A 226,684-nucleotide genomic window follows, 5' to 3' on the forward strand; every position below is an offset into this window, starting at 1 on the left:
CAGGACACGGCGTGGAACGGCACGCCCGGCACCATCGCCTGGCAGCAGCCGCTGGCCGCCGGCGCCACCGCGCGCTTCACGGCCACGCACACCGTGCGCTACCCGAAAGAGATCGCGCTGAGGGAGCGGGAATGAACGCCGCCCCCTTCGGCCCCGCCACGCCCGCTGGCGCACCGCGCCGCGCGACTGCCGCCTTCATGCGGTCGCATCCCGCGCACTGGATCGCCCTGGGCTTCGGCGCCGGCCTGTCGCCCAAGGCGCCCGGCACCGTGGGCACGCTGTGGGCGTGGCTGGCCTACCTGGTGCTGCAGCAGTGGCTCGCGCCCCTGCATTTCGGCGTGTTGATCCTGGCCGGCACGCTCGTCGGCTGGTGGGCATGCACCACCACCGCGCGCCACCTGGGCGTGGCCGACCCCGGCAGCATCGTGTGGGACGAGGTCATCGCCTTCTGGCTCGTGCTGTGGCTGGCCATGCCCATGGGCTTTTGGGGGCAGTGTGCGGCGTTCGCGCTGTTCCGCTTCTTCGACGCCGCCAAGCCCGGCCCCGTGGCCTGGGCCGACAGCCGGTTCAAGGGCTTCGGCTGGCGCGGCGGCTGGGGCATCGTGTTCGACGACCTGGTGGCGGCCTTCTGCACGCTGGTCGTGATCGCGCTGTGGAGGCACCTGTGGTGACGCCGGACGATTCGCTATCAAAATCAGAGCATGATGCCCTAGAGAATATTGCGCTGGAGGCCGATTTGGCTCATATCGCGCAAACACTCGTCGCGCGCGGGTGGATGCTGGCCACTGCCGAAAGCTGCACGGGCGGCCTGATCGCCGGCGCCTGCACCGACCTGGCCGGGTCGAGCCGCTGGTTCGAGCGCGGCTTCGTCACCTATTCCAACGCCGCCAAGGCCGATTTGCTGGGCGTACCCGCAGCCCTCATCGAAGCGCACGGCGCGGTGAGCGAGCCCGTGGCCCGCGCCATGGCCGAAGGCGCCGTGACCCGCTCGCTGGCGCAGGTGAGCGTGGCGGTGACCGGCGTGGCCGGACCGGGAGGCGGCAGCGCGGACAAGCCGGTGGGGACGGTGTGGTTCGGCTGGTCGGTGGCGGGCGTGGTGCGCAGCGAGGTAGTGCGCTTCGCAGGCGACCGGGCTGCGGTGCGTGCCGCCACCGTGCGGCATGCGCTGGCGCGGCTGGCCGATCTTCTGCGTTGAACGCAACGCCCAAGCCTCAAGTGGCAGTCTCCCTCGGTCCGGCGGATTCGATGCAGGCGGCATCCCAGCGCTTCAGTTCGACAGATTTCGCGAGCATGCCCAAGGTGAGCGGCACCTTCTTCTGGCGATCCCGATAGCGGCGGAAAGGCATCAAAAACAACTGCAGTGGATTGAACCCTTCGTTGTGGAAATACCGTCCGAAATCGAACCCGCTGGAATCGACGCCGAATTCCGCGAAGAAGGTCTCCATGAACTCCACCGCATCGTCGCCCGTGATGCCAAGTTCGTCCTCGATCGTTGTCTCTGGGTGGAAATTTCGGCCTGGGAAAATCCCAGATTCTTTTCTGGCGAATGCTTCGATCGCTGCAATGAAGCCCATGACCGGATGCTCTCGATCTTTCCGCCGGGTAGTTTGACGGCTAGATTCTGCTAGCGTCGTTGATCTTTTGGCACTCATACGGATCGAGCGTGCCACGCCGATATTTACAATACTCTATAAATCTAGCCTTATCCTCTGCTCTCAGCAGGTCATAGCGTTCGTATTCAAGGCCATCCTGCGATGGATCTTGAAAAAAAATAATCCAAGATGGCTGAGCCTTAATGAAAGGATTCCAACTCACCCCCATCTCATGGTCCCCGGTGTATTTATCCAGACCCAGAAATAGCCACGCCAACAAAATCATTAAAAAACACAATACAAAATAACGAAAATTCTGTTTTTTAAACATATTAAGGCTCCGACAACCCCAATTTTTTCCTGAGCTGATCGGCAATGACCATTCCATAGATCCCTGGACATGCGCGACTGGTTTGAACAGTTCTTGCAAAATCCCTGTGCCCGCCCAATCGACGGATTGGGAAAAAATCCTTCAGTGCACCTACCAACGCCTCCGTTCTAGATATCTGCTGCTCCGTACCTTCGTCGTGCAACACCTTTAATCGATCAGCTTGCACACTCAAAAACTCATTGATAGCAGCCTGGGCACCCTTGGCCTTGGCGACATTCATGACGCCGGGTCCGTATTTAGCGCCCTCCCCTCTCACGCTCAGGTCTGCCAATAACACAATTCCAATGACTCCCGTATTCATCGCCTCCACATGAGCCCCTTTGTGACGGATATCAAGTGCCTCGTAGATGGTACCGTCGCAGGCTACCGCATAGTGATAGCTAACTCTCCCGAATTTCTTGATGTCTATCTTCTCTACTTGACGAATGGACTCCATGCCAGGGGCCGCACAACCGAATGTGTTTCCTGCGTGATGAATGGCAATCGAGTGATAGTTCCAATCGTTGGGCGGAATCATCGCTGGATTTTGAGCCTTCCAACTGAGGCGATCAACTATCGATAACCTATCAATCAGGGCTTGACGTATTTTTTCCTGATTTGCAATCCAGCAGGCGGCGGTGGGATTTAAGATCCTGATACTAGGTTTATCAAGGGCTTGGTGGGTGGGTCCTCCTGGGAAAACAGTCGAATCCACAGGAAGAATTCCAACCATTTCCTGAAATGTTCGAATCGCGTCTAATGTTCTGGCATTGATATAACCATCTTCTTTGACAGGCAAATAACCCATTTTGCACTTCATGTGACGGTTGAGCGATGCCTGAACCGCCAAAACATCATTTCTTTTATTCCCTGAAGTCTTACCCACGGGTGAAGTTATTTTCATAGAAGATACTTCTTAAAAAATTCTTAACCCATGAATTTACCCTTAAATAGACAACTCACTAAATAATGAAAATTTATAGTTATCTGAACAAAATCTAATGCAGGATATTTCCCTCACAGCGATGGCCGACCTATGCATTACATAGCAGAGTCCGCGCCGCCCCCCAGCCGCCCCACCAGCCCCGCACTGGCTTCGTTCAACCCCACCACCTCCACCACCGCCCCGTGGTGCCGCAGCCGCTGCACCACCTTCTCCAGTGCGGCCACGGCTGTCACGTCCCAGAAATGCGCGCGGGAGACATCGATGCGCACGGGCCGCCCTTCGGCCGCGAGGATGTCGAACGCGTCGATGAAGGCATCGGCCGAGGCGAAGAACACCTGGCCCGTCACGCGCCAGGTGCGCAGGCCGGTGGCGGCATCGTCCTCGGCCCGCACGCCGAGCAGGCGCGCGACCTTGAACGCGAAGAACACGCCGCTCAGCACCACCCCCACGCCCACCCCGGCCGCGAGGTTGTGCGTGGCGAGCGTCACGGCCACGGTGGCGATCATCACGGCGCTGGACAGGCGCGGGTGGCGCACCACGGCGCCCAGCGACTTCCAGTCGAACGTCGAGGCCGACACCATCACCATGATGGCCACCAGCGCGATCACCGGCACGCGCGACACCCAGTCCTTCAGCGCCACCATCAGGATAAGCAGGAACACGCCGGCGAACAGCGTGGACAGGCGCCCGCGCCCGCCGTACTTCACGTTGCCCACGGCCTGGCCGATCATTCCGCAGCCGGCGATGCCGCCGAAGCAGCTGGCCGCGATGTTGGCCAGGCCCAGGCCCGCGCATTCGCGGTTCTTGTCGCTGGGCGTGTCGGTCATCTCGTCCACCACGGCGGCGGTGAGCACCGATTCGAGCAGCCCCACCATGGCGATCGCCAGCGCCGGCAGCGCGATGGTGCGCAGTGTCTCCAGCGACACCGGCACCGCGGGCAGGCCGAACAGCGGCAGCGCGTCGGGCAACCGGCCCAGGTCCGCCACGGTGGGCAGGTGCAGGCCCATGGTGGAGGCGATGAGCGTGAGTGCCACCACGCAGATCAGCGGCGACGGAATGGCGGTGAGCGCCCGCACCCGCAGCCGCTGGCCGAGCCACGGCAGGCCGTAGATGAGGGCCAGCCCCAGCGCCAGCAGGCCCCAGGTGGCGGCACTGGCGCCGCGCAGGTGCGGCAACTGCGCCGAGAAGATCAGCACCGCCAGCGCATTGACGAAGCCCGTGCGCACCGAGCTGGAGACGAAGCGCACCAGCACGCCCATGCGCAGCAGCCCGAAGGCCACCTGCACCGCACCGGCCAGCAGCCCCGCCGCCAGCAGGTAACCCAGGCCGTGCGACTGCACCAGCGGCGCCGCCACCAGCGCCACCGAACCTGCGGCTGCCGACACCATCGCCGGGCGCCCGCCCGCGAAGGCGATCACGATGCTGATGACGAACGAGGCGAACAGCCCCACGGAAGGATCGACGCCCGCCACGAACGAAAACGCGATCACCTCGGGGATCAGCGCGAACGTGGCCACGGCACCCGCGAGCAGTTCGCGCGGAATGCTGGGCGCCCATTCGGCGCGCAGGCGGGCCAGGAAAGCAGGGGTCATGGAACGGCAACGCGCGCCGGAGCGCGCGTAAAAGCAAAAGGAAAGGGGAAGAAGAAGCGCCCGGTCAGGCCGCGCCGGCGCCGGTCAGGCGCCGCAGCACTTCTTGTATTTCTTGCCGCTGCCGCAGCTGCACGGGTCGTTGCGGCCCGGGGTGTCGGCGCGGCGCACGGCCTCCACGCGCGGGCCGATGCTCTTCCAGAGCTGGCGCAGGTCGTACACGGCCCAGACGGCTTCGCTGAACGACTCCAGGCGGCTTTCGCTCACGCTGGCCGGGCCATCCTCGGCATACAGGTTGTGCTCGGGCTTGCCGGTGTCGTCCTCGGTGAGCACCACGATGTTCTCCAGCGCGCCGTCGAGCCACTGCGCGGCGTCCTTGTCGCGCGGGGCGGCCCATTCCTCGGGCCAGTTCTCGACGGCGAACATGAAGCCGAGCGCCCACACCTGGCCGAACGAGGGAATGTCCTGGCCGGCCATCTCGGCGCGCTCCTCCTCGGGCAGGCAGGCGACGGCGCCGCGCATGTCCATCACCTCGGGCTGGAAGGCGCGGTCGTCTTCCAGCGATTCCACCTCGGTCGCCAACTGGCGGCTGACCTCGTCGAACCGCAGCGTCCACAGCTCCATGAAACGCGCCTGCTGGGCTTCGTCCTTGAAGGCCGGCAGCAGCGGCAGCGCGGCGCCCGCGCCCTCGGTCACATCGATGGGGCCGCCGTCGTCCAGCAGCATGGGCAGGTATTCGGCTGCGGGAATGGCGCGGCGCGTGCAGGCCAGGGCGGTCAGGAAGCCGTCGCAGAACTCCCACTGCGGGATCTCTTCGGCGCGGCTGCGCAGGTCGTCCAGCAGCGTGTCCAGTTCGTCGAGCGCGTCGTTGTCGAGGGCGGGTTCGGTGCCGGCATCGGTGGCGGCGGTGTCGTGGGAGGATTCGGTCATGGGGCGGCTCCAGGGCGCGGCGGGGGGAGAAAAAAGGCTTCGTTATGATGCCGCAGCCCGCGCAAAGCCGCGAACCGGGGCAGGCGCGAGGCATGGCGCTGGTGGCAGGTCCGACCCGCCCAGGCCACGGCCCGGCCGCAGCCGGCGATTTTATCCGCCAAGCCCTGGCAGCCCGCCCGCCCCCCATTGGTGTCCCCGCCCGCCACCGGCCCCTTTCGCCCTCGCCCACTGCCCACATGCCGCTTTCAGCCGACCCTGCGCCCCGCACCGCCGCCCCGACCGACCCTGCGGCCTTCCTGCGCGAACACGCGGCCACCCAGGCGCCCAACGTGCAGAGCTACCGTCTGCCCGGCGAGCAGTGGTGGCTCAAGCGCGCGGGCGCCAGCCACGGCGCCGGGCGCTACCGCGCCATGGCCGTGCTGGCGCGCGTGCTGGGCCTGGCGGTGCTGCGCCCGGTGCCCACGCCGGGCGGGCCCGCGGCCATCGCCATCGAGGTGCAGCGCCTGCGAGACTTCGCCGCGCGCGGGCTGCGCGCGCCCGAGGTGCTGGCGGTGCAGCACGACGCTTTTTTGATGCGGCACTTAGGGCGCCCCGACGAGGAAACCCATTCCCTGGGCAACGAGATCGACCACGCCGTGGCCGAAGGCCCCGAGGCCGTGCTGGCCCTGTGGCGCCAGGGCCTGGAGGCCATTGCCCGCGTGCACGCCAGCGGCACCTGCCTGAGCCAGGCGTTCGCCCGCAATCTCGTGCGCTGCCCCGACGGCGTGGTGGGCTATGTGGACTTCGAGGACGACCCCGCCACCGCGCTGCCGCTGGCCGTGTGCCACGCGCGCGATGCGCTGTGCTACGCCCAGTCCACCGCGCTCTACCTGCGCCAGGCGGGCGCGCTGGAGGCGGCCCGCACGCTGTGGGCGGCCTGGCTGAGCGCCCAGGGCCCCGACATGCGCGCGGTGCTGGCCACCACGGTGCGCCGCCTGCGCTGGCTGCGCCACCTGCCGCCGAGCCGGCGCCTGGGCCGCGACCTGCAGCGCGTGCGCGCCGCCTACGACCTGCTGGCGCCCTGAATCTGGCCGGGGAGGCGGCGCCGCGGCGCCACCGTCACTCCTCGCTCGTCCACTCCACCTGCACGCCCAGGCTGCGCAGGTTTTCCACGAAGCGCGGGTGCGCGCGCCGGATGGGCGTGGCGTTGCGGATCTCCGAGCGCCCGTCGATGCTCGCCGCCACCATGAACAAGGCGATGGCCACACGGATGATGTAGGGGCTCTCCACCACGGCGGGCGTGAGCGCATTGCCGCCGAAAGTCACGATGCGGTGCGGGTCGGACGAGAACACGTGCGCGCCGAACTTCGACAGCTCGCCCGTCCAGCCCAGCGCCCCGTCATAGACCTTGTTCCAGAACATCGCGTTGCCCTGCGCCCGCACGCCCAGCGCGATGAAGATGGGCAGCAGGTCCACGGGAAAGTAGGGCCAGGGCGCGGCCTCCACCTTGGTCAGCACGTTGCTGGTGAAGGGCGTCTGCACGGTGAGCGGCCCCTCGCGGTGCGCGCGCGACCAGCCGTCCGCATGCTCGATGCGCACGCCGAACTTGGCAAAGGTGCGGTCGATCAGCGGGAAGTTCTCCGGCGCGCTGTTGCGCACCACCACGTCGCCGCCGGTGATGGCCCCGAGCGCCAGGAAGGTGGTGATCTCGTGGAAGTCCTCGTCGAAGCGGAACTCCCCGCCCCCCAGCGCCGCGCCGCCGTGCACCGTGAGGCGCGACGTGCCGATGCCGTCGATGCGCACGCCCAGCATGGCCATGAAGCGGCAGAACTCCTGCACGTGCGGCTCCGACGCGGCGTTGTTGAGCGTGGACACGCCGCTGGCCGAGGCCGCGCACAGCACGAAGTTCTCGGTGGTCGTGACCGAGGCGTAGTCCAGCCAGTGGTGGGTGGCATGCAGCGGCCCGGCGCAGCGCACGAGCAGCGAGCCCTGCGCGCGCTCCACCGCGCCGCCGAAGCTGCGGAACACCTCCACGTGCGGGTCGATCTCGCGCACGCCGAGCGTGCAGCCCTTCACGTTGTCTTCGAGCCGCGCCACGCCGAAGCGGGCCAGCAGCGGCGGCACCAGCATGATGGACGAGCGCATCTCCTCGGGCAGGCGGTGGGCGGCGGCGTCGAACGCGGTGTCCTTGTGGTGCAGGTCCAGCGTGCCGCTGGCGTGGTCCATGCGCACGTCGCTGCCCAGGGTGCGGAAGATGTCCAGGATCTTGCGCACGTCGGTGATGTCGGGCACGCCGTGCAGCGTGAGCGGCGCCTGCGTCAGCAGCGTGGCGCACAGCACGGGCAGCACGGCGTTCTTGTTGGCGGAGGGCGTGATGCGGCCACGCAGCGGCGTGCCTCCGTGCACGATGAGATTGGACATGGGCGGGATGCGGGGCAAGCCCCGAAAAGAAAACAGCCGGCACTGTACCCCCTGCGCGGTGGCGACAAAGGCCGCCACCGGCTTCCTGGCCGCCGCCAGCCTCCGTATCGCGGGCGATTCCGTAGCCCGCCGTGGGCCGCGTCCGACAGGGCGCAGCCCCAGCGCCCACTATCTTCGCCCCAGCGCTCCCGCCTTTCTTCCTCCATCGCCTGCATGTCTTCCTCTGCTTCTGCCGCTGCCCATCCTGCGGCAGCCAACGCGGCCCCTGCCGCCGCCCCTTCCGCTTCCAGGCGCGCCCCTACTTTTTCCATCGCCGCGTGGAAGCAATTCATGAGCGTGGCCAAGCCCTATTGGCAGGGCGACAAGAAGGTGGCGGCCTGGTCGCTGCTGGGCTTGCTCGTGCTGCTGATGCTGTGCGAGACGCAGCTGGCCGTGATGCTGATCGACCGCACGGGCGAGATGACCTCGGCCCTGGCCGCCAAGGACCGCGACCGCTTCTGGGATGCGGTGCGCACCTGCCTCATGGTGCTGGGCTTCGCGGTGCCGGTGTACGCCTTCTACTACTACATGCGCGACGCGTTCTCCAACCACTGGCGGCGCTGGCTCACGCACCGGTTCCTGGACGGCTACCTGGGCGGGCGCCGCTACTACGAGCTGAACACGCAGGGCGGCATCGACAACCCGGACCAGCGCATCAGCGAAGACATCAACACCTTCACCGGCCGCTCCACGCACTTTCTGCTGATCTTCGTCGGCGCAGGCATGCAACTCGTGGCCTTCAGCACCGTGCTGTGGTCGATCTCCAAGGTGCTGGTGGGCTTTCTGGCGGTGTATGCGCTGCTGGGCACGGTGGTGGCGCTGTACGTGTTCGGCGCGCCGCTGATCCGCCTCAATTTCTGGCAGCTGCGGCGCGAGGCGGACTTCCGCTTCGGGCTGATGCGGCTGCGCGAGAACGCCGAGTCCATCGCGTTCTACCGCGGCGAGGCGCAGGAACGCGCGCAGCTGGACCACAGCTTTCAGTCCGTGTTCACCAACTACGCGCGGCTCATCAAGCGCCAGCGCTCGCTCAACCTGTTCCAGCGCGCGTTCAGCCAGCTCACCGTGGTGATCCCCGCGATCATCCTGGCCGACGCGGTGCTGTCCGGCGACATGGAGGTGGGCCGCGCCATCCAGGCGGCCGGGGCGTTCGCGGCGGTGCTGGCCGCCGTCTCTCTGATCGTGGACAACTTCGAGAGCCTGAGCCGCTTCGTGGCCGGCATCGGCCGGCTGGACACGCTGGCGCAGGCCCTGCTGGGCGCACCGGCGCGGCGCGAGGAGCCGGCCGAGCCCGAGGCCGTGTCGGCCGCACGCAAGCTGCGCCGCCAGCAAAGGCGCGAGCAGCGGCGCCGGCGCGGCCACGCCGCCGTGGCCAGTGGCATTGCCCCTTCGCCTGAGCCGGCATCCGCCGCCGAAGCAGCAGCGCCCGACACCTCGCGCGAGATCCAGGCCAGGGAAGGCAAGCGCCTGGCCATCGAATCGCTCACGCTCTACACGCCCCAGTTCGGCCGCCTGCTGGTCAAGGACCTGTCGCTGGAATTGCAGCCGGGCGACGCGCTGCTCATCACCGGGGCGAGCGGCTGCGGCAAGAGTTCGCTGCTGCGCGCCATCGCCGGGCTGTGGCGCACGGGCGACGGCGTGGTGCACCACCCGCCGCTGGACGACGTGTTCTTTTTGCCCCAGCGCCCCTATATGCAGCCCGGCACGCTGCGCAGCCAGATGATCTACCCGGCGCGCAGCACCGAGCTGGACGACGCGCAGTTGCTTCAGATCCTGAACGACGTGCACCTGCCGGAACTGGCCGAGCGCGTGGGCGGGCTCGACGCCACGCGCGACTGGGAAAAGCAGCTGTCGGTCGGCGAGCAGCAGCGCCTGGCCTTCGCCCGCGTGCTGGTGCGCCAGCCGCGCACCGTGATCCTGGACGAAGCCACCAGCGCGCTGGACGGCGCCAACGAAGCGGCGCTGTACGAGCGGCTGCGCGCCAGCGGCGCCTCCATCATCAGCATCGCCCACCGGCCGGCGGTGCTGGCGCACCACACGCACGTGCTGCAACTGCTGGGCGAGGGCCGCTGGGCCCTGCACCCGGCCGAGGGCTTTCAGTTCGAGGCGTGAGGGGCGTGGAGCGCCGCGTGCGCGGCGGGTGGCGTGGGCGGGTTCAAGCGGCGCACGCCGCGGGTTCCAGCACCAGCACGGTCGCCACGTGCGCATCCTGCGCCAGCAGGCGCTTGCGCATGCAGACCACGGCCTTGTCCTTGGACAGCAGGATGGCGCGGTGCGCCACGGCCAGGTCGATGAACTTCTGGTCGTCCGCGTCCTTGCACACCGAGGGCACGCGCGCCGCCTCGGGCACCGCGCGGCTGCGGGCATCGAAGGCCGTCAGCACCGCGGCGGCATCGAGGCCATAGAACGCCAGGCGCGGCACGATCTGCGGGTAGGCCAGCACGCGCTCCAGCTCGTCGCGCATGGCCTGCGTGGCCACCCACTGCAGCCGCTCCTGGGCGAGCAGATCGCGCAGCGGCGCCACGGCAGGGTCGGCGAACACCAGCAGGTCCAGCACGATGTTGGTGTCCACCACCACGGCGCGCGGGGCCTCGCCGCCCGCGGCCTGCGCCGGCAGGCGCAGCTCAACCCGCATCGGGCGTGCCGTCGGCAGGCCGGGGAGCGCGCTCGCGTGCCGAGCCGCGCACCATGTCGAAGCGGAACAGCCGGCATTCGATGGGGCCGTTCCACATGGGCACCCGGCGCGACTCCTTCAGGCGCATCTTGCCGGGCAGCTTGAGGTCGGGCGTCAGCATCCAGCCCTGCCAGCCGGCGAAGTTCTTCTTCCAGTGCGTGGCGAGCTGGCTGAAGAACTCGCCGCCGTCCTCGGTCTGCGCCGTCTCGCGGCCCGCGCGCTCCACGTGGCCCGCGCGCACGGACGCGCTGCGCCCGGCCGTGCCGGCGGCGGCAATGCGCTCGCCGTAGGGCGGGTTCAGCAGCATCACGCCGGGCTGGTCGGTGGGCGGCATGCGCTGCAGCGCATCGCCGCCGCGCAGCTCGATGGCCTGGGCCACGCCCGCGCGCTCGGCGTTGCGCTGGGCGAAGTCCACCATGCGGTGCGACACATCCGAGCCGAAAATGCCCACTGCCGCCGGTTTGATTGCCCTTTCTGCTTCACTTTTGATAGCAGACCAGACATGGGCCTGGAACGGCAGCAGCTTCTCGAAGGCGAACCGCCGCTGCATGCCGGCGGGGATGTGGCAGGCCATCTGCGCCGCCTCGATCAGCACGGTGCCGCTGCCGCAGCAGGGGTCGTACAGCGGCACGTCGCCCTGCGGGTCCCAGCCGGTGGCCGCGATCATGGCGGCGGCCAGCGTTTCCTTGAGCGGGGCGTCGCCCTTGTCCTCGCGCCAGCCGCGCTTGAACAGCGGCTCGCCCGAGGTGTCGATGTACACCGTGGCCTCGTCGGTGGTCAGGTGCAGGTGGATGCGCACGTCGGGCCACTGGGTGTCCACGTCCGGGCGCACGCCGGTCTTGGCGCGAAAGCGGTCGGCCACCGCGTCCTTCACGCGCAGCGCGGCGAAGTTCAGGCTGGTGAGCGGGCTGTGCTGGGCGGTGACGTCGATCTTGAAGCTCTGGCGCGGGGTGAACCAGATCTCCCAGGCGACCTCGCTCGCGGCGGTGTACAGATCGTTTTCGGAGCGGTACGGCCGGTGGCCTAGCTGCACCAGCACGCGCTGCGCGAGCCGGCTGTGCAGGTTGAGCATCAGCGCGTCGCGCCAGGAGGCCCGCAGCAGCACGCCGCCCCGGCCGGTGAGCAGGTCCTGGCCGGTCAGGCCGGTGATGCCGTGCACTTCGTCGGCCAGAAAGCCCTCGACGCCGGCGGCGCAGGGCAGGAAAAGTTGCAGTTGATTCATAGACGGCCCCGAGGATACGCGCTGGCAGCGCCGCCGGGTGGCCGAGGGCCGACGCCGCCTGGCGCGGCAGCGGCCGGCGTCCCGGAGCGCACGCCTTTCAAAGCACCAGGGTTTCCACCTAGCAGAACCACCGACTTGCCATTTGTTTTGGGTCAACCAATTGTCAGAATGAACCCTTGTGTGTATCCATTTGCAAAGGTACTCCATGTTCAAAAGCCTGCGTGCGCGCCTCATTGGCATCTGCGTCGCCATCACCGTGCTCTCGCTGCTGGCCCTGGCGCTGGTGACCTTCTTCGTGGTGCGCAACGACACGCTGGCGCAACTGGACGAGCATGTCGGGGGCCTGACCCGCCTGCATGCCGACGAAGTGGCCGAATGGGTGCGCGAAAAGCAACGGATCACCTCGTCCCTCAAGGTCGCCACCGAGCAGCCGGACCCGCTGCCCATGCTGCGCGCCATCAAGCAGGCCGGCGCGTTCGACCTGGTGTACTTCACCTATGCCGACAAGCGCCACATGGCGCTCACCAAGGTGCCGGACGGGTACGACGGCACCTCGCGCCCCTGGTACAGGCAGGCGGCGCAGGCGGGCGGCCCCGTCATCACCCCCGCCTACGTGGGCGCGAGCAGCGGCAAGCTGACCATCACCTTCGCCGAGCCCGCCGGCCCGGCCGGCCAGCCCACGGCCGTGGTGGCCACCGACATCTACCTCGATTCAGTGACCGCCAAGGTCAACGCCATCCACCCGATCGCCAAGAGCTTCGCCTTCCTGCTGGACGGCGACAGCAAGATCCTGGCGTATGCCAAGCCCGGCATGGCGCTCAAGCCCGTCTCCGAGATCGCGGGCAGCCTGGATGCCGCGCTCATCAAGCGCCTGGCCGAGCGCAACGAGCGCACGGACGTGCAGATCGACGGCGCCGACCAGATGCTCTACGCCGCCAAGGTGCAGGGCACGCCGTGGACGCTGGCCATCGCCATCGACCGCGCCGAGGCCACGCAATCGGTCAGCGCGCTGCTGAAAGTGGCGGTCGTCATCACCCTGCTGAGCGTGCTGGCCGCCGTCGCGCTGGTCACCGTGGCCGTGAGCCACCAGCTGCGCCGCCTGGGCGTGGTGCGCGATGCGCTGGAAGACATCGCCTCGGGCGACGGCGACCTGACGCGCCGCCTGTCCACCCACGGCAGCGACGAACTCACCCAGATCGCCAGCGCCTTCAACCACTTCGTGGACAAGATCGCGGCGGTGCTGGTGCAGATCCGCGCCTCGTCCGAATCGGTGCGGCTGGCCACCAGCGAGATCGCCAGCGGCAACCAGGACCTGTCCTCGCGCACCGAGCAGCAGGCCAGCTCGCTGGAAGAGACGGCCGCCGCCATGGAGCAGCTCACCGCCACCGTGCAGCAGAACGCCGAGAACGCGCGCCAGGCCAACACGCTGGCCTCGGGCGCATCGGAGATCGCCACGCACGGCGGCACCGTGGTGGGCCAGGTGGTGAAGACCATGGGCGGCATCGATGCCTCGGCCCGCAAGATCGTGGACATCATCGGCGTGATCGACGGCATCGCCTTCCAGACCAACATCCTGGCGCTGAACGCGGCCGTGGAAGCCGCCCGCGCGGGCGAGCAGGGCCGGGGCTTCGCCGTGGTGGCGAGCGAGGTGCGCACGCTGGCCCAGCGCAGCGCGACCGCCGCCAAGGAAATCAAGGCGCTGATCGACGATTCGGTCACCCAGGTGGACGCCGGCAGCAAGCTGGTGCAGGACGCCGGGGCCACCATGGACAAGGTGGTGGACAGCGTGCGCCGCGTGACGGCCATCGTGGCCGAGATCAGCAACGCCAGCCAGGAGCAGAGCACCGGCATCGCCGAGATCGGCAGCGCCGTGAGCCAGATGGACCAGTCCACCCAGCAGAACGCCGCGCTGGTCGAAGAAGCCACCGCCGCCGCGCAGTCGCTGCAGCAGCAGGCGGCGCAGCTGGCCGACGCGGTCGCCGGCTTCAAGCTTGACGCCCACGGGACCGCGGCACCCTCGCGTGGCGGCCCGGCAGGCGGCGCGAACCGCGCGCCGACCCTGCGTTAAAACGGCCTCCAGCGCAATTAGCACTAAGGCATATAGCTATTAATTTAATAGCAACCGCTTTCACACTATCGCCCGGCAGGGGGCCACTGGCTCAGGCCCGGGCGTTGCGGCGCCGGCCCATGGCGGGGCACAGGGGCGCCGGGTGGCGATCCGAAGCCCGCGCGCGCCCTTCTTTCGGCCTTCGCTGACGGCGCCAAGGCCCCCTGGCGGCCATGATGGCGCGATGACCCCCACCCTGCCCTCGCGCGCCCCTTCGCCGCCGGCCCGCTCCGGCCGAGCCCCCCTCACGCCACGCACCTGGCTCGCCCTGGCCGGCTGGCTCGCGATCGCCTTCGTGGCCGCCGCGGTCGGCAGCATCGCATCGGTCAAGGCGCCGCAGTTCTACGCACAGCTGACCCAGCCGGCCTGGGCGCCTCCGGCCTGGCTGTTCGGCCCGGTGTGGAGCGCGCTGTACGCCATGATGGGCATCGCGGCCTGGCTGGTGTGGCGCGAGCCCGCAGGGGCCGTGCGCCAGCGCGCGCTGTGGCTGTTCACCGTGCAACTGGCGCTCAATGCGCTGTGGAGCTGGCTGTTCTTTCAGTGGCATCTGGGCGCGTGGGCCCTGGCCGACATCGGCCTGCTGTGGTGCTGCGTGGCCGCCACCCTGGTGGCGTTCTGGCGGCTGCGGCCCCTGGCCGGGGCGCTGCTGGTGCCTTACCTGGCCTGGATCACCTTTGCCGCCGCGCTGAACTTCGCAGTCTGGCGGCTGAATCCGCAGTTGCTGGGCTGAGGGGCCCGGCGTCTTTTACGGCGCGGGCGCTACAGCGCCTTGCGCAGGTTGGCCGGCGCGATCTTGAGCGCCTCGCGGTACTTGGCCACGGTGCGGCGGGCGCACTCGATGCCCTGCTCCTTCAGCATCTCGGCGATCTGGCTGTCCGACAGCGGCTTGGCCGGGCTCTCGGCCGAGACGAACTGCTTGATGAGCGCCCGCACCGCCGTGCTGGAGGCGTTGCCCCCGGTCTCGGTGCCCAGGCCCGAGCCGAAGAAATACTTGAGTTCGTACGTGCCCTGCGGCGTGGCCATGTACTTGGCCGTGGTCACGCGGCTGATGGTGGACTCGTGCAGGCCCAGTTCGTCGGCGATGTCGCGCAGCACCAGCGGCCGCATGGCCAGCTCGCCGTGCACGAAGAAGTTCTTCTGCCGGTCCACGATGGCGCGCGACACGCGCAGGATGGTGTCGAAGCGCTGCTGGATGTTCTTGATGAACCAGCGCGCCTCCTGCAGCCGCTGCTGCAGGCCCTGGTGGCCCTCGCCGCCCCGGTTGCCGCGCAGCGCACCGGCGTAGATGTCGTGCACGCGCAGGCGCGGCATCACATCGGGGTTGAGCTGCACGCTGAAGTTCTGCTGCGTGCTGCGCCCGGTCTTCTTCACGATGACGTCGGGCACGATGATGTTGCGCTCCACCTCGGCGAAGGCGCGCCCGGGCCGGGGCTCCAGGCGGGCGATCAGGGCCATGGCCGCACGCGTGCGCTCCTCGCCGCCGCCACAGGCCTGCGCCAGGCGCCGCACGTCGCGCCGCGCGAGCATCTCCAGCGGCTGCTGGCAGATGCGCAGCGCGGTCTGCACCACGTCCGGGTCGCCCTCGCCGTCCTCGCGCAGCGCCTTGAGCTGCAGGGTCAGGCACTCGGCCAGGCCGCGTGCGCCCACGCCGACCGGGTCCAGGCTCTGCAGCAGGCCGAGCGCCACGGTGAAGCGGTGCACCAGTTCCTCGACCTGCTCGGTGTCTTCCTCGCCCGCCAGGCTCACGGCCAGCGACGGCAGCGACTCGTCCAGATAGCCGTCGTCGTTGAGCGATTCGATGAGAAAACGCAGCGCCGCGGTATCGACCTCGGACAGGCGCAGGCCCAGCGCCTGCCGGTGCAGGTAGGCGGTGAGCGACTCGTGGCTGCGGGCCAGTTCGGTGGCGTCGGCATCGTCGCCCTCGCCGGCCGTGCGCGTGCGCGCCGGGGCGTCGCCGCCCCATTCGCCGTCGTCCGGCATCATCTCGACGGTGCCGTCGCCTTCCCAGTCGGGGGCGTCCGCGCTGCCAGGCGCCTCGGCGGCGCTGGCGGAATCGCCCTCCGAAGAAGAGGCCTCCGCCGCCGTACTGGCCTCACTCGATGCGCCTGAATAGATCGCGTCCTCGGTGTGGCGGTCGTCCTCGCTCACGGGCGCATCGGCCTGCGGCAGGCCGAATTCTTCGCGCGCGGCCTCTTCGGCGGTGCGTTCGAGGAAAGGGTTTTCGTCGAGCATCTGCTCGACCTCTTGCGACAGTTCCAGGGTGGACAACTGCAGCAGCCGGATGGACTGCTGCAACTGCGGCGTGAGTGCCAGATGCTGCGAGACGCGCAGCGACAGCCCAGGCTTCATCACCAGCGTGCCGCCGGGCCGCCCCAAGGCGCGGGGGCGCCCTCGGGGAGCAGCGCAGTACACACGGTGGCCAGCGTGGGGACCATGCTCACATCCTGAAATGCTCGCCGAGGTACACGCGCCGCACCTCGGCGTTGTCCACGATCTCGGAGGGCGTGCCCCGCGCCAGCACCCGGCCATCGCTGATGATGAAGGCGTGGTCGCAGATGCCCAGAGTCTCGCGCACGTTGTGGTCGGTGATCAGCACGCCGATGCCGCGCGCCTTGAGGAAGCCGATGATGCGCTGGATCTCGATCACGGCGATGGGGTCGATGCCCGCGAACGGCTCGTCGAGCAGGATGAAGCGCGGCTGCGTGGCCAGGGCCCGCGCGATCTCCACGCGGCGGCGTTCGCCGCCCGACAGCGCCAGGGCTGGCGAGGCCCGCAGGTGCTCCACGCGCAGCTCCTGCAGCAAGGCGGTGAGGCGCGACTCGATCTCGTCGCGGGTCAGGGCCTTGTCGTTCTCGTCGCGCTGCAGCTCCAGCACGGCACGCACGTTTTCCTCGACGGTCAGCTTGCGGAAGATCGACGCTTCCTGCGGCAGGTACGAAAGCCCCAGCCGCGAGCGGCGGTGGATGGGCATGTCGGCCACCGAATGGCCGTCGATGCGGATGTCGCCGCCGTCGCTACGCACCAGCCCCACGATCATGTAGAACGAGGTGGTCTTGCCCGCGCCGTTGGGGCCGAGCAGGCCGACGACCTCGCCCTTTTGCACGACCATCGACACGTCCTTGACCACCTTGCGGCTGCCGTAGGACTTCTCCAGGTGTTCGACCTCCAGCCGGCTGATGTTGCCGGCCGCCGAGGCTTCGGAAGGGTGTGCCGCCGCCATCACTTCGCGCCGCCGCCCAGTTCACCGCTGGGCCGCAAGGCGGGCGCCGGCGAGGTGGGGGCCGGGGACGCAGCCGGCGCGCCGGGCTTGGCCGGGGTTTCCTTGGGCGACAGCACCGCGCGCACGCGGCCTCCGGGGGTGGCCGCGGTGTTGCTGCCGGCGGGGGCGGCCTTCTGGCCATCGACGGTGAACACGTCGGTCAGGTTGTTATAGACAATGAGGGCGCCGGCCATCTCGTCGGTCAGGGTGGATTCGCGGTAGCGGCGCAGTTCCGAGCGGCGGATGAGGCGGACCAGATCGGCCCGGCCGTCGTACTCGATGACCTCGCCCTCGCCCTCGACGAACTCGTCGGGCATGCCGGGCGCCGTGTCGCGCTTTTGCCGGAAGAAGGCCCGCTTGCCGGTTTCGGCCGTCATGGTGCCGTACTGGAACCCGTCGGGGTCCTGCCGCACGTCCAGCCGCGCGCCGCGCAGCAAGATGGTGCCCTTGGTGACCACCACGCGGCCGGTGAAGACGCTGGTTTGCTTGAGTTCATCGTGGCGCAATGCGTCGGCCTCGATGTTCATGGGCTTGTTGCGGTCGGCCTTTTCGGCGCGGGCGCCACCCATGGCGAAAGCCAGGGCAGCAAGCAGGAGGATCGGTAGGAGGCGTTTTCTCATAGGGCACGAATCTTGCAAAGATTGTAGCCACCCCTAGGCGCGATCCGGGAGCGGCAAAGAAAAAGCCCGCAAACGCGGGCTTGTCGTTCGACCGGCGGCTGGGAACGGGTCCCGTTCCCGGGGCTCAACCGCCCTTGGCCGCCGTGGATGCGAGGTATTCCACCACTTGCAGCACGCCCTGCATGTTGCCAGCCATCGTGCCATCGGTGTAGTAGCGGCCGGCCACGCCCATCGAGGGCACGCCTTCCACGCCATAGCCTTCTTGCAGCTGGGAGGCCTTGCGCAGCTGGTTGGAGACGGAGAAGGAGTTGTACGCCTCCTTGAACTTCGCCACGTCCACGCCCTGCTTGCCGATCCATTCGAAGATCAGGTCGTCCTTATTGAGGGCCTGCTTTTCCACATGCACGGCGCGAAAGACCTTGGCGTGCAGATCGGCCACCTTGCCCATGCTTTCCAGGGCGAAGTACAGCTTTTGCTGCGGCGCGAAGCTGGAATTGAACGCCACGGGCATGCGGCGGATGACCAGGTCCTTGGGCGCCGCCTTGATCCAGGCTTCCAGCGTGGGCTCGAAGGCGTTGCAGTGCGGGCAGCTGTACCAGAAGAACTCGATGACCTCGACCTTGCCGGCGGGCACGTCGCTGGCCACGGGCTTGCCCAGCTTGACGTAGTCCTTGCCTTCCTTGAATTGGCGGGCCTGGGCCATGGCGGGCGTCGCCAGGGGCAGCGTCAGGGCGGAAGCGGCCACGGCCGTGGCGGTGGACAGGGAAAACTCGCGGCGTTTCATGAAAAAGACACTCCTTGTTCGGTCAGTGGGTTGTGAGCGGCAGGCGGCGGGAAAAGTTCAGCGCTGCACGCGCACCAGCGCGGATTCGACGCCCGCGCCATCGAGCTTGTCCTTGAGCATTTCGGCATCGTCGCGCTTGGTGAACGGGCCCACGCGCACGCGAAACACGGTGCGGCCGGCCTGCTCGCGCTCGCTCACACGGGCTTCCCAGCCCAGCATGGCCAGTTTGGCGCGCTGTGCGTCCGCGTCGGCCTGGGTGCGGAAGGCACCGGCCTGCACGAAGTAATCGAACGGCTCGGCGGCACCGGGCGCGCTGGCGGCCCGGGCCTTGGCCAGATCGCCCAGCGGATCGGACGAAGCGGCCGGCTTGCTGGCGGCGCCCCGTGGCACCGAAGCGGCGGCCACGGCGGCCGGCACCGACGCGCTGCTTGCGGGCGCTGGCGCGACACCGGCCACCGCCGGCGTCGAACTGGCGGGCACGGGGGGCCGCGCCGGGTTCTTGCCGTACAGCGGCGAATTCGGGTCCCAGTTCTTGTTTTTCTGGGATTCAACGGCGTCCTGATCGGCGCTGCGCGCGCCCCCCTTGTTGAGGAACGGCACCGGCACCTTGGTCACATACACGGCCACGCCCAACGCCGCCCCCAGGCCCACGACCACCCCGAGGATGAAGCCGATGGCGGTGCCCCCACGTTGCTGTTTTGTCATATCCGTAAACACTCACATTCTGGCTGGCGCCGATACGCCCAGCACGGCCAGGCCATTGTGCAATACCTGTGCGGTAGCGGCGACGAGCGCCAGGCGCGCGCGCTTGACGGCTTCGTCGTCCACAAGGATCCGCTCGGCGTCGTAGTAGCTGTGGTAGCTGGCGGCCAGGTCGCGCAGGTAGAAGGTGACGTCGTGCGGCGCCTCGCCTTCGGTCGCGGCGGTGAGCATCTCGGGGTACTTGGCCAATTGCAGCATCAGCGCCTGGGCCTGCGGGCCTTCGAGCGCGGACAGGTCCACGCCCTGGAGGGACGCCACATCGCCGCCGCCCTGCTCGGCCCAGCTGCGCAGCACGGAGCAGATGCGCGCATGCGCGTACTGCACGTAATACACCGGGTTGTCGTTGTTCTGCGCCACGGCCAGATCGACGTCGAAGGTGTATTCGGTATCGGGCTTGCGGCTCAGCAGGAAAAAGCGCACGGCATCCTTGCTGGTCCACTCGATCAGGTCGCGCAGGGTCACATAGCTGCCGGCGCGCTTGCTGATCTTGACCTCTTCGCCACCCTTGACCACGCGCACCATGGTGTGCAGCACGTAGTCGGGGTAGCCCTGCGGAATGCCCACGTCGGCGGCCTGCAGCCCGGCGCGCACGCGGGCGATGGTGCCGTGGTGGTCCGTGCCCTGGATGTTGACGACCTTGGCGTAGCCGCGCTCCCATTTGGAGATGTGGTAGGCCACGTCGGGCACGAAGTACGTGTACGAGCCGTCCTGCTTGCGCATCACGCGGTCCTTGTCGTCGCCGTAGTCGGTGCTTTTGAGCCACAGCGCGCCGTCCTGCTCGTAGGTCTTGCCGTTGGCGACCAGCCGGTTCACCGTGGCCTCGACGCGGCCGCTGGTGTACAGGCTCGACTCGAGGTAGTACTCGTCGAATTTCAGGTTGAAGGCCTGCAGGTCCTTGTCCTGCTCGTGGCGCAGGTAGGCCACCGCGAAGTTGCGGATGGATTCCACATCGTCCACGTCGCCGCTGGCCGTGAAGGCGCGGTCGGTCGCCTGCACCGTCTTTTTCGCGAGGAAGTCGTTGGCGATGTCCTGGATGTAGTCGCCGTTGTAGAACCCCTTGCTGGCGGGATTCTCGGGGTCGGTGGGCCAGCAGTCGTCGCCGGGCTTGAAGCCCTTGGCGCGCAGTTGCGTGCTGTGCGTGAGCGTGTGGATCTGCACGCCCGCATCGTTGTAGTAGTACTCGCGGTGCACCTTCCAGCCTTGCGTGGCGAAAAGGTTGCAGATCGCATCGCCCAATGCAGCCTGGCGGCCGTGGCCCACGTGCAGCGGGCCCGTGGGGTTGGCCGAGACGAACTCGACCAGCACGTTCTGGCCGTTGTCCGGCTGTTGCCCGAAGCGCTCGCCGGCGGCCAGCACTTCGCGCACCACTTCCTGCTTGGCGGCGGGCTTCAGGCGGATGTTGATGAAGCCGGGGCCGGCGATCTCCAGCGCATCGACCCAGCGGCCGAAAGCCGGCGTGGCCAGCAGGGCCGCGCGCAGCGTTTCGGCCAGCTGGCGGGGGTTCTGCCTGGCGGCCTTGGCCAGCTGCATGGCGGCGGTGCAGGCGAAATCGCCGTGCGCGGCCACCTTGGGGGATTCGAAAGCAGCGCGCCCGGCGGCGCCGGGCGACAATTTTTCCAGCTCGTCGGCGAGCGCCGCGAGCAATTCCTGTTTGACGGAGAGCATCCGGCGATTCTACGGGCCGCCCGTCATCCAAACTTTCGGCCATGACGTTATGCTGAACAGCCTCGCGGGGTGCGCGTCGACGGGGGGCTTCCTATCCACTTTTTGCAGGAATACGACATGAAGAATCTGCTCTCCGTGGTGGCCGCCGCCGGCCTCGCCCTCTCCCTCGTGTCGGCCCATGCCGCCGATGCCCCCGCAGCCGCCGCCTCCGCGCCGGCCAAGGCCCCCACCGCTCAACAGAGCAAGATGGCCACCTGCAACGCCGATGCCAAGACCAAGGCCCTGAAAGGCGACGAGCGCAAGGCTTTCATGAAGGACTGCCTCAGCGCCGACAAGCAGGCCGCCCAGCAGGGCAAGATGACCACCTGCAACGCCGACGCCAAGACCAAGGCGCTCAAGGGCGACGAACGCAAGGCCTTCATGAAGCAGTGCCTGAGCAACAAGCCCGCCGCCTGATCCGGCCACCGGCCCGCCCTCTCGTGAAAAAGCCCCGCAGTGCGGGGCTTTTTGCTGGGCGCGGCGCGTTCAGCGGGTGCCGACGCCCCGCGCGAGGAACGTGGCCGCCAGCGGGACCAGCACCAGCAGGTGCGCCTCGATCATCACCAGGCGCCGCGTGCTGCGGATCGCCGCCTCGTCCGGCAGCGCGCCCGTGGCGCGCAGGGCCTTGCGCCAGCGCAGGAAACGCAAGGTGGGGACGATGGAGAGGAGGCCGATCACCACGAACAGCCCCGCCTTCACGTGCAGCAGCGGCTGCGTTCCGTACCACTGCGCACCCTTGATGCCCCAGCCGACGCGCGCCAGCCCCGTGGCCAGCACGGCCAGGGCCGCGATGCCGTACAGCCGGTCCAGCTGCGCCAGCCGCTCCACCACCGCGGCGTTCAGCCACGCCGGGCGGCACAGCGCGGCTTCGCTCGCCAGGAAGGTGGCCATGGTGAGGATGGCCAGAAAATGGGCGTAGGCCAGCAGGGCTTCGGTGGTCATGCAGCGATCCTTGAAGTGGGGCGGCGCGATGTTAGCGCGCCCATGGGAAAGCCTGCGCCGCGCTTCGCCTGGCCGGTCAGCGCTTCGGATTCGCGCACGGGATGGTCGGGCCGGGCGCAACAGTGAAACCTTCTCCATTTTTGCGAGGCATCTCCATGCCGATCCAATCGATTTCCCATACGCAGCTCAGCGCCCTGTTCAATGACGGCCAGGGCAAGACCGACACGCAGGACCTCGTCAAGAAGGTCCTGGAAATGCTGCTCGTCAGCCTGCTGCAGAAGCTGAGCCAGAAAGACGATGCGCCATCGTCCAGCCAGCCCACCAACGCTCCCGCAGCCAGCCCGGCCGCAAGCCCCACCAGCCAACCCAGCGTGAACCCGGCGTCCAACACGGACCGCAGCCGATCCGGCGGACAACCCCCTGCCCCGCCGAGCCCGTCCGCGACGGCACCGGCACCGGCACCGGCACCGGCACCGGCTCCGGCTCCGGCCTCCACCCCCCAACCATCCGACACGCCCACCAGCACCGCCACCACCACCACGCCCAATCCCGCGCCCAGCGGCACGGCGGGCAATGATTTCAGCACGCAGAGCGTGGCGGAAGGCGCGGGCAAGGTCAGCCCGAAATTCCAGCCGGTGCTGCGTGGCGACGAGTCGCAAAAGGATGCGCAGATCAAGACCCAGGCGGACTTCGGCAAGGCGGTCGATGCCACGGCGAAGGAATACGGGCTGGACCCGAACCTGTTCCGCGCCCAGCTGGAGGTGGAATCCAATGCCTTCTCCAAAGGCTTCCAGGGCGCCATGAAGCACGAAGGCGACCTGGGGCGCGCCAGCGAGAACAACACTTCCATCGGCCTCGGACAGATCTCCCGCAAGTTCCTCGATGGCCGCGAATGGTCGGACGGCGGCCCCGGCAACGAGCGGGTCGGCGGCCAGAAGGTGTCCACAGAGCAATACCAGGGCAGCGTGACGACCCAGCTGCGCATGGCCGCATCCAACCTGGCGCAACGCGTGGAAGACAACGGCGGCCTGCAGCAAGGGCTGGCGTACTACGTGTCGGGCAACCCCGACCCGAGCAACGCCAACGCCAGCGCCTACATCGACCGGATGAATACCGCGCTGAAAGATCCTGCGGTCATGACCCCGGGCCGCTGACCCCCACCGGCAGCGCGCCGGCCGCGGTGCGGTGCCGGCGCGCCCCGCGGCCCATCACTGCGGCGCAGGCGCTCCGATGTCCGTGCGCACCCAGTCGTCGAGCAGCGCCTTTTCATACCGCAGCGGATCGCTGGCGCCCCGCCCGGCCCGCGACATGAAGGACGGATCGCGCAGCTCGCGGCGCCCGGTCTGCAGCACGCGGCCATCGGCGGCCACGCGCTGGAACTCCAGGTCGATGCGCGGCGGATACACGTCGCGCACGATGCGCACCTGCGCCAGTTGGGGGCCGCGCCCGGGCTCGAACCCGCCCGCGCGCTGCACGTCGGTGATGCGCACCGCCAGCCGTTCGCCATCGGGCAGCGCGGCCGCGGCGCGTTCGGACAGGTACTGGCACAAGGCGTCCACCCACGCCCGGCGCGCGCGGTCGGACTCGTGCGGGCCCATGCGGGCATCGCTGAAGCGGGAGGGATCGTCGTACTCCACGCTGACGATGCCGGGAGGAACCGGATGCGCCCCGTGTGCCGCGCCGGGGCCGGGAGCGGCCGGCCGTGCGGATTCCGGGGCCGGGCTTCGGCTCGCCAAGGGCGCCTGGGGCGCTTCCGGGGCCGCTGGCGGCCCGCCCGCGCAGCCGGCCAGCACCGCGGCGGCGGCCAGCAGGGCCAGCGCCGCGCCCGCGCGGCCGCGTCCCGGCCTGGCCATGCCCGCGGCGCGCGCCGCGGTGCCGCGCCGCCTCGGTAGGGAATGGTGGGTCATGGCAAGGCTCCTTTTGGGGTGGATGGTGCGGCGGCGGGCTCCGCCGTGCGGCGCCAGAACTCGGGCTGGCCGTAATGGTGCTTGAGGTAGTCGATCCACAGCCGCACGCGCAGCGGCATGTGCTTGCGCTGGGGAAAGACCACGTAGATGCCATTGGGCGGCGCGGCGAAGTCTTCCAGCACGGCGGCCAGGCGCCCCGCGGCGATCTCGGCCTCGACCTCCCAGGTGCTGCGCCAGGCGATGCCCCAGCCGCCCAGGCACCAGTCGTGCAGCACCTGCCCATCCGAGCAGTCCAGCGGACCGCCGGGCTTGAAGTGCACGACCTCGGTGCCGTCGCCTTCGGCCGCCGGCATGCGAAAGGCCCAGCCCCGCGTTTGCGAAGCGTCGCTGGAGAGCGTGAGGCAGGCGTGCTGCGCCAGGTCGCCCGGGTGGCGCGGCGTGCCGTGGCGCGCCAGATAGGCGGGCGTTGCCACGCACAGACGCCGGTTGTCGGCGATGCGCACGCTCACCAGGGACGAATCGGGCAGGTCGCCCACGCGCACCGCGCAGTCGAACCCCTCGCCGGCCAGATCGACCACGCGGTCGCTCAGGTTGAGCGAGATGGTCACCTCGGAATGCAGGTCGCGAAAGCGCGGCACCAGCGGTGCCACGTGGCGCCGGCCGAAGCCCGCCGGCGCGGTGATGCGCAGGTGCCCGGTGGCCTTCACGCCGCCGGCGGACACGCTGGCCTCGGCATTCGCCACGTCGGACAGCAGGCGCTGGCAATCTTCGAGAAAGGCGCTGCCCTCGTGCGTGAGGTGGATGCGCCGCGTGGTGCGCACCATGAGCTTCACCCCCAGGTGCTCTTCCAGCGCATCGAGCCGGCGCCCCATGATGGCGGGGGCCACGCCTTCGGCCTTGGCGGCGGCGGTGAGGCTGCCGCGCGCTGCCACCGACACGAATGACTCGAAGGCCTTGAGCTTGTCCATGGGCGCCGATTATGGGGATGCAGGTCATGGATCGGCTGAGGTTTCGCACCGATTCCACACGTAGGATTCAAAGCAAAAATGGCCTTCGGCGCATATTCAACTAGGGCATATAGCTATTAAATTTATAGCACCAGGAAAACGCCGTCCGGCGGCCCTGTGCCGGGCGCGCTCCTCTGACCATCCGCGATTCGTGCGTAAAAGTCATTGGTTATGCGCTTTTCAGGCGGTTTATGTGGCTAAAAAATTCCAATACAGTGGGCTGCACGGTGCCCCGCAGGCGCCACCGCCCCGTTTTCCTCCTCTTTCCCCCATCCACCGAGACCCCATCACCATGACCGACCGCACCCCCGTTCACGGCCTGCAAGTGGCCACCTCCCTGCACCGCTTCGTCGAGGACCGGGTGCTGCCCGGCACGGGCGTGGACAGCGGGGCGTTCTGGAAGGGCTTCAGCGCGCTGGTGTCCGACCTGGCGCCGCGCAACATCGCCCTGCTGGCCGAGCGCGACCGCCTGCAGGCCGAACTGGACACCTGGCACCGCGCCCACCCCGGCCCGGTGCAGAACATGGCGGCGTACCGCGCCTTCCTCGAACAGATCGGCTACCTGGTGCCCCAGCCCGCCGACGTGCAGGCCACCACGTCCAATGTGGACGACGAACTCGCTACGCAGGCCGGCCCGCAACTGGTGGTGCCGATCCTGAACGCGCGCTATGCGCTCAACGCGGCCAACGCGCGCTGGGGCTCGCTGTACGACGCGCTCTACGGCACCGATGCCATCCCCGAGACCGATGGCGCCGAAAAAGGCCCGGGCTACAACCCCGTGCGGGGCGCCCGCGTCATTGCCTTCGCACGCGAGGTGCTCGACCAGGCCGCGCCGCTGGCCCAGGGCACGCACAAGAACGCCACCGGATACCGCGTGGAAGGCGGCCAATTGGTCGTCGCGCTGGAGGACGGCGGCACCACCGGCCTGCAGGAAGCGGCCCAGTTCGTGGGCTACCAGGGCGAGGCGTCGGCGCCTTCGTCCGTGCTGCTGCGCCACCACGGCCTGCACCTGGACCTGCAGATCGACCGCAGCACGCCCATCGGCAAGACCGACCCTGCTGGCGTGAGCGATCTGGTGGTGGAGGCCGCGCTCTCGACCATCCTCGATCTGGAAGATTCCGTGGCCGCCGTCGATGCCGAGGACAAGGTCAACGGCTACGCCAACTGGCTGGGCATCCTCAAAGCCGACCTGACCGAGCAGGTGAGCAAGGGCGGCAAGACCTTCACGCGCGGGCTGAACCCCGACCGCCTGTACATCGCGCCGAACGGCAGCGGCGAGGTGCGCCTGCATGGCCGCTCGCTCATGTTCCTGCGCAACGTGGGCCACCTGATGACCAACCCGGCCGTGCTGTGGACCGATGCGCAGGGCACGCAGCGCGAGATTCCCGAAGGCATCCTGGATGCCGTGGTCACCACCACCATCGCGCTGCACGACCTGCAGGGCAAGGGCCAGGGCGGCATCCGCAACTCGCGCAAGGGCAGCGTCTATATCGTCAAGCCCAAGATGCACGGCCCGGCCGAGGTGGCCTTCGCCAGCGACCTGTTCGGCCGCGTGGAGCAGTTGCTGGGCCTTCCGGCCAACACCGTCAAGCTGGGCATCATGGACGAGGAGCGCCGCACCAGCGTGAATCTGAAGGCCTGCATCGCCGCGGCTTCGGCGCGCGTGGCGTTCATCAACACGGGCTTCCTGGACCGTACGGGCGACGAGATGCACACCGCCATGCAGGCCGGCCCCATGGTGCGCAAGGGCGACATGAAGGCCAGCGCCTGGATTCAGTCGTACGAGAAGAACAACGTGCTGGTGGGCCTGTCGTGCGGCCTGCGTGGCAAGGCACAGATCGGCAAGGGCATGTGGGCCATGCCCGACCTGATGGCCGAGATGCTCAAGCAAAAGATCGCCCACCCCAAGGCCGGCGCCAACACCGCGTGGGTCCCGAGCCCCACGGGCGCCACGCTGCACGCGCTGCACTACCACCAGGTCAACGTGGCCGAGGTGCAGAAGGCACTGGAAAAGACCGACGCCGACGCCGAGCGCGACAACCTGCTGACCGGCCTGCTCACGGTGCCCGTGGCTGCCGCGCCGCAATGGAGCGATGCCGAAAAGCAACAGGAGCTGGACAACAACGCCCAGGGCATCCTGGGCTACGTGGTGCGCTGGATCGACCAGGGCGTAGGCTGCTCCAAGGTGCCCGACATCCACAACGTGGGCCTGATGGAAGACCGCGCCACGCTGCGCATCAGCAGCCAGCACATGGCCAACTGGCTGCTCCACGGCGTGGTGACCGAAGCGCAGGTGCGCGAAACCTTCGAGCGCATGGCCGCCGTGGTGGACCAGCAGAACGCCGGCGACCCGCTCTACCAGAAGATGGCCGGGCGCTTTGCCGAATCGGCCGCCTACCAGGCCGCGTGCGACCTGGTCTTCAAGGGCGTGGAGCAGCCCAGCGGCTACACCGAGCCGCTGCTGCACGCGTGGCGGCTGAAGGTGAAGGCGGGCACGGCCGTGCGCTGAAACCCGTCCGCGATTTTTGGCCGGTCAGGCGCCTGCTTTTCAGCGGGCGCCGATGACGGGGCACCCAGCCGGGTGCCCCGTTTTTGTTTGCAGTCGCGCGGCGGCGGCCCGACCTCGCCCCATCGCCAAAAAACACGCCTACCAGCGTATTCGGGTAAATCCATATGTTCCGGCAAGGCGTAAGGGTTTGTAGTTGCGCCAGAGCAATGCGGAGAGAATCGCCCACCAACCAAGGGTTTTCCCTAGTCTCACCATGAACCTCCAAAACATTTCCATCGGCAAACGCCTGGGCCTGGCCTTCGCCGTGCTCATCCTCTTCCTCGTCACCATGCTGGGCGTGGGCACCTGGAAACTGCAGTCGGTGGCGCAGGAGACGGCGTCGATGATGGCCCTGCCGCTGACCAAGGAGCGGCTGATCTCCGACTGGTATCGCACCATTTTCAGCAACGTGCGCCGCCACAGCGTGGTGGCCCGCAGCACCGATTCGACCTTGGCGCAGCAGTTCGCGGCGGACAACGCGGCCGCGTCCAAGATGTCGTCCGAGCAGCAGAGCCAGCTGTCCAAGCTCATCAGCAGCCCGCAGGAGCAGGCCCTGTTCGACAAGGCCGGCGAAGAGCGCAAGCGCTTCGTCGTCGCCCGCGACGCCATCTACAAGGCCAAGGCCGAAGGCCGTTCGGAAGACGCCGAGCGCATCCTGAATGCCGACTTCACCCCCGCGGGCGAGCAATACCTGCAGGCCTTGCAGGCGCTGCTGGACTTCCAGCGCGCCGAGATCAACGAATCCTCCAAGGACGTGCAAGCCAACTACCAGAGCGGCCGGCTGCAGCTGATCGTCCTGGGCGCCATCGCCACGCTGATCGCGCTGGCCCTGGCCGTGGCGATCACCCGCAGCATCACCCATCCGCTGCACGACGCCGTGACCATGGCCAAGACCGTGGCCACCGGCGACCTCACCGTGACCTCCGACAGCACCGCCAAGGACGAAACCGGCCAGCTGCTGCGCACGCTGAACGCGATGGGCGAGCAGTTGCGCACCGCCGTGGGCCAGGTGCGCCATGGCGCCGAGGGCATCGCCGTGGCCTCCAGCGAGATCGCGCGCGGCAACCTGGACCTGTCCAGCCGCACCGAAGAGCAGGCCAGCGCGCTGCAGCAGACGGCCGCGTCGATGGAGCAGATGACCGCCACCGTGCGCCAGAACGCCGACAACGCGCGCACCGCCAACCAACTGGCGCAGGCCACCTCGGACAAGGCCGTGCGCGGCGGCGAGGTGGTGGGCAACGTGGTCTCCACGATGGGCGAGATCCATACGGCCTCGCGCAAGATCGTGGACATCATCGGCGTGATCGACGGCATCGCCTTCCAGACCAACATCCTGGCGCTGAACGCGGCCGTGGAAGCCGCCCGCGCGGGCGAGCAGGGCCGGGGCTTCGCCGTGGTGGCGAGCGAGGTGCGGGCGCTGGCCGGGCGCAGCGCAGCGGCGGCCAAGGAGATCAAAGGCCTGATCGACGACTCGGTGCAGCGCGTGGACTCCGGCAACCGGCTGGTGGAGCAGGCCGGCGAGGCCATGCGCGAGGTGGTGGATGGCGTGCGCCGCGTGACCGACCTCGTGGGCGAGATCAGCGTGGCCAGCCAGGAGCAGACCACCGGGCTGGAGCAGGTCAACCAGGCCATCTCGCAGATGGACACGGTGACGCAGCAGAACGCGGCACTGGTCGAAGAGGCCGCAGCCGCCACGGGCTCGCTGGAATCGCAGACGGCGCAGCTGGTGCGCGCGGTGGCGGTGTTCCGCGTCAGCAACGCCCAGGGCTCCGGCCCGGCTCTCGCGGCGGCGCGGCACACGCCGGCCATCGCGGGCTGACGGACGGGGCCGCGCTGGGCGCCTTCCCTGCACGGCGGCGCCAGGCAGGCCCTGAGGCAGCCTTTGCGGGGCTCTCGGCGATTGCTATTTAATTAATAGCACACTGCCTTAGAAGAATATGCGCCGGAAGGCATTTTGACTCTTTCCCCTGTGCGGCACCTGCGCGCGCTGGCGGGGCCTACACTGGCGCCTTCCCCGATGCCATGACCGCCGCGCCGCCCGACCCCACCCCTGCTGATCCCTCCCGCTGCCCCTTGTGCGGCGGGCGAAACCAGTGCGCCATCGAGGCGGGCGCGCCCGCAGCCGATTGCTGGTGCATGGCGGCCCCCGTGTCCACCCAGGCCCTGGCACGGCTGGCGCCCGAACAGCGGGGCGGGGCGTGCCTGTGCCCCCAATGCGCTGCCGGCACGGGCGCCGCGCGCCAGGGCGCAGGGCCCATGGCGCCGATATGATGGCCGCTCCCTTTTTTTGAACCCTCCCGGAAGGACTGACATGCCGACGTACCACATCGAAATGATGGAAGGCCGCACCATCGAGCAAAAGAAAAAGCTGGTGGAAGAGATCACCCGCGTCTCGGTGGAAATCCTGGGCGGCTCGCCGGACTCGGTGGACATCCTCATCACCGACGTCAAGCGCGAGAACTGGGCCACCGGCGGAAAGCTCTGGTCCGAGCGGACCTGATCTGCCCAGCCTTTGACGGATCCCGCCCGATGACCGGCCCCGGCTCCACCGCCCTGCTGCGCGAACGGTACGGCGAGCGCTACCGCTGGCTGCTCCTGCTGTCCGTGATGGTGGGCACGATGGCCTCGATCATGTCGTCCACCATCGTGAACGTGGCCATTCCCGACATGAGCCACTACTTCACGCTGGGGCAGGATCGCGCGCAGTGGGTGTCCTCGGGCTTCATGGTGGCCACCACGGTCGCCATGCTCACCACGCCCTGGCTGCTGGCCCGCTTCGGCTACCGCGCGACCTACGTGGGCGCCATGGCGCTGCTGCTGGCGGGCGGCATCGGCGGCGGCGTGGCCAGCCATTACGGGCTGGTGCTGGCCGCCCGCGTGCTCGAAGGGCTGGCCGCGGGCGTGGTGCAGCCGATTCCGGCGGTCATCATCCTCTACGCCTTCCAGCCGCACGAGCAGGGCCGCGCGAGCGGCATCTTCGGCATGGGCGTGGTCCTGGCGCCGGCCATCGGCCCGAGCATCGGCGGGCTGCTGGTGGACTGGTTCGGCTGGCGCTCGATCTTCTTCATGGTGGTGCCGTTCTGCATCACCTCCATCGCGCTGGCATACAAATTCGTGCCGGTGAGCAGCCCCGGCGGCGCCGTGGCCGGCCAGTCCGGCACCGCGCTGGACTGGCGCGGGCTGGTGCTGGGCGCGGTCGGCACGCTGTGCCTGCTCAATGGCCTGGTGGCGCTGCACGGCGGGCCCGGCCTGCAGGCCGGCGCCCTGCTGCTCGCGGCCTTGGCGGCGCTGGCCGTCTTCATCGCGTGGCAGCGCCGGCAACTGGCGCGCGGCGCCACGCCGCTCATGGACCTGCGCCTGTTCGAATACCGGCAGTTCGCCATGGGCAGCATCGTGGCCTTCATCTACGGCACGGCGCTCTTCGGCTCGACCTACCTGCTGCCGGTGTTCATGCAGCTGGGCCTGCAGCTGTCGGCCTCGCACGTGGGCACCATCATGCTGCCGGCGGGCATCGTGCTGGCCATCACCATTCCCATCGTGGGCCGGCTGGCCGACCGCCACCCCACGCATTGGCTGGTGGGCACGGGCCTGGCGCTGCTGGCGATCTCGTTCGCGCTCATGGTGCTGGTCGATCTGACCAGCGGACTGTGGATGCTGGTGGTGTTCGCGGTGCTGGGGCGCATCGGGCTCGGGTTCATCCTGCCCTCGCTCAACCTGGGGGCCATGCGGCCGCTGGCCAAGCCGCTCATTGCGCAGGGCTCCAGCGCCATCAGCTTCGTGCGCATGCTGGGCGGCGCAGCCGGCGTGAGCCTGTGCGGCATCGTGCTCGAATGGCGCATCGCCGCACATGGCGATTCGCTGCAGAACGCGGTCAGCAGCCCGGCGCGCATCGCCGCCTTCGGCGAAACCTTCTTGCTGCTCACCGGCCTGTGCCTGCTGGCCCTGGTGGCGGCCTGGCAACTGCGCGCGCCGAAGAACGGTGCAGCGGGCCGCTGACGCCGCACGCATCCTTCCTCGCTTATTCCCCCTTTTTTACACACGCCCCGCCATGTGCCAGTTGCTCGGAATGAATGCCAACACGCCGACCGATGTGACGTTCAGCTTCACGGGGTTCGCGCAACGCGCCGGCAACACGGCGGACCACTCCGACGGCTGGGGCATCGCATTCTTCGAAGACAAGGGCCTGCGCCATTTCGTGGACCACCAGCGCGCAGTGGACTCGCCCGTGGCCGAGCTGATCCGCCGCTACCCCATCCAGAGCCGCAACGTCATCGCCCACATCCGCAAGGCCACGCAGGGCAGCGTCTCGCTGCAGAACTGCCACCCGTTCGTGCGCGAGATGTGGGGCCGGTACTGGGTGTTCGCGCACAACGGCGACCTCAAGGACTTCCGCCCGCGGCTGCATTCGCACTTCCACCCCGTGGGCACGACCGACAGCGAACACGCCTTCTGCTGGATCATGCAGGAGCTGGCCAAGTCCCATGCGGGCGTGCCGAGCATTCCGGAGCTGACCATCACCCTGCGCGAACTGGCCGCGCGCATCGCCCCGCACGGCACCTTCAACTTCCTGCTGTCGAACGGCCAGGCGCTGTGGGCGCATGCCTCCACCCAGCTTTACTACATCGAGCGGCGCCACCCTTTTTCGCAGGCGCGGCTGTGCGATGAGGATTTGCGCATCGATTTTTCCGCCCACACCACGCCGCAGGACCGGGTGGCGGTCGTCGTGACGGCGCCCTTGACCAGCGACGAACAGTGGACCGCCTTCCAAAGCGGCGAGTTGCGGGTGTTCGTGGACGGTGCCTGCGTTACGCCGTAGCGCACGGGCGCTGCGCCAGCGGCGTCAGCCCAGTGGCTTCCACACAGGGGGTTCAGGGTCGGGATAGAACGGCACGCCGCCCCGTCCGGCCGGCTTGAACATCGCCTCGCGCTGGCGCTGGCGCTTGATCTCCCGGGGCTTGGCTTTGTCTGAACACTGGCGCTGCGATGGGGACATGCACGGACCTCGCAAAAGGGGCTGGGATGACTGCATTAGCGCACCGCACGCCCTGGCCGCCGTGTCGGACAGCGCCCCTGCGGCCCATCGGACGCACCAGCGCGGAGCGGGCCTCCCCCACGGCAGGCACGGGCGCTTCCGGCCCCCTCCTACAGCCCGCGGCAATGCGATTGGTTACACCAGAGGCCTGACCCCGGAACCGCAATGAACGCCTCAACCCTTTTTCGACTCGCCAAGAAATCCTGCCAGGCCTGGCTCGACGACTACGCCCCCAGCATGGGCGCCGCCATCTCGTACTACACCGCGTTCTCCATTGCGCCGCTGCTCGTCATCGTGATCTCCATCGCCGGTGCCGTGTTCGGCCAGGACGCGGTGCGCGGCACCATCGAAGGACAGATTTCCGGGCTGGTGGGGCGCGACGGCGCGCTCGCCATCCAGGGCCTCATCAAAAGCGCGCGCGAGCCCACAGAAGGCATCATCGCCAGCACCATCAGCCTGGTGCTGCTGGGCATCGGCGCGACCACGGTGTTCGGCGAAATACAAAGCGCGCTCGACCGCATCTGGCATGTGCCGGAGCCCTCCAAGCCGAGCGGCCTCTGGGGCCTGCTGCGCGCGCGCTTCCTGTCGTTCGGGCTGATCCTGGGCCTGGCCTTCCTGCTGATGGCATCGCTTACCGTGAGTGCCGCGGTGGCGGCCGCGGGCACCTGGCTCGGCGCCTTGATGCCGGGATGGGAGCTGATGCTGATGGGCATCAACACCCTGCTGTCGATGAGCATCAGCTGCGTGCTGTTCGCGATGATTTTCAAGTTCATGCCCTCGGTGCCGATCGCCTGGCGCGACGTGTGGGTGGGCGCGGCGGTGACCGCCGTGCTGTTCGAGGTGGGCAAGGTGCTGATCGGCCTGTACGTGGGCAAGGCGGGCCTCAGTTCGACCTATGCCGCAGCGGGCGCCATCGCGGTGGTGCTGATCTGGGTGTATTACGCGGCGCAGATCTTCCTGCTGGGCGCGGAATTCACCAAGGTGTATGCGGCCGAACACGGCTCGCACGCTGCTGCGCCGGAGGCTTTGCTGGACCCGGTCGAGCCGCGCAAGGGCGCAGTCGGCAGCGACACGGCACTCACGCCCGTCACCCCGCTGCCAGCCCCGGCCTCCATGACTCCCGCAGCCGCCATGTCCACCAGCGCCCTGGCCACCACCGTGGCACTGCTCGCCGCGCGCGTGGCATTGTCTTTGTGGCTGGAGCGGCGCGAAAAGCGCGATGCGTTACGCAGGCGGCCTTGAAGCAGCGGTAACGACGGCCGACGGGGAATCGGCAGGAATGGAAACGGAGGGAGCCGGAACAGTGCGTTGTCGGGCACTCCGGAAATCATCGATGGTGCGGCTGGCGGGGATCGAACCCACGACCCTTGGCTTCGGAGGCCAATACTCTATCCACTGAGCTACAGCCGCACAGAAGGGCCATGGCGGCCCGATCAGTCGGCGATTATGGCACGGCACCCGCGGCGCGCGGACACAGGCTCTGCAATGAACAATCCTCCAGCCAGTCCGGCAGCGGCGGCAGGTCCAGGCCCAGCCCGCGCAGGTAGGCATCCACGGAGGCGCGCCCGGTGGCGGGAAGGTCGAAATTGGCCCGGTTGAGGATCCAGCCCTGCAGCAGCCCTTCGAAGATGGCCTGCAGGGCGATCGCCGCGATCTCCGGGGGCATGGGCAGCTGCAGCTTCTGGCTTTCGGCGGCCAGGCGCAGGTCGTTGGCGAGCTGCTCGCGGAAGGCGCCGCAGGCGGCGATGTGCCGATCGCGCACCCCCGCCAGTTCCTCGACGTACTCCACCCGGAAGAAGGCAATCTCGAAAACACGCTGCATGCGCTGGTCCTGCGACAGATTGCGCAGCACGATGTCGATCACGCCGCGCATGCGTTGCAGCGGCGCCATGTTTTCATTGCTCTCACACTCGCCATTGGCGCGCTCCAGCGGCAGGGTGACGCGCTCCATCATGGCGTTGAAAAGATCGACCTTGTCCTTGAAGTGCCAGTAGATGGCGCCGCGCGTGGCGCCGGCGGCCTGCGCGATCTCGTTGAGCGACGCGTGCGAGACACCCTTCTGGTAAAAGACCTGCTCGGCCGCATCCAGCAAACTATTGCGTGTCGCAACGGCATCTTCTTTGGTGCGTCGGGCCATGGGGGCGTGTCTCCTTTTGTGTTCGATGTCCGCGTTTTTCTGGCGTCGCTCACCCTGTGGGAAGGGCCGCGCCAGCGCTTCGCCGCAATTATACATTCATGTTTGTATGTATAATCGCGCACCGAATTCAAGGGCCATCTGCGTGGTTGATGCCGATCAAAGACATCTCCGTGCCTGCATGGCCTTTTCAATTAGCGCATTTCCGGAAGGACTTTCATGCCCCGCCTCAGTGACGATCTTGGCGTTTCCGCTGCCGCCATCCCCCCCGCCCGCCGTGTCGTGGCCCTGTGCCTCAGCCTGGTCGCCGCCGCCGTCCTGGTGGCCTGTGGCAAAAGCGAAGCCCCGGCCCAGGCCGGCGGCGGCGCCCCCCCACCGCCCCAGGTGGGCGTGGTCACCGTGGCGCCCGGCGACGTGGGTCTCGTGACCGAGCTGCCTGGCCGGCTGGAGGCCTCCCGCGTGGCGGAAGTGCGCGCACGGGCTGCGGGCATCCTGCAAAAGCGCCTTTTCACCGAAGGCAGCGACGTGAAGGCCGGGCAAAAGCTCTTCGCCATCGACGACGCGCCCTACCGGGCTTCGCTGGAAAGCGCACGGGCGAGCGTGGCGCAGGCCGATGCCAACGTGGCCCAGACCCGCGCGCTGGCCGAGCGCTACAAGCCCCTCGTCGCCGTGAACGCGATCAGCAAGCAGGAGTACGACAACGCCGTCGCCTCGCAAAAGACCGCCGAGGCCAACCTTGCCGCCGCCCGCGCCTCCGTGACGACGGCGCAGATCAACGTGGGCTACGCGGCCGTGACCGCCCCCATTTCCGGCCGCATCGGCCGTGCGCTGGTGACCGAAGGCGCGCTGGTGGGCCAGGGCTCGGCCACCGAGCTGGCAGTCATCCAGCAGATCGATCCGCTGTATGTGAACTTCACGCAGTCCGCCTCCGACGCGCTCAAGCTCAAGGCCGGCCTGTCCAGCGGTAAATACAAGCAGGCGGGCAAGGGAACGGCCAGCGTGAGCGTCGTGCTGGAAGACGGCAGCCTCTACCCCCAGACCGGCAAGCTGCTGTTCACCGACCTGTCGGTGGACCCGACCAGCGGCCAGGTCACGCTGCGCGCCGAGATCCCCAACACCGACCGCCAGTTGCTCCCCGGCCTCTACGTGCGCGTGCGCCTGGAGCAGGCCCAGGTGGCCGGCGGCGTGCTGCTCCCGCAGCAGGCAGTGACCCGCTCGGCCAAGGCCGACACCGTGATGGTGGTGGGCCCCGACAACCACCTGACCCCCCGCCCGATCAAGCTCGGGCCGGCGCAGGGCACGAACTGGGTGGTGCTGGAAGGCCTGAAGACGGGCGAGAAGGTCATGGTGGACGGCTTCCAGAAGCTGCCGCGCGGCAAGCCTGGCGATCCGATCGTCGTGCAGCCCGTGGCCTGGCAGGCCGGCGGCGCTGGCGCCCCGGCGCCTGGTGCGCCGACTGCTGCTGCGGCGCCCGGTGCGCCCGCCTCTGCTGCGGCTCCCGCTGCGTCCGCCGCTTCCGCTGCCGCCCCGGCCAAGCCATAAGAAGGAGCGCGGCACATGGCCAAGTTCTTCATCGAGCGCCCCATCTTCGCGTGGGTGATCACCATTTTCATCATCGTGATGGGGGCCATCTCCATCACGCGGCTGCCGATCGCGCAGTACCCCGCCGTGGCGCCGCCGACCATCCAGGTTTCGGTGGCCTACCCCGGCGCCAACGCCCAGACGCTGGAGGACAGCGTGCTGGCCGTCATCGAACGCGAGATGAACGGCGCGAGCGGCCTGGCCTACGTCGAGACGACCAGCCAGGCCAACGGCACCGGCAGCATCGTTTTGAGCTTCGAGCCCGGCACCAACGCCGATCTCGCGCAGGTGGACGTGCAGAACCGGCTTTCCCGCGCCACGCCGCGGTTGCCGAGCGCCGTGACGCAGCAGGGCGTGCGCGTGGAGCAGTCGCGCTCCAACTTCCTGATGTTCGCCATGCTCACCACGGAAAGCCCGGACGTGAGCATCGAGGCGCTGAACGACTATGCCGCGCGCAACGTGGTTCCCGAACTGCAGCGCGTGGCCGGCGTGGGCACGCTCACGCAGTTCGGCTCGGAACGCGCCATGCGGATCTGGGTGGACCCGGCCAAGCTCAAGGGCTTCAACCTGTCGCTCGATCAGGTCAACGCGGCCATCCGCGCGCAGAACGCGCAGGTGTCCGCCGGTAACCTGGGCGATCTGCCCGCTGAAACGGGCCAGCCCGTGGCGGCCACCATCGTGGTGCAGGGCCAGTTGTCGTCGGCCGAAGAGTTCGGCCGCATCGTGCTGCGCGCCAACACGGACGGCTCGGCCGTGCGCCTGAAGGACGTGGCCCGCATCGAGCTGGGATCACAGAGCTACAACACCAGCGCGCGCCTGAACGGCAAGGACGCCGTGGGCCTGGGCGTTCAGCCCACGCCTTCCGCCAATGCCTTGGCCACCGCCAAGGCCGTGAAGGCCAAGCTGGAAGAACTCAAGAAGTTCTTCCCGCAGGGCGTGAACTACGTGGTGCCTTACGACACCTCCAAGTTCGTGTCGGTCTCGATCGAGAAGGTGGTGCATACGCTGATCGAAGCTGTGGTGCTGGTGTTCATCGTGATGTTCCTGTTCCTGCAGAATTTCCGCTACACCATCATCCCGACCATCGTGGTGCCAGTGGCGCTGCTGGGCACTTTCGGGGTGCTGATGGCCATGGGCTTTTCGATCAACGTGCTGACCATGTTCGGCATGGTGCTGGTGATCGGGATCGTCGTGGACGATGCCATCGTGGTGGTGGAGAACGTCGAGCGGATCATGGCCGAGGAAGGGCTGCCGCCGCTGCAGGCCACCCGCAAGGCCATGGGCCAGATCTCGGGCGCTGTGATCGGCGTGACCGTGGTGCTGATCTCGGTGTTCGTGCCGCTGGCGTTCTTCGCGGGCTCCACCGGCAACATCTACCGCCAGTTCGCAGCCACGATGGCGACGTCGATCGCCTTCTCGGCGTTCCTCGCGCTGTCGCTCACGCCCGCCCTGTGCGCCACGCTGCTCAAGCCGATCGATCCGGAGCACCATGCCGAGAAGAAAGGCTTCTTCGGATGGTTCAACCGTTCGTTCAAGAGCGCCACGCACGGCTATGAAACCCGCATGGGCAAGCTGCTGCGCCGCAGCGGCCGCATGATGATCGTGTACCTCGCGCTGATCGCCGCGGTGGCGGTGGTGTTCATGCGCCTGCCGACCTCGTTCCTGCCCAACGAAGACCAGGGCTACATCATCACCAACGTGCAGTTGCCGCCCGGCGCCGCGCAGTCGCGAACCAGCGAGGTGCTCAAGCAGGTCGAGGGCTACATGCTCAAGCAGCCCGAGGTCGAGAACATCGTGACCGTGGCAGGCTTCTCGTTCTCCGGCCAGGGCCAGAACGCCGGCCTGGCCTTCGTGATCCTGAAGGACTGGAGCGAGCGCTCCGGCGCCGAGCATGCGGCCGCGGCCGTGGCGGGCCGCGCCTTCGGTGCCCTGTCCAGCATCCGCGATGCGTTCATCTTCGCGTTGAGCCCGCCACCCATTCCCGAACTGGGCACGGGCACCGGCTTCAACTTCCGTCTGCAGGACCGTGCAGGCCAGGGCCACGATGCGCTGCTGGGGGCTCGCAACCAGTTGCTCGGCATGGCCGGGCAAAGCAAGATCCTGGCGGGCGTGCGCCCCGACGGCATGGAAGATGCGCCGCAGATGCAGATCGACATCGACCGCGACAAGGCCAACGCCTTGGGGATCGGCTTCGATAGCATCAGCTCCGCGCTGTCCACCGCGCTGGGTTCGAGCTACATCAACGACTTCCCGAACAAGGGCCGCCTGCAACGCGTCGTGGTGCAAGCCGACGCCGCCGCGCGGATGCGTCCCGAATCGGTGCTGGACCTGCCCGTCGTGAACAGCCAGGGCCAGACGGTGCCGCTCTCGACCTTCGCCACCACGCGCTGGATCACGGGCGCCATGCAGACGGTGCGCTACAACGGCTATCCGTCCATCAAGATCGCAGGCGACGCCGGTCCCGGCTTCACCACCGGCGATGCGATGAATGAGATGGAGCGCCTGGCAGGCCAGCTGCCGCCCGGCTTCGGCTTCGAGTGGACGGGCCAGTCCCGCGAAGAAAAGCTCGCGGGCTCCCAGGCCATGATCCTGTATGCGTTCTCGCTGCTGGCCGTGTTCCTTTGCCTGGCCGCGCTCTATGAAAGCTGGACGATTCCCGTCTCGGTCCTGCTGGTGGTGCCGCTGGGCGTGCTGGGCGTGCTGCTGGCCACGCTGATGCGCGGCATGTCCAACGACGTGTACTTCCAGATCGGGCTGGTGACCATCATCGGCCTGTCAGCGAAGAACGCAATCTTGATCGTGGAGTTCGCCAAGGACCTGCAGGCCGAAGGCAAGAGCGCGCTGGAGGCCGCCCTGGAAGCCGCTCACCTGCGCTTTCGGCCGATCATCATGACCTCGCTGGCGTTCACGCTGGGCGTGGTGCCGCTGTTCATCGCCTCAGGTGCCAGCTCGGCCAGCCAGCGTGCCATCGGCACCGGCGTGATCGGCGGGATGATCACCGGCACCGTGCTGGCCGTGGTCTTCGTGCCCGTGTTCTTCGTGCTGGTGCGCACGCTCTTCAAGGGCAGTAAACGCCAGCAGGAGCACGACGCCAAGCAGGTCCAGCACCGCCATGCCACGGAAAACCTTGAATGACGACCGATCCGCTGGAGACCCCCATGCCCCATCCCTCGTCCCTGCGCGCTAGTGCGCGCATCGCACGCCCCCTGCTGAGCGTGGTGGCTGCAGCCGCCCTGCTGGCCGGCTGCAGCTTCATTCCGACCTACGAGCGGCCCGCCGCCCCGGTGCCGCAGGCGTACCCCAACGCCGCGGCCGCCGGCGGCGCCGAAACGGCCAAGGCCGCGGCCGACATCGACTGGAAGGAATACTTCGCCGATGCGCGCCTGCAGACGCTGATCGCCATCGCGCTGGAGAACAACCGCGACCTGCGCGTGGCCGCGCTCAACATCGAGCAGGCCCGCGCGCAGTTCCAGATCCAGCGCGCCGGCCAGTTCCCCACGGTGAACGCCGCCGTCAACGCGACGCGCCAGCCGGATGCGGCGACGGGCTCCTACGCCAACAACTACCAGGTGGGCCTGGCGGTTTCCGCCTGGGAAATCGACTTCTTCGGGCGCATCGCCGCCTTGAAGGAACAGGCCCTGGCGCAGTATTTCGCCACCGAAGAAGCGCGCCGGTCCACCCAGCTGAGCCTGGTGTCGTCCGTGGCCACCGCCTGGTTCAACCTGCTGGCCGACGAGGAACTGCTCGACATTTCCCGCCGCACCCTGGGCACGCGCGAAGAGTCGGTCAAGCTGACGCGCCTGCGCCTGGAAAACGGCGTGAGTTCCGAGCTGGACAACAGCCAGGCGGAAGGTCTGGCGCAGGCCGCGCGCGCAACGTATGCGCAGCAGCGGCGCCAGCGCATGCAGGACGAGAACGCCCTGGCCCTGCTGCTGGGCCAGCCCCTGCCGCAGAACATCCGCGACAGCCTGGGCACCACGGTGTCGCGCCTGGCCGACGCGCCCGCCATGCCGGCGCTGCCTGCAGGCTTGCCGTCCGACCTGCTCACGCGGCGCCCCGACATCCGCCAGGCCGAGCAGCAACTCATCGCCGCCAACGCGAACATCGGCGCGGCGCGCGCGGCGTTCTTCCCGCGCATCTCGCTGACCGCGAGCGTGGGCACGGTGAGCAACGAGCTGTCGGGCCTGTTCAAGAGCGGCTCCTGGGCCTTCTCGCTGGCACCGCAGGCGGCGCTGCCGATCTTCGATGCCGGCCGCAACCAGGCCACGCTCGAATCGGCACGGGCCGCACGCTCCATCTCGGTGGCGCAGTACGAAAAGTCGATCCAGACCGCTTTCCGCGAAGTGTCCGACGCCCTCGCGGGCCAGGCCACCCTCGGAGAACAACTGGCGGCCCAGCGCGCCCAGGCGGATGCGGATGCCAAGCGCCTGCAGCTGTCGGACCTGCGCTACCGCAACGGCGTGGCCAGCTACCTCGACCTGCTGGATGCGCAGCGCTCGCTGTTCACGTCCGAGCAGCTCGTGGTGCAGACGCGACTGATCCAGCTGCAAAACCAGATCACCCTCTACAAGGTGCTGGGTGGCGGCTGGACGCCGCAGGACGAGCGCGCCCAGGGCTCCTGACCCCTCCTCCCGCCACCGGTCCGGGCACGCACTCTGGTGCGCAGCGATCCGGCCCTGCGGGCCCCGCGCCCTGCAAGGAAAGACCTCCTTGCAGGGCGTTCGTGTTTTCAGGGTTTGCGGCAGTCCGCTGGCATGGAGCCGCCCGCCCACCAGGGCGGCTCCATGCACGCCGCCACCCCAATGTCTCCCGCCAGTCATTGATGCAGCGCAAACACCGGGAAAAGCCAGCCGTTTTCCCTAACGGCCGGCCCCGGGGAGCCTTCCTATAATCAGCGGCTGGTTTCATCAAGCCCCCGATACATAGAGGACGTCATGAGCGACACCCCCCACGAAGAAGCGCACACCGGCCCCATCAAGAACCCCAAGCAACTGCTGTTGACGGTCTTCTTTTCTTTTGTGGTCCCGATCTTCGCCATCATCGGGCTCGTGCTGTACGTGACCTCGGGCACCAAGCCGGCCGATGGCGCCGCCAACCCCGAACGGGCGCTGGCGGAACGCATCCAGAAGGTGGGCATGGTGGAAGTGCGCGATGCCAACCGCCCCCTGCGCCCCGGCGAGGAAGTCTTCAAGGGCCAGTGCGCCGCCTGCCATGCCACGGGCGCGGCGGGCGCCCCCAAGCTGGGTGACGCCGCGGCCTGGGGTCCGCGCATCAAGACCGGGTTCGAGGCGCTGGTGCATTCCGCCCTCGCCGGCAAGGGCGCGATGGCCCCGCAAGGCGGCGGCGAATTCAACGACACCGAAATCGCACGCGGCGTGGCCTACATGGCCAACGCGGCCGGTGCCAAGTTCGAAGAACCCGCCGCCCCTGCAGCCGCTGGCGCCTCCGGTGCCGCTGCCGCGGCTTCCGACCCCGCTGCGGCCCCCATGGCGGCTGCGGCACCCGCCTCCGCTGCACAGGCCGCCCCCGTAGCAGCCCCCGCCACGGCCGCTGCGCCTGCCGCCGCCCCCACGGCGACGGCCGCCGCCGGCGCTGGCGAAGCCCTGTACAAGCAGGCGTGCCAGGTGTGCCATGCCGCCGGCATTGCCGGTGCACCCAAGTTCGGCGACAAGGCCGCCTGGGCCGAGCGCCTGAAGGACGGCATCGACGGCATGACGCGCATCGCCATCGCCGGCAAGGGCGCCATGCCACCCCGCGGCGGCACGCAGGCGTCGGACGCGGACATCCACGCGGCGGTCGAGTTCATGGCCAACGCGGCCAAGTAAGACGAGGCCCCCGACCCCCAGCAAAAAGCCGGTCATCGACCGGCTTTTTTCGTTTCGGACAGGGTTACAAGGCCCTCGCCGCCGGGATATCGCCCCGGCCCAGGGCACGGCGGCGGATCAGACCCGGAACACCGACGGCTGCAGCACGTAGCCATAGCGCACTGGCAGATCGGCTGCCTGCACCGGCTGCGGGTCCCACTGCCCGGCCTCGACCGCCTGCGCGGCGGTTTCCATGTCCAGCGTGTGCGCCAGCCCCAGCACGGTGCCGTCGAACAGGTACAGGTGCCCGGCTTCGTCCAGCAGGCATTCGCGGGCGGTGGAGGCGCGGCCGGTGTGGGCGACCAGGCTGAAGTCCGGCTCGATGCGCCAGACCACCGGGGTGATCTCCAGCTCCACGTACACGCGCTGCGGGCCGTTCTGGAAGAACCAGCGCCCCTGGGCGTCGGCCTCGTAGTTGCGCTGGATGAAGTCGATGAGCTTGCCATGCGCCAGCAGCGAGCCTTTGGCCTGCGGGAACGGCCCCTGGGCCTGGGTGGCGTCGTCGCGCATGTACCAGCGGCCCCGCGCATCGAGCCCCAGCCAGCCGTAGCAGTCGGGAACGTTGGGCCACTTGGCGATGGCCTGTTTGACGATGTCATCCATGGCGCGATGGTATCGAGGGGGCCTGCCCTGCCGCGTAGTCCGGTGCCCCGTGGGCCGCCAGCCAGCCGGCCACCTCGGCCGGCATGGCGCGCACGTGGCCCGGCAGGCGCCCCTGGGCGAAGCCGACGTGCCCGCCATGCGCGGGCTGCCACAGCGTGACGTGGGCGCCGGCCTGCCCGGCGCGCGGCAGGCTGGACGCCGGCACGAACGGATCGTTGCGCGCATTGACGGCCAGCGCCGGGATGCGGATGCGCGCCAGCAGCGGCTGGGCCGAGGCGCGGCGCCAGTAGTCGTCGGTGTCGCGAAAGCCGTGCAGCGGCGCGGTGAACACGTTGTCGAAGTCGTACAGGTCGCGCGCGGCCAGCAGCGCCTGCCGGTCGAACAGGCCCGGGTGCTGGCGCAGCTTGGCCAGGGCCTTGGGCACCATGGTGCGCAGGAACATGCGCGTGTACACCTGCCGGTTGAAGCCCCGGCCGATGGCCGCCCCGCCTGCGGCCAGATCGAGCGGCGAACACACGGCCGCCACCGCATCGGCGCTGCGCGAGGCGCTGGCGCCGGCCTCGGCGGCCCAGCGCAGCAGCGCATTGCCGCCCAGCGACACGCCCACGGCCAGCAGCGGCGCGCGCGGGCCGGGCGTACCGTCGGCCCCGAGGGCGCCGTCGGCCTGCCGCTGCGCCAGGCGCGCCAGGATCCAGGCGATCTCCTCATGGTCGCCCGAGTGGTAGGCGCGCGGGGCCAGGTTGAGCTCGCCGCTGCAGCCGCGGAAATGCGGCACGGCGTAGGCCCAGCCGCGCTCGCGCGCCACGTCGGCGAAGGCCTCGGCATAGTGGCTGCGCGACGACCCCTCCAGTCCGTGGAACAGCACCAGCAGGGGCCGACCAGGATCGGCCTCCTGCCCGGCCCCTGCGGCCGGGTCCAGGAAGTCCACGTCCACGAAATCGCCGTCGGGTGCCGTCCAGCGCTCGCGCCGGTAGGCCGGGGGCGCGGCCAGCACGCGACGCGAGGCCAGCGCCGGCCAGATGGTCTGCAGGTGGCCGCCGGGCAACCAGCGAGGCGCTATATATTTCATAGCAACATGCCTTAGTCTTTATTGCGCTGGAGGGCTAAAAGGCTTGAAGCCCATAGGCCGGCAACATGGCAGGCAGCGCCTCAATGCAGCACCGGCGGCGGCTGGCCGGGCGCCTGGGATTCGTGCAGGGTGCCGGGGCTGGCGTGGTGGGCCACCAGGCGCCAGCCGAGCGGGGTCTTGTGATAGACGTTGGTGGAGTGCACGATGGCCTCGCGCACTCCGCCGTCCAGCACCACCTCGACATGCTCGACCACGCTGTGCACCGCGCTGGCCATGGCCTGCACGCGGTGCACCTGGGCCGGCCGGGCGCGCAGGGTGCCGTGCTCGAACATGGCGCTGAAGGCGGCGCGGATGGCCGCGGCGCCCAGCAGGCGCGGGCCGCCGGGGTTGACGCAGACGATGTCGTCCTCTTCGGCCCAGCACGCCATCAGGCGCTCCAGGTTGCCCGTCTGCAGGGCTTCGTAGAAGGCGGCTTCGGTTTCGTCGGCGGAGCCGCCCAGGTTGGCGGCGCGGTAGGGGGAACGGGTCATGGCGCTGGTGTGGGCTGTCATGCGGTGGCGCTATTGTCGGGGCTGGCGCGCGGCAGCGGTCGGCCCGGCGGACTACGCGGCCTCCCTGGCCCGCTGGGGCAGAATGCGCGAGCGCTGCCAGCCATTGGCACTGTCGCCTGCACCCGGCCCAGCGCACGCGCCATGAAACGTCTTCTTGCCACCCTGGCCGCCGTCCTGGCCCTCTCAGGCTGCGGCTACAACGACTTCCAGCGCCTGGACGAGCAGTCCAAGGCCGCGTGGAGCGAGGTGCTCAACCAGTACCAGCGCCGCGCCGATCTGGTGCCCAACATCGTCGCCACCGTCAAGGGCGAGGCCGCCTTCGAACAGGACACGCTGACCAAGGTGGTCGAGGCCCGCGCCAAGGCCACCTCCATCCAGGTGACGCCCGAGACGCTGAACAACCCCGAGGCATTCAACAAGTTCCAGGCCGCGCAGGGCGAGCTGTCCGGCGCCCTCTCGCGCCTGATGGTGGTGGCCGAGCGCTACCCGCAGCTGCAGGCCAACCAGGCGTTCCGCGACCTGCGCGTGACGCTGGAGGGCACCGAAAACCGCATCACCGTGGCGCGCAACCGCTACATCCAGACGGTGCAGGAATACAACGTGCTCGCGCGCAGCTTCCCCACCAACCTCACGGCCAAGGTGTTCAGCTACGACGCCAAACCCAGCTTCACCGTGCAGAACGAGGCGCAGATCTCCACCCCGCCGGCGGTGGACTTCTCCAAGCCGGCGTCCAGGCCCTGAAGCCCCACATCTGAGTGCCCGATATGCCCCTGGCGCACGTCCGACTAGCGCTGATAGCTCTTTTTTTGATAGCAATCGGCTGTTTTGGCACGCCGGCCCAGGCGCAGCGCGCCGTGCCGGCGCTGACTGCGCGCGTGATCGACGAGACCGGCACGCTCAGCGCGGCCGACCGGCAGGCGCTGGAAACGCGCCTGGCCGCCATCGAAAAGTCCCACGGCTCGCAGGTGGTGGTGCTGATGGTGCCCACCACCGCGCCCGAGGAACTGGCCGCGTTCGCCAACCGGGTCGGCAACGCCTGGAAGATCGGCCGCAAGGACGTGGGCGACGGCGTGCTGGTGCTGGTGGCCAAGGACGACCGCAAGATGCGCATCGAAGTGGCCAAGGCGCTGGAAGGGGCCATCCCCGACATCGCGGCCGCGCGCATCATCGACGGCGCCATGAAGCCGCGCTTTCGCGAGGGTGACTACGCAGGCGGCCTGTCCGCCGCGGTGAACCAGATCGGCGCGCGCATCGCCGGCGAATCGCTGCCCCTGCCCAGTGACACCAGCGAACGCGCGGCCCGGTCTGCGCCGGGCGTGGACTGGACCGACCTCGCCATCTTCCTGTTCTTCGGCGTGATGGTGGGCGGCCCGGTGGCGCGCGGCATTTTCGGCAACCGCCTGGGCGGCCTGCTGCTGGGCGGCGGCGTGGGCGGGCTGGCGTTCCTGTTCACCACCAGCGTGCTGCTGGCCGGCGGCGCGGGGTTGATCGCGCTGATCTACACCTGGCTTTTCAGCGGCACCGGCCTGTCCCTGGGCGGGCGGCGCAGCGGCGGCGGCTTCGGGCCGGCCGGGGGGGCCGGCATCGGCACGTCCACCGGGGGCTTCGGCGGCTGGAGCGGTGGCAGTGGCGGCGGCAGCAGCAGCGACGGGGGTGGATTCAGCTCGGGCGGCGGCGGCGATTTTGGCGGCGGCGGCGCCTCGGGAGACTGGTGACCATGGCGAAGAATTTGACGACTGGCCCTTCCTCGGCGTCCCCGTCTGCCCTGTCGCGCATCGCACGGCTCGTGCGGCACCGCTGGGTGGAAGGCCGCCTGCAACAGGCGCTGCCGCCCGACCTGCTGGAGCGCATCACGCGCCGCGTTGCGGCCAGCGAGCGCCGCCACACCGGGCAGATCCGCATCTGCGCCGAAGGCGGCCTGCCCACCAGCTACCTGTGGCGCGGCGCCAGCGCCCGCGAGCGCGCCGTCACCCTGTTCGGCAAGCTGCGCGTGTGGGACACCGAGCACAACAACGGCGTGCTCATCTACCTGTTGCTGGCCGAGCAGGCCATCGAGATCGTGGCCGACCGGGGCCTGTCCCGCACCGTGCCGCCCGAGACCTGGCGCACCCTGGTCGCGCACATGGGCGAGGCCTTTCGCGCCGGCCGCTACGAGGATGGCCTGACGCAGGCGCTGGCGGAGGTGTCCGCGCTGCTGGCCGCGCGTTTCCCGGCAGGGACCGGGGAAGACGGCACGGTGGCCGGTGGACACAATGAACTGCCCGATGCGCCGGTGCTCGCGGGCGATGCGCTCCTGAAAGAGTAGCCCCGGCCCGCGGCGCAGGCGTGCCGTGCCGGGCGCGCCCCCCGGGCCTTCGCAAACCCGGGCATCCCTGCGCGAGGGACCGGGAGCGTTTTCGCCGATGGACCGACGATCGCTGGCACCGTCCGCGTACCAGCGCGGCAGGAAAGGCGCCCCATGGACCCCCTTCGACCTCCCAACCGCACCAGGCCGCGCGAGCACAGCCCAGAGATTGGCAACCACACCGGCACCCCTGCGCCGGCACGGCACGTGCGCGCCCGCACGGCGGGGCCGGGCGCGATCGGTACGCCCCCGCTATCGCCGCGCCGCCCCTCGGACGACCGGCATGCCGCCGGGCCCTCCACGCTGCCGCCTCGCACCGCCGTCCCGCTGCACGCGATGCGCCCTCCCGTGCCCGGCACCGCCCTGCCGAGTTCTCCGCCGCCAGCGCTGTCAGAGCCGGAATCACCCGAATGCGACCTGGAGACCTGGGATGTCGAAGATCCCGAACGCCTGCAGGAAGAGCTGGCGGCACTGGGCATCCATGGCCCGCTGGACCCCTCCCAGCTGTTGGCCCTGGTGGATCTGGCCGTGCAACGCCCGGAAGATGAAGACCGGCTCCGGCAAGCGGCCGCCGCCTTGGTCGCCCACCGGGGGGCCGGACGGGCGATGGCCGACCGGCTGGAGCCGCTGTGGCGACAGCATTGCCAGAGCCATCCTGCCGCGGCCCGCGTGATCGAAACCGCACTGGGACCGGTGGGCACCTTCGCCGCCGTGGGGCCGGCCCCGGACGGAAGCGGCGATCCTGCCGCCCTCGAAGCAGACTTGGAGGCCTATCTGCAGACCGAACTGGAAGAAGACAGCGAGGACGGCGATGTGGAGGTCGATGTGGAACGCCTGGAAAAACCGCTGGGGCAACAGATCCACGCCTGGCTGGGCAATGCGGGCAACATGGGCCGTGCGATCGCCGCGCATTTCCAGGCCTTCGACGACGACCCGCAGGCGAGGGCCTTCGCCAGATTGCTGGAGCGCCTTCATCAGGAGGCTCTGCCCACGTTTTCTCCCGCGGCGCAACACCAGTTGATAGAGCAGGTGCGCACCGCCGCCATGATGATGGTGCGCGATCCCGGCCTGTGCCTCAACGTTTTCCTGGTCGCCCAGACGGCTCTGGGCGACTGCCGCGACAACCTGCTCGATGGCCTCTCCAAGGTGATGCTGGCCGTGCGCAGCCACCAAATGGTGCTGGGCGTGAGGATGGGCAAGATCGATGAGTCGAAGGCCCACCATTTGACGGGCCAGCGGTTTCGGCTTTCGCTGCTGGAGACCGCCACGAACCGCTTCATCGGCCGGCAAAAGGAACGTGCCGACTTCCCGCCCTGGAAGAAGAACTGGCTGGAAAAGGACGCCGTGGAAACCATGGTGCATGCCAAGGCCGCCTTGAAGACGGGCCTGAATCTCCCGCAGGACACGGCACAGGACCTGACGAGCCTGGACTTCAGCGTGCTGGAGCCGGCCGATATCGCCGCACTGCAAGCCGAGGTTCTGGAACAGGCGGCCGACCCCCAGGCCTACCACCAGTTCCTGATGAACGATGCGCCCTGGCGCGACAGCATGCAAGCGCTTCACCGGACCGCCTTCGACGCCATCGACGCCATCCGGGATGAAAACCCCTACTACGAACTGCTCCCCCCGCGCGATAGCACCAGCGCCGCCGCGTTCGAGCACGCAGAAGTCGGCAACAAGATCTACGCCGCCTGGCAGTCCGCCGTGGAACAGCAGCTGGAGGCTCTGGCGGCTCGCGCAAGCGGGGCGCTGCCGCCGCGCCATCCTTCGACATCGGAAGCCGGGCCCTCGCGCGCCAGCTAGCCGGCCAACCACCGCACTCCCGTGGAAAACCGACCCTTGACTGGCATCGCACGCATGGGCCGCGTGCGGCCGCGCGAGCCCAGCGCCGATGCGCCGTCCCCGTCCGACCGCCAAGTCCGCCCCCGCTGGAACAATGCCACGCACTTGGCGGGCCCCCTGGTCGCGCGCAATGCATTGCCGGGCAGCACTGCCGAAGCCGGAGCCCACTGGCGAGCGCCGCGCGCCCCTCTGCCCCTGCATCGGCCGGACCTGCCGGACCTGAACGCCGCACTGCCCCAGCCGCCGGACCTGCCAGACCTGAACACCGCGCTGCCCCAGCCACCAGACCTGCCGGACCTGAACGCCGCACTGCCCCAGCCGCCAGACCTGCCGGACCTGAACACCGCGCTGCCCCAGCCACCGGACCTGCCAGACCTGAACGCCGCACTGCCCCAGCCGCCAGACCTGCCGGACCTGAACGCCGCACTGCCCCAGCCACCAGACCTGCCGGACCTGAACGGCACGCCGCCGACTTCATCAAGCAGCGGGGCCGACACCTCGGATTCCGAAGAAGAAGACTGGCAAAGCGAGGACGAAGCGGCGCCGGACCCGCTCACGCTTCCCTTCGTGAACCATGCGGAACTCGGCATTCATGGCACGCCCCATTCGGCCCAGGTCTTCGCATTGCTGGACATGCTGGATGCCCACCCGGAGCGCGCGCAGCAGGTCATGCGTGTTTCGGCCGACCTGCTCGTGGAACTGGGGCCACTGCCCGAACTGCGCGACGGTCTGGAGGCCCGCGCCGCGGACGGGGCCTTGCACCCGGTCACGGCGGAGGCCGTCTGGCAATTGCGGGGCCTTCTGGTGCGCTTCGAGGACGACGATGTCGAGTCGGAGGACGAAGGGGAGGATAACGAGCGCGAAGAACTCGCCCGGGACCTGCGGCGCCAGACAATGCCGCTGGGCTGGGAAATCGCCCAATGGCTGGGCCAAGACCATCCCGATGCCGCAACGTTGAGCACCTTCGACGACGAACCCCAGGCCCCCGTTTTCGCCCGCCTGCTGGCACGGCTGCGGGATGCCAGCCACGATGGCCATGAAGGCAGCTCATCCACGGCGGTGGCGCAGCGGGCGGAGCAGGTCGCCGCCGTCATCCATGCGGTGGCGGGCGATCCCGACCTGCGGGCGCAGGTCTACCTGATTGCGCAGACGGCCCTGGGCAGCTGCCGGGACAACGTACTCGAAGGCTTTTCCAAGGCGCTGCTGGCCGTTCGCAACCACCAGATGGTGGCGGACATCCGCAGCGGCCGGTTGGACGCCGCGCAGTTCGACCACTGGGCGGGACAGCAATTTCGGCTGGCCTTGCTGGAGAGCGAGGTCACCCGGTTCATCCACCGCGAACTGCAGCGCCAGGACCTGGGGCCCTGGCCGAAACGCCAGCTGACGCGGGAGCCACTGGAGACCCTGATGCACGCCAAGCAGGCGCTGCGGGATCGCCTTGACCTGCCGGAAGGCACCGTGACGGGCGTGCAGGCCCTGCAGCTGAGCGTGCTGCGCCAAAAGGACGTGAACGACCTGGAAAAAGCCGTGTTGCAGCAGGCCCGCGACACCGCCGCCTACGGCGACTTCCGCATGGGCCACACGACCTGGCGCGAAGGCATGAAGGCACTGCACTCCCGTGCGTTCGCTTGGCTCCAGCAAGCGCGCGACGACGATCCGTTTTTCGATGAAGACATTCCCGCTTCCACGGACCTGGAAGGGCAGGTCGAATACGCCATCCGTGCCCGGGCGGTCGAGGCGCGGTGGCGGCACGAGGAGGACCGGCTGCTGCGGCACCTGGCGGGCCTCGAAGCGCCGCTGAGTCCCGTGAAGCCCGAGCCGGGCGCGGCCTGAGCCGCTGCACGCAGCCCCCTGCCGCTTCAGCCGGTGCCGGTGGGGTCCACCCAGCCCGGCACCGCCCACACCCGCCCGCCGCCGGCGGCGAAAAAGCGTCGCTCCGGCCCGGTGGCCATCGTCTGCCCTCCCGTGAACTCGCCGAACGCCGGCAGCACGGTGAGTTGCGGCTCCACCGCAAAGCAAGGCAGGCGCAGGGCGTCGCGCCCCCGCCCCCGCAGCACCACGGCGGGATGGACATGGCCCGCCAGCACATGCAGCGTGCCATGCGCCTGCGGGTGGTGGCAACAGGCGAACGGCCCGATCGGCCAGGGCTCGTCCACGATGGCGATGCCCAGTCCGGCCGGCGGATCGCCGGCGTGGCCGTCGTGGTTGCCTCGCACCAGCACCACCTCCAGCGCGGCATGTGCGGCGCGCCATGCCGACAGGGCGGCCAGCACGGCGGGCGACTGCGCCTCGGCCGCATGCAGGAAGTCGCCCAGCACCACCAGCCGCTGCGCCTCCTGCTGCGCGATCTGCGCAGCAAGCCGGGCCAGGTTGTCGCGCGTGGTGCCGGAGGGCACGGGCAGCCCGCGCGCGCGGAAGGTGTCGGATTTGCCCAGGTGCACGTCGGCCACGAACAGCGTGCGGCCGGCCGGCCACCACAGCGAGCGGTCGGGCAGCAGGTGGACTTCGGTGCCGGCGAGGTGGCAGATGGCGGCGCCCTGGGTTGCCGTATGGATGTCTGCTGCGCTCATGCGGCATTTTCCCCTCACAGCCGGGGCAGCGGCCGCGAGGGCTTCCGCTCCCGGCGCCGCTTCGCGGCACCGCCCGGGGCGGATTCGTCGGCCGCGGTGAGCGAGAAATCCAGCGTGCGGCGCACCTCGGCTGTCGCGGCCTGCATGGGGTCATTCGGCGCCGATGGGGCTTCGGCCATGGCCTGCGGTTCGCTGGCCGCCGCAGCAGATGCCTTGGTGGGGCGCCGCCGCGGCGCGCGCAAGGGCGGGTCGGGCGGCACCACGTCCTGCATGCGGGGCGCGGCATCGGCCGCCGGGCCGCGCGCATCGGCAGCGCTGTCCAGTTGCGCGAGCATGCGGGCGATGCGGTCGGCCAGGTGTTCGTTGGTGAGTTTTTCGCGAAAGCGCTCCACCATGAGCGGGAAGGCGAACGGACTCGGCCGCAGCAGCGCCCGCACCACGAGTTGCTGGCCCTGCATGCGGCGCAAAGCGGCCAGGAGCTGGGCCACGTCCAGCTCCTGGCTGAGCACCTCTTCGTCGGCCTGGCGCAGCAGCATGTTGGTGGTGTCGTATTTACGAAAGACCTCGAAGAACAGCTGCGACGACGCCTGCAGCTGGCGTGCGCTGCGGCGCTCGCCGGGGTGGCTCTGGAAGATCAGGCCCGACACGCGTGCGATCTCGCGAAAGCGCCGCCGTGCCATCTCGGTGGCATTCAGGCTGGCAAGCACTTCGTGCAGCAGGGCCTGGCGCTCCGGGTCGCCGTGCGGGGTTTCGGGCAGGGGATGGCCCGCGGAATCGTCGGCCTCGGCCCGCGCGGCATTGGCGGTGTTGCGGATGGCCAGGGCTTCGCTGGCGGGCAGCCGCGGGACCGAGGTGGGTGCACCGGATGCGCCGGATGCATCGGGTGATTCAGCGGGGGCGCCGGGCATTGCACGGGCGCGGGTGCTGAGCAGCTCGGGCAACAGGGCCGCCCAGTCGCGCTCGGTGGCGCTGAGCAGCTCCAGGCCGTAGTCGTTGACCGCGATCGAGAAGGTGCCCGCCTCGCCCTGCGCAGCGCGCCAGGCGAACAGGCTGGCCAGGCCGGTGTGCGCGTGCCGCCCGGCGAAGGGGTAGAGGAACAGGTGCCAGCCTTCGCGCGTGCGCAGGGTTTCGGCCAGCAGCGTGCCGGGCGTGGGCAGGGCCGACCAGCGCTGCTGCACGTCCAGCAGCGGGCGCACGCTTTTCAGCTCGGGCGAGCGGTAGTCGCCGTCCGCCGCCAGCGCGAGCTGGCGCACCACGAAATCGGCCAGCACCGTGGACAGCGGCATGCGCGAGCCCGCCCAGCGCGGCACGGTGGGCCGGCCACGCGCGGCGCGGCGCACGTAGGCGGTCATGTCCTCGATGCGGACCATCTCCAGCACCTGGCCTGCGAACACGAAGCAGTCGCCGGCCGACAGGCGCGACAGAAAGCTCTCTTCCATGGTGCCCAGGCGCGCGCCGTGCAGCACCTGCACCACCATGCTGGCATCGCTCACGATGGTGCCGATGTTGGCGCGGTGGCGCCGCGCCAGGCGCGCATCGGGCATGCGCCACACGCCGCCCTCGTCAGGCACCACGCGCTGGTAGTCCGGGTACACGGCCAGCGACGGCCCGCCCCGGTGCACGAAGTCCAGGCACCACTGCCACACGGCGCGCGGCAGGTCGGCATAGGCCGCCGTGCGGCGCACCTCGGCATAGAGCGCATCGGGCTCGAAGCCGCCACCCAGGGCGACGGTGACCAGGTGCTGCACCAGCACGTCCACGGGGCGGCGCGGGCTGGCGCGCATCTCCACCTGGCCCGCCTGCACCGCGGCGCGGGCGGCGGCGGCCTCGACCAGCTCCAGGCTGTGGGTGGGCACCAGGGTGATGCGCGACGGCCGCCCGGGCGCATGGCCCGATCGCCCTGCGCGCTGCAGCAGCCGCGCGATGCCCTTGGCCGAGCCGATCTGCAGCACGCGCTCCACGGGCAGGAAGTCCACGCCCAGGTCCAGGCTGGAGGTGCACACCACCGCCCGCAGCCGCCCGGCCTTGAGCCCGGCCTCGACCCATTCGCGCACGCCGCGGTCCAGCGAGCCGTGGTGGATGGCCAGTTCGCCCGCCCAGTCGGGCCGCGCATCGAGGATGGCCTTGTACCAGACCTCGGCCTGCGAGCGCACGTTGACGAAAACCAGCGTGGTGCGCGTGCCGGCCAGCTCGCGCACCACGGCCGGCAGCATCGACAGGCCCAGGTGGCCGGCCCAGGAAAAGCGCTCGGGGTGGTCGGGCAGCAGCGTGTCCACCACCAGGCGCTTGTCCACCCGGCCCTGCACCAGCACGCCCTCGGCGCAGCCGCCGCCCTGACAACCGGGCGGCTGGCCCAGCAGCGTGTGCATGGCTTCCTCCAGGTTGCCGAGCGTGGCCGACATGCCCCACACGCGCAGCGCCGGGTTCCAGCCCTGCAGGCGGGCGATGGCCAGCTGCACCTGCACGCCGCGCTTGTTGCCCAGCAGTTCGTGCCATTCGTCGGCCACCACGAGCTGCACGGACGACAGCGCCTCGCGTGCATCGCCGCGCGCCAGCAGCAGCGACAGGCTCTCGGGCGTGGTCACCAGCACCGTGGGCAGCCGCCGCGACTGCGCGCTGCGCTCGCCGCTGGCGGTATCGCCCGTGCGCGCGCCGGCCGTCCAGCGCGCCACGCCGCCGTGCACCGGCGCCAGCGCATCGAGCGGCGCCTGCAGCGCCTTGAGCGTGTCGGCCGCCAGCGCCCGCATGGGCGTGAGCCACAGCACCGTGAGCGGCGCGGCGGTGCTGTGCCGCCCCCGCGAAGGGGTTGCTACTTTTTTTATAGCATCATCCCCTAGTGTTGATTGCGGCGAAGGCCGATTTGGCTCAAAACCCTCCGAAGCCCCTGCCAGCGCCTGCAAAGCCCCCAGCCACACCGCGTAGGTCTTGCCAGCCCCGGTCGTCGCATGCAGCAGGCCCGAGCGGCCTTCCGCCATGGCCTTCCACACCTGCTTTTGGAACGGAAACGGCTTCCAGTCCCGCTGCGCGAACCAGTCGGCCACCGCGCGCTGCACCGCAGACCGGGTCACCGCCAGGCCTCCGGCCGCGGCAAAGGGCTTTGCCTGAAGACAGACAGCGCCTGGCCCGCGCGAACCCAGCCACGGGCCACCGGAGGCCGGGTGGCTTCGGCGCCCCGCTGCGGGTGCGCCGCGGCGCGCACGGGTTGCCGCACAAACGGCTGGACCATTCCGGAGTGCAAAGCGGCGCAGCGCGCAGGCCCATCCGCCGATCGCCGAGCGCATCGCAGGCAGCCGGCCGAAAAGCGCAGGCAGGCGGAATGCGCCGCCTTTTTCCGAAGCGTCTTTTTGGGGTGGACCACCGCGGGATGCGCCGGCCGCCGGGCCACCGCCCGGCCCAGAAATGCCGCCCTTTCGCGGTCTTCTTCAATGAGCGGCACGGGACCTGCGGCGCTCACGCATCGGACCTCGGCAACAAGGCCGCCAGGGTGTCCACCGAATCCGCCTCGGCCACGGGTTTGTCCTCGCGCCAGCGCAGCATGCGCGGAAAGCGCACGGCGATCCCGCTCTTGTGGCGTGAACTGCGGGCGATGCCCTCGAACCCCAGCTCGAACACCAGCGTGGGCCGCACGCTGCGCACCGGGCCGAAGGTCTCGACGGTGGTCTTGCGGATGACCGCATCCACGCGCGCCATCTCGGCATCGGTCAGGCCGGAGTAGGCCCTGGCGAACGGCACCAGCGCGCGGCCCTCGGTGCCCGGCGGGCCATCCCACACGGCGAAGGTGTAGTCGCTGTACAGGCTGGCGCGCCGGCCGTGGCCGCGCTGGGCGTAGATCAGCACGGCGTCGATGCTCAAGGGGTCGATCTTCCACTTCCACCAGGTGCCCACGTCTTTCGTGCGGCCCACGCCGTACCCGGCATCGCGGGCCTTGAGCATCATGCCCTCCACGCCCAGCGAGCGGGCCTGTTCGCGCTGCAAGGCGAGATCGTCCCAGCGCTCACTTTGCAGCACGGGGCTGGCTACCAGCGCCGGGTGCGCCACGCGCGCCAGCAGCGCATCGAGCCGCGCCCGGCGTTCGTGCTGGGGCCGCTGGCGCAGGTCCTGGTCTCCCTCCTCCAGCAGGTCGTAGGCGAGCAGCACCACGGGCAGTTCGCGCAGCAGCTTCGGCGTGAGGGTCTTGCGGCCGATGCGCTTTTGCAGATCGGCGAACGGCCGCACATGGGCCGCGGCGCCGCCCTCGGCCGCGCGCCAGACGACGATCTCGCCGTCGAGTACCGTGCCGTCGGGCAGCGCGGCGCCGAGCGACTGCAGCTCGGGGAATCGGTCGCTCACCAACTCCTCGCCGCGCGACCAGATCCAGATGCCCGCATTGGCGCCGGCCCCCTCGGCCGAATCCTTGCCATCCGCAGCCAGGGCGCCACGGCGCACGATCTGTGCCCGGATGCCGTCCCACTTCCACTCCACGATCCACTGCGCAGGCGGGCCGAGCACCGTGTCGAATTGCGACACCGGCAGTTGCAGCGGGTGCGCCAGAAAGAAGGGATAGGGGTGGCCGCGGGCCTCGCCCTCGGCGGCATCGCCGCCCTCGCCCTCCGCCGCGACCAGGCGAAGGTAATCGGCCTCGCCCGGACGGGCCCCGATGTGCGTGTAGCCCATGAGCCGCTGCGCGATGCGCTTGGCATCCACGCCGCTGACCGCGGCCAGCACTTGCGTCACCTGAAGGCGCGATACCCCCACCCGGAACGCGCCGGTGATGAGCTTGAAATACACCAGCCGCTCTTCGGGCGCGAGGCTGGCCCACTGCGCGCGCAACGTGGCCTCCAGCGCTTCGGGCGGCATGCCGCGCAGGGGAAGCAGGTGGTGCTCCATCCATTCGGCCAGGCCCAGCGCCTGCACTTGCGTGGGCGCGGGCAGCAGCAGCGAAATGGTCTCGGCCAGATCGCCCACGGCCTCGTAGCTTTCGTCGAACAGCCATTCGGGCAAGCAGGCCACCTCGCGCGCCAGGGCGCGCAGGAGCTTGGTCGGAACCAGTTGGCGCGGCTTGCCGCCTGCCAGGAAATACACCGCCCAGGCCGCATCGGCCGGCGCCGCCGCGCGCAGGTAGGCCTGCAGCGCGGCCTGCTTGGCAAGGTTGGAGGTGCTGGCGTCGAGCGCGCGGTAGAGCGCGGCGAAGTCCTTCATGGCGCGGACGAAGGTGGGGACTCGGGCTCGGAAGTGGGCACCGCTTTGCCAGCTGGCGGGGTGTGAACGCTGTCCGTGCTTCGGTCGGCGTCTTTGACCGCGCGCTTCGATCGGGCCTTCGTTGCTGCGGCAGCGACGTCGCCCGGACCCTGCGGAGGCAACGCGGCGTCGGCAAGCAGTGGGGCATCTCCCCCCGGCAATGCGATGGCGGGCGTGGCGGCATTGCCTTCACGCTCCGCCTCCAGGGCTTGTGCCGCGGCCTGCGCCGGCGCCGTCTGCGCGCCAGCCGCCTCCTGGTCATCCTCGTCGCCGTATTCCGTGTGGAACGACTGCGCATCCAGCCCCTGCTCGCACAGCCATCGCACCAGCACGGCCACGCTGCCGTGGGTCACGAAAACGCGTTCGGCCCCGGTGGCCCCGATCGCCCGCTGCAGGCCGGGCCAATCCGCGTGGTCCGACATCACGAACCCGCGGTCCACGCCCCGGCGGCGGCGCGTGCCGCGCAACTGCATCCAGCCGCTGGCGAACGCATCGGCATGGCGGGCGAAGCGGCGCATCCAGGGCGTGCCCTGGGCAGACGGCGGGGCCAGCACGAGCGCGGTCTTGAGCATCTGCGCGTCCACGCCCGGGTCGGTCACGCGGAAGGTGGGCGGAAGATCCACGCCCGCCGCGCGGTACACCGCATTGAGCGGCTCCACCGCACCATGCACCACGATCGGGCCGATGCTCCGGTCCACGCCGTGCAGGATGCGCTGGGCCTTGCCGAAGGCGTAGCACAGCAGCACCGAAGGCCGGCCCTGCGCGGCATTGGCGCGCCACCAGGCGTCGATGTCGGCGAACAGCACGGGCTGCGTGGGCCAGCGGTAGATGGGCAGGCCGAAAGTGGATTCGGTGATGAAGGTGTCGCAGCGCACCGGCTCGAACGGGACGCAGGTGCCATCGGCCTCGGTCTTGTAGTCGCCTGACGCGACCCAAACCCGTCCGCCGTGTTCCAGCCGCACCTGGGCGGACCCCAGCACATGGCCCGCAGGGTGCAGCGACAGACGCACGCCGTGGTGTTCGATGGCTTCGCCATAAGCCAATGTCTGCAAGGCGATGTCGGCGCCCAGCCGGGCCCGAAGCACGCCCTCGCTGTCGGTGTGGGCCAGGTAGTGGGCGTGGCCCACGCGCGCATGGTCCGAATGACCGTGCGTGATGACCGCCCGCTCCACCGGCCGCCAGGGATCGATGTAGAAATCGCCCGCCGTGCAATAAAGGCCTTCGGGGCGCGCGACGATCAGATCGACCTCACCGCGCGCCATGTCCGGTGTCTTTCGCGAAAGGAGAGAAGCGCCGACGAGCGACCTGTCTGACCCCGCCGCCCAATGCGCCGTGCGTAGAAGGAAGTGCTGTGTGCGCTTGCATGCCGAATGCTATCGCCCACCCTTCTTTCGCCCGGGTGCGGAACGCCGCATGCCTGTGTCAGCCGGCGCCTACCGTGCGTCTTGCCGCGTCCAGCTCCACCTCCAGAGCCCCCTGCAACCGTGTCGCCGTGTCGCCGTGTCGCCGTGTCGCCGTGTCGCCAGCTTCATTTCAGCCGCCCATGAAAAAAGCCGCCCGAAGGCGGCTTGTCACAGAAGGAACGGAGAGCCGTTCAATCGATCAGCGCTTTTGGCGGAACTTGCGCAGCGCAGCGATCTGCGCGGCCATCACGGCCAGTTCCGATTGCGCCTTGGCCAGGTCCAGTTCGCTCTTGGCGTTCTTGACGGCCTCTTCGGCAGCAGCCTTGGCCTGGTTGGCCTTCTCGTCATCCAGGTCCTTGCCGCGCACTGCGGTATCGGACAGCACCGTCACGCGGTGGGGCTGCACTTCCAGAATGCCACCGGCCACGAAGACGAACTCTTCGCCGCCGTCGGCCATCTCGATGCGCACCGAGCCGGGCTTGATGCGCGTGATCAGCGGGGTGTGGCGGGGATAGATGCCCAGCTCACCGGCTTCGCCGGGCAGAGCGACGAACCGCGCTTCGCCGGAGAAGATGGATTCTTCGGCGCTGACGACATCGACGTGAATGGTGTTCATGGTGGTTCCTTCCAAAAGTCGGGAAAGCTAGGAATCGGCAGCCCGGTCGGTTGGCGCGCCGCGGGTACTTTGAAGCACCTGCATGACACGCTCACCCATAGGGCGGGCAGCCGATTGCGCCGCCTTACGCGACCTTCTTGGCCTTTTCGAAGGCTTCGTCGATGGTGCCGACCATGTAGAACGCCTGCTCGGGCAGGTGATCGCACTCGCCGGCCACGATCATCTTGAAACCACGGATGGTTTCGGACAGGGGCACGTACTTGCCGGGCGAGCCCGTGAACACTTCGGCCACGTGGAACGGCTGCGACAGGAAACGCTGGATCTTTCGGGCGCGGGCCACAGCCAGCTTGTCTTCCGGTGCCAGTTCGTCCATGCCCAGAATGGCGATGATGTCTCGCAGTTCCTTGTAGCGCTGCAGCGTGCCTTGCACACCGCGGGCCACTGCATAGTGCTCTTCGCCCACGACTTGCGGGTCGAGCTGGCGGCTGGTCGAGTCCAGCGGGTCCACGGCGGGATAGATGCCCAGCGAAGCGATGTCACGCGACAGCACCACGGTGGAATCCAAGTGGGCGAACGTCGTGGCAGGCGATGGGTCGGTCAAGTCATCCGCTGGCACGTAAACGGCCTGGATGGAGGTGATCGAGCCGACCTTGGTGGAGGTGATGCGCTCTTGCAGGCGGCCCATTTCCTCGGCCAGCGTAGGCTGGTAGCCCACGGCGGAAGGCATGCGGCCCAGCAGGGCGGACACTTCGGTACCGGCCAGCGTGTAGCGGTAGATGTTGTCCACGAAGAACAGCACGTCGCGGCCTTCGTCGCGGAACGACTCGGCGATCGTCAGGCCGGTCAGGGCCACGCGCAGGCGGTTGCCTGGGGGCTCGTTCATCTGGCCGTAGACCATGGCGACCTTCGAGTCTTCGAGCTTCTCGAGATTCACCACGCCGGAATCGGCCATCTCGTGATAGAAGTCGTTCCCTTCGCGGGTCCGCTCGCCCACACCAGCGAACACCGACAGGCCGCTGTGGGCCTTGGCGATGTTGTTGATGAGTTCCATCATGTTCACGGTCTTGCCCACGCCGGCGCCGCCGAACAGGCCCACCTTGCCGCCCTTGGCGAACGGGCACACCAGGTCGATCACCTTGATGCCGGTTTCCAGCAACTCTTGCGAAGGCGACAGTTCGTCGTACGCAGGGGCCTTGCGGTGGATGGAGGCCGTGAGTTCCTGGCTCACCGGACCACGTTCGTCGATGGGCGCGCCCAGCACGTCCATGATGCGGCCCAGGGTCGCCTTGCCCACGGGCACGGTGATGGGGTTGCCAGTGTTGGTCACCAGGATGCCGCGGCGCAGGCCGTCGGACGAGCCCAGGGCGATGGTGCGCACAATGCCGTCGCCCAGCTGCTGCTGCACTTCCAGCGTCAGGGTGGAACCGTCGAGCTTCAGGGCGTCGTAAATCTTGGGCATCTGGTCGCGCGGGAACTCCACGTCCACCACGGCGCCGATACATTGAACAATCTTGCCTTGCACTTGAGCCATTTTTTGCTCCAAATAAATATGGGTTGAGCTGTCTGTTTACACAGCAGCAGCGCCGGACACGATTTCCGAAAGCTCTTTCGTGATCGCTGCCTGGCGCGTTTTGTTGTAGACCAGCTTCAACTCGCCGATGACGCTGCCTGCGTTGTCGGTGGCGGCCTTCATGGCCACCATGCGCGCGGACTGCTCGGAGGCCATGTTTTCTGCCACGGCCTGGTAGATCAGGGATTCGACATAGCGCAACAGCAATTCGTCGATGACGCTCTGCGCATCGGGCTCATAGATGTAGTCCCAGCCGTGCTCGGTCTTCTCGGCTTCCATCTGCGAGGAAGACAGGGGGAGCAGACGCTCCACCACCGACTCCTGCCGCATGGTGTTGATGAACTTGGTGTACCCCAGGTACACCGCATTGATCTTGCCTTCGGCGTAAGCGTCGAGCAGCACCTTCACGGGGCCGATCAGCTTGTCCAGATGGGGCGTGTCGCCCAGGCCGGTGACATGCGAAACCACCTTGGCACCGACGCGGTTCAGGAAACCCAGGCCCTTGTTGCCAATGGCCACGGCCTCGGTGGACACGCCAGCGGACTGCAACTCGCGCAGCTTGGTGGTCACGGCACGCAACACGTTGGTGTTCATGCCCCCACACAGACCCTTGTCGGTCGTCACCACGATGACACCGGCCACCTTGGCATCGTTTTCCTTCATGAAAGGATGAACGTATTCCGGGTTGGCCTTGCCGAGGTTGGCGGCGATGTTGCGGATCTTCTCGCTGTAAGGACGGGCCGAGCGCATCCGCTCCTGCGCCTTGCGCATCTTGGACGCGGCCACCATTTCCATGGCCTTGGTGATCTTCTTGGTGTTTTCCACCGATTTGATCTTGCCGCGTATTTCCTTGCCTGCTGCCATGATGATTCCTCGTTCGGTTTAGGCGAACGACTTCTTGAACGCGCCGATGGCGGCGGTCAATTCGGCTTCAGCGTCCTTGTCCATGGCCTTTGCCTGCTCCAGCTTGGCCAGCAAAGGGCCATGGCTGGACTTCAGGAACTGATGCAGGCCGTGTTCGAACTCGAGAACCTTCTTGACTTCGATGTCGTCCATGAAGCCCTTGTTCACTGCGAACAGCGTGGCACCCATCAGGGAGATGGGCAGCGGGCTGTACTGGGCTTGCTTGAGCAGTTCGGTCACGCGGGCACCGCGGTCCAGCTGCTTGCGGGTGGCTTCGTCCAGGTCGGAGGCGAACTGCGCGAACGCAGCCAGTTCCCGGTACTGGGCCAGGTCGGTACGGATACCGCCGGACAGGCTCTTGATGATCTTGGTCTGGGCAGCACCACCGACGCGCGACACCGAAATACCGGCGTTGATGGCGGGGCGGATACCTGCGTTGAACAGGCTGGTTTCCAGGAAGATCTGGCCGTCCGTGATCGAGATCACGTTGGTCGGAACGAAGGCGGACACGTCGCCGGCTTGCGTTTCGATGATCGGCAGTGCGGTCAGCGAACCGGTCTTGCCCTTGACTTCACCCTTGGTGAAGGCTTCGACGTAGTCGGCGTTCACGCGGGCAGCACGCTCCAGCAGACGGCTGTGGAGATAGAACACGTCGCCAGGGTAGGCTTCGCGGCCTGGCGGGCGGCGCAGCAGCAGCGAAACCTGGCGGTAGGCCACGGCTTGCTTGGACAGATCGTCATAGACGATCAGCGCGTCTTCGCCGCGATCGCGGAAGTACTCACCCATCGTGCAGCCGGAGTAGGCCGACACGTATTGCATGGCGGCGGACTCGGAAGCCGAAGCGGCCACCACGATCGTGTACTCCATCGCGCCAGCTTGCTCCAGGGAGCGCACCACGTTCTTGATGGACGATGCCTTCTGGCCGATGGCGACGTAGATACACGTCACGCCCTGACCCTTCTGGGCAATGATGGCGTCGATGGCGACGGCCGTCTTGCCGGTCTGGCGGTCGCCGATGATCAGCTCGCGCTGGCCACGGCCGACAGGCACCATGGAGTCGATGGACTTCAGGCCGGTCTGCAGGGGCTGGTCCACCGATTTGCGGGCGATCACGCCCGGAGCGACCTTTTCGATCACATCGGTGAGTTTGGCGTTGATGGGACCCTTGCCGTCGATCGGCTGGCCCAGTGCGTTCACCACGCGGCCGATGAGTTCAGGGCCCACGGGCACTTCCAGAATGCGGCCCGTGCACTTCACGGTATCGCCTTCGGAGATGTGCTCGTATTCGCCCAGAATCACGGCGCCAACGGAGTCGCGCTCCAGGTTCAGCGCCAGGCCGTAGGAAGGCGCGCCCTCCTTGTTGGCCGGGAATTCCAGCATTTCGCCCTGCATCACGTCGGACAGGCCGTGCACGCGCACGATACCGTCGGACACGGACACCACGGTGCCCTGATTGCGGATATCGCTGCTGGCTGCCAGACCTTCGATGCGGCTCTTGATCAGTTCAGAAATTTCTGCGGGATTGAGTTGCATGACTCTTTCCTTCTTTCTTTGGTTAGCCGAGACCTCAAGCCGCTTACGCAGTGAGGGCCGCTTTCATTTGTTCCAGACGGGCTTTGACGGAGGTGTCGAGCACCTCGTCTCCCACGACTACGCGAACGCCGCCGATCAGGGATTCGTCCACCTGTACCGAGACATTCAGCTTGCGGCCGAAGCGCTTTTCGAGCACTGCGTCCAGGCCGGCCAACGCGGCGGCGTCCAGTGCAAATGCGCTGAACACCACGGCATCGGAAGAGCCGTTGCGCCGATTCACCAGCGCGCGGAACTGGGCCGCCACTTCGGGAAGCGCGTCCACACGGCCGTTCTCGATGATGACGCGCAGGAAGTTGCGGGCCGCCTCGGGCAGCGCGCTACGAACCACGCCCGTGATGACGTCGAACACCTGTTCGGCGGTCACCTTGGGGTTGTCCGCCAACTGGCGCAGTTGGGGATTGGCGGCAATCGCCGCCACTTCTTCCACCCAGGCCACGGTGCCGTTCAGGTCGGCACCCGGCTGGGACGTGCTGGCCTTGAACAGGGCTTCCGCGTAAGGGCGGGCAATGGTGGCGAGTTCTGCCATGTGCGTCGCTCCTTACAGCTCGGTCTTCAGGCGGTTCAGCAGGTCGGCGTGGACGCCAGCGTTGACTTCCTTGCGGAGAATCTGCTCGGCGCCCTTGACGGCCAGCGCAGCGACCTGCTCGCGCAGGGCTTCACGGGCCTGGATCGACTGCTGCTCGGCATCTGCGCGGGCAGCGGCGACGATCTTGTTGCCTTCCTCGGTCGCACGGGCCTTGGCCTCGTCGATGATGGCCTGAGCGCGGCGCTCGGCGTCCGCAATACGCGATGCCGTTTCGTTGCGCGTCTGGGCCAGTTCCTTCTCGACGCGCTGGTTCACAGCGGTCAATTCGGTTTTGGCACGGTCGGCGGCAGCGAGGCCATCGGCGATTTTCTGGGCTCGCTCGTCCAGGGCCTTCGCGATCGGGGGCCACACGAACTTCATCGTGAACAGCACCAGGATCAGAAAGACGATGGCCTGAACGAACAGGGTCGCGTTGATACTCACGGCAACACCTTTCTAGTTGGGCGTTGAACGGAGCTTAGGCCAGGACGAAGGGGTTGGCGAAAGCGAACAGCAGCGCGATGGCCACGCCGATCAGGAAGGCGGCGTCGATCAGACCGGCCAAGATGAACATCTTGGTTTGCAGTTCATTGATCAGCTCAGGCTGGCGAGCGGACGCTTCGAGGTACTTGCCACCCATCAGTGCGATGCCGATCGAAGCGCCGATAGCGCCGAGACCCACGATCAGACCACAAGCCAGAGCGACGAGACCGAGAACGTTTTCCATGATGACTCCTAGGATGAAAAGAAAGAAAGGTTGAAAAAGAAAGGGAAAGGATCAGTGAGATTCATGCGCCTGGCCGAGATAGATCAGCGCAAGCATCATGAAAATGAAGGCCTGCAGGGTGATCACCAGGATGTGGAAGATCGCCCAGATCGAGCCTGCAATGATGTGCCCCAGAGGGAGCAACACACCGGAAAGCGACATGGCAGCAGCACCGCCCATCAGGGCAATCAGCATGAACACCAACTCACCAGCGTACATGTTGCCGAACAGCCGCATGCCATGCGACACGGTCTTGGCAATGTATTCAATGATCTGCATAAGCAGATTGACCACGCCCAGGATCAGGGCGAAGACGGGATTCTTGCTGGTGCCGAACGGTGCGGTGACCAGTTCATGCGCCCAGCCGCCCAGGCCCTTGATCTTCACGCTGTAGTACAGGCAAAGCACCAGGATGGCGAACGACAGGCCGAGAGTGGTGGAAAGGTCGGCGGTGGGCACCACGCGCAGGTAGGCGTGATGCGGGTCGTGGCCGGCGGCACCGTAGATCTGGGCCCAGATGGCAGGCAGCAGATCGACCGGCAGCATGTCCATGGCATTCATCAGGAAGATCCAGACGAACACAGTCAGAGCCAGGGGCGCAATGAACTTGCGGCTTTCGGCGTTGTGGATATTGGCCTTGGCCTGGTTGTCCACCATCTCGACCAGGATTTCGACCGCGGCCTGGAAGCGGCCCGGCACGCCGGAGGTCGCCGTGCGCGCCGCACGCCAGAAAACAAAAAGTGCGATGAAACCGAGAACCAAACCCACGATCACGGAATCGAAGTTCACCACGGAGAAATCGACGATGGACTTCTGCTTGATGTTCTGGAGATGCTGCAAGTGGTGAACGATGTATTCACTGGCAGTCGGTGCATGCGCTTCTGCGGCCATCGGACAACTCTTCTATCAATATCAATCGGTTTTTCGGACACCGGGCCGCACCATGAGGGCGATCCAGTACGTTTTCATCGTCACTACCATGCCGGCCAGCAATGCCAGCCAACTCAGCCCCGGAACCAGCCGGGGCGCCGCCGCCAGCATGGCAACGGTCATTGCAACCTTGACCAACTCCCAGCCGAACAAGCCAGTCATCGCACTTCCTGCGGAAGTTTGATGCCGGGCCATTCCGCGAGCGAACAGGGCAGCGGGAATTACCACAGCCAGTGCGCCATACCCCGTGGACCAAGCCACGGTGGGCTTGCCGGAAACCAGCCATGCCACCAGGGCAGCCAGCACTCCGACGAATGCCTGACCCCAGACGATTCGCCAAACGGAAATTCGCGGATGCCGCAAACGCCACTGAACAGCCTCTTCGGCTGACAGGGGCTTGAAGTCGGAATCTTCAGCCTCAGTTTCGTGATCGGGAGCGTTTGTTTTCATCGAGGAATGACGCCCACTTTACAGACCGAAACTTTCACAAAGCCCCTGATTATAAGTAGAAACCACTTTCATCCAGCAATGACCCTCTCAGGTCGGCATGAAAGCGGGCGCACGTTTGCTCCGTTGTGGTGATCGGCCAACGTGAGCCGCCCTGCCAAGGTGCATGCTTTAGGGAGTGCTCACAGCCCTGAACCCAATCAAAATGGCACAAAAGCCGCCATTTATAGACCATTGCAATGACACAACCTCCTTCGACGCCCCCGCCAGACGACGAGTCCGCAACCGATCCACGAAGGGACTCCCTGATCGAGTACCCCTCGGCATTCCCCATCAAGGTCATGGGGCAGAAAGTAGATGGCTTCGTTCATGCAGTGACGGAATTGGCGCACCGCTTCGACCCGACGTTCGACGCATCGACCATCGAGTTGCGCGACAGCCGGGCCGGCAATTACCTGGGCGTGACCATCACAATCACCGCGACCAGCCGCAAACAGCTCGACGACCTGTACCGGGCCCTGTCCTCGCACCCCATGGTCAAGGTGGTGCTTTAAGCCATCATGGAGATTCGCCACCTGGGCCTTGTGGATTACGTCGAGACGTTGCATGGCATGCAGGCGTTTACCGAAGAGCGCACGGCCCAGACGCCCGATGTGCTGTGGATCTGCCAGCATTTTCCTCTCTACACGCAAGGGCTGGCCGGCAAAGCCGATCATGTTCTGGCCCCTGGAGCCATCCCGATCGTCTCCACCAACCGGGGCGGGCAGGTGACGTTCCATGGCCCGGGCCAGGTCGTGGCGTACCCGCTGCTGGACCTGCAGCGTGCCGGTTATTTCGTCAAGGAATACGTCTACCGCATCGAAGAATCGGTGATCCGGACGCTGGCCCATTTCGGCGTCACGGGGCACCGCGTGGGCGGGGCTCCAGGTATCTACGTGCGCTTGGAGGACCCGGCAGGCCATGCCCAGTTACTGCAGCGCCCACGCAAGGCCGAGGGTCTGCCAGCCACAGAAACCCCTGACTTCACCGGGCTCGGTAAGATCGCCGCGCTGGGCATCAAGGTGTCGCGCCATTGCACCTATCACGGCGTGGCACTCAATGTGGACATGGATCTGGAACCCTTCTCGCGCATCAACCCTTGTGGGTACGCAGGGTTGCAAACGGTGGACCTTTCTACAATCGGGGTCCAAACCACCTGGGAAGAAGCCGCCGACGTGCTGAGCCATCAACTCGCCATCCGACTGGCCCCCTGACCACTACCCCTGCCATGAGCACTCCTGAAGTCGTGCGCGAAGCGCAAACCACCGCTGCCTACAACCCGCTGGCCAAGCAAAAGGCCGCCGCCAAGCTGTCGCGCATTCCGATCAAGGTCGAGCAGGGCGAAGTACTCAAGAAACCCGAGTGGATTCGCGTGAAGGCGGGCAGCCCCACCACGCGCTTCTACGAGATCAAGGACATCCTGCGCGAAAACAAGCTGCACACGGTGTGCGAGGAAGCCAGCTGCCCCAACATCGGAGAATGCTTCGGCAAGGGCACGGCCACGTTCATGATCATGGGCGACAAATGCACGCGCCGCTGCCCGTTCTGCGACGTGGGACACGGCCGCCCCGACCCGCTGGACAAGGACGAGCCGCTGAACCTGGCAAAGACCATTGCGCAGCTGCGGCTGAAGTATGTGGTGATCACCAGCGTGGACCGCGACGATCTGCGCGATGGCGGCAGCGGGCACTTCGTGGAGTGCATTCAGCACATCCGCGCACTCTCCCCCACGACCCAGATCGAAATCCTCGTGCCGGACTTCCGCGGACGGGATGACCGGGCCCTGGAAATCCTCAAGGCGGCGCCACCCGACGTGATGAACCACAACCTGGAAACCGCTCCGCGCCTGTACAAGGAAGCCAGGCCCGGCAGCGACTACCAGTTCAGCCTGAACCTGCTCAAGAAGTTCAAGGCACTGCATCCCGGCGTGCCGACCAAGAGCGGCATCATGGTGGGCCTTGGCGAAACGGACGAAGAGATCCTCCAGGTCATGGCCGATATGCGTGCGCATGACATCGACATGCTGACCATCGGCCAGTACCTCTCTCCCTCGAACAGCCATTTGCCCGTGCGCCGCTATGTGCACCCGGACACCTTCAAGATGTTCGAGGAAAAAGCCTACGAAATGGGCTTCAGCCATGCTGCCGTGGGTGCGATGGTTCGCTCCAGCTACCACGCGGACCAGCAAGCGCACGCGGCTGGCGTGTAGCGCCGAGCACTGACCTCCCGTTGCCCCTATCACTCAGGATGTTGCGGGCATTCCGACCGTTGATGCGCTGACGGTAAAGCCGATGCGCGTGACCTGTGCCGTGCTGCGCGCGAAGGTTCTTCCACCGTGCATTCGCGCGATCGCATCCACGATGGCCAAGCCAAGTCCGTGGTGCTGGTCCGAGCCATCACGGGCCGAAGCGGCACGGTAGAAACGCTCGAACAGCCTGCAAAGTGCCTCCGGCGCGATGGTTGGCCCTTGGTTTTCCACAGCGATCTCCGCGCCGTCGCCCCATGCGCTGACGGTCACGACGATGGTGGACTCCTTCGCCGCGTAGCGGATGGCATTGCCTACCAGATTGGAAAGGGCTCGGCGCACCAGCGGCACGTCCACCGGGGCCGTTGCTTCGCCCACGACCGTTGCCCGCAATCCCGCCTCTTCCAACAAGGCTTCGTGAAATTCCAACACGGCACAGGCCTGCTCTGAAAGGCGGACTGGTTGGCGTGAGCGCAAGGACTCTCCCCGATCAGCGCGCGACAGAAACAACATGTCGGCCACGATGCCCGACAGCCGCCGAATCTCTTCGAGGTTGGACACCAGCAGCGACTGCATGTCTTCGGAAGAACGCGGTCGGGCCAACTCGACCTCTGCCGAGGCAATGAGATTCGCCAAGGGCGTGCGCAACTCGTGGGCCACATCGGCATTGAATGCCTTGGACTGCAAATAGGCCTGCTCGACCCGGGCCATGAGCGCGTTGAATTGCGCAATCCAGGGGCGGAGTTCCTGAGCGAATTCCAACGGGTCGATGGGCACACTGGAGGCGTCTGGTGCAATGCGGGCGGTCCGCTCCGCCAGCCTTCGCAGCGGCCGAAGGCCATGGCGCACAAGCAACGCCCCCGTCAGAGAAACCAGCAGCGTGCCCAGCAACACGGCCAGGGCCAGAGTCCCACCCAGCCGGCGCAGAAGGCGCGCGTCCTGCGTCGTGTCGACGCCGATGCGCACGTTAAAGGGTGGGCCGCTGTCCTGCGACATCACCCGATGATCGGCCCAGACCCACTCGCTCGAAGTGGCTGGGGTGGAACTGAACACCTGCGCGCCATCGCGCTCGATGGACACGCTCACGTTGCCATGGGAGGAAAAGTAATCTTCCAGCTTGTGCTGCATGGACAGCGCCCCGCCCTCTTGGCCGCGCTCGTTCAGCAGATGGAATGTCAGACGGGCCTGCTGGTCCAATTCTTCCTGCGCCTTTTGCCGAAAATTCCACGCCGTGACCCCATAGACAGAGGCGCAAAGCACGCTGAGGCCGATCAACGTCTGCAGGGCCAGCCAAAGGGACAGCCGATGCTGTATCGATTGCGAAAACGGGCTCATGTCGCGCCTCGGTCCTCCAAGACATACCCCATTCCGCGCACCGTGTGCAGAAGGCGTCGCGCGAACGGGTCGTCCAGCTTGCTCCGCAGCCGCCGCACGGCCACTTCCACCACATTGGTCTCGCTGTCGAAGTTCATGTCCCACACCTGCTCGGCGAGCGTGGTTCGAGACAGCACTCGCCCTTGGCGACGCATCAGCAAGGCAAGCAAGGCGAACTCCTTGGCAGTGAGGTCGATCCGGACACCTTCGCGGTGGCACCTGCGCGCGACCAGATCGAGTTCCAGGTCGGCCAGCCTCAGCACCGTGTGCTCCTGCAGCGGGCCCCTTCGCAGAAGGGCCTGCACCCGCGCCAGCAGTTCGGAAAATGCAAAAGGCTTGACCAGATAGTCGTCGGCGCCCTGCTGCAGGCCACTGACACGGTCCTCGACCTGATCGCGTGCGGTCACCATCAGCACGGGCACGTCCTTGCCTTGCCGAATGGCGGCAAGCACGCCAAAACCATCCACCCCGGGCAGCATCACATCCAGCAGGATGGCCGAGTAATCGCCCTGCGTGGCGAGGTATCGGCCCTGAATGCCATCCCTGGCAATGTCCACCACATATCCGTTTTCTTCCAATCCTTTTTTGACGTAGTCGCCCAGTTTGGGCTCGTCTTCGATGACCAGTATGCGCATCGGGCCATCGTATCGCCCGGGGCAGATTGGAAGATTACGAATTCGTCATCTGACCGTCGGTGAATTGGCCGACTGGTTTTCTACAGTGACTTCACGCCGGCACACCGTTCGGCTGCATCCCGGTCCGGCGGTTCGGACCGGATGCCCAACCCAGGAGATTGACCATGACCCGTTCACCCGCTGTTTTTCTGCTCGCTGCCATGTCCGCTGCGCTGGTGCCCCTGAGCGCCTCTGCGGCAAGTACCATTCACAGCGCCCCGACCGAAGCCGGCTACACCGTGCATCCGCAGCACGCCGTCGAGGCGACATCGCGCGCAAAAGTCCTGTCGGAACTGGCCACCGCCCGCACCGACGGCACCCTGGTGGCCATGCAGTGGGGATTGGTGCCACCCAGCAAGGACGCCAACGCCCAAAGCACGCTGACACGCGAGCAGGTGCGCACGGAGGCCGAGCGTGCCGCCAAGGGCAATCTGCTGCGCTATGGCGACCATTGATCAAGCGAAGACACCCATGCAAACGCCAGGCGCCTGGCAACACGGTGGCCTCGGGCAATGCCCGGCCCCGTGCCAGGCCCTTACGGCCCACCGATATACTGCCGCCCGATGCGCCGCTGGCTGATGATTCTCTTGCTTTTTGCGATGCCGTTCCAGCTGAGCTGGGCGGCTGCCGCAGGCTATTGCCAGCACGAAAGCAATGCCGGCGCCTCGCATTTCGGACATCACGAACACCACCATGTCGAGGCTGCCAGCGCATTGGAACAAGGCACCGATACGCCTTCGGACCCTCTGCCGGGAAGTCAGGACAACGACTGCCTGGCCTGCCACACCTGCACAGTGCAGCCTTTGGCCGACACGGCCAGCATCGCGGCCACAGCCAGCCCCGCGGCCCGGCCGCAACCCTTTGCCGAGCCGTATCGCACCCACGTGGGTGGCGTTCCCACCCGCCCTGCCTGGTCCGCTTTCGCCTGATTCGGCGAGAGACGCGGCATGCCCTCTCTTTGATCACAGCCCTTCGCTGAGAACTCTCGCCGAATTCGTCCGCCCGTTGTTGTTGCAACCCAGGAGAATTCGATGCACAGGCATTTCGTGTCGCTGGCCACCATGGCTTTGGCGGCATTTCCGGTCTTTTCACACAGCCAGACCGTTTCCTTTCCTTCCTCGTTCACGGCGCAACCACGCGCCGTTGAATCGTCCGAGCCCTTGAGCCTAGCCACTGCGGTGGCGCTGGCATGGCAAAACAATCCCGACCTGTCTGCAATGGCTCGAGGGCGCGACGCGGCGGACGCGGCCATCCAGCAGGCAGGCGCCCGGCCCAACCCCGTGCTGGAAGCCACGGTGGAAGACCTGCGGCAGGAACGCCGCACGACGACCGTACAGATCAGCCAGCCCATCGAACTGGGGGGCAAGCGAACGGCCCGCATTGCCGCCGCCGAGCGGGCGCGGGACCAAGCCGCGGCCGCGGCCCTGGCTCGCCGAGCGGACCTTCGCGCTACCGTGATCACCGCCTTTTTCGAAGTCCTGGCCGCACAGGAACGCGTTCGCTTGGCCCAGGACTCCGTCACCCTCGCGCAGCGGGCGGTGCAAGCCGCGGCCAACCGGGTGACGGCAGGCAAGGTCTCGCCATTGGAAGAAACGAAGGCCAAAGTGGCCGAGTCCGGTGTGCAGGTGGAGCGCTTGCAGGCCGAAGGCGCGCTGCGGACGGCGAGGCAGCAATTGACCGCGCTGTGGGGCAACCCCAAGCCCGCCTTTGCGCACGCCGTGGGACAGCTCGATGCCCTGCCGACCCCACCGTCCAGTCTGGAGATCGAGCAGCGACTGCGCGATGCGCCAGCAATGGTTCAGGCACGGCTGGAAGTCGATCGGCGCAGCGCGCTGACCGCGCTGGAACAAGCCAAGCGGATGCCGGACATCGCCGTGACGCTGGGCAGCAAACGCAGCCCCGACGTGGGAGGAAGCCAGTGGATAGTGGGCGTGTCCATTCCGCTGCCCATTTTCGACACCAACCAAGGCAACCTGTCCGAAGCGTTGAGCCGAGAGGAGCAGGCGCGCGACGAGCTGCTGTCGGCCGAATTGCGCACCGCCTCCGAAGCAGCGGCGGCACTGGAGACCATCCATTCGTCCCGCATCGAGGCCGAAACGCTGCAACGCGACGCCCTCCCCGGAGCGGAGAACGCCTACCAGGCCGCCACCAAGGGCTTCGAACTAGGCAAGTTCAGCTTTCTGGAAGCCCTCGATGCACAGCGCACGCTGCTGCAGGTGCGCACACAAACGCTGCGTACCCTGGCCGCCACACACCGCGCCGCTAGCGATCTGGACCGCCTGCTGGGCCATGCCGGCGACGTCCTGCCCACTCCTACTTCTCCTGCCCGTTGAAAGCCCGCCATGAGCAACACACTGAACAATTCGACCGGCAAGACCGGAAAGCGGCAATGGCTGGTGGTGGCGGCCATTCTGGTCATCACGCTGATCGCCGGCGCACTGATCCTGCGGGGCAATAGTGCACCCGTCCAAGGCGGCCATGCCGAAGCGGATTCCCATGCATCCCACGCGGAAGAAGCGTCCCATGGCTCCCACGATGAAAAAGGCGCGCCCCAGGAATCCCATGCAGGCGAAGAAGCGGCCAAAGGACCGAATGGAGGCCAGCTCTTCACTGAAGACGGCTTCGGCCTGGAAGCGAAAGTATCGGAAGACGGCGGCGCGCCGCACCTTGCAGTCTGGCTTTTCGAGCAGGGAAAGCCGCTGAAGGCGGATGCAACCCAGGTGTCCGCCACGCTCACACGGCCGGGGGGTGAGCGGCAAACACTGTCGTTCGCCGCCGATGGCGCGGGACTGAAGAGCGTGCAGCCCGTCGAGGAACCGCACGTCTTCGAGATTACCCTCTCGGTGCAGAAGGATGGCCGCGCCCGTGCCTTCACGCTCCACCAGGAAGAGGGAAAGATTCCCCTCACGGAAGCGCAGGCCAAGGCCTCCGGCATTGCGATCGACACCGCAGGACCGGCGCGCCTCCGCGCCTCGCTGCAGTTGCCGGGCGAAATCAAATTCAACGAAGACCGCACCGCACACGTCGTGCCGCGGCTGGCAGGCGTGGTGGAGAGCGTCTCGGCCCAGCTCGGCCAACAGGTTCGCAAGGGGCAGGTGCTGGCCGTGCTGTCGAGCCCGGCCCTGTCCGAGCAACGCAGCGAACTGCAAACCGCCCAGCGCCGGGCTGAACTGGCCCGAACCACCTATGAGCGCGAGAAAAAGCTGTGGGAAGAAAAAATTTCTCCAGAACAGGACTACCTGCAGGCACAGCAGTCCCTGCGCGAGGCGCAGATCGCGGTCGCCAATGCGCAGCAGAAGCTCTCTGCCATTGGCGCAACGCCTGCCTCATCGGCTCTGGGCCGTTATGAACTGCGCGCCCCCTTCGACGGCATGGTGGTCGAAAAACACCTGTCGCTGGGCGAGTCGGTGAAGGAAGACGCCAACGTGTTCACCCTCTCCGACCTTTCCACCGTGTGGGCCGAAATCAGCGTGGCCGCGCAGCACTTGCCGTTGGTGCGTGGGGGTGAACGGGTGACCGTGCGCTCCACGGCATTCGATGCGAAGGCGGAGGGAGAGGTCTCTTACGTCGGTGCCCTGATCGGCGCGCAGACGCGCATGGCAACGGCCCGCGTGGCGGTTCTGAATCCGCAAAAGGTCTGGCGGCCCGGGTTGTTCGTGGAGGTCGAACTGGTGTCGTCCGAGACGGCGGCACCAGTCACCGTGCTGACCGATGCGGTGCAGACCATCGATGAAAAAACCGTGGTCTTCATTCGGGTCGAAGGCGGCTTCATCCCTCAGCCAGTGCAACTGGGCCGCACCGATGGCCAGCGGGTCGAGGTCGTCAAGGGGTTGGCGGCCGGTACAGCCTATGCCGCGGCCGGCAGCTTCGTCGTGAAATCGCAGCAGGGCAAAAGCTCGGCATCGCATTCGCACTGAAAGTGACCCATGTTTGAACGTGTCATTCAGTTTTCCATCGCGCAGCGCTGGCTTGTGATGCTGGCCGTGCTCGGCATGGCGGCCTTCGGCCTCTATAGCTACCAGAAGCTGCCCATCGATGCCGTACCGGACATCACCAATGTCCAGGTGCAGATCAACACCGCGGCGCCCGGCTACTCGCCCCTGGAGGTGGAGCAGCGCGTGAGCTTTCCCGTGGAAACCGTCATGGCGGGGCTGCCCGGACTGCAACAGACCCGCTCGCTGTCGCGCTACGGGCTGTCGCAGGTGACCGTGATCTTCCAGGACGGCACCGACATCTACTTTGCGCGGCAACTCGTGAACGAACGCATCCAATCGGCGCGCGGTCAGATGCCGGAAGGCGTTCACCCGATGATCGGGCCGATATCGACGGGGCTCGGAGAAATCTACCTCTGGACGGTAGAGGCCCAGGACGGCGCCCGAAAGCCGGACGGGCAACCCTACACCTCCACCGACCTGAGGGAGATCCAGGACTGGATCATCAAGCCGCAACTGCGCAACGTGCCCGGCGTGACCGAGATCAATTCGATCGGCGGGTATGCCAAGGAGTACCAGATCGCCCCCAGCCCCGACAAGCTGCTGGCCCATGGCCTCACGATGGGCGACCTCGTCACCGCGCTCGAACGCAACAATGCGAACGTGGGAGCCGGGTACATCGAGCGCCGCGGAGAGCAGTACCTGATCCGCGCTCCCGGGCAGGTGCAGTCGATGGACGATCTGCGCAACGTCATCCTCGGCAATGCGGGCGGTGTGCCCTTGCGGGTGCGGGACGTGGCCGAGGTCGGCATCGGCAAGGAACTGCGCACGGGCGCCGCCACGGACAACGGCCGGGAGGTCGTGCTGGGCACGGTGTTCATGCTCATCGGCGAGAACAGCCGCACGGTCTCGCAGGCCGTGGACCGCAAGATGAAGGAGATCAACCGGACCCTGCCCGCCGGCGTGCATGCCGTGACGGTGTATGACCGCACGGTGCTCGTGGACAAGGCCATCGCCACGGTGAAGAAGAACCTCTTCGAGGGCGCGGTGCTGGTGATCGTGATCCTGTTCCTCTTCCTGGGAAACATCCGCGCGGCGTTGATCACGGCCATGGTCATTCCGCTGTCGATGCTGTTCACCTTCACCGGCATGGTGAACCAGAAGGTCAGCGCCAACCTGATGAGCCTGGGCGCGCTGGATTTCGGCATCATCATCGACGGCGCCGTCGTGATCGTCGAAAACTGCGTGCGGCGCCTGGCGCATGCACAGCAGCACAAGGGCCGGCCGCTGACGCGGGCAGAGCGGTTTCACGAAGTGTTCGCCGCTTCGCAGGAGGCGCGGCGTCCGCTGTTGTTCGGCCAGCTCATCATCATGATCGTGTACCTGCCGATCTTCGCGCTCACGGGGGTGGAGGGCAAGCTGTTCCATCCGATGGCATTCACGGTGGTCATCGCGCTGATCGGAGCGATGGTGCTGTCGGTCACCTTCATCCCAGCGGCCGTGGCGCTGTTCATCGGCAAGACGGTGGGCGAGAAGGAGAACCGGCTCATGGGCTGGGCCCGCCGCGCCTACGCGCCGCTGCTGGACCGCGCCATGGGTGCCAAGCCCGTCGTCATCACGCTGGCACTTGCGGCCGTGCTGCTGTCCGGCCTGCTGGCCACGCGCCTGGGCACCGAGTTCGCGCCCAGCCTGGGCGAAGGCGATTTCGCCATGCAGGCACTGCGCATTCCGGGCACGAGCCTGTCGCAATCCGTGGCGATGCAGCAGCAGCTGGAGAGCGCGCTGAAGGCGAAGTTTCCCGAGATCGAGCGGGTCTTCGCCCGCACCGGAACGGCCGAGATCGCGTCGGACCCGATGCCGCCCAACATCTCGGACGCCTACATCATGCTCAAGCCGCAGGACACCTGGCCCGCGCCGGCCAGGTCACGGGAGCAGCTGCTGGCAGCCATCCAGGCCGAGGTGGAGCAACTGCCGGGCAACAACTACGAGTTCTCGCAGCCCATCCAGTTGCGGTTCAACGAACTCATCTCCGGCGTGCGCAGCGATGTGGCGGTGAAGATCTTCGGTGACGACATGGCCGTGCTCGACCAGACCGCCCAGAAGGTGGCCGAGGTACTCAACCGCATCGACGGCGCCACCGAGGTCAAGGTAGAGCAGACGAGCGGCCTGCCCGTGCTGACGGTGAACATCGATCGCGCCAAGACCGCCCGCTACGGGCTGAATGTGGGCGATGTTCAGGAGGCCGTGTCGATTGCCGTGGGCGGACGCGAAGCCGGCACCCTGTTCGAAGGAGACCGGCGCTTCGGCATCCTCGTGCGGCTGCCTGAGCACATTCGCACCGACCTGGAGGCCATCCAGCGGTTGCCCGTGGCGCTGCCCCGCAGCGGTGACGCCGCCGACGCGCGCGCCCGATTCATCCCATTGAGCGAAGTCGCCACGCTACAACTCGCCCCTGGCCCCAACCAGGTCAGCCGGGAGGACGGGAAGCGCCGCATCGTCGTCAGTGCCAACGTGCGGGGACGGGACCTGGGCTCTTTCGTGGCCGAGGCGGAACAGGCCATGCAGGCCGTGCAGATTCCGGCAGGCTACTGGACCGCATGGGGTGGCCAGTACGAAAACCTGCAGTCGGCCACCCAAAGGCTGCAGGTGGTCGTGCCAGTGGCGCTGCTGCTGGTCTTCACCCTGCTGTTCGCCATGTTCGGCAACGTGAAGGACGGGCTGGTCGTGTTCACCGGCATTCCGTTCGCCCTTACTGGCGGCATCGTGGCGCTGTGGCTGCGCGACATTCCGATCTCGATATCGGCCGCGGTCGGCTTCATCGCGCTGTCGGGCGTCGCCGTGTTGAACGGGCTGGTGATGATCGCCTTCATCCGCGGCCTGCGCGAGGGCGGCATGCCGCTGGACGCGGCCATCCGCGAGGGAGCACTCACCCGGTTGCGGCCCGTGCTCATGACGGCGCTGGTGGCCTCGCTGGGCTTCGTGCCCATGGCCATTGCCACCGGCACCGGAGCGGAGGTGCAGCGGCCGCTGGCGACGGTGGTCATCGGCGGCATCCTGTCCTCGACCGCGCTCACGCTGCTTGTGCTGCCGCTGCTTTATCGGATCGTGCACCGGCGCAGCGAAGAGGAAGAATCAGGCGGTGCGCCAGCGCCTGCGACCTGACTTGCCTGACACGCCATGCCGCTGTCTGAGGCTGGCCCTCTGAATCACCGCAGTGAGCGGGAAAGACCGAGGGCCAGCGCCTGCCGGGCGCCAAGGTCAGGCAAGGGTGTAGCCGTGGGCATCCAGCGCAGCGCGGCCATCATCCAGCACTTGACGGGACCAACGCATGAAGGGCTCGACAAAAGTCTGCCCGATCGAATCCGTTCTGAGGTGCAGGTCGATCTCCCGGTATCCGGCCTCCATCCGGATCACGTTGCGCGCCAGCAGCATCAGTATCTTGGTCCTTTCCAGCGGATCGCCGGCCTTCTCCAGCATGTACAGATCCAGCGCGGTCACGTGCATGAAGGAATACTGCGCATGGAACACCGCCGTCATCGGTCTCGTTCGATCCTTGCGTATAGGGCTATCAAATCGCTGATCGGGCGAATTGGCGATCAGCCGGTCTGCCGCTTCCACCGACACACCCATTGCACGCAGCTTGTGGTGCGCCATCTCGTGAAGCAAGGCCTGCGCCAGGCCCAGCGGGTCATCAACGGTCACCAGGATGCAGCCGAAGTCCGCCTCGTGCGAATGGCTCGATGATCCGAAAGCCCACTGGCCCAGCCGCACCTGCGCCAGATCGCAATAAGGATGCACGGCTTCCACCAAGCGCTGAAACTGCGCGTGGGCCGCAGGCCATCGCGCAAGAAGTGCCGCAGCCTTGTCGAGATGCGGGTGGTCCAACGCAGCAGGCACCATGCTGGCCGACCCAAGGCCCCGCTCCGGACCGGCGCGCACCGCCACCATGCCACCGCAAAAGGCATGCGAGCCTTCTGGCGGACGGCGCTGATATGGCGCAGGCCGCAGCGGAGAGGCCCCGCTGCCAGCCAGAGCCAGAATGGCATCGGTGTCGTAGCCGTCTGGCTGCGGCACCGCCATGCGCGACCAGTCAATGGCCGCCAGAATTTCATCGAATGGCTTCACGATCCCTCCAAGCCCATGACCACGTGGGGTCATGCGGCAGATGGTTGCGGCGGTTCAGCACAGTGCCGTCAACCCGAATTCACGCAGGCTGCGGCACGGCGGCCATCGGCGTGCAGCGTGATCGTCTTGCGCGCCGGGACCGAAAACGGAAAACCCAGGCCCTGCGTCGCGAAAGCGACATGGCTGACGCCCTGCTTCAGGATCGCCATGTCTGCAGCCCCCGGTGGCGCGAGAAAGCACAGCTTGAATACGGGCGCCTTCACCTCGGTGATGCCATGCCGGTCAGTCCATGAAATCGACCACGACATCATTTCCTGCAGCCAATCCACCTCGGTTCCATAACCGCCATCGAGTGCGGCCTGCCGCAGCGTCCGAGCCGCATCCAGCGCGTGCCGGCAACCGGGCTGGCACGGCGCCACCGGCAGCAGAGACAGACCCAGGGGAGCCAGCAGCGAGTGCGGCAAAAAGCCATCGTCCAGATGCACTGTGGACGGCGCTTCTGCCGATGCGGCATGGCCTGCCAGGCAACATGGCGGAACCTCCAGCCGCGCCAGGAACGCGCCCCGATCGCCATCGGCCCACGCGGCCTGGACAGAAGCCACGCTGGAGGGCTCGCCGCAGATCAGCAGCCCCGCGCGTTCTGCCCAGGGATCGGAAGGGATTGCATGGGTCAGCGCGGACGACGGCAGGAACGCATGCCCCACCTCCATTCGTCCCGCCAAGCCGGCCAGGCGTTCGAAACTGGACTCAGGAACCAACCGGACCGAGCAACGCCCAGAATGCAGCCGGCCTGCATGGATGGTGACGTCTTCCAGCATCGTGCGCACTTGCTCCATGCGCGGCTGCCAGAAACTGCGAGCAGCGTTGCTGACCCAGCTGATCCGGGGAATGCTGCCCGCACCGCTCTCGATTTCAGAGGATCGGGGCTCCGGTTCAGCCGCAGGCCCGGCAGGCAGCAGGCCCTGGTGAAAATAGCCCAGGGTCTTGCTGATGGACGGATTGCGACCTTGTTTCCAGGCGGTGATCTGGAAACGCTCCAGTTCGATGCGCAAAGGCTGCAAGGTCAAGGGGATTCTTCCCGCAAGAACCAATCGGGATTCGATCAACTGGAAGAGATGCTTCCATTCCTCGCAGTTTTCCGTGCGGTTGCGCCAGTCGCCCCCGACCGCCGTGCCGGGACACTGTCCCTTGCACATGAGAAAGAAGCGGCATCCAGAACAACCATGATCCGATTGAGGCGTGTTGAAAAGAGCCACATAGCGCTCGAATCCCGGTACCTGCGCCTTGATGAAATCGATGCCGTCCTTGTTGGTCCTTCCGCAGTTGCTCGACTGTCCATTTCCTTCCACGCCCTGCACCGCCTCCGTGGTGTAGGGATCGCAGGCGCGCCAGATGCAGCTGGCCTTGCCGTCCTTTCCCTCCAACAGGTTCTCGATATCGCGGAACAGATCGAAACGAATGTTGGTGAAGCGAGGCTCCGCCTGCGCAAAAGCCAACAACGCCGAAATGTTCTGCTGGGCTGAGAGCACCAGGCGCCCCCGCAACGATTCATCGTCGACTTCGAGCAGATGCAACCGGACATTCCGAATGCCCATCGTGTCCAGCCGGTGCATCCATTCGATCATTTCCGGAATCTTTTCACCGCTCGCGTTTCCACCGTGCAGCGTGACGATCAGGCTGGGTACCTGGCGCGCGTCGCACAGTTGCGCAATCACGTCCTCCACCCGCGCAGTGGCCTGGCGTGTCTTTTCCAGGCTGCCGTTCCAGCGGGCGTCATTCATCGGTCCCGGTCCGTCGATCGAGATGCCCACGCTCACCTTGTATCGACGGAACAGGTCGATGTGCCGGCCTTCAATCAGCACGCCGTTGGTCTGGATGGTATTGGCGCCAAACCGCTCAAGCCCCCACGCAAACAGGTGCTCCAGGTCGTCGAACTTCATCAGCAGGGGCTCCCCGCCGAACAACGTGAAGGGTCCGCCGATGCGCTCGGCTTCCGCTTTGATCTTCTCCAGGTCGTAGGGCGTGCGGTGATTGCCGGCGTCCCGCTGCGGCTGCTGGTAGCAGTAGCTGCACGCCAGATTGCATGCCACGCCCAGCGGGCGAAGTTCGATGGTCATTGCCTGGATCTCCAGTGGTCATCTTCTCGTGGACGGAACGCAGCATCCATGGATGCATGGACACCGCCAAGCTGCGCGGGCTGGCACATGGCCCCCGCGCAGCGGTCAGCACTGGCAGGCCAGGAATGGTGCGGGGATGGCCCCGTTGATGGCATCCTCGGTCTCGGATGCGATGAAGCCATTGACCAGCGCAGTCACCGTCTTGAGCAACGCATTCCCCAGATTGAGGGCATCGGCATCGCTCAGGCCCACCGAGATCAGTGCACCCGCAATGCCACTCCAGTTGCTGTAGCTGCTGACATTCGTCGGCAACGTGACCGTGATGCTGTCGATCGATGCGTAGTAACCGGGGACCTTGTTCTCGGTATTGCCCGTGCAGTAGAGCGAGATGGCGCCGGCCATGGTGCCGGTCGTCCCTTTCACCGCCACGCTGGAATGGTCCGTGGCGGCTGGAAGCGGCGGAGCCTGTACGCTGATATCGAACGATGGCGTCAAGGCAGAGCCGAAAGAAACATCAGCCGAGAAGGGGAACGAATACCCTGTCGCGGGAGGCATGGGAATGTCCACCGATGAAGGAATCACCAAGTTGCTGATCACCAGCGAACCGCAGCCGGTCAGCTGACTGAGCTTTGCCGTACAGATGATGCCGCCCACCGTGGTCGCCGGGGTGTCGTAATGCGCGGACGTATCGTCGTGCGGCAGCGAGGTATCGTCGTGTGGCGTGGACGTATCGTCGTGCGGCGTGGTGTCGGTATGCGGTATGCCCAACGGCTTGTAGCCGGGAATATCGTCATGCACGAGCTTGGAATCGACATGGTTATTCGTGTCCACGTGATCGTTGGTGTCGACGTGGGCTCCTGTCGAATCCGCATGGGGAATGGTGGAACTGGAGCCATAGGTTTCTGTGACGCTTGCCGCATTGCAGAAGTACATGTTGTCCAGCACGGATGGCTTGCACCCCTGGGCGATCTCGAACGTGTAGTTTTGCGCCGCAGGTGACTGGATAGCGGTATTGATGGCGACGGTCAGGCTGGATGCGAGATCCGGTGGCAGCTGGATGGTTTGAGACATGGTTCACTCCCTTGGTTGAATTGGTTTTACCCATTGGCAAAAATCGCCGACATGGAACTTGCGTGCGGGTGGCATTTACCGGGGGGCACAGGGGTGATGCCGTCAGATGCAGAAGCTGGATTTCCGCTTCGATATTTCTCAGTGGATGAAGAAATGGATGGCCCCTCAATATGAAGACGCATCCACACAACCATGCTTGGCATGCATATTGAAAATACATGCCGCACGAATATCAGTTCCACGGACAAGTACAGACAGGTCTCCATGCCCATGCACGGATGGCGGAAAATCAATGGAGTTGCGGACGAACGGCCTTGACCTCCATGCCCCGGCTTTGCAGACGGCTACATGAGCGCCATGGGCGGACCATGGAATAGCACGGCGCGTGATTCCATGAAAGGCCGCAGCAGCTTTTGACCTGCATTCATCAGAAATCCCTCCCTATTGGAAAGGCGGTATGTCATTAAGGAAAGATCCAACTGGACCTGCCTTTGCATTCGCCTTTGATCTAGTTTTATTTTGATAAATCTGCAATGAATATAGCAGTGATTTTTTATCTTGGAGTCTGCAAGACGTAGCTGAAAACACCGAGACAAAAATGCAACACTGCCATTGCAAATGCCGCCATGGCCGGTAAATCACACCGCGAGCCGATACCCCACACCGGTCTCGGTCAACAGATGGCGCGGCTGGGCCGGGTCGGCCTCCAGTTTCTGGCGCAAGTGGCCCATGTAGATGCGCAGGTAGTGGTTCTGGTCGGAGCGCATGGGGCCCCACACCTCGCGCAGCAGCTGCCGCTGCGTGATCACGCGGCCGGCATTGGCCACCAGCACGGACAGCATGCGGTACTCGGTGGGCGTGAGGTGCACCTCGGCATGGCCACGCCGAACCACCCGGGCGTTCCGGTCCACCTCGATGTCGCCGAAGCGGAACACGGGCTCTTCGGCAACCGGGGTGAGCCCGTTGCCGCTGGCGGCGCGCGGGCGGCGCAGGTTGGCACGCACACGCGCCAGCAGCTCGCCGGTGCCGAACGGCTTGGTGAGGTAGTCATCGGCCCCCGCATCCAGGGCCGCGATCTTGTCGGCCTCGTCGGTGCGGGCCGACAGCACGATGATGGGCACCGCCGACCAGCTGCGCACGTCGCGGATCAGGCCCACGCCGTCGCCATCGGGCAGCCCCAGATCGAGCACCAGCAGGTCCGGCTGCCGCGTGCCGGCGGCAGACAGCCCCTCGCGCAGCGTGGCGGCCTCGTGCACCTGCCAGCCCTCGGCTTCGAGCGCGCTGCGCACGAAGCGGCGGATTTGCGGCTCGTCCTCGATCACGATCACCGTTCGCACAGCCAGGGTCATGGCGTTCCCGGTGCACCACCGGGCTCCAGAGGTTCGTCCAGGGGAAGGGGGGGCTCATCCCGCCGCGGCAGGGTCACGGTGAATTCCGCACCGCCGCGTTCGGCGCTGGAGGCTGATATTTCGCCCCCATGCGCTTGCACGACGGCCTTGCAGATGGCCAGCCCCAGGCCCACGCCGGGCGTGGCCGACTCCGACTGGCCGCGGGTGAATTTCTCGAACAGCGTGTGCTCCTGCCCACGCAGCGCCAGCGGCAAGCCCGGGCCGTGGTCCCGCACGGTGAGCCGCAAGGCCGTGGGCGTGGTGGAGGCGGACACTTCGATGGGCGGCGCGCCGTATTTGGCGGCATTTTCCAGCAGGTTGACCAGCACCCGCTCGATGAGCACGGCATCGAATTCCACCAGCGGAAGGTCCGCCGGCAGGTGCGTGACCACCGGCAAGCTCCCCAGCGCAGGGCGTGCCGCACGGATGGCGGTGCCCACCACCTCCTCGACCGATTGCCAGTCGCGCCGCAGGTTCACGCTGCCGCCGGCAATGCCGCTCTCCAGCCGCGCCATGTCGAGCAGGTTGCTCACCAGCGCATGCAGCTGGTGGGCCTGCGCCACGATGGCGCGGCCGGCTTCGGCCTGGCCTTCGGCCGACTGCGCGGGCAGCGACTCCGCCAGCGCGATCAGCGCGGTGAGCGGGGTGCGCACGTCGTGCGAAATGGCCCCCAGCAGGGCGTTTCGCAGGCGTTCGGATTCCATATCCACCACCGCGCGCTGCGCCACATCCACGTAGTGCACGCGCTCCAGGGCGATCGCGATCTGCCGCGCCAGCGTGTCGAGCTGCTGCGCCTGCTCGGGAATCAGCAGCCAGCGCGGCTGCGCGGGTTCCAGCGCCAGCACGCCGCGCACGCGCATGGGGGCGGTGAGCGGCACATAGCGCCAGCTCTGCGCGGCGAGCGTGGCCGTGGCCAGGCCGGCGCTCTGGCCCTGGCGCAGCGTCCAGTCGGCCACGTTCGCATCGAATCCAGGCGGCAGCCCCTCGGGCATGGCCAGGCGGTCGCTCTCGTCCAGCGCGAGCACCGCCGCGCGCCCGCCGAAGTGCTTTTGCACCGCGGCGGCGCCGATGGCGGTGATCTGCTCCACCTGCAGCGCGGCGGACAACTCGCGCGTGAGGTCGAACAAAGACTGCGCACGCCGCTCGCGGCTCGCCGACACGCCCGCCGCAAAGCGCAGCCCCGCGGTGAGCTGCCCCACCAGCAGCCCCACCATGAGCATGACCCCGAAGGTGACCAGGTACTGCACGTCGCTCACGGCGAACGACATGCGCGGCGAGACGAAGAAGAAATCGAACGCCAGCACGTTGACCAGCGCCGCGAGGGCCGCGGGCGCCCTGCCGAAACGCATGGCCACACCCACCACCCCGAGCAGGTACAGCATGACGATGTTGGCCAGCTCGAACACCCCGGACAGCAGGTGGGTGAGCAGGGTGACGGCCACGCTCACGGCCAGCGACCACACGAAGCCCGGCCAGCGGGCCGGCTGGCGCTCTTCGCTGTCCAGCGCATCGCCGCCCGGCCGGCCCCAGTCCGCCTGCGCCAGGCGCCGTGAACTCCCGGCGCGCCCCGCCTCCACGATGTCGAGCGCAGGTGCGGCAACGGCCAGGGCCTGCGCCACCGGACGCGCCCGCCACCAGCGCTGCCAGCTGGCCGCCGGAGCGGGGCGGCCGACCACCAGCGTGGCGCAGTTGAGGCGGTGCGCATGCTCCGCCAGCACCGGGGCGACCTCGCCACCGGTCAGCACGGCAGTTTCCGCACCCAGGCCCTCGGCCAGTTGAAGCACGGCCAGCACGCGGTCGCGGCGGCGGGCGTCGAGCCGCTGCAGCCGCGGCGTTTCCACATAGGCGGCATGCCAGCGGACATTGAGCTGCCCCGCCAGGCGCGCCGCGGTGCGCACCGTCTGGGCCGCGTCCTCGCTCGGCCCCACGCAGGCGAGCAATGCGCCGGACGTGTTCCAGGCCGGGGGAACGCGGTCGCCGCCCGCGCCCGACTGCTCCACGCGCCAGCCGCGCACGTCGTCCTCGACGTGCTCTGCCGTGCGCCGCAGTGCGATCTCCCGCAGCGCGATCAGGTTGCCCTTGCGAAAGAAGTTCTGCGCGGCCCGTTCGGCCTGGTGCGGCAGATAGACCTTGCCCGCCGCCAGGCGCGCGGCCAGTTCGTCCGGTGTGGCATCGACCAGCACCACCTCGTCGGCTTCGTCCAGCACCGTGTCGGGCACGGTCTCGTGCACGCGCACGCCGGTGATGGCGCCGACGGTGCCGTTCAGGCTTTCCAGGTGCTGAACGTTGAGCGCGGTCCACACCTCGATCCCGGCGGCAAGCAGTTCCTGCACGTCCTGCCAGCGTTTGGCGTGCCGGGAGCCGGGCGCATTGGAGTGGGCCAGTTCGTCCACGAGCAGCACGGAAGGCTGGCGCGCCAGTGCACCATCCAGGTCGAACTCGGTGCGCTGGCGTCCCCGGTAGTCCAGGCTGCGCAGCGGCAGCACGGGCAGGCCTTCGACCAGTGCAGCGGTCTCGCTGCGGCCATGGGTTTCGACCACCCCGATGAGCACGTCGCGCCCGGCCTTGCGCTCGCGCTGCGCCGCGCTCAGCATCGACCAGGTCTTGCCCACGCCGGCGTTGGCACCGAAATAGATGCGCAGCTTGCCGCGCTGGGTGCGCTCTTCCTCCGCGCGCATCTGGGCGATGAGCGCGTCGGGGTCCGGGCGGGCGATGTCAGGCATGGGCGATGGAATGTGCGGGCCCTATTGTGGCCGGCACCGTGCCGGGATCGGCGTGCAAAGCAAGCGGCTCATCGCGCCGCGTCAAGCGCGAGGTTCAAAGCGAGCACGTTCACGCCCGGATCGCCCAGCAGGCCCATGAACGGGGCATCGGTGTGCTTGTCGATCAGTGCCTGCACACGCTCCACCGGCCACCCGCGCGCCTTGGCCACGCGGGTGGCCTGGTAGCGCGCGGCGGCGGGGCTGATGTGCGGGTCGAGCCCGCTCGCTGAGGCCGTGACCAAGTCCACGGGCACCGGCGCGGCATTGCCGGGATCGGCCTCGCGCAGCGCCTGGACGCGCGCGGTGACGGCCTCCGTGAGGGCGGGGTTCAGCGGCCCCAGGTTGGAGCCGCCTGACGCGCTGGCGTTGTAGGGCATGGGCGCGGTGGCCGAGGGGCGGCCCCAGAAGTGCTTCGGGTCGGTGAAGTTCTGCCCGATCAGGGACGAACCTACGGCCTGCCCGCCGCGCAATACCAGGCTGCCCGCCGCCTGCTGCGGGAACGCGGCCTGCGCCACGCCGGTGACGATGAGCGGATAGACGATGCCCGTGATCGCGCTCAGCAGCACGAAGAGGGCCAGCGCGGGGCGGAGGATTTTGATCATGTCGGTTCCTTGCACGGTTTAAACGAGGCCCACGGCCACCAGCACCCAGTCGATGAGCTTGATGCCGATGAACGGCACCACCAGCCCGCCCAGGCCATAGATCGCCAGGTTGCGGCGCAGCAGCGCGGCGGCGCCGACCGGGCGATAGCGCACGCCCTTGAGCGCCAGCGGGATCAGGAACACGATCACCAGCGCGTTGAACACCACCGCCGACAAAATGGCCGAGGAGGGGCTCGCCAGCCGCATCACGTTGAGCGCGGCCAGCTGCGGATAGGTGGACACGAAGATTGCCGGAATGATGGCGAAATACTTGGCCACGTCGTTGGCGATGGAGAACGTGGTGAGCGAGCCGCGCGTCATCAGCAGGGCCTTGCCGGTCTCCACCACCTCCAGCAGCTTGGTGGGATTGGAGTCCAGGTCCACCATGTTGCCGGCCTCCTTGGCGGCCTGCGTTCCGCTGCCCATGGCAACGGCCACGTCGGCCTGTGCCAGCGCGGGCGCATCGTTGGTGCCGTCACCCGTCATGGCCACCAGGCGGCCCTCGGCCTGGTACTGGCGGATCAGCGCCAGCTTGTCCTCGGGCGTGGCCTCGGCCAGGAAGTCGTCCACCCCCGCCTCGGCGGCGATGGCGGCGGCGGTCAGCTTGTTGTCGCCCGTGATCATCACCGTCTTGATGCCCATGCGACGCAGCTCGGCAAAGCGTTCCTTGATGCCGGTCTTCACGATGTCCTTGAGCTCGACGATGCCCAGCACCTGGGAACCCTCGGCCACCGCCAGGGGCGTGCTGCCGCGCCGCGCCACGTCGTCGGCCGCGCGCACCACCTCGGCCGGCACGCTGCCGCCCAGCGCCTGGATGTGGCGCACCATGGCCTGCACCGCGCCCTTGCGCAGCGCCACCTCGGGTGCGCCGGCCGTGGCCGGCAGGTCCACGCCGCTCATGCGCGTCTGCGCCGTGAAGGGCACCAGGCGCACGCCGGGTGCGGCGGCCTCGTCGGGCACGCCGCTGCGGCGCGCCAGCTCGACGATGCTGCGGCCCTCGGGCGTTTCGTCGGCCAGCGAAGCGAGCATGGCAGCGCGTGCCAGGCGCTCTTTGGTCGTACCCGGCGCAGGCAGGAATGCGCTCGCCTGGCGGTTGCCGTGCGTGATGGTGCCGGTCTTGTCCAGCAGCAGCACATCCACGTCGCCGGCGGCCTCTACAGCTCGGCCGGAGGTCGCGATCACGTTGGCCTGCATCATGCGGCTCATGCCCGCCACGCCCACGGCCGACAGCAGGCCGCCGATGGTGGTGGGAATCAGGCACACCAGCAGCGCCACGAGCGCGGTGAGCGACACGACGGTGCCCGCCCCCGACGCACCCACGCTGAAGATCGAGAACGGCAGCAGCGTCACGGTGACCACGAGGAACACGATGGTGAGCGCCACCAGCAGGATGGTCAGCGCCACCTCGTTGGGCGTCTTCTGGCGCTTGGCGGCCTCGACCATGCCGATCATGCGGTCCAGGAACGACTCGCCGGGGTTCACCGTCACGCGCACCACCAGCCAGTCCGACAGCACCCGCGTGCCGCCCGTGACGGCCGAGAAGTCCCCGCCCGACTCGCGCACCACCGGCGCGGATTCGCCGGTGATGGCGCTCTCGTCCACCGAGGCCACACCCTCGATGACCTCGCCGTCCAGCGGAATCACGTCGCCCGCATCCACCTGCACCACATCGCCGCGGCGCAGGTTGGTGGCCTGCTCGGGCAAAAAGGTGGCGCCATGGCGCGGCTCGGCCAGCTTCTTGGCCCAGGTGTCCTTGCGCAGGCCGCGCAGCGATGCGGCCTGCGCCTTGCTGCGGCCCTCCGCCAGCGCCTCGGCGAAATTGGCGAACAGCACGGTGAACCACAGCCAGACGGCGATCGCCAGCACGAAGGCCGGGCGCATGCCCGTGTCCTGCGGCACCGTGAGCGCATGCAGCCAGAGCAGCGTGGTGAACAGGCTGCCGATGAACACGATGAACATCACCGGATTGCGCCACTGCACGCGGGGATCGAGCTTGGCGAACGACTGCCACAGCGCGGGCTTGACCAGCGCGGCATCGAACAGCGAAAGGGAAATGGATGTCTTGGGGGTTGTCATGTCAGGGCCTCACTGGGGTCCACAGCATCAGGTGTTCCACGACGGGACCGAGCGCCAGGGACGGAACGTAATTGAGCAGGCCCACCAGCAGCACGGTGGCGATCAGCAGGGCAACGAACAGCGGCCCGTGCGTGGGCAGCGTGCCGGAGGTGGCAGGCAGCCGCTTCTTGGCCGCGAGCGAACCCGCGATGGCCAGCACCGGCACGATCACGCCGAAGCGCCCGAACCACATGGCCAGTCCCAGCAGCACGTTGTAGAACGGCGTGTTGGCCGACAGGCCCGCGAAGGCGCTGCCGTTGTTGTTGCCCGCCGACGTGAGGGCGTAGAGGATCTCTGAAAAGCCATGGGCGCCCGGGTTGGCGATGCCGGCTTGGCCCGCCTGCGCGATCACGGCGACCGCTGCGCCCACCAGCACCAGGATCGGGGTGACCAGGATGGCCACCGAAGTGAGCTTCATCTCGCGCACTTCGATCTTCTTGCCCAGGTACTCCGGCGTGCGGCCGATCATCAGCCCCGCCATGAACACTGCGAGGATGGCGAACACCAGCATGCCGTACAGGCCCGTGCCCACGCCGCCGAAGACCACCTCGCCCAATTGCATCAGCACCATCGGCACCAGCCCGCCCAACGGGGTGAACGAGTCGTGCATTGCGTTCACCGCGCCGCACGAGGCGGCCGTCGTCACGGCGGCGAACAACGCCGATGCGGTGATGCCGAAGCGCACCTCCTTGCCCTCCATGTTGCCGCCGGACTGCAGCGCCGTCGCCGCCTGGTCCACCCCCAGGGCGGCGATGCGCGGGTTGCCGGCCTGCTCGGCGGGAATGACCACGGCCACCGCCACGGCGAACATCACGGTCATGGCCGCCAGGATCGCCAGCCCCTGGCGCTGGTCGCCCACCACCCGGCCGAACGTGAAGCACAGGGCGGCGGGGATCAGGAAGATCGCCAGCATCTGCACGAAGTTGGTCAGCGGCGTGGGGTTCTCGTACGGATGGGCCGAGTTGGCATTGAAGAAGCCCCCGCCATTGGTTCCCAGCATCTTGATGGCCTCCTGCGATGCCACCGGCCCCATGGCCAGCGTTTGCGTGGCGGTGCTCGCGCTCTCCGTCACCGGGTTGCCGGCCGCGTCTTTCTCGGGCTGCCCGTCGGTCCCCAGCTTCGGGTTCTGGTAGGCCGTGGCCTCCAGCGTGGCAACTTCCTTGGAGGGAGAGAAGTTCTGGATCACGCCCTGCCCCACCAGAAACACGGCGATCACCAGAGACACCGGCACCAGCACCCAGGCGTTGATGCGCACCATGTCGGCCCAGAAGTTGCCCACCAGCCCCTGGCCGTCCGTGCGGCGAGCGGCAAAGCCCCGGGCCAGCGCGAAAGCAACAGCGATGCCCGTGGCCGCCGACAGGAAGTTCTGCACCGACAACCCCAGCATCTGCGTGAGGTAGCCCATGGTGCCCTCGCCCGCATAGCCTTGCCAGTTGGTATTGGAGACGAAGCTGATGGCGGTGTTGAAGGCCGAGTCGGGCGACACGGCCGCCATTGCCTGCGGATTGAGCGGCAACGCGCCCTGCAGACGCTGCAGGCCGTACACCACCACGGCACCGATGGCATTGAAGGCCAGCAGCGCCAGCGCATAGTGGCGCCAATGCATGCTCTCTTCGGGCCGAACGCCGGCGATGCGGTACAGCGGCGACTCGGCACGGTGCATCCAGCGCGGCAACCGGCCATCGCAGATCGCAGCCAGCCATTGACCGAGGGGCCAGGCCAGTCCAAAGAGCACGAGGAGAAACAGGGCCAGCAGGCCCCAGGCGGATGCGTCCATCTCAGAACTCCTCGGCGCAGATGAGCGCAAATACCAAGTACGCGAACAGGACCACGGCAACGATGGCGCCGAAGCCGTAGAGCACTTCGAGCGCGATCACCGCGATGCTCCCTTGGGGCCGTCGAACCGGCCCAGCAGCACCACGGCTTCTGCCATGGCCACCCACAGCACCACCAGCGCTGCAATCCACACGATGTCCATCTCTCACTCCTGCATCAAAACGATGGAATCGATTCTCGGAAGGCGCCCGTAAAAAGGGTGCACAGACTGGGGGGGCGGGCGTAAACGCGCCGTAAAAATGCGCGGCAAGGCGGGACGCCGCTACCGATTCTTGATGGGCAGCCCCGTGCTTTTGACACCGTTTTTACGGGGGCCTGCCTACGCTTGCGCTTTTCCAACGACCGCGTGAAGCCATGACCCCTTTCTCCGTTTTCCGAGCCCTGCCCCTGGCCGCTGCCCTGTGCGCGGCGCTGCCGCTGCTGGCCCACGCCCAGTTCACGGGCAACATCGCCCTCACGTCGAACTACAAGTTCCGCGGACAGGACCAGGACATGCTCCGCTCGAACCAGTTCGCCAAGACCGGCGCTTTCAAGCCGGCGGTACAGGGCGGCTTCGACTACGCCTTCGGCGACAGTGGCTGGTACCTCGGCAACTGGAACGCCAGCGTGAACTGGCTGCGCGGCAACCGCCTGGAGAGCGACCTCTACGGCGGCTACAAATGGAAGGCCGGTGCCACCGACCTCGACGTGGGCGCCCTCGCCTACCTCTACCCTGGCAACCGCAGCGGCAACACCACCGAGCTGTATGCCAGCGCCACCCATGCCGACGAGGCCCTGGGCACGTTCACGCTCAAGTACTCGCACACCGTGTCGGACGACTATTTCGGCTATGCGGGCGGGCTCGGGCCTGTCGGGGCGCAACACGGGCTACGTGAATCTGGCGTACAGCCGCGCGCTGGGGCCGCAGCTCAGTTTGAAGGCCGCCATCGGCTATACGCGCATGGCCGCGGACATCCGCCGCCTGGGATGGCCCAGCTACGTCGATTACCAGGTCGGTGCGGCCTACGACTTCGGCGGCGGACTCTCGCTCGCCGGGGCATTGCAGGGGGCCAACCGGCAGGCTGCCTATGCGGCCGCCACCGGCCCGGCAGCGGATGCAGCGCGCTACTCGCCCAACAAAGGGCGCCTCATCGTCACGCTGGCCCAGGTCTTCTGACGGGAGCACCGCCAGCGGGGCCGGCGCAGCGGCATCTGGCCAAACAGGCCCGATGCCTTGAGATTCATTGCCCCTCTAGCTATTAAATAAATAGCAATCTACTCGGCCAGCAGCGCGGCCGGGTCTTCCGAGGCCAGCACGCCCTGCGCCCACGGCCCGAGCTTGCGGGTGTCGGCGCGCAGCACCTCCTGCTTGACCGCGAGGATCTGCGCCGGGTGCATGGAAAAGCTGCGCAGGCCCAGGCCCAGCAGCAGCCGCGTCATGGAGACGTCGCCCGCCGTCTCGCCGCACACGCACACGCTCTTGCCCTGGCGCTCGCCCTCGGCAATCACCTGGGCCACCAGCTGCAGCACGGCGGGGTGCAGGGGGTCGTAGAGGTGGGCCACGGCCTCGTCGGCGCGGTCGATGGCCAGGGTGTACTGGATCAGGTCGTTGGTGCCGATCGACAGAAAATCGAAATACTTCAAAAAGCTGCGCACCATGAGCGCGGCGGCCGGCACTTCGATCATCGCTCCCAGTTGCACCGGCCCATGCGCCACGCCGCGCGCATCCAGTTCGGCCCGCGCCATCTCCACCTGGGCGAGGGTCTGCTGGATCTCGCTCACGTGTGCGAGCATCGGGAACAGCAGGTTCACCGGGCCGTGCACGGCCGCGCGCAGCACGGCGCGCAGCTGCGTGCGGAACATGGCCGGATCGGCCAGGCTCCAGCGGATGGCGCGCAGGCCGAGCGCGGGGTTCAGGTAGCTGTCCTTGTAGCCCTTGTCGAGGGGCTTGTCGGCCCCCACGTCGATGGTGCGCAGCGTGACGGGCATGCCGTTCATGCCCTGTACCGCCTCGCGGTAGGCCTGGTACTGCTCTTCCTCGCCCGGCAGGTTGCCGTTGCGCCCCATGAACATGAATTCGCTGCGGAACAGGCCCACGCCCGCAGCGCCGCCGCGCAGCGCAGCGGCCGCGTCGGCTGGCTGCTCGATGTTGGCCAGCAGCTCGATCTTCTGCCCATCCAGCGTGACCGCCGGCGTATGGCGCAGGCGCGACAGGCGCTCGCGCTCCAGCGTGGTCTGGCGCTGGCGAAAGCCGTATTCGGCCAGGATGATGGGCGACGGGTCCACGATCATCACGCCGGCATCGCCGTCGATGATGACCCAGTCGTCCTGCCGCACCAGCTGGCTGGCGGCGCGCGCGCCCACCACCGCGGGAATGTCCATGCTGCGCGCCACGATGGCCGTGTGCGAGGTCTTGCCGCCCACGTCCGTCACGAAGCCGGCGAACACGCTTTTCTTGAACTGCAGCATGTCGGCTGGCGACAGGTCGTGGGCCACCAGCACGAGGGGCACGTCCACCGTGTCGTCCAGCAGCAGGTCCTGCTGGTTGCTGCGGCGCGGGCTGCTGGGCGGCGGCGCCACGGGGCTGGCCACGCCTTTCATGTGGCGCAGGACGCGCTCGACCACCTGCTCCAGATCGGCCTTGCGCTCGCGCAGGTACTCGTCCTCCATCTCGTCGAACTGGCGTGCGATGACCTCCAGTTGGGTGGTCAGCGCCCATTCGGCGTTGTAGAGGCGGTCGGTGATCCAGTGCTTGACGCCGCTCACCAGCGCCTCGTCCTGCAGCAGCATCATGTGCACATCGAGCAGCGCCGCCAGTTCGGGGGGCGCATCGTGCGGCATTTCGGCCTGCAGGCGCTGCAGTTCCTCCACCACGGCGTTGCGGCCGTTGCGCACGCGCACGATCTCCGCGCCGACCTGGTCCGCCTCGATGAAATAGTGCGCCACGTCCACGCGGCTCGACGCGACCAGCACGGCGCGCCCGATGGCGATGCCGCGGGCAACCGCAAGACCGTGGACGGCGAACGTCATGGCGCTGGCGCTCCTGGACTGCCCGCGGCGCGCGCAGGCCTGCAGGCGGCGCGGCAGGCGATCAGCGCGGCCCGCACATCACTCCCCTTCGCCGAACTTGCCGTCGATCAGGGCCCGAAGCGCATCCATGGCTTCCTGCTCCTGTGCGCCGTTGGTCTCCAACTCGACCGTCGAGCCCAGCCCGGCGGCCAGCATCATGACGCCCATGATGCTTTTGGCATTGATGCGCCTCTCGCCCTTGGCCAGCCAGACATCGCACGGAAAACTGCCTGCCAGCTTCGTGAGCTTGGCGGACGCCCGGGCATGCAGGCCCAGCTTATTGCTGATGGTGATGGTCGTCTTGATCATGGTGGGAACGTCGTATCTGGTTCTGCGGGGCCGAGATCGCCACCTGCATCACGCCCTGGGTGCCGCCGACCACCGCGCGCGAGACAAGCGCCTCCAGCGGTTCGTGCCGGTAGCTCACGGTGCGCAGCAGCATGGGCAGATTCACGCCGGTGACCAGCCGCGAATGCTCGCCATCCACCAGGCGCTGCGCGACGTTGCACGGCGTGGCGCCGAACACGTCGGTCAGCACCAGCGTGGGCGAATCGCCGTCGTGCGAAGCCAGCAGGATGCGGGCGGTGGCCAGGGTCTCTTCGGGCGGCGTGTTGGGGTGCACGTCGAACGCGAGCACTTCGTCGCCGCAGTCAGGAAAAACATGGAGAGCGCACTCACGCAGCGCATGGGCCAGCGGGGAGTGGGCAATGATGAGGATGCGCGTGCTCATGGGGCAATGGAGTGAACCGCATTATGGCGCCGCATGCACCGTGGAATGGCCACCGTCAGCCCTGCGCAGGCCCACCGCGGTCTGGCTCGATCCGGCCGGGGCACGCTCATGGCAGGACGAGCCCGGCAAAGAACGTGTCCGCAACCGCCGTTTGTGGGGTGGCCGTGTAGACCACCGCATGGTACAGGCGCGCCTGTTGCCCTTCCAGGCGGGCAAACCAGACGGCTTGTGCGGCCACCGGGCTGCCGTCGCTGCGCCGGCCCTGCGCCTGCAGCCGCAGGGACTGTGGCAAGGCCAACGCCCCGCTCGGCACGAAGGAGGAGGCTCCGGCCTCGGCCGCATCCGCATCCGTTGCCGTGGCCTGCATGCGCGCAAGCACCGCTACCCGCCACTGTGCCAAGCCAGCGCCTGCCTGCGAAGGATCTTCGACCACCAGGTGAGAGATGGCAAACGTTGCGCCCTCGGCCTCGCAGCCTGCCATGGCCAGGTCCGCAGCGCGACCACCGAAGTCCACCGAACGTGTGGCCTGATCGGGTTTGCACGGCAGTAGCACCGTGAGGCCGGCATTTTCCAGCGGCACGCTTCGCCAGTTCAACGCGGGGCTACAACCAGTCAGTAACAGGACCAAAGCAGTGGCAACAGTGATGGGGCGACGCATCCGTGCATTATCCGGAGTGCGGAAGCAGTCCTGCCATGGCGTTCCGGGCTTCGAGTCGCGCGCTCGGTCGCCGTAGTTCGTGGCGCGCCGCTTCAGGCGGCGTGTCTCACCGCCAGCTGCGTCGGGTTTTTGGCAGTCAGCGAACTTTCGCCGGGCCTTGCGCTCCATCACCCCGAAGATGGGGCCATCCGGCAAAATGTCGACAACTGCGCGAACCGCGCAGACACAGGTGGAAAGAGCGCAATGGGCATCAAGCATTGGTTGGGAGCGGCTGCAGTGGCGGCATTCGCAGGCATCGGCGCCTTTGTGTTTCTGAGCGCTGGCACATCCAAGGCACCACAATCGACTTTCGTCCTTCTGGACGGATCAAAGAAAACCACCGCTGATCTTCATGGCCAGGTCACCTTGGTCAATTTCTGGGCCACCAGTTGCGTCACTTGCGTGGCCGAAATGCCGGAAGTCGTAGCGACGTACCAAAAATACCGGGGTCAGGGCTTCGACACCCTGGCCGTCGCCATGAGCTACGACCCACCGAGCTATGTGGTGAATTTTGCTGAGACCCGCAAGCTGCCTTTCAAGGTTGCCATCGACAACACCGGAGCGGTCGCCCAGGCCTGGGGCGACGTTAAGCTCACCCCGTCCACTTTCATCGTCAATAAGCGCGGCGAGATCGTCAAAACCTACGTCGGTGCACCTGACTTCCCTGAACTCCACCGGCTCATCGAGCGACTGCTCGCCGAAACCTGATTTCCGTTTGGCGCTCTGCGCCCATCGCAATCAGCTACCGGCGCGATGGGTTGGCCGGAGCCCGCTACACTGCCAAGTCCTTCGCTCCTAGCAACCGCCTGTGGACCAGCCTTCCGTGGCCCTGTTGACGCCGACTCTTCCGTCGGAGATGGACGCTGTGCGCGACATCTTCCGGGAATATGCCGACAGCCTGGGCATCGATCTTTATTTTCAGAACTTCGAGTCCGAACTGGCCACCCTGCCGGCAGACTACGCACCGCCGCGCGGCCAGATCCTGCTGGCGGAAGTGGACGGGGCCATTGCAGGCTGCTGTGCCTTGCGTCCCATGGACAACGCGGACTACCCCAATGCCAGCGAAATGAAGCGCTTGTACGTGCGCAAGGCCTTCCGCGGCTTTGGCCTTGGCAGGCAACTGGCAGAGGCCATCCTCGATGCGGCGAGGCAGGCGGGGTATGCCTGCGTGCTGCTTGACACGCTCGATGGCATGGAATCGGCCCGCGCGCTGTACGCCGACTTGGGCTTCGAAGAAATCCCCCCTTACTACCACAACCCCATCGCGGGATCGCACTACCTCAAGGCGGATATCGATTAGGGGTGCCGATCAACCGCAATCGTGCCGAAGGGCGCCAGAACGAATCATCGCGCGCCTCTAACTAGCTACGCCCATATCGGACTCTTGGTGGTTCGGCACCGCGGTCCGTCATGAAAAACCTGCGCGCATGGTGCTGACATCCGCCATGCCATGCCCGTGAACCCGACGAACAAGGCCATTGCGCTGGCCGCGAGATATCTCTCCTCTCCCGAGCCAGCAGCATCCTCCAGTTCAGCCTTTGGCCTGTGCCAGCAGCGTCGCCGCGTCACTCACCTCGAACTTGCCAGGCGCTTCGATATTGAGCGAAGCCACCTTGCCATCTCTCACCAGCATCGAATAACGATTGCTGCGCAGGCCAAGCCCTTTGCCGTTCAGATCCAGCGTCAGACCGGTGGCCTTGGCAAAGGCGGCATCGCCGTCGGCCAGCATGCGCACTTTGCCTTGGGTTTTCTGGTCACGTGCCCAGGCGCCCATCACGAACGCGTCATTCACGCTCACACACCAGATCTCGTCCACACCCGCTGCCTTGAAAGCCTCGGCCTGTTCCACATAGCCTGGAACGTGCTTGGCAGAACAGGTTGGCGTGAAAGCCCCTGGCACGGCAAACAGTGCGATGGTTTTGCCAGCGGTGGCTTGATCCACCACGACGGGATTGGGACCAAGGCTACAACCTTCGCCTTCGACTTCCGAATACTCCATCAGGGTAATGGCAGGCAGACTCTCACCGACTTTGATCATGCTGGGCTCTCCTATGGGTGGAATGGCGGCTCTGCAAAACGCAGGCCCAAAAAACAAAACGACCCAGCATTGTGGGTCGTTTTGAGCGGCTTGACAGCCAACAAGCCCGAAGGACTTGTAAGGATCTTCCAATTAGACCAAAGCGGCCTTTTGAACCAGACGGGTAGCAACCCAGTTCTTGGTCTTGGAGATAGGACGGCTTTCCGTGATCTCGATGGTGTCACCCAACTTGTATTCGCCCTTTTCGTCATGGGCGTGGTACTTGCTGGATTTGGCCACGATCTTGCCGTAGAGCTCGTGCTTCACACGGCGCTCGACCAACACGGTCACAGTCTTCGTACGCTTGTCGCTGACCACCTTGCCAACCAAGGTGCGCTTGAGGGATTTTTTAGCTTCCGTCATGTGGGCTCCTTACTTGGCGGCTTGCTTTTCAGCAAGAATGGTCTTGGCACGAGCGATATCCCGACGGGTGATACGCAGCGTATTGGTGTTTGCCAGTTGTTGAGTGGCCTTCTGCATGCGCAGACCGAAATGGGCCTTTTGCAAGGACTTGATTTCGGTTTCGATGCCAGCGACGTCTTTTTGGCGCAGTTCAGCAGCTTTCGTCATTTCGATTCTCCTGAATTTAAGCGCCAATTTGACGGGCCACGAACGTGGTGCGCAGCGGCAGCTTGGCAGCAGCCAGGCGGAACGCTTCACGGGCCAGTTCTTCAGGCACACCGACGATCTCGAAAACCACCTTGCCGGGCTGAATCTCAGCCACGTAATACTCGGGGTTGCCCTTACCGTTACCCATCCGAACTTCGGCGGGCTTGGTAGAGATCGGCTTGTCGGGGAACACGCGGATCCAGATACGGCCGCCACGCTTCACGTGACGGGAGATCGCACGGCGTGCGGCCTCGATCTGGCGGGCCGTCAGACGGCCCCGGTCCGTGCATTTCAGGCCGAAGTCACCGAAGGCCACCGAATTGCCACGGGTGGCAACGCCGGTGTTACGGCCCTTCTGCTCTTTGCGGTACTTGCGGCGAGCGGGTTGCAGCATCTTTATTCTCCTTTGCCGTCCGCTGCTGTAGCGGGCGCGTCAACCTTGCGAACGCGCTTAACGGCGGTGTTATCGGCGCCACCGGCACCGGCGGGCTTGTCGCTACCGTCTGCAGGTGCCGCATTGGCACCGGCAGGACGACGCGGACCACCTCGGCCTGCACCGGGACGATCGCCACCTGGGCGGCCATCGCGACGCGGGCCACGGGGACGACGCTCTTCTTCTGGACGCGGTGTTTCCACTGCGGGCAGATCGTTGCGGCCCAGCGTATCGCCCTTGTAGACCCAGACCTTGACGCCGATGACGCCGTAGGTGGTCTTGGCTTCGGACGTGCCGTAGTCAATGTCGGCGCGCAGGGTGTGAAGCGGCACGCGACCTTCGCGGTACCACTCGCAACGAGCGATTTCAATCCCATTCAGGCGGCCGGACGACATGATCTTGATGCCCTGGGCACCCAGACGCATGGCGTTTTGCATGGCGCGCTTCATGGCGCGGCGGAACATGATCCGCTTTTCCAGCTGTTGGGTGATGCTGTCAGCAATCAGTTTGGCATCGATTTCGGGCTTGCGCACTTCTTCGATGTTCACTGCGACAGGCACGCCCAAGCGGATAGCGAGTTCCTTCTTCAGGTTCTCGATGTCTTCGCCCTTCTTGCCGATCACCACGCCCGGACGTGCCGAGTAGATTGTGATGCGGGCATTCTTGGCGGGACGCTCGATCAAGATGCGCGAGACGGCAGCGTTCTTCAGCTTGGCCTTCAGGTACTCGCGAACCTTGATGTCTTCGGCCAACATGCCGGCGAAGTCACGGTTGCTCGCGTACCAACGGCTAGCCCAATTGCGGCTGACCGCGAGGCGAAAGCCGGTAGGATGGATTTTTTGTCCCATAGTCTTCCTCGGGCCTTCAGTTGCCAACCGTCACGTACACATGGCACGTGGGCTTGCTGATGCGATTGCCGCGGCCTTTGGCGCGCGCGGTGAAACGCTTGAGCGTGGTGCCTTGCTCGACGTAGATGGTCTTGACCTTCAGTTCGTCGATGTCAGCGCCGTCGTTGTGCTCAGCGTTGGCGATAGCGGACTCAAGCACCTTCTTGACGATTCCTGCAGCTTTTTTCTGCGTGAACGTCAGGATGTTCAGAGCTTGGTCAACCTTCTTGCCGCGGATCAGATCAGCGACCAGACGGCCCTTGTCGACCGACAGACGGACGCCCCGGAGGACTGCACGTGTTTCAGACATGTCGTTCCTTACTTCTTGACTTTTTTGTCAGCAGGGTGACCCTTGAAGGTGCGCGTCAGGGCGAATTCGCCCAGCTTGTGGCCCACCATCTGGTCGGTGACATACACCGGTACGTGCTGCTTGCCGTTGTGCACGGCGATGGTCAGACCGATGAAATCGGGCAGAACCATGGAGCGACGCGACCAGGTCTTGACTGGTTTCTTGTCCTTGGTAGCAACGGCCTTCTCGACCTTTGCCATCAAGTGGTGGTCAACAAACGGACCCTTTTTGAGAGAGCGAGTCATTTGTTATCCCTTACTTCTTACGACGCGACACAATCATCACTTGTGTGCGCTTGTTGTTGCGGGTGCGATAACCCTTGGTCAGATTGCCCCAAGGATCGACAGCATGGCGGCCTTCGCCGGTGCGGCCTTCGCCACCACCGTGAGGGTGATCCACCGGGTTCATGGCAACGCCACGAACCGTTGGGCGAATACCCATCCAGCGCTTCACACCGGCCTTGCCGAGTTGGCGCAGGCTGTGCTCTTCGTTGGCGACTTCGCCAATCGTTGCACGGCATTCGATGTGGATCTTGCGCACTTCGCCAGAGCGCATACGCACCTGGGCATAAGTGCCTTCACGGGCCAGCAGCGTTGCGGAAGCGCCTGCCGAGCGTGCGATCTGCGCACCAGCACCGGGCTTGAGCTCGATGCAGTGAATGGTCGAACCCACGGGAATATTGCGGATCGGCAGCGTGTTACCTGCGCGGATCGGGGCTTCGGAGCCGCTCAGGAGCGTGCTGCCGACTTCCAGACCACGGGGGGCAATGATGTAACGGCGCTCACCGTCGGCATAGCACACCAAAGCGATGTGAGCCGTACGGTTCGGATCGTATTCAATGCGCTCGACCTTCGCGGGGATGCCGTCTTTGTTACGGACGAAATCCACCACGCGGTAGTGGTGCTTGTGGCCGCCGCCCTTGTGGCGGGTCGTGATGTGACCGTTGTTGTTGCGACCGGCCTTCTGGAACTGAGGCTCCAGCAGCGGCGCATACGCTTCACCCTTGTACAGGTGGTCACGGGTAACCTTCACCACGGCACGTTGGCCGGGCGAAGTAGGTTTCATTTTAATGACGGCCATGATTACGCGGCCTCCCCGGACAGGTTCAGCTCTTGACCTGGTTGCAGCGTGACATAAGCCTTGCGAACATTGTCGCGGCGGCCCATGGTCTTGCCAAAACGCTTGGCCTTGCCTTTGGTGTTCACCACAGAGACGCCCTTGACCTCGACCTTGAACATCAATTCCACAGCGGCTTTGATTTCGGGCTTGGTTGCGTTCTGCAGCACCTTGAACGTCACAGCATTGGATTTCTCTGCAACCATGGTGGCCTTTTCGGACACGATGGGAGCGACCAACACTTGCATCAGACGACCTTCGTCAAACTTGGGCGTGCTCATGCGAACATCTCCTTGAGTTTGTCGATAGCGCCCTTGGTGACGAGCACTTTCTTGTAGTGCACCAGCGACACGGGATCTGCATAACGGGGTTCGACGATGAACACGTTCTTCAGATTGCGCGAAGCAAGGTACAGGTTTTCGTCCACTTCATCGGCGATCACCATCACCGATTGCAGGTTCATCGCCTTGAACTTGTCGGCGAGCACCTTGGTCTTGGGGCTTTCCAGCGTCAGCGAGTCCACAACAGCCAGACGGCCTTCGCGAGCCAACTGCGAAAAGATCGCGGCCATGCCAGCGCGGTACATCTTCTTGTTGATCTTCTGCGTGAAGTTTTCTTCAGGCAGATTCGGGAAGATGCGGCCACCGCCACGCCACAGAGGCGAGGAGGTCATACCGGCACGAGCACGGCCAGTGCCTTTTTGCTTGAACGGCTTCTTGGTGGAGTGCTTGACCTGCTCGCGGTCTTTTTGAGCGCGCGTGCCCTGGCGGGCATTGGCCTGGTAAGCCACCACGATCTGGTGAACCAGATCTTCGTTGTATTCGCGACCGAACACGGTTTCGGGCGCATCGAATTTCGATGCGGCCTGGCCTTGGTCATTCAGGAGTTCGAGCTGCATTAGTTCGCTCCCTTGGAAGCTTTGGCCTTGACTGCCGGACGCACCGTCACGAACCCACCCTTGGAGCCCGGAATGGCGCCCTTGATCAAGAGCAGTTGACGCGCTTCGTCGATGCGGATGACATCGAGGTTTTGCGTGGTCTTGGTGACATCGCCCAGATGGCCGGTCATGCGCTTACCGGGGAACACGCGACCGGGGTCTTGTGCCATACCGATGGAGCCAGGCACATTGTGCGAACGGCTGTTACCGTGCGATGCGCGCTGCGAAGCCATGTTGTGGCGCTTGATCGTGCCAGCGTAGCCCTTACCGATCGACGTGCCTTGAACGTCCACCTTCTGGCCCACGGTGAACAGCGTCACGGGGACGGTGGAACCGACGGCGTACTGGGCAGCGACGTCAGCGGTCACGCGGAATTCGCGGATCACTTCACCGGCTTCGACGCCGGCCTTCGCCAGATGGCCCGCTGCGGGCTTGGTCACGCGCGATGCCTTGCGCGAACCGAACGTGACCTGCAAGGCCACGTAGCCATCATTCTCTTGGGTTTTAACCTGGGTCACACGGTTGTTGGACACATCCACCACCGTGACGGGCACTGCGTCCCCGTCATCGGTGAACAGACGCATCATGCCCACCTTGCGGCCCAGCAACCCTTGGGAGTTGCTTTGACTCATTGATTTTCTCCAAAACTTTCACCGCCTCGACTTCAATTGGCCAAAGCGTTTGCACAACGTTTGCACCGCCGTGCGCGAAAGAAGGTTGATAAAACTCCGCCGCCGTCACACAAAAGCGCAAAAAAGGCGAAGCCGCAAAGTATAACGCGGACTGCTTTTGCAAGCAAGTCCGCGTTATGTGTTGGAGCGCAGCAATCGCCGCGCACCGGAGCTGGCAGATTACTGCAGCTTGATTTCGACGTCCACGCCAGCCGGCAGGTCGAGCTTCATCAGTGCGTCCACCGTCTTGTCCGTCGGATCGACGATGTCCATCAGGCGCTGGTGCGTGCGGATTTCGAGCTGGTCACGGCTGGTCTTGTTGACGTGCGGTGAACGCAAGATGTCGAAACGCTTCATTCGCGTCGGCAAGGGCACGGGGCCCTTGACGATGGCGCCAGTGCGCTTGGCCGTGTCAACGATCTCGGCAGCGGACTGGTCGATCAGCTTGTAATCAAACGCCTTCAGGCGGATGCGGATTTTTTGCTTGGACATGGCAAGTTCCTTTGTGCCTGAGGCTTAAGCAATGATCTTTGCCACGACGCCGGCGCCGACGGTACGACCGCCTTCACGGATGGCGAAGCGCAGGCCTTCTTCCATGGCGATGGGGTTGATCAGCTTGACGGTGATCGACACGTTGTCGCCGGGCATGACCATTTCCTTGTCGGCTGGCAGCTCGATGGCGCCAGTCACATCGGTCGTGCGGAAGTAGAACTGAGGACGGTAGTTGTTGAAGAAAGGCGTGTGACGGCCACCTTCGTCCTTGGACAGCACATACACCTCGGCGGTGAAGTGCGTGTGCGGCTTGATGGAGTTGGGCTTGCACAGCACTTGGCCGCGTTCCACGTCTTCACGCTTGGTGCCGCGCAGCAGCAGACCGACGTTGTCGCCAGCCTGGCCTTGGTCCAGCAGCTTGCGGAACATTTCCACGCCCGTGCAGGTGGTCTTTTGCGTGTCGCGAATACCGACAATTTCGATTTCTTCGCCGACCTTGATGATGCCGCGCTCGATACGACCCGTCACCACGGTGCCACGGCCAGAGATCGAGAACACGTCTTCCACGGGCATCAGGAATGCGCCGTCCACAGCGCGCTCAGGCGTGGGGATGTAAGAGTCGAGTGCTTCTGCCAGCTTCATGATGGCCTCTTCACCCAGGGCACCCTTGTCGCCTTCCAGGGCGAGCTTGGCGGAACCGCGGATGATGGGGGTGTCGTCGCCTGGGAAGTTGTACTTGTCCAGGAGTTCGCGCACTTCCATTTCGACGAGCTCGAGCAGTTCTTCGTCGTCGACCATGTCGCACTTGTTCAGGAACACGATGATGTAGGGCACGCCCACTTGGCGAGCCAGCAGGATGTGCTCGCGGGTCTGGGGCATTGGGCCGTCAGCGGCCGAGCACACCAGGATGGCGCCGTCCATCTGGGCAGCGCCGGTGATCATGTTCTTCACATAGTCGGCGTGGCCGGGGCAGTCCACGTGGGCGTAATGGCGGTTGGCCGTTTCGTATTCCACGTGAGCGGTGTTGATCGTGATGCCGCGGGCCTTTTCTTCGGGCGCTGCGTCGATCTGGTCGTATGCCTTGGCTTCGCCGCCGAACTTGGAGGACAGCACCGTGGCGATAGCCGCCGTCAGCGTTGTCTTGCCATGGTCCACGTGACCGATGGTGCCCACGTTCACGTGGGGCTTGGTACGTTCGAACTTACCTTTTGCCATTTTGAATCTCCAAAGAGCAATGCCTGTGTCAGGGTTTAACGTCTGCACCCGATTGCTGAATCGTCCCGCACAGGGCAACAGGACGGCACCGGGTCGCAGATTGCAAGGATCTTGCTGCTATTTTTTTCATAGCTGCCATCGCTTATTCAATAAGCGATGGCAGCCAATTCCATAAAACCAACCGGAAGAGGCCTGCCGAAGCAGGCCCTTCGTGCGCCAATTACTTGGCGCGGGCAGCCATGATGGCTTCCGACACGTTGCGAGGGGCTTCGCTGTAGTGCTTGAATTCCATCGAGTACGTGGCGCGGCCTTGCGTTGCGGAGCGCAGCGAGGTCGAGTAGCCGAACATTTCCGACAGGGGCACTTCGGCCTTGATGGCCTTGCCGCCGCCGACCATGTCGTCCATGCCCTGCACCATGCCACGGCGGGACGACAAGTCGCCCATCACCGTACCGGCGTAGTCTTCCGGCGTCTCGACTTCCACGGCCATCATGGGCTCGAGAATCACGGGGTTGGCCTTGCGGCAACCTTCCTTGAAACCGAAGATGGCAGCCATCTTGAACGCGAGTTCGTTCGAGTCCACATCGTGGTACGAACCGAAGTGCAGCGTTACCTTGACGTCCACCACTGGGTAGCCGGCCAGCACGCCTTGCGTGACGGCTTCGTTGATGCCCTTTTCCACCGCGGGGATGAATTCGCGAGGAACCACACCGCCCTTGATGGCGTCGACGAACTCGATGCCCTTGCCAGCTTCGTTCGGCTCGATCTTGAGCACGACGTGACCGTACTGGCCCTTACCACCGGACTGGCGAACGAACTTGCCTTCGGCCTCTTCCACCGTCTTGCGGATGGTTTCGCGATAGGCCACCTGGGGCTTGCCCACGTTGGCTTCCACGCCGAACTCGCGCTTCATGCGGTCCACGATGATTTCCAGGTGGAGTTCGCCCATGCCACCGATGATGGTCTGGCCGGATTCTTCGTCGGTGCTGACGCGGAAGGAAGGATCTTCGGCAGCCAGACGGCCCAGCGCGATACCCATCTTTTCCTGGTCAGCCTTCGACTTCGGTTCCACGGCCTGACGGATCACGGGCTCGGGGAACACCATGCGCTCCAGCGTCAGGATGGCCGATGGATCGCACAGCGTTTCGCCAGTCGTCACGTCCTTCAAGCCCACGCAGGCTGCGATGTCGCCGGCGCGGATTTCATCGACTTCTTCGCGATTGTTGGCGTGCATCTGCACGATACGGCCAATGCGTTCCTTTTTGCCGCGCACCGGGTTGTATACCGTGTCGCCCTTGGACAGAACGCCGGAGTACACGCGCACGAACGTCAGCTGACCCACGAACGGGTCGGTCATCAGCTTGAACGCCAAGGCAGAGAACTTCTCGGAGTCGTCGGCCCTGCGGCTCGTCGGCTGCTCATCGTCATCGGTACCGCCCACGGGAGGAATGTCCACTGGCGAGGGCATCAGTTCGATCACGGCGTCCAGCATGCGCTGCACACCCTTGTTCTTGAAGGCCGTGCCGCACAGCATCGGCTGAATTTCGCAAGCGATGGCGCGCGTACGCAGGCCGAGGGTGATTTCCTCTTCGGAAAGATCACCTTCTTCCAGGTACTTGTTCATCAGCTCTTCGGAGGCCTCGGCCGCAGCCTCGACCATCTTCTCGCGCCATTCCTTGGCGGTTTCCAGCAATTCAGCGGGAATTTCTTCGAAGGTGAACTTCATGCCCTGCGAGGCTTCGTCCCAGATGATGGCCTTCATCTTGCGCAGGTCGACCACGCCCGTGAAGTTTTCTTCGGCGCCGATCGGGATCACGATCGGCACGGGGTTGGCCTTCAGGCGCAGTTTCATCTGCTCGACGACCTTGAAGAAGTTGGCACCGGTACGGTCCATCTTGTTCACGAACGCGAGGCGAGGCACCTTGTACTTGTTCGCCTGGCGCCACACGGTTTCCGACTGGGGCTGCACGCCGCCCACGGCGCAGTACACCATGCAGGCGCCGTCCAGCACGCGCATGGAACGCTCCACTTCGATCGTGAAGTCCACGTGGCCGGGAGTGTCGATGATGTTGATGCGGTGCTCGGGGAACGAACGGTCCATGCCGCTCCAGAAGCAGGTGGTGGCAGCCGACGTGATCGTGATGCCACGCTCTTGCTCTTGCTCCATCCAGTCCATGGTGGCCGCGCCGTCATGCACTTCACCGATCTTGTGGTTCACACCGGTGTAGAAAAGAATCCGCTCGGTCGTCGTGGTCTTGCCAGCGTCGATGTGGGCCGAGATACCGATATTGCGGTAGCGCTCGATGGGGGTCTTGCGAGCCATGGTAAATCCTTGGTTGAACGTTGTGTTCGTTGTGATGGGCCACCCGCTTTTGCGACGCAGCACCACAATTTGCCGGCGACCTGAATCAAGATAAGGCCGCAGGCAGAAAATGCCAGCGGCCTTACGTTTGCACCGGAGAAAGCCAGAAGGCTTAGAAGCGGAAGTGGCTGAACGCCTTGTTGGCTTCTGCCATGCGGTGCACTTCGTCACGGCGCTTCATTGCGCCGCCACGGCCTTCCGTGGCTTCCAGCAGTTCGTTGGCCAAACGCTGCGCCATCGACTTTTCGCCACGCTTGCGGGCGGCTTCCTTGATCCAGCGCATCGAAAGCGCCAGACGGCGCACGGGGCGAACTTCCACGGGAACTTGGTAGTTGGCACCGCCCACGCGGCGGGACTTCACTTCGACCATGGGCTTCACGTTGTTGATGGCAACGGTGAAGGCCTCCAGAGGGTCCTTGTCAGGGTGCTTCTTTTCGATCAGCTCCAGAGCGCCATAAATGATGCGCTCTGCCACTGCCTTTTTGCCGCCTTCCATGATCACGTTCATGAATTTGGACAGCTCTACATTGCCGAACTTGGGATCCGGCAGGATTTCACGTTTGGGGACTTCGCGACGACGTGGCATTTTTTCACCTCATGATTGCTTCAGTTGGCATCTTTTCAGACACCGCGAGAGCCATTCAGGACTCCCACTTACTCGACCCACGCAAAACACTTGCGCTTGGGGTCACTACGCTGGATCACCGCGCCACGCGGGAAACAGCACCGGATATCTTGTGCAAAAGCGCAGGGCTTATTTGGCCTTGGGCTTCTTGGCACCGTACTTGGAGCGCGATTGCTTGCGGTCTTTCACGCCTTGCAAGTCGAGCGAGCCACGCACGATGTGATAACGCACACCAGGCAAGTCCTTGACACGACCGCCGCGAACCAGCACGACGCTGTGTTCTTGCAGGTTGTGGCCTTCGCCGCCGATGTAGGAAATGACTTCGAAACCGTTGGTCAGGCGAACCTTGGCGACCTTCCGCAGAGCGGAGTTAGGCTTCTTTGGCGTCGTGGTGTACACACGGGTGCACACGCCGCGGCGCTGAGGAGAGTTTTCCATCGCGGGGCTCTTCGACTTGATCTTTTCGACCTCGCGACCCTGACGGACCAGTTGATTGATGGTTGGCATGAATACGTCCCTAAACGTGAAATGCTTCGTGAAAAACGAAAACGTGAATCCCTTCGGAAATTCCGAAAAGCCTTCTAATGTAGCAGGTTGGCGCTGCCAGGGCAATCGCGGGGCGGCCAGCCGGCCGCCGCCGCGTCACTTGATCCACAGGCGGATGGCATCCCAGGCGCGGCCGAAGATGCCGGCTTGCTCCACCGTTTCCAGCGCCACCAAAGGCACTTCGGCGATGGGCTGCTCGCCCAGCGACACCTTCAGCGTGCCGATCGACTGCCCCTTGGTGAACGGCGCCACCAGCGGATCGGTGCGCACGATCTGCGTCGTGACCTTGCCTGCGCTGCCCGAAGGCACGGTGACCACGATGGCGTCCGGACGGCCGATCTGGATGGTGTTTTGCTTGCCCTTCCAGACGGCCGGCGTGGCCGCGGGCTGACCGGCGTCGAACAGCTTGACGGCATCGAAGGCGGTATAGCCCCAGTTCAGGAGTTTCTGGCTTTCGTTGGCCCGGGCATTCTCGCTGGAGGCGCCCAGCACGATGGACAGCAGCCGGCGCTGGCCGACATTCGGAAAGTCACGCTTGGACGTGGCCACCAGGCAGTAGCCAGCGGCGGCGGTGTGGCCGGTCTTGAGGCCGTCCACCGTGGGATCACGGAACAGCAGCGAATTGCGGTTGGTGCCGTTGGAGGGCGGCGTGCCGGGGTAAGCGTAGTGCTTGGTCGCGTAATAGTGCATGTACTCGGGGAATTCCTGCATCAGGCGGGTGGCCAGCACGCCCAGGTCGCGCGCGGTGGTCGTGTGGCCCGGCTCGGTCAGCCCTTCGGGGTTCTTGTACGCCGTGTTCTTCATTCCCAGGGCCTTGGCCTGGTCGTTCATGAGCTTGACGAAGTTCTCGGCCGTGCCACCCACGCCTTCGGCCAGGGCCATGGTGGCGTCGTTGCCCGACTGCACGATCATCCCCTTGATGAGGTCTTCCACCGGCACCTGCATCTTGGGATCGATGAACATGCGCGAGCCGGGCATCTTCCAGGCCAGCACGCTCACGGGCAGCTTCTGCTCCAGCGTGATCTTCTTGGCGCGCAGCGCATCGAAGACCAGGTAGCCGGTCATGAGCTTGGTGAGCGATGCCTGCTCCACCGGCGCATCGATGTCTTTGGCGGCGAGCACCTGGCCTGCCGTCACGTCGAGCAGCAGGTAGTTGCGGGCGGCGATTTCAGGAGGCTGTGGCGCCTGCCCCTGCGCCCACAGGGCAACAGGAGCCAGCGCAGCGGCGAGAACGAAGGAACGCAGCGTGGAGAGGAAAGGCTTCATGGAAACAGGCATTCGGGGCAAGGAAACAAACCAAACGGTCAAAAACGGCGGCGGGGCATGGCACGCCGTGCGGTGGCCGTTGAAGGAGGCGTCTGGGGGGTGGTCAGTTCCCCGCCAGCAAGTGGCGGGACACCAAGTTTTTCAGGAGCGGCAATTGTCCGTGAAAGAAATGCCCGCCGCCGGGCACGACTGTGACGGGGAGTATCTGCGGCCGCGCCCAGTCCATGACGGCCGATAGCGGCACGGTGTCGTCCTGCTCGCCGTGCACGACCAGCGTGCGCTCATGCGCCTCGGCCGGCACGGGCGCCACGGTGAAGCGGCTGGCGGCGGTGCCGACCAGCACCACCCGCTCGATGGCACGTTCGCCCCACAGGCGCTCCAGCGCATGGCTGGTGACGAAGGCGCCGAACGAGAAGCCCGCCAGGGCCAGCGGCCCCTCGGACGCCGTCTGGCGCACCACCTCCAGAAAGTCCTCCAGCTCGCCCTGGCCCGCGTCGTGCGTGCCGGCGCTGGCGCCCACGCCCCGGAAATTGAAGCGCACCGCGGTCCAGCCGCTGTGCACGAAGGCGCGCGCCAGGGTCTGCACCACCTTGTTGTCCATGGTGCCGCCGAACAGGGGGTGCGGATGGGCGATCACCGCCACGCCGCGGGAGGGCGCGCCGTCCTGCGCCTGGGCCGCATCGCGTGCCGCTTCGATGGCACCGGCAGCGCCGGCGAGGGTCAGGCGTTCAGTCTGGGCATTCACTTGGATTTGCTATCAAATAAATAGCTGTCAGGGCAATAAAATCTAGGGCAGACAGCCAAAAACACTTAAAACCGATCGCGCGGGGATCAGCGCCCGAGTTCCGGCGGGGTGAGCAGGCGCTCGACGAACTGGCCGTTCTTCAGGTGCGATTCCACGATTTCGTCGATGTCGCTGCCATCCACGAAGGTGTACCAGGTGCCCTCGGGATAGACCACGGCGACGGGGCCGCCGGCGCAGCGGTCCAGGCAGCCGGCCTTGTTCACCCGCACCTTGCCGGGGCCGGACAGGCCCGCTGCCTTGACCTGGGACTTGCAGCGGTCGAACGCGGCTTGCGCACCGTGGTGGGCGCAGCTGTCTTCGCCGTTGGTGCGGTCATTCAGGCAAAAGAAGATGTGGCGGGCGTAGTAGCCAGGCTGCGCGGCTGGCGGCGTGGGGGTGTCGTTCATGCGGGCATTTTAGGAGCCGGAGCGCGCAGGGGCATCTGCGCTCCCGTAGCCAAGGTCACGGTCGCGCCGGGCCACGCGCTGCACCACATAGACCAAGGTGGCATAAGGCCACAGCCAGCCCAGCCATTGGCCCAGGCCGTAAAAGCGGATGAAGCGGCCTTGCTCCCAGGCCTGCAGGGTGTCGGCGAAATAGGCGCTCGTGGGCGCTTGGTTGAGGATGTTCAGCTGGAGCATGAGCAAGAGCAGCAGCACGGCCGCGCTGGCCCGGCGGGGCAGGCCGGACAGCATCAGCGCGACGGCCATGCCCGCCCACACGCCCACGCGGGCCGGGGTGCCGAGCCACTCCCAGGCATGGGCGGGGCCGTAGCTGAGCGCGGAGGACAGCGCGGTCACCGACACACCCGCCACCACGGTGGCCAGCGAGAACGCCACGCGGCGGCCGATGTGGCGGATCACGCAGTAGCCCAGCAGGCAGGGCACGAGCAGGCCCAGCATCACGGCCAGCAGTTCGGCACTGGGCGACAGGGCCTCCAGCGGTGTTTCGCGCAACGGCAGCCAGTCCAGGAACGGGGTGTCGGCCAGCAGGTCTTCCAGCGCGATCTCGAGGCGCTCCCACATCTGGCCCAGCCCGAAGGGCACGGCGGCGGGGAACAGCAGAGCCACCGGCCACAGCGCGAGCAAGGCCAGCGCCCCGCTGGCGTCGGCGACGAACCACCGTGCCCGCAGCCGGCTCCAGCGGGCCAGCGCGCCCAGCCGCTCCAGCAGCGCGGCCAGCAGCGCGCCGCCCAGCGTGCCCAGCGCGTTCAGCACGAGGTCCATGTTGGAAGGCACGCGCCGCGGCAGGTAGATCTGCAGGAACTCCATCAGCATCGATAGCAGCGCGCCCGCCAGCGCCGCCACGGGCACCGCCGAGCGCGGCCAGCCGGTGCGCAGCAGGGCCAGCGCGAGCAGGAAGCCGAAGGGCGCATAGCCTGCGATGTTGATGTTGACGTCGAACCAGGTCCAGTACGGCGGGGGAATGCGTGCGGTGAGAAAGACCCAGGGCGAGATGCCCTGCTCGCGCCAGCCGTCGAAGGGGAACAGGCTGGCGAAAACCACCAGGGCCGCGTAGATCAGCGCCAGGGGCCAGGCGGATGTCTTGTGCACGGCGTTAAGGCGCGCGGCCAGCGCTTCAGAAGGGTTTGACGACGACCAGCACCACCGCAGCCACCAGCAGCAGCACCGGCACCTCGTTGAACCAGCGGAACCAGCGGTGGCTGCGCCGGCTCTGGCCGCTGGCCAGCTTGCGCAGCAGCACGCCGCAGGCATGGTGGTAGCCCACGGCCAGCACCACGACCAGGAGCTTGGCATGCATCCAGCCATTGCCGGGCCCGCGGCCGATACCGTACCCCAGGTAGAGCCAAAGCCCCAGCGCGATGGCCGGCACGGCCAGGAGCGTGGTGAAGCGAAGCAGCTTGCGCGCCATCAGCAGCAGCCGGTCGCGCTCGGCGGCCGAATCCGGCGCCACCATGGCCAGATTGACGAAGATCCGCGGCAGATAGAACAGGCCGGCGAACCAGCTGGCCACGAAGACGATGTGAAAGGCTTTGACCCAGAGCATGGACGCAGTGTACGTGCCGGGCCGCCCCGCAAAACGGAGTCCGACGCGCAAAAACCACGGCCGCCGCCGTCACGTCGAAGGACCGGGCGGAGCCCGCCCCGCGGCAATGTGGCGCACAATTTCAGGATGCATCTGTCCAGCCCCACCCCCTTCCCCCAGAACCGCCCGCGCCGCCTGCGCCGCGATGCCTTCACCCGCAACCTCGTGCGCGAGCACGCCGTCACGCCGCACGATCTGATCTACCCGGTGTTCGTGCACGAAGGCCAGGGCCGCAGCGAGGCCATCGCGTCGATGCCGGGCGTGGAGCGCCTGAGCCTGGACCTCCTGCTGCCCGTGGCCGAGGATTGCGTGAAACTGGGCATTCCGGTGCTGGCGCTGTTTCCGGCCATCGACCCCGTGCTCAAAACCCCGGACGGCAAGGAGGCGCTGAACCCCGAGGGCCTGATCCCCCGCGTGATCCGCGCGCTCAAAAAAGAATTCCCCGCGCTGGGCGTGATGACCGACGTGGCACTGGACCCCTACACGAGCCACGGCCAGGATGGCGTGCTCGATGCCACCGGCTACATCGTCAACGACGAGACGGTGGAGATCCTCACCGGCCAGGCGCTCACGCATGCCGAGGCGGGCGTGGACATCGTGGCGCCCAGCGACATGATGGACGGGCGCATCGGCGCGATCCGCGAGGCGCTCGAAGTGCAGGGCCACATCCACACGCGCATCATGGCCTACAGCGCCAAGTACGCCAGCGCCTTCTACGGCCCGTTCCGCGATGCCGTGGGCACGCGCGGCGCCTTGGGAAAAGCCGACAAGAACGTGTACCAGATGGACCCGGGCAACACCGACGAGGCGCTGCGCGAGGTGGCCCTCGATATCGCCGAAGGCGCCGACATGGTGATGGTCAAGCCCGGCATGCCGTACCTGGACGTGGTGCGCCGCGTGAAGGACGAGTTCCGCGTGCCCACCTTCGCCTACCAGGTGAGCGGCGAGTACGCGATGCTCAAGGCCGCGGCCGCCAACGGCTGGCTCGACCACGACGCGGTGATGATGGAAAGCCTGCTCGCCTTCAAGCGCGCCGGGGCCGATGGCGTCCTGACCTATTTCGCCCGCGACGCGGCACGCTTGTTGCAAAAGTGACGGCCACCGGCGCTTAAAGCCCCCCTGCGGGGCAGGCGCCGGAGATTTCTCAGCCCCGCCCCAGGCCCCCATGCGCATCTTTCACATCCACCAGGGCAACGCCACCGAGCTGGCCACCCTGCCTTCCCAGCCACCGGCCGCCGGCTTTTACTGGATCTCGTGCACCCGCGCGGCCTTCGGCGAGCAACTGGGCCTGCTGCAGGCCGCATTGCAGGCCACCACCGGCCTGCAGCTGGTGGACCTGCACGTGTCCGACCTGCTGAATGCGCAACTGCCATCGCACTACGACTACACCTCGCAGTACGACCTGCTGGTGTTCCGCCGCCTGGCGGCATCCAGCGCAGGAAACGCACCGGCCAGCCCGCCGTCCGCGCCACCCGAGCGCATGACAGGCCCGCCCGTGCTGCGCCGCATCGACACCAGCCCCGTGGGATTCGCCGTGTTCGACCAGGTGCTGCTATCGGTGCACCCGTCCGACTGCGCGGTGCGCGATGCCTACGCGGCGCGGCTGCTGGCCGCCGCCCGGGGCGATGCGCCGCGCGACCACCGGCCGCCGGGCTCCTCGCCCGTGGCGCGCCTGCCGACCTCGCCCGCCGATCTGATGATGCGCGTGGTCAACCTGATCGTGGACGGCTACCTGGACCTGCGCCGCGAGCTGAGCCGCCAGCTCGACCACTGGCAGGCCGAGCTGCTCAAGCCCCGCGCGCGTTTTGCCAACTGGAGCGCGCTGCTGGAGGCCCGGCTGGCGCTGCACCAGCTCGATGAAATCTGCGAAGACCAGAACACCGCCGTGCAGGACTGGATCGATGCGGTGGAGACCTGGCCCGAGCCCGAAACCCCGGCGCTGCAGCGCGAACTGGACCTGCTCAAGGTGCGCAGCCGCGACGTGCTGGAGCACATCGAGCGCGTGGTGCACCACGTGCGCCGGCTGGAGCAGAGCACCGAGACGGCGGTGCAGATGCATTTCAGCGTGCAGAGCAACCGCACGAACGACATCATGCGCACGCTCACGGCGCTCACCGCCGTGTTCCTGCCGCTGAACCTCATCGCGGGCATCTTCGGCATGAACTTCGAGTTCATTCCGCTGGTGCACAAGCAGGACGGCTTCTGGTGGGCGATGGGTTCGATGATGGTGATCGCGGTGGCGCTGATCGCGCTGTTCTGGCGCAAGCGCTACCTGGCCCGCACCGGCAACCATTGACCGGGCACGGGGCGCTGCTTGCGACCGGCTGCGCGCCGATAGAATCGGCGCCCCCTCGCACCTTCTGCCCGGCGTGCCCGCGCGGCGCCCTCTCCCCCATGGCCCACATCCTCGTCGATCAGCTCGTCAAGACCTACCGCATCGCCGAGCGCGCGCCGGGCCTGGGCGGCGCGCTGCGCGGGCTGCTGCACCGGCGCACGCGCACCGTGGCGGCGCTGTCGGGGGTGTCGTTCACGCTGCAGCGCGGCGAGCTGCTGGGCTTCATCGGGCCGAACGGCGCGGGCAAATCGACCACCATCAAGATCCTGTCCGGCATCCTGCGGCCCGACGGCGGGCGCGTGGAGATCGACGGCCGCCACCCCAGCGACGACCGCGAGCGCCATGTCGCCCGCATCGGCGTGGTGTTCGGCCAGCGCACCCAGCTGTGGTGGGACCTGCCGGTGGGCGAGGGGTTCGACCTGCTGCGCGACATCTACCGCGTGGACGAGCAGCGCTACCGCCGCGCACGCGACGAGCTGGTCGCGCTGCTGTCGCTGGAGGGCGTGCTGGCCCAGCCCGTGCGCCAGCTCTCGCTGGGCCAGCGCATGCGCGCCGAGATCGCGGCGGCGCTGCTGCACGAGCCCGACATCCTGTTCCTCGACGAGCCGACCATCGGGCTGGATGCGCCGTCCAAGCTCGCGGTGCGGGACTTCGTGCGCCGCGCCAACCGCGAGCGCGGCACCACCGTGCTGCTCACCACCCACGACATGCACGACATCGAGGCGCTGGCCGAGCGCGTGATCGTGATCGGCCATGGCCGCGTGCTGGCCGACAGCCCGGTCGAGGCCCTGCGCCCCCAGGTGATGGCCGAGCGCCGCCTGGTGGTCGATTTCGGGCACGACGCGCCCGTGCTGGCGCCGCAGCCCGGCGTGTCGGTCCATGCGCGCGAGGGCCGCTCGCTGGTGCTGGGGTTCGACCCGGCCGTCACCACGGCGCCCGCGCTCATCGCGCAGCTGGTGGCCGCGCACGCGGTGCAAGACATCCGCCTGGAGGGCCTGGCGATCGAGGAGGTCATCGCCCGCTTCTACGCGCTGCACGGCGCGGCCGAGGCATGAGGCCGCCGCTGGCGCTGCGGCCCTATACCGCCGCGTTCGTCTCGCGCTTCCTGCAGATGCTGCAGTACCGCACGGCGGCGCTCGCGGGCTTCGGCACGCAGTGCTGGTGGGGCGGCATCAAGGTGATGGTGCTGGCCGCGTTCTACGGGGGCGCCGGCGCCTCGGGCGTGCCCATGCCGCTGCAGCAGGCCATCACCTACACCTGGCTGGCGCAAGGGCTGCTGGCGCTGCTGCCGTGGTCGGGCGACCCGGAGGTGGCGCAGTCCGTGCGCACGGGCGCGGTGGCGTACGACCGGCTGCGGCCGGTGGACGCCTACGGCCTGTGGTTCGCGCGCAGCGCCGGCTGGATCGCCGCGCGGGTGCTGCCGCGCGTGGCGCTGATGGCGACCTTCGCCGCCGTGGTGCTGCCGCTGCTGGGCTGGCGCGAATGGGCCTGGCAGCCGCCGGCCAGCGCGGCGGCGGGGCTGGCGTTCGTGCTCTCGGCGTTGCTGGCCGTGCTGCTGTCCACCGCGCTGGTGATGCTGCTGAACGTGGCGGCCACGGCGGCGCTGAACGAGCGCGGCATCAACGCGCTGGCCGTGCCGGCGGTGGTGGTGCTGTCGGGCAACCTGCTGCCGCTGCCCCTGCTGCCCGATGCGTGGCAGTGGGCTCTGATCGCGCAGCCGCTGGCGGGGCTGCTGGACATCCCCTCGCGCATCCATTCCGGGCACTGGGCTGGCTGGCAGGCCGTGGGCGGGCTGGGCCTGCAGGCCTTCTGGATCGCCGTGCTGGTGGCGCTGGGCCGCCTGGCAATGCGGCGCACGCTGCGCCACCTCGAAATCCAGGGCGGCTGAGATGGGATCGTTCGCGCTCTTCGTCCGCCTGGCCGGCGCCTCGCTGCATGCGCAGGCGCGATACCCCGCCTCCGCCATGCTGATGACACTGGGGCAGTTCCTCGCCACGGGCATCGAAGTGGTCGCGGTGTGGGCGCTGTTCCACCGCTTCGGCAGCGTGCAGGGCTGGAGCCTGGGCGAGGTGGCGCTGTTCTACGGCCTGGTGAACTGCATGTTCGCGGTGGCGGATGCGCTGGGGCGCGGCTTCGACGTGCTGGGCACCGAGTTCCTGCGCACGGGCGCGTTCGACCGGCTGCTGCTGCGCCCGCGGCCGCTCGCGCTGCAGCTCATGGGCCACGACCTGCGCCTGAGCCGGCTGGGGCGGCTGCTGCAGGGGCTGATGGTGGTGGCGTTCGCCACCGCGCAGGCGCCGATCGAATGGACACCGGCCACCGTCGCGCTGGCGGCGTGGGCGGTGGCCGGGGGCGTGGCCCTGTTCCTGGGCATCCTCGTGCTGCAGGGCACCCTGGCGTTCTGGACCGTGGAGAGCCTGGAGATCGCCAACGTACTCACCTACGGCGGCGTGCAGGCGGCGCAGTACCCGCTGGCGCTCTATGCGCAGTGGTTCCGCCGGCTGCTGACCTTCTCCGTGCCGCTGGCCTGCGTGGCGTATTACCCGGGCCTGGCGATCCTGTCGCACCCCGACCCGCTGGGCGCGCCCGCCTGGGTGGGCTGGGTGTCGCCCGCCGCCGGCTTCGCCTTCCTGGCCGCCGCGTTCGGGGCCTGGCGCCTGGGCCTGCGGCACTACGCCTCCACCGGAAGCTGACCCCTTTTAACCCGACCTGGCAAATAGAGACTTGACATTGTTTGTCTAGTCAATTATTGTTCAGGCCATGATCGACGCCCAAAAACCCGATGCTTCCGGCTTGCCGCCCGCCCCGCTCACCGTGGCGGGCATTCCTTTTCTGGTGGAAGAAAGCATCGGCTACCAGATGCGCCGCATCGTGTGCATCGTCGCCAGCGAGATCGAGCGCCGCATGGAGCCCCTGGGCCTGACCGATGCGCAATGGAAGCCGCTGCTGCGCCTGTACCTGAACCACGAGAACACGGTCGCGGGCCTGGCGCGCCTGTGCCAGCTCGACGCCGGCGGCATGACCCGCCTGCTCGACCGGCTGGAGGCCAAGGGCCTGTGCTCCCGCACGCGCTCGGTGGAAGACCGCCGGGTCGTGCACATCGAACTCACGCCCGAAGGGCAAGCGGCGGCCGCGCAGATTCCCGACATCCTGGGCAACGTGCAGCAGGTGTGCGCCCAGGGCTTCCAGCCGGCCGAGTACCACCAGCTGCAGGATTTCCTCAAGCGCATCCACGGCAACCTGCAGACGCTGGGGGCGGCGGCCGACACCGCCGCGCCCCGCCATTCCTGAGAGTCAGTCCACCATGAACGCCACCTTTCCCTCCACGCCCGCCGCAGCCGACGCGGCCTTGGTCCGAGGCGCCGCGGCGCCCGACGCCCCCAGCCCGCTGCGCGGCGCGCTGCAGTACTTCGCCACGCTGGCCATCGCGCTGGCAGCCCTGCCGGGCCTCACGGCCTGTGCCGACATGTCCGGCATCGCGCCGCACGCGCAGATGCGCGACGCCGCCTCGCTGGGCCTCGCGGCACCAGCGGCCGGCGCCGCGAGGCCCAGCGAGGCGGCTCAGAAGTCCTTCGCCGAAGCCACGCTGCCCACGGACTGGTGGCTGGGCTTCGGCGACGGCCAACTCGATGCGCTCATCGACCGCGCCCTGGCCACCAACCCCAACCTGAAGCTCACGGAGGCGCGCATCGACCGCGCCCAGGCCTTCATCGAGACCGCCCGCGCGGCCGACGGCCCGCAGCTCAACGGCAGCCTGGACGTGAACCGGCAGCTCTACAGTGCCAACGGCCCCTACCCGCCGCCGCTGGCCGGCAGCGTGCTCAACAGCGGCACGGCGCGCCTGTCGGGCAGCTGGGAGATCGACTTCTTCGGCAAGAACCGCGCCGCGCTCGAATCCGCCCTGGGCAGCGCCAATGCCGCGCAGGCCGACGCCCAGGCCGCGCGCCTGCTGCTGGCCAGCAACGTGGCGCGCAGCTATTTCCAACTGGCGCGCCTGAAGGCCCAGCTGGGCGTGGCCGAACGCACGCTGGCCCAGCGCAACGAAACGCTGCGCCTGGTGCGCGACCGCGTGGATGCGGGCCTGGACACCCAGCTGGAGCGGCGCCAGAGCGAAGGCGGCCTGCCCGAGGCGCGCCAGCAGATCGAGGCGATCCAGGAGCAGATCGCCCTCACCCGCAATGCCCTGGGCGCGCTGGTGGGTCAGCCAAATGCCGCGAACGCCCTAGACTTTCCTGCCCTGGATGCTATTCATTCGATAGCAATTCCCGGTACGCTGCCGGCCGACCTGCTGGGCCGACGGCCCGACGTGGCCGCCGCGCGCTGGCGCGTGGAGGCCGCCACCCAGGACGTGGCCGTGGCCAAGGCGCAGTTCTATCCGAACGTGAACCTGACGGCCTTCCTGGGCCTGTCGTCGATCGGGCTGGACCGCTTCGCCGAGGCCGGCAGCAAGGAATGGGGCATCGGCCCGGCGATCCGCCTGCCGATCTTCGACTCGGGCCGCCTGCGCGCCAACCTGCGCGGCAAGGCCGCCGACGTGGATGCGGCGGTCGAGAGCTACAACGCCGCGCTGCTGGATGCCGTGCATGACGCGGCCGACCAGCTCGCCTCGGCACGCTCCATCGACCGCCAGCAGGCCGAGCAGCGCCATGCCCAGGAGGCCGCCGAGGCCGCCTATGACATCGCCCGCCAGCGCTACCAGGCGGGCCTGGGCAACTACCTGAACGTGCTCACCGCCGAGACGGCCGTGCTGCTGCAGCGCCGCCAGGCCGTGGACCTGGAGGCCCGCCGCCTGGACACCCAGGTCGCGCTGATCCGCGCCCTGGGTGGTGGCTACGCCGCCACCACGCCCGGTGCCGCGGGTGCCGTGGCCACGGCGGCACCTGCCGCCGCTACCGCCGCGCACTGAGCCGCCCGCAAGCCCTTTTTACCGAACCGAACACCTTCCCGACCGCGAGGAGTCCTTTCCATGAACGCACCGCAAACCCCCGCCACCGCGCCCGCAGACCCGGCCGCCGCCAAGGCCCGCCGCCGCAAGGCCCTGATCTCGCTCGCCGCCGTCGTGGTGGTCGCGGGCGGCGCCTGGGGCGTGTACGACTGGCTGGTGGCCAGCCACTACGAAGACACCGACAACGCCTACGTGCAGGGCAACGTCATCCAGATCACGCCGCAGACGGGCGGCACCGTGATGTCCATCCTGGCCGACGACACCGACTTCGTGAAGGCCGGGGCCCCGCTGGTCAAGCTCGATCCGGCGGATGCCAGCGTGGCGTTGGAGCAGGCCGAGGCGGGCCTGGCCCAGGCGGTGCGCCAGGCGCGCACGCTGTATGCCAACAACGGCTCGCTCAACGCGCAGATCAGCCTGCGCCAGGCGGACGTGGCCAAGGCCCGCTCCGACATCGCCCGCGCCACCGACGACCTGCGCCGCCGCCAGGCCCTGTCGGGCAACGGCGCCGTGTCCAAGGAAGAGCTGAACCACGCCCAGAGCCAGCTGGATGCGGCCCGCACGGCGCTGGCCGCGGCCGAGGCCGGCGTGGTGTCGGCGCGCGAGCAGCTCGCCAGCAACCAGTCGCTCACCCAGGGCATCTCGGTGGACCAGAACCCGAACGTGCTGGCCGCTGCCGGCAAGGTGCGCGAGGCGTTCCTGGCCGCACGCCGCACCGACCTGCCCGCGCCCGTGGACGGCTACGTGGCGCGCCGCACCGTGCAACTGGGCCAGCGCGTGGCCGCCGGCACGCCGCTCATGACCGTGGTGCCGCTCAACCAGGTGTGGGTGGACGCCAACTTCAAGGAAAACCAGCTGCGCAACCTGCGCCTGGGCCAGCCCGCCAAGCTCACGGCCGACCTCTACGGCAAGAAGGTGGAATACACCGGCACCATCGCCGGCATGGGCGTGGGCACGGGCTCGGCCTTCGCGCTGCTGCCCGCGCAGAACGCCACCGGCAACTGGATCAAGGTGGTGCAGCGCGTGCCGGTGCGCATCGCGATCGATGCCGAGCAATTGCGCGCCCATCCGCTGCGCGTGGGGCTGTCCATGGACGTGACGGTGGACACGCAGGACCGCAGCGGCCACCTGCTGGCCGATGCGCCCCGCACCCAGGCCGTGGCGCAGACCGCCGTGTATGACGACCTGGACAAGGGCGCCGGCGCCGACGTGGCCCGCATCATCGCCGCCAATGCCGGCCCGGGCTACAAGCCCACGCTGGCGGCCGCGCCGGCCAAGGGCGCGGCGCAGGTCGCCATGGCGCCGGTCACGACCGCTTCGCACTGATCCTGCGCGGGCCGCGGCTCGCGCCACGCTCGCCCCTCCAAAAGACAGACCCGCTGCGCACCGCCGCAGCGGGCCAGCCGTAGAACCACTCCCACAACACGCTGCCCCATGTCTTCCCCCAACCCCCCTGCGCCCCAGGCGCCGCCGCCCCTCGAAGGCAGCGCGCGCATGTGGGGCACGCTGGCCCTGTCGGCCGCGACGTTCATGAACGTGCTGGACACGTCCATCGCCAACGTGTCCCTGCCCGCCATCGCGGGCGACCTGGGCGTGAGCCCCACGCAAGGCACCTGGGTCATCACCAGCTTCGCGGTGGCCAATGCCATCGCGGTGCCGCTGACGGGCTGGCTGTCGCAGCGCTTCGGGCAGGTGCGCCTGTTCGTGGCCAGCGTGACGCTGTTCGTCCTCGCCTCGCTGCTGTGCGGCATCGCGCCCAACATGGCCACGCTGATCGCCTTCCGCGCGCTGCAGGGCTTCGTGGCCGGGCCGATGATTCCGCTGTCGCAGTCGCTGCTGCTGTCCAGCTACCCGAAGGCGCTGGCCGGGCTGGCGATGGCGATGTGGTCGATGACGACGCTCGTCGCGCCGGTGATGGGGCCGCTCCTGGGCGGCTGGATCACTGACAACATGAGCTGGCCGTGGATCTTCTACATCAACGTGCCGGTGGGCATCATGGCCGTGCTGGTCACCTGGAGCATCTTCCACAAGCGCGAATCCGAGCGGCGGGCGCTGCCCATCGACTCCATCGGCCTGGCGCTGCTGGTGATCTGGGTCGCGGCCATGCAGGTGATGCTGGACATCGGCAAGGAGCACGACTGGTTCGCCTCGCCCTGGGTCGTGGCCTGCGGCGTGGTGGCGGTGGTGGGCTTCGCCGCCTTCATGATCTGGGAGCGCGGCGAGCCGCACCCGGTGGTGGACCTCACGCTGTTCCGTATCCGCAACTTCTGGGCCGGCGCGCTGGCCACGTCGGTGGGCTACGGTCTGTTCTTCGGCAACGTGGTGCTGCTGCCGCTGTGGCTGCAGCAGTACATGGGCTACACCGCCACGCAGGCCGGCGAGGTGCTGGCGCCGGTGGGGCTGCTGGCGCTGGTGCTGTCGCCCGTGGTGGGCAAGAACATCGCCAAGGTGGACCCGCGGCGCTTCGCCACCTTCGCGTTCCTGGTGTTCGCGCTGGTGCTGTGGATGCGCTCGCGGTTCAACACCCAGGCCGACCTGACCACGATCATGGTGCCCACGATCATCCAGGGCATCGCCATGGCGTTCTTCTTCATCCCGCTGGTGACGATCACGCTGTCGGAGATCGCACCCGCGCGCATTCCGTCGGCCTCGGGGCTGTCGAACTTCATGCGCATCACGGCGGGGGCCATCGGCACCTCGGTCTCGACCACGCTGTGGGAGCGGCGCGCCACGCTGCACCATGCCCAGCTCACCGAAGGGCTGCAGCAGGGCGGCATCGCCGTGACGCAGACGCTGCAGGGGCTGCAGGCGGGCGGCCTCACGCCCGAACAGGCGCTGGCGCAGGTGGAGCGCATGGTGAACCAGCAGGCCTTCATGCTGGCTGCCAACGACATCTTCTATGCGTCGGCCGTGCTGTTCCTGCTGCTGATTCCGCTGGTCTGGCTGGCCCACCCGGTGCGCCCCAGCGCCGGCAGCGCGGACGCCGCGGCCGGCGCGCACTGAGGCCGGGGCCGCCGGGCCGGGCCGAGGCGACTGTTGCGCCAAGGCCTCATTCCGGGGCACGGATGCAGGTGCCAGGCCGCCTGCGCATGCGATGTCATCACGGGTTCATCCGAGATTTCTACAAACGCGGGGCTGCCACCGGCGTCCGCCGGCCGGCGGCCCCTGCGTCAAAAAATCCAGACAACCCATGACCCGCTCCTCTGCTTTCGCCCCCAACACCTTCCGCCGTGCGCGGATGCCCCTGGCCATCGCCCTGGCCCTTCCCGCGCTCCTGCTGGCGGGCTGCGGCGGCTCCGGCGACGGCACGCCCGCTGCCGAACAGGGCCGCTGGACCACCGGCGACCTGCATACCCACACGGTGCAATCGGACGATTCGCGCACAACGCAGACGCTCGACTTCCTGCTCGGCAAGGCCTTCACCACCTACCGCCTGGACTGGATGGCGGTGACCAACCACCTGCGCTCGTCCAAGTATGACCACGCGGCCAACCTGCTGCCCGCGCCCAGGGCCTTCGCCTATGGCATGGAGGCCTATGAGATCCCGCGCATCCAGGCGCTGCAGGCCTCCGGCAACTACGCCGGCAAGCTGATCTTCTCGGGGTTCGAGTGGGACATGCCCACGCACGACCACATCGGCGTGGGCCTCTTCGAGGGGTCCAGCGGCAGCCTGAAGACCTCCGCCAGCGGGGCCAAGGAATTCCAGTACCTGTTCACCACGGGCGCCGAATCGCTCTTCGACGCGGCGGACGTGGCCCGCTGGAAGGCCCAGTACCCGCAGCGCTTCAACCAGACGGCCGACGACGCGCTCAAGGCCATCGCCTGGCTGAAGGCGAAGTACCCCGACACCAGCTACGCCCTGATCAACCACCCCTCGCGCAACCCGGGCAAGTATTCGATCGCCGACCTGCGCCAGATGAACGACCTGGCCCCGAAGATCGTGTTCGCCATCGAGGGCATGGTGGGCAACCAGCTCGAACCCGACCGCGGCGGCTACACCTCGGCCTACATCGACGCCAACCAACCCAACCGCACCTACGGCGGCACCGACGCCATCGTGGCGCAGCTGGGCGGCGTGTGGGACGCGCTGCTGGGCGAGGGCCGCCGCATCTGGAACATCGCCGATTCCGACTCGCACTTCGAGATCGATTCGAACAACAACAGCAGCGGCTACTACCCGGGCGAATACGCCAAGAACCACGTCTGGCAGGCCAGCAAGGCGGAGGGCGGCATCGGCGGCCTGGTCGACAGCCTGCGCGCGGGCCGCAGCTTCGGCGTCTTCGGCGACCTCATCAACGCGCTGGACTTCAACGTGTACGCCCTGAGCGGCAAGGGCACCCTGGGCCAGGAGGTCAAGGCCGCGGCCGGCGAGAGCGTGACGGTGCGCATCCGCTTCAAGAGCCCGCCGGTCAACAACTACCAGCGTCCGGTGGCCAGCGGCAACCTGGGCAACATGACGCCCAAGGTGGACCACATCGATCTCATCGCGGGCGACGTGGGCGAGCGCGCGCAGCCCGGCTCGGCCGCCTACCAGCAGGCCACCAACCCGACCACCCGCGTGGTGCGCCGGTTCACGGCGGCCGACTGGACGCAGGACGGCGAGGGCTACTACGCCATGGAGATCCCGCTCACCATCGCCAAGAACCAGTACCTGCGCCTGCGCGGCACGAACCTGGGCGAGAACGTGGCCGGACTCACGGCCAACGGCGAACCGCTGGCGGACCAGGCCGTGACCACGTCCGACCCGGCCCAGCGCCACGACCAGATCAACGACCGCAACTACGGCAACCTCTGGTTCTATTCCAACCCGATCTTCGTGTCGGTGCGCTGAAGGCGGGGCACGGCGGGGTGCCTGGCGCCCCTGGATGGCCGGGGCATGATGCTACTAATTTAATAGCACAATGCCCTAGAAGAATATGCGCCAGAGCCCTTTTTGGCTCGATACCCGAGAGGCGGCAGGAGCGCGCGGCGCCCGTCGCCTCACGTCAGGGCGGCGCCGGCCGGCACCCCGTCCCCCGCGTGCCAGCGCGCCTGCAGCCACGCGGCGAACCCTTCCGGCGCGCGGGCGATGCGGCGGGCGCTGGTGATCACCCGCGGATCGCGCACCCACGCCACCGTCGCCTGCTGGGCGAGCAGCGCCTCGACCAGCCGCACGTCCTCGTGCGCCACGAGCGGCGCGAAGCCGCCCGCGCGCCGGTAGGCCGTGGACGAGACGCCGAGGTTGGCGCCGTGGATGTGCCGGTGGCCGTTGCGGTCCTGGTAGTGCGATGCGAAGGCCTGCGCCACGTGCAGGGGGTGCTCGTGCCAGTCTTCCACGCCGATGGTGCCGCACACGGCATCGCTCGCGCAGGCCAGCTGCGCCGTGATCCACTGCGGCGGCACGCGGGTGTCGGCGTCGGTGCAGCACAGCCAGCGGGCGCCGAGCCCGACCAGGTGGTCCATGCCCAGCGCCCGCGCCGCGCCGACGCAGCGCGCGCCGATCTCCACCACGTCGCAGCCCCTGGCGCGCGCCAGGGCCGCCGTGGCGTCCCGGCAGGCGTCGGCCACGACCACGATGCGCACGGGTTCCTGCACCTGAGCGGCCGCTGCGCGCACCGAATCCAGGCAGGCGCCGATGAGCGCGGCTTCATCGTGCGCCGGAATGCACACGCCGATCATGGGCTGCCCTCCGCCGCCCGGGCCAGGCGCTCCTGCGCGCCGCCCGCCTGTGCCACCGAGGTGTCGCCGCCGTTCTGCCACACGTCGATGCGCATGTCTTCGTCGCACCAGCCGCCCACGTGGTCGAGCGCCAGGGTCTGCCGCGCCTGCGCATGCACGCCGTCGCCATGGGCCGGCGCATCGGCCACCGGCGCGCGCCAGTGGCACATCGCCAGGTGGCCGCCGCGTTGCAGATGCCCGGGCACCTGCGCGAGGAAGCGCGCGAAATCGGCCGGCGGCAGGTAATAGGCCAGTTCCGCCACCACGATGAGGTCGCTGGGGGCGTCGGGCCATTGCTGCGGAAAGGTCCAGTGCCGCAGCGCCACGTGGCCGGCGCCGTTCAGCGTGGCGGCGGCGCGCTCCAGCGCGGCCGGGCTGGCGTCGGATGCGATGAGCCGGTCGCACCGCGCCGCCAGCGCCACCGTGTTGCCGCCCACGGAGCAGCCGGGCTCGAAGCCCTGCGCATACCGGGCACGGGGGAGCGCGGCCAGCAGCAGGTCGCGCTTGCGGCGCTCGTACCAGCGCGTGTGCACGCCCCAGGGGTCGGCGCTGCGCGCATGCAGCTGATCGAAGTGCGCGGTATCGGCCAGTGGCGGGCCCATGTCAGGCCATCGTCCATTCGAAGGGGCCGCTCCAGGCCCGCAGCGCCGAAGGCGGCAGCACCGGCGCCACGCTGCCGTCGGGCTCGATCTGGCTCTGGAAGGCGCGCACCGCACGGGCCTTGGCCTGCACAAAGTCGTCGGCCACGGCGATGCGGTGCAGCACCTGGTGGCGCAAGCGGGCATGGGCCGCATGTTCGGGCACCAAGGCCCAGACGGGGTATTCGATGCAGCAAGCACCCGCGTTGCGGGCGGCCGCCAGAGCGGCCCGCGCGCAAGCTTCGTGATCGGGATGGCCGTCGTGGCGCCATGGAACGAAGACCGTGTCGCCCGGCGCCAGTTGCAACTTCGCCGCGAGCGCCCTTTCCTGCGCGGCCACGCCGCCATCGGGCAGGCGCAACCGGACCACGGTGGCCGCAATGCCCAATTGCGCCAAGGCATCGGCAGACTCCTGCGGGCGGGTATGCCGCAGGCGTTCGGGCGGCCACACCGTCGATCCGGGATGGCTGGCCTCGCCGTCGGTGACCGCATAGACCCGCACCTCATGGCCCCGGCGCGCCAACTGCGCCACCGTGCCGCCGAGCACCAGCACCTCGTCGTCGGGGTGCGGGGCGACGACCACCACGCGGCTGAAGGGCGCCACCAGCGACTCGGGGGTGGCGCAGATCCAGCGCTGCGGCTGCGCCAGCGGCACCGGCGTGTCCGAGGGCACGGCAGGCAGCCGGCGGGCGGCGGGCTTGTGGGATGCGATCAAAGCGTCCACGCACTGTCTCCAGGAAGGGTTTCGCCGGCCTCTGCCGCCAGGCGGCCCAGCACCGCCAAGTCCCATTCGGCATGGCTTTGGCGCAGGAAGACCGAAAGATCCGCCACGCGTTGGGCGTGGGCGGCGTCACGGCACAAGGGACCGGCTCCCAGGGCGCGCCCCACGCGGTCGAGCGTGGCGGACGCCGCCGCCTCCACGGTGCCGCGCACCTGCAGGGCCTCGCGGCGGCCGAACGCCCGGCCGCCCGCCCGGTGCGCATCGATGGCGGCGGCGGCATGGCGCAGTGCATGGGCGGACGCGGACAGCGCGCAGTCCACCGCGCCCAGGTGGGCAGCCAGCAGATCGTCCGCCGCCGCGCCGCGCTGCTGCACCCGTTCGCGCAGCCGTTGCGCCACCGCGGCGGCGGCGCCGTGCCAGCAGGCGGCGATGCCGGCCGCGCCGTGCCAGAACCCCGGCCGGTCCAGGTAGGCGCCAGGCGCACCCACGGGCCATGCCGGCACCGCATCGAACAGCACATCGACGCTGGCGGTATCGGCCATGCCCACGGCGTGCCAGCCCTCGCGGGTGACGGTCACCCGGGGATGGTGCATGGACACGGCAATGAGTTGGACCTGCCCGTCCGCGTCGCGGGCGGTGGCCAGGGCCGCACTGACGCCTGAGGCGCCCGAGCACCAGCTTTTGCGGCCCGAGACGACAAAGCCCCCGGCGGCGTCCGGGGCCAGTTGCAGTTCGGCACCGGCCGGTCCGCCCGCCGCCCACACGCCCCACAGGCCCTGCGACGGATCGACCGCACGGATCAACGTTGCGGCAGCGCCTTCGCCCAGAATCTCCCGCGCGATGCCGACCGCGTCGAGATGGGATTCGAACAGCTTGCCGATGGCGGCGTTCTCCCCCGTTACCTTCGCCAGCCAGCGAAAGCGTGCGGCCGTGGAGGACGCCGCCGCAGGGTCGGCGTCGAACGCATGGATCTGATCCAGCGCGTGGCGCACGGGGGTGCCGAAAGGGAAATCGGTGGGGGGCAGGGGGTCGCGGCGCATCCCTAAGAGCCTGTTCAAAGTCTTTTGAGCAGTAGCGCCAAGAACGCCAGGTGAATCAACTGCAGGCTGGTGTTGAGCAGTCTCTCGCAGTTCTTCCACAACCGCCGGTTCTTCTCCAGCCATGCAAAACTACGCTCAACCACCCAGCGTTGGGGCATCACCTTGAACGTATGCAGTTCACTGCGCTTGGCAATCTGCACCCTGACATGTCCGCCCAGAATGTCTTGGACGCCCTGAGCGAAAGGTTTACCCACATAGCCGCTGTCACACAGCAGGGTTTGCATCCGACCCAGAGCTGGTTTGCAGCGCTGCAGTGCCTGCAAGGCCCCTTTGCGGTCCGTCACCTCTGCTGTGGTCACCGCAATGGCATGCGGCAGTCCTTGGGTGTCCACTGCAATGTGGCGCTTGATGCCGGAGACCTTCTTGCCCGCGTCATAGCCCTTCGAGGCCGCCGTGTCCGTGTTCTTCACGCTCTGCGCGTCCACGATCAAGAACGCGCTGCAGGCGCTGCGCCCCAGTCTCTCTCGGACCACGCCAACCTGATTTTTTTAAAGCCTGCTGAAGCAGGCTGCCACCCTCACGCGGCTCACTCCAGATCGCAAAGTACGCGTGCACAGTGCGCCACTTGGGGAAATCCTCGGGCAGCATGCGCCACTGGCAACCGCTTCTGAGCAGGTACAGCACTGCACAGAACACCTCGTACAAATCCACCCTGCGCGGCGCAGTCTTCCTGCGCGCACTCTCCAGCAGCGGCTTGACGGTCTCGAATTGTTCGCGACTGATGTCGCTGGGATAGCTCTTTCTCACTTCCCGAGCTTCTCACACCCTCAGCGAGACTTTGAACAGGCTCTAAGACGCTAGGGGGAGGCCATCGGCGATCGTGTCAGCCTGCGCCCACTGCCGCTGTGGGACGCCGCTCGGCCGCCCCCGGTGTCCGGCAGGCACCCGTCCGGGCCCCGCCGCCGGTCTGCCGGACCGGGCCGGCTCAGCCCACGTGCTTGGCGAAGAACGCCAGCGTGCGTTCGCGTGCCAGGGTGGCGGAGGGCTCGTCGTAGGAGCCGCGCTGGTCGCAGTTGAAGCCGTGGTCGGCGTCGTACACGTGCACCTCTACTTCGGGGTGCGCCCGGCCGAAGGCCTGCACGCTGTCGAGCGCGATGAAGTGGTCGCGGTCGCCGAAGTGCGCCAGCACCGGGGCCTTCGGGGTGCGCGCGCTTTCCTCGGTGGTGGTCATGCCGCCGCCGTAGTAGCAGACGGCGGCCGACAGGCCCTGCAACTCGCACGCCGCGCGCCAGGTGAGCAGGCCGCCCCAGCAGAATCCCACGATGCCCACCTTGCCGCCGCCGGCCTGCGCCGCGTGGTCGATGGCGGCCTGGATGTCGGGCAGCACGCCCGCGCCGGGCAGCGCCTCGACCCGGGACTTGAGGGCGATGCCGTCCTGCATGTCCTGCTCGCTGTAGCCCAGCTCCACCCCGGGCTGCACGCGGGCGAAGGTGGCGGGTGCCACGGCCAGGTAGCCGCGCGCGGCCAGCCGGTCGGCCACGGCGCGGATGTGCGAGTTCACGCCAAAAATTTCCTGCAGCACGACGACGGCGCCGCGCGCCTTGCCCTCGGGCTGAGCGACCCAGGCCGGCACCTTGAAACCGTCGGCCGATGCGATGTCCACGAAATTGCCCATGATGATGCGACTCCTTTGCCGGAAGAATGAAGAGAGGATTGGAAGTGGAAGACTGGTGAAAAGACACGGCCGCCCGGTGGTGGCCCGGGCCGGCGGATGCTGTAATGCGGGACCTTTCGCCAACGGTGCATTCTTGCAGGAGACGGCAATTGAACAAAGTGGTACTTGTGACCGGCGGTAGCCGGGGCATCGGCGCAGCGACCGCCCGGCTGGCCGCGCGCCAGGGCTGGGCGGTGGCGGTGAACTACGCCCGCGATGCGCAGGCGGCCGACGCCGTGGTGCAGGCCATCCGCGAGGCGGGCGGCCAGGCCGTCGCCGTGCAGGCCGACGTGGCAAAGGAGGACGAGGTCGTCGCCCTGTTCGAGGCGGTCGATGCCCGCTTCGGCGCGCTCGGCGCGCTGGTGAACAACGCGGGCGTGGTCGATGTGCCCGCGCGCGTGGACCAGATGAGCGCCGAGCGCCTGCGCCGCATGTTCGACATCAACGTGGTGGGCAGCTTTCTCTGCGCGCGCGAGGCCGTGCGGCGCATGAGCACGAAGCACGGCGGCGCGGGCGGCAGCATCGTCAACGTGTCCAGCGCCGCGGCGCGCCTGGGCGCGGCCGGGCAGTACGTGGACTACGCGGCCTCCAAGGGCGCCATCGACGTGCTCACGCTCGGCCTGGCCCGCGAGGTGGCGGCCGAGGGCATCCGCGTGAATGCCGTGCGGCCCGGCCTCATCGATACCGACATCCACGCCAGCGGCGGCCTGCCCGACCGCGTGCGCGACCTGGCGCACCAGGTGCCCATGGGCCGCGGCGGCACGGCCGAGGAGGTGGCCGAGGCCATCGTCTGGCTGATGTCGGAGGCGGCCAGCTACACCACCCTTTCCCTGCTCGACGTCTCCGGAGGCCGCTGATGGACCTGAAACCGCTCATCACGCTGCTGGCCATCGTGAACCCGCTGGCCATCGTGCCGTTCTTCATCCACTACACCGACGGGTTCTCGCAGCGCCAGCGCCGGCGCACCATCCAGGTGGCGGCCTTCAGCGCGTTCTGCGTGATCGCCGCCTGCGCGCTGCTCGGGCTGCAGATCCTGGCGTTCTTCAACATCTCGCTGCAGAGCTTCCAGGTGGGCGGCGGCATGCTGCTGCTCATCAGCGCGATGAACATGCTCAATGCCCAACCGGCCGAGGCCAAGCCCCACACGCACGAGCTGGAGGAAGGCGCCGAGAAGGTCGCCCAGGGCGACAGCATCGCCGTGGTGCCGCTCACCATTCCGCTGCTCACCGGGCCGGCCAGCATGTCCACCGTGGTGATCTATGCCGACCGGGCGCAGACCTTCTGGCAGCACCTGGCGCTGGTGGGCTACGGCGTGGTGATCGCGGGCGCCACGGCGCTGTGCTTCGCGCTGGCCGACCCGATCGCGCGCGTGCTGGGCAAGACCGGCATCAACGTGATGACGCGGCTCATGGGCCTGATCCTCGCGGCACTGGCGGTGGAGGTGATGGCCGAAGGGCTGGGCAAGCTGTTCCCCGTGCTGGTCGCGCGCTGAAGTCACGCCATGGCCACCGCCCACGCCCGGTTGCTGCTGCTGGAGGACGACCCCGCCATCGCGCGCACGGTGGCCTATGCGCTCGAACGCGAGGGGCTGTCCATCGTGCACAGCCTGCTGCTGCGGGACGCGCGCGAGCAGTTGCGCGCCCGGCCCTTCGACCTGCTGGTGCTGGACGTGGGCCTGCCCGACGGCAATGGCCTCGATCTGCTGCGCGACCTGCGCCGGGACCCGGCGCACCAGGCCACGCCCGTGCTCATGCTGAGCGCGCACGGCGAAGAGCTCGACCGCGTGCTGGGGCTGGAGCTGGGTGCCGACGACTACCTGCCCAAGCCCTTCAGCCCCCGTGAGCTGGCGGCCCGCGTGAAGGCCCTGCTGAGGCGCGCTGCAACGTCCGCGCCACAGGCCGCCGCAGCGGCGCCGCCCAGCCCGTTCCACGACGATGCCGCCGGCCAGCGCGTGAGCCTGCACGGCCGGCCGCTGCCGCTCACGCGGCGCGAATACCGCCTGCTGGCCTGCCTGCTGCGCGGCGCCGGCCGCATCCAGTCGCGCGAGGCCCTGCTCGCCGGCGCCTGGGGCGACGACAGCGAAAGCACCGACCGCACGGTGGACACCCACATCAAGACGCTGCGCGCCAAGCTGCGCGAAGCGGACCCGGCGCGCGAATACATCAGCACGCACCGGGGCATGGGCTACTGCCTGGAGCCATGAGCGCCCGCTGGCATCGCTTCGCGCCGCCCACCATGGCGGGGGCCTGACCCATGCGCCTGGGCATCCGGCTGCTGTTCGCCTTCTTCCTGATCAACGGCATCGCGGCCTTCTTCGTGCTGCGTGTGTTCACCGCCGAGATCAAGCCCAGCGTGCGCGAGGTGATGGAAGACATGATGGTGGACACGGCCAACATCCTGGCCGAGCTGGCGAGCGACGACCTGGCCGCCGGCCGACTGGGTGCCACCGCGCCCGGCACGCCCGAGAGCCGCTTCGCGCAGCACGTGCGCCAATACGCGAGCCGCCCGGTCGATGCCGCGATCTGGGGGCTGACCAAGCAGACGCTCGACTTCCGCATCTACGTGACCGATGCCACCGGGCGCGTGGTGTTCGACTCCGAGCGCAGCGCCGTGGGCGAGGACTATTCGGGCTGGCGCGACGTGGCGCGCACGCTGCGGGGCGAGTACGGCGCCCGCGCCACGCGCGAGGTGCAGGGCGACGACACCAGCGGCGTGATGTACGTGGCCGCGCCCATCCTGGTGGACGGGCCGTCCGGCCGCACCATCGGCGGCGTGCTCACCGTGGCCAAGCCCACGCGGTCGGTGCAGCGCTTCATCGACCGGGCCGAGCGCAAGGTGCTGCGCGGCGGCCTGCTGCTGCTGGCCCTGTCGGCGCTGGTGGGCGTGGCCGTCACCGTGTGGACGGTGTGGCACGTGCGCCGCCTGCGCGACTACGCCCTGAGCGTGCAGGGCCCGGCCGACGGTGGCCTGAACCCCACGCAGCCCCTGGCCGTGCCGCGGGTGCCCGGCGAGTTGGGCGACCTCGCCCGCGCCATGGACCGCATGCGCGTGCGGCTGGAAGGGCACGACTACATCGAAGGCTACGTGCGCGCCCTCACGCACGAGCTCAAAAGCCCCGTGGCCGCCATCCGCGGCGCAGGCGAGCTGCTGCAGGAGGACCTGCCCCCGGCCGACCGTGCCCAGTTCGCCACGCAGGTGGTGGAGCAAAGCGAGCGCCTGCAGCGCCTGGTGGACCGGCTGCTGGCGCTGAGCCAGCTGGAGCAGCGCCAGCGGGCCGAGGGCGCAGCCGCCGTCCCGTTGCAGGACTGCGCGGCCCTGGCCGTGCGCCAGGCCCAGGCCCGCGCCAGCCAGCGCACCATCGACCTGGTGCTCACGGGCGACGGCGCCAGCGGCCCGTGGGAGGCCGAACTGGTGACGCTGGCGATCACCAACCTGATCGACAACGCGATCGATTTCGCGCCCGCCGGCAGCGCGGTGCGCGTGGAGTTGCATGGCCCGGTGGTGGCCGTTCAGGACGCGGGGCCCGGCGTGCCGGACTATGCGCTGCCGCGCCTGGGCGAGCGCTTTTTCACCACCGCGCGGCCGGGCGGAGAGCGCAGCGGCTCGGGGCTGGGCCTGGCCATCGTGCGCCGGATCATGGCGCTGCACGGCGGGACGATGGCGGTGCGCAACACCCAGCCCGGGCTGCGGGTCGAACTCGCCTTTCCGGCCGCCTGACGGCGGCGCCCCGGCCACCGGGCCGCCCGCGCGCCGGCGCACTTCACCGTGCACTCACAAACTTCATTTCCGCCTCACGCCCGCTCACCACACTGCCCTCCACATCCACTGGCGGAGAGCCTCCTTGAAACACCCCCTGTTCACCAAACTGGCCGCGCTCGCGGCCATCACCCTGCTCCTGCTGTTCGGCCTGGGCCTCATCGAAGACGTGGTGCGCGACCGCCAGCGCTACCGCACCCTCACCGCCGACGGCGTGGCCCGCAGCCTGGCGGGCTCGCAAACCCTGCTGGGGCCGCTGATCCACAGCGCCTGCGTGGAAAGCTGGGATGCCGTGACCGGCACCGGCAGCGAGCGCACCACGGTCGAGAAACGGCGCGAGTTCGTTCTCACCGCCATGCCGGACTCCCTGCAATTGCGCGCCGGCACCGCCATGCAGGAGCGCTCGCGCGGCGTGCACAAGGTCAACACCTACACCTTGAAAGCCCATGTCGCCGCCGAGTGGTCGTCGCTGGCGAGCCTGCGGCCGGACACCACCGTGCAGGGCTCGCGCATGCAGTGCGGCGCGCCCCTCCTGATGATGGCGGTGGGCGACGCGCGGGGCATCCGTGCGGCCCAGCTCACCGTCGGCGGGCAGGCGCTGGCCCTGAAGCCCGGCACCTTCCACTCCGCCTACCCGCGTGGCCTGCATGCCCCGCTGCCCGAAGCGCTGGTGCAGCGGCGCGAAGGCGACACGGGCCCGTTCAAGGCCGAGATGGACCTGGAACTCGTGGGCACCGAAAGCGTGGCCATCGTGCCGCTGGGCAGCCAGACCCAGGTGCAGATGGACGGCAGCTGGCCCCATCCCTCGTTCGCCGGCCGCTTCCTGCCGTCGGAGCGCACCGTGGGGGACAAAGGCTTTTCCGCGCTGTGGCGACTGTCGTCGCTGGCCAGCACGGCCCAGCAGGACGTGGCCGCCGGCCGCCCCGTGTGCGAAGCAGCGGCCACGGCGGACCGCGCGTATGACGCAGCACCCACCGACGGTCGCGGCTGCGCCGACAGCTTCACCGTGGCCTTCGTGGACCCGGTCAACCCCTATTCCCTGAGCGACCGCGCCACCAAGTACGGCGTGTTGTTCATCGCGCTCACTTTCGTGGCGGTGGGCCTGTTCGAGCTGATGAAACGGCTGCGGGTGCATCCGGTGCAGTACCTGCTGGTCGGCAGTGCGCTGTGCAGCTTCTTCCTGCTGCTGGTGAGTCTGTCGGAGCACCTGCCCTTTGGCGTTTCATATGCCGTGGCGGCCAGCGCATGCGTGCTGCTGCTGGCCTATTACGCCAGCCACATGCTGGGCAGCCTGTGGCTCGGCCTGCCATTCGGCGCCGGCATCGGGCTCCTCTATGGCCTGCTGTATCTGCTGCTGCAACTGGAGCAGACGGCGTTGGCCGTAGGCGCCATCGCACTGTTCCTGGTGCTGGCCGCCGTGATGGTGCTCACGCGCCGGGTGAACTGGTACGGCCTGACCGCGCAGCGCCCCCTCTCCACCACCCGCACGGAGGCCGCATGAGCGCACCATCGTCCTGGCCGGGCCACCGGGCCATCCCATGGGACACGCACCTGGCCGCGCAAGCGCAGCCGCAGCCCCTCGAACACGGGCTGTCGATGGCGCAGGCGCAGCGCCTGCAGCGCTACCACGACCGCCTGCTGTGCGCCCTGGCCGCGCGGGACCGCGAAGCCTTGCGCCAGGCCAAGCAGGGCATTTTGAAAGCCGCCTACGGGCCTGCGGCCGCGGACGCCGCCTGCCCGGCCTGGCGCCGGGCCATGCGAACGCTCTCCTGGCAGATGGCCGCCCTGCTGCTGCCCCGGGGACGCCAGTAGCACCCTGCCGCTGCAACTTTCAGGCAGCGACCGCTTCGCGCGCCAGGGCCGGCACAGCGGCATTCCCCGTGTGGGTGGCGCCGTCGTCGCCCGAACACGCACCGCCGCAGCCGTGAATGGCCTGGGCCGGTAGCGCGCCCGGTGCGTGCACGGTGCCGGTGGCGGGATCGAAGCCCACGCGGCGCAGGTGCAGGGCCAGCGCCGCATCCATGGTCTGCGTGTGCTGCGGAAACCAAAGGGCCAGTTCGGACGCCATGCGGCGCAGCACGGCCAGCTCGCCCGCCTCGGCCTGCGCCGAGCCTTCGCGCAGCACCTGCAGCACGACCTTGTGCTGCAGGCTGTGGCAGTTGCCCGAGGCGAAGCGGGTGGCGGCCATCCAGTCGTCCTCGCGGGCGAAATGGTCGGCGGTGTGATCCACGAGGGCGTGCCAGGCGGCCAGAAGCTGCGCATCGGGCGCGGCTTCCACGGCGCCCAGCAGTTCCACGAACTCCTGGTGGGTTTCATCCATGAGGGGAAGGTCGAGGGAGAGGCCCTCGGACCATTGCAGTGCAGCAGCCATTTCCAGTCCTTGCAGTCCAGTGGAAGGCCAGCTTACGAGGCGTGCAGGCACGCGGCTTTGATGCAGGTCAGTGTGGCGGCAATGGCGCCAAGCGCCCGTGCCGAGGTCCGAAGCCCCGGCAACGCCAACAAAAAAGGCTCCGCAGTGCGGAGCCTTTTTTTGCCCATCCATCCCACCCGCTCATTCAAGCGCGGGGACGGAACAGCGGAGTTCGTCTTACTGGTTGTAGACGCGCTTCAGGTCAGCAACGCACTTGTCCTTCACGTCGCCAGTTGCAGCATCGCAACGCTCCTTGGCGGCCTTGTATTCGGCTTCGCGCTTTTCTTCGGCCGCGTCCTTCTTCACTTCGGCGACCTTGGCATCTTTCTTGGCCATGTTGTCCGAAGGCTTGGCCTGGGCGCGGGCGACCTTGGCGTCTTCCTTGGCCTTCACGTGGGCGGCCTTGGCATCCTTCACGCAGACGTCCTTGGCATTGCCTTGCTGGTCATCGCACTTTTCCTTGGCGACGTCGTAGGCAGCGTCGGCGCGGGCTTCGCTCACCTTGTAGGTGGCCTTGTCGCTGGGCTTGTACTGGGCTTCCAGTTCGGCCTTGGCGACCTTCTCGGCGCCCTTGGCTTCCTTCATGCAGACGTCCTTGGCATTGGCCGTCATGCTGTCGCACTTTTGCTTGTTGGTCTTGTAGTCGGCAGAGATGCGGTCCTTGGCGGCGCTGTGCTCTTCCTTGGTCATGGCCATACCGCTGGTGGCAAGAAGGCTGGCGGCGACAATAGCGAGCAGGTTGCGTGCGTGTTTCATGTTTTTTCTCCTGAGTGTCTGTAAAGGGGTGCGGATGCCGGTATGCCTTTTTGGCGGAACCGGCGATCACCACTGGTTTTCTAGGGGTCGGAACGGGATTGATTACTTGTCGAAACGGAATTCGGGGTGGCGGTCTTGCCAGGACTTCAGTTCCTTTTCAGCCGCATCCTTGGCCAGGCCCTGACGCTCTTGCAGCTTGCCCAGGAACTGGTCACGCTTGCCGGCCACGACGTCCAGGTCGTCGTCCGTCAGCTTGCCCCATTGCTCCTTGATCTTGCCGGTGAATTGCTTCCAGTTGCCCTTGACGGTGTCTTCATTCATGGCACAAGTCCTCTTGGTTATTCGCTCCAGCCCTCCATTCCGAGAAGGTTTGGAAACCTGGCTGAATGCGATGGACGAACTGTAAAAGTGCCCCCTCGCACCAGGCGTAGTCATCCGGGGACAGCACGCGTCAGCCCAGGCCTACGGTTGGTAAGGACAAAAAAAGGGGCGTGCAATGCACGCCCCTTTCGGCTAATGGCTGCGCAGCTCAGTGCGCCAGATGCAGGCCGCATTCGCGGTTGTCCTCGCCCTTGGTGGGGTCCACATAGTCGAAATTGTTGGGCAACTGGTGGGCCACCAGGTATTCGTACAGGTCCTTGGACGACCAGTGCAGCAGCGGCGCGACCTTGATCAGGCCGTCGGGGTTGATGCTCACCGGGTCCATCTGCGCGCGCACGGCCGTGTCGGTGGCGCGCAGCGCGGTGAACCACACCTGCGGGGCCATCTCGCGCAGCGCGCGGGCGAAGGGCTCGAGCTTGACCTCTTCGGTGAAGGCGGTATGCCGCGGATCGTCGAGCGCGGGCGCCGGGCCTTCGACGGCTTCGCGGTGGGCGCGCGAGCGGCGCGGCAGGTAGATCGACAGGTTCAGGCCGAGCTGCCGGGTGACCTCGTCGGCGAACTGGTAGGTCGCCTCAGTGTTGTAGCCGTTGTCCATCCACACCACCGGCACGTCGGGCCGGGCCCGCGTGACCATGTGCAGGATGACGGCCTCGAACGGCCGGAAATTGGTGGTGACGATGGTGGGCCGGCCCAGGCCCACGGCCCAGTCCACGAGGCCCTGGGCGTCCTTGCCGAGTTCGGCGTTGATTCTTGCGAGGTCGATGCTGCTCATTCCATGCTCCAACGGGACCGGGCGCCAGCGGCCCGGTGCGACGGGCGATTGTGCCTTTAGCCCTGCCCGGCCGCAGAAGGCCGGCCACGCGCCCCTGCCGCCCACCGGGGCAACGAAACGCCGGCCCACGGCAAAAATACAACAATAAGAATCATTCCCATTCTCTTTTTATAATCGGCGTTCCATGACGCATCCCGCCTCGCTTCCTCCACCGGCCGAGCCCCTGCTCGCCGCCCTGGTGAAGCACTACGAAGACCTGGTGGGATCGCTGCGGCACCGCTTTGGCGAGGAGTGCTTTCCGCGCGAGATCGTGAACGACCTGTGCGTGCGACTGCTGGAGCGCCCCGTGCCCGGCGAGATCGCCAATCCGCTGGCGTTCTTGCGCTGCGTGGCGCAGGACCTGGCCATCGACCGCCACCGCGCCCAGGCCCGGCGCCGCGAGACGGCGCACGAGCACCCCGAGGCGGACGCTCCCGACCGCCCGGCCGCGCCGCTATCGCTGCCGGAGCTGGCGCTGGCCGCCCACCAGCGCCAGCGGGCGCTGCTGGCCGCCATCGAGCAACTGCCGCAGGCCAGCCGAGAGGCGTTCATTCTCACCAAGCTCTACGGCATGCCGCAGGACGAGGCCGCCCGGCGCATGGGGGTGTCGCGCGGGATGGTCGCCCGCCACCTGGCGCGCGCCCTGCGCGACGTGGAGCCGGTGCTGAACGAAGGCGCCGGCCATGCCGCCCGCTGATTCCGCAGCCGCACCGGCAGCCCGTGCGGCCGGCGCTGGCAGCCTTTCCGCGCGCGGCGCGGGCCGCCGCGCCCACCTGCCCATCGACGACGCCCTGGCGCCATTCGCCGACCTGCTGCGCCAGCACCTGCCCACGCCCGAAGACATCGAACAGGCCGCCGCCCAGCGCCGGGAGCGCCGCTCGCGTTCAACGAAGGCCCGCACCGCAGGCGCCGCCACGGCATTGGCAGTGGCTGCCGTAGCAGGGGTGCTGTGGGGCGACCCGGCCCTGCACCGCGAGACGCTGGCGGCTGCCGTAGGCGAGCGGCAGGCCCGCCCGCTGCCCGACGGCAGCACGGTGCGCCTGAACAGCGGCGCCCGCGTGGAAGTGGCCCTGCATCTGCGCTCGCGCCGCCTGTCGCTGGTGCGCGGCGAAGCGGCGTTCGAGGTGGCTCACGCGCCCTGGCACGCCTGGGCGCCCTGGCTTCAGCGCCCCTTTACCGTGCAGGCGGGCGAGGTGGCGGTGGAGGACATCGGCACCGTCTTCAACATCCGCCGCGACTTCAGGCCAGCGGCCGACAACGGGTCTGAAAGTGAGCCGGAAAGTGGCGCCGACATCACCGTGCAGCAGGGCAGCGTGCGCGTGCACGCCGGGGCCGGCGCGGCACCGGTGCTGCTGCATGCGGGCCAGGCGCTGCACACCCGCACGGGCAAGGCCCTGCCCGCCCCCGTGGCCGCGGACACCGCCCGCGTCGCCGCGTGGCAGGCCGGCCGGCTGCAACTGGACGCCACGCCGCTGGCCGACGCCGTGGCCGAGATGCAGCGCCACCGCCGTGCCCCCATCGTGCTGGCCGACCCGCATGCGGCGGCACTGCGCATCTCCGGGCAGTTCGACCTGGACCGCATCGACCAGCTGATCGACCTGCTGCCCCGCCTCGCCCCGGTGCGGGTGGAACGGCAGGCCAACGGCGGCGTGGTGATCGGCCTGCGCCAGGACCATCAAAAACCATAGCAGAACGCCGGCGTCTTTATTGCGGTAGAGCCTGTTTTGATGCATGGCCCGGCTGGCGGTGGACGGCATGCCGAAAGCGGCCAACCATGCCCCGCGCCACTTTTTTCGATCCGCCATGTGTACAAACCCGCGCGCTGCATCGGCTCACAGGCTGACGGGCGCGCCATGCCTGCCCTTTTCTTCCCGTTCTTCACCGATTTCTTTCAGGAGCTTCCATGCCGATCCCCCAACACCGCCGCCCGCCACACCGCGCCCGCTGGGCTGCGCTGGCCGCCGCGCTGTGCATCGCCGCCACCGCCGCCCAGGCCCAGCCCGTCGCGGTGGACCTGCCCGCCCAGCCCCTGGCGCAGTCGCTGAACGCGCTGGCGCGCCAGAGCGGCGTGCAGATCGTGTTCGTCACCGACATCGCCCAGGGCCAGCAGGCGCCGGCGGTGCGCGGCACGCTGGAGGTGCGCGACGCGCTCCAGCGCCTGGTGGCCGGCACCGGGCTGGTGGTGCGCGCGCAGGATGCCCGCACCTTCACGGTCGAGCGCGCGGGCACCGCCCCCGCTGGCAGCGCCTCGGGGGCCGCGGGTGCTGCGGCGGCCGGCGCCACCATGAGCGAGGTGCGCGTGCAGGCGGCGCGCGGTGAGGACACGGCCTACAACGCCGCCTCGTCCGCCAGCGGCACCAAGACCGAGGCCCCGCTGCGCGACGTGCCGCAGACCATCGACGTGGTGCCGCAGCAGGTGATCCGCGACCAGGGCGCGACCTCGATGCAGGACACCCTGCGCAACGTGGCGGGCGTGGGCCTGTCGCACGGCGACGGCCAGCGCGACCAAGTCAGCATCCGCGGCTTCACCAGCATCGGCGACCAGTTCGTGGATGGCTTCCGGGACGATGCGCTGTACTTCCGCGACCTGTCCAACATCGAGCGCGTCGAGGTCGTGAAGGGCCCCGCCGCCGTGCTGTACGGGCGCGGCTCGTCCGGCGGCCTGGTCAACCGCGTGACGAAAAAGCCCGGCACGGACGTGTCCGACATCGCGCTCAGCGTGGGCAGCTGGGCCGACAAGCGCGCCGAGTTCGACGTGGGCCGCGCGCCCTCGGGCAGCGACTGGTCCTGGCGCGTGACCGGCGCGGCCGAGGACGCCAACAGCTATCGCAGCCAGCAGTTCCTGGAGCGCCAGGCGATCGCCCCTTCGGTGCTGTGGAAGCCCGACGGCGCCACCTCGCTGCTGCTGCAGGCCGACTACCTGCGCGACAAGCGAGTGACCGATTTCGGCATTCCGGCCTACCGGGGCCGCCCGGTCAACGTGCCCGCGGGCACGTACTTCGGCTCGGCCAATGCGCGCGATGCGGACACCTCCGAGTCCACCGTCAGCTCGTTCACCGCCACGTTCAGCCACCGCTTCTCCGACACGCTGCGCGTGCGCAACGCCCTGCGCTACTACCACTACGACCTCGATCGCCAGAACACCCTGCCCGCGGGCACCACGAACGAGGCCGCGGGCACCGTGGCGCTCACGCGTTCGGGCGTGGACCGGCGCGAGCGCGGCGTGTTCAACCAGACCGAGCTGATCCAGAACCTGCGCACCGGCCGCGTCGCGCACGAAGTGCTTTACGGCCTGGAGCTGGGCCAGCAGAACAAGGATGCGATCTCGTTCACCGGCGGCACCCTGGGCAACGTGAATCTGTGGAACCCGGTGCTGCCGGTGGCGCCGCTCAACGGCGGCGGGGCCGTGTCGGCCAGCGCGCTGAACCGCTACCTGACGCGCGCGCTCTACGTGCAGGACCAGATCACGCTGTCTCCCGAGTGGAAGGTGCTGGCCGGCCTGCGCTACGACCGCTTCGGCCAGGAAACCGACAACCGCCCGGCGGGCCAGAGCGATTTCGAGCGCACGGACACCACCTGGAGCCCGCGCGCGGGCCTGGTGTGGCAGCCCACGGCGGCGCAGTCGTACTACGTGTCGGTGAGCCGCTCCTACCAGCCCTCGGCCGAGATGTTCGCGCTGTCGGCCACCAACACGGCCATCCAGCCCGAGCAGACGACCAACTACGAGGTGGGTGCCAAGCTCGACCTGCTGGACGGCCGCGCCACGGCCACGGCCTCGCTGTTCCAGCTGGAGCGCACCGACATCAAGACCACCGACCCGGCGCAGCCCACGCAGCTGATCCCCATCGGCACGCAACGCACCCGCGGGCTGGAGCTGTCGCTGGCAGGCGAGCTGGCGGCGGGCCTGCAGGCCACGCTGAGCTACGCGCTGCTGGACACGCGCATCACGCGCTCCACGGCCACCGACGCCGGCCAGGCGGTGCAGGGCAAGCGCGCCACGATCACGCCGCGCAACGCGTTCTCGGCCTGGCTCACCCAGCGCCTGGGCGACGACTGGAGCGTGGGCGGCGGCATCAACTACGTTGGCGACCGCTTCGCCAACCCGGGAAACACGGTGACCCTGCCGTCCTACGTGGTGGTGGACGCCATGGCGCAGTACCGCATCGGCAAGGCGACCACGGTGCAGCTGAACCTGCGCAACCTGTTCGACCGCAACTACATCGTCTCGGCCCACGGCAGCAGCCCCAATTTGAACCTGCCGGGCGCGCCGCGCAATGTGACGGTGACGCTGCGGCACAGCTTTTGACGGGGACCACCGGCCTTTCAGGGATTGGTCCCAAGCAGGAAACCTCTCAGAACAGTCAATAGGTTTTTATCGAACATTCCTTCCTATGGAACAATCCGGCCCGGCGCGCGAGAACGGCCGGTTTTTGCGCAGAGGTCACACAGGAAGAAAAGAACAATGCCGCTTGCCTACTGGTTCCGGGAGGGATCTGCGGAGCCCATCGAGAATGGGCGGATTCAATATGGACCGGGGAAGGGCTTGCCCAAGCTGGTGTTCGAGGGGTTGAACAACTCCCAAAAACTCGTCAAGAAGATCGCTACCGTCGATCCAGTGCGAAAGAAGATCATCCTGATCCAGCCTGGGGAGAAAGCCTTGTATGCCTCGGGTTTGCGGGAACGGGGCATCGATGGCTACCTGTATCTGTTCGCGCATGCGAACGCAGATCGCCTCCAGGGAGTGACAAAGATTGTAGGAATTACGAGTGTTATCCACCAAAGCGGCATTTGGCATGGGCAGCCGATCCTGATCGATGCGTGCAATGCCGGAGCCTCGCCCGATGGCGTCGCCAGCGTCCTGGCCAGGGCCCTGGGAACGTACGTCACCGCGCCCACCACGACCACTTGGAACCAGCCTCTCGGCGGCGCAGCCATCGGCCAAGGTGCCTTCGAGAAGCTGCCTGGCGCACTGGAGCGGCTGGCCATCCCCAACTTCCTGCGCCCGGGGCAATGGCGCACCTGGGGCCCCGACGGACAACCCATCGCCACCACGCGCACCTCGCCCCGCGATGGCGGCGAACTCGTCAAGGGTCCGCTGGCCCAGGAACTGCTGAGGAAACGATGATGCTGCCGCGATGGTGGAAGCGCATCGGCTGCGGTTTCCAACTGCTTCTGATCTTCTCGCTCCTGATAGGCACCTACACAGCTTGGTGGTGGATCGACAGCGCTCGCACCTGCGAGACGCAGGACGAATACAACCTTCGGGGCATCTGCCTCATGCGGATACAGGAGCGCGCCGAGCAAGGCGACAACGCCGCGCAATGGACGTATGGCGCCTACCTCGAAACGGAACGCCGGGAGCAGGAGGCGCGTGTCTGGCAAGTCAGGGCCATGCATGGCGCCCAAGACGGGCTGGATATGCGCGACGAAATGATCGGCTACTGTGATCGCAAACCCGGCTTCGAGGCCCGCACCGTCGAGAGCATCATGCTGCGCGTCGTGCAAACCAGCCCCGACGCGCACCTGACCCTGCTTCAACTCTATACCTACCCTGGCTGCGGCGCACTGGACCTCGACAAGGCCAGCGCGCAGATTCCCCTGCTGACACAGTGCGCGCATCTTTCCATCGAGCACTATCTGCGCACGGCTTCGGAAAAGCATTACCGCGTGCCGCTTGCCACCCGCGCAGCCATCCGCTCGAACATATCCCTCTGCGAAAAGGAGCTGGCAGACCCGCCCCCAATGGGCACCACTGTCCGCGAGTTCATGCCTGTGCGGCGACAGAGCCTGGATGCCCTCTCGCGCAGCCTCGCCGCGCTGGAACCCTGAGATGCCCCTTCCGAAGACCAGGGCGCCCACGGCATGGTGGAAGCGTCTCGGCTGCGGCCTTCAACTGCTATTGATCTTCTCTCTCCTGATCGGCGCCTACACCGCGTGGTGGTGGATCGACAGCGCTCGCTGCGACAAGCAGGACGAGTATTCCTATCACGGCATCTGCCTCATGCGCATACAGGAACGCGCCGAGCAGGGGGACAACGCCGCGCAATGGGCCTATGGCGCCTACCTCGAAACAGAACGCCGGGAGCCGGAGGCGCGTGTCTGGCAAATCAGGGCCATGCACGGCGCCCGCGACGGGCTGGATCTGCGCGGCGAAATGATCGGGTACTGCGACCGCATCCCCGGCTTCGAGGCGCACAACGTCGAGGCCGTCATGCTGCGCGTTGCGCAGAACAGCCCCGACGCGCATCTGCGCCTGCTGCACCTCTATACCACCCCCCGCTTCCGTTGCAGCGCCTTCGACCTCGACAAGGCCGGCGCGCAGATTCCCCTGCTGACGCAGTGCGCGCACTTTGGCATTGCCGACTACCTCGAACAGGCCGCCAGTGCGCATCACCGCGTTCCGCCTGCCACCCGTGCGGCCATCCGCTCGAACATGGCTCTCTGCGAAAAGGAACTGGCAGGACAGGCGCCCCCGGATACGACTGCGCAGGAATTTATGCCGGTACGGCGAGAGGACGTGGATGCCCTGTCTCGCCGCCTCGCGGCGCTGGAACCCTAAGATGCACCGTCCGAAGGCCGAGGCGCCCATGGCATGGTGGAAGCGCATCGGCTGCAGTTTTCAACTGCTCTTAATCTTCTCTCTCCTGATCGGCACCTACACCGCGTGGTGGTGGATCGACAGCGCTCGCACCTGCGAGACGCAGGACCAGTACACCCTTCGCGGCATCTGCCTCATGCGCATACAGGAACGCGCCGAGCAGGGTGACAACGCCGCGCAATGGGCCTATGGCGCCTACCTCGAAACGGAACGCCGAGAGCAGGAAGCCCGCGCCTGGCAACTCCAGGCCATGCACGGCGCCCGCGACGGACTGGACCTGCGCGGCGAAATGATCGGCTACTGCGACCGCATCCCCGGCTTCGAGGCGCACAACGTGGAGGCCGTCATGCTGCGCGTTGCGCAGAACAGCCCCGACGCGCATCTGCGCCTGCTGCACCTCTACACCACCCCCCGCTCCCGTTGCAGCGCCTTCGACCTCGACAAGGCCGGCGCGCAGATTCCCCTGCTGACGCAGTGCGCGCACTTTGGCATTGCCGACTACCTCGAACTCGCCGCCAGCGAGCATTACCGCGTGCCACTGGCCACCCGCGCAGCCATCCGCTCGAACATGGCCCTCTGCGAAAAGGAACTGGCAGACCCGCCTCCCCTGGGCACCACCGTCCGCGAGTTCATGCCGGTGCGGCGAGAGGACCTGGATGCCCTGTCGCAGCGCCTCGCGGCGCTGGAACCCTGAACCGCTCCCCTTACCGCCCCATCTGCTCCAGCCACTGCGCGATGTCCTGCGCGGCCTGGGCCGTGGCGTCGGCCAGGGCGCGGGTGCCGCCGGGCGCATCGGCCGTGGCGGCGGGGCGCTGGACCAGGAACACGCGCTGGGCCAGCAGCTTTTCGCCGGCCGGCGTGGATTCGGCAATGGACACGCGCAGGCGCACCAGCCCCGCGCTGGTGGCAGGCGCGCTGAACACATGGCTGAACTCTTCGATCTCCAGGCGCAGCAGGGCCGGCAGGGCGCCGCCCTCCAGGATCTGCGCGGCGCCTTCGTCGCCCGTCAGCACGGCGCGGCGCAGGCCCAACTGGTCGCGCACGGCCTTTTGCACCAGTTGCGCGGGCGGCTGGCTCCAGCGCGCCTGGTTGTAGGGGCGCAGGCGGCGCGCGTCGTCGTAGGCCAGGCGGTACAGCACGGCGGTGCTGCCCTCGACCGGGCCGGTGGTGGTCACGTCGGCCAGGGCCAGGGGCGGCAGCGGCGCGCGGCGGTCGGAGGGCGCGGCCTCCATCAGGCCGGGGCCGAAGTCGTACACCTCGGCGCGCGCGGGCGGCGCGGGCAGGGCCGAGCAGCCGGCCAGCACGGCGGCGAGTGCCAAGCCAAAAACGGCTCCAGCGCAATGAACACGGCGGCGATTTGCTATCATTTTCATAGTATCCATGGCAGGCGCTCTCAGGGTTTGACGACGACGGGTGCCTCGAAGCCGGGCTCGCCCGGCCCGCCGGCGGCAGTGCCCGATCCGTAGATGAGCGACTGCGGGTTGTCGCTGATGGTGCTGGCGGTGCGGCCCAGGCGGCGCACCGCGCGCGAGGTCTCGTCGGCGGCGTGGTTCAGACGCGGCAAGGTGACGCGGCCGAAGCGGTCGGCGGCGGAGGCCAGCGACTTGGAGCCCTCGGCGATCTGGTCGATGGGGCCGCCCTCGGCGCTCAGCTGCTTGACGGCGGTGCCCACCTCGTTGGCCGCGGCGGAGGCGCTGTTGCCGGCCTGGCGCAGCGCCTGCAGCGTCTCGCGCGCATCGCTGGCCACGCCGGGCACGGCGGCCAGCGCGGGGTCGAGCCGCTGCACCACGGTGGCGTCCAGGCGCTTCATCAGCGCGCTGGCGTTGCCGGCGGCCTGGCCCAGATTGTCGATGGCAGTGGCGATGCGCTTTTGGTTGTCGTCGCTCAGCAGGTCGTTGATGCGGCCCGTGGCCTCTTCCACCTGCGAGAGGATCGCGGGCCCCTGCTCGGCCAATTGGCCGAAGGGCGAGGTCTTGAGCGGCAGGCGCGGCAGGCCGCTCGATCCCTTGGGCAGCGGCGGCTCGGCCTGCTGGCCGTCGTCCAGCAGCACGTGGGCCAGGCCCGTCACGCCCTGGTAGCCCAGCACGGCGAAGGTGGCCGGGGTGACGGGCGCCTGGTCGCTCACGGCGATGCGGATCAGCACGTTGCCGGCCACGTCGGGGTCGAAGCCGATGCGCACCACCTTGCCGACCGCCACGCCCTTGTAGCGCACGGCGGCCTGCGGCTGCAGCCCGCCCACGCTCTGCTTGCTGGACAGCTCGTAGAGCTGGTAGCTGGTGTTGTCGCGGGTGAGCCAAAGGCCCAGCCCCGCGAGCAGGGCCGCCACGACGACCACGAAGATGCCCGCAGCGAGGGCGTGGGACTTGTTTTCCATCAGGCGTCCTTGGTCGAGGGCGAAGCCGGTGCGGGCGCCATGGCGCGCCGGCCGCGTTCGCCGAGAAAGAAATGTTGAATGAACGGGTGGTCGAAGTGCACGACCTCCTGCGGGGGGCCGGAGACGATGACCTTCTTTTCGGCCAGCACGGCCACGCGGGTGCTGAGCGCAAACAGCGTGTCCAGGTCGTGCGTGACCATCACCACCGTGAGGCCGAGCGCGGCGCGCAGTTCGCGCAGCAGTTCGCAGAAATCGTCGGAGCTGTTGGGATCGAGGCCCGCGGTGGGCTCGTCCAGCAGCAGCAGGGGCGGGTCCATGATGAGCGCGCGCGCCAGGGCCACGCGCTTGATCATGCCGCCCGAGAGGTCGGCCGGCATGCGCGTGGCGTGCTCGGGCTTGAGGCCCACCATCTGCAGCTTGACCATGGCCGCATCGCAGACCAGGTCGCCCGGCAGCGTGCCCTGCTCGCGCAGCGCGAAGGCCACGTTGTCGAGCACGTTGAAGGCGGAGAACAGCGCGCCCTGCTGGAACAGCATGCCCACGCGGCTGGCGGCGCCGGCGCGGCCCATCTCGGCGGCGGGGCGGCCCAGCACCGTCACCTCGCCCTTGGCCGGCCGCGTGAGGCCCAGCATCTGGCGCAGCAGCACCGTTTTGCCGGTGCCCGAGCCGCCCACCAGGGCCAGCATCTCGCCGCGGCGCACGGTGAGGTCGAGGTTCTCGTGCACGGCGAAGGCCTCCTTGCCCTTGCCGAACACAGTGGACAGCCCCTTGATCTCGACCACCGGCGGCGCGTCGGCGGGCGGGGCCTGCGGCGCGGTGTGCGCGGCGGGGGCGGGGATGAGCGAGGTGTCGTCCATGGCGTCAGATCCCGAGGTTCTTGAACGCGATGGCGAACAGCGCGTCCACGATGATCACCATGGTGATGGAGCTCACCACCGAGGCCGTGGTGCCCTCGCCCAGGCTCTGCGTGTTGGGCTTGACGCGCAGGCCCCAGTGGCAGCCGATGAGCGCGATGGACACGCCGAACACCACCGACTTGGCCACCGCCATCACCAGGTTGGGAAAGCTCACCGCGTTGGGCAGCGCCTGCACGAAGTAGGCGGGCGACACGCCCAGCGCGAGGTCGGCCGCGAGCATGCCGCCGGCCAGCGCGCACAGCGTGGTCCACACGGCGATCAGCGGCATGGCCACGGCCAGCGCCACGGCGCGCGGCATGACGAGGCGAAAGCCGTGCGCAATGCCCATGACGCGCATGGCATCGAGCTCTTCGGTCACGCGCATCACGCCGATCTGCGCCGTGATGGACGAGCCCGAACGGCCCGCCACCAAAATGGCCGCGAGCATGGGGCCCAGCTCGCGGATCAATGAAATGCCCAGGATGTTGACGATGAACGACTCGGCGCCGAACTGCCGCAACTGCAGTGACATCAGGTAGGCCAGCACCACCCCGATGAGAAAGCCCACGATGGCCGTGATGGGCATCGCCGTCGCCCCCATGCGGTAGAGGTGGCCCGACACGTCGCGCCAGGGCGCGCGGCGCGGCGAGCGCGCGGCACAGAAAAGATCGATGAACAGCTGCCCCACCAGTTCGAGCAGATGGAGCATGTGCGAGACCGCGTGCAGCACCTGCACGCCGAGCCGGTCCACCTGCTCGGCCAGCCGCCAGGGCGTGTCGGGCGGGCGGATGCTGCTGAATTCGGCCACGCGCTGGAGCATGTCGCGCTGGCTGTCGTCGAGTGCCAGCCGCTCGGGCCAGGCGCGGCCCCAGTGGTTCCACAGCAACTGCGCGCCCACGTGGTCCAGCCACTGCAGGCTGCGCAGGTCCCAGCCGGTGGCGGGACCGCCCCGCGTTTCGGACAGCTGGGCCGACACCGCGCGCCAGTGGCGGCGCGTGCCCAGCTCCGCCGCACCCCAGCGGCCGTGCAACACCACACAGGGGCCGTCGGGCGTGTCGTCTCGGGTGATGCGGGGCTGGCTGTCGTCTTCGGTCATGGAGGGGGGCGGGAGAAGCTGTGCATGGTAGCGGAGCGGATGGGCTGGGCTGCGTCAGCGCAGAGCGCGTCCCTGCGCAGGGTGGGGGCCGCGTGAATTATGATCAAAACGGCCCCCAGCGCAATATCTTCTAGGGCATATAGCTATAAAAATAATAGCAATCGGCTGTTTCCCTATCGACAGCGGCCCGGCGCTACGCACAATGGCCGGGCACTGCCGCAATGCCCTCACAGCCCCCATGAGCGACACCACTTTCGACTACATCATCATCGGCGGCGGCACGGCCGGCGCCCTGCTGTGCAACCGCCTGAGCGCCGGTGGCCGCTACCGCGTGCTGCTCATCGAGGCCGGCCGCAAGGACGACTACCACTGGATCCACATCCCGGTGGGCTACCTGTACTGCATCGGCAACCCGCGCACGGATTGGCTGTACCACACCGAACCCGACGCGGGCCTGAACGGCCGCAGCCTGCGCTACCCGCGCGGCAAGACGCTGGGCGGGTGCAGCAGCATCAACGGCATGATCTACATGCGCGGCCAGGCGCGCGACTACGACCAGTGGGCCGACATCACGGGCGATGCGAGCTGGCGCTGGGACAACGCCCTGCCCTATTTCCGCCGCCACGAAGACCACTGGCGCCTGGATCAGCCCGATTCCGCGAGCGAATCGTTCAAGCGCCTGCACGGCAGCAAGACCACCGGCGGCACGGGAGAGTGGCGCGTGGAAAAGCAGCGCCTGCGCTGGGACGTGCTGGACGCCTTCGCCCAGGCCGCGCAGCAGGCGGGCATTCCGGCCACCGACGATTTCAACGGCGGCGACAACGAGGGCGTGGGCTACTTCGAGGTCAACCAGAAGGCCGGCTGGCGCTGGAACACCGCCAAAGCCTTCCTGCGCCCCACCTGCTACGGGCGGCCCAACTTCGAGATGTGGACCGCCGCACAGGCCACCAAACTGTTGATCGACCCCCAGCCCGACGGCTCGCGCCGCTGCACCGGCGTGCAGGTGTGGACCGGCGAGGAGATGGTCACCGCCCACGCCACGCGCGAGGTGGTGCTGAGCGCGGGCGCGGTCAACTCGCCGCAACTGCTGCAGCTGTCGGGCATCGGCCCGGCGGCGCTGCTGCGCGAACACGGCATCAACGTGGTGCACGACCTGCCCGGCGTGGGCGCCAATTTGCAGGACCACCTGCAGATCCGCGCGGTGTTCAAGGTGAACGGCGTGCCCACGCTCAACATGCTGGCCGGCAGCTGGCTGGGCAAGGCGAAGATCGGGCTCGAATACGCCTTCAAGCGCAGCGGGCCCATGAGCATGGCGCCGTCGCAGCTGGGCGCCTTCACGCGCAGCTCGCCCGACCAGGCCCACCCCAACCTCGAATACCACGTGCAGCCGCTGTCGCTTGAGGCTTTCGGCGAGCCGCTGCACGCCTTTCCCGCCTTCACCGCCAGCGTGTGCAACCTGAACCCCACCAGCCGGGGCACCGTGCACATCAAGGGCCCCGACTTCCGCACCGCGCCGGCCATCGCACCCAACTACCTGAGCACGCCCGAGGACCGCCAGGTCGCCGCCGACAGCCTGCGCGTGACGCGCCGCATCGTCGCCCAGCCGGCGCTGGCGCCCTACCAGCCCGAGGAATGGAAGCCCGGCGTGCAGTTCGAGACCGACGAGGACCTGGCGCGGCTGGCCGGCGACATCGCCACCACCATCTTCCACCCCGTGGGCACGACGCGCATGGGCCGCGACGGCGACCCGATGGCGGTGCTGGATTCGCAGCTGCGCGTGCGCGGCATCGACGGCCTGCGCGTGGTGGACGCGGGCGCCATGCCCACCATCACCAGCGGCAACACCAACTCGCCCACGCTGATGCTGGCCGAGAAGGCCGCCGAATGGATACGGCAGGCGGCACAGGCGCAGGCCCAAGCGCCCGGGGCCGAGGCGGTCGTCGCCGCCATGCGCTGATCGCCCATCCTGGCCCGCCGCGATGCAGGCGGCGCCCCAAGAGCGGCGCTCAGCCGCGCTCCGGATCGGCCAGCGGCTCCCGGCGCTGCGCCGCCGTTTTCGCCCAGACCGCCCCCACCGCCGCGGCCGAGCCTGCCAGCCACAGTGCGGAAGACGCCGTCTGCAGCCGCACGGCCTGGCTGGCATCGCGGCCCGATACCTGGACGGCCGCCGCGCTCAAGCCGGCCGCGGCCAGGTTGGCGATGCCGCTCACGCCCTGTAGCAGCCCCGTGGCGGCATGGGTGGCCGTCGTGCCCACGGCGCCGAGCGCCATCGCCGCGCCGCTGGCGGCCCAGGCGCCAGCGGAGCCGTAAGCGATCGCGCGCTGCACCGGCCCCAGCGTGAACGGGGCGGCGGCGCTCAGCCCACCCGCCGCCACGGCGAAAGCGTTCGCCCCGGTGGTCCAGACGCGGTACGGCACGTTGCCGACTTCGCCCACCATGCCGGCGCCCGCCCACAGGCTGCCGCTGACCGCGGCCGTGGCCTGCGCGGCGCGGGGCACCGCGGCCAGCCGGGCCGATGCCAGGGACACGGCCGCGGCGGTGGCATCCATCAACGGGGCGCTCCAGGCGGACACGGTGCGCGCCGCGCTCCAGGGCGATCCGGACGGGGCGCCGGCCAGCAAGGGCGCGTGCACATCGGCGGCCACCGCATGCTCTCGTACTTCATCCGGCTGCGCCGATGGCGCCTCTGGCTCGGGCACCGCAGCCGCCGGCATGGCGGGCCGGGGCGACTCGGCGCCTGGCGCACCCAGCGCCCCGGGTGCCGACGCAGAGCGGGGCAGCACCGCAGCCCGGGGCGGCAAGGCCGCGCTCGGCGAAGGGGTCTGCGCCGCGCCGCGGGCCTGCAGCCCTGCGGGGGCGGACGCCGTTCGGCGCAGCGCAGGGTGCGGGGTGGCCGGCTGCGCGCCCCGTGTTTGATGCGCGGGCGGTGCGGACGATGCGGACGATGCAGGCAGTGCCGCAGGAGCGGAGACGGTTCGGCGAAGGGAAAGATCGGTCATGGGGAAAGGCTCGGCAAGGGGGATGCGAAAGAGTCCGCCGATTGAAGCCCGGCCCGCGTAAAAACCGTGAAAAAAAGCCATGGCGGCCACACCCGCACTTCGCCCATCCCGCAGCCGCTTCGCCACGCCCACCAGCGAACGCCCTACGCGCAGCCCCGGCGCCCCAGAACGGTGTGCGGGAAACCACCAATGCACCATCAGAGTGCACTCGTTACAGTTCATCCACTCGAAAACGCGCCCGTCGCGTCGAACGAGGGGACCGAGGAGACATCTCGAAGTCGAACAAACCATTCCGAGCATCCCCCTATAAGATGCCTTTTTTACAAAGCGCCGGCGACCCCGGCGCTTTTTCTTTGCCTGTTCGTGACGCACCGGGCCTGAGAGCCGCCGTCCGCCGCCATTGCGCTCTGCGGCAGCCCCGACAATCGGGGGATGGAATGGATCATTGTTTCTCTGGCGTCGCTGCTGGCCGGCTTCGTGGACGCCATCGTCGGGGGCGGCGGCCTCGTCCTGGTACCCGCCCTGTTCGCCACCTTTCCCAACGCGCCGCCCGCCACGCTGCTGGGCACCAACAAGAGCGCCTCCATCTGGGGCACGGGCATCGCCACCTGGCAGTACAGCCGCCGGGTGCAGATGCGCTGGCAGGCGATGCTGCCGGCCGCCGCGGCGGGCTTCGTGGGGGCCTTCGCGGGCGCCTGGACGGTGACGGTGGTCTCGGCGGATTCGCTGCGCAAGCTGCTGCCGCTCATCTTGCTGGCGGTGCTGCTGTATACGCTGGCCCGCAAGGACCTGGGGCGCCACCACACCCCGCGCTTCGAGGGCCGGATCGAGACGCGCCTGGCCTGCGCCATCGGCCTGGCGGTGGGGTTCTACGACGGCTTCTTCGGGCCGGGCACGGGTAGCTTCTTCGTCTTCCTGTTCGTGCGGCTGCTGGGCTACGACTTCCTGAACGCCTCGGTGTCGGCCAAGCTGCTCAACCTGGCGACCAACGTGGCGGCCATCATCCTGTTCGCGGCCAAGGGGCACGTGTGGTGGCACTTCGCGGTGCCGCTGGCGGTGGCGAACGTGGTGGGCAGCGTCATCGGCACGCACATGGCGCTCAAGCACGGCACGGGTTTCGTGCGCGGCATCTTCATCGTGGTGGTCAGCTCGCTGATCCTCAAGACGGGCTACGACGCATTCCTGCGCTGAGCATAAAAAGCCAAAGCGGGCCCGTTTTTTGCGCACCGGCTCAGGGTTTGCGGGTGTGCATGGCTTCATGCACGCCTTTTATAATGTGGCAATCCTGTGACCGCCCGTCCCCCGGGCGGCCCACTGGCCGCTGGTTCCGGCTTCGCTAACCGCCAAGCCGGATTTTTTGTACCTGAAACCACCCTGCGCAGGAACAACAGAGATGAAGATGTTCAAGACGATCGCCACCGTAGTGGCAATGTGTGCCGCTTTTTCCGTGCAGGCCCGCACGCTGGAGGCCGTCAAGAAGGACGGCAAGATCATCATCGCCACCGAAGGCCAGTTCGCGCCCTTCAACTACTTCCAGGGCACCCAGCTCACGGGCTTCGAGATCGAAGTGGCCAACCTGGTCGCCAAGAAAATGGGCCTGAAGGTCGAATGGAAGACGCTGGGCTTCGACGCCCTGCTGACCGGCCTGTCGCAGGACCGCTGGGATGCCGTCATCGCCTCGCACGGCGTGACCGAAGAGCGCGCCAAGGCCGTCACCTTCGCCACGCCCCACTATTGCTCGGGCGGCATGATCATCGCCACCGACCCCAAGATCCGCACCGCCAAGGACCTCACGGGCAAGATCGTCGCCGTGCAGACCGGCACCAGCTACCTGGAGAACGTGCAGAAGGTCGCCGGCATCAAGGAAATGAAGAACTTCCCCACCGATGTGGACGCCCGCAGCGCGCTCACCTCCAAGCGCGTCGATGCCTGGGTGACCGACAAGTTCGTGGCCAAGGAAGTGGTCGCCAAGAACCCCAAGGCGGGCCTGAAGCTCGGTGACATGCTCTTCATCGAGAAGATCGCCCCCGCCGTCTCCAAGGGCAACACCGGCCTGGCCGATGCATGGAACAAGGCCTTCGCCGAAGTGCTGGCCGATGGCAGCTACGCCGCCGTGTCCCAGAAGTACTTCAACGAAGACGTGCGCTGCGCGCCATAAGCCGCGGCGCCGGCTTCGGACCGCCCTCCTTCCATGCTCAATGCTCTATGGCCACAGCACTGGACCCGCCAGCACCGCAGCAATGCAACGCTGGTATCGGCCCTGCTGCTGATGGTGTTGGCGCTGGCCCTGCTGGGCCAGCTTCTTTCCTTCCTGCCTGACCCGATCGGACCGAACGCCCAGGCGTTCTCCGACGGCGCGCGCACCACGCTGTGGCTCACCCTGGTGAGCGGCAGCGTGGGCCTGGTGCTGGGCACCAGTGCCGCGCTCGCCCGCACCTCGCGCTGGATCGCGATGCGCTGGGTCGCCGGGTTCTACATCTGGGTCATCCGCGGCACGCCGCTGCTGGTGCAAATCCTCTTCGTGTACTTCGCGCTGCCGGTGCTGGTGCCGGGGCTGAACCTGCCCGACTTCGCCTCCGCCGTCGTGGCGCTGGGCCTGAACGTGGGGGCCTACAACGCCGAAGCCGTGCGCGCCGGCCTGCTGGCCGTGCCGCGCGGGCAGACCGAGGCGGCGCGGGCGCTGGGCCTGTCGCGCCTGCACGTGTTCTTCGACGTCGTGTTTCCGCAGGCCTTCAAGATCTCGCTGCCGCCGCTGGTGAGCAACTTCGTGGCGCTGCTCAAGGACTCGTCGCTCGCCTACGCCATCGGCGTGGTGGAGCTGACCAACGTGGGCAACCGCATCCAGTCGGCGACCTTCCAGCCCATCGCGACGCTCTCCACCGTGGCCGTCACCTACCTGCTGCTGACCACGCTGGTCACGCAGATCTCCAACGCCGTCGAGTACCGCTTCGACGTGGAAGGACGGGCCCAATGAGCCAGGCCACGCCCTACATCGTCGCCGACTGCGTGTGCAAGTCGTTCGGCGCGCACCAGGTGCTCAAGGAGGTGTCCACCACCTTCAACACGGGCGAGGTGACGGTCATCATCGGCGCCTCGGGCTCGGGCAAGAGCACGCTGCTGCGGGCCATCAACCGGCTGGAGCCGCACGACAGCGGCCGCATCACCATCGGCGGCACCGAGGTGACCGACGACCAGCGCACGCTGCAAAAGCAGCGCAGCGAGGTCGGCATGGTGTTCCAGCAGTTCAACCTGTTCGGCCACATGAGCGTGCTGGACAACGTGACACTGGCGCCCCGCCGCATCCACCGCACGCCGCGCGCCAAGGCCAACGAACAGGCCATGGCGCTGCTGCGGCGCGTGGGCATGCAGGACCATGCGCACAAGTACCCCTGGCAACTGTCCGGCGGGCAGCAGCAGCGCGTGGCCATCGCCCGCGCGCTGGCCATGGCGCCCAAGGTGATGCTGTTCGACGAGCCCACCTCCGCCCTGGACCCCGAGATGGTGCAGGAGGTGCTGGACGTCATGCGCGAGCTGGCCCGTGGCGGCATGACCATGATCGTGGTCACGCACGAAATGGGCTTTGCGCGCGAGGTGGCCGACCGCGTGATGTTCTTCGACCAGGGACGCATCGCGCACGACGCGCCGCCGGCCGAGTTTTTCGGCAACCCCGCCAGCGACCGCATCCGCGCCTTCATCGGCCGCATGAGTGGATGAACCGGGGAGGCACGTGCCTCCCCTTCCCGCTGCTGGCTACCGTCAATTTTCCGGCCCGCGCGCTTGCGGGCGCGCGGGCCTGCTTCCATGAAACCTGAACGCCTGGGCCTGTTGGCCCTGCTCGCCGTGACCCTGGTATGGGGCACGACCTTCCCCGCGATGAAGCTGCTGTCGGCGCACCTCGATGCGTTGCAGCTGATCTGGCTGCGCTTTGCCATCGCGCTGCTGGTGCTCGGCCCGCTGTGGCGCGGCATGCGCCGCACCGAGATGCACTGGGGGCTGGGGCTGGGCGTGCTGCTTTTTCTGGCGTTCTGGCTGCAGATCGAAGGGCTGGCGCGCACCACCAGCAACCGCAATGCCTTCGTGACGGGCCTGAACGTGCTCGTCGTGCCGCTGCTGGCGATGGCCTTGCTGGGCCGGCGCTACGGCTGGCGCCTGTGGGCCGCCTGCGTGCTGGCCCTTGCCGGCATGGCGCTGATGTTCCACGAGAACGATCCCTGGAACCTGGGCGATACGCTGACCTTCGCCAGCACGCTGTTCTATGCCATGTACATCCTGGCGCTGGAAGAATGCGCGCGCCGCACGGCCGCCGAACCCGTGCGCGCCACGCGCATGGCCGCGGCGCAGGCCACGACGATGCTGGTCGCCTCCAGCGTGCTGATCGCCGTGCGCCACGGCGGGTTGGGCAGCACGTGGGCGTCGCTGGCCACCCTGTCGGTGCCGTCGTGGATCGCCCTGGTTTACCTCGGCCTGCTGGCCAGCGTGGTGGTGGTGACGCTGCAGGCCTGGGGCCAGCAGCGAGTGGATGCGATGCGCAGCGCCATCGTGTTCGGGCTGGAGCCCGTGTTCGCCGCGCTCACGGCGTGGGTGCTGATCGACGAGCGCCTGGGCATCGCCGGGGTGGCCGGCGCGGCGCTGATCGTGGCGGCGCTGATCTTCAGCCAGTGGCGGCCCGCACCGCGAAACGCCATTCCAGGCAACGCGCGGCCCCGGAACTGAGCCACGCCGCGGCGCGGCGCATCAGGGGTCGATGAGCGGCACGTCGGCCGCGCGCAGCGGCGTGCCGATGGGTGCCGCCGCCTGGCCCTTGCGCACGGCGGCCATGTCCTGCTCGTTGGGGTAGTCGCCCTGCAGCCAGTAGTCGAACACGCGCCGCGCGATGGGCGCGGCATGCGCGGCGCCGAAGCCGGCGTTCTCCACGATCACCGCCAGCGCCAGGCGCGGGTTTTCAGCCGGGGCAAAGGCCGCGAACAGCGAGTGGTCGCGCTGGTGGTCTTCGAGCGCCTTGGCGTTGTACTTGACGTTCTGCCCCAGGCTCACGGCCTGCGCCGTGCCGGTCTTGCCCGCCGAGGTGTAAGGGGCGCCCGCGAACACGCGCGTGCCGGTGCCGCCCTTGTTCACTGCGACCAGGGCATTGCGAACGATCTCCACATTCCTGGGCGAAAAGCCCAGGTCCTGCCCGGGAGGCTGCTGCACTTCGGTGACCTGGCCCGTCACCGTGTCCTTGATGGCCTTGATGAGGTGGGGCCGGTAGCGCGTGCCGCCATTGGCCAGCGTGGCCTCGGCCAGCGCCAGCTGCAGCATGGTGAAGTTGTTGTACCCCTGGCCGATGCCCAGCGACACCGTCTCGCCCGAATACCAGCGGCGCATCTCGGGGCGCTTGTAGGTGTTGCGCTTCCACTCGGTGCTGGGCAGCACGCCGCGCACCTCGCCGTTGATGTCGATGCCGGTGGCCTGCCCGAAACCGAGCGGCTTCATGAAGTCGTGGATGGCGTCCACACCCATGTCCACGGCCAGCGAATAGAAGTACGTGTTGCTGGAGAACTGGATGGCGCGGTGCATGTCCACCCCGCCCAGCCCGCCTTCGTGGCTGCGGAAGGTGTGGCCGCCGTAGGTGTAGAAACCCGGGTCGTTGTACACCTGCGTGGGGGAGCGCTTGTTCAGCTGCAGCGCGCCGAGCGCCATGAACGGCTTGTAGGTCGAGCCCGGCGGGTAGGTGCCGCGCAGCGCGCGGTTGAGCAGCGGCTTGTCGATCGATTCGTTGAGCGCCTGCCAGTTCTCGCTGTCGATGCCCTCCACGAACAGGTTCGGATCGAACGTGGGTTTGCTGACCAGCGCCACGACCTCGCCGTTGCGCGGATCGATGGCCACCAGCGCACCGCGGCGTTCGCCGAACATCTCCTCGATCATCTTCTGCAGTTTGATATCGATGGACAGCATCACCGTATTGCCCGGCGTGGCCGGGTGGCTGGCCAGGCGCCGCACCGCATGCCCGCCGGCGGACGTTTCCATGCGCTCCACGCCGGTCTGTCCGTGCAGGGTGCTCTCGAAGCCCTGCTCCACACCCAGCTTGCCGATATGGTCGGTGCCGCGGTAGTTGGCCGCGTCTTCCGACTCGTCGATGCGCTCTTTCTCGCGCTGGTTGATGCGGCCGATGTAGCCGATCGCGTGGCTGGCCACCTCGCCCATCGGGTAGTTTCGAAACAGCCGGGCCTTGATGTCCACGCCAGGAAAGCGGTAGCGCTGCGCCGTGAAGCGCGCCACCTCCTCATCGGACAGGCGCGTGCGGATGGGCAGCGATTCGAAGTTGCGCGACTCGTCCATGAGCCGCTTGAAGCGGCGGCGGTCGCGCGGGTGGATGTCCAGCACCTTGGACAGGGCGTCGATGGTGTCGTCCAGCGATTCGACCTTGGAGGGCGTGATCTCCAGCGTGTAGGCCGAATAGTTGGTGGCCAGCACCACGCCGTTGCGGTCCATGATGAGCCCGCGGTTGGGCACGATGGGCACCACGGCCGTGCGGTTACTCTCGGCCTGCTCGGCCAGGTCGTCGTGGCGCACCACCTGCAGGTACACGAGCCGCGCCACCACCAGGCACAGCGCCATCAACACCACCAGCGCCACCACGAAAACGCGGGTGCGGAAACGCGACGCATCGGCTTCGGTGTTGCGCAGTTCGGTCATGTCGGCGAAACGGTCAGGTCAGTTCAGGGTGCGGGCGGAAACCACGCTCACAGCGGGCGGTTTTCATCGCGGTCGGGCGGGCGGCGCTGCGGCGCCAGCAGTATCCAACTGGCGAGCGGCCACAGCAAGGCCTCCAGGCACGGCGCCACCAGGCCCTCGAAGCCGGGCAGGATGCCGCCCGACACGATGCGGATCAACAGCTCGATCGCATGGGCAGCAATGAACAGCGGAAACACTTGCAGCGCCTGCGACGGCACGCTGAACCACAGCAGGCGGCGGTGCATGTAAAGGGCGCCGTACATCAGCGCGCAGTAGGCCAGGGCGTGCTGCCCGAGCAGTGCTGTCTGGTACACGTCCATGCACAGCCCCATGGCAAAGGCCACGCCCATGCCCACGCGCTGCGGCTGGTGCACGCCCCAGAACACGAGCAGCACCATGACGAGGTCGGGCGTCCACACCACGCGCCCGAGCGGCAGCATGTTGAACGCCAGCGCCACCAGCAGGCTGGCGACGATGAACAGGGGGCTGACCGGCAGCAGCAGTTGCTGCCCGCGGGGCATGATCATGCGGACCTTCCAGGGCGGCGGACGTTGCGGATCATCGGCGCCCCTTTCGGACCGGCGCGGCCGGTGCGGGCGCGGGGCGCTGCGGCAGATCGGCCGTCAGCGGCTTGAGCACCAGCACGTGGCGGGCCCCGTTCACCTGCGCCAGCGGCGCGCAGTAGATGCGGGCGAAGGCCGAGTCGGCGCGCCGCTCCACCCGCACCACGCGGGCCACGGGCAGCCCCGGCGGGTACAGGCCGTCCACGCCGCTGGTGGTGAGCAGGTCGTTTTCCTGCACGTCCGCATTGCCGGGCATGAAGCGCAGCTCCATTCCGCCGCCGTGGGCGATGACCGGATCGCCATAGGCCACGCTGCGGGCCCCGGTGCGCAGGTTCATCACGGGAATGGCCTGGTCGCGGTCGATGAGCAAGGTGACCTCGCTCAAGAACGGATGCACGCGCGTCACCTGGCCCAGCATGCCGGACTCGTCCATCACCGGCGAGCCGAGTTCGACGCCGGCCACCTGGCCCTGGTCGATCATCACGCGGCGGGTGTAGGGGTCGGCGGCATCGTAGATGACCTGCGCGGCCTGCGACGGCGTGGTCAGGCGCTCGCGCAGGTCCAGCAGCTTGCGCAGCCGCGCGTTCTCCTGCAAAAGCTGCTCGGCCTGGTTGGCGCGCTCCGACATCTGCGCCATGTTGCGGCGGGCGGTGTCGGCATCGGCCTGGGCCACCTGCAGCGTCTGGAAGTAGCCCGCGCCCTTGCTGGCGAACTCCACCGGCTGCAGCATGGCCCACTGCAGCGGGTAGAGCGCCACGGCCACGGCCTTGCGCAGCGGATCGGTCACCTGGAACCGGGCATCCGCCACCATCAAAAACAGCGCCAGGGCGCTGTAGAGGGCAAGGCGGGAGCGTGGCGAAGGCCCTTGCTTCAAGAAGGACGGCGCGGACCGTTCGAGCGTACCGAGGGGCATGGCAGGCGGGCCGATGGATCAGGCGACAGGCCGCGCTGCGGCCGAAGGCGGCATCAATGAACCAGCCACGGCCCGCCCGCAGCCTCGCACACCCGGCAGGGGCGGAAGGTGGGCGGCCATCGGTTGATCCATGTCTTTTTCCAAACGCCCGGGCTTCGCGCCCGGGGCCGGCCGTGTCACTCGCTCGTGAAGATGCTGCCCTGGCGGTCCATGCGCTCCAGCGCAATGCCGCACCCGCGCACCACGCAGGTCAGGGGGTCTTCGGCCACCAGCACCGGTAGGCCGGTTTCTTCGGCCAGCAGGCGGTCCAGGTCACGCAGCAGGGCGCCGCCGCCGGTGAGCATCATGCCGCGCTCGGCGATGTCGGCACCCAGTTCGGGAGGCGTTTGCTCCAGCGCGTTCTTGACGGCGGAAACGATCTGGTTGAGGGGGTCGGTGAGTGCCTCCAGCACTTCGTTGCTGGAGATGGTGAAGCTGCGCGGAACGCCTTCGCTGAGATTGCGGCCCTTGACTTCCATCTCGCGCACTTCGGAGCCGGGAAAGGCCGAGCCGATGTTCTTCTTGATGGCTTCCGCCGTGGGCTCGCCGATCAGCATGCCGTAGTTGCGGCGGATGTAGCTGATGATGGCTTCGTCGAACTTGTCGCCACCCACGCGGACGCTGCCCTTGTAGACCATGCCGCCCAGCGAGATCACGCCCACCTCGGTGGTGCCGCCGCCGATGTCGACCACCATGGAGCCGGAGGCTTCGGAGACGGGCAGCCCGGCACCGATGCCGGCGGCCATGGGCTCTTCGATCAGGTACACCGCCGTGGCGCCGGCGGCCTCGGCCGCGTCCTTGATGGCGCGGCGCTCCACCTGGGTGGAGCCGCAGGGCACGCAGATGATGATGCGGGGGCTGGGGGTGAGCAGGGTGCGGGGGTGCACCATCTTGATGAACTGCTTGATCATCTGCTCGGTGATCACGAAATCCGCGATCACCCCGTCCTTCATCGGGCGGATGGCTTCGATGTTGCCGGGCACCTTGCCCAGCATGGCCTTGGCTTCGCGGCCGACGGCCTGGATGACTTTCTTTCCGTGGGGGCCGCCTTCGTGGCGGATGGCGACGACCGAGGGTTCATCGAGCACGATGCCCTTGTCGCGGGCAAAAATCAGGGTGTTGGCGGTGCCAAGGTCAATCGCAAGGTCGGTGGAGAAGTACCGACGGAAAGCTCCGAACATTCAAAAATCCTCTCAGGCACGGCATGCACGTCGGCCTGCCATCGCCGGGTGATATTAGGGGGTGTTTATTGGATTTTTTCGCACAATGACCGGCAGTTGGGAGGGTATTGCGGCAAAGCCGGGATAATACCGCATCCCCTGTGAATAACTCCCTCCGGCATGGCCCGGATTTCAGCTTTACATCCGGTTTCCCACCCCCCTTCCCCTATGGCACTGACACCCCAGGACATCGGTCGCATCGCCAATCTGGCGCGGCTCGATTTGAGTTCGGACGACAGTGAGCGCATGCTCACGCAGATCAACGGTTTCTTCGGCATCGTCGAGAAGATGCGGGCTGTGGATACTACCGGCATCGCACCCCTTGCGCACCCGGTCGCCGCCGTCCAGGCCGTGGCCCTGCGCCTGCGCGAGGACATCGCCAGCGAACCCGATCAACGCGAGGCCAACCAGCGCAGCGCGCCGGCCGTGGAAAACGGCCTGTTCCTCGTCCCCAAGGTCATCGAATAAGGGCGCCGCGATGACCACCCACTCCAACACCGCATTGCACGACCTGGGCGTGGCCGCCCTGGCCACCGAACTGCGCGAGCGCCGGGTCTCCGCCGTCGAGGCCGCCCAGCACTTCCTGGCCCGCGCCGCGGCCCACCAGAACCTGGGCGCCTACGTCGCCTTGAACGAAGAAGCCACCCTGGCGCAGGCCCGCGCGCAGGACGCGGCCATCGCGGCCGGCACGGCGGGCCCGCTGGCCGGCGTGCCCATCGCGCACAAGGACATCTTCGTCACGCGCGACTTTCCCAGCACGGCCGGCTCCAAGATGCTGGCCGGCTACCAGTCGCCCTTCGACGCCACCGTGGTCGGCCAACTGGCCCACGCCGGCGCCGTCACGCTGGGCAAGCTCAACTGCGACGAGTTCGCCATGGGCTCGGCCAACGAGAACTCCGCCATAGCCCCCGTGGGCTTCGATGCGCCCGCGCCGGTGCGCAATCCCTGGGACGCCAGCCGCGTACCGGGCGGCTCGTCGGGTGGCAGCGCCGTGGCCGTCGCCGCGCGCCTGGCGCCTGCCGCCACGGGCACCGACACGGGCGGCTCGATCCGCCAGCCCGCCTCGTTCTGCGGCATCACGGGCATCAAGCCGACCTATGGCCGCGCCTCGCGCTACGGGATGATCGCCTTCGCCTCCAGCCTGGACCAGGCCGGCCCCATGGCCCGCTCCGCCGAGGACTGCGCCCTGCTGCTGTCGGCCATCTGCGGCCCGGACCTGGACCGCGACTCCACCTCGCTCGATCTGCCGGCGCAGGACTTCACCCGCCAACTGAACGACGGCATCGAGGGCCTGCGCATCGGCATTCCGGCGGAGTTCTTCGGCGAAGGCCTGGCGCCCGGCGTGCGCGCCGCGGTGGACGCCGCGCTCAAGGAATACGAAAAGCTGGGCGCGCAACTGGTGCCCATCAGCCTGCCGCGAACCGAGCTGTCCATTCCCGTGTACTACGTGATCGCACCGGCCGAGGCCTCGTCCAACCTCTCGCGGTTCGACGGCGTGAAGTTCGGCCACCGCGCCAGCGACTACACCGATCTGGTGGACATGTACAAGAAGACGCGCGCCGAGGGCTTCGGCGACGAGGTCAAGCGCCGCATCATGATCGGCACCTACGTGCTGTCGCACGGCTACTACGACGCCTACTACCTGCAGGCGCAGAAGATCCGCCGCATGATCGCCGACGACTTCCAGAATGCCTTCCAGTCGTGCGACCTGATCGCCGGCCCGGTGGCGCCCACGGTGGCCTGGAAGCTCGGCGAACACGGCAACGACCCGCTGGCCGACTACCTGGCCGACATCTTCACGCTGCCCGCCTCGCTCGCCGGCCTGCCCGGCATGAGCGTGCCCGCCGGCTTCGGCGAGGACGGCATGCCCGTGGGGCTGCAGCTGATCGGCAACTACTTCCAGGAAGGCCGGCTGCTCAATGCGGCGCACCGCCTGCAGCAAGCCACCGATTTCCACCTCCGCACGCCGGGAGGATTCTGAACATGACTGCCAAATTGATCCACGGCTACGAGGTCGTCATCGGCTTCGAGACCCACACCCAGCTTGCGACGAAATCCAAGATTTTCAGCCGCGCCCCCACCGCCTTCGGTGCGGCGCCCAACACGCAGGCCTGCGCGGTGGACCTGGCCCTGCCGGGCACCCTGCCCGTGATGAACCGCGAGGCCGTGGCCTGCGCTATCAAATTAGGACTGGCTCTGGGCTCCACCATTGCGCCGGAGAGCGTTTTCGCCCGCAAGAACTACTTCTATCCGGATCTGCCCAAGGGCTACCAGATCAGCCAGTTCGAGATCCCCGTGGTGCAGGGCGGCGAGGTGTCGTTCTTCCTCGGTGACGAGAAGAAGACCGTGAAGCTCGTGCGCGCCCACCTGGAGGAAGACGCGGGCAAGTCGCTGCACGAAGACTTCATCGGCCAGAGCGGCATCGACCTGAACCGCGCCGGCACGCCGCTGCTGGAGATCGTGACCGAGCCCGACATGCGCTCGTCCGAAGAGGCCGTGGCCTACGCCAAGGAACTGCACAAGATCGTGACGTGGATCGGCATCTGCGACGGCAACATGCAGGAGGGCTCGTTCCGCTGCGACGCCAACGTCTCGGTGCGCAAGCCCGGAGCCCCGCTGGGCACGCGCCGCGAGATCAAGAACCTGAACAGCTTCAAGTTCATGCAGCAGGCGATCGACTACGAGATCCGCTGGCAGATCGAGCAGATCGAGGACGGCCACGCGATCCAGCAGGCCACGGTGCTGTTCGACCCCGGCACGGGCGAGACGCGCGCCATGCGCACCAAGGAAGACGCGGCCGACTACCGCTATTTCCCCGATCCGGACCTGCCACCGCTTCAGATTTCGCAGCAATGGGTGGACGAGCAGCGCGCGCTGATGCCCGAGCTGCCCCGCAGCATGGCCGCGCGGTTCGTGGCCGACTACGGCCTGCCGGAATACGACGCGACCACGCTCACCCAGTCGAAGGCGATGGCAGCCTATTTCGAAACGGCCGCTCAGGCCAGCCAGCAACCCAAGCTGGTCAGCAACTGGATCATGGGCGAGGTGTCGCGGCGGGTGAATGCCGGCGAGGCCGACATCGCCTCGGCCCCCGTGGGCGCCGCCCAACTGGCGAAACTGGTCTCCCGCATCGCCGATGGCACGATCTCCAACAATGCCGCCCGGCAGGTGTTCGACGCGCTGTGGAGCGATGCGGCTGCGGGCGATGTGGACGCGATCATCGAGGCCAAGGGCCTCAAGCAGATGAACGACAGCGGCGCGCTGGAAAAGATCATCGACGACGTGATCGCCGCCAACCCCGACAACGTGGCCCAGTTCCGCGCCGGCAAGGACAAGGCCTTCAACGCCCTGGTGGGCCAGGCCATGAAGGCCAGCAAGGGCAAGGCCAATCCGCAGCAGGTGAACGATCTGCTGCGCGCCCGGCTCGCAGCGGCGTCTTCCTGACGCCCACCCTGCCCCGGCCACCGGGGAAGGGGGCCTTTACTGTGAAGGCATGGCGGGGCGCTGCCCCGCCCAAAGGCTCTTGAGCTGCACCAGTTCGGCGTCGAACCGCTGGTGCACGCGGCGCTTTTCCTGCTCCTGGCCGGCGATGAATCGCTGTTGCTCTGCCAGGGCGTCCTCCTGCTCGGCGATCTGGCGGCGCAGGAGCATGGGCGCTTTGCTCGGATCGCGGCGGTAGAACTCCATTTCGGCATCGAGCGCCTTGCGCTGGCGCTGCAGGTCGGCCACGCGCTTTTCGGCAACAGCCGTGACTTCGTTGACCTGCTGGATGGCCGCGGCGCGTTCGGCATCGTGCGAGGCCTGGTCCGGGTAGCGGGCCACCAGCACACGCTCGCGGCGGCGCTCGTCGGCGGCTCGGGCGCGCTCGTCGGCCTCCTTGCGGCGCTGGGCCTCCAGGGCTGCACGCTCCTGGTCGGTGAGTGTGGGCCCCAGGCGCTGGCGCTCGGTGCCCGAAGGGCCCAGCACCCGCTGCTCGCGGTCCACGCACTCGGCAATGGGGCGGTCCGCCGTCAGGCGACGGCCCTGGGCATTCACGCAGGTATAGATGCCGGCGGTCGAAGAACCACTCGGCTGCGCCCAGGCCGGCGCGCCCGCCAGACCCGAAAGGACGATCGCCAACCCGCCGAGGCTCCAGGCCGTCTTGATCAAATGAACTACCCCCCTTGCACTCCGTAGCGCTGGCGGTATGCCAGCACGTGTTCATGGTGGGTGTGCACGCCCGGCTCCCCACTCTGCGCCAAATACTGCAATAAATCTGCCAGCTTGGCGATGGTGCATACATGCATGCCCAGATGGTCGCGCACGTACTGCACGGCGCTGTGCTCCACGTCCTGGCCGTTCTCGGTGGCTTTCTCCTGCCGGTCGAGGGCGATGGCCATGGCATGGGGCTCTGCGCCCGCGGCGCGGATCAGCGCGATCGACTCGCGCGCTGCGGTGCCGGCGGACATCACGTCGTCCACGATCAGCACGCGGCCCTGCAGCGGGGCACCCACCAGCGTGCCGCCTTCGCCGTGGTCCTTGGCTTCCTTGCGGTTATAGGCAAAGGGCACGTTGCGCCCGTGCCGCGCCAACTCGACGGCCACCGTGGCCGCCAGCGGAATGCCCTTGTACGCCGGGCCGAACACCATGTCGAACTCGATGCCGCTGGCCAGCAGGGCTTTTGCATAGAATTCGGCCAGCCTGCCCATCTTGGCGCCGTCGTCGAACAACCCGGCGTTGAAGAAATACGGGCTCAAGCGGCCTGCCTTGGTCTTGAATTCGCCGAAGCGCAGCACCCCCGCTTCCACGGCGAATTGCACGAAGTCCTGCGCCAGGCGGTCCTGTTCCACCGATTGCGCTTTGTCTGTCACCATGGATTCACCCCTTTTCAAGTTAACGAGCCTCAACCTCAACGGCATCCGCTCCGCCGCATCCAAGGGGGTGGAGGCATGGATCGCCGCAACGCGGCCGGATTGTATTTGCGTGCAGGAAATCAAGGCGCAGTCGGCCGACATGCTGGGCCGCTTCGAGCACCTGGCGGGCCTGAAAGGGCACTTTCACTTCGCGGCCAAGAAGGGCTATTCGGGCGTGGGCATCTACTCGCGCCACGAGCCGAGCGATGTGCGCATCGGCTACGGGTCAGAGGAGTTCGATGCCGAGGGCCGCTATGTGGAAGCCCGCTTCGACACGCCCGCGCGCAAGCTGTCGATCATCAGCGCCTATTTTCCGAGCGGCTCGTCGGGCGAAGAGCGCCAGCGGGCCAAGTTCCGGTTCCTGGCCGAATTCCACCCCCACCTCATGCGCACCAAGGGCGAACGAGAGTTCATCCTCTGTGGCGACATCAACATCGCCCATCAGGCCATCGATCTGAAAAACTGGCGCAGCAACCAGAAGAACAGCGGTTTTCTTCCCGAGGAGCGCGAGTGGATGACAAAGTTGTTGCACATAACTGATGAAGGCGGCGGACTGATAGACGTTTACCGTCAGTTACAACCTGACGCCACGGACACCGCCTACACGTGGTGGAGCAACCGGGGACAGGCCTATGCGAACAACGTGGGATGGCGGCTGGACTATCACTTGGCCACACCCGCCATCGCGGCCCTGGCCCGCGCTGAACACATCTACAAGACCGAGAAGTTTTCAGACCACGCCCCCATCACGGTGGACTACGACTTTCAACTTTGATGCCGACGAAGCCTGCGAACCCTCTGCGTAGGGTCCACCCCCACAAGCGATGCGCCGATGCCGGCTGCGTCGATGAAAAGCCGCCACGCCACCGTCATTGCTCGGCCAGATCCACTCTCACCGCCAACGGACCGATGCGACGCATGGCATCGATTCCTGAATCAAGCCGCCCCAAGCGGACGAGACCGCTCGAAAGCCTTCCATCCTCGTAGAAAATCGCGAGATTGCCCCAAGGCGAATAAAAACTGATGTCACCGGCAGAAGGCGTGTACGCCTGCGGTGCGCCGGTGATCGACAGCCGGCTTGGCAAGTCTGCGATCTTTTCCGTTGATGCGTAGTCCGTCAAAAGAAGGTCGAGGGGGAGCAACGCGGCGAAGTCGCTGGCGCTGTCGTTGTGGTCGAGCCTTCCCGTTGCCACGGTGTCGCCTTCGATGGTGATCCGGATAGCAGTCATACGATTTCCCCCTGTCAAAGCCAGCGCATCCTTCGACCGGCCGCGTGAAAGATCCCTCGCCCGGCCCAAGTCCGGATCGGCCTTGACGAACGGGGTGCCGTGCGAGCGTGCACCGGCCGTCACTGCCTTGAAAATCCGACCTTGACCCGGCCCCGGCCGAGCGCTTGTGCCAAACCATTCGGGTCGTCCACCCGGCCAAGGCGGGTGTACGAATACGGCGAGCCGAAGCTCAGGTAGAAGAGGACCACCGTGTTCGTGCCGTACAACATGAGGTCGCCGTTGTGGATCGTTCCCGGCCGGCTCGGACTCGAGGGCAGTCCGTTTGGCAAGTCGAACTTCTTTTCGTTGCCGTTGAGATCGGTCATATCGAGCGTCAGCGGCAGTTGCGCAGCGAATGCACGGGCGGCCTCCGTGTCGGCCAAGGTAACGGCAAAGCGGCGTTCGCCAATGGTTATCCGCATGGTGGACCTCTTCGATTCCATGGGTGCTGCACCGGCATCCGCGACAGCGGCAGCGCGCATGTCGGCCAGCGCGCCCTCGGCAGCGTGGCTGCCCCCTGGCACCACCGCACCGATGAACAAGCCCGCAAGACGCAGGCACCACGATCGGCGGATTTGGATCGCCATGGCAAACGGACTGAGGTGTTGGGTCATGTTGATTTCGTGCGGTCTGCACGCGCCGTCAAGAAAACCAGGAACGCGCCGACCAGCAACAGGCCGGCGCTGAATGCAAAGGTGCCCCGGTAGCCGATGCCGTCGAACAGCAAGCCGCCCACCGTGGAGCCCAGTGCGATGGAAAGCTGCACCACCGCCACCATGAGCCCGCCGCCGGCCTCGGCGTCCTGCGGTAGCGTTCGTGCAATCCAAAGCCACCATCCCACCGGCGCGGCGGTGGCCACCAAGCCCCAGATGCCGAGCAACACCGTCGTGGCGGTGGCCGACGCGCCCACGGCGACGAGCGCCACGGCGATTGCAGCCATCAGCACCGGAATGATCGTCAGCGTGCCGTAAAACCCGATCTTCAGACATCGGCCGATGGCCGTGGTGCCGATGAAGCCCGTGACACCCAACGTCAGCAGCAAGAGCGACAAAGACGACACGTCGAGACGTGTCACCGTCTCCAGGAATGGCCGGAGGTACGTGAACAACGCGAACTGCCCCATGAAGAAGACGCCCACCGCCAGCATGCCAAACACGACCGGCCGGCTCTTGAAGAGTTCGAAGACGTTGCCCGAACCGTTTGCGCGGGCCTGCGGGTGCATCGCTGGCAGACTGAACCACTGCCAGACGAACGCGGTCATCGCGATCGGCACCAGACAGAAGAACGCGCCGCGCCAGCCGACGAGCGAGGCCAGGTAGCTGCCCAGCGGCGCCGCCACGACGGTCGCCAGCGCGTTGCCACCGTTGAGAATCGCGAGCGCCTGCGGGACCTTGGAGGGCGGCACGAGCTGCATGGCCGTCGCCGCCGACATCGACCAGAAGCCACCGACGACGACGCCGATCAACGCCCGGCCTGCCATGTATGTCGGATAGTTGGGGGCGAGCGCGACGATGGCCCCGGAGAGGCACATCAATGCGGTCAGCGACAGCAGCAGCACCTTGCGGTCGAACCTCCCCGCGATCGCCGGGATGGACAGGCTCATGAGGACGGCGAAGGCGCCGGAGATGGCGATGCCCTGTCCGGCCATGCCTTCGGTCACCTTGAGGTCTGACGCCAGCGGCGTGAGCAAGCTGACAGGCATGAACTCCGAGGCGATCAGCGCGAAGACGCACAGCGCCATCGCAAAGACACCACCCCAATGTGCTGGCGGCGCGCCGTCCCATTGCTCAGCGTCGGCGCTGCCTGCCGCCGAGCCGATGGCTTGCGCCGTCATCGGGCGCCCACCGCGGCAAGATGCTTGTTGAAGAACGATGCCAGCTTGTCGAACGGAATCAGCGTGACGCGGTCATAGAGATCCACGTGACCGGCCCCCGGAACGATGTAGAGCTCCTTCGGCTCTGCTGCGCGCTGGTAGGCGTCTTCGCTGAATTCCCTGGAATGAGCCTGGTCACCCGTGATGAACAGCAGGGGCCGCGGGGAGATCATCTCGATGTCGTTGAACGGATAGAAGTTCATGAACTTGACGTTGCTGGTCAAGGTGGGCTGCGTGGTGGTCCGCGCAGAAGCGCCCTTTGGCGTGAATTCGCCGCGCGGCGTGCGATAGAAATCGAAGAACTCGCGCTGGATGGGATGCGTATCGGCCGCCAGCGCAAGGACGGTGCCGCCGGTGTAATGGACCGCGCCACCATTGAATTCCACCTGCCGCTGCTCGGCGGCCGCAGCGATGATCTGCTTGCGCTGCTCCAGGCTCTGCGAGTGGTTGAGCGCATCGCGGTTGGCGGCCCCCATGTCGTACATGCTGACTGTGGCGATGGCCTTCATGCGCGGATCAATCTTCGCCGCACTGATGACGAAGCTGCCGCTGCCGCAAATGCCGATGGCACCGATCCGCTGCTTGTCCACGAACGCCTGGCCGCCAAGGAAATCGACCGCAGCGCTGAAGGTCTCGGCGTACAGGTCGGGCGAGACCGCATTGCGGGGCTGGCCACCGCTGCCGCCCCAGAACGCGAGGTCCACCGACAGTGTGACGAAGCCTTGCTCCGCCATCTTCGTCGCGTAGAGATTCGCGCCTTGCTCCTTCACTGCGCCCATGGGATGGCCCACGACGATGGCCGGGCTGCGCTGGTCGCGGTCCAAGGCCTTGGGAACGAAGAGGTTGCCTGCAACGGCCATCTGGTACTGGTTCTTGAAAGTGACCTTCTGCACCGTGACCTCGCTACTTGCATAGAAATTGTCGGCCCCGCCGGGCCGCTGGGTGCTCTGCTGGGCCGTCGCAGCCAGTGCGGCGTCAGCCGCCGAAAGCATGCCCATCGCAGCCACGCCGGTGCCAGCCATCTTCAGAAAGCCGCGGCGATCGGATGCATTGCCGGCTTGCTCTGCAATGGCGGCGGAGGGGTTGTCCGTGGAATGTTTCATGGTCGATGTCCTTTGTGATGGGGTGCAGCGGGCGCGCATCCGCTGCATCGCCCGGCAGGTGTTCGGCACCGCTGAAGAAGTTTGCCGATCGGAAGGCAAATTGACTAGTTAATGAATGCTTAATACATTGATCAGCCCTGCTAATCAGTCAACATGCCGGAGAACCCCATGCCACGACGCAATCTCAACGACCTGCTGGCTTTCGTGACCGTGGCCCGCGAAGGCAGCTTCACCAAGGCGGCCGGCATCCTCGGCGTGACGCAATCGGCACTGAGCCAAGCGATCCGCGGGCTGGAAGAAGGATTGCAGATCCGCCTGCTCACGCGCACGACGCGCAGCGTCGCACCGACATTGGCCGGCGAACGCCTCATGAAAGCGATCGGCCACCGCTTCGACGAGATCGAGGCCGAGCTGCAGGCGCTGACCGAATTGCGCGACAAGCCCGCCGGCACCGTGCGAATCACCTGCGGCGACAACGTGCTGCACACGGTGCTGCTACCGAAGCTCATGCCGCTCCTGCGCGAGTACCCGGACATCAAGCTGGAGTTCGACATGAACTATGGCTTTCGCGACATCGTGGCCGACCGCTTCGATGCGGGCGTGCGCATGGGCAATACGATCGACAAAGACATGATCGCCGTGCCCATCGGCCCGCCGCTGCAGATGGCGGTGGTGGGCTCACCCGACTACTTCGCGGTCCATCCCATCCCCAGGACGCCGGCAGACCTGACAAAACACCAGTGCATCAACCAGCGCATGCCGACCTCCGGCGGGCTGTACGTCTGGGATTTCGAAAAGCGGGGCCGCAAGCTCAACGTCCGCGTTGACGGACCACTGGTCTTCAATACCGCTCCGCCCCAGGTGGACGCATCGCTGGCCGGGCTCGGCCTTTCGTTGCTGCCGGAAGATGAACTGATGGCGCACATCGACGCAGGCCGGCTGGTGCGGGTGCTGCAGGACTGGTGCCCGAAGTTCGCCGGCTACCACCTGTACTACCCCAGCAAGCGCCAACCGTCGCCTGCGTTCTCGCTGGTGGTGAAAGCGCTGCGCTTCAGCGCGCCACGGTAGCGGCAGGCCGCCCGGGTCCGCGGTGCCTCAGCGCCTCGATCACCAGCGCCAGCGCCGGTGCGATCTGGCGCCTGTTCGCGTAGTAGAGGTGATAGCCCGGAAAACAGGGCCACCAATCCTCCAGCACAGGAACCAGCCGGCCCGCGTCGATGTGCGGCTGCATGAGGTCGAGAGGCACGTACGCGAAGCCCATGCCGTCGAGCGCCGCCTGAAGCATCAAGGAGGTGTTGTTGAACACGGTCTGGCCCTGTACGCGCACGCTCACCGACTTCTTGCCTTTCTCGAAATCCCATGCATACAGATTGCCCCGGGTGGGCAGCCGCAGATTGACGCAGCGGTGCGAGGTCAGGTCCTGCGGTTGTTTAGGGGGCTTTTTGCCCGCAAGGTATTCGGGCGAGGCGGCGACCGCCATGCGCAGATCCGGCGAGATGCGGACGGCCACCATGTCCTTGTCCACGCGGTTTCCAACGCGCACGCCTGCATCGAAACGGTGCGACGCGATGTCGGTGAAGGCGTAATCGACGCTGAACTCGATCTGGATGTCGGGGTACTGCTTGAGTAACGGCAGCAACCGTGGCCAGAGCGCGGTCGTGATCGCATGGTCATGCGCGGTGATGCGCACCGTGCCGGCGGGCTTGTCGCGCAGCGCACTGAGCTGACCGAGTTCGGCCTCGATCTCCAGCAGGCGCGGCGCCACTGTCTCGAGCAATCGCTCGCCGGCCTCGGTCGTCGAAACGCTTCTCGTGGTCCGAGTGAGGAGCCTCACGCCCAACCGGGCTTCCAGGGCCAGCATCGCGTGGCTTAAAGCGGAACGCGACAGCCCCATTTGCGCTGCCGCCCGCGTGAAGCTGCGCTCGCGCGCGACCACGACGAATGCTTGCAGATCGTTCAGATTTTCTCTGGCCATTGGTGTCTATTTTTCACGGGTGTATGCCGATTTTGTCCTCTTCTCACCCCAATGATTTCCAAATAAGGTCGGTTCACCGCTCACAAAAAAGGCCCCTTCCATGCAACTCATCCGCCCCGGCGTCCGGCCGTCCGCCAAAGGATCTGCCGAATTTTTCACTGGCACGGTTCGCATCGACATGCTGAACGACCCGCCTGAACCGGCACGCACCTCCTGCGCTGCCGTGACCTTCGAACCCGGCGCGCGCTCCGCATGGCACACCCACCCGCTGGGCCAAACGCTGATCGTCACCTTTGGCTGCGGCTGGACCCAATGCGAAGGCGAGCCGAATCGTGGAGATTCGCGCCGGTGACGTCATCTGGTGCCCGCCCGGCCACAAGCACTGGCACGGCGCCACCGCCACGACGGCGATGACCCACATCGCAGTGACCGAGGCACGGGACGGCAAGAACGTCGTCTGGCTGGAACACGTCACCGACGTGGAATATTTCGCCGGGCCGTCCGGCAATGCAGAAGCTGGAGGTGCCAATTGAAACGCTGCCTTTATCCATCGGTCGGCTGCTGCCTTGCGGTCATGCAGGCGTGCGTTGCAGTGGCAGCAGAGCCACCCGCACCGGCGGCCACAGCCGGGCAATCGGTGACCCGCGCCGGTGCCCATGCCTCCGCCGCCGGCCCCGAATCCTTCTTCACTGGCCGCGTGCGCGTGGACCCGCTGTGGCCCGCGAGCGCCGGCATCAGCGCATCGGGGGCCCATGTGACCTTCGAGCCCGGCGCCCGGTCGGCCTGGCACACCCATCCCGCCGGCCAGCAACTGGTCGTCGTGTCGGGCATGGGCCGAACGCAGGTGTGGGGCCAGCCGATGCAGGAGCTTCGCCCGGGAGATGTGGTGTGGTGCCCTCCGGGCATCAAGCATTGGCACGGCGCTTCACCCACCACCGCCATGACCCACCTCGCGGTCACAGGAACGCGGGACGGCAAAAGCGTGGAATGGATGGAAAAGGTCAGCGATGAGCAATACACAGCACGCTAAACGGTCCGCGCAAGTCGCCATCGGCCTCGCGCTCGGCCTCTCGGCTGCATTCGCCCAAGCGGCCCCACCCTCCGAAGACCCCAAAGCCATGACACAGCCGCAATCCCCATCCGAAACCCTCTCGATCCGGCAGCAGGCCATCATCCCGATCGCAGCGCTCGGTGCCGCCGGCGACATGCCGCGCCTCCATGACGCGTTGAACCGCGGCCTGGACGCAGGGCTCACCGTGAGCGATGCGAAGGAAGTGCTGGTGCAGCTCTACGCCTACGCGGGGTTTCCGCGCAGCCTGAATGCCATTGGCGAATTGATGAAGGTCGTCGAGGCCCGGGTGCGACGGGGCATGCAGGATGCACCGGGGCGCCCGCCGAGCCGCACCATCCCCCAGGGGGATGCTTTGCTGAAAGCCGGCACGGCCAATCAAACCCAACTGGTCGGCAGCCCGGTGAAAGGGGCTCTTTTCGAGTTCGCACCTGCCATCGACGAATACCTCAAGACGCATCTCTTCGGCGATATCTTCGAGCGAGACAACCTCGACTGGCAAAGCCGTGAACTCGCCACGCTCGGGATGCTATCCGTGCTGCAGGGCGCTGAATCGCAGGTGCAGTCGCACATGGGCATCAGCATGAATGTGGGCCTCACCGCCGATCAGCTGCGGCAAATGACGCAGGTGTTGGCAGACCACGTCAGTGCGGAGGCTGCCACGAGGGCACGGGAGGCGCTGGCTCGCCAAATGGCGGCCCGAGCCGGGCGGTAGACAAGCCCGATGGTTGTCGCTTCGGGGGCCGTGCACACGCGTCGGTGAATCGCGGACACGGAGCCGCCTATGGGGTGCTGCGGCCGGCCCTGCCGGCTTCTCTGGACGCGTTCATGCCCCCTGGACCGGTTGGCTAGACTTGGGTTTTCGGCCATGGCGGCCATCAGACGTGCCGCGGGCTTCATCCAGCCAGCCAGCCCGCCCGCCCGCCCGCCCGCCCGCCCAGAAAGATTGAACGATCCACGACAGCCGCCACAGAACGTAGGTTCGGCCCATCTTGGCGCAAGATTCAGCATTCTTCTTCCCATCTTTTCACCATGCTTCAATACCACACGCGTCCGGTCACCGCATTTCAGCAGAACTGCTCCATCGTGTGGTGCGATGCCACCCAGCAGGCGACGTTGATCGACCCGGGGGGCGACCTGGACAAGCTGCTGGCCGATGTCGAAGAACGCGGCTTGAAACTCGAGCAGATCTGGCTGACCCATGCACACATCGATCACGCGGGCGGTGCCGGAGAGCTGTCCCGAACCCTCTCCCTACCCATCATCGGCCCCCACCCGGGGGATCAGTTCTGGATCGACGGTTTGCCCCAGCAAAGCGCAATGTTCGGTTTTCCGCCCGCAGAAGCGTTCACGCCCACACGATGGCTGGACGATGGCCACACGGTGCAGGTCGGAAACGAGACGCTGGCCGTCCGCCACTGCCCCGGCCACACGCCGGGCCATGTGGTGTTTCATGCACCGCAGATCAAGCGGGCGTTCGTGGGGGATGTGTTGTTTGCCGGCAGCATCGGCCGCACGGACTTTCCGCAGGGCAACCACCAACAACTCATCGACAGCATCGTTCAGCGTCTGTGGCCCATGGGTGACGAGACCATTTTCATTCCAGGGCATGGCCCCGAAAGCAGCTTTGGGCGAGAACGGGTGAGCAACCCTTATGTCGGAGGGACCTGATCGGTCTGGACGTTGATATGAGTTTTGGCGGGCTTGTGATCGGCTGGCCGTTTCGCTGGGCCTTGCAGCCACACGTCCCGTGCCGGGGACCAGACTCATATGGGCTTTGACGGTGAAGATGGCCGCACACAAGGTGATGGTGCCTGGCCCGCGACCGCTTTTCCATTGACCACAGTGCTCACGCCGCGCCATGCTTGAGAGGCCGAGGGGTTCCTGGCGCTGGATGAGCGAAGGGCTTAGCCGTTACGGTGCGCCTCATCGTGCAAGAAGGCGCTGCCCTGGTCCCGCGCCCGGCTGGCGCTGGCGTTCACGCTCACGCCGCCCGCTCCGATGCTCACGCCGATGCTGCCCGAGCTGCTGCTGCGGCTGTTCTTTTCGGCAAAGCGGTTCTCCGACGCTTCTAAAACGATGTTGCCCTTTTGCGCGATCAGGCCCACGTTCTTGCCCGCCTCGATGTCGCTGCCGCGCACGCGCAGGTCGCCATCGGTGGCGGGGATGTGCACGTTGCCGTCGGCCCGCACTGCCGAGCCGGCGGCGCTGTCCACCTGGTAGGCGCTGGTGCTGCTGCCCAGGCTGATGCTGACGCTGACGCTGGCTCCCGCCAGGGGGTCGCCGTTCAGCAGGGCTTGCCCCGCGTTGCCCAGGTCCTTGGCGTTGTTGTAGGCATTGAGCCCGATGGCCGCCACGCCCAGGGCCTGGGTGCGCGCATCGCTGGTGCGCCCGATGGCCCGGCCCACGCGCCCCGCGGTCATGCCGAAGTCGATCAGCGGGCTGCCCACGCTCACCGTGAGGCCGCTTTGCTTGGCCCGCGTCTCGAACAGGTCACGCTCCAGTTCCCGCGACTCGTGGATGTCCACCGTTTTGCCCACGATGCTCACGTCGCCCTTGGCCAGCACCGCCGAGCCCTCCTGCTCGTAGCGGTTGCTCGCCACCAGCGCCACGTTGCCTCCTTGGGCTTGCACGCTGGAGGCCGCCGCACGCTGGCTTTCGTTGCGGTGGTCGGTCGCCGTATCGGCAACAGACATATTAGCTACAAAATTTATAGCAATATGCCCTAGATCCAATTGCGCTGGAGGGCTTTTTAGCTCATGACTCCAAGATGGCGAGGCCATCTTGGTCAGCAGCGCAAGGCCCAATGCAAGACAAATGCGCTTTGACATGAAAGTGAGCCTCAGAGCGTTGCGCTTCAGGTTTGAACCCGCCCTTTTAAAATAATTATGAAATCGTTTGGCTACAGAGAACCAAATCGCTTCGCGGATGGGTACTTCTCAAAAAATGCAAAAGCAGCTTCTTTTACAACCTTCGCAAAATATCCATCTGGAGTATTTATTGAATTTATACATTCTCCATCTTTGCCTACATACAAGCAATCATGGTCAGCATGCTTTACCAAAAATAAATTACATCCATTATCAGCAATCGCATCACAATCCGCCCTATACTCCCAATTGGCCTCCAGTTTATTCATAAAGCTATATTTGTATAATTGCCTATACGCATAATTTGATTTTTTAGAAAATCTAAGATCCATATTTTGCCGCCGATGTGAGAATATGGAATCATTTAGATCGCGCAAGTTAGCCCAAACATCTACTGACAGTAATTTATCTCGAGGCACGATCGAGCCATTAATTATTATGTAAATCACACCCTCGTAAAACCTAGGCTGCTGCACGTCCCAATCCTTAACCAAATCCCACCCAACCGCAAAATCGTATGGATTACCAAAAATCATTTACTCCCCCTGTTTGAATAAATTGGCACCCGATCAGAAGTAGGCTGCCTAGCATTTTGCGGCGGAATGATGTTTCTATTTAACGGATTGTTTGTATCGCTCGTAGATCCAGACCAATGCCAATTTCCATTTCCATTTCCATTTCCATTTCCATTTCCATTTCCATTTCCATCATTGGAAAACCTATGGACATCACCATTCGAATCCGTCGTATATCGAACATTATCTGGATTTTTAAATGATGGCATTGAATCATTAAACAAATCCAACGAATTTCTAGGCTCTACGCCTTGATTTCGACCTGATCCCGGAGCACCTGGAGTATGCTTATCATTTGATCCATATGTCAAACCATTTCCAGCTACAACTGGATTAGGCACAGGGGTTATTGGAGAAGCAAAAACCAATCCAGGCCCTTGAGGCTCTGGAATCGGACTCTCGGTGTTATTGCTACCAGGCTTCGGATCAGCGATCTGATTCCCTCCAGTGTTATTCCCTCCACGCGGCCCTTCATTCGGCTTGGTCGTCGAGTTCCCACCGGGTATCGGATTCTCCGTCTGGTCCCCGCCCGTGTTGTTGGGTCCTTGCACCGGCGTCCCAGGCTTGCCCGGCGTACCACCAAAGACGTTCACGCCCATCACCGCCGCAGCGGCCATGCACGCCGGGGTGATTCGGCAGCCTCGCAGCACGGTTTCATCGACCGCTTCGCCCACACGCAGCAAATCCTGCACCGCAGAGATCAACTCAGGGCCGACATTCTTGGCGCAAGCAGGCATCGCAAAACAGGTGGCCAGCACCACCCCGCCGCCCTCCTTGATGAGCCGTACAGCAAACGCTGCCGTGTTGTTGGCAGCTTCATTGCCCCCAGCAGCCGCGCCGGAGCTTCCACCCACAGCCCCACCCACGCCCAAGCCATAGCCCTGCACCAGGGCTTGCACCATCGGCTCGGGCAGTCCCGAACCACGCAGTAGCGCCTGCGCCTGGGGTGCGGTCATGGAAGTGACTCCGGCGCCCACCGCGCCGCCCACGCCACCCGCGGCGCCACCAATCAGCGCATGGCCCACCGCACGGCAGGTGCCCGAGGGACCCCAGCATTCGGCGCCTTCCTCATCGCCGTTTTGCAGCGCTTGTGCGTATTGATGCGTGGCGTAGTTGCCCCAAGCCGTGCTGCCTTGCCGTCCGAACTCCCGCGTGATGGTGATCTGCGCATTCACCTCATCGCTCACCCGGTTCTTGTCGAAGATGGGTTTGATCCCCGTCTCTGTATCCCCCGTGCGGGCCTCGGTGTGGCCCGCAACACCCGAGATCCCCGCGCGGCTCGTGCTTTGCGCGTTGCCCTTGTCACTGCCCACGCCCGCTCCGCTGCTGCCCAGTTGGCTGCCCACGCCCACGGTCACTTCGAACCCGCTGGCGTTGTAGCTGGCCCGGTTATCGAGGTCGCTCATGGTGAGCGTGCCGCCGGTGCCGAACGTGTTCTTGCCGCCATCGATGGCCGCTTGCGTGCTGGTGATGGCCCCGCCCTTCAAGTCGGTGTTGCCCCGCGCGTTGACGTCGAAGCCGCCATTGCCGGCACGGATGCCGCTTTGCTCGCCCACGCTTTGGTAGTCGCTGTCGATCTGCGTGCGCCCCGCGGTGATGCTGCCGCCCACGCGACCCGCTCCCACAATGGGCACGCTGATCCCGAAGCCGCTGTTGCGGCTGGTCTCGTTGTACCGGCTGGTGTCCTGCAGGCTTTCGATGGCAAGGTTGCCGCCCACGTCGGCCCGCACGGCGTCGGCCACGAGGGTGGCCCCGCGCAGGGTGGTGTCGCCCGCGCTCTGCACGCTGGCCGTGCCGCCCGCGCGGACGTGCGTGTTGGTGTAGCTCACGCTCTCGCCGCTGCCCTGGCCCCTCGCCCGGCTGGCGCTGGCGTTCACGCTCACGCCCACCGCGCCAATGCTCACGCCGATGCTGCCCGAGCTGCTGCTGCGGCTGTTCTGTTCCGCAAAGCGGTTCTCCGACGCTTCTAAAACGATGTTGCCCTTTTGCGCGATCAGGCCCACGTTCTTGCCCGCCTCCACATCGCTGCCGCGCACGCGCAGGTCGCCATCGGTGGCGGTGATGTGCACGTTGCCGTCCGCCCGCACCACCGAGCCGGCGGCGCTGTCCACCTGGTAGGCGCTGGTGCTGCGGCTTTGGCTGCTGCCCAGGCTGATGTTGAAGCTGGCTCCCGCCAGGGGGTCGCCGTTCAGCAGGGCTTGCCCCGCGTTGCCCAGGTCCTTGGCGTTGTTGTAGGCATTGAGGCCGATGGCAGCCACCCCAAGGGCCTGGGTGCGCGCGCCGCCCTTGGCCAGCACTGCCGAGCCCTCCTGCTCGTAGCGGTTGCCCGCCACCAGCGCCACGTTGCCTCCCTGGCTTTGCACGCTGGAGGCCGCCGCCCGCTGGCTTTCGTTGCGGTGGTCGGTCGTCATAACGACCACAGCCACATTTGCTACTGAATTTATAGCAATATGCCCTAGATCCACTTGCACTGGAGGGCTTTTTTGCTCATACCCCTGGGCAAGCGGCAGCGCCCCCGCCAGCAGCACCGCCGCCCAAGCGCGCCGAAGGCCATTCATTGCAGAGGCACGATTGGCCACTGTTCAGGGACGCAGGGCTGTGCCTACAGCCCTGGCGGCCGAGGGCAACTCAAACTTTGAACGGGCACATCCTTGGGCAATTCAGGTACGGCCACGTCCGTCACGCGCATCGTGCAGGCCGCAGGTCCGGACCAGACGAAGTCCACCCGGTAAATGCCCGAGGGCTGGGCGACGAATTGCCGAGCGACCGGGCCGCACGAGCCTTTGCTGTACTTGTCCGACCAGTAGGAAAAGCCCTTGACCTGCACCGGCTTGCCCGCTGGTACTCGGGCCTGCCGCTCGGTGGGCACGCCGTTGAGCGCGTTGCTCAATGAGGCGACCCAGGGCAGCAGGGAGCTTTTGCCGTCGTCTCGAACGGAGCCCACGTATTCGAAGCCCTCGCAAGGCACTTCGCTGCTGCTCAGGGAATAGCCGACGGCCATGGGCATGTTTTTGGAATGGAGGTGGACGGTGGCATCGCCCGGTTGTTGGGCGTAGAGGCGTCGGGGTTCGGTGCCGCAGGCAACCAAAGCCATACTCATTAATACGACCGACAATAATTTCCCTATCATTTTACGAGCAGTACTACGGCAGATCATTTAGCAAACCTTTTTTTCTTGTTTTTTAGCGGGGTTTTCTCCAACTCTTTCAACCAATCAGGCTCATCTGATTTATATTCCTCGCAGAGCTCTGAATTTGCCAAGATACCAAGCCAACCGAGACTTCTATTAAAAAAATCAAGGTTTATTATTTCGTATTTTTTTTCATCTATTTTTTTTAGAGTTATTTTTCCAAAACAATAGTGCGTATAAACTCCTCCAGCACCCGCAGAGGATCTACGATCAATATCCCTTGAATTCCAATTTTCAACAAAACCAGAGGCTAACGGCAACGGATGTACGAATTCAATTTCAAATGAAACCCCACCTTTAACCTTGCATAAACATGGTATTCCCTCAAGAGCCAGCAATTGCTCAACAATCAAATTGTCAGGAAAAACAATATTAAGTATCATTACTTACTCCTAGGAATAACAACTTCACCTGAAAAATACTTCCCAAAAGACTCAATAGGGCTGAAATATTGCTTTCCCTTTCCAAGTGGGTCTCTAACAGCCACTACGGATTGACCCGTGCTTGTGGTAGTAACACCATCCACCACGACAAAGTGAGAAAACTTCATTTCTTTATCTTCTAAACGAACAACTACGGGCGTCCCAGTAGCAGTCAATCGGGCCAAGTCATCAATATTTCTATTTTCTACAGCGACGGCATTAACCCCGTTTGTTCGCATCAACTTAACAACATCATCTCTGGTTATCCCCTCCTGACTGGGCGGAGCCTTTTTCACCAAATCACCAACATCAACCGGCTTCCCCATAGTATCCAAGACCATTCCACAAGAATTATGGCCGCAGGTCACTGTTCCTTCGCCTTGGCCGTAAACAGCTCGATCTCCATTTCTTGGAAGAGCGTCAGCAAGAAGAGGATTACCTCCCGTTCCCTCTCCACCTAGATTTTTTCCTCCTTCCGCTCCGTTGGTCCGCGTCGGCTTGCGATCCTTGCCCAGCAGGGCCACGCCACTCATCAATACATCGGCAATTTCATTACCACTGCTGGACGCTTGAAGCTGCTTGTACGCATACCAATATTTGAGCTCATTGGTCTTGCTATACAAGCTGAGTAGATTGTCTTGCCCCAGCCCAGCCAATTGCCGGATGTTGTTGCCCGCTCCACTGATCTGATTGCTCAGTTCAGCTCTTCTACTAGGGTCGCTGGTGGCACCCAACTCCTGCTGCAGTTGGTTCTTATAGTCGTAGAGCCCCACCATTACGGTAGCCAAGTCCTGCTGAACCTGCAGCCCCTGGTCAGTCGTCATGGTCGCCATGCCGTCGCGGATGACCTCATTGCGCTGCGCCGAGAGGGCATCCAGTTCCCTCACCCGCTTGCAAGCCCCCTCATCATTCCCTTTCTGACAGGCGCTCTGCTTGTTGGCCCGCTCGCTCAGTTCCTGGTGGTTCAGGAAGTTGTTGAGCGTCGCGTTGGTCGAGGCCACTGCGCCGGCCCTGCCACCCACCGCAGCGCCGACGACCGTGCCAGCGACACCCACGATGACCTGGCGCGCTCCGTCATCCACTCCCAGTTCACGAAGCGTGCTGTCCAGTTGCGCCACAGCCACTTGGCTCATACCCGCTCCCACGGCGCCTGCCAGGCCCCCTCCTGCCGCGCCGACCAGTGCGTGCATGGCGACACGGCCTGCCCCACCTTCCTTCCAATTGTCGATTTCTGCCTGGTCGCCACTGTTCATGGCCTCTTGCAGCTTGCGGTCGGCATAGTCACCGACCGCTTTGCTGGCGCGCGCGCCGAACTCCGCCGTGATGGTGATCTGTGCGTTGACTTCGTCGCGCACGCGGCCTTTGTCGAAGATGGGTTTGATGCCGGTTTCCGCGTCGCCCGTGCGCGCTTCGGTGTTGCCGCTCACGCCCGAGATGCCCGAGCGGGTGGTGCTGCCCGCACTGCCCTTATCGCTGCCCACCCCCGCGCTGCCGCCGGGCTTGCCCTTGTCGTTGGCTGCCGCGTTGCGGTCTTCGGGCGTTTGGGCGCTGCCCTGGTCGCCCATCTGGAAGCCCACGCTGCCGCTCACGTTGTACCCGCTGGCGCTGTAGGCCGCGTGGTTTTCGATATCGCTCTGGGTCAGCGTGCCGCCGGTGGTGAACGTGTTCTTGCCCCCGTCGATGGCCGCTTGCGTGCTGGTGATGGCCCCGCCCTTCAAGTCGGTGTTGCCCTTCACGTTGACGTCGAAGCCGCCGTTGCCCGCACGGATGCCGCTTTGCTCGACGACGCTTTGGTAGTCGCTGTCGATGCGGGTGCGGCCCACGCTGCCACCGACGCTGGAGGCGCTATAGCACAGCGGGGGCAGGCAGACGCTGACGTTCAGGCCACCGCTGCGGTTGGCTTCGTTGTAGCGGCTGACGTCCTGCAGGCTTTCGATGGTGAGGTTGCCGCCCACGTCGGCCCGCACGGCATCGGCCACGATGGTGGCTCCGCGCAGCGTGGTGTCGCCCGCGCTTTGCACGCTGGCCGTGCCGTTTGCGCGGATGTGCGTATTGGTGTAGCTCACGCTCTCGCCGCTGCCCTGGCCCCGGCTTTGGCTGACACCGGCATTGAAGCTGACGCCGCTTTGCGCACCGACGTTGATGCCGATGCCCACGCTGGCGGAACTGCTGGAGTTGCTGTTTTGTTCGGCAAAGCGGTTTTGTGATGCCTCCAAAACGACGTTGCCTTTTTCGGCAACCAAACCCACGTCCTTGCCGGCTTCGATGTCGCTGCCGCGTACGCGCAGGTCGCCCTGCGTCGCGGTGATGCGCACGTTGCCGTCGGCTTTGATCTGCGAGCCTGCGGCGCTGTCCACCTGGTAGGCGTTGGTGCTGCGGCTTTGGCTGCTGCCCACGCTGATGTTGAAGCCGACGCTGCCGGCCTTGCCGGGGTCTTTGAGGAGTTCGCTGACTTGGCCGTAGGTTTCGCTGGCGGCCATGCCGGCGGCGGCCAGGCCCAGGGCCTGCATGCGGGTGTCGCTGGTCTTGCCCATGGCGCCCGCGATGCGCGTGACGGTCTGCGCGCCCTGCACGGCACTCACCACGGGGTTGCTGATGGTCAGCGTGAGGCCGCTTTGCTTGGCCCGCGTCTCGAACAGGTCGCGCTCCAGTTCCCGCGACTCGTGGATGTCCACCGTTTTGCCAACGATGCTCACGTCGCCCTTGGCCAGCACCGCCGAGCCCTCTTGCTCGTAGCGGTTGCCCGCCACCATGGCCACGTTGCCTCCCTGGCTTTGCACGCTGGAGGCAGCCGCACGCTGGCTTTCGTTGTGGTGGTCGGTCGCCGTACCGGCAACAGACACAGTAGCTACAACTTTTGTAGCAATATGCCCTACATCCAATTGCGCTGGAGGGCTTTTTGGCTCATGACCCCGAGACGGGGATGCCATCACCGTCAGCAGCGCAAAACCCAATGCAAGACAAATGCGCTTTGACATAAGAGTGAGCTTCAGGACGTTGCGCAGCAGGTTTGGATCAGACCTCGATTAATTTTTTAAAGAGTGCCCTTAAGAAAATCCGCCACCTAAATTCATCAAAAAAATTAAATTATCAAAAGCCCTGCGTGATTTTCTCAATTTTATTTTTATCATTTGCACTGAATAAGAAAACAAATTCTCGCAGATCGTCATATCTTCCAGCCCACTGCGCAGACACATCAATCAATAATTTCAAATAGATTTTTAGATCATCTTCGCCCAAATTTGGCAACGCCTCGTGAAAGAAAATAATTTTCCTCGGCTTAATCCATGATAGATCACATAAGCAGTCATACAAAGCATCCCAATTAAATCCAAAATAACCGGGCAGCCATAAGGAATGGTAAAAGAAAACCAGTAAATCTTGCGCACTACATATTGACGGATTAACGAAGACATAGAAATTTTCCTGCGCGTTAGCCGGAGAACCTTCGTCGAAATATTTCAAATTCATGCTATTACTTATTTATTCTAATAAAAGTTCCATAGTGATCGGGCGTGTAATAAATTTCACCGCCTCCACCGACCACAATTCTCTGAGGCCCAGGCCCTTGAATACCAGGCGTGGGCTGGACATATTCAATGTAGTATCCACCTGGCTTTGGAGGCAATCTGCCTTCTCTATTTTTAAACTCGGAACCGTCATTTGGATGCGGATTTGATCCGTTTGAAGCTATTCTGTCTAACGTAGGCCCGAGATCAACAGTCCCTTCATAAATTTGACCCGTTCTTCTGTCAACAACTCGCACGCCATTAATAAAACGTGAGGAGTCTGTAGAGTTACTAAAAACCAGATTGGGAACTTGACCTTCGGGAATAGGGGTAACAGTTATATTCCCTCCAGGCGCCAAATCAACGATCTGATTCCCACCCGTGTCGTTCCCTCCACGCGGCCCCTCATTCGGCTTGGTCGTTGAGTTCCCCCCCGGCGTCGGATTCTCAGTCTGGTTACCCCCGGTATTGTTGGGGCCCAGTGGGCTCGCAATCGGCTTGCCCTGGACACGATCCCCCAGATAGTCCGCCACCGCAATGGCGTAAGCACCATCGTCGCTGATCGCGGGGTTTTCTTGTCTTGCCAGGTTCGCCAACCGCGTCAGTTCTAGACCCGTGGCGCCCGTCAATGCCAGGCATGCCACCGTTCTTAAGCACAGGGCCACTCCGCCCAGCCCCAGCCGTCTGACGACCGTGCCCAGACCGTTGTTGGCGACCTCGTTGTTGCCCGTGGCGGCCCCATCCACGCCCCCTACTGCCGCACCGATCGCCGTGCCCGCAGCCATCAAGATGCCTTCCCTGATGGGTTGCGGAATCTCCGGGTTGTTCAGCATTTCCGCCAGTTGCGGGGTCGCCGCCGCGCTGCCGGCTGCGCCTGCGGCACCACCGACACTGCCGCTGGTGAGCAGGCCGATGCCCGCGTGCATCAGCACTCGGCTGCTGCCGCCCTCTTTCCAGTCGTTTTCGATCTGCTGCGCTTGCGTGAGCAAGGATTGCCGCTTGTCCGGGTCTTCTTCCAACGCGGCGATATTGCGCAGCCCACGGGCTTTGTCCAGCTGGTCTTGCGCGTATTGCGCTCCTGCACGGGTGGCTTGCCGTCCGAACTCCCGCGTGATGGTGATCTGCGCATTGACCTCATCGCTCACCCGGTTCTTGTCGAAGATGGGTTTGATCCCCGTCTCTGTATCCCCCGTGCGGGCCTCGGTGTGGCCCGCAACACCCGAGATCCCCGCGCGGCTCGTGCTTTGCGCATTGCCCTTGTCGCTGCCCACGCCCGCGCCGCTGCTGCCCAGCTGGCTGCCCACGCCCACCGTGACTTCGAACCCGCTGGCGTTGTAGCTGGCCCGGTTATCCAGGTCGCTCATGGTCAGCGTGCCGCCGGTGGTGAACGCGTTCTTGCCCCCGTCGATGGCCGCCTGCGTGCTGGTGATGGCCCCGCCCTTCAAGTCGGTGTTGCCCTTCACGTTGACGTCGAAGCCGCCATTGCCGGCACGGATGCCGCTTTGCTCGCCCACGCTTTGGTAGTCGCTGTCGATCTGCGTGCGCCCCGCGGTGATGCTGCCGCCCACGCGCCCCGCGCCCACAATGGGCACGCTGATCCCGAAGCCGCTGCTTCGGCCCGTCTCGTTGTACCGGCTGGTGTCCTGCAGGCTTTCGATGGCCAGGTTGCCGCCCACGTCGGCCCGCACGGCGTCGGCCACGAGGGTGGCCCCGCGCAGCGTGGTGTCGCCCGCGCTTTGCACGCTGGCCGTGCCGCCGGCCTGGATGTGCGTGTTGGTGTAGCTCACGCTCTCGCCGCTGCCCTGGCCCCGCGCCCGGCTGGCGCTGGCGTTCACGCTCACGTTCCCCGCTCCGATGCTCACGCCGATGCTGCCCGAGCTGCTGCTGCGGCTGTTCTGTTCGGCAAAGCGGTTCTCGGCTGCTTCCAGAACGATGTTGCCCTTTTGCGCGATCAGGCCCGCGTTCTTGCCCGCCTCCACGTCACTGCCCCGCACGCGCAGGTCGCCATCGGTGGCGGTGATGTGCACGTTGCCGTCCGCCCGCACCACCGAGCCGGCGGCGCTGTCCACCTGGTAGGCGCTGGTGCTGCGGCTTTGGCTGCTGCCCAGGCTGATGTTGAAGCTGGCTCCCGCCAGGGGGTCGCCGTTCAGCAGGGCTTGCCCCGCGTTGCCCAGGTCCTTGGCGTTGTTGTAGGCATTGAGCCCGATGGCCGCCACGCCCAGGGCCTGGGTGCGCGCATCGCTGGTGCGCCCGATGGCCCGGCCTACGCGCCCCGCAGTCATGCCGAAGTCGATCAGCGGGCTGCCCACGCTCAACGTGAGGCCGCTTTGCTTGGCCCGCGTCTCGAACAGGTCGCGCTCCAGCTCCCGCGACTCGTGGATGTCCACCGTTTTGCCCACAATGCTCACGTCGCCCTTGGCCAGCACCGCCGAGCCTTCCTGCTCGTAGCGGTTGCCCGCCACCATGGCCACGTTGCCCCCTTGGCTTTGCACGCTGGAGGCAGAGGCTCGCTGGCTTTCGTTGCGGTGGTCGGTGGTGGTGCTTTGCTTGCCCAGCGTGATGCCGAAGCCGCCTCCGCTGAACAGGCCCGATTTCTTGGTCTCGGTGTGCGTCATGGCCGAGGCGGTGTCGGTGCCCGCCCGGATGGCGATGTCCCGCCCCGCGATCAGGCCCACATCGGCCTGGCCCACCAGGTGCGAGCCTTGCACCCCGATGTCCCGCCCGGCCTGCACGTAGATGGCGTTGCCGGTGACGACGCTGCCTTCGCTTAAACGACTGGCGCCTTCCTGCACGGTGAGGGTGCTCTTTTTGCTGAGGAACCCGCTTTTCTTGCTATAGGTTTCCTCGTAGCGCCCGTGCTCGGTCTGCAGGTCCTGCACCTGCACGTCCCGGCTGGCGATCAGGCTCACGTCGCCCTTGGCGGTGACGGTGGCTCCGCGCAGGGTGATGTCGCCTTGGACCGCTTGGGCTTTGCCGTTGGCAACGATGCTCAGATTGCGGCCGGCGCTGATCTCCCCGCCCGAGAGCGTTTCCTGGCGCTGGATGAGCGCGTGGTCGTAGCCGTTGCGGTGTTCTTCCTCGTGCGAGAAGGCGCTGTCCTTGACGGCCTCCACCCGCACGTTCGCGCCCTGGATCAGCACGTCCTGCTGCGCCTTGATCTGCGCGCCCAGGGCCACGACGTCGCCGCTCGCGCGCACGGTGGTGCTGCCTTCTCCCCCGTCGATGACGGTGCCGGTGTGCACGGTGCTCGATTGGCGCGTGCGGCTCTCGCCGGTCTGCACGCGCGTTTCCTCGCGTGTTTCCATGTCGCCGTTGTAGGTGACGAAGGTCTCGTACTTTGCGCTGCGCTCGTCGCTGCTGGTGGTCTTGGCCGTCGTGCCCAGGCGGATGTCGCCGCCTGCGTACAGGCCCGCACCGGTCTTGCCGGAGACCCGGCTGGCATCCAGCACAATGCTCCCGCCCGCATCCAGCACGATCTTGCCAGCGTCGCTGGTGAACTGGCCGTCGGTGGCCGCAATGCTGCCATCGGCCTGCAGGGTGCCGCCGTTGTGCGCCACGATGGTGCCCCGGCTGTTGGCGATGTCGCCCTGGATGCTGGTCAGCAGGCTGCCCGCTTCGATGCGGCCTTGTTCATTGTTCAAGCCACCGCCGGACAGCCGCATCACGCCGCCGGCCTGAATGCCGGCGCCGAAGTTGTCGATGCCCCCGGCGGCCGCGATGATGAGGTTGTTGGTGACGTCGAACTGGCCCCGGTTGACGAACTGCCCGCTCAGGTTCAGGGCCAGGTCGTTGGCGCTGATGCCGCCCGGCACGATGTGCAGCTGGCTCCAGTCGGGCAGCGCGACGCTGGCGCCCCCGCCCAGCAGCGCACCGATGCCGCCTTGCGGCGTGCTCACGTCCACCCGCGGCAAGGCCAGCGGCTTGGTGTTGACGAACTCAGGTGACACCTCGCCCGGCACGCCAGGCCCGCCCGTGCCGGCGGTGACGTTGCCCGCGCCCGCGCCGCTCACCCCGCTGCCCCCTCCGACCGGGCCGGGGAGCGTGTCGGGCCGCTGCACCCCGACGAAGGTGGGGCCCTTGACGTTGCCCTGTACGGTCTGGCCCTCGGGCGCCTGGGCGATGGCGGTGGTCTGCACCTGCCGGTCGCGGGCCTGCTGCACCAGGGGCAGTCCGGTGGCCGGATCGATCCCCGGCTGGTGCACGATGGTGCCGCCGTTGATGGTGATGGCATCGCCCACGATGGTGCCGGTGTTCGGCCCGGTGAGGGTGATGGTGGCCGCGCCGCTGCCGGTGTTCAGCCGCGCGATGGCACGGGAGTCACCCTCGACCTGCACGGTCTTGCCGTCCGCGTCCTTGCCTTCCCAGATCACTTTCTGGTCGATGAACCGCTGCTCGATGGTGCCGCCGCCCACGGTGGCGTCCGAGGCTTCGTTGATGAGCGTGCCGTTGAAGCCGCCCCCGATATAAAGCTGCGCCCGGTTCGCCACGTTGCTGTAGCTCACCACCTGCGCGTCCGTGAGGCCGGCGGGCGCGGTGGGGATCTCGTAGGTGCCGTCGAAGACGTTGGGCATGCCGCCGGCCTGCACCTGGCCGGTGGCCTGGTTGTGGATGGCGCCGCTGGCGCTGCCGGCAATGGCCACGCTGCCTTGGTTGAGCAGCGTGCCGCCCCAGCGCACTTGCGCTGCGCCGACGCTCCAGCTCTCGCCCACGCCGACCTGGATGCCGTTCACCTGCAGATCGAGCTTGCCCAGCGCGATGAGCGCGTTGCTCGCGGCGGCATAGCTGCCCGGCGTGGTCAGCCTGGCGTCGGCCAGGCTGCCGACCACGCCGCTGTTGGCGTAGCTGTTCGCGCCGATGTCGAGCAAACTGCCTGCGATGACCACGCCGCTGGCGGCATTGCTGAACCCGCCCGCCGTCTGGATGTCGATCTTGCCCGCAGGTCCGCCCTGGCTGTACAGGGTGGTCGATGTGTCAACGGCAGCATTCGCTATCAAATAAATAGCAATATGCCTTAGTGCTAATTGCGCTGGAGGGTTTTTTGGCTCATTGCTCCGAGACGGGGATGCCATCACCGTCAGCAGCGCAAAACCCAATGCAAGACAAATGCGCTTTGACATGAGCGTGAGCTTCAGGGCGTTGCGCTTCAGGTTTGAATTCGCCCAGTATCTGATTTTAATATTTTCGCTATTCTGTGATTTATTTTCTGATTAGCCCAAGGAAGCTCAGAGGATCGAACCAAAATATCTCTGATATTTTCACTAATACCCTCGCTCATCCAATCTAGAGATTTCGATGGCCAATAGTCGGAGACAGATGACTCAAGTGCACAGCGCAATAACAAATCCTCTGGGAAGGTTGGAAAAGAATTCAATCCTGTACAGATCGCCCATACCTCTTCCAAGTGTGCAGACACAACCCTCCTATCCAACTCCAAAAGAGGTAGAAAGCCCATAATATTCTTAACGGAAGCAACTTCAATTTGACCTTTTATATCAACCACCCAACAATCAGAATTTAGCACTCCTATTTTTAGAGCACCTATTTTAAAAATCCATATTGGCAACTCACAATGTTTTGAAAGAAGAAATTCGACTTTCATTTTGCACCCCAAACCTGGTGATTCACAGGAACTCCAAGGCGACCTGAGAGCCAAGTTTGGAATTTTTCCAAAATTTCTGGCGTCCAATTTTGCCCATAATGCCCACTGTTTTCAGTCGTTAATATCGAGCCATCAGGCTTTCGGCTAAAAGTGCCTCCTACTACCGAGGATTCATCTGCACCGATTGATCTAGCCAATTGCTGGTGAGGAGACCCCTCAAACAAGCCAGGCTTTGGCTTACCGACAGCAAATGTATTGGTTAACGGATCGAAAACAAACTCTATCCCATCCCTGCCACTTGGCTTGTAATTTCTTAAGGCTCCCACAGAAGTGAAGTCATTAACCGCAATCACTCCAGGAGCAGGACCTGATCCAGGAAATGCACGAGTCGCTGCTGCAGGAGCTTTGATATCAGTCACTGCATTTTTTATTGCCTTATAAGCAACTGATCCGGCAGGCAAAACGGCAGCCAAACCATCAAGGAATCTCTCAATTTTAGAGAGATCGCGTCCTGTAAGGCTTTCTCCAGTTATAGATTGATATAAAGCGATAGGAGAGCCGTAAAACGGAATAAGCATCGCCACTGTCTCTCCCAACTGAACCGCTTGCTCAGTTGTTAACTGACTGCTTTGCGAGATGTGCGTGAGATTACCTGCAGTTTCAATGCGCTGCATCTGCTGATCGATATATTGCAAGTCCGCCAGTGTGCAATCGGCCCCGCACGCATTCATCATCCGCGCGTTCTCGCGGTTCACCGTGTTGCGTACTTCCCGAAACGGGCTGTGCGTGAGGTAGTTGTGCGCTGTCGTGTCCAGCGCAGCCGCAGCACCGCCAGCCCCTCCTGCGATCGCGCCTGCTGCCATGCCCGCCAGTTGGGTCAACCCTTGTCTTACGGAGTCCGGCAGGTTCAGGCTGGCAATTTCCTCACCAATGAGTGGAACCCCCGCTGCGCTGGCCGCTGCACCCGCAGCGCCACCCACTCCGCCGTTCAGGCCACCCAGCATGGCGTGCATAGCTACACGGTTTGCGCCGCCTTCGTCCCATTGACGCGCTTCTTCTTCGTTGCCTTCACGCCTGAGTTGCGCCGCTCTTTCGTCGGAGTAGGTGGAAACCGCTCGCGCGCCCTGCCGCCCGAACTCCCTGGTGATGGTGATCTGCGCATTGACCTCATCGCTCACCCGGTTCTTGTCGAAGATGGGTTTGATCCCCGTCTCTGTATCCCCCGTGCGGGCCTCGGCGTTGCCCGCCACCCCCGAGATCCCCGCGCGGCTCGTGCTTTGCGCATTGCCCTTGTCGCTGCCCACGCCCGCGCCGCTGCTGCCCAGCTGGCTGCCCACGCCCACCGTGACTTCGAACCCGCTGGCGTTGTAGCTGGCCCGGTTATCCAGGTCGCTCATGGTCAGCGTGCCGCCGGTGGTGAACGCGTTCTTGCCCCCGTCGATGGCCGCCTGCGTGCTGGTGATGGCCCCGCCCTTCAAGTCGGTGTTGCCCTTCACGTTGACGTCGAAGCCGCCATTGCCGGCACGGATGCCGCTTTGCTCGCCCACGCTTTGGTAGTCGCTGTCGATCTGCGTGCGCCCCGCGGTGATGCTGCCGCCCACGCGCCCCGCGCCCACAATGGGCACGCTGATCCCGAAGCCGCTGCTTCGGCCCGTCTCGTTGTACCGGCTGGTGTCCTGCAGGCTTTCGATGGCCAGGTTGCCGCCCACGTCGGCCCGCACGGCGTCGGCCACGAGGGTGGCCCCGCGCAGCGTGGTGTCGCCCGCGCTTTGCACGCTGGCCGTGCCGCCGGCCTGGATGTGCGTGTTGGTGTAGCTCACGCTCTCGCCGCTGCCCTGGCCCCGCGCCCGGCTGGCGCTGGCGTTCACGCTCACGTTCCCCGCTCCGATGCTCACGCCGATGCTGCCCGAGCTGCTGCTGCGGCTGTTCTGTTCGGCAAAGCGGTTCTCGGCTGCTTCCAGAACGATGTTGCCCTTTTGCGCGATCAGGCCCGCGTTCTTGCCCGCCTCCACGTCACTGCCCCGCACGCGCAGGTCGCCATCGGTGGCGGTGATGTGCACGTTGCCGTCCGCCCGCACCACCGAGCCGGCGGCGCTGTCCACCTGGTAGGCGCTGGTGCTGCGGCTTTGGCTGCTGCCCAGGCTGATGTTGAAGCTGGCTCCCGCCAGGGGGTCGCCGTTCAGCAGGGCTTGCCCCGCGTTGCCCAGGTCCTTGGCGTTGTTGTAGGCATTGAGCCCGATGGCCGCCACGCCCAGGGCCTGGGTGCGCGCATCGCTGGTGCGCCCGATGGCCCGGCCTACGCGCCCCGCAGTCATGCCGAAGTCGATCAGCGGGCTGCCCACGCTCAACGTGAGGCCGCTTTGCTTGGCCCGCGTCTCGAACAGGTCGCGCTCCAGCTCCCGCGACTCGTGGATGTCCACCGTTTTGCCCACAATGCTCACGTCGCCCTTGGCCAGCACCGCCGAGCCTTCCTGCTCGTAGCGGTTGCCCGCCACCATGGCCACGTTGCCCCCTTGGCTTTGCACGCTGGAGGCAGAGGCTCGCTGGCTTTCGTTGCGGTGGTCGGTGGTGGTGCTTTGCTTGCCCAGCGTGATGCCGAAGCCGCCTCCGCTGAACAGGCCCGATTTCTTGGTCTCGGTGTGCGTCATGGCCGAGGCGGTGTCGGTGCCCGCCCGGATGGCGATGTCCCGCCCCGCGATCAGGCCCACATCGGCCTGGCCCACCAGGTGCGAGCCTTGCACCCCGATGTCCCGCCCGGCCTGCACGTAGATGGCGTTGCCGGTGACGACGCTGCCTTCGCTTAAACGACTGGCGCCTTCCTGCACGGTGAGGGTGCTCTTTTTGCTGAGGAACCCGCTTTTCTTGCTATAGGTTTCCTCGTAGCGCCCGTGCTCGGTCTGCAGGTCCTGCACCTGCACGTCCCGGCTGGCGATCAGGCTCACGTCGCCCTTGGCGGTGACGGTGGCTCCGCGCAGGGTGATGTCGCCTTGGACCGCTTGGGCTTTGCCGTTGGCAACGATGCTCAGATTGCGGCCGGCGCTGATCTCCCCGCCCGAGAGCGTTTCCTGGCGCTGGATGAGCGCGTGGTCGTAGCCGTTGCGGTGTTCTTCCTCGTGCGAGAAGGCGCTGTCCTTGACGGCCTCCACCCGCACGTTCGCGCCCTGGATCAGCACGTCCTGCTGCGCCTTGATCTGCGCGCCCAGGGCCACGACGTCGCCGCTCGCGCGCACGGTGGTGCTGCCTTCTCCCCCGTCGATGACGGTGCCGGTGTGCACGGTGCTCGATTGGCGCGTGCGGCTCTCGCCGGTCTGCACGCGCGTTTCCTCGCGTGTTTCCATGTCGCCGTTGTAGGTGACGAAGGTCTCGTACTTTGCGCTGCGCTCGTCGCTGCTGGTGGTCTTGGCCGTCGTGCCCAGGCGGATGTCGCCGCCTGCGTACAGGCCCGCACCGGTCTTGCCGGAGACCCGGCTGGCATCCAGCACAATGCTCCCGCCCGCATCCAGCACGATCTTGCCAGCGTCGCTGGTGAACTGGCCGTCGGTGGCCGCAATGCTGCCATCGGCCTGCAGGGTGCCGCCGTTGTGCGCCACGATGGTGCCCCGGCTGTTGGCGATGTCGCCCTGGATGCTGGTCAGCAGGCTGCCCGCTTCGATGCGGCCTTGTTCATTGTTCAAGCCACCGCCGGACAGCCGCATCACGCCGCCGGCCTGAATGCCGGCGCCGAAGTTGTCGATGCCCCCGGCGGCCGCGATGATGAGGTTGTTGGTGACGTCGAACTGGCCCCGGTTGACGAACTGCCCGCTCAGGTTCAGGGCCAGGTCGTTGGCGCTGATGCCGCCCGGCACGATGTGCAGCTGGCTCCAGTCGGGCAGCGCGACGCTGGCGCCCCCGCCCAGCAGCGCACCGATGCCGCCTTGCGGCGTGCTCACGTCCACCCGCGGCAAGGCCAGCGGCTTGGTGTTGACGAACTCAGGTGACACCTCGCCCGGCACGCCAGGCCCGCCCGTGCCGGCGGTGACGTTGCCCGCGCCCGCGCCGCTCACCCCGCTGCCCCCTCCGACCGGGCCGGGGAGCGTGTCGGGCCGCTGCACCCCGACGAAGGTGGGGCCCTTGACGTTGCCCTGTACGGTCTGGCCCTCGGGCGCCTGGGCGATGGCGGTGGTCTGCACCTGCCGGTCGCGGGCCTGCTGCACCAGGGGCAGTCCGGTGGCCGGATCGATCCCCGGCTGGTGCACGATGGTGCCGCCGTTGATGGTGATGGCATCGCCCACGATGGTGCCGGTGTTCGGCCCGGTGAGGGTGATGGTGGCCGCGCCGCTGCCGGTGTTCAGCCGCGCGATGGCACGGGAGTCACCCTCGACCTGCACGGTCTTGCCGTCCGCGTCCTTGCCTTCCCAGATCACTTTCTGGTCGATGAACCGCTGCTCGATGGTGCCGCCGCCCACGGTGGCGTCCGAGGCTTCGTTGATGAGCGTGCCGTTGAAGCCGCCCCCGATATAAAGCTGCGCCCGGTTCGCCACGTTGCTGTAGCTCACCACCTGCGCGTCCGTGAGGCCGGCGGGCGCGGTGGGGATCTCGTAGGTGCCGTCGAAGACGTTGGGCATGCCGCCGGCCTGCACCTGGCCGGTGGCCTGGTTGTGGATGGCGCCGCTGGCGCTGCCGGCAATGGCCACGCTGCCTTGGTTGAGCAGCGTGCCGCCCCAGCGCACTTGCGCTGCGCCGACGCTCCAGCTCTCGCCCACGCCGACCTGGATGCCGTTCACCTGCAGATCGAGCTTGCCCAGCGCGATGAGCGCGTTGCTCGCGGCGGCATAGCTGCCCGGCGTGGTCAGCCTGGCGTCGGCCAGGCTGCCGACCACGCCGCTGTTGGCGTAGCTGTTCGCGCCGATGTCGAGCAAACTGCCTGCGATGACCACGCCGCTGGCGGCATTGCTGAACCCGCCCGCCGTCTGGATGTCGATCTTGCCCGCAGGTCCGCCCTGGCCGTACAGGGTGCCGGCGTTGGAGAAGGACGCGCCGGTGACGGTGATGTTGCGGCCCAGCACCTGGCTGCCAGCACCGCCGGTCACGCCTGCGGTGGCCTTGAGCGTGACGTCGCCCACCGCTGCCAGGGTGCCGTTGTTGTCGATGCCACCGGAGGCGGCCGTCACGGCCAGGTCGCCGCTGCTGGCAATGAGCTGGCCCTGGTTGGTCACGCTGGCGGCGTCGATGGTGAGCCGGCTGCCGCTGACTTGCCCCGAAACGCCCTGCGCTGGCGCGGTGTTGGCGAATGCGCCGCTGCTGCGGATGGTGACGGCGCCGTTGGCGTTCAACTGGCCGCCGCTGTTCTGCACGGACGCGCCGGACACGGTGAGGCTGCCCCCCGCTGAGATGATGCCGGTGCTGGCCCCGCCACCGGACACGCCAGCGGAGGTCAACGGGTCGTTGGCGCTGCGCTCGTTGCTCAGGCTGCCGGTGATTTCCACATCCCCGCCCGAACTCACGACCCCCTTGTTGCTCATGTTGGCGACCTGGATGGTGAGCTTGGCACCCGCGTCCACGGTGCCCGGGTTTTGCACGTAGCGCCAATCGGCGGCGGGCCCATTGGGCGCGCATCCGCCCGCGATGACGCAGGTGCGGCTCTCGGCCAGGCCGTTGTCGAAGCTGCCGCCCGAGATGGCCAGGAGGCCATCGGCATGGATGCGCCCGCCATTGCTCATGCTGGTGCCGCTGAGCAGGACGGAGCCGCCGTTCAGGGTGCCGGTGTTCGCCACCGAACCGCCGCTCGCGGAGAGCGTGCCCACGGCGCTGACGCTGCCGCCGTTGTCCAGCCCGCCCGAAATGTCCACGGCCGTGCCGGAGATGCCGCCGGAATTGGAGGTGTTGCCCAACGAGACCGCCGAGCCGGAAACCTGCCCGCCATTGACCAGTGCGCCCATGGCGACGGTCGTGGCAGCGATCTGCCCGAAATTGGTGGCCGGACCCGAGACATCCAGGCGCCCCTGCGCGAGGATGTCGCCGCCGTTGCTCAAAGCGGCGTTGACACCTATTGCCTCGGCCACGATGCGGCCCGAATTGGCCAGCGTGCCGCCGCTGTAGGTGATGTTGCTGCCCGCCTGCAAGGTGCCGGCCGTGCCCAGGCCTGCCGCGGCCTGCACGTCGATGCCCTGAGCGGCGCTCCATGAGCCCTGGGCGCCGAGCGTCATGCCCGCCGAAGACTGCAGGGTGAGCTGGCCGGCCGTGACGATGCCCCCGGCCACGGCGCGGTTGCTGTCGATGCTGCGGGCGCGGATGGCAATGTTGCCCTGCGACTGCATGAGGCCGTCGTTGACAAGGTCGCCCGTGGTGTCGATGGAAACCGGCTGGGCGAACGTCATCTGCCCCTGGTTGTGGATGCGCCCCGCATCGGCGCGCAATTGCGCCTGGCCCAGCCATTGGCTGTTGCCCGCAAACACGAGGTTCTGCGCCGCGTGCAGGTCGGCATTGCCGGCCACCTCCACCGTGCGGCCGAAGCCGATGCTGCCCGCCTGGCTTTGCGCGGTGAGGGCCGCCTGTGCCACCAGCGGGCCGGCGATGGAGATGTCGCCCTGCGCCTGCAGCGCCAGCGGCGCGCCGGCCTGCACGGAGCCGCCGAACTGGATCGCGCCGGCGGCGCTCGCCACGTCGCCGCGTGCGAACTGGGCATCGCCCGCAACGCGCACGCCCTGCTGCCCGGTCAGGCGCAGGTCGCCCAGCGTCGCCAGCGGGCCGCCGATATCGATCGTCCCGGCGTTCGCCTGCAGCGCGATGCCTTGGTTGACGCGCAGTTCCTGCGCGACGGCGATGCCCTGGCCCGCCACCGCGTCCAGCTGGCCAGCCACGCGGGCGGTGCCGCCGTAGGCCTGGCCGCCGCCGCTCTGGATGCGGGCATCCTGCAGCACGAGCGTGTCGCCCTGGATGGCGACCTGCCCGCCCGCCTGGGCAGCCAGGTTCTCACCGAACGAAGCGGCGCCGCCGACGCGAATGTCGCGCCCGGCCACCAGAGTGGCGGCCCCCTGCACGGTGATGGACTGATCGATGCGGTGGTCGCCGCCAACGGCAGCGTCGTACCGGCCGCCTGCCTGCAGGCTGCGCAGGTGCAGATCGCCGCCGGCTTGCAAGGACGTGGCCCCATGGCCCGTGCCGCCCGCGCTGCCCGGGGCACCGCTGCCCGGTACGCCGCTACTGGAAGGACCTGCAGCCGCACCACCCGTGACGTCGGTGGCGGTGATGTTCCTACCGGCCGAGAGCATCAAGGCGCCCGAGGCAGCGATGTTGCCGCCAACGCCGATGTCGGCCCGGGCCGAGGTGGCGGCAATGCTGCCGGCGATGAAATCGCCGTCGATGCGCAGATCGTCCTGCGTCTGCACCACGGCGTTCCCCGCGGCCTGGACGGACTGCAGTCGGGCGCTGGGCGCCGCCACCCGAAGGTCGCCGCCAGCGCGCAGGTTCTGGGCCTGCAGTTCGGTAGCGGTCTGGATCGCCAGGCCCGCCCCGGCCGTGAGGTTGCCGGTGACGGCGATCTTCTGGGCGCTGTCGAGTTCGAGCGACCCGCCCGACGCGACGCTCCCCCGCACGTCGATGCCGCCGCCCGAGGCGATGCGCACATCGCCATTGGCGATCACGTCCGCCAGGCTCGACACGCCGCCCGCCGCGGCATCGAGCCGGACGGAGCCCTGCGCCTGCACCCCGCGGGCCAGGGACACGCCGAATCCCGAGATCTGCACGCCGCCACCCGATTGCACGTCGCCCTTGAACACTGCCTGTCCCTGCGCCGCCACCGAAAGATTGCGCCCCGAAATCAAGGCACCGCTCAGCATGACGTCACCCTGGCGCGAGGCAATTTCGACATCGCCCCGCGCGCTGGCCTGCTGCAGATCGACGCTGCCCCCGCTGCGGATGACAATGTCTTCGTTGGCCTGCACGGAATGCGCCGAGACGCCGCCCGCGCCCGCATTGAGCTGCACGCGCCCTCCCGAGCGGACATCTCCGCCCAGCTGAAGGCGGTCCCGGGCGGTGATGCCCACCAGACCCCCGACGACATCGCCGCCGATCGCCACGTTGCCCGCTTCGATGCTGACGCCGCCGCCCGCGAGCCCCCCGCGCGCAGTGAAGTCTCCGCCAGCCGACCACTGCTGCCCGGCGCCGGATACGGAGGAGCCCGACAGGCGAATGTCGCCGCCGGCCGTGGCGCCGATCCCGCCGGCGGCCATGATGTCCGACGCTGCAGAGATGCCCTGCGCTGCCGTGATGTGGGCGTTGCCCCCCACGTTGACCGCCGATCCGAAGGCCACGCCGGCGCCCGCGCGCAGGCTGAGGTTGCCTCCGATGTTGACGGAATCGCCGAAGCCGATGTCGCCCCCGCTCGTGAGGGCGGCGCTGCCGCCGACGTTCACGGCGCCCTGGGCGCTCAGAGGCCCGCGCACGTTCAGGTTGAGGTTGCCGCTGACGTTCAGGCCGCTGCCAGGCTGGCCCAGTTGCACGTCACCCCCCGTCACGTTCATCGCGCCGGCATCGACGTCGCCGCGCAGGCCGATGTGGGCCGCGTCCATGTTCAGCGCCTGGCCCACGCGGGTGGCGCCCCCCATCTCGATGGAGCGCCCGCCCGCCACCGTCAGGTTGCGGCTGACGGTCGTCTGGCCAGACGCGTTCACGCTGTCCGCGGCAATGGTGGCGCTTTCGTTCACTTGCAGTCGTCCGGCCAGCGTGGCGGAGTCACGCGCCCGCAGGTCGAGCTGGTTGCCCACGAGCGTGGTGCCGTACAGGCCTGCGGAGCGTTCGCCCTCGATCGCCAGGTCCCGCGCCACCGAAAGGCGGCCGTCCTGCCGGACGTCCCGACCTTTGAGCGTGGCGGCACCCACCACGTCAATGACGCTCTGCGTGCTGCCCAGCACCAACTGGCCGCCGGCACGGGCATCCAGGTTGCCACCCACCAGCAGCTTCTCGGTCACGGCCACATCGCCCGCGCTGCTTTGCAGTTGCACGTTGCCCTGCACGCGCACGGGGCCATCGAACTGGGCCCCTGCCGCCCCGTTGGCCTGCAATTGGCCGTGGGCCGTGACCTCGCCTGCCACGGTGATCCGGCCCGAGCTGTCCAGCTGGATGTTGCGCGCTGCGGAGACGCCCGCGGCCTGCAGGCTGCCCGCGCTGCGCACGGTGACATCTTCCTGATAGGCCAGCACCGCGCCGCGCAGGTTCACGCCCATGCCTTCATCGGTGGAGATCACCCGGATCTGCCCTGCGGTCATGGCGCCCAATGCGGTCGCATCGATGGCGATGCCGCGCTGACCCAGCGGCGTGGCGGAGACAGGAAACGCGCTCTTGTTGCCGTCCGCGTCGGTCTGGCGTCCCGCCGTGAGCTGGATGCTGGAGACGCTGCGGTTGAGGTAATGGGCCCGCAGAGGGCCGTCGATGAAGAGCGTCTCGCCGATCAGGTCGAGCTGGCCGACGGTGCCTTCGATGCCCGTGCCCAGCACGTCGATCCGCCCCCCGCCGACGGAAAAGCGTGGCTGCGTGGCTTGGCCGAACGCGCTCGGCGCGCCGGTGGTGTCGCGCCACTGCACAGAGCCCGTGCTGAGCGTGAAGTGCGGCGTGTTGACGACACCGCATCCGTCGCAGGTGATTCCGTTCGGGTTGGCGATGATGACGCTGGCCGGATTGCCGAACACCTCCACCGTGCCGCCGATGCGCCCCGCCGGGCCGGCGACGGTCACTTCGTTGACGATGGTGTTGGCCGTGCGGCCGCTGGAGAGATTCGGATTGGCAGCGGCCTGGCCGCCCAGAAGGGGCGTGCCGCCCACCAGACTGTTGTTGAGGACGACGCCTGACGAGGGCACGTCGAAGCGCTGGAACTGGTTCAGCGAAATGCCTGCCGCATTGGGGCTGGTGATGTTCACCAGCGCCGCGCCGCCCTGCAGCATCTGTACGCCCGGCTGGAAGGCCAGCGGCGCACGCGGATCGGCAATCGGGACTGCGTTGAATGCCCCTGGTGGCGGCACCTGGGCCTGGGCGGGCGCAATACCGATCGCCCATGCCCCGCCCGGCCCACCCACCGGACTACCCACCTGCAATTGCAAGGCGGTGAAGAGCGCCAGCACACCGCGTGCGGTGTGGCGCGCCCAGCGGGGAGCGCGGTACGGCGTGGGGGCCGATGCTTCGCGCCGACCGGCATCCGCTGCCTTTTGCTTGGTGTGGTTGTTGTTGTTCATCAGTTACCGCCCGTCCTGCCTGTGCTGCCTGTGCTGCTCCCTGGAACTGCCCAGGGTCTTCAAATCAAAATTGGTACGCCGCGCTCACGTTGGCGCGCCACCCGCTGTCGGCCACGCCCTGTGGCCTGCGGATCGGCTTGCCCAGGATGACTTCGACATAGCCCGAGCGGTACGCCACGCGCACGCCGCCCCCGGCGCCCGCCAATCCGTGGGACCGGCCATCGGACACGGTCGATACGCGTGCCATGTCCAGGAAGGCATAGGGCTCGTACCGCACCTCGCCGCCGAACAGCGGCGGAGCCTTCTGCCATGCCCATTCGTTGCGCCAGTAAGCGCCCCGGTCCCCGCCCTGGGCGGACTCGGCGAAGCCGCGCACGCTGCCGACCCCGCCAGCGAAGAGTTGTTCGGACGAGTACAGCGGATGGCGGCTCCATTGCCCCGCCGCGCGGGATCTCCACACCCAGGCACCCGGCAGCGGACGCTCCAGCGAGGCCGACAGCTCGGCCTTCGTGAATGCGTAGCGCGCTGCGGCGGACGGAAGGTCCGCCGGGTCGCGGTTGGCCCCCCACCATGGCAGGCCGCGCGAGACGCCGGCATCGGCCGTCCATTGGCCCATGCCCTGCTCCGTCTCGAAGCGCTGCAGGCGGTTGATGCCGACGCGCAGCACGGTCTGGTCCTGGGGCGACAGCCGCAGGTTGTTGATGGAACGCTCGGAGTCGCGCCGCGTGAGCGACACGTCGAAGGCCGTCTTGCTGATCTGGTCGCGGTCGAGCAGGTGGTTGACCGAGAGCGTGTAGCTCCTGGACCGGCCGTACACGAGCGCGGTGTCGCCCACGAGGTTCTGGTATTCCGAGATGGACGCCATGCCCGTCAGCGTGGTGTAGCCCATGGGCACCGAGAACGTGCCATAGAGCGCGTTCGTGTCCGCGCTGGTGGTGAGGCCCGCATTCAGCGACTCCATCAGGCCCAGCACGTTGCCGTTGTCCACGCCCATCTGGACCCGCAACCTGCCCGTGGTGGCCGACCCCTGGTTGTCCAGCGACAGGTTGTACCTTGCGCCCTCCCGGGGCTGGTTGACGAACTCCACGATGGAGCCGCCCGGCTGCGTGCCGGGGCGTATCTGCACCTGCACGTTGTTGCGCCGCAGGCGGTTGAGCTGATCGACCGCCTGCTCGATGTCGCGCAGGCGCAGCACGTCGCCCTCGCGCATGGGCATGGCCATGGCGATGCCAGGCCCGTCGGCGCGCGCGGCATCGACCGCGGCGCCGTTGTAGAGCAGCTTTTCGATGGTGCCCGGCACGATGGTGATGGCCAGCACCCCTTCGTGCAGGCTCTGGTTGCCCACATAGGCACGCGATGTGGTGTACCCCGCCGCGACGAGCGCCCGGCTGATGCGCTCCAGCAGCACGTTGATGTGCGCCACGCCCAGGGCCTGCCCCACGAAGGGCGCAGACACCTCGCGAAAAGCGGCCGGGGACAGCAATGGCGCTCCGTCCTGGCGGATGGTGTGGATCAGGAAAGCGGGCCCCGTGGACGGAATGTCGGACAGCGCCCGGGCGTCCGGCGTGCGCGTGGACTGCCCTGGCTGCTCGAACTGGATGTTGGCTGGCGGACCTTGCCGCAGCAGGTCGTCCCGCAGCTTCTCTTGCTGCTCACGGATGAGCTGGTCGTTGGGATCGCGCAGCGGTGGCGGCACTTGCGCGTTCGCCATCACAGGGGCGAGCGCCAGCACGCAGAGTGTGCCGCTCAGGCGGGGGAATTTCATGCCGAGCCCCTACCAGAACAAGCCGAGGTGGTTTTCCAGGCGCACCGGGTCGCGGTGCGGAGGCCGGATCACTTCGATGGCGCCATCGACGCCCTCCGAGGCCGTGAACAGCCCGCCCTCCTGCCTCGCCGCGCCCTTGAGCACCATGCGGCCTTGCTGCACGGTGAAGCTGCCGCCCTGGTCGGTCGCATACACCTGGGCCCACGTATCGCCCAACGCCGCCTTCAAACCCCGGTCGCGCAAGATCACCGTGTGCACCGGGCGGGCACGCGCCGTGATGACGGGCGCCTCCAGCACCATGCCCCGGCCGCCGAACACCTGGCCGGCATCGTTCACGATTTGCCCGCCGGCGCGGATGCTGAGGGCGTCCGCCGCCATGATCTGCCCACCCACCAGGGCCTCCGAGGAAGACGCAGTGCGCTTGCAGATGAAGAGAAAGCAGCTTTGGCGATAGGCAAATTGCCCGACGCTGTGCGCCTGGATGGTGACGTCGCTCGTGGCGGCGATGTCCACCTTGCCGCCGTTCGAGAACAGGTAGCCCCCCAGGTTGCCGAAGCTGCCCGCCGACACCGCGAGATCGCCCTGGGCCACCCAATAGGCCTGGTTGGCCGTGTCGGTCAATGCACCCATGTCCACCTGGTAGCCGCTGCGGCGCTTGAACACGCTGTGGTTTTTCCAGTCGATGCTGTCAGCCCCTGGCGTGTGAAGGGTTTCGGTGCGGACCGCGCCGGGGGTTTGCACGGTGAGCGCGCCGTTGGACACGATCCGCGCGTCCACCGAGGTGATGTCGCCGCCGGCGAACAGGCCCACGGCATCGTTGCGCCCGAAGAGGAGCGCCGTCTTCGCAGCGCCTACTGGCGTGCTGTGCTCGATGGCCCCGCCCGCCCGGAGCAGGACGGCATAGCGGCCATCGCCTTCGTCGGCCGAACGGTTCTCTCCGGAGATTTCGCCGCCCACGTTGCGAAGGGCGCCCTTGGCTTCCAGCAACGTATTGGAGCCGGCCGCCACGAGGCTGCTGCGCTCGGCCGTGTTGCGGAAGTTCATCTCGTCCGCCTGCACGTGGATCTGGCCGAGCGCCTGGATCTGGCCGCCGACCTGCTCGATCTGCCCCGTGCTCGTCAGCTGAAAATCACCGGCCGAAGCCACGAGTTGCCCGGCATTGCGCACACCGGCGCCCTGGTCCGTCACCAGGATTTCGATGCGCCCGGACGTCACCTTGGAATCCGCGCTGAGATTGAGCGCCAACGCCGAGGAAGACGCCTTGCCCGCGGTGTAATGCACCCAGGGGGTCAGGTTATCGACCGGAGACGCCGCCGTATCGAACTGGGCCAGCGATTCGCCAGCGACGATGCGCACCGTGGCGGTGGACGAGGAGAAACTGTTGGTGACCGCACCCTGGATTCCCACGGTTTTGGCCATCATTTCCAAACGGATCAGATTGCCGGAAACGCCTTGCGAATCGATTAGCAACTCGCCCTGCGTGGTGCGCACATCCACATAGCGCTGCGAATGGCCGGAAGGCTGGATTTCATCCCGCAAGCTCACGGCCCCCGTCGTCAAAGCGACGCTGCCGAAATTGAAGAAACTGCCACCGTTGACGCGAATGCCGTTTTGGTTGGCGAGAATCAGATTCGCACGCGGACCGGTCACGTCCAATGGGCCTTCGATATGCGAAGGCGCTGCCGACAATACTTCCGCCACGATGGTGCGGGCACGCACGGCATCGTTGGCGAAGGTCAGGCCCGCAGCCCCGACGTCGAAGCGGGAAAACCCGTTGTAGGACACTCCGTCCTGGGCTGCGGTGGGGGTGACCAGTGTCCGCGCACCCGGCCCGGCCTGCACTTGCACTGGGCTGGAAGGATGCGCCACCACGAGCGCCTGTGCGTGGGCCGGCAAAGGCCCTGCCCCTGCGAGCAGGCACGCCAGCGCCGCTCCCCGTGAGCCGAAGGCTCTTTTCATTGCCATATTCCCCAAGATTTCAGGGCCCGCCAGGCAGGCCACCGGGAAACCTACGGAAAGCCGACGACCACCGCAGGTTTCATTTCAATTTGAAACAATGGGGGCATCATATTCACAACATTGACGCGATTCTTACTGTGTTGCGACATAAGAACACCCGACATAAAGCCTTGCATTGTTCAACAAATCATGCAATTGCACACTACGATTTCATTGGGAATTGACTGCAATGGTGCCGTTAATGGCATCAATTGGATTCAAAAAGGCGCCATTGTTCCGATAGCAAAACGAATGAACGCCCTGGGTCGGTAAAGCACCGTTACCGGGGCCGATGAAGCACCCGCCGTTACCGGGGCCGTGAAAGGCCGGGGGGCACCAAGGCCAAAAAAAGGGGCCGTTGCGGCCCCCGTGACTTCACCATGGCACCCCGCTCACCCCCGCCGCGCCGCCTGGTACAACCCCTGCACCCGCGGCACGTTCTGCTCCAGCTCGCGGATGCGCTGCGGCCCGCTGGGGTGGGTGGAGAGAAACGCGATGCCGCCCTGGCCGGCGGTGGCCTCGCCCATCTTGCGCCACAGGCTGACCGAGGCGTCGGGGTTGTAGCCGGCACGGGCGGCCAGCTCCAGGCCCACCAGGTCGGCTTCGGTCTCGTCGCCCCGGCTGAACTTCAAGGTGATGAGCTGCGTGCCCAGGTTGGCCGCCGCGTTGCCCAGATCGCCCAGGCCCAGCAGCTGGGCGCCGAGCGACAGGCCCACGCTGGTGGCCTGGCTCTTGGCGAGGCGGGCGCGGGCGTGTTCGCGCAGCGCATGGGCCATTTCGTGGCCCATGATCATGGCGGCCTCGTCGTCGGTGAGCTTGAGCTGGTCCAGGATGCCGGTGTAGAAGGCGATCTTGCCGCCCGGCATGCAGAAGGCGTTGATCTGCTTGCTGCCGATCAGGTTGACCTCCCACTGCCACTGGCGGGCGCGGTCGTTCCACTGGGCGGTGAACGGAATCAGGCGCTGGGCGATGGCGCGCAGGCGCTGCAGCTGCGCATTGTCGGCGCCGGCCAGGGCACGCTGGGCCTTGGCCTTGCCCATCATCTCGCTGTACTGCTGGTTGGCGGCGGTCTCGATCGTCTCGGCCGGCACCAGCTTGCGCATGCCCGAGGCAGACCCCACGTCCACCTGCGCCAGCGCCGGCCCCGCGATGGCCGCCCCCGCCGCCAGCAGGAAGCCGCGCCGCGCGTTCCAGGTGCCGCCGCGCAGGCTGCAAAAACGGCAACAGGCCAGGGCGGACTCCCCCTCGGCAGAGGCGGGAACGCTGGAATCGGAGGTGGGCAGGTGCGACATGGGCGGCAGTCTAGCCGCACGGCAGGGCCCCGGTCTGTCAGCCGGAACCCATGCATGGGCGGTTTTTCCGGGGTGCTGATCCGAAGCCCGGCGGCGTCCCCTATCGCCCTATCGATCTACCTGCGCAGTTCCGCGCGGATCACCACCAGCAGGCCGAGCAGCACCAGCCCCAGGCCGCTCCAGGCCGCCAGCGGTTGACGCTCCCCGACGATCGCCACCGCCAGCACGAAAGCGGCCACCGGCTCGACCAGGGTCAGCGTGACGCTGGTGGCGCCCGCGATGTGGCGCAAGCCGCTGGAAAACGCCACGTAGGCCAGCCCGGACACCACCACGCCCAGATAGACCACCACGGCCAGCGACGGCGGGCTCCATTGCGGCACGCCGGCCAGCAGCCACGCCACCGGCAGCGCCAGCAGCGCGGCGCCGGTGAACACGCAGAAGTTGACCCACCCGGGCGTGGCCCGTGCCACCAGCCGCTTGTTCACCAGCGCGTAGCTGGCGTACGACAGGCCGGCCAGCAGGCACAGCGCGAGCCCCGGCCAGGACGGCGCGCCCGCCGCGCCCTTGCTCAGCACCATCAGCACGCCGCCGGCCACGCTGACGGCGGTGCCCAGCCACCACAGGCCGATCAGGGGCGAGCGCAGCAGCACGGCCTGGATCAGCCCGGCCCAGATCGGGCCGCTGCCGATCGCCACGGCCGTGCCCACGCCCACGCCCGTCAACTGCACGCCGGCGTAAAAGCAGATGCTGTAGCCCGCCACGCCCGCCGACGCCAGCGCCAGCCAAGGCGCGGGCAGGCGCTCCGAGAGGGCGGGAGCAGCGGTTTGGCCGAGCCGGGCGGCGCGATGGCGCGCCAGCCCGCGCGCAGCGATGAGCAGCACCGAGAAGAAGACGCTGGCCACGGCCAACTGCGCGGCCCCCACCCAAAAGGGCGAGAGGCCACCCGCGCCCAGGCTTTGCGCCGTGCCGGTGGTGCCCCAAAGGGTGGAGGCCAGCAGCACCAGAGCGATGCCGCGGGTGGATTGGGAGGAAGTCGTCATACCCGCCATGGTGTCGCGTGCGGGCAAAGCAAATGTCGAGCGACACTCGAAGTGCGGCGAAGCAGGCTATGGGCCCCATCGGCCTCCAGTGCAATGATCACTAGGGCGTATAGCTATAAAAATAATAGCAACCGATTTCAGGCGCGCAGGGCGCGTGCACCGGTGCCCCGGTCGCGGCGCAGCGCATAGGCCAGGGCGCTCGCGCTCGCGTAGCCGGTGCGCAGGGCCACGGTGTCCAGCGGCAGGCCGTTCGCCAGCTCGCGGGCGGCCATGTCCAGCCGTTCGCCGCGCAGCCACGCCTGGGGCGTACGGCCGGTCAGCGCCAGCCAGCGGGCATGAAAGCGCTGGGGGCTTAAACAACACAGCGCAGCCATGCGCGCCGTGGGCCAGTCCTCGTGCAGGGCGGCGCGCACGGCGCGCTCCAGCCGCTCCGGCGCAATGGCGCGGCGCGCGAGCACGCGCGGGGCCTGCAGGATCTGGGCGAGCCGCAGCGCGGCATCGTCGGCGGCAGCGAAGGCCCGGTATTCGGGCGCGATGGCGAAGCGCCGCACGCGCTCGACGCCGGGCTGGTCGGGCGCGTCGATCACGAACATCCGCGCGCCGGGCGGGGCCAGGAACGCGTGTGCCGTGCCGGCCGGGATCACCATGCCGCAGGTGGTGTCCACGAAGGCGGCGCGGCCCGCCACCTCCAGCTCCATGCGCCCGTGCAGCGCGTAGAGCACCTGCGCGTGGCCGTGTGCGTGCGCGGCGTGTTCGCCGCTGTAGCAGCGCACCGAGCAGGCGGGATGGAGGATGGCGGCGGGACCCATGGCGGCATCGTAGCGGCCCTGCCCGGCCCGGCTCGGTGAATCGCGCGAAGCGGTGCGGATAATCCACGCGATCCCTCCACCGCGCCTGCCCGCCCCACCCCCGATGCCCCCAGACCACGCCCCCGCCTCCGCCCCCCGCCGCAGTTGGCGCGAAGCCTGGCTCGTCTATCTCGAACCGGCCAGCCTGCGCATGCTGGCCCTGGGGTTCTCCGCCGGGCTGCCGCTGCTGCTGGTGCTGGGCACGCTGTCGTTCTGGCTGCGCGAGGCGGGCCTGGACCGCACGACCATCGGCTACCTGAGCTGGGTGGGCCTGGCCTACGCGTTCAAGTGGATGTGGGCGCCGCTGGTGGACCGCATGCCGCTGCCGCTGCTCACGCGCTGGCTGGGGCGCCGGCGCGGCTGGCTGGTGCTGTCGCAGGCGATGGTGATGGCGGGCCTCGTGGGCATGGCGTTCAACGACCCGCGCGTGGCGCTGGAGCCGCTGGTGTGGTGCGCGCTGGCCGTGGCGTTCGGCTCGGCCACGCAGGACATCGCGCTGGACGCCTTCCGCATCGAGTCGGCCGATGCCGACCGCCAGGCGGCGCTGGCCGCCACCTACCAGACGGGCTACCGCCTGGCGATGATCTGGGCCGGCGCGGGCGTGCTGTGGGTGGCCGCGCGCGCCGAGGTGCCCGGCCTGGGCGGCTACCAGCACGGCGCCTGGCAGGCCGCCTACCTGACGATGGCCGTGTCGATGCTGGTGGGCACGGCGACCGTGCTGCTGTCGCGCGAACCCGTGCCGCGCCCGCTGCCGCCCGCGCGCAACCCGGCCGAGTGGCTGCGCGGCGCGCTGGTGGACCCGTTCGCGGATTTCGTCAAACGCTACCGCTGGCAGGCGGCGCTGATCCTGGCGCTGATCGCCGTTTACCGCATCAGCGACGTGGTGATGGGCATCATGGCCAACCCGTTCTACGTGGACATGGGCTACACCAAGGACGAGGTCGCCGCGGTCACCAAGGTGTTCGGCGTGCTGATGACGCTGGCCGGCGCCTTCGTGGGCGGCGTGCTGTCCATGCGCCTGGGCGTGATGCGCGTGCTGATGCTGGGCGCGGTGCTCAGCGCGGTCAGCAACCTGCTGTTCGCCTGGCTGGGCCTGCGCGGGCACGACGTGACGGGGCTGGTCTTCGTGATTTCGGCCGACAACCTGGCGGGGGGCATCGCGTCGGCGGCGTTCATCGCCTACCTGTCCAGCCTCACCAACGTGCAGTATTCGGCCACGCAGTACGCGCTGTTCAGCTCCATGATGCTGCTGGCGCCCAAGTGGATCGCGGGGTTTTCGGGGCGCTTCGTCGATGCCTTCGGGTACACCGAGTTTTTCGTGGGCACCGCGCTGCTGGGCCTGCCGGTGCTGGTGCTGGTGGCGCTGGCTTCCAGGATCGAAACGCCTCCATGCCGTTGATTTTCATGCCGATACAGCTATTAATTCAGTAGCAAACGACGCCCGCCACGCCTGGCCGGCCTGCGCGGCCGCAAAATGGCCCGGGCAGGGTTCACGCCCCTGGTTTACCTAACTTTACGGGGACTTCAACGCAACGACGCCCCCTGGCGCGACGATGAAGCCTCCCCCAAGGACACCCGCCATGAGCTCTCAACTGTTGATGATCGAAGACGACTTCCGCCTCGCCCAGATGGTGGGGGAATACCTCGGCCAGTCGGGCCTGGAAGTGACGCACATGGCCGATGGCAAGAGCGGCATGGCGCGCCTGCAGGGGGGCGATGCGGGGCCCCTGCCCGACCTGGTGATCCTGGACCTCATGCTGCCGGACATGGACGGGCTCGAAGTGTGCCGCCGCATCCGCTCGCTGCAGGGGCCGGCGGCGCAGGTGCCGGTGCTCATGCTGACCGCCAAGGGCGACCCGATGGACCGCATCATCGGCCTGGAGCTGGGCGCCGACGACTACCTGCCCAAGCCCTTCGAGCCGCGCGAGCTGCTCGCCCGCATCCGCGCCATCCTGCGCCGGCGCACCGACGGCGGCACGCCCGCGGCGCAGGTGCTGCGCTTCGGCTCGCTGGAGATCGACCGCGACGCGCGCACCGTCACCGTGAGCGGCCAGGCGGCCGAACTCACCTCCTACCAGTTCGACCTGCTGGTGGCGCTGGCCGAACGCGCGGGCCGCGTGCTCACGCGCGACCAGATCATGGAGGCCGTGCGCGGCCGTGAGCTGGAGGCCTTCGACCGCTCCATCGACGTGCACATGGGCCGCATCCGCGCCGCGATCGAGCAGGACGCCAAGAACCCCCGCCGCATCCTCACCGTGCGCGGCGTGGGCTATGTGTTCGCCAAGCAGCAAGACTGACCCATGTCCAACCCGTTTTCCCGGCGCCTCTATCTGCGCATCTGGCTGGCCGTGGTGGTCGGCGTGGCGGTGCTCACCTTGGCCGTGGGGTGGGCCTGGCGCATCGCCTCGGACCAGAACGCGCAGACGCCCCCCACCCCGCCCGCCCGCGAGATGGTGCTGATCAACGCGCGCGGCGAGCCGGTGCTGCGCGGGCTGGCCACGCGCATCCCGAACGGGCCGGCCGAGGGACTGGAGTTCCGCGTGGAGGCCGAGGGCGGCGAGGTGTTCTCGCTGCAGATGGCGCCGCGCCCGAAGCCGCCCGGCCCCGACCGGCGCGGCGAGGTGGCGTTCTGGACGCGCCCGCCGTTCGGCTTCCTGTGGATGCTGGGCCTGGTCGGCGTGGCCGTGGCCGTGGGCGTGTTCCCCATCATCCGGCGGCTGCTGCAGCGGCTGGAGACCTTGCAGCGCGGCGTGCAGCGCTTCGGCGAAGGCGACCTGTCCGTGCGCGTGGCCGAGACCGGGCATGACGAAGTGGCCGATCTGGCGCGCCAGTTCAACGCCGCGGCCGCGCGCATCGAGACGCTCGTCAAATCCCACAAGTCGCTGCTGGCCAATGCCTCGCACGAACTGCGCTCGCCGCTCACGCGCATCCGCATGGGGCTGGAGCTGATGCAGGGCTCGGCCCCGTCCCCGGCGTTCCGCGACGAGATCCTGCGCAACATCGCCGAGCTGGACCAGCTGGTGGACGAGATCCTGCTCGCCAGCCGCCTGGATGCGCGCGAGGCGGACATGGGCACCATCGAACTGGTGGACCTGCTGGGCCTGGCGGCCGAAGAATGCGTGCGGGTGGATGCCGAGCTGGACGCCGGCGCCGCCAGCGCGGACGGCCTGGAAGTGCACGGCGTGGCCAAGCTGCTGCGCCGCGCCCTGCGCAACCTGCTGGAGAACGCCCGCCGCTACAGCCAGGGCGACATCACGGTGGGGCTGCAGCGCACCGGCACGCACGCCGAAGTGCGCGTGTGCGACCAGGGCCCCGGCGTGCCCCCGGCGCAGCGCGAGCGCATTTTCGAGCCCTTCTACCGGCTGCCCGGCGCCAGCGAGCGCGCCGGCGGCGTGGGCCTGGGGCTGGCGCTGGTGCGGTCCATCGCAGAGCGCTCGGGCGGCACGGTGCGATGCGAAGACCGCCCGGACGGCGAGAGCGGGGCCTGCTTCGTGCTGACGCTGCCCTTGGCGAATACCTGATCTGACCTGACCCCGGCCTGCCCAGGCCCACGGGCGAGGCGATGGGCCGGATGGAAGGCGGCGCCACGGCGCTGCCCCGCCATGGCGATCACATCGGTCGGGGCGGTCCACGCGCTGCGCTCCGGCACCTGTCCTGGCCCGCTCCTGTTTCGCATGGACACATCTGTTTCGCCCGATCAGCGAATTGGTCCCACCGCCCGGGTGGCATCGCCAAGCCCTTTCCCGTATGCTGCGTTCCGCCCAACGGAATACCGTGGGCATCCAGAAACTGCGGGGGCTCACGGCCCAAACCGCATCAGGGAGGTCATCCAATGAACACAGCGCACCCCATCTCCAGACGCCATCCCCCGGGCCCTTGCGGCAGCGGCCCGACCGGATAGACCCGTTGACGCCGCGCGTTCCGCCAGCGAAACGCCACCCGGCTGCGACCCTCCGACGGGTGCGGCGCGTCCACCAAGCACCACAGGTCCTGCGCTGCAGGCACCGTCCTTTGCCGCCCATCCCCCGGGATCGCAGCCCTGCGCGCCGCACCGGATGGCAACGCCCCTGGCCAGCAGCACGGTAATCCCGACGCGCCAGCGACACCCGGCGGCGCAGCCCTGTCCGCCACACCCCATCCAATTCACAGAATTTTCAACATGCCAGTCCAAGACATCCGGGTCATCCACACCCTCGGCCCCGCCGGCACCAATTGCGAAGCCGCGGCCCACGAATGGTTCAAGCGCAACGGCCGAAAAGGCGCCGTGCATCTTCACCCGACCCTGGAGATCGCGGCCGAGGAGTTGAAAGACGATCCGGCCATCGCCCTGCTGGGCTGCGTCGCCTACCCCGACCTGCACACCCTGGTGTTTTCCAACCTGAGCCGCTTCCAGATGGTGGACATCTTCGTGATGCCCACCTTCAACATGATCCTGGCGTCGCGCACCGGCGAGCCCCCGCAGACCATCTCGACCCATCCCGCGCCGCAGCGGCTGGCGCCCCCTGGCGCCCAGTTGTCCCTGGTCAACAGCAATGCGCAGGCCGCCGTGGATTGCCGGCACGGCAAGACCGAGGGGTGCATCACCACGGCCAAGGCCGCCCAATCGCTGGGGCTGAAGGTGGTGCAGGACTTCGGCCCCGTGCCGATGGGCTTCACGGTCCATGCGGCCGCCTGAGCCCCGGCCGGACCCGCCCATGCAAACCACCACCCACCGACACCCGGCCATCCCGCTGCTCACACGGCAGGTGAACGCCTTTCGCCTGCGGCAACGGTTCGACGGCAGCATCGAAAACCCCGTGGCCCAGGACCGCATCGCGCTGCAGGACATCCAGCGCACCGCCACCGCCCTGTACCAGCACTTCGGCCAGCACGGCATGGTCGAACCCTGGGCGCAGGACGTGGGGGAATGGATCGCCCAGGGGCTGGATTCGAGCCCCTGCTTCGACCGCGTCCGCGATGCCTACACGCCGCCGCCCGACGGATCGGAGAACCTGTTCATCGGCCCGGTGATCACCGCCAACGGCCCTGCCCCGCGGGGCTACCACCTTGAATGCTTCATTGCCCGGCGGGAAGACCCCGCCGAGGTCGGCGCGCTGGAACGGACCCACCCGCACCCGAAAAACAAATGCGAATCCACCCGCCTGCTGGCCGCCTCCACCGGCTTCATGGAGGGCAATTGCATCGTGTTCTTCCCGGAGAACATCCGAACCCGCAGCAAGGTCTCCAGCCAGCAATACGCCCTCTTCTTTTTCAACAAGTTCAAGAAGATCTACGACGAGATCACGGTGCGCAATACCGCGGCCATCCTCGACCCCGAGCTGGCGGCGCAATGGCTGCAGTCTTCGCACGCCCTGCCGCCCCAGGACTGCTATCGCGCGCGCTGCGTCTGGGGCTACCTGCACGACTACTACCACCACTGCGGCCCGCTGCCGCTCGACGGCCACTTGCAGCTCAAGCTCAACTGGCATGCCGGCTTGCTCGAAGAGATCAAGGTGGACAGCCAGGTGATCCTGGAATGCCTGAGCCCCGACGTGCCTTACGGCCCGTCGGTGGTCGAGTTCGTGCTGCTGGAGCGGCTGTTCCGCTACCCCGTGCAGGCGGACGTGCGCAGCAATTTCGACTCCGGCACCGGGGTGTTCCTCTTCGAATGGCTTGCAGAGCACGGCGCCATCGCCATGCAGGGAGACCGGATCACGGCCATCCGGCGGGAAGCGGTGTATGAAGCGCTGCGCCATCTGGTGGTGGAAATCGAGGCCTTCGAGCGAACGACGCTGAGCGACGAATACAGGGAAAAGGCCCGCCAGCTGGTGCACCGCTATCTGAACCCTCCGAGCCAGCCAGGCGACCGCTTCGAGATGCCGCCCCGGCTGCAGGCGTTGCTGGCCGCGGCCGGACCGTCGCACGAACTCCATTTCGCCGACCTGGCGTACTGAACGGCCCACCCCTTGTCTATTCGAGAGAAACAGCGATGAGCAATCTGGCCCAATCCATCCGCCATATCTGGCTGGATGGCGAAGTAGTGAAGGGCGAGCAAGCCCAGTTGCATGTGCTGAGCCACGGGCTTCACTATGCGCAGAGCGTGTTCGAGGGCATTCGCGTGTACGGCGGCCGCCCGTTCCGCCTGACCGAACACCACCAGCGCCTGATCGATTCGGCCCGCCTGATCGGCTTCAACCTACCGTTCGCCGTGGACGCACTGGACAGCGCGGCGCGGGACCTGATTCGCCGCGAAGGCGTGGGCACGGGCTACCTGCGGCCCGTGGCCTGGCTGGGCAGCGAAACCCTGTCCATGCTGCCCACCGGGGCCGTGCCGCACGTCGCCATCGCGGTGTGGGACTGGCCCGATGTCTTCGGGCCGCAGGCGCGCAGCCAGGGCATCGGCTTGGCGGTATCGGAATGGGTGCGCCCGGGCCCGGCCTCCAGCCCGGTACAGGCGAAGTGCGCCGGCAACTACGCGCTGGCTGTGCTGAGCCGGCATTCGGCCGCAAGGCAGGGCGCGGACGACGCGCTGCTGCTCGACGCGCAGGGCAACGTCGCGGAATCGACCGGTGCCAATCTGTTTGCCGTGCGCCACGGAGCGCTGGTCACGCCGCCCACCGACTACGTGCTGAACGGAATCACCCGGCAGGCCGTGTTCGGCATCGCGCAGGCGCTGGGCCTGCGCGTGCAGGAGCGGGTGCTTTCGCTGCGGGAGCTGTTCGCCGCCGAGGAGGTCTTTCTTTGCGGCACCGCCTACGAAATCCAGCCGGTCAGGGCCATCGACTCCCACACCTTCAAGATCGGCGAGGTCTCGCGCGCGGTGTCGGAGCATTACCGGGACATCGTAGGGGCGTGAAGCACTGGCGGCACGCCCACCGCCGCTTCCGGATCAGTTGCGCCAGGCGAGCGAGCGGGCCTCGCCCTGGATCACGGGGGCCTGGGCGTTGAGGGTCTCGCCTGCCAGCACGCGCTCGTACATGCGCAGGTAGTCGCGCGCCATGCGCTCGGCGCCGAAGTGGCGCACGGCATGGTCGTGGCAGGCCCGGGGGTCGAAGCGGTTGGCGCGCACGGCCTCGGCCAGGGCGCCGGCGTTGTCCGCCAGCACGCCGCATTCGGCGGGCACGAGTTCGGGCAGCGCGCCGTAGGGTGTCGAGAACACGGGGCAGCCGAAGTAAAGGCTCTCGATGACGGCCAGGCCGAAGGGCTCGTGCCAGCGCACCGGAAAGATCAGCCCGCGCGAGGCGTTGAGCCGCTCGGTCTTCTGCGCGCCGCCCACCATGCCGAAGAAATGGATGCGGCGCGACAGCGTCCACCGAAAGCCCCGGCGGAAGTTGATGCGGTCGCCGCCCAGCACGTCCAGCTCCACCCCGGCCAGCTTGGCCACGCGGATGGCGCCGCTCACGTTCTTCACGCGCCACGCCGCCTTGCCCAGGAAGTGGTAATGGTCGCGGGGCCGGGCGAAGTCCACGGCGCCGTAGCTTTCCCACTGCAGGCCGTTGTAGACGAACTCGGTGGAGCCGTAGCGCGCCGCATGGTCGCGCGAGAGGAACACGGTGTTGCGCGGCAGCGGCTTGGGCTTTCGGGCGTTGCCGTGTTCGGTGACGAGGTAGGGCGTGCCGATCTCGGTGCGGGGGTTGAACTGGAAGTGGGTGATGTCCACGTCGGCGGGAATCTGCGAATCCCAAGGCGCATCGGGCCGGATGGGCAGCACCGCGCCGAAGTCGCAGGTGGAGCCCTCGGGCACCAGGTAGCTCACGCGGTGGCCCAGGCGCACCAGCATCTGGCCCAGGTCCCAGATGACGCGCTCGGTGCCGCCATAGCCATAGACCGGGATCGGGGAGTTGTTGACGAGCAGCACGTGCATGGCGGAACCTTCTTGGCGGTCAGGAGGATGCGGCGGCGGCGGGCGGCAGTCCCGTGCCGGACGCCGCGGCCCGGGCGGCGCGCCGCTGCAGCGCGTCGCGCTCGCGGCCTTGCAGGATGGCCAGCACCAGCATGCACATGAACAGGTAGAACATGGTGCCGCTGTTGTGGCCCAAAAACACCTGCGTGAGCCCGAAGCCGATGTAGGCGATGGGCAGCAGCACGCCCACCAGGCGCAGGCACAGCACCTGCGGGTCCACGCCGCCCTCCTCCACGGCCCGGCACACGCGCCGGCGCGTCGGCCAGAACAGCACGAGCGGCACGGTGTAGAACAGCAGCAGCACCGCCACGCCGGGCAGGCCGCGCTTGGCGAAAATATCGAGCACCTCGTTGTGCGCATGGCTGAACTGCAGCACGAACGGGTGGGCCAGGCCGGCGGCCACGCGCCGCTGCTTTTCGGTCTCGTAGCCATAGCGGCCCCAGCCGGTGAGCGGCCGGTCGATGCCCATGGACCAGGCCAGCTTCCAGTGCGCGAGCCGCTGGCCGACCGAGCTGGCTGCATCGCCCTTCGATTCGTACTGGGTGATTTCCTGGCGCGCCTCGTCCATGCGGGTGCGCACGTCATGCGCCTTGAGCGCCATGAGCCCGGCCATGCCCGCGAGGATCAGCGCCGCCCCGGCCATCGCCAGCCGGCGCTGGCCGCAGCGGGCCTGCAGCCAGGCGCACAGGGGCAATGCCAGCGGCAGCACCAGCCAGCCACCGCGCGACTCCGACAGCAGCGAGCCTTCGAAGCCCAGCAGGATGCACACGACCCAGCCCACGCGCTGCCAGGGCGCCCAGCGGCTCCATTGCACGAGCAGCGCCGCCGAGCACATCAGGCCCAGCAGCAGGCTCAGGCCGCCGAACTGGATGGCATTGGTGTAGCCGTTGGCGCGCAGCAGGTGCAGCACGCCGGTCTGGTAGATGCCGATGAGCCCCGCGCCGCACGCGCCCGCGGCCAGCCCCCACCACAGCCAGACCGCGCGGGGCGGGTAGGCCAGCAGGTAGAAAAGGCACGGCAGCGCCAGCAGGTATTTGGACGGCCGGTCCAGGTTGGACCAGCCGCCCTGCGCGGGGTCGAAGTCGAGGGCCCAGACGAAGCCCATCGCCACGATGGAGGCGAACAGCCACCAGGCCGCGCGGCCCGGGGGGCGGCGCAGCCACACGCCGGCCGTCGCCAGGCTGCACAGCAGCAGCACCACGGCACCCCACGAATAGCCGGAGCGCAGCCACAGCGCGAGGCCGGGCACCATGAAAGCCGCCACGCCGGACAGGCGCGCGAAGGCATCCGAAGGCTTCACCGGCGCACGCTCTCGCTCAGGTGGTCGCGGTCGTACTCCAGCGCGGCATACCGGAAGAAAGCCTCCAGGGCCACGAACAGGCAGTACAGGAACCCGGCACCACCGCACAGGAAACCCAGCCGCAGCACGTAGAGCCGCACGAACATGCTGCCGCCGGAGGCCAGACCGCGCACGACGCCGCCGCGCTTGCCCAGCGCCGCGCGCTTGGCGGCGCCCAGCATGGCGTACTGCGTGAGCTTTTCCAGGCTGCCGCGCACCGTCTCGCGCGAGTGGTGCAGCAGCCGGGCGCGCATCACATGGCGCGGGGCGCCGGGCTCGGTGAGCACGGCTTCCTCGTGGACCACGCCCACGTATTCCCGCACCATGTCGCGCTTGAACAGGCGCTCGATGGCCGAGGTCGTGCGCAGGTGGCGCAGTTCGTGGCCGAAGGCCACCATGCGCCAGCGGATCTTCCACACCGCGCGCTCGCCCGAGCGCACGATGGCCTGCAGCTCTTCGCGAAAGTCGGGTGCCATCACCTCGTCCGCGTCGAGAAAGAAGATGTAGTCGCCCGTGGCATGCGCCAGCAGGCGGTTGCGCTGCACGGCAAAGCCCTGCCAGTCGGGATAGGAATGTACCTGCGCGCCCAGGCGCTGCGCTACGGCCACGGTGTCGTCCGTGCTGCCGCTGTCCACCACCACGACCTGATCGGCGAACGATGCGCTCGCCAGGCAGGCCCCGATGCGGTGGCCCTCGTTCAGCGTCAGCACCGCCACCGTGAGCGTGGGCCGTGCCGCGCCGCCGCGTTCAGCCGGCATCAATCAGTGGCCGGAATGAACGCGTTCTCCCGCCTTCAGGCGGTACACCGTGCCGCAGTAGGGGCACTTGGCTTCGCCGGTGTGGGCGACGTCCAGGTACACCTTGGGGTGCGTGTTCCAGATTTTCATGTCCGCCTTGGGGCTGGGGCAGAAGACGCCGCCCTGGGGATTGAGGTCTTTGGCGACCAGTTCGACGATGGCTTGCGACATGTTCTTCAGACCTTGGTGAGCCAGTGGGCGTATTGGGGATTGCGGCCGTTCACGATGTCGAAGAAGGCACTCTGGATCTTTTCGGTGATCGGGCCGCGCGAGCCGCTGCCGATGGCGAGGCGGTCGAGTTCGCGGATGGGCGTCACTTCGGCGGCGGTGCCGGTGAAGAAGGCCTCGTCGGCGATGTACACCTCGTCGCGGGTGATGCGCTTTTGCACCAGCTCCAGGCCCAGGTCCTTGCAGATGTGGACGATGGTGTTGCGCGTGATGCCGTTGAGCGCGCCGGCCGACAGGTCGGGCGTGTACACCACGCCGTTCTTGATGATGAAGACGTTCTCGCCCGCGCCCTCGGACACGAAGCCGGAGGCGTCCAGCAGCAGGGCCTCGTCGTAGCCGTCGTCCAGGGCCTCCATGTTGGCCAGGATCGAGTTGGTGTAGTTGCTCACCGCCTTGGCCTGCGTCATGGTGATGTTGACGTGGTGGCGCGTGTAGCTGCTGGTCTTGACGCGGATTCCGCGCTGCATGCCCTCTTCGCCCAGGTAGGCGCCCCAGGCCCAGGCCGCCACCATCAGGTGGATCTGGTTGCCCTTGGGGGACACGCCCAGCTTCTGCGAGCCGATCCAGGTCAGCGGGCGCAGGTAGCACGATTCGAGCTGGTTCTCGCGCACCACGGCCTTCTGCGCCTCGTTCACCTCGTCGCGGGTGAACGGAATGGTCATGCGCAGGATCTTGGCGCTGTTGAACAGGCGCTCGGTGTGCTCCTCGAGGCGGAAGATCGCCGTGCCGTCGGCCGTCTTGTAGGCACGCACGCCTTCGAAGGCGCCGCAGCCGTAGTGCAGCGTGTGGGTCAGCACATGGATCTTGGCGTCGCGCCAATCGACCATCTGGCCGTCCATCCATATCTTGCCGTCACGGTCGGCCATCGAGGGAGCTACGGGACTCATGGGGTTCCTTTGGAATTGCTGGAAGTCGCAAAACCGGCGATTTTACGAGTCTGCGCGGGCAGGGGCCGCCACATCCGCGGGGGCCTGGGGCGCATCCTCCTGCGGCACGGGCCGCACGAGCGCCCATTCCACCAGCTTGCCGGCCCGGAATTCGCACGTCACGTGCGACTGCGTGCCGTCGGTCCAGCGGTAGCGCTCAGGCTCCTCGCCGTCGGCCGACAGCGGCTCGCCCAGCGAACGCGTCATGGCCACCACGTGCATGAGATTGACCCCCTTGCGCAGCTTGGCATTGAGCATGACGGCGCTGCCCACGTGGCCGATGGGGCGGTCGGCCGCCTTGCGCATGACGTTCATGAGCCGGGTGAAATGCAGCAGCGCCCACATCATGAGCCCGCCCCCGACCGCCATGACGCCCTGCCAGCCGTAGGAGCGGTGGGCGGCGAAGACCAGCACCGCGATGCCGACGGGAATGAAGAGGTTGCGCAGATTCATGGGGCGAGATTGTCCTATGGCAGTCAAAGCCCCCCGGTGTGGATGGTGCGTAGGGGTTTTCAGCCCATGCCCCGCACCACTTCCATCGCCTCCTCCACCCGCTCCACCGCGTGGATGGTGATGCCCTCGATGGGCTTCTTGGGCGCATTGGCCTTGGGCACCACGGCCACGCTGAAGCCCAGCTTGGCCGCCTCCTTGAGCCGTTCCTGCCCGCGCGGGGCCGGGCGCACCTCGCCGGCCAGCCCCACTTCGCCGAAGGCAATGAACCCGCGGGGGAGTGCTTTGCCGCGCAGGCTGGAGGTGATGGACAGCATCACCGCCAGGTCGGCCGCCGGCTCGCTGATGCGCACGCCGCCCACTGCGTTAACGAACACGTCCTGGTCCATGCAGGCCACGCCGGCATGCCGGTGCAACACCGCAAGCAGCATGGCCAGGCGGTCGCGGTCCAGCCCCACCGAGAGCCGGCGCGGGCTGGGGCCGCCCTCGTCCACCAGCGCCTGGATCTCCACCAGCATGGGCCGCGTGCCCTCCAGCGTGACCAGCACGCAACTGCCGGGCACGGGCTCGCTGTGCTGGCTCAGGAAGATGGCGCTCGGGTTGGTCACGCCCTTGAGGCCCTTTTCCGTCATGGCGAACACGCCGATCTCGTTGACCGCGCCGAAGCGGTTCTTGATGGCGCGCACCAGGCGGAACTGGCTGTGCGTGTCGCCTTCGAAGTACAGCACCGTATCGACCATGTGCTCCAGCACGCGCGGGCCGGCAAGCGCCCCTTCCTTGGTGACGTGGCCCACGAGGATGATGGTCACGCCCGAGGCCTTGGCCGCCCGCGTGAGGTGCGCAGCGCATTCGCGCACCTGCGCCACCGACCCGGGGGCGCTCGTGAGCTGGTCGGAGTACACCGTCTGGATCGAGTCGATCACCGCCACGGCGGGCTGGGTGGCGTCGATGGTGGCGAGGATCTTTTCCAGCTGGATCTCGGCCAGCACGTTCACCTGGCTGTGGTCCAGGCCCAGGCGGCGAGAGCGCAGCGCCACCTGCGCGCCGCTTTCCTCGCCCGTCACGTACAGCGTGGGCAGGCCCACGCGCTGCAGCGCATCCAGCGCCTGCAGCAGCAGCGTGGATTTGCCGATGCCCGGGTCGCCGCCGATCAGCACCACGCCGCCTTCCACGATGCCGCCGCCCAGCACCCGGTCCAGTTCGTCGATGCCGCTCGGGGTGCGGGCGATGTCGGTCGCCTCGATGGCGGCCAGCGGCATCACCGCCTGGGCCTGGGCCAGGCCCGAGAACTGCGGCGCACTGAGGCGGTTCTTGCCCGGAGCGGCCTCGGCCACGGTTTCGACCAGGGTGTTCCAGGCACCGCAAGCAGGGCATTTGCCCAGCCAGCGCGGGCTGGTGCCGCCGCACTCGGAGCAGGTGAAGAGGGTTTTTTCTTTGGCCATGGCAGGGATCGGGGAACGGGGCAGCAGGGGGGATCGCAGCGGGGCAGCATGCCCGGCTGCGGGCCGGCCCGCAGCGGCCCCAAGCCGGGCGCCATCGGGGGTGCGCGGCCTGAAAGTAAGCAATTGCGATGTCAACCCTATCCTACCCCGCGCTCCCGCCAGGCTGCCTAGCATGCCCATTCCAGCGGCAGTCCGCCGCACGCCATTCAAGGAGATGAACCCATGACCCCAACCACCCAGAACGCTTCGGCCACCCCCGCCCGCCGCTGGCTCGCCGCCGCCCCGCTGATCGTCGTGTCCGCCCTGGCGCTCACCGCCTGCGACCGCAACAAGCCGGCCGACACCCCCACCAACACGGCACCCGTCACCACCCCGGCTCCGACGACCCCCGCCACGCCCACGCCTGCCACGCCGGCCACGCCTTCGCCGGACGCCGGCATGTCCTCCACCCCTTCGTCCTCCGCCCCGGCCGGCGGCGCCGTGTTCGGCGGCAGCACGCCGGCACCGGCCACCGCGGCCTCCGAGCCGGCCAGCGACGCCAAGTGATCGCGCGCTGACCGCGCCCCTGCCGCCTCCCCCGGCGCTTCCCGCGGGGAGCGCTTAACATCCACCGCTTCGCGGCCGTTCGGCCGGTCCCTGCAGAGGCGGATGTTCCGATGAAGGCATGTATCTATGGCGCGGGCGCCATCGGCGGCTGGCTCGCCGTGGCGCTGGCGCGTGCAGGCGGCGACGTGTCCATGGTGGCGCGCGGCGCCACGCGGCAGGCCCTCGATGCGCAGGGCCTGCGCCTCGTTCAACCCGATGGGTCCCAGCACGCCACGCCGGTGCGCGCGCACGACGATCCGGCCGCCCTGGGCGTGCAGGATCTCGTGGTGCTGGCCGTCAAGGCGCCGGCCCTGCCCGACGTGGCCGCCCGCATCGCGCCACTGATCGGCCCCCACACGCTGGTGCTCACGGCGATGAACGGCGTGCCGTGGTGGTTCCTCGACGGCTGCGGCGGCCCCGCGCAAGGCCAGGCGCTGCAGTCCGTGGACCCCTCGGGCGCCATGGCGCGTGCCGTGCCGGCCGGCCAGGTGATCGGCGGCGTGGTCCACACCAGTTGCTCGCTCGACGCGCCCGGGGTGGTGCGCCACCACTTCGGCAACCGGCTCATCGTGGGCGAGCCCGCAGGCGCGCCCACGCCGCGGCTGCAGGCACTGGCCGGCATGCTGCGGCGCGGCGGCATCGAGGCCGAGGTGTCCTCCCGCATCCAGCAGGACGTGTGGTTCAAGCTCTGGGGCAACCTGACGGTCAACCCCATCAGCGCGCTCACCGGCGCCACCACCGACCGCATCCTCGACGACGATCTGGTGCGCGCCTTCACGTCCGACGTGATGCGCGAGGCCAAGGCCATCGGCGAGCGGCTGGGCCTGCCGATCGACCAGCAGCCCGAAGACCGCCACGCCGTCACCCGCAAGCTCGGCGCGTTCAAGACCTCGATGCTGCAGGACGTGGAGGCCGGCAAGCCGCTGGAGATCGACGCCCTGGTGGGCGCGGTGCATGAGCTGGGCCGCCTCACCGCCGTGCCCACGCCGCACACCGACGCCCTGCTGGGCCTGGTGCGGCTGATGGCGCGGGTGCGTGGCCTGTACTGAGTGGCGCATCAAAAACCATAGCAGAACGCCCTAGCATTCATTGCCTATCAAGGCCTTTTTACCTTGAACCCCTAGGCAATCAAGCGGTGAAAGCTCCTTTTTCAATAGCAAACCCCGACTGGAACGCCCCATGTCTTCGCTGACCCTCTACTACGGCACCAGCACCTGCGCGCACGCCGTGCGCATCGCCCTGAACGAAGCCGGCGCCGAACACACCCTGGTGCGCATGGACTTCAAGGCCCAGCAGCAGCGCACGCCCGAGTACCTGGCCATCAACCCCAAGGGCCGCGTGCCGGCCCTGGTCACCGAGCACGGCGTGCTGACCGAGACGCCCGCGCTGCTGGCCTATGTGGCCCAGCGGTTCCCCGCCGCCCGGCTGGCGCCCACCGACCCCCACGGGTTCGCGCGCATGCAGGAGTTCAACAGCTACCTGGCCTCCACCGTGCATGTGGCCCACGCCCACCGGCCCCGCGCCAGCCGCTGGGCCGACGAGCCCGAGGCCATCGCCGCGATGCAGCGCAAGGTGGGCGCCAACATGACCGAGTGCTTCGATCTGATCGAACGGCAACTGGACGGCCCGTGGGTGCTGGGCGAGGCCTATTCGGTGAGCGACGGCTACCTGTTCACCGTGGGTGGATGGCTGCAAAGCGATGGCGTGGACATCGCCCGGTTCCCCAAGGTGCATGCGCACGCGCAGCGCGTGGCGGTGCGGCCGGCAGTGCAGCGGTCGATGGAGTGAGGCGGCTGGCGGCTCAGTTGACCTTCAGCAGGCGCCAGTCGATGCGGTTGTCGGCGCGGTGGATGATCTCCACCTTCTGCGAGGCGGCCCACGGGATCACCTGGTTGTACAGCGGGATGTGGGAGATGCGCTGGTGGTCCTGCACCAGCGCCTGCTCGATCAGGCTGTTGCGCGTGGCGGCGTCGGTTTCCTTCTTGATGCGCTCGATCAGCGCGTCCTGCTGCGGGTCGCTGAAGCGGCCCAGGTTGAAGTTGCCGTCGCCCCCCGCACCCGGCGAGCGGATCAGCGACTGCAGCGAATAGAACGCATCGAACGTCGGCACGCCCCAGCCCAGCAGGTAGATGCTGGCCTCGTTGCGCTGGATCATCGGAAAGTAAGTGGCGAAGGGCAGCGAGCGCAGCCTGGCTTTCACGCCCACCTTGGCCCACTGGGCCGTGATGGCCTGGCACAGCTGCTCGTCGTTGATGTAGCGGCCCGCGCTGCAGGCGAAGTCCACCTCGAAGCCCTGCGGGTAGCCGGCCTCGGCCAGCAGCTTCTGCGCGGCGGCGGGGTCGTAGGGCCAGCGCACGTCGGCCTTCGGGGTCCAGCCGTTCACCTGGCGCGCGATGATCGCGCCGGTGGGCTGGGCCAGGCCGCGCAGCACCACGCGCTGGATGGCGTTGATGTCGATGGCCTGGTAGAGGGCCTTGCGCACGCGCACGTCCTTGAGCGGGTTCTTGCCCTTGACGTTCGAGTTCTGCAGCTCGTCGCGGAACTGGTCCAGGCCCAGGAAGATGGTGCGGTTCTCGGCGCCGTCCAGCACCTTCAGCTGCGGCTGCTGGCGGATGCGGGGCACGTCCTGCAGGCTGGGGTCGAGCACGAAGTCCACCTCGCCCGACAGCAGTGCCGCCGTGCGCGTGGCGTCGGACTTGATGGGCGTATAGACCACGTCGGTCACGTTGCCGCCGAACTGGCCCTTGCCCCACCAGTGCGGGTTGGCGGCCAGCACCAGGCGCTGGTCGGGCGCCCAGGACTTGAGCACGAACGGACCCGTGCCCAGCGTGTTGCGGTGCGTGTAGGGCTCGTCGCTGGTCTTGATGTCCTTTGGCGCCGTGGCGTTGTTCTTCTCGGCCCAGGGCTTGCTCATGATGCGCAGCTCGGTCAGCTGGTTGACCAGCACCGGGTTGGGCACCTCCGAGAAGATGTCCACGGTGTGGGCATCCACCACCTCCACGCGGTCGATGCCCTGCGTATAGACGGCGTAGTTGGAGGTCTTGGCCTTGGCGCGCTCCAGCGAGAACTTCACGTCGTCGGCCGTGAGGGCGGAGCCGTCGCTGAACTTCACGCCCTGGCGCAGCGTGATGCGCAGCTGCGTGGGGCTGACCCGCTTCCAGGCGGTGGCCAGCTGCGGCTCGGGCTTGAAGGTCTTGCTGTTGTATTCGACCAGCGTTTCATACACCGCCGAATGCAGCGCGTTGTTCACGCCCACGTTCTGCGCATGGATGTCCCACGAGGACACGTCGGCCGAACGGGCGAAGCGGAAGGTGGCGGCCTGCGCGGCCAGCGGCGTGGCCACGGTGAAGGCGGCAGCGGCCAGGGTGGCCGCGAGGGAAAGCGAAAAGCGCATGGTGCAAAGGCCCTGAAGCAACGAGGAGTGCGGCCACTATGCCCGCGGCCCCCCGCGCGGCGAACGACTTTGTCGTTCTAACGTTATGCAGGCCGTGGCCGCAGGCGCCGACGTGTCAACGCGCGCGCAACTGGCGCACCGCTTCGGGCAGCGAGTGGGCCTGCGGCAGGAAGCGGTCGATGGCCGCTCCCAGCACCACCGCGCACAGCAGCGCCCCGAGCAGCGGCTTCCAGGTCAGCCGCACCGCGGCCGACAGCCAGCCGGCCCGCTCCACCCCCATCGCCGCACGCGCGGTGGCGTAAGAGAACGCCAGCTCCACCGCCACGGCCAGCAGCACGTCGAAGCCGAAGTACAGCAGCGCCAGGGCGCCTGCGCCCAGCACCACGGCCGCGCCGATGAGGAAGATGGCCACCACGGGCACGATCACCACCGCGCCTTCGTCCGCGCCGCTGGCGGCCTCCAGCGCCCCGCCGGCGATGTCGCCCAGGCCATCGCCGGCGCTACCCAGGCCGTCGCCGAAATCACCGCTCGCGCCGCCCCCACCGAAGTCGCCGCCGCCCCCGCTGCGCGGCCAGGGCGCGCGCGCGCCGCCGGAGGGCAGATCGATGTCGGGCACCAGGTCGATGCCGTCGGCCCAGCCGTTGTCGCCGCCTTCATCGCGCCGGCGGGGCGGCCGCACCAGCCAGGCCGCCCACGCACGCAGCACCAGCAGGTAGGCGATGTAGCCCACGCCCAGCGTGATGCCGTAGCGCAGCGCGAGCGAGCCCACGCCCATCACCATCTGCAGGTGCGACGTGGCCCACATCAGCGCCATCGTGAAAGCGCCGATGCACCAGCCGTGCACGTGCAGCCGGTGGCGCTGGCGCAGGGTGTGCGCCACTTCGCGGTCGGGCGCCCGCACCCGGCGCCAGGTCGAGCCCTTGCCGGGCGGGGGTGCGGACCCGCGCTGCCCGGGGCGCATCAGGCCACCGCCACGGGCACGCGCGCAGCCAGCGCGCACATCAGCTCGTAGCCCACCGTGCCGGCCGCATACGCCACGTCGTCGATCGGCAGCACCGTGCCGTTGGCGGCGCGCCCCCAGAGCGTGGCCTCGGCGCCGAAGCCCGCCTCCACGCCAGCATCGATCACAGGGGTCAGGTCCACGGTGATCATGTCCATGCTGACCCGGCCCACGACGCGCGTGCGCACGCCGTTCACCAGCACCGGCGTGCCCGTGCCGGCGTGCCGCGGGTAGCCGTCGGCATAGCCGCAGGCCACCACGCCGATGGTGAGCGGCGCATCGGCCGTGAAGGCCGAGCCATAGCCCACCGTGTCGCCGGCCTGCACGTGCTGCACGGCGATGACGCGGGCCGAGAGCGTCATCGACGGCTGCAGATCCCAATGCGCGGCCGTGTGCTCGGGGTGGTCCGCCGCGCCGCCGTAGAGCACGATGCCGGCGCGGACCCAGTCGCCGCGCACGCGCGCATCGACCGCGTGGCGCAGGGTGGCCGCGCTGTTGCACACGCTTTTCTCGCCGGGCAGGTCCTGCGTGGCCGTCTGGAAGGCGGCCATCTGGTGCGCGATGCCGCGCGGGCCGTCGGCGTCGCTGAAATGGGTCATGAACGAGATCTCGTCCACCTGCGTGAGCGCGTTGAGCCGCGCCCAGGCCGAGCGGTAGCGCTCGGGCGTGAAGCCCAGCCGGTTCATGCCGGTGTTCATCTTGAGAAAGACGCGGTGCGGCGCCTGCGTCTTGTGGGCGGCCAGCCAGTCGATCTGCTCGTCGCAATGCACCGCGTGCCACAGCCCCAGGCGCGAACACAGCTCCAGGTCGCGCGGCTCGAACACGCCCTCCAGCAGCAGGATCGGGCCGCGCCACCCGAGGGCCCGCACGCGCTCGGCCTCGGACAGGTCCAGCAGGGCGAAGCCGTCGGCCGCCCGCAGCCCCTCGAACACGCGTTCGATGCCATGGCCGTAGGCATTGGCCTTCACCACCGCCCAGGCCAGCGCGTCCGGCGCACTGGCGCGTGCGCGCCCGAGATTGTGTTGCAGTGCAGCAGTGTGGATGGTGGCTTGGATGGGACGCGGCATGGGGTCGATCTGCGGAGCGAAAAGGAAGGAATTCTGGCATCGCCCTCTAGAAACCGCGTGATATAACCGCCAGTCACTTGCAGCGGGTTCCGATATTTAACAGGGCATCAGGCGAACTGATGCACCCAACAGCCATTCGATGAAGCGCGGTTTCTACACCATCATGTCGGCGCAGTTTTTCAGCTCGCTGGCCGACAACGCACTTTTCGTGGCCGCCGTGGAATTGCTGCGCACCAACGGGTCGCCGGAGTGGCAGCGTGCGGCGCTCGTGCCGATGTTCGCGCTGTTCTACGTGGTGCTGGCCCCTTTCGTGGGCGCCTTCGCCGATGCGCTGCCCAAGGGCAAGGTCATGTTCTTCAGCAACGCGATCAAGGTCGTGGGCTGCCTCATGATGCTGTTCGGCTCCCACCCGCTGATCGCCTACGCCGTCGTCGGCCTGGGCGCCGCGGCCTACTCGCCCGCCAAGTACGGCATCCTCACCGAGTTGCTGCCGGCCTCGCAGCTGGTCAAGGCCAACGGATGGATCGAGGGGCTGACCATCGCCTCCATCATCCTGGGCGTGCTGCTGGGCGGCCAGCTCGTGGGGCCTGCCATCGCCCACCTGCTGCTGTCGGTGGACCTGCCCTTCGTGGACACCGGCGTGGACACCGCGGCCGAAGCCGCCATCGCCGCGCTGATCACGCTGTACCTGGTCGCCGCGTGGTTCAACACCCGCATTCCCCACACCGGCGTGGAGATGCGCCCGCTGCCGTCCAATCCGCTGGCGATGCTGCCGGACTTCTGGGCCTGCAACAACCGCCTGTGGCGCGACAAGCTGGGGCAGATCTCGCTGTCCACCACCACCCTGTTCTGGGGCGCGGGCGGCAACCTCAAGTTCATCGTGCTGGCCTGGGCCGCGGCTGCGCTCTCCTACAACACCACGCAGGCCTCGGCCCTCACGGGGGTGGTGGCCATCGGCACGGCCGTGGGCGCGGTGGTGGCCTCCATGCGCATGCGGCTGGACATGGCCACCAAGGTCATCCCGCTGGGCATCGCCATGGGCCTGCTGCTGGTGATGATGGTGTTCATCAAGAGCATCTGGGTCGCCATTCCCTTCCTCATCCTGCTGGGCGGCCTGGGCGGCTACCTGGTGGTGCCGATGAACGCGCTGCTGCAGCACCGGGGCCACAACCTCATGGGCGCGGGCCGCTCCATCGCGGTGCAGAACTTCAACGAGCAGGCCTGCATCCTGGCGCTGGGCGCGTTCTACAGCCTGTCGCTCAAGATGGGGCTGTCGGTGTTCGGCGCCATCACCGCGTTCGGCCTCGTGGTGGCCGGGGTGATGTGGCTGATCCGCCGCTGGCACCAGCACAACTGCGTGCGCTATCGCGAAGAGGTGGACCACCTGCTGCACCTGGCGCGGCACGACCACCACCACTGATCGCCACGGCGCCCAGGCCCTCGCGCAGGCCCGGCCTGCCGGCCTGCGGAATGGAAAGTACAACTTAACCACAGCCGGACATGACGCTGTCTTCATCCGAAGGCAGAAAATCATGCCGATGCTGCGGCAACCCTTCTTCTTCTGCGCCGATCCGACTGCAAAGCGGAGGCGCCCCTGCCGCTCCACGACGCTCCATGCCATCGCCGCTGCCCTTTGCCGCCCTGCTGTTCAACGCCTTCGTCTGGGGCCTGGCATGGTGGCCGTTCCGGGTGATGCACGGGGCGGGCCTGCACCCGCTGTGGGCGACCGCCGTGATGTACAGCGCCATCCTGATCGGCCTGCTGGCCCTGCGTCCGGGCCTGTGGGCACAGGTGCGCCAGCATCCGCAGCTGTGGCTGCTGGCCCTGAGTTCGGGGCTGAACAACGTGGCCTTCAACTGGGCGGTGACCGTGGGCGACGTGGTGCGCGTGGTGCTGCTGTTCTATCTGATGCCGGTCTGGGGCCTGCTGCTGGCCTGGCGGGTGCTGGGCGAGCGGCCCACGCCCATGGCGCTGCTGCGGCTGGCGCTGGCGTTCGCGGGCGTCGTGCTGGTGCTGCTGCCCGAGGGCGCCTCGCCGTCCCGGCTGTTTCAGAACCTGTCGCTGGCCGACGGGCTGGCGCTGGCGGGCGGGTTCCTGTTCGCGCTGACCAACGTCACGCTGCGGCGGCTGCACGCGGTGCCCGGCCAGGCGCGCATGTTCGTCATGTTCGGCGGCTGCATGCTGATGGCGCTGCTGGTGGCCAGCATCGGGCTGCAGGCCGGCGTGGTGGAGCCGTTTCCCCCAGTGAACGCCACCTGGGCCCTCACGGCCGCCCTGCTGGCGGTGGCGCTGTGGCTGGGCAACGGGGCGCTGCAGTACGGGGCGTCGCGGCTGGCGGCGGGCACCACGGCGGTGATCCTGCTGTCGGAGGTGGTGTTCGCCAGCGTGTCGTCAGTGCTGCTGTCGGCCGCGCAATGGCAGGCACGCACCTTGCTGGGTGGCGGCCTGATCGTGTTCGCCGCCCTGCTGGCATCACTGCGGCGCTGAGCGCCCGGCAGGCCGCCGCACAGGCGCTGCCCCGCCGCAGGGCCGGGGCCAAAAGGCCCTTGGCCGCCATGGAAAACAGGGCTCTCCCGGCCGGTGCTTGCGTGCCCGCGGGGCGCCGGTATAGTCATTGCAAGTTACGTCACCAGCGTACGCCGTGGTCATGCATCCGCAGGCCGGCGCTGCGCGTTTTCGGAGATTCGGTATGAAACGTCGTTCATGGTGCGCGCTCTTCATGGCGCTCGGGTCCTTCGCGCTGCCCGGCGGGGTGTCGGCGCAGACGCGCTGGACGCTCGCCACGGGCTACCTGCCCGAGGTGTTCCACACCGTCAATCTGCAGCAGTTCGCCAAGGACGTGAACGAGCGCACGAAAGGCGCGCTGGTGATCGACGTGCGCCCCGACAACAGCGTGGCCAAGCTGTCCGAGATCGCGGGCCAGGTGCGCGCCGGCAAGATCGCGGCCGGCGAGGTGCTGCTCAGCTCTCTGGCGGCCGACACCAAGCTGGCCGGAGCCGACGCCATTCCCTTCATCGTCGATACCTACGACGACGCGCTGAGGCTGTGGAAGGCGCAGCGCCCCGTGCTGCAGGAGGCGCTGGACCGGCAGGGGCTGGTGCCGCTGTACGCCGTGCCCTGGCCCGCCCAGGGGCTGTTCACCACGCGGTCCATCCGCCACGTGAGCGACCTGCGCGGCGCCAAGATGCGCAGCTACAGCCCCAGCACCGTGCGCATCGCCCAGCTGATGGGCGCCACGCCGGTGGACGTGCCCGCCAAGG

At 67.3% G+C, this 226,684-nt stretch carries 206 protein-coding genes, 1 tRNA gene and 2 pseudogenes (2 of these 209 running past the window's edge); 86 read left to right on the forward strand and 123 right to left on the reverse strand.

Annotated elements, in window-relative coordinates:
* From M5C98_RS21745 to M5C98_RS21755, 3 genes are all read left to right on the forward strand, one after another.
* On the forward strand, positions 1 to 135 hold the end of the coding sequence (locus M5C98_RS21745; protein ID WP_272553367.1) for a DUF4139 domain-containing protein. It extends 1,512 nt beyond the left edge of the window; only the last 135 of its 1,647 coding nucleotides appear in the window; its start codon lies beyond the left edge, outside the window; the stop codon is at positions 133 to 135.
* The gene (locus M5C98_RS21750; protein WP_272549532.1) at positions 132 to 671 is read left to right on the forward strand and encodes a phosphatidylglycerophosphatase A family protein; all 540 of its coding nucleotides are present in this window, start codon (positions 132 to 134) and stop codon (positions 669 to 671) included. The genes M5C98_RS21745 and M5C98_RS21750 overlap by 4 nt, the downstream gene beginning before the upstream one ends.
* Before the next feature lie 104 nt (positions 672 to 775).
* A complete protein-coding gene (locus M5C98_RS21755; protein WP_272549533.1) occupies positions 776 to 1,195 on the forward strand; it encodes a CinA family protein in 420 nt (139 codons plus the stop codon).
* 16 nt (positions 1,196 to 1,211) lie between these two features.
* Here the strand turns inward: M5C98_RS21755 and M5C98_RS21760 are convergent, their stop codons facing one another.
* From M5C98_RS21760 to M5C98_RS21780, 5 genes are all read right to left on the reverse strand, one after another.
* On the reverse strand, positions 1,212 to 1,574 hold the full coding sequence (locus M5C98_RS21760) for a DUF1493 family protein (protein WP_272549534.1): 363 nt from the start codon (positions 1,572 to 1,574) through the stop codon (positions 1,212 to 1,214).
* A 40-nt stretch (positions 1,575 to 1,614) separates the two neighbouring features.
* Positions 1,615 to 1,923: a hypothetical protein gene (locus tag M5C98_RS21765; protein ID WP_272549535.1), complete on the reverse strand. Its 309-nt coding sequence runs from the start codon at positions 1,921 to 1,923 to the stop codon at positions 1,615 to 1,617.
* Between the two features lies 1 nt (position 1,924).
* A complete protein-coding gene (locus M5C98_RS21770; protein ID WP_272549537.1) occupies positions 1,925 to 2,866 on the reverse strand; it encodes a peptidoglycan recognition protein family protein in 942 nt (313 codons plus the stop codon).
* Between the two features lie 137 nt (positions 2,867 to 3,003).
* Positions 3,004 to 4,500 (reverse strand): SulP family inorganic anion transporter, encoded by a 1,497-nt coding sequence (locus M5C98_RS21775; RefSeq protein ID WP_272549538.1) that lies wholly within the window; start codon positions 4,498 to 4,500, stop codon positions 3,004 to 3,006.
* A gap of 84 nt (positions 4,501 to 4,584) precedes the next feature.
* The gene (locus tag M5C98_RS21780; protein ID WP_272549540.1) at positions 4,585 to 5,427 is read right to left on the reverse strand and encodes a UPF0149 family protein; all 843 of its coding nucleotides are present in this window, start codon (positions 5,425 to 5,427) and stop codon (positions 4,585 to 4,587) included.
* 236 nt (positions 5,428 to 5,663) lie between these two features.
* Between M5C98_RS21780 and M5C98_RS21785 the strand changes: the two genes are divergently transcribed.
* Positions 5,664 to 6,491, forward strand: coding sequence for a hypothetical protein (locus M5C98_RS21785; protein ID WP_272549541.1), 828 nt, complete (start codon positions 5,664 to 5,666; stop codon positions 6,489 to 6,491).
* 34 nt (positions 6,492 to 6,525) lie between these two features.
* Here M5C98_RS21785 and M5C98_RS21790 read toward each other — a convergent pair whose 3' ends face one another.
* Positions 6,526 to 7,827, reverse strand: a complete 1,302-nt coding sequence (locus M5C98_RS21790) for a UDP-N-acetylglucosamine 1-carboxyvinyltransferase (RefSeq protein WP_272549542.1) — start codon at positions 7,825 to 7,827, stop codon at positions 6,526 to 6,528.
* A gap of 330 nt (positions 7,828 to 8,157) precedes the next feature.
* On the opposite strand from M5C98_RS21790, the gene M5C98_RS21795 reads away from it, so the two are divergent.
* Entirely contained in the window at positions 8,158 to 9,975 is a 1,818-nt protein-coding gene (locus tag M5C98_RS21795; protein ID WP_442867301.1) for an ABC transporter ATP-binding protein/permease, read from the forward strand.
* Between the two features lie 43 nt (positions 9,976 to 10,018).
* Here the strand turns inward: M5C98_RS21795 and M5C98_RS21800 are convergent, their stop codons facing one another.
* Both M5C98_RS21800 and M5C98_RS21805 read right to left on the reverse strand, forming a co-directional pair.
* The gene (locus M5C98_RS21800; RefSeq protein WP_272549545.1) at positions 10,019 to 10,498 is read right to left on the reverse strand and encodes a putative toxin-antitoxin system toxin component, PIN family; all 480 of its coding nucleotides are present in this window, start codon (positions 10,496 to 10,498) and stop codon (positions 10,019 to 10,021) included.
* Positions 10,488 to 11,759: a THUMP domain-containing class I SAM-dependent RNA methyltransferase gene (locus M5C98_RS21805; RefSeq protein WP_272549546.1), complete on the reverse strand. Its 1,272-nt coding sequence runs from the start codon at positions 11,757 to 11,759 to the stop codon at positions 10,488 to 10,490. The genes M5C98_RS21800 and M5C98_RS21805 overlap by 11 nt, the downstream gene beginning before the upstream one ends.
* A gap of 205 nt (positions 11,760 to 11,964) precedes the next feature.
* Between M5C98_RS21805 and M5C98_RS21810 the strand changes: the two genes are divergently transcribed.
* A complete protein-coding gene (locus tag M5C98_RS21810; protein ID WP_272549547.1) occupies positions 11,965 to 13,827 on the forward strand; it encodes a methyl-accepting chemotaxis protein in 1,863 nt (620 codons plus the stop codon).
* A gap of 223 nt (positions 13,828 to 14,050) precedes the next feature.
* Positions 14,051 to 14,596, forward strand: a complete 546-nt coding sequence (locus tag M5C98_RS21815; RefSeq protein ID WP_272549548.1) for a TspO/MBR family protein — start codon at positions 14,051 to 14,053, stop codon at positions 14,594 to 14,596.
* 29 nt (positions 14,597 to 14,625) lie between these two features.
* Here M5C98_RS21815 and M5C98_RS21820 read toward each other — a convergent pair whose 3' ends face one another.
* The 6 genes from M5C98_RS21820 to argS all read right to left on the reverse strand — a co-directional run bounded on the left by M5C98_RS21820 (position 14,626) and on the right by argS (position 20,956).
* Positions 14,626 to 16,215 carry an RNA polymerase factor sigma-54 gene (locus M5C98_RS21820; RefSeq protein WP_272549549.1) on the reverse strand — a complete coding sequence of 530 codons (1,590 nt, stop codon included), beginning with the start codon at positions 16,213 to 16,215 and terminating at the stop codon, positions 14,626 to 14,628.
* Positions 16,216 to 16,303: 88 nt separating this feature from the next.
* A complete protein-coding gene (lptB, locus tag M5C98_RS21825; RefSeq protein WP_272549551.1) occupies positions 16,304 to 17,086 on the reverse strand; it encodes an LPS export ABC transporter ATP-binding protein in 783 nt (260 codons plus the stop codon).
* Positions 17,086 to 17,745 (reverse strand): lipopolysaccharide transport periplasmic protein LptA, encoded by a 660-nt coding sequence (lptA, locus tag M5C98_RS21830; protein ID WP_272549552.1) that lies wholly within the window; start codon positions 17,743 to 17,745, stop codon positions 17,086 to 17,088. Before lptA ends, lptB begins: the two co-directional genes overlap by 1 nt.
* Before the next feature lie 124 nt (positions 17,746 to 17,869).
* Positions 17,870 to 18,529, reverse strand: a complete 660-nt coding sequence (locus M5C98_RS21835; protein WP_272549554.1) for a thiol:disulfide interchange protein DsbA/DsbL — start codon at positions 18,527 to 18,529, stop codon at positions 17,870 to 17,872.
* A 57-nt stretch (positions 18,530 to 18,586) separates the two neighbouring features.
* Complete coding sequence (locus M5C98_RS21840) at positions 18,587 to 19,234, reverse strand: SPOR domain-containing protein (RefSeq protein WP_272549555.1); 648 nt, start codon at positions 19,232 to 19,234, stop codon at positions 18,587 to 18,589.
* Between the two features lie 12 nt (positions 19,235 to 19,246).
* Positions 19,247 to 20,956 (reverse strand): arginine--tRNA ligase, encoded by a 1,710-nt coding sequence (gene argS, locus M5C98_RS21845; protein WP_272549556.1) that lies wholly within the window; start codon positions 20,954 to 20,956, stop codon positions 19,247 to 19,249.
* 117 nt (positions 20,957 to 21,073) lie between these two features.
* Here argS and M5C98_RS21850 point away from each other — a divergent pair, with 117 nt between their 5' ends.
* Positions 21,074 to 21,412, forward strand: coding sequence for a PsiF family protein (locus M5C98_RS21850; protein ID WP_272549557.1), 339 nt, complete (start codon positions 21,074 to 21,076; stop codon positions 21,410 to 21,412).
* A gap of 69 nt (positions 21,413 to 21,481) precedes the next feature.
* On the opposite strand, the gene M5C98_RS21855 is transcribed toward M5C98_RS21850, so the two are convergent.
* Entirely contained in the window at positions 21,482 to 21,937 is a 456-nt protein-coding gene (locus M5C98_RS21855) for a DUF2214 family protein (protein ID WP_272549559.1), read from the reverse strand.
* Positions 21,938 to 22,092: 155 nt separating this feature from the next.
* On the opposite strand from M5C98_RS21855, the gene M5C98_RS21860 reads away from it, so the two are divergent.
* On the forward strand, positions 22,093 to 23,091 hold the full coding sequence (locus M5C98_RS21860; protein WP_272549560.1) for an FmdB family transcriptional regulator: 999 nt from the start codon (positions 22,093 to 22,095) through the stop codon (positions 23,089 to 23,091).
* A 54-nt stretch (positions 23,092 to 23,145) separates the two neighbouring features.
* Here M5C98_RS21860 and M5C98_RS21865 read toward each other — a convergent pair whose 3' ends face one another.
* On the reverse strand, positions 23,146 to 23,844 hold the full coding sequence (locus M5C98_RS21865; RefSeq protein ID WP_336298491.1) for a DUF3016 domain-containing protein: 699 nt from the start codon (positions 23,842 to 23,844) through the stop codon (positions 23,146 to 23,148).
* Positions 23,841 to 24,812 carry a LysR family transcriptional regulator gene (locus M5C98_RS21870; protein ID WP_272549562.1) on the reverse strand — a complete coding sequence of 324 codons (972 nt, stop codon included), beginning with the start codon at positions 24,810 to 24,812 and terminating at the stop codon, positions 23,841 to 23,843. The genes M5C98_RS21865 and M5C98_RS21870 overlap by 4 nt, the downstream gene beginning before the upstream one ends.
* Positions 24,813 to 25,143: 331 nt before the next feature.
* On the opposite strand from M5C98_RS21870, the gene M5C98_RS21875 reads away from it, so the two are divergent.
* The 6 genes from M5C98_RS21875 to M5C98_RS21900 all read left to right on the forward strand — a co-directional run bounded on the left by M5C98_RS21875 (position 25,144) and on the right by M5C98_RS21900 (position 32,215).
* Positions 25,144 to 27,360 (forward strand): malate synthase G, encoded by a 2,217-nt coding sequence (locus M5C98_RS21875; protein ID WP_272549564.1) that lies wholly within the window; start codon positions 25,144 to 25,146, stop codon positions 27,358 to 27,360.
* Between the two features lie 253 nt (positions 27,361 to 27,613).
* Entirely contained in the window at positions 27,614 to 29,218 is a 1,605-nt protein-coding gene (locus M5C98_RS21880; RefSeq protein WP_272549566.1) for a methyl-accepting chemotaxis protein, read from the forward strand.
* A 203-nt stretch (positions 29,219 to 29,421) separates the two neighbouring features.
* Positions 29,422 to 29,670, forward strand: coding sequence for a cysteine-rich CWC family protein (locus M5C98_RS21885; protein WP_272549569.1), 249 nt, complete (start codon positions 29,422 to 29,424; stop codon positions 29,668 to 29,670).
* 40 nt (positions 29,671 to 29,710) lie between these two features.
* A complete protein-coding gene (locus M5C98_RS21890) occupies positions 29,711 to 29,899 on the forward strand; it encodes a 4-oxalocrotonate tautomerase (protein WP_272549570.1) in 189 nt (62 codons plus the stop codon).
* Positions 29,900 to 29,928: 29 nt separating this feature from the next.
* Positions 29,929 to 31,395 carry a DHA2 family efflux MFS transporter permease subunit gene (locus tag M5C98_RS21895; protein WP_272549571.1) on the forward strand — a complete coding sequence of 489 codons (1,467 nt, stop codon included), beginning with the start codon at positions 29,929 to 29,931 and terminating at the stop codon, positions 31,393 to 31,395.
* Positions 31,396 to 31,447: 52 nt separating this feature from the next.
* Positions 31,448 to 32,215 carry a class II glutamine amidotransferase gene (locus M5C98_RS21900; RefSeq protein ID WP_272549573.1) on the forward strand — a complete coding sequence of 256 codons (768 nt, stop codon included), beginning with the start codon at positions 31,448 to 31,450 and terminating at the stop codon, positions 32,213 to 32,215.
* 24 nt (positions 32,216 to 32,239) lie between these two features.
* Here the strand turns inward: M5C98_RS21900 and M5C98_RS21905 are convergent, their stop codons facing one another.
* The gene (locus M5C98_RS21905) at positions 32,240 to 32,392 is read right to left on the reverse strand and encodes a hypothetical protein (protein ID WP_272549574.1); all 153 of its coding nucleotides are present in this window, start codon (positions 32,390 to 32,392) and stop codon (positions 32,240 to 32,242) included.
* A 204-nt stretch (positions 32,393 to 32,596) separates the two neighbouring features.
* On the opposite strand from M5C98_RS21905, the gene M5C98_RS21910 reads away from it, so the two are divergent.
* Complete coding sequence (locus M5C98_RS21910) at positions 32,597 to 33,673, forward strand: YihY/virulence factor BrkB family protein (RefSeq protein ID WP_272549575.1); 1,077 nt, start codon at positions 32,597 to 32,599, stop codon at positions 33,671 to 33,673.
* Positions 33,674 to 33,765: 92 nt separating this feature from the next.
* On the opposite strand, the gene M5C98_RS21915 is transcribed toward M5C98_RS21910, so the two are convergent.
* A tRNA-Arg gene (locus M5C98_RS21915) sits at positions 33,766 to 33,841 on the reverse strand.
* Between the two features lie 34 nt (positions 33,842 to 33,875).
* Positions 33,876 to 34,568: a TetR family transcriptional regulator gene (locus M5C98_RS21920; protein ID WP_272549577.1), complete on the reverse strand. Its 693-nt coding sequence runs from the start codon at positions 34,566 to 34,568 to the stop codon at positions 33,876 to 33,878.
* A 216-nt stretch (positions 34,569 to 34,784) separates the two neighbouring features.
* Here M5C98_RS21920 and M5C98_RS21925 point away from each other — a divergent pair, with 216 nt between their 5' ends.
* The 4 genes from M5C98_RS21925 to M5C98_RS21940 all read left to right on the forward strand — a co-directional run bounded on the left by M5C98_RS21925 (position 34,785) and on the right by M5C98_RS21940 (position 41,971).
* Positions 34,785 to 36,107, forward strand: a complete 1,323-nt coding sequence (locus tag M5C98_RS21925) for an efflux RND transporter periplasmic adaptor subunit (protein ID WP_272549579.1) — start codon at positions 34,785 to 34,787, stop codon at positions 36,105 to 36,107.
* A 15-nt stretch (positions 36,108 to 36,122) separates the two neighbouring features.
* Positions 36,123 to 39,281: an efflux RND transporter permease subunit gene (locus tag M5C98_RS21930; protein ID WP_272549580.1), complete on the forward strand. Its 3,159-nt coding sequence runs from the start codon at positions 36,123 to 36,125 to the stop codon at positions 39,279 to 39,281.
* Positions 39,282 to 39,304: 23 nt separating this feature from the next.
* Entirely contained in the window at positions 39,305 to 40,768 is a 1,464-nt protein-coding gene (locus tag M5C98_RS21935; RefSeq protein ID WP_272553369.1) for an efflux transporter outer membrane subunit, read from the forward strand.
* Positions 40,769 to 41,080: 312 nt separating this feature from the next.
* Positions 41,081 to 41,971, forward strand: a complete 891-nt coding sequence (locus tag M5C98_RS21940) for a c-type cytochrome (protein ID WP_272549581.1) — start codon at positions 41,081 to 41,083, stop codon at positions 41,969 to 41,971.
* 117 nt (positions 41,972 to 42,088) lie between these two features.
* Here M5C98_RS21940 and M5C98_RS21945 read toward each other — a convergent pair whose 3' ends face one another.
* From M5C98_RS21945 to M5C98_RS21955, 3 genes are all read right to left on the reverse strand, one after another.
* Positions 42,089 to 42,613 (reverse strand): DUF2946 family protein, encoded by a 525-nt coding sequence (locus M5C98_RS21945; RefSeq protein ID WP_272549582.1) that lies wholly within the window; start codon positions 42,611 to 42,613, stop codon positions 42,089 to 42,091.
* Positions 42,606 to 43,682, reverse strand: coding sequence for a YheT family hydrolase (locus M5C98_RS21950; RefSeq protein ID WP_272549583.1), 1,077 nt, complete (start codon positions 43,680 to 43,682; stop codon positions 42,606 to 42,608). The genes M5C98_RS21945 and M5C98_RS21950 overlap by 8 nt, the downstream gene beginning before the upstream one ends.
* An 80-nt stretch (positions 43,683 to 43,762) precedes the next feature.
* Entirely contained in the window at positions 43,763 to 44,212 is a 450-nt protein-coding gene (locus tag M5C98_RS21955) for a YybH family protein (RefSeq protein ID WP_272549584.1), read from the reverse strand.
* A 162-nt stretch (positions 44,213 to 44,374) separates the two neighbouring features.
* Between M5C98_RS21955 and M5C98_RS21960 the strand changes: the two genes are divergently transcribed.
* The 5 genes from M5C98_RS21960 to M5C98_RS21980 all read left to right on the forward strand — a co-directional run bounded on the left by M5C98_RS21960 (position 44,375) and on the right by M5C98_RS21980 (position 50,252).
* Positions 44,375 to 44,974, forward strand: coding sequence for a LemA family protein (locus M5C98_RS21960; RefSeq protein WP_272549585.1), 600 nt, complete (start codon positions 44,375 to 44,377; stop codon positions 44,972 to 44,974).
* A 23-nt stretch (positions 44,975 to 44,997) separates the two neighbouring features.
* Complete coding sequence (locus tag M5C98_RS21965) at positions 44,998 to 45,948, forward strand: TPM domain-containing protein (RefSeq protein ID WP_272549587.1); 951 nt, start codon at positions 44,998 to 45,000, stop codon at positions 45,946 to 45,948.
* Between the two features lie 2 nt (positions 45,949 to 45,950).
* A complete protein-coding gene (locus M5C98_RS21970) occupies positions 45,951 to 46,538 on the forward strand; it encodes a TPM domain-containing protein (protein ID WP_272549590.1) in 588 nt (195 codons plus the stop codon).
* A gap of 153 nt (positions 46,539 to 46,691) precedes the next feature.
* Complete coding sequence (locus M5C98_RS21975) at positions 46,692 to 48,380, forward strand: NEL-type E3 ubiquitin ligase domain-containing protein (RefSeq protein WP_272549592.1); 1,689 nt, start codon at positions 46,692 to 46,694, stop codon at positions 48,378 to 48,380.
* Between the two features lie 21 nt (positions 48,381 to 48,401).
* A complete protein-coding gene (locus M5C98_RS21980) occupies positions 48,402 to 50,252 on the forward strand; it encodes an NEL-type E3 ubiquitin ligase domain-containing protein (RefSeq protein WP_272549593.1) in 1,851 nt (616 codons plus the stop codon).
* 26 nt (positions 50,253 to 50,278) lie between these two features.
* On the opposite strand, the gene pdeM is transcribed toward M5C98_RS21980, so the two are convergent.
* The 13 genes from pdeM to M5C98_RS22045 form a co-directional block, all read right to left on the reverse strand.
* A complete protein-coding gene (gene pdeM, locus M5C98_RS21985) occupies positions 50,279 to 50,989 on the reverse strand; it encodes a ligase-associated DNA damage response endonuclease PdeM (protein WP_272549594.1) in 711 nt (236 codons plus the stop codon).
* 14 nt (positions 50,990 to 51,003) lie between these two features.
* Entirely contained in the window at positions 51,004 to 54,063 is a 3,060-nt protein-coding gene (locus tag M5C98_RS21990; protein ID WP_442867302.1) for a ligase-associated DNA damage response DEXH box helicase, read from the reverse strand.
* A gap of 376 nt (positions 54,064 to 54,439) precedes the next feature.
* Positions 54,440 to 56,167 carry an ATP-dependent DNA ligase gene (locus tag M5C98_RS21995; RefSeq protein WP_272549597.1) on the reverse strand — a complete coding sequence of 576 codons (1,728 nt, stop codon included), beginning with the start codon at positions 56,165 to 56,167 and terminating at the stop codon, positions 54,440 to 54,442.
* Entirely contained in the window at positions 56,164 to 57,468 is a 1,305-nt protein-coding gene (locus M5C98_RS22000; protein WP_272549598.1) for a ligase-associated DNA damage response exonuclease, read from the reverse strand. The genes M5C98_RS21995 and M5C98_RS22000 overlap by 4 nt, the downstream gene beginning before the upstream one ends.
* A gap of 340 nt (positions 57,469 to 57,808) precedes the next feature.
* Positions 57,809 to 58,225, reverse strand: coding sequence for a F0F1 ATP synthase subunit epsilon (locus tag M5C98_RS22005; protein ID WP_092745245.1), 417 nt, complete (start codon positions 58,223 to 58,225; stop codon positions 57,809 to 57,811).
* A gap of 124 nt (positions 58,226 to 58,349) precedes the next feature.
* Positions 58,350 to 59,756: a F0F1 ATP synthase subunit beta gene (gene atpD / locus M5C98_RS22010; protein ID WP_272549599.1), complete on the reverse strand. Its 1,407-nt coding sequence runs from the start codon at positions 59,754 to 59,756 to the stop codon at positions 58,350 to 58,352.
* Positions 59,757 to 59,792: 36 nt separating this feature from the next.
* Positions 59,793 to 60,659: a F0F1 ATP synthase subunit gamma gene (gene atpG / locus M5C98_RS22015; RefSeq protein ID WP_272549600.1), complete on the reverse strand. Its 867-nt coding sequence runs from the start codon at positions 60,657 to 60,659 to the stop codon at positions 59,793 to 59,795.
* Positions 60,660 to 60,677: 18 nt separating this feature from the next.
* Positions 60,678 to 62,231, reverse strand: a complete 1,554-nt coding sequence (gene atpA / locus M5C98_RS22020) for a F0F1 ATP synthase subunit alpha (RefSeq protein ID WP_272549601.1) — start codon at positions 62,229 to 62,231, stop codon at positions 60,678 to 60,680.
* A 43-nt stretch (positions 62,232 to 62,274) separates the two neighbouring features.
* A complete protein-coding gene (locus M5C98_RS22025) occupies positions 62,275 to 62,817 on the reverse strand; it encodes a F0F1 ATP synthase subunit delta (protein ID WP_272549602.1) in 543 nt (180 codons plus the stop codon).
* 12 nt (positions 62,818 to 62,829) lie between these two features.
* Positions 62,830 to 63,300, reverse strand: a complete 471-nt coding sequence (locus M5C98_RS22030) for a F0F1 ATP synthase subunit B (RefSeq protein WP_092745140.1) — start codon at positions 63,298 to 63,300, stop codon at positions 62,830 to 62,832.
* A 34-nt stretch (positions 63,301 to 63,334) separates the two neighbouring features.
* On the reverse strand, positions 63,335 to 63,583 hold the full coding sequence (gene atpE, locus M5C98_RS22035; protein WP_092745139.1) for a F0F1 ATP synthase subunit C: 249 nt from the start codon (positions 63,581 to 63,583) through the stop codon (positions 63,335 to 63,337).
* A gap of 51 nt (positions 63,584 to 63,634) precedes the next feature.
* Positions 63,635 to 64,513, reverse strand: coding sequence for a F0F1 ATP synthase subunit A (gene atpB, locus M5C98_RS22040; protein ID WP_272549603.1), 879 nt, complete (start codon positions 64,511 to 64,513; stop codon positions 63,635 to 63,637).
* A gap of 21 nt (positions 64,514 to 64,534) precedes the next feature.
* Complete coding sequence (locus M5C98_RS22045) at positions 64,535 to 65,002, reverse strand: ATP synthase subunit I (protein WP_272549605.1); 468 nt, start codon at positions 65,000 to 65,002, stop codon at positions 64,535 to 64,537.
* A gap of 236 nt (positions 65,003 to 65,238) precedes the next feature.
* Here M5C98_RS22045 and M5C98_RS22050 point away from each other — a divergent pair, with 236 nt between their 5' ends.
* The 3 genes from M5C98_RS22050 to lipA are packed head-to-tail and all read left to right on the forward strand — an operon-like array spanning position 65,239 to position 67,247.
* Entirely contained in the window at positions 65,239 to 65,553 is a 315-nt protein-coding gene (locus M5C98_RS22050; RefSeq protein ID WP_272549606.1) for a YbeD family protein, read from the forward strand.
* A gap of 6 nt (positions 65,554 to 65,559) precedes the next feature.
* Entirely contained in the window at positions 65,560 to 66,252 is a 693-nt protein-coding gene (gene lipB, locus M5C98_RS22055; RefSeq protein ID WP_272549607.1) for a lipoyl(octanoyl) transferase LipB, read from the forward strand.
* Between the two features lie 14 nt (positions 66,253 to 66,266).
* Entirely contained in the window at positions 66,267 to 67,247 is a 981-nt protein-coding gene (lipA, locus tag M5C98_RS22060) for a lipoyl synthase (RefSeq protein WP_272549609.1), read from the forward strand.
* Positions 67,248 to 67,280: 33 nt separating this feature from the next.
* On the opposite strand, the gene M5C98_RS22065 is transcribed toward lipA, so the two are convergent.
* Positions 67,281 to 68,618 carry a heavy metal sensor histidine kinase gene (locus M5C98_RS22065; RefSeq protein ID WP_272549610.1) on the reverse strand — a complete coding sequence of 446 codons (1,338 nt, stop codon included), beginning with the start codon at positions 68,616 to 68,618 and terminating at the stop codon, positions 67,281 to 67,283.
* Entirely contained in the window at positions 68,615 to 69,292 is a 678-nt protein-coding gene (locus M5C98_RS22070) for a heavy metal response regulator transcription factor (RefSeq protein WP_272549611.1), read from the reverse strand. Before M5C98_RS22070 ends, M5C98_RS22065 begins: the two co-directional genes overlap by 4 nt.
* A 164-nt stretch (positions 69,293 to 69,456) precedes the next feature.
* On the opposite strand from M5C98_RS22070, the gene M5C98_RS22075 reads away from it, so the two are divergent.
* The 5 genes from M5C98_RS22075 (at position 69,457) to M5C98_RS22095 (ending at position 76,425) form a co-directional block, all read left to right on the forward strand.
* Positions 69,457 to 69,786, forward strand: coding sequence for a DUF4148 domain-containing protein (locus tag M5C98_RS22075; protein WP_272549613.1), 330 nt, complete (start codon positions 69,457 to 69,459; stop codon positions 69,784 to 69,786).
* Positions 69,787 to 69,894: 108 nt separating this feature from the next.
* Positions 69,895 to 70,260: a hypothetical protein gene (locus M5C98_RS22080; RefSeq protein ID WP_272549614.1), complete on the forward strand. Its 366-nt coding sequence runs from the start codon at positions 69,895 to 69,897 to the stop codon at positions 70,258 to 70,260.
* A gap of 102 nt (positions 70,261 to 70,362) precedes the next feature.
* Positions 70,363 to 71,664 carry a TolC family protein gene (locus tag M5C98_RS22085; protein WP_272549615.1) on the forward strand — a complete coding sequence of 434 codons (1,302 nt, stop codon included), beginning with the start codon at positions 70,363 to 70,365 and terminating at the stop codon, positions 71,662 to 71,664.
* Between the two features lie 9 nt (positions 71,665 to 71,673).
* Positions 71,674 to 73,248 (forward strand): efflux RND transporter periplasmic adaptor subunit, encoded by a 1,575-nt coding sequence (locus tag M5C98_RS22090; protein WP_272549616.1) that lies wholly within the window; start codon positions 71,674 to 71,676, stop codon positions 73,246 to 73,248.
* 9 nt (positions 73,249 to 73,257) lie between these two features.
* Positions 73,258 to 76,425 carry a CusA/CzcA family heavy metal efflux RND transporter gene (locus M5C98_RS22095; RefSeq protein WP_272549617.1) on the forward strand — a complete coding sequence of 1,056 codons (3,168 nt, stop codon included), beginning with the start codon at positions 73,258 to 73,260 and terminating at the stop codon, positions 76,423 to 76,425.
* A gap of 96 nt (positions 76,426 to 76,521) precedes the next feature.
* On the opposite strand, the gene M5C98_RS22100 is transcribed toward M5C98_RS22095, so the two are convergent.
* The 9 genes from M5C98_RS22100 to kdpF form a co-directional block, all read right to left on the reverse strand.
* A complete protein-coding gene (locus M5C98_RS22100; RefSeq protein ID WP_272549618.1) occupies positions 76,522 to 77,388 on the reverse strand; it encodes an aKG-HExxH-type peptide beta-hydroxylase in 867 nt (288 codons plus the stop codon).
* 68 nt (positions 77,389 to 77,456) lie between these two features.
* Entirely contained in the window at positions 77,457 to 79,505 is a 2,049-nt protein-coding gene (locus M5C98_RS22105) for a radical SAM protein (protein WP_272549619.1), read from the reverse strand.
* Positions 79,506 to 79,610: 105 nt separating this feature from the next.
* Positions 79,611 to 80,576 carry a hypothetical protein gene (locus M5C98_RS22110; protein WP_272549620.1) on the reverse strand — a complete coding sequence of 322 codons (966 nt, stop codon included), beginning with the start codon at positions 80,574 to 80,576 and terminating at the stop codon, positions 79,611 to 79,613.
* A gap of 638 nt (positions 80,577 to 81,214) precedes the next feature.
* Entirely contained in the window at positions 81,215 to 81,925 is a 711-nt protein-coding gene (gene kdpE / locus M5C98_RS22115; RefSeq protein ID WP_272549621.1) for a two-component system response regulator KdpE, read from the reverse strand.
* Positions 81,922 to 84,687, reverse strand: coding sequence for a DUF4118 domain-containing protein (locus M5C98_RS22120; RefSeq protein WP_272549623.1), 2,766 nt, complete (start codon positions 84,685 to 84,687; stop codon positions 81,922 to 81,924). Before M5C98_RS22120 ends, kdpE begins: the two co-directional genes overlap by 4 nt.
* A 68-nt stretch (positions 84,688 to 84,755) precedes the next feature.
* Positions 84,756 to 85,328 (reverse strand): potassium-transporting ATPase subunit KdpC, encoded by a 573-nt coding sequence (gene kdpC, locus M5C98_RS22125; protein ID WP_272549625.1) that lies wholly within the window; start codon positions 85,326 to 85,328, stop codon positions 84,756 to 84,758.
* An 18-nt stretch (positions 85,329 to 85,346) separates the two neighbouring features.
* Entirely contained in the window at positions 85,347 to 87,443 is a 2,097-nt protein-coding gene (gene kdpB, locus M5C98_RS22130; RefSeq protein ID WP_272549627.1) for a potassium-transporting ATPase subunit KdpB, read from the reverse strand.
* A gap of 1 nt (position 87,444) precedes the next feature.
* Positions 87,445 to 89,259 carry a potassium-transporting ATPase subunit KdpA gene (gene kdpA, locus M5C98_RS22135; protein WP_272549628.1) on the reverse strand — a complete coding sequence of 605 codons (1,815 nt, stop codon included), beginning with the start codon at positions 89,257 to 89,259 and terminating at the stop codon, positions 87,445 to 87,447.
* Between the two features lies 1 nt (position 89,260).
* Positions 89,261 to 89,359, reverse strand: coding sequence for a K(+)-transporting ATPase subunit F (gene kdpF, locus M5C98_RS22140; RefSeq protein WP_272549629.1), 99 nt, complete (start codon positions 89,357 to 89,359; stop codon positions 89,261 to 89,263).
* Between the two features lie 313 nt (positions 89,360 to 89,672).
* Between kdpF and M5C98_RS22145 the strand changes: the two are divergent.
* Positions 89,673 to 90,474 (forward strand): annotated as a pseudogene (locus tag M5C98_RS22145) (TorF family putative porin).
* 98 nt (positions 90,475 to 90,572) lie between these two features.
* On the opposite strand, the gene ptsP reads toward M5C98_RS22145, so the two are convergent.
* The 4 genes from ptsP to M5C98_RS22165 all read right to left on the reverse strand — a co-directional run bounded on the left by ptsP (position 90,573) and on the right by M5C98_RS22165 (position 93,754).
* Positions 90,573 to 92,327 carry a phosphoenolpyruvate--protein phosphotransferase gene (ptsP, locus tag M5C98_RS22150; RefSeq protein ID WP_272549630.1) on the reverse strand — a complete coding sequence of 585 codons (1,755 nt, stop codon included), beginning with the start codon at positions 92,325 to 92,327 and terminating at the stop codon, positions 90,573 to 90,575.
* Positions 92,328 to 92,405: 78 nt separating this feature from the next.
* Positions 92,406 to 92,675 carry an HPr family phosphocarrier protein gene (locus tag M5C98_RS22155; RefSeq protein WP_272549631.1) on the reverse strand — a complete coding sequence of 90 codons (270 nt, stop codon included), beginning with the start codon at positions 92,673 to 92,675 and terminating at the stop codon, positions 92,406 to 92,408.
* Positions 92,644 to 93,096: a PTS sugar transporter subunit IIA gene (locus M5C98_RS22160; RefSeq protein WP_272549632.1), complete on the reverse strand. Its 453-nt coding sequence runs from the start codon at positions 93,094 to 93,096 to the stop codon at positions 92,644 to 92,646. Before M5C98_RS22160 ends, M5C98_RS22155 begins: the two co-directional genes overlap by 32 nt.
* Positions 93,097 to 93,202: 106 nt before the next feature.
* Entirely contained in the window at positions 93,203 to 93,754 is a 552-nt protein-coding gene (locus tag M5C98_RS22165; RefSeq protein WP_272553370.1) for a hypothetical protein, read from the reverse strand.
* 243 nt (positions 93,755 to 93,997) lie between these two features.
* Between M5C98_RS22165 and M5C98_RS22170 the strand changes: the two genes are divergently transcribed.
* Together M5C98_RS22170 and M5C98_RS22175 are read left to right on the forward strand one after the other, a co-directional pair.
* Positions 93,998 to 94,501 carry a TlpA disulfide reductase family protein gene (locus tag M5C98_RS22170; RefSeq protein ID WP_272549633.1) on the forward strand — a complete coding sequence of 168 codons (504 nt, stop codon included), beginning with the start codon at positions 93,998 to 94,000 and terminating at the stop codon, positions 94,499 to 94,501.
* A 100-nt stretch (positions 94,502 to 94,601) separates the two neighbouring features.
* Complete coding sequence (locus tag M5C98_RS22175) at positions 94,602 to 95,093, forward strand: GNAT family N-acetyltransferase (protein ID WP_272549635.1); 492 nt, start codon at positions 94,602 to 94,604, stop codon at positions 95,091 to 95,093.
* A gap of 231 nt (positions 95,094 to 95,324) precedes the next feature.
* Here the strand turns inward: M5C98_RS22175 and M5C98_RS22180 are convergent, their stop codons facing one another.
* The 21 genes from M5C98_RS22180 to M5C98_RS22280 form a co-directional block, all read right to left on the reverse strand.
* Positions 95,325 to 95,831, reverse strand: a complete 507-nt coding sequence (locus M5C98_RS22180; RefSeq protein WP_272549636.1) for a peroxiredoxin — start codon at positions 95,829 to 95,831, stop codon at positions 95,325 to 95,327.
* 132 nt (positions 95,832 to 95,963) lie between these two features.
* Entirely contained in the window at positions 95,964 to 96,233 is a 270-nt protein-coding gene (gene rpsQ, locus M5C98_RS22185) for a 30S ribosomal protein S17 (protein ID WP_272549638.1), read from the reverse strand.
* A 9-nt stretch (positions 96,234 to 96,242) separates the two neighbouring features.
* Positions 96,243 to 96,440: a 50S ribosomal protein L29 gene (gene rpmC / locus M5C98_RS22190; RefSeq protein WP_272549639.1), complete on the reverse strand. Its 198-nt coding sequence runs from the start codon at positions 96,438 to 96,440 to the stop codon at positions 96,243 to 96,245.
* Positions 96,441 to 96,456: 16 nt separating this feature from the next.
* The gene (gene rplP, locus M5C98_RS22195) at positions 96,457 to 96,873 is read right to left on the reverse strand and encodes a 50S ribosomal protein L16 (RefSeq protein WP_056662458.1); all 417 of its coding nucleotides are present in this window, start codon (positions 96,871 to 96,873) and stop codon (positions 96,457 to 96,459) included.
* A 2-nt stretch (positions 96,874 to 96,875) separates the two neighbouring features.
* Positions 96,876 to 97,760: a 30S ribosomal protein S3 gene (gene rpsC, locus M5C98_RS22200; protein ID WP_272549641.1), complete on the reverse strand. Its 885-nt coding sequence runs from the start codon at positions 97,758 to 97,760 to the stop codon at positions 96,876 to 96,878.
* Between the two features lie 16 nt (positions 97,761 to 97,776).
* Positions 97,777 to 98,109 (reverse strand): 50S ribosomal protein L22, encoded by a 333-nt coding sequence (rplV, locus tag M5C98_RS22205; protein WP_005796970.1) that lies wholly within the window; start codon positions 98,107 to 98,109, stop codon positions 97,777 to 97,779.
* Positions 98,110 to 98,117: 8 nt separating this feature from the next.
* Positions 98,118 to 98,393, reverse strand: coding sequence for a 30S ribosomal protein S19 (gene rpsS, locus M5C98_RS22210; protein WP_272549643.1), 276 nt, complete (start codon positions 98,391 to 98,393; stop codon positions 98,118 to 98,120).
* A 10-nt stretch (positions 98,394 to 98,403) separates the two neighbouring features.
* A complete protein-coding gene (rplB, locus tag M5C98_RS22215; protein WP_092745109.1) occupies positions 98,404 to 99,228 on the reverse strand; it encodes a 50S ribosomal protein L2 in 825 nt (274 codons plus the stop codon).
* 2 nt (positions 99,229 to 99,230) lie between these two features.
* The gene (gene rplW / locus M5C98_RS22220) at positions 99,231 to 99,545 is read right to left on the reverse strand and encodes a 50S ribosomal protein L23 (RefSeq protein WP_272549645.1); all 315 of its coding nucleotides are present in this window, start codon (positions 99,543 to 99,545) and stop codon (positions 99,231 to 99,233) included.
* On the reverse strand, positions 99,542 to 100,162 hold the full coding sequence (gene rplD, locus M5C98_RS22225; protein WP_092745107.1) for a 50S ribosomal protein L4: 621 nt from the start codon (positions 100,160 to 100,162) through the stop codon (positions 99,542 to 99,544). The genes rplW and rplD overlap by 4 nt, the downstream gene beginning before the upstream one ends.
* The gene (rplC, locus tag M5C98_RS22230; protein WP_272549647.1) at positions 100,162 to 100,833 is read right to left on the reverse strand and encodes a 50S ribosomal protein L3; all 672 of its coding nucleotides are present in this window, start codon (positions 100,831 to 100,833) and stop codon (positions 100,162 to 100,164) included. Before rplC ends, rplD begins: the two co-directional genes overlap by 1 nt.
* A 219-nt stretch (positions 100,834 to 101,052) precedes the next feature.
* Positions 101,053 to 101,364 (reverse strand): 30S ribosomal protein S10, encoded by a 312-nt coding sequence (gene rpsJ / locus M5C98_RS22235; RefSeq protein ID WP_005796953.1) that lies wholly within the window; start codon positions 101,362 to 101,364, stop codon positions 101,053 to 101,055.
* Positions 101,365 to 101,388: 24 nt separating this feature from the next.
* Positions 101,389 to 102,579 (reverse strand): elongation factor Tu, encoded by a 1,191-nt coding sequence (tuf, locus tag M5C98_RS22240; protein WP_272549654.1) that lies wholly within the window; start codon positions 102,577 to 102,579, stop codon positions 101,389 to 101,391.
* Positions 102,580 to 102,799: 220 nt separating this feature from the next.
* Complete coding sequence (gene fusA, locus M5C98_RS22245; protein WP_272549655.1) at positions 102,800 to 104,902, reverse strand: elongation factor G; 2,103 nt, start codon at positions 104,900 to 104,902, stop codon at positions 102,800 to 102,802.
* Positions 104,903 to 105,053: 151 nt separating this feature from the next.
* A complete protein-coding gene (gene rpsG, locus M5C98_RS22250; protein ID WP_056668881.1) occupies positions 105,054 to 105,527 on the reverse strand; it encodes a 30S ribosomal protein S7 in 474 nt (157 codons plus the stop codon).
* Between the two features lie 168 nt (positions 105,528 to 105,695).
* On the reverse strand, positions 105,696 to 106,073 hold the full coding sequence (rpsL, locus tag M5C98_RS22255) for a 30S ribosomal protein S12 (RefSeq protein ID WP_007851137.1): 378 nt from the start codon (positions 106,071 to 106,073) through the stop codon (positions 105,696 to 105,698).
* Positions 106,074 to 106,208: 135 nt separating this feature from the next.
* The gene (locus tag M5C98_RS22260; protein WP_272549658.1) at positions 106,209 to 107,378 is read right to left on the reverse strand and encodes a D-alanyl-D-alanine carboxypeptidase family protein; all 1,170 of its coding nucleotides are present in this window, start codon (positions 107,376 to 107,378) and stop codon (positions 106,209 to 106,211) included.
* A gap of 103 nt (positions 107,379 to 107,481) precedes the next feature.
* A complete protein-coding gene (locus tag M5C98_RS22265; RefSeq protein WP_272549659.1) occupies positions 107,482 to 108,123 on the reverse strand; it encodes an alpha/beta hydrolase in 642 nt (213 codons plus the stop codon).
* Between the two features lie 86 nt (positions 108,124 to 108,209).
* Positions 108,210 to 108,569, reverse strand: coding sequence for a (2Fe-2S) ferredoxin domain-containing protein (locus M5C98_RS22270; protein WP_272549661.1), 360 nt, complete (start codon positions 108,567 to 108,569; stop codon positions 108,210 to 108,212).
* 9 nt (positions 108,570 to 108,578) lie between these two features.
* Positions 108,579 to 109,715: a VanZ family protein gene (locus tag M5C98_RS22275; protein WP_272549663.1), complete on the reverse strand. Its 1,137-nt coding sequence runs from the start codon at positions 109,713 to 109,715 to the stop codon at positions 108,579 to 108,581.
* Positions 109,716 to 109,740: 25 nt separating this feature from the next.
* Positions 109,741 to 110,169, reverse strand: coding sequence for a CopD family protein (locus M5C98_RS22280; RefSeq protein WP_272549664.1), 429 nt, complete (start codon positions 110,167 to 110,169; stop codon positions 109,741 to 109,743).
* Positions 110,170 to 110,295: 126 nt separating this feature from the next.
* On the opposite strand from M5C98_RS22280, the gene hemB reads away from it, so the two are divergent.
* The 10 genes from hemB to M5C98_RS22330 all read left to right on the forward strand — a co-directional run bounded on the left by hemB (position 110,296) and on the right by M5C98_RS22330 (position 122,316).
* Positions 110,296 to 111,303: a porphobilinogen synthase gene (hemB, locus tag M5C98_RS22285; protein ID WP_272549665.1), complete on the forward strand. Its 1,008-nt coding sequence runs from the start codon at positions 110,296 to 110,298 to the stop codon at positions 111,301 to 111,303.
* 70 nt (positions 111,304 to 111,373) lie between these two features.
* A complete protein-coding gene (locus M5C98_RS22290; protein WP_272549666.1) occupies positions 111,374 to 112,504 on the forward strand; it encodes a magnesium transporter CorA family protein in 1,131 nt (376 codons plus the stop codon).
* Positions 112,505 to 112,602: 98 nt separating this feature from the next.
* Positions 112,603 to 113,598: an ABC transporter ATP-binding protein gene (locus M5C98_RS22295; RefSeq protein WP_272549668.1), complete on the forward strand. Its 996-nt coding sequence runs from the start codon at positions 112,603 to 112,605 to the stop codon at positions 113,596 to 113,598.
* Positions 113,595 to 114,431, forward strand: coding sequence for an ABC transporter permease (locus M5C98_RS22300; protein ID WP_272549670.1), 837 nt, complete (start codon positions 113,595 to 113,597; stop codon positions 114,429 to 114,431). Before M5C98_RS22295 ends, M5C98_RS22300 begins: the two co-directional genes overlap by 4 nt.
* 1 nt (position 114,432) lies before the next feature.
* Positions 114,433 to 115,236: an ABC transporter permease gene (locus M5C98_RS22305; RefSeq protein WP_272549671.1), complete on the forward strand. Its 804-nt coding sequence runs from the start codon at positions 114,433 to 114,435 to the stop codon at positions 115,234 to 115,236.
* 67 nt (positions 115,237 to 115,303) lie between these two features.
* Positions 115,304 to 115,834 carry a MarR family winged helix-turn-helix transcriptional regulator gene (locus M5C98_RS22310; RefSeq protein WP_272549673.1) on the forward strand — a complete coding sequence of 177 codons (531 nt, stop codon included), beginning with the start codon at positions 115,304 to 115,306 and terminating at the stop codon, positions 115,832 to 115,834.
* 13 nt (positions 115,835 to 115,847) lie between these two features.
* Positions 115,848 to 117,449 carry an efflux transporter outer membrane subunit gene (locus M5C98_RS22315; RefSeq protein WP_272549675.1) on the forward strand — a complete coding sequence of 534 codons (1,602 nt, stop codon included), beginning with the start codon at positions 115,848 to 115,850 and terminating at the stop codon, positions 117,447 to 117,449.
* A gap of 60 nt (positions 117,450 to 117,509) precedes the next feature.
* Positions 117,510 to 118,811: an HlyD family secretion protein gene (locus tag M5C98_RS22320; RefSeq protein WP_272549676.1), complete on the forward strand. Its 1,302-nt coding sequence runs from the start codon at positions 117,510 to 117,512 to the stop codon at positions 118,809 to 118,811.
* A gap of 108 nt (positions 118,812 to 118,919) precedes the next feature.
* Positions 118,920 to 120,488, forward strand: coding sequence for a DHA2 family efflux MFS transporter permease subunit (locus M5C98_RS22325; protein WP_272549677.1), 1,569 nt, complete (start codon positions 118,920 to 118,922; stop codon positions 120,486 to 120,488).
* Between the two features lie 187 nt (positions 120,489 to 120,675).
* Positions 120,676 to 122,316: an S-layer protein gene (locus M5C98_RS22330; RefSeq protein WP_272549678.1), complete on the forward strand. Its 1,641-nt coding sequence runs from the start codon at positions 120,676 to 120,678 to the stop codon at positions 122,314 to 122,316.
* A gap of 149 nt (positions 122,317 to 122,465) precedes the next feature.
* Here the strand turns inward: M5C98_RS22330 and M5C98_RS22335 are convergent, their stop codons facing one another.
* From M5C98_RS22335 to M5C98_RS22360, 6 genes are all read right to left on the reverse strand, one after another.
* The gene (locus tag M5C98_RS22335) at positions 122,466 to 123,143 is read right to left on the reverse strand and encodes a glycosyltransferase (RefSeq protein ID WP_272549679.1); all 678 of its coding nucleotides are present in this window, start codon (positions 123,141 to 123,143) and stop codon (positions 122,466 to 122,468) included.
* Positions 123,140 to 123,784, reverse strand: coding sequence for an SAM-dependent methyltransferase (locus M5C98_RS22340; RefSeq protein WP_272549680.1), 645 nt, complete (start codon positions 123,782 to 123,784; stop codon positions 123,140 to 123,142). Before M5C98_RS22340 ends, M5C98_RS22335 begins: the two co-directional genes overlap by 4 nt.
* 1 nt (position 123,785) lies before the next feature.
* Positions 123,786 to 124,544 (reverse strand): PIG-L deacetylase family protein, encoded by a 759-nt coding sequence (locus M5C98_RS22345; RefSeq protein ID WP_272549682.1) that lies wholly within the window; start codon positions 124,542 to 124,544, stop codon positions 123,786 to 123,788.
* Positions 124,532 to 125,581, reverse strand: coding sequence for an acyl-CoA dehydrogenase (locus tag M5C98_RS22350; RefSeq protein WP_272549684.1), 1,050 nt, complete (start codon positions 125,579 to 125,581; stop codon positions 124,532 to 124,534). The genes M5C98_RS22345 and M5C98_RS22350 overlap by 13 nt, the downstream gene beginning before the upstream one ends.
* A gap of 14 nt (positions 125,582 to 125,595) precedes the next feature.
* A protein-coding gene (locus tag M5C98_RS22355) for an IS5 family transposase (protein WP_272548219.1) occupies positions 125,596 to 126,388 on the reverse strand; the annotation gives its coding sequence in 2 pieces (ribosomal slippage) (positions 125,596 to 126,130 and positions 126,129 to 126,388; 795 coding nt in all).
* Between the two features lie 178 nt (positions 126,389 to 126,566).
* Complete coding sequence (locus tag M5C98_RS22360; protein WP_272549686.1) at positions 126,567 to 127,256, reverse strand: dienelactone hydrolase family protein; 690 nt, start codon at positions 127,254 to 127,256, stop codon at positions 126,567 to 126,569.
* 149 nt (positions 127,257 to 127,405) lie between these two features.
* Here M5C98_RS22360 and M5C98_RS22365 point away from each other — a divergent pair, with 149 nt between their 5' ends.
* The 6 genes from M5C98_RS22365 (at position 127,406) to M5C98_RS22390 (ending at position 132,863) form a co-directional block, all read left to right on the forward strand.
* Positions 127,406 to 128,152 (forward strand): SDR family oxidoreductase, encoded by a 747-nt coding sequence (locus tag M5C98_RS22365; protein WP_272549687.1) that lies wholly within the window; start codon positions 127,406 to 127,408, stop codon positions 128,150 to 128,152.
* On the forward strand, positions 128,152 to 128,787 hold the full coding sequence (locus M5C98_RS22370; RefSeq protein ID WP_272549688.1) for a MarC family protein: 636 nt from the start codon (positions 128,152 to 128,154) through the stop codon (positions 128,785 to 128,787). The genes M5C98_RS22365 and M5C98_RS22370 overlap by 1 nt, the downstream gene beginning before the upstream one ends.
* 9 nt (positions 128,788 to 128,796) lie before the next feature.
* Positions 128,797 to 129,498: a response regulator gene (locus M5C98_RS22375; protein ID WP_272549690.1), complete on the forward strand. Its 702-nt coding sequence runs from the start codon at positions 128,797 to 128,799 to the stop codon at positions 129,496 to 129,498.
* Between the two features lie 50 nt (positions 129,499 to 129,548).
* Positions 129,549 to 131,012 (forward strand): two-component system sensor histidine kinase CreC, encoded by a 1,464-nt coding sequence (creC, locus tag M5C98_RS22380; protein ID WP_272549692.1) that lies wholly within the window; start codon positions 129,549 to 129,551, stop codon positions 131,010 to 131,012.
* A gap of 124 nt (positions 131,013 to 131,136) precedes the next feature.
* Positions 131,137 to 132,552, forward strand: a complete 1,416-nt coding sequence (gene creD / locus M5C98_RS22385) for a cell envelope integrity protein CreD (RefSeq protein ID WP_272549694.1) — start codon at positions 131,137 to 131,139, stop codon at positions 132,550 to 132,552.
* Entirely contained in the window at positions 132,549 to 132,863 is a 315-nt protein-coding gene (locus M5C98_RS22390; protein ID WP_272549695.1) for a hypothetical protein, read from the forward strand. The genes creD and M5C98_RS22390 overlap by 4 nt, the downstream gene beginning before the upstream one ends.
* A gap of 19 nt (positions 132,864 to 132,882) precedes the next feature.
* On the opposite strand, the gene M5C98_RS22395 is transcribed toward M5C98_RS22390, so the two are convergent.
* From M5C98_RS22395 to M5C98_RS22410, 4 genes are all read right to left on the reverse strand, one after another.
* Positions 132,883 to 133,422, reverse strand: a complete 540-nt coding sequence (locus M5C98_RS22395) for a hemerythrin domain-containing protein (RefSeq protein ID WP_272549696.1) — start codon at positions 133,420 to 133,422, stop codon at positions 132,883 to 132,885.
* 216 nt (positions 133,423 to 133,638) lie between these two features.
* Positions 133,639 to 134,217 (reverse strand): hypothetical protein, encoded by a 579-nt coding sequence (locus M5C98_RS22400; protein WP_272549697.1) that lies wholly within the window; start codon positions 134,215 to 134,217, stop codon positions 133,639 to 133,641.
* A gap of 102 nt (positions 134,218 to 134,319) precedes the next feature.
* A complete protein-coding gene (locus tag M5C98_RS22405; protein ID WP_272549698.1) occupies positions 134,320 to 134,538 on the reverse strand; it encodes a CsbD family protein in 219 nt (72 codons plus the stop codon).
* Positions 134,539 to 134,746: 208 nt separating this feature from the next.
* Positions 134,747 to 135,370, reverse strand: coding sequence for a phosphoadenosine phosphosulfate reductase domain-containing protein (locus tag M5C98_RS22410; RefSeq protein WP_272549699.1), 624 nt, complete (start codon positions 135,368 to 135,370; stop codon positions 134,747 to 134,749).
* A gap of 184 nt (positions 135,371 to 135,554) precedes the next feature.
* Here M5C98_RS22410 and M5C98_RS22415 point away from each other — a divergent pair, with 184 nt between their 5' ends.
* The 7 genes from M5C98_RS22415 (at position 135,555) to M5C98_RS22445 (ending at position 142,701) form a co-directional block, all read left to right on the forward strand.
* Positions 135,555 to 136,106, forward strand: a complete 552-nt coding sequence (locus M5C98_RS22415) for an RNA polymerase sigma factor (protein WP_272549700.1) — start codon at positions 135,555 to 135,557, stop codon at positions 136,104 to 136,106.
* Positions 136,093 to 137,097, forward strand: coding sequence for a FecR family protein (locus tag M5C98_RS22420; protein WP_272549701.1), 1,005 nt, complete (start codon positions 136,093 to 136,095; stop codon positions 137,095 to 137,097). Before M5C98_RS22415 ends, M5C98_RS22420 begins: the two co-directional genes overlap by 14 nt.
* Before the next feature lie 215 nt (positions 137,098 to 137,312).
* A complete protein-coding gene (locus tag M5C98_RS22425; RefSeq protein WP_272549702.1) occupies positions 137,313 to 139,715 on the forward strand; it encodes a TonB-dependent siderophore receptor in 2,403 nt (800 codons plus the stop codon).
* Between the two features lie 156 nt (positions 139,716 to 139,871).
* A complete protein-coding gene (locus tag M5C98_RS22430; RefSeq protein WP_272549703.1) occupies positions 139,872 to 140,534 on the forward strand; it encodes a hypothetical protein in 663 nt (220 codons plus the stop codon).
* Entirely contained in the window at positions 140,534 to 141,238 is a 705-nt protein-coding gene (locus tag M5C98_RS22435; RefSeq protein WP_272549704.1) for a hypothetical protein, read from the forward strand. Before M5C98_RS22430 ends, M5C98_RS22435 begins: the two co-directional genes overlap by 1 nt.
* A 1-nt stretch (position 141,239) precedes the next feature.
* Positions 141,240 to 141,968 carry a hypothetical protein gene (locus M5C98_RS22440; RefSeq protein ID WP_272549705.1) on the forward strand — a complete coding sequence of 243 codons (729 nt, stop codon included), beginning with the start codon at positions 141,240 to 141,242 and terminating at the stop codon, positions 141,966 to 141,968.
* 1 nt (position 141,969) lies between these two features.
* Positions 141,970 to 142,701 carry a hypothetical protein gene (locus tag M5C98_RS22445; protein ID WP_272549706.1) on the forward strand — a complete coding sequence of 244 codons (732 nt, stop codon included), beginning with the start codon at positions 141,970 to 141,972 and terminating at the stop codon, positions 142,699 to 142,701.
* 10 nt (positions 142,702 to 142,711) lie between these two features.
* Here the strand turns inward: M5C98_RS22445 and M5C98_RS22450 are convergent, their stop codons facing one another.
* From M5C98_RS22450 to M5C98_RS22465, 4 genes are read right to left on the reverse strand one after another with little or no spacing between them, the layout of a single operon-like run.
* Positions 142,712 to 143,374 carry an ABC-type transport auxiliary lipoprotein family protein gene (locus M5C98_RS22450; protein ID WP_442867205.1) on the reverse strand — a complete coding sequence of 221 codons (663 nt, stop codon included), beginning with the start codon at positions 143,372 to 143,374 and terminating at the stop codon, positions 142,712 to 142,714.
* A 26-nt stretch (positions 143,375 to 143,400) separates the two neighbouring features.
* Positions 143,401 to 144,381, reverse strand: coding sequence for an MlaD family protein (locus M5C98_RS22455; RefSeq protein ID WP_272549708.1), 981 nt, complete (start codon positions 144,379 to 144,381; stop codon positions 143,401 to 143,403).
* Complete coding sequence (locus tag M5C98_RS22460) at positions 144,381 to 145,238, reverse strand: ABC transporter ATP-binding protein (protein WP_272549709.1); 858 nt, start codon at positions 145,236 to 145,238, stop codon at positions 144,381 to 144,383. Before M5C98_RS22460 ends, M5C98_RS22455 begins: the two co-directional genes overlap by 1 nt.
* A gap of 4 nt (positions 145,239 to 145,242) precedes the next feature.
* Positions 145,243 to 146,373 carry an MlaE family ABC transporter permease gene (locus tag M5C98_RS22465; protein ID WP_272549710.1) on the reverse strand — a complete coding sequence of 377 codons (1,131 nt, stop codon included), beginning with the start codon at positions 146,371 to 146,373 and terminating at the stop codon, positions 145,243 to 145,245.
* Positions 146,374 to 146,611: 238 nt separating this feature from the next.
* On the opposite strand from M5C98_RS22465, the gene M5C98_RS22470 reads away from it, so the two are divergent.
* Positions 146,612 to 148,330, forward strand: a complete 1,719-nt coding sequence (locus M5C98_RS22470) for a GMC family oxidoreductase (protein ID WP_272549711.1) — start codon at positions 146,612 to 146,614, stop codon at positions 148,328 to 148,330.
* 49 nt (positions 148,331 to 148,379) lie between these two features.
* Here the strand turns inward: M5C98_RS22470 and M5C98_RS22475 are convergent, their stop codons facing one another.
* Positions 148,380 to 149,372 (reverse strand): hypothetical protein, encoded by a 993-nt coding sequence (locus M5C98_RS22475; protein WP_272549712.1) that lies wholly within the window; start codon positions 149,370 to 149,372, stop codon positions 148,380 to 148,382.
* Positions 149,373 to 149,804: 432 nt separating this feature from the next.
* Here M5C98_RS22475 and M5C98_RS22480 point away from each other — a divergent pair, with 432 nt between their 5' ends.
* The 5 genes from M5C98_RS22480 (at position 149,805) to M5C98_RS22500 (ending at position 154,085) form a co-directional block, all read left to right on the forward strand.
* Positions 149,805 to 150,563 carry a sulfite exporter TauE/SafE family protein gene (locus tag M5C98_RS22480; RefSeq protein ID WP_272549713.1) on the forward strand — a complete coding sequence of 253 codons (759 nt, stop codon included), beginning with the start codon at positions 149,805 to 149,807 and terminating at the stop codon, positions 150,561 to 150,563.
* A gap of 202 nt (positions 150,564 to 150,765) precedes the next feature.
* Positions 150,766 to 151,530, forward strand: a complete 765-nt coding sequence (locus M5C98_RS22485) for an ABC transporter substrate-binding protein (RefSeq protein ID WP_272549714.1) — start codon at positions 150,766 to 150,768, stop codon at positions 151,528 to 151,530.
* Positions 151,531 to 151,563: 33 nt separating this feature from the next.
* Positions 151,564 to 152,346, forward strand: a complete 783-nt coding sequence (locus M5C98_RS22490) for an amino acid ABC transporter permease (protein ID WP_272549715.1) — start codon at positions 151,564 to 151,566, stop codon at positions 152,344 to 152,346.
* Positions 152,343 to 153,086: an amino acid ABC transporter ATP-binding protein gene (locus M5C98_RS22495; protein WP_272549716.1), complete on the forward strand. Its 744-nt coding sequence runs from the start codon at positions 152,343 to 152,345 to the stop codon at positions 153,084 to 153,086. Before M5C98_RS22490 ends, M5C98_RS22495 begins: the two co-directional genes overlap by 4 nt.
* A gap of 87 nt (positions 153,087 to 153,173) precedes the next feature.
* On the forward strand, positions 153,174 to 154,085 hold the full coding sequence (locus M5C98_RS22500; RefSeq protein ID WP_272549717.1) for a DMT family transporter: 912 nt from the start codon (positions 153,174 to 153,176) through the stop codon (positions 154,083 to 154,085).
* A 21-nt stretch (positions 154,086 to 154,106) separates the two neighbouring features.
* Here M5C98_RS22500 and mrdA read toward each other — a convergent pair whose 3' ends face one another.
* The 4 genes from mrdA to M5C98_RS22520 all read right to left on the reverse strand — a co-directional run bounded on the left by mrdA (position 154,107) and on the right by M5C98_RS22520 (position 158,782).
* Complete coding sequence (mrdA, locus tag M5C98_RS22505) at positions 154,107 to 156,047, reverse strand: penicillin-binding protein 2 (RefSeq protein WP_272549718.1); 1,941 nt, start codon at positions 156,045 to 156,047, stop codon at positions 154,107 to 154,109.
* 47 nt (positions 156,048 to 156,094) lie between these two features.
* Positions 156,095 to 156,613 carry a rod shape-determining protein MreD gene (gene mreD, locus M5C98_RS22510; protein WP_272549719.1) on the reverse strand — a complete coding sequence of 173 codons (519 nt, stop codon included), beginning with the start codon at positions 156,611 to 156,613 and terminating at the stop codon, positions 156,095 to 156,097.
* 31 nt (positions 156,614 to 156,644) lie between these two features.
* Positions 156,645 to 157,562, reverse strand: a complete 918-nt coding sequence (gene mreC, locus M5C98_RS22515; protein ID WP_272549720.1) for a rod shape-determining protein MreC — start codon at positions 157,560 to 157,562, stop codon at positions 156,645 to 156,647.
* A 176-nt stretch (positions 157,563 to 157,738) separates the two neighbouring features.
* On the reverse strand, positions 157,739 to 158,782 hold the full coding sequence (locus M5C98_RS22520) for a rod shape-determining protein (protein ID WP_092745880.1): 1,044 nt from the start codon (positions 158,780 to 158,782) through the stop codon (positions 157,739 to 157,741).
* A 207-nt stretch (positions 158,783 to 158,989) separates the two neighbouring features.
* Between M5C98_RS22520 and gatC the strand changes: the two genes are divergently transcribed.
* From gatC to gatB, 3 genes are read left to right on the forward strand one after another with little or no spacing between them, the layout of a single operon-like run.
* On the forward strand, positions 158,990 to 159,289 hold the full coding sequence (gene gatC / locus M5C98_RS22525; RefSeq protein ID WP_272549721.1) for an Asp-tRNA(Asn)/Glu-tRNA(Gln) amidotransferase subunit GatC: 300 nt from the start codon (positions 158,990 to 158,992) through the stop codon (positions 159,287 to 159,289).
* Between the two features lie 10 nt (positions 159,290 to 159,299).
* Complete coding sequence (gene gatA, locus M5C98_RS22530) at positions 159,300 to 160,802, forward strand: Asp-tRNA(Asn)/Glu-tRNA(Gln) amidotransferase subunit GatA (RefSeq protein ID WP_272549722.1); 1,503 nt, start codon at positions 159,300 to 159,302, stop codon at positions 160,800 to 160,802.
* Positions 160,803 to 160,804: 2 nt separating this feature from the next.
* Positions 160,805 to 162,265: an Asp-tRNA(Asn)/Glu-tRNA(Gln) amidotransferase subunit GatB gene (gene gatB, locus M5C98_RS22535; RefSeq protein ID WP_272549723.1), complete on the forward strand. Its 1,461-nt coding sequence runs from the start codon at positions 160,805 to 160,807 to the stop codon at positions 162,263 to 162,265.
* A gap of 36 nt (positions 162,266 to 162,301) precedes the next feature.
* Here the strand turns inward: gatB and M5C98_RS22540 are convergent, their stop codons facing one another.
* Together M5C98_RS22540 and pyrE are read right to left on the reverse strand one after the other, a co-directional pair.
* Positions 162,302 to 162,970 carry a DUF4124 domain-containing protein gene (locus M5C98_RS22540; protein WP_442867206.1) on the reverse strand — a complete coding sequence of 223 codons (669 nt, stop codon included), beginning with the start codon at positions 162,968 to 162,970 and terminating at the stop codon, positions 162,302 to 162,304.
* Positions 162,971 to 162,975: 5 nt separating this feature from the next.
* A complete protein-coding gene (gene pyrE / locus M5C98_RS22545; RefSeq protein ID WP_272549724.1) occupies positions 162,976 to 163,674 on the reverse strand; it encodes an orotate phosphoribosyltransferase in 699 nt (232 codons plus the stop codon).
* On the opposite strand from pyrE, the gene M5C98_RS22550 reads away from it, so the two are divergent.
* Positions 163,673 to 164,488, forward strand: coding sequence for an exodeoxyribonuclease III (locus M5C98_RS22550; RefSeq protein ID WP_272549725.1), 816 nt, complete (start codon positions 163,673 to 163,675; stop codon positions 164,486 to 164,488). The genes pyrE and M5C98_RS22550 overlap by 2 nt on opposite strands.
* Before the next feature lie 94 nt (positions 164,489 to 164,582).
* On the opposite strand, the gene M5C98_RS22555 is transcribed toward M5C98_RS22550, so the two are convergent.
* The 4 genes from M5C98_RS22555 to M5C98_RS22570 all read right to left on the reverse strand — a co-directional run bounded on the left by M5C98_RS22555 (position 164,583) and on the right by M5C98_RS22570 (position 167,957).
* Positions 164,583 to 165,065, reverse strand: a complete 483-nt coding sequence (locus M5C98_RS22555; RefSeq protein ID WP_272549726.1) for a cyclophilin-like fold protein — start codon at positions 165,063 to 165,065, stop codon at positions 164,583 to 164,585.
* The gene (locus M5C98_RS22560; protein WP_272549727.1) at positions 165,062 to 165,595 is read right to left on the reverse strand and encodes a cyclophilin-like fold protein; all 534 of its coding nucleotides are present in this window, start codon (positions 165,593 to 165,595) and stop codon (positions 165,062 to 165,064) included. The genes M5C98_RS22555 and M5C98_RS22560 overlap by 4 nt, the downstream gene beginning before the upstream one ends.
* Positions 165,592 to 166,722 (reverse strand): MFS transporter, encoded by a 1,131-nt coding sequence (locus M5C98_RS22565; protein WP_272553373.1) that lies wholly within the window; start codon positions 166,720 to 166,722, stop codon positions 165,592 to 165,594. The genes M5C98_RS22560 and M5C98_RS22565 overlap by 4 nt, the downstream gene beginning before the upstream one ends.
* Before the next feature lie 89 nt (positions 166,723 to 166,811).
* Entirely contained in the window at positions 166,812 to 167,957 is a 1,146-nt protein-coding gene (locus M5C98_RS22570) for an alpha/beta hydrolase (protein ID WP_272549728.1), read from the reverse strand.
* 168 nt (positions 167,958 to 168,125) lie between these two features.
* Here M5C98_RS22570 and M5C98_RS22575 point away from each other — a divergent pair, with 168 nt between their 5' ends.
* A complete protein-coding gene (locus tag M5C98_RS22575; protein WP_272549729.1) occupies positions 168,126 to 169,025 on the forward strand; it encodes a LysR family transcriptional regulator in 900 nt (299 codons plus the stop codon).
* Here the strand turns inward: M5C98_RS22575 and M5C98_RS22580 are convergent.
* Positions 169,009 to 169,932 carry a LysR family transcriptional regulator gene (locus M5C98_RS22580; RefSeq protein WP_272549730.1) on the reverse strand — a complete coding sequence of 308 codons (924 nt, stop codon included), beginning with the start codon at positions 169,930 to 169,932 and terminating at the stop codon, positions 169,009 to 169,011. The two genes, M5C98_RS22575 and M5C98_RS22580, sit on opposite strands and share 17 nt — an antisense overlap.
* A gap of 100 nt (positions 169,933 to 170,032) precedes the next feature.
* On the opposite strand from M5C98_RS22580, the pseudogene M5C98_RS22585 reads away from it, so the two are divergent.
* From M5C98_RS22585 to M5C98_RS22600, 4 genes and pseudogenes are all read left to right on the forward strand, one after another.
* Positions 170,033 to 170,465: pseudogene (locus tag M5C98_RS22585) on the forward strand ((R)-mandelonitrile lyase).
* A gap of 41 nt (positions 170,466 to 170,506) precedes the next feature.
* Entirely contained in the window at positions 170,507 to 170,962 is a 456-nt protein-coding gene (locus M5C98_RS22590) for a (R)-mandelonitrile lyase (RefSeq protein ID WP_272553374.1), read from the forward strand.
* Positions 170,940 to 171,716, forward strand: coding sequence for a carboxymuconolactone decarboxylase family protein (locus M5C98_RS22595; RefSeq protein ID WP_442867207.1), 777 nt, complete (start codon positions 170,940 to 170,942; stop codon positions 171,714 to 171,716). The genes M5C98_RS22590 and M5C98_RS22595 overlap by 23 nt, the downstream gene beginning before the upstream one ends.
* 317 nt (positions 171,717 to 172,033) lie before the next feature.
* Complete coding sequence (locus tag M5C98_RS22600) at positions 172,034 to 172,672, forward strand: MBL fold metallo-hydrolase (RefSeq protein ID WP_272549732.1); 639 nt, start codon at positions 172,034 to 172,036, stop codon at positions 172,670 to 172,672.
* A 236-nt stretch (positions 172,673 to 172,908) separates the two neighbouring features.
* Here M5C98_RS22600 and M5C98_RS22605 read toward each other — a convergent pair whose 3' ends face one another.
* From M5C98_RS22605 to M5C98_RS22675, 15 genes are all read right to left on the reverse strand, one after another.
* Positions 172,909 to 173,697 (reverse strand): hemagglutinin repeat-containing protein, encoded by a 789-nt coding sequence (locus M5C98_RS22605; RefSeq protein WP_272549734.1) that lies wholly within the window; start codon positions 173,695 to 173,697, stop codon positions 172,909 to 172,911.
* Between the two features lie 206 nt (positions 173,698 to 173,903).
* Entirely contained in the window at positions 173,904 to 174,407 is a 504-nt protein-coding gene (locus M5C98_RS22610) for an Imm42 family immunity protein (protein WP_272549735.1), read from the reverse strand.
* Positions 174,404 to 176,857, reverse strand: coding sequence for a hemagglutinin repeat-containing protein (locus M5C98_RS22615; RefSeq protein WP_272549736.1), 2,454 nt, complete (start codon positions 176,855 to 176,857; stop codon positions 174,404 to 174,406). Before M5C98_RS22615 ends, M5C98_RS22610 begins: the two co-directional genes overlap by 4 nt.
* 191 nt (positions 176,858 to 177,048) lie before the next feature.
* Positions 177,049 to 177,453 (reverse strand): hypothetical protein, encoded by a 405-nt coding sequence (locus tag M5C98_RS22620; RefSeq protein WP_272549738.1) that lies wholly within the window; start codon positions 177,451 to 177,453, stop codon positions 177,049 to 177,051.
* Positions 177,454 to 177,599: 146 nt separating this feature from the next.
* Entirely contained in the window at positions 177,600 to 178,019 is a 420-nt protein-coding gene (locus tag M5C98_RS22625) for a hypothetical protein (protein WP_272549739.1), read from the reverse strand.
* Positions 178,019 to 181,036, reverse strand: coding sequence for a hemagglutinin repeat-containing protein (locus M5C98_RS22630; protein WP_272549740.1), 3,018 nt, complete (start codon positions 181,034 to 181,036; stop codon positions 178,019 to 178,021). Before M5C98_RS22630 ends, M5C98_RS22625 begins: the two co-directional genes overlap by 1 nt.
* 112 nt (positions 181,037 to 181,148) lie before the next feature.
* Positions 181,149 to 181,529, reverse strand: a complete 381-nt coding sequence (locus M5C98_RS22635; RefSeq protein WP_272549741.1) for a barstar family protein — start codon at positions 181,527 to 181,529, stop codon at positions 181,149 to 181,151.
* A gap of 4 nt (positions 181,530 to 181,533) precedes the next feature.
* The gene (locus M5C98_RS22640; protein WP_272549742.1) at positions 181,534 to 186,561 is read right to left on the reverse strand and encodes a hemagglutinin repeat-containing protein; all 5,028 of its coding nucleotides are present in this window, start codon (positions 186,559 to 186,561) and stop codon (positions 181,534 to 181,536) included.
* Between the two features lie 149 nt (positions 186,562 to 186,710).
* Positions 186,711 to 187,166, reverse strand: a complete 456-nt coding sequence (locus M5C98_RS22645; RefSeq protein ID WP_272549743.1) for a hypothetical protein — start codon at positions 187,164 to 187,166, stop codon at positions 186,711 to 186,713.
* A complete protein-coding gene (locus M5C98_RS22650; RefSeq protein ID WP_272549744.1) occupies positions 187,163 to 197,371 on the reverse strand; it encodes a hemagglutinin repeat-containing protein in 10,209 nt (3,402 codons plus the stop codon). The genes M5C98_RS22645 and M5C98_RS22650 overlap by 4 nt, the downstream gene beginning before the upstream one ends.
* Positions 197,372 to 197,435: 64 nt before the next feature.
* The gene (locus tag M5C98_RS22655; RefSeq protein ID WP_272549745.1) at positions 197,436 to 199,136 is read right to left on the reverse strand and encodes a ShlB/FhaC/HecB family hemolysin secretion/activation protein; all 1,701 of its coding nucleotides are present in this window, start codon (positions 199,134 to 199,136) and stop codon (positions 197,436 to 197,438) included.
* Between the two features lie 9 nt (positions 199,137 to 199,145).
* Positions 199,146 to 201,095 carry a filamentous hemagglutinin N-terminal domain-containing protein gene (locus M5C98_RS22660; protein ID WP_272549746.1) on the reverse strand — a complete coding sequence of 650 codons (1,950 nt, stop codon included), beginning with the start codon at positions 201,093 to 201,095 and terminating at the stop codon, positions 199,146 to 199,148.
* A gap of 431 nt (positions 201,096 to 201,526) precedes the next feature.
* Positions 201,527 to 202,426, reverse strand: a complete 900-nt coding sequence (locus tag M5C98_RS22665; RefSeq protein ID WP_272549747.1) for a M48 family metallopeptidase — start codon at positions 202,424 to 202,426, stop codon at positions 201,527 to 201,529.
* A 116-nt stretch (positions 202,427 to 202,542) separates the two neighbouring features.
* Positions 202,543 to 203,475, reverse strand: coding sequence for a DMT family transporter (locus M5C98_RS22670; RefSeq protein ID WP_272549748.1), 933 nt, complete (start codon positions 203,473 to 203,475; stop codon positions 202,543 to 202,545).
* Between the two features lie 128 nt (positions 203,476 to 203,603).
* On the reverse strand, positions 203,604 to 204,275 hold the full coding sequence (locus M5C98_RS22675) for a helix-turn-helix domain-containing protein (protein WP_272549749.1): 672 nt from the start codon (positions 204,273 to 204,275) through the stop codon (positions 203,604 to 203,606).
* A gap of 103 nt (positions 204,276 to 204,378) precedes the next feature.
* Between M5C98_RS22675 and M5C98_RS22680 the strand changes: the two genes are divergently transcribed.
* The 6 genes from M5C98_RS22680 to M5C98_RS22705 all read left to right on the forward strand — a co-directional run bounded on the left by M5C98_RS22680 (position 204,379) and on the right by M5C98_RS22705 (position 211,149).
* Complete coding sequence (locus tag M5C98_RS22680) at positions 204,379 to 205,713, forward strand: AmpG family muropeptide MFS transporter (protein ID WP_272549750.1); 1,335 nt, start codon at positions 204,379 to 204,381, stop codon at positions 205,711 to 205,713.
* A gap of 181 nt (positions 205,714 to 205,894) precedes the next feature.
* Positions 205,895 to 206,611 (forward strand): response regulator transcription factor, encoded by a 717-nt coding sequence (locus tag M5C98_RS22685; protein WP_272549751.1) that lies wholly within the window; start codon positions 205,895 to 205,897, stop codon positions 206,609 to 206,611.
* A gap of 3 nt (positions 206,612 to 206,614) precedes the next feature.
* Positions 206,615 to 207,835: a HAMP domain-containing sensor histidine kinase gene (locus M5C98_RS22690; protein WP_272549752.1), complete on the forward strand. Its 1,221-nt coding sequence runs from the start codon at positions 206,615 to 206,617 to the stop codon at positions 207,833 to 207,835.
* 638 nt (positions 207,836 to 208,473) lie between these two features.
* A complete protein-coding gene (locus M5C98_RS22695) occupies positions 208,474 to 208,989 on the forward strand; it encodes a hypothetical protein (RefSeq protein ID WP_272549753.1) in 516 nt (171 codons plus the stop codon).
* A 19-nt stretch (positions 208,990 to 209,008) separates the two neighbouring features.
* Positions 209,009 to 210,247: a DUF6421 family protein gene (locus M5C98_RS22700; protein ID WP_272549754.1), complete on the forward strand. Its 1,239-nt coding sequence runs from the start codon at positions 209,009 to 209,011 to the stop codon at positions 210,245 to 210,247.
* A 35-nt stretch (positions 210,248 to 210,282) separates the two neighbouring features.
* Positions 210,283 to 211,149: a branched-chain amino acid transaminase gene (locus tag M5C98_RS22705; protein ID WP_272549755.1), complete on the forward strand. Its 867-nt coding sequence runs from the start codon at positions 210,283 to 210,285 to the stop codon at positions 211,147 to 211,149.
* Between the two features lie 33 nt (positions 211,150 to 211,182).
* Here M5C98_RS22705 and M5C98_RS22710 read toward each other — a convergent pair whose 3' ends face one another.
* Genes M5C98_RS22710 through radA form a run of 7 tightly spaced genes read right to left on the reverse strand, consistent with a single transcriptional unit; the run spans position 211,183 to position 217,378 of the window.
* Positions 211,183 to 212,157, reverse strand: coding sequence for a glycosyltransferase (locus M5C98_RS22710; RefSeq protein ID WP_272549756.1), 975 nt, complete (start codon positions 212,155 to 212,157; stop codon positions 211,183 to 211,185).
* 19 nt (positions 212,158 to 212,176) lie between these two features.
* Positions 212,177 to 213,496, reverse strand: a complete 1,320-nt coding sequence (locus M5C98_RS22715) for an O-antigen ligase family protein (RefSeq protein WP_272549758.1) — start codon at positions 213,494 to 213,496, stop codon at positions 212,177 to 212,179.
* Positions 213,493 to 214,293, reverse strand: a complete 801-nt coding sequence (locus M5C98_RS22720; RefSeq protein ID WP_272549759.1) for a glycosyltransferase family 2 protein — start codon at positions 214,291 to 214,293, stop codon at positions 213,493 to 213,495. The genes M5C98_RS22715 and M5C98_RS22720 overlap by 4 nt, the downstream gene beginning before the upstream one ends.
* Positions 214,294 to 214,296: 3 nt before the next feature.
* Positions 214,297 to 214,503 carry a zinc-finger domain-containing protein gene (locus M5C98_RS22725; RefSeq protein ID WP_272549760.1) on the reverse strand — a complete coding sequence of 69 codons (207 nt, stop codon included), beginning with the start codon at positions 214,501 to 214,503 and terminating at the stop codon, positions 214,297 to 214,299.
* Between the two features lie 5 nt (positions 214,504 to 214,508).
* Positions 214,509 to 215,447: a branched-chain amino acid transaminase gene (locus tag M5C98_RS22730; protein WP_092744587.1), complete on the reverse strand. Its 939-nt coding sequence runs from the start codon at positions 215,445 to 215,447 to the stop codon at positions 214,509 to 214,511.
* Between the two features lie 42 nt (positions 215,448 to 215,489).
* Positions 215,490 to 215,939: a glycerate kinase gene (locus tag M5C98_RS22735; RefSeq protein WP_272549761.1), complete on the reverse strand. Its 450-nt coding sequence runs from the start codon at positions 215,937 to 215,939 to the stop codon at positions 215,490 to 215,492.
* Between the two features lie 59 nt (positions 215,940 to 215,998).
* Complete coding sequence (gene radA / locus M5C98_RS22740) at positions 215,999 to 217,378, reverse strand: DNA repair protein RadA (protein ID WP_272549763.1); 1,380 nt, start codon at positions 217,376 to 217,378, stop codon at positions 215,999 to 216,001.
* 222 nt (positions 217,379 to 217,600) lie between these two features.
* Between radA and M5C98_RS22745 the strand changes: the two genes are divergently transcribed.
* From M5C98_RS22745 to M5C98_RS22755, 3 genes are all read left to right on the forward strand, one after another.
* On the forward strand, positions 217,601 to 217,924 hold the full coding sequence (locus M5C98_RS22745) for a hypothetical protein (RefSeq protein ID WP_272549764.1): 324 nt from the start codon (positions 217,601 to 217,603) through the stop codon (positions 217,922 to 217,924).
* Positions 217,925 to 218,034: 110 nt separating this feature from the next.
* Positions 218,035 to 219,012 carry a 2-dehydropantoate 2-reductase gene (locus M5C98_RS22750; protein WP_272549766.1) on the forward strand — a complete coding sequence of 326 codons (978 nt, stop codon included), beginning with the start codon at positions 218,035 to 218,037 and terminating at the stop codon, positions 219,010 to 219,012.
* 130 nt (positions 219,013 to 219,142) lie between these two features.
* Positions 219,143 to 219,751 (forward strand): glutathione S-transferase family protein, encoded by a 609-nt coding sequence (locus tag M5C98_RS22755; RefSeq protein ID WP_272549767.1) that lies wholly within the window; start codon positions 219,143 to 219,145, stop codon positions 219,749 to 219,751.
* 13 nt (positions 219,752 to 219,764) lie between these two features.
* Here M5C98_RS22755 and M5C98_RS22760 read toward each other — a convergent pair whose 3' ends face one another.
* From M5C98_RS22760 to alr, 3 genes are all read right to left on the reverse strand, one after another.
* Positions 219,765 to 221,357, reverse strand: coding sequence for an ABC transporter substrate-binding protein (locus M5C98_RS22760; protein WP_272549768.1), 1,593 nt, complete (start codon positions 221,355 to 221,357; stop codon positions 219,765 to 219,767).
* A gap of 115 nt (positions 221,358 to 221,472) precedes the next feature.
* Complete coding sequence (locus M5C98_RS22765; protein WP_272549769.1) at positions 221,473 to 222,318, reverse strand: hypothetical protein; 846 nt, start codon at positions 222,316 to 222,318, stop codon at positions 221,473 to 221,475.
* Complete coding sequence (alr, locus tag M5C98_RS22770; RefSeq protein WP_272549770.1) at positions 222,318 to 223,424, reverse strand: alanine racemase; 1,107 nt, start codon at positions 223,422 to 223,424, stop codon at positions 222,318 to 222,320. Before alr ends, M5C98_RS22765 begins: the two co-directional genes overlap by 1 nt.
* 139 nt (positions 223,425 to 223,563) lie before the next feature.
* On the opposite strand from alr, the gene lplT reads away from it, so the two are divergent.
* The 3 genes from lplT to M5C98_RS22785 all read left to right on the forward strand — a co-directional run.
* Positions 223,564 to 224,844 (forward strand): lysophospholipid transporter LplT, encoded by a 1,281-nt coding sequence (lplT, locus tag M5C98_RS22775; RefSeq protein WP_272549771.1) that lies wholly within the window; start codon positions 223,564 to 223,566, stop codon positions 224,842 to 224,844.
* A 194-nt stretch (positions 224,845 to 225,038) separates the two neighbouring features.
* Entirely contained in the window at positions 225,039 to 225,911 is an 873-nt protein-coding gene (locus M5C98_RS22780) for a DMT family transporter (RefSeq protein WP_272549772.1), read from the forward strand.
* 202 nt (positions 225,912 to 226,113) lie between these two features.
* On the forward strand, positions 226,114 to 226,684 hold the 5' portion of the coding sequence (locus tag M5C98_RS22785) for a TRAP transporter substrate-binding protein (protein WP_272549773.1). The gene runs 443 nt beyond the window's last position; the window shows 571 of its 1,014 coding nt (coding positions 1–571); the start codon lies at positions 226,114 to 226,116; the stop codon falls past the right edge of the window.

It is taken from the genome of Acidovorax sp. NCPPB 3576, from assembly GCF_028473605.1.
Lineage (GTDB): Bacteria > Pseudomonadota > Gammaproteobacteria > Burkholderiales > Burkholderiaceae_C > Paracidovorax.

Bases quoted from the DNA above. Each gene is read 5' to 3' on its own strand.
- M5C98_RS21750 (WP_272549532.1), top strand. From the start codon at position 132: ATGAACGCCGCCCCCTTCGGCCCCGCCACGCCCGCTGGCGCACCGCGC.
- M5C98_RS21755 (WP_272549533.1), top strand. From the start codon at position 776: ATGCTGGCCACTGCCGAAAGCTGCACGGGCGGCCTGATCGCCGGCGCC.
- M5C98_RS21760 (WP_272549534.1), bottom strand. From the start codon at position 1,574: ATGGGCTTCATTGCAGCGATCGAAGCATTCGCCAGAAAAGAATCTGGG.
- M5C98_RS21765 (WP_272549535.1), bottom strand. From the start codon at position 1,923: ATGTTTAAAAAACAGAATTTTCGTTATTTTGTATTGTGTTTTTTAATG.
- M5C98_RS21770 (WP_272549537.1), bottom strand. From the start codon at position 2,866: ATGAAAATAACTTCACCCGTGGGTAAGACTTCAGGGAATAAAAGAAAT.
- M5C98_RS21775 (WP_272549538.1), bottom strand. From the start codon at position 4,500: ATGACCCCTGCTTTCCTGGCCCGCCTGCGCGCCGAATGGGCGCCCAGC.
- M5C98_RS21780 (WP_272549540.1), bottom strand. From the start codon at position 5,427: ATGACCGAATCCTCCCACGACACCGCCGCCACCGATGCCGGCACCGAA.
- M5C98_RS21785 (WP_272549541.1), top strand. From the start codon at position 5,664: ATGCCGCTTTCAGCCGACCCTGCGCCCCGCACCGCCGCCCCGACCGAC.
- M5C98_RS21790 (WP_272549542.1), bottom strand. From the start codon at position 7,827: ATGTCCAATCTCATCGTGCACGGAGGCACGCCGCTGCGTGGCCGCATC.
- M5C98_RS21795 (WP_442867301.1), top strand. From the start codon at position 8,158: ATGAGCGTGGCCAAGCCCTATTGGCAGGGCGACAAGAAGGTGGCGGCC.
- M5C98_RS21800 (WP_272549545.1), bottom strand. From the start codon at position 10,498: ATGCGGGTTGAGCTGCGCCTGCCGGCGCAGGCCGCGGGCGGCGAGGCC.
- M5C98_RS21805 (WP_272549546.1), bottom strand. From the start codon at position 11,759: ATGAATCAACTGCAACTTTTCCTGCCCTGCGCCGCCGGCGTCGAGGGC.
- M5C98_RS21810 (WP_272549547.1), top strand. From the start codon at position 11,965: ATGTTCAAAAGCCTGCGTGCGCGCCTCATTGGCATCTGCGTCGCCATC.
- M5C98_RS21815 (WP_272549548.1), top strand. From the start codon at position 14,051: ATGACCCCCACCCTGCCCTCGCGCGCCCCTTCGCCGCCGGCCCGCTCC.
- M5C98_RS21820 (WP_272549549.1), bottom strand. From the start codon at position 16,215: ATGAAGCCTGGGCTGTCGCTGCGCGTCTCGCAGCATCTGGCACTCACG.
- lptB (WP_272549551.1), bottom strand. From the start codon at position 17,086: ATGGCGGCGGCACACCCTTCCGAAGCCTCGGCGGCCGGCAACATCAGC.
- lptA (WP_272549552.1), bottom strand. From the start codon at position 17,745: ATGAGAAAACGCCTCCTACCGATCCTCCTGCTTGCTGCCCTGGCTTTC.
- M5C98_RS21835 (WP_272549554.1), bottom strand. From the start codon at position 18,529: ATGAAACGCCGCGAGTTTTCCCTGTCCACCGCCACGGCCGTGGCCGCT.
- M5C98_RS21840 (WP_272549555.1), bottom strand. From the start codon at position 19,234: ATGACAAAACAGCAACGTGGGGGCACCGCCATCGGCTTCATCCTCGGG.
- argS (WP_272549556.1), bottom strand. From the start codon at position 20,956: ATGCTCTCCGTCAAACAGGAATTGCTCGCGGCGCTCGCCGACGAGCTG.
- M5C98_RS21850 (WP_272549557.1), top strand. From the start codon at position 21,074: ATGAAGAATCTGCTCTCCGTGGTGGCCGCCGCCGGCCTCGCCCTCTCC.
- M5C98_RS21855 (WP_272549559.1), bottom strand. From the start codon at position 21,937: ATGACCACCGAAGCCCTGCTGGCCTACGCCCATTTTCTGGCCATCCTC.
- M5C98_RS21860 (WP_272549560.1), top strand. From the start codon at position 22,093: ATGCCGATCCAATCGATTTCCCATACGCAGCTCAGCGCCCTGTTCAAT.
- M5C98_RS21865 (WP_336298491.1), bottom strand. From the start codon at position 23,844: ATGACCCACCATTCCCTACCGAGGCGGCGCGGCACCGCGGCGCGCGCC.
- M5C98_RS21870 (WP_272549562.1), bottom strand. From the start codon at position 24,812: ATGGACAAGCTCAAGGCCTTCGAGTCATTCGTGTCGGTGGCAGCGCGC.
- M5C98_RS21875 (WP_272549564.1), top strand. From the start codon at position 25,144: ATGACCGACCGCACCCCCGTTCACGGCCTGCAAGTGGCCACCTCCCTG.
- M5C98_RS21880 (WP_272549566.1), top strand. From the start codon at position 27,614: ATGAACCTCCAAAACATTTCCATCGGCAAACGCCTGGGCCTGGCCTTC.
- M5C98_RS21885 (WP_272549569.1), top strand. From the start codon at position 29,422: ATGACCGCCGCGCCGCCCGACCCCACCCCTGCTGATCCCTCCCGCTGC.
- M5C98_RS21890 (WP_272549570.1), top strand. From the start codon at position 29,711: ATGCCGACGTACCACATCGAAATGATGGAAGGCCGCACCATCGAGCAA.
- M5C98_RS21895 (WP_272549571.1), top strand. From the start codon at position 29,929: ATGACCGGCCCCGGCTCCACCGCCCTGCTGCGCGAACGGTACGGCGAG.
- M5C98_RS21900 (WP_272549573.1), top strand. From the start codon at position 31,448: ATGTGCCAGTTGCTCGGAATGAATGCCAACACGCCGACCGATGTGACG.
- M5C98_RS21905 (WP_272549574.1), bottom strand. From the start codon at position 32,392: ATGTCCCCATCGCAGCGCCAGTGTTCAGACAAAGCCAAGCCCCGGGAG.
- M5C98_RS21910 (WP_272549575.1), top strand. From the start codon at position 32,597: ATGAACGCCTCAACCCTTTTTCGACTCGCCAAGAAATCCTGCCAGGCC.
- M5C98_RS21920 (WP_272549577.1), bottom strand. From the start codon at position 34,568: ATGGCCCGACGCACCAAAGAAGATGCCGTTGCGACACGCAATAGTTTG.
- M5C98_RS21925 (WP_272549579.1), top strand. From the start codon at position 34,785: ATGCCCCGCCTCAGTGACGATCTTGGCGTTTCCGCTGCCGCCATCCCC.
- M5C98_RS21930 (WP_272549580.1), top strand. From the start codon at position 36,123: ATGGCCAAGTTCTTCATCGAGCGCCCCATCTTCGCGTGGGTGATCACC.
- M5C98_RS21935 (WP_272553369.1), top strand. From the start codon at position 39,305: ATGCCCCATCCCTCGTCCCTGCGCGCTAGTGCGCGCATCGCACGCCCC.
- M5C98_RS21940 (WP_272549581.1), top strand. From the start codon at position 41,081: ATGAGCGACACCCCCCACGAAGAAGCGCACACCGGCCCCATCAAGAAC.
- M5C98_RS21945 (WP_272549582.1), bottom strand. From the start codon at position 42,613: ATGGATGACATCGTCAAACAGGCCATCGCCAAGTGGCCCAACGTTCCC.
- M5C98_RS21950 (WP_272549583.1), bottom strand. From the start codon at position 43,682: ATGAAATATATAGCGCCTCGCTGGTTGCCCGGCGGCCACCTGCAGACC.
- M5C98_RS21955 (WP_272549584.1), bottom strand. From the start codon at position 44,212: ATGACCCGTTCCCCCTACCGCGCCGCCAACCTGGGCGGCTCCGCCGAC.
- M5C98_RS21960 (WP_272549585.1), top strand. From the start codon at position 44,375: ATGAAACGTCTTCTTGCCACCCTGGCCGCCGTCCTGGCCCTCTCAGGC.
- M5C98_RS21965 (WP_272549587.1), top strand. From the start codon at position 44,998: ATGCCCCTGGCGCACGTCCGACTAGCGCTGATAGCTCTTTTTTTGATA.
- M5C98_RS21970 (WP_272549590.1), top strand. From the start codon at position 45,951: ATGGCGAAGAATTTGACGACTGGCCCTTCCTCGGCGTCCCCGTCTGCC.
- M5C98_RS21975 (WP_272549592.1), top strand. From the start codon at position 46,692: ATGGACCCCCTTCGACCTCCCAACCGCACCAGGCCGCGCGAGCACAGC.
- pdeM (WP_272549594.1), bottom strand. From the start codon at position 50,989: ATGAGCGCAGCAGACATCCATACGGCAACCCAGGGCGCCGCCATCTGC.
- M5C98_RS21995 (WP_272549597.1), bottom strand. From the start codon at position 56,167: ATGAAGGACTTCGCCGCGCTCTACCGCGCGCTCGACGCCAGCACCTCC.
- M5C98_RS22000 (WP_272549598.1), bottom strand. From the start codon at position 57,468: ATGGCGCGCGGTGAGGTCGATCTGATCGTCGCGCGCCCCGAAGGCCTT.
- M5C98_RS22005 (WP_092745245.1), bottom strand. From the start codon at position 58,225: ATGAACACCATTCACGTCGATGTCGTCAGCGCCGAAGAATCCATCTTC.
- atpD (WP_272549599.1), bottom strand. From the start codon at position 59,756: ATGGCTCAAGTGCAAGGCAAGATTGTTCAATGTATCGGCGCCGTGGTG.
- atpG (WP_272549600.1), bottom strand. From the start codon at position 60,659: ATGGCAGCAGGCAAGGAAATACGCGGCAAGATCAAATCGGTGGAAAAC.
- atpA (WP_272549601.1), bottom strand. From the start codon at position 62,231: ATGCAACTCAATCCCGCAGAAATTTCTGAACTGATCAAGAGCCGCATC.
- M5C98_RS22025 (WP_272549602.1), bottom strand. From the start codon at position 62,817: ATGGCAGAACTCGCCACCATTGCCCGCCCTTACGCGGAAGCCCTGTTC.
- atpE (WP_092745139.1), bottom strand. From the start codon at position 63,583: ATGGAAAACGTTCTCGGTCTCGTCGCTCTGGCTTGTGGTCTGATCGTG.
- atpB (WP_272549603.1), bottom strand. From the start codon at position 64,513: ATGGCCGCAGAAGCGCATGCACCGACTGCCAGTGAATACATCGTTCAC.
- M5C98_RS22045 (WP_272549605.1), bottom strand. From the start codon at position 65,002: ATGAAAACAAACGCTCCCGATCACGAAACTGAGGCTGAAGATTCCGAC.
- M5C98_RS22050 (WP_272549606.1), top strand. From the start codon at position 65,239: ATGACACAACCTCCTTCGACGCCCCCGCCAGACGACGAGTCCGCAACC.
- lipB (WP_272549607.1), top strand. From the start codon at position 65,560: ATGGAGATTCGCCACCTGGGCCTTGTGGATTACGTCGAGACGTTGCAT.
- lipA (WP_272549609.1), top strand. From the start codon at position 66,267: ATGAGCACTCCTGAAGTCGTGCGCGAAGCGCAAACCACCGCTGCCTAC.
- M5C98_RS22065 (WP_272549610.1), bottom strand. From the start codon at position 68,618: ATGAGCCCGTTTTCGCAATCGATACAGCATCGGCTGTCCCTTTGGCTG.
- M5C98_RS22070 (WP_272549611.1), bottom strand. From the start codon at position 69,292: ATGCGCATACTGGTCATCGAAGACGAGCCCAAACTGGGCGACTACGTC.
- M5C98_RS22075 (WP_272549613.1), top strand. From the start codon at position 69,457: ATGACCCGTTCACCCGCTGTTTTTCTGCTCGCTGCCATGTCCGCTGCG.
- M5C98_RS22080 (WP_272549614.1), top strand. From the start codon at position 69,895: ATGCGCCGCTGGCTGATGATTCTCTTGCTTTTTGCGATGCCGTTCCAG.
- M5C98_RS22085 (WP_272549615.1), top strand. From the start codon at position 70,363: ATGCACAGGCATTTCGTGTCGCTGGCCACCATGGCTTTGGCGGCATTT.
- M5C98_RS22090 (WP_272549616.1), top strand. From the start codon at position 71,674: ATGAGCAACACACTGAACAATTCGACCGGCAAGACCGGAAAGCGGCAA.
- M5C98_RS22095 (WP_272549617.1), top strand. From the start codon at position 73,258: ATGTTTGAACGTGTCATTCAGTTTTCCATCGCGCAGCGCTGGCTTGTG.
- M5C98_RS22105 (WP_272549619.1), bottom strand. From the start codon at position 79,505: ATGACCATCGAACTTCGCCCGCTGGGCGTGGCATGCAATCTGGCGTGC.
- M5C98_RS22110 (WP_272549620.1), bottom strand. From the start codon at position 80,576: ATGTCTCAAACCATCCAGCTGCCACCGGATCTCGCATCCAGCCTGACC.
- kdpE (WP_272549621.1), bottom strand. From the start codon at position 81,925: ATGACCCTGGCTGTGCGAACGGTGATCGTGATCGAGGACGAGCCGCAA.
- M5C98_RS22120 (WP_272549623.1), bottom strand. From the start codon at position 84,687: ATGCCTGACATCGCCCGCCCGGACCCCGACGCGCTCATCGCCCAGATG.
- kdpC (WP_272549625.1), bottom strand. From the start codon at position 85,328: ATGATCAAAATCCTCCGCCCCGCGCTGGCCCTCTTCGTGCTGCTGAGC.
- kdpB (WP_272549627.1), bottom strand. From the start codon at position 87,443: ATGACAACCCCCAAGACATCCATTTCCCTTTCGCTGTTCGATGCCGCG.
- kdpA (WP_272549628.1), bottom strand. From the start codon at position 89,259: ATGGACGCATCCGCCTGGGGCCTGCTGGCCCTGTTTCTCCTCGTGCTC.
- ptsP (WP_272549630.1), bottom strand. From the start codon at position 92,327: ATGACGTTCGCCGTCCACGGTCTTGCGGTTGCCCGCGGCATCGCCATC.
- M5C98_RS22155 (WP_272549631.1), bottom strand. From the start codon at position 92,675: ATGATCAAGACGACCATCACCATCAGCAATAAGCTGGGCCTGCATGCC.
- M5C98_RS22160 (WP_272549632.1), bottom strand. From the start codon at position 93,096: ATGAGCACGCGCATCCTCATCATTGCCCACTCCCCGCTGGCCCATGCG.
- M5C98_RS22165 (WP_272553370.1), bottom strand. From the start codon at position 93,754: ATGCGTCGCCCCATCACTGTTGCCACTGCTTTGGTCCTGTTACTGACT.
- M5C98_RS22170 (WP_272549633.1), top strand. From the start codon at position 93,998: ATGGGCATCAAGCATTGGTTGGGAGCGGCTGCAGTGGCGGCATTCGCA.
- M5C98_RS22180 (WP_272549636.1), bottom strand. From the start codon at position 95,831: ATGATCAAAGTCGGTGAGAGTCTGCCTGCCATTACCCTGATGGAGTAT.
- rpsQ (WP_272549638.1), bottom strand. From the start codon at position 96,233: ATGACGGAAGCTAAAAAATCCCTCAAGCGCACCTTGGTTGGCAAGGTG.
- rpmC (WP_272549639.1), bottom strand. From the start codon at position 96,440: ATGACGAAAGCTGCTGAACTGCGCCAAAAAGACGTCGCTGGCATCGAA.
- rplP (WP_056662458.1), bottom strand. From the start codon at position 96,873: ATGCTGCAACCCGCTCGCCGCAAGTACCGCAAAGAGCAGAAGGGCCGT.
- rpsC (WP_272549641.1), bottom strand. From the start codon at position 97,760: ATGGGACAAAAAATCCATCCTACCGGCTTTCGCCTCGCGGTCAGCCGC.
- rplV (WP_005796970.1), bottom strand. From the start codon at position 98,109: ATGTCTGAAACACGTGCAGTCCTCCGGGGCGTCCGTCTGTCGGTCGAC.
- rpsS (WP_272549643.1), bottom strand. From the start codon at position 98,393: ATGACTCGCTCTCTCAAAAAGGGTCCGTTTGTTGACCACCACTTGATG.
- rplB (WP_092745109.1), bottom strand. From the start codon at position 99,228: ATGGCCGTCATTAAAATGAAACCTACTTCGCCCGGCCAACGTGCCGTG.
- rplW (WP_272549645.1), bottom strand. From the start codon at position 99,545: ATGAGCACGCCCAAGTTTGACGAAGGTCGTCTGATGCAAGTGTTGGTC.
- rplD (WP_092745107.1), bottom strand. From the start codon at position 100,162: ATGCAGCTCGAACTCCTGAATGACCAAGGCCAGGCCGCATCGAAATTC.
- rplC (WP_272549647.1), bottom strand. From the start codon at position 100,833: ATGAGTCAAAGCAACTCCCAAGGGTTGCTGGGCCGCAAGGTGGGCATG.
- rpsJ (WP_005796953.1), bottom strand. From the start codon at position 101,364: ATGTCCAAGCAAAAAATCCGCATCCGCCTGAAGGCGTTTGATTACAAG.
- tuf (WP_272549654.1), bottom strand. From the start codon at position 102,579: ATGGCAAAAGGTAAGTTCGAACGTACCAAGCCCCACGTGAACGTGGGC.
- fusA (WP_272549655.1), bottom strand. From the start codon at position 104,902: ATGGCTCGCAAGACCCCCATCGAGCGCTACCGCAATATCGGTATCTCG.
- rpsG (WP_056668881.1), bottom strand. From the start codon at position 105,527: ATGCCACGTCGTCGCGAAGTCCCCAAACGTGAAATCCTGCCGGATCCC.
- rpsL (WP_007851137.1), bottom strand. From the start codon at position 106,073: ATGCCAACCATCAATCAACTGGTCCGTCAGGGTCGCGAGGTCGAAAAG.
- M5C98_RS22260 (WP_272549658.1), bottom strand. From the start codon at position 107,378: ATGAAGCCTTTCCTCTCCACGCTGCGTTCCTTCGTTCTCGCCGCTGCG.
- M5C98_RS22270 (WP_272549661.1), bottom strand. From the start codon at position 108,569: ATGAACGACACCCCCACGCCGCCAGCCGCGCAGCCTGGCTACTACGCC.
- M5C98_RS22280 (WP_272549664.1), bottom strand. From the start codon at position 110,169: ATGCTCTGGGTCAAAGCCTTTCACATCGTCTTCGTGGCCAGCTGGTTC.
- hemB (WP_272549665.1), top strand. From the start codon at position 110,296: ATGCATCTGTCCAGCCCCACCCCCTTCCCCCAGAACCGCCCGCGCCGC.
- M5C98_RS22290 (WP_272549666.1), top strand. From the start codon at position 111,374: ATGCGCATCTTTCACATCCACCAGGGCAACGCCACCGAGCTGGCCACC.
- M5C98_RS22295 (WP_272549668.1), top strand. From the start codon at position 112,603: ATGGCCCACATCCTCGTCGATCAGCTCGTCAAGACCTACCGCATCGCC.
- M5C98_RS22300 (WP_272549670.1), top strand. From the start codon at position 113,595: ATGAGGCCGCCGCTGGCGCTGCGGCCCTATACCGCCGCGTTCGTCTCG.
- M5C98_RS22305 (WP_272549671.1), top strand. From the start codon at position 114,433: ATGGGATCGTTCGCGCTCTTCGTCCGCCTGGCCGGCGCCTCGCTGCAT.
- M5C98_RS22310 (WP_272549673.1), top strand. From the start codon at position 115,304: ATGATCGACGCCCAAAAACCCGATGCTTCCGGCTTGCCGCCCGCCCCG.
- M5C98_RS22315 (WP_272549675.1), top strand. From the start codon at position 115,848: ATGAACGCCACCTTTCCCTCCACGCCCGCCGCAGCCGACGCGGCCTTG.
- M5C98_RS22320 (WP_272549676.1), top strand. From the start codon at position 117,510: ATGAACGCACCGCAAACCCCCGCCACCGCGCCCGCAGACCCGGCCGCC.
- M5C98_RS22325 (WP_272549677.1), top strand. From the start codon at position 118,920: ATGTCTTCCCCCAACCCCCCTGCGCCCCAGGCGCCGCCGCCCCTCGAA.
- M5C98_RS22330 (WP_272549678.1), top strand. From the start codon at position 120,676: ATGACCCGCTCCTCTGCTTTCGCCCCCAACACCTTCCGCCGTGCGCGG.
- M5C98_RS22335 (WP_272549679.1), bottom strand. From the start codon at position 123,143: ATGATCGGCGTGTGCATTCCGGCGCACGATGAAGCCGCGCTCATCGGC.
- M5C98_RS22340 (WP_272549680.1), bottom strand. From the start codon at position 123,784: ATGGGCCCGCCACTGGCCGATACCGCGCACTTCGATCAGCTGCATGCG.
- M5C98_RS22350 (WP_272549684.1), bottom strand. From the start codon at position 125,581: ATGCGCCGCGACCCCCTGCCCCCCACCGATTTCCCTTTCGGCACCCCC.
- M5C98_RS22360 (WP_272549686.1), bottom strand. From the start codon at position 127,256: ATGGGCAATTTCGTGGACATCGCATCGGCCGACGGTTTCAAGGTGCCG.
- M5C98_RS22370 (WP_272549688.1), top strand. From the start codon at position 128,152: ATGGACCTGAAACCGCTCATCACGCTGCTGGCCATCGTGAACCCGCTG.
- M5C98_RS22375 (WP_272549690.1), top strand. From the start codon at position 128,797: ATGGCCACCGCCCACGCCCGGTTGCTGCTGCTGGAGGACGACCCCGCC.
- creC (WP_272549692.1), top strand. From the start codon at position 129,549: ATGCGCCTGGGCATCCGGCTGCTGTTCGCCTTCTTCCTGATCAACGGC.
- M5C98_RS22390 (WP_272549695.1), top strand. From the start codon at position 132,549: ATGAGCGCACCATCGTCCTGGCCGGGCCACCGGGCCATCCCATGGGAC.
- M5C98_RS22395 (WP_272549696.1), bottom strand. From the start codon at position 133,422: ATGGCTGCTGCACTGCAATGGTCCGAGGGCCTCTCCCTCGACCTTCCC.
- M5C98_RS22400 (WP_272549697.1), bottom strand. From the start codon at position 134,217: ATGAAACACGCACGCAACCTGCTCGCTATTGTCGCCGCCAGCCTTCTT.
- M5C98_RS22405 (WP_272549698.1), bottom strand. From the start codon at position 134,538: ATGAATGAAGACACCGTCAAGGGCAACTGGAAGCAATTCACCGGCAAG.
- M5C98_RS22410 (WP_272549699.1), bottom strand. From the start codon at position 135,370: ATGAGCAGCATCGACCTCGCAAGAATCAACGCCGAACTCGGCAAGGAC.
- M5C98_RS22415 (WP_272549700.1), top strand. From the start codon at position 135,555: ATGACGCATCCCGCCTCGCTTCCTCCACCGGCCGAGCCCCTGCTCGCC.
- M5C98_RS22420 (WP_272549701.1), top strand. From the start codon at position 136,093: ATGCCGCCCGCTGATTCCGCAGCCGCACCGGCAGCCCGTGCGGCCGGC.
- M5C98_RS22425 (WP_272549702.1), top strand. From the start codon at position 137,313: ATGCCGATCCCCCAACACCGCCGCCCGCCACACCGCGCCCGCTGGGCT.
- M5C98_RS22430 (WP_272549703.1), top strand. From the start codon at position 139,872: ATGCCGCTTGCCTACTGGTTCCGGGAGGGATCTGCGGAGCCCATCGAG.
- M5C98_RS22435 (WP_272549704.1), top strand. From the start codon at position 140,534: ATGCTGCCGCGATGGTGGAAGCGCATCGGCTGCGGTTTCCAACTGCTT.
- M5C98_RS22440 (WP_272549705.1), top strand. From the start codon at position 141,240: ATGCCCCTTCCGAAGACCAGGGCGCCCACGGCATGGTGGAAGCGTCTC.
- M5C98_RS22445 (WP_272549706.1), top strand. From the start codon at position 141,970: ATGCACCGTCCGAAGGCCGAGGCGCCCATGGCATGGTGGAAGCGCATC.
- M5C98_RS22450 (WP_442867205.1), bottom strand. From the start codon at position 143,374: ATGATAGCAAATCGCCGCCGTGTTCATTGCGCTGGAGCCGTTTTTGGC.
- M5C98_RS22455 (WP_272549708.1), bottom strand. From the start codon at position 144,381: ATGGAAAACAAGTCCCACGCCCTCGCTGCGGGCATCTTCGTGGTCGTC.
- M5C98_RS22460 (WP_272549709.1), bottom strand. From the start codon at position 145,238: ATGGACGACACCTCGCTCATCCCCGCCCCCGCCGCGCACACCGCGCCG.
- M5C98_RS22465 (WP_272549710.1), bottom strand. From the start codon at position 146,373: ATGACCGAAGACGACAGCCAGCCCCGCATCACCCGAGACGACACGCCC.
- M5C98_RS22470 (WP_272549711.1), top strand. From the start codon at position 146,612: ATGAGCGACACCACTTTCGACTACATCATCATCGGCGGCGGCACGGCC.
- M5C98_RS22475 (WP_272549712.1), bottom strand. From the start codon at position 149,372: ATGACCGATCTTTCCCTTCGCCGAACCGTCTCCGCTCCTGCGGCACTG.
- M5C98_RS22480 (WP_272549713.1), top strand. From the start codon at position 149,805: ATGGAATGGATCATTGTTTCTCTGGCGTCGCTGCTGGCCGGCTTCGTG.
- M5C98_RS22485 (WP_272549714.1), top strand. From the start codon at position 150,766: ATGAAGATGTTCAAGACGATCGCCACCGTAGTGGCAATGTGTGCCGCT.
- M5C98_RS22490 (WP_272549715.1), top strand. From the start codon at position 151,564: ATGCTCAATGCTCTATGGCCACAGCACTGGACCCGCCAGCACCGCAGC.
- M5C98_RS22495 (WP_272549716.1), top strand. From the start codon at position 152,343: ATGAGCCAGGCCACGCCCTACATCGTCGCCGACTGCGTGTGCAAGTCG.
- M5C98_RS22500 (WP_272549717.1), top strand. From the start codon at position 153,174: ATGAAACCTGAACGCCTGGGCCTGTTGGCCCTGCTCGCCGTGACCCTG.
- mrdA (WP_272549718.1), bottom strand. From the start codon at position 156,047: ATGACCGAACTGCGCAACACCGAAGCCGATGCGTCGCGTTTCCGCACC.
- mreD (WP_272549719.1), bottom strand. From the start codon at position 156,613: ATGATCATGCCCCGCGGGCAGCAACTGCTGCTGCCGGTCAGCCCCCTG.
- mreC (WP_272549720.1), bottom strand. From the start codon at position 157,562: ATGCCCCTCGGTACGCTCGAACGGTCCGCGCCGTCCTTCTTGAAGCAA.
- M5C98_RS22520 (WP_092745880.1), bottom strand. From the start codon at position 158,782: ATGTTCGGAGCTTTCCGTCGGTACTTCTCCACCGACCTTGCGATTGAC.
- gatC (WP_272549721.1), top strand. From the start codon at position 158,990: ATGGCACTGACACCCCAGGACATCGGTCGCATCGCCAATCTGGCGCGG.
- gatA (WP_272549722.1), top strand. From the start codon at position 159,300: ATGACCACCCACTCCAACACCGCATTGCACGACCTGGGCGTGGCCGCC.
- gatB (WP_272549723.1), top strand. From the start codon at position 160,805: ATGACTGCCAAATTGATCCACGGCTACGAGGTCGTCATCGGCTTCGAG.
- M5C98_RS22550 (WP_272549725.1), top strand. From the start codon at position 163,673: ATGGATTCACCCCTTTTCAAGTTAACGAGCCTCAACCTCAACGGCATC.
- pyrE (WP_272549724.1), bottom strand. From the start codon at position 163,674: ATGGTGACAGACAAAGCGCAATCGGTGGAACAGGACCGCCTGGCGCAG.
- M5C98_RS22560 (WP_272549727.1), bottom strand. From the start codon at position 165,595: ATGACCCAACACCTCAGTCCGTTTGCCATGGCGATCCAAATCCGCCGA.
- M5C98_RS22565 (WP_272553373.1), bottom strand. From the start codon at position 166,722: ATGGCGCTGTGCGTCTTCGCGCTGATCGCCTCGGAGTTCATGCCTGTC.
- M5C98_RS22570 (WP_272549728.1), bottom strand. From the start codon at position 167,957: ATGAAACATTCCACGGACAACCCCTCCGCCGCCATTGCAGAGCAAGCC.
- M5C98_RS22575 (WP_272549729.1), top strand. From the start codon at position 168,126: ATGCCACGACGCAATCTCAACGACCTGCTGGCTTTCGTGACCGTGGCC.
- M5C98_RS22580 (WP_272549730.1), bottom strand. From the start codon at position 169,932: ATGGCCAGAGAAAATCTGAACGATCTGCAAGCATTCGTCGTGGTCGCG.
- M5C98_RS22590 (WP_272553374.1), top strand. From the start codon at position 170,507: ATGCAGGCGTGCGTTGCAGTGGCAGCAGAGCCACCCGCACCGGCGGCC.
- M5C98_RS22595 (WP_442867207.1), top strand. From the start codon at position 170,940: ATGAGCAATACACAGCACGCTAAACGGTCCGCGCAAGTCGCCATCGGC.
- M5C98_RS22600 (WP_272549732.1), top strand. From the start codon at position 172,034: ATGCTTCAATACCACACGCGTCCGGTCACCGCATTTCAGCAGAACTGC.
- M5C98_RS22605 (WP_272549734.1), bottom strand. From the start codon at position 173,697: ATGTCTGTTGCCGATACGGCGACCGACCACCGCAACGAAAGCCAGCGT.
- M5C98_RS22610 (WP_272549735.1), bottom strand. From the start codon at position 174,407: ATGATTTTTGGTAATCCATACGATTTTGCGGTTGGGTGGGATTTGGTT.
- M5C98_RS22615 (WP_272549736.1), bottom strand. From the start codon at position 176,857: ATGACGACCGACCACCGCAACGAAAGCCAGCGGGCGGCGGCCTCCAGC.
- M5C98_RS22620 (WP_272549738.1), bottom strand. From the start codon at position 177,453: ATGCCCATGGCCGTCGGCTATTCCCTGAGCAGCAGCGAAGTGCCTTGC.
- M5C98_RS22625 (WP_272549739.1), bottom strand. From the start codon at position 178,019: ATGATACTTAATATTGTTTTTCCTGACAATTTGATTGTTGAGCAATTG.
- M5C98_RS22630 (WP_272549740.1), bottom strand. From the start codon at position 181,036: ATGTCAAAGCGCATTTGTCTTGCATTGGGTTTTGCGCTGCTGACGGTG.
- M5C98_RS22635 (WP_272549741.1), bottom strand. From the start codon at position 181,529: ATGAATTTGAAATATTTCGACGAAGGTTCTCCGGCTAACGCGCAGGAA.
- M5C98_RS22645 (WP_272549743.1), bottom strand. From the start codon at position 187,166: ATGAAAGTCGAATTTCTTCTTTCAAAACATTGTGAGTTGCCAATATGG.
- M5C98_RS22650 (WP_272549744.1), bottom strand. From the start codon at position 197,371: ATGAACAACAACAACCACACCAAGCAAAAGGCAGCGGATGCCGGTCGG.
- M5C98_RS22655 (WP_272549745.1), bottom strand. From the start codon at position 199,136: ATGAAATTCCCCCGCCTGAGCGGCACACTCTGCGTGCTGGCGCTCGCC.
- M5C98_RS22660 (WP_272549746.1), bottom strand. From the start codon at position 201,095: ATGAAAAGAGCCTTCGGCTCACGGGGAGCGGCGCTGGCGTGCCTGCTC.
- M5C98_RS22665 (WP_272549747.1), bottom strand. From the start codon at position 202,426: ATGTCGCACCTGCCCACCTCCGATTCCAGCGTTCCCGCCTCTGCCGAG.
- M5C98_RS22670 (WP_272549748.1), bottom strand. From the start codon at position 203,475: ATGGCGGGTATGACGACTTCCTCCCAATCCACCCGCGGCATCGCTCTG.
- M5C98_RS22675 (WP_272549749.1), bottom strand. From the start codon at position 204,275: ATGGGTCCCGCCGCCATCCTCCATCCCGCCTGCTCGGTGCGCTGCTAC.
- M5C98_RS22680 (WP_272549750.1), top strand. From the start codon at position 204,379: ATGCCCCCAGACCACGCCCCCGCCTCCGCCCCCCGCCGCAGTTGGCGC.
- M5C98_RS22685 (WP_272549751.1), top strand. From the start codon at position 205,895: ATGAGCTCTCAACTGTTGATGATCGAAGACGACTTCCGCCTCGCCCAG.
- M5C98_RS22690 (WP_272549752.1), top strand. From the start codon at position 206,615: ATGTCCAACCCGTTTTCCCGGCGCCTCTATCTGCGCATCTGGCTGGCC.
- M5C98_RS22695 (WP_272549753.1), top strand. From the start codon at position 208,474: ATGCCAGTCCAAGACATCCGGGTCATCCACACCCTCGGCCCCGCCGGC.
- M5C98_RS22700 (WP_272549754.1), top strand. From the start codon at position 209,009: ATGCAAACCACCACCCACCGACACCCGGCCATCCCGCTGCTCACACGG.
- M5C98_RS22705 (WP_272549755.1), top strand. From the start codon at position 210,283: ATGAGCAATCTGGCCCAATCCATCCGCCATATCTGGCTGGATGGCGAA.
- M5C98_RS22710 (WP_272549756.1), bottom strand. From the start codon at position 212,157: ATGCACGTGCTGCTCGTCAACAACTCCCCGATCCCGGTCTATGGCTAT.
- M5C98_RS22720 (WP_272549759.1), bottom strand. From the start codon at position 214,293: ATGCCGGCTGAACGCGGCGGCGCGGCACGGCCCACGCTCACGGTGGCG.
- M5C98_RS22725 (WP_272549760.1), bottom strand. From the start codon at position 214,503: ATGTCGCAAGCCATCGTCGAACTGGTCGCCAAAGACCTCAATCCCCAG.
- M5C98_RS22730 (WP_092744587.1), bottom strand. From the start codon at position 215,447: ATGAGTCCCGTAGCTCCCTCGATGGCCGACCGTGACGGCAAGATATGG.
- M5C98_RS22735 (WP_272549761.1), bottom strand. From the start codon at position 215,939: ATGAATCTGCGCAACCTCTTCATTCCCGTCGGCATCGCGGTGCTGGTC.
- radA (WP_272549763.1), bottom strand. From the start codon at position 217,378: ATGGCCAAAGAAAAAACCCTCTTCACCTGCTCCGAGTGCGGCGGCACC.
- M5C98_RS22745 (WP_272549764.1), top strand. From the start codon at position 217,601: ATGACCCCAACCACCCAGAACGCTTCGGCCACCCCCGCCCGCCGCTGG.
- M5C98_RS22750 (WP_272549766.1), top strand. From the start codon at position 218,035: ATGAAGGCATGTATCTATGGCGCGGGCGCCATCGGCGGCTGGCTCGCC.
- M5C98_RS22755 (WP_272549767.1), top strand. From the start codon at position 219,143: ATGTCTTCGCTGACCCTCTACTACGGCACCAGCACCTGCGCGCACGCC.
- M5C98_RS22760 (WP_272549768.1), bottom strand. From the start codon at position 221,357: ATGCGCTTTTCGCTTTCCCTCGCGGCCACCCTGGCCGCTGCCGCCTTC.
- M5C98_RS22765 (WP_272549769.1), bottom strand. From the start codon at position 222,318: ATGCGCCCCGGGCAGCGCGGGTCCGCACCCCCGCCCGGCAAGGGCTCG.
- alr (WP_272549770.1), bottom strand. From the start codon at position 223,424: ATGCCGCGTCCCATCCAAGCCACCATCCACACTGCTGCACTGCAACAC.
- lplT (WP_272549771.1), top strand. From the start codon at position 223,564: ATGAAGCGCGGTTTCTACACCATCATGTCGGCGCAGTTTTTCAGCTCG.
- M5C98_RS22780 (WP_272549772.1), top strand. From the start codon at position 225,039: ATGCCATCGCCGCTGCCCTTTGCCGCCCTGCTGTTCAACGCCTTCGTC.